At 59.2% G+C, this 230,686-nt stretch carries 195 protein-coding genes, 3 tRNA genes, 1 other RNA gene, 8 pseudogenes and 1 riboswitch (2 of these 208 cut by a window edge); of the genes and pseudogenes, 71 read left to right on the top strand and 136 right to left on the bottom strand.

The window, feature by feature from the left end:
* The 4 genes in view from H7R73_RS10660 to H7R73_RS10645 are tightly spaced (each overlapping or abutting the next) and all read right to left on the bottom strand, a layout consistent with a single transcriptional unit that may run on beyond the window.
* Positions 1–424: the 5' end (the start) of a hypothetical protein gene (locus tag H7R73_RS10660; protein WP_021140990.1), read on the bottom strand. Its footprint begins 449 nt before the window's first position; the window shows 424 of its 873 coding nt (coding positions 1–424); the start codon lies at positions 422–424; its stop codon lies off the left edge, out of view.
* Positions 421–3,183, bottom strand: coding sequence for a hypothetical protein (locus tag H7R73_RS10655; RefSeq protein WP_005330554.1), 2,763 nt, complete (start codon positions 3,181–3,183; stop codon positions 421–423). The genes H7R73_RS10660 and H7R73_RS10655 overlap by 4 nt, the downstream gene beginning before the upstream one ends.
* On the bottom strand, positions 3,180–3,788 hold the full coding sequence (locus H7R73_RS10650) for a condensin complex protein MksE (RefSeq protein WP_005330555.1): 609 nt from the start codon (positions 3,786–3,788) through the stop codon (positions 3,180–3,182). Before H7R73_RS10650 ends, H7R73_RS10655 begins: the two co-directional genes overlap by 4 nt.
* A complete protein-coding gene (locus H7R73_RS10645; protein ID WP_182951706.1) occupies positions 3,785–5,041 on the bottom strand; it encodes a hypothetical protein in 1,257 nt (418 codons plus the stop codon). The genes H7R73_RS10650 and H7R73_RS10645 overlap by 4 nt, the downstream gene beginning before the upstream one ends.
* Before the next feature lie 251 nt (positions 5,042–5,292).
* On the opposite strand from H7R73_RS10645, the pseudogene istB reads away from it, so the two are divergent.
* Positions 5,293–5,496: pseudogene (gene istB, locus H7R73_RS10640) on the top strand (IS21-like element ISAs29 family helper ATPase IstB); the annotation flags it as partial.
* Between the two features lie 101 nt (positions 5,497–5,597).
* Positions 5,598–5,822, top strand: a complete 225-nt coding sequence (locus tag H7R73_RS10635; RefSeq protein ID WP_021140986.1) for a hypothetical protein — start codon at positions 5,598–5,600, stop codon at positions 5,820–5,822.
* A gap of 306 nt (positions 5,823–6,128) precedes the next feature.
* On the opposite strand, the gene H7R73_RS10630 is transcribed toward H7R73_RS10635, so the two are convergent.
* From H7R73_RS10630 to H7R73_RS10610, 6 genes are all read right to left on the bottom strand, one after another.
* Positions 6,129–8,267 (bottom strand): UvrD-helicase domain-containing protein, encoded by a 2,139-nt coding sequence (locus H7R73_RS10630; protein WP_182951705.1) that lies wholly within the window; start codon positions 8,265–8,267, stop codon positions 6,129–6,131.
* On the bottom strand, positions 8,264–14,626 hold the full coding sequence (locus H7R73_RS10625; protein WP_161648234.1) for a DEAD/DEAH box helicase: 6,363 nt from the start codon (positions 14,624–14,626) through the stop codon (positions 8,264–8,266). Before H7R73_RS10625 ends, H7R73_RS10630 begins: the two co-directional genes overlap by 4 nt.
* A complete protein-coding gene (locus H7R73_RS10620; RefSeq protein WP_232092768.1) occupies positions 14,626–17,970 on the bottom strand; it encodes a hypothetical protein in 3,345 nt (1,114 codons plus the stop codon). Before H7R73_RS10620 ends, H7R73_RS10625 begins: the two co-directional genes overlap by 1 nt.
* The gene (locus H7R73_RS24180; protein ID WP_232092767.1) at positions 17,900–19,591 is read right to left on the bottom strand and encodes a hypothetical protein; all 1,692 of its coding nucleotides are present in this window, start codon (positions 19,589–19,591) and stop codon (positions 17,900–17,902) included. The genes H7R73_RS10620 and H7R73_RS24180 overlap by 71 nt, the downstream gene beginning before the upstream one ends.
* 3 nt (positions 19,592–19,594) lie before the next feature.
* A complete protein-coding gene (locus H7R73_RS10615; protein ID WP_161648232.1) occupies positions 19,595–22,468 on the bottom strand; it encodes a DEAD/DEAH box helicase in 2,874 nt (957 codons plus the stop codon).
* A gap of 225 nt (positions 22,469–22,693) precedes the next feature.
* A complete protein-coding gene (locus tag H7R73_RS10610; RefSeq protein ID WP_021140681.1) occupies positions 22,694–24,241 on the bottom strand; it encodes a DUF1998 domain-containing protein in 1,548 nt (515 codons plus the stop codon).
* 316 nt (positions 24,242–24,557) lie between these two features.
* Between H7R73_RS10610 and H7R73_RS10605 the strand changes: the two genes are divergently transcribed.
* Positions 24,558–25,979 (top strand): IS66-like element ISKpn15 family transposase, encoded by a 1,422-nt coding sequence (locus H7R73_RS10605; RefSeq protein WP_043155065.1) that lies wholly within the window; start codon positions 24,558–24,560, stop codon positions 25,977–25,979.
* Here the strand turns inward: H7R73_RS10605 and H7R73_RS10600 are convergent.
* From H7R73_RS10600 to H7R73_RS10545, 12 genes are all read right to left on the bottom strand, one after another.
* On the bottom strand, positions 25,909–28,935 hold the full coding sequence (locus H7R73_RS10600) for an STY4851/ECs_5259 family protein (RefSeq protein WP_182951703.1): 3,027 nt from the start codon (positions 28,933–28,935) through the stop codon (positions 25,909–25,911). The two genes, H7R73_RS10605 and H7R73_RS10600, sit on opposite strands and share 71 nt — an antisense overlap.
* 320 nt (positions 28,936–29,255) lie before the next feature.
* On the bottom strand, positions 29,256–30,236 hold the full coding sequence (locus tag H7R73_RS10595; protein WP_232092766.1) for an IS5-like element IS5 family transposase: 981 nt from the start codon (positions 30,234–30,236) through the stop codon (positions 29,256–29,258).
* A gap of 146 nt (positions 30,237–30,382) precedes the next feature.
* Positions 30,383–31,534, bottom strand: coding sequence for a S1C family serine protease (locus tag H7R73_RS10590; RefSeq protein ID WP_111896944.1), 1,152 nt, complete (start codon positions 31,532–31,534; stop codon positions 30,383–30,385).
* 24 nt (positions 31,535–31,558) lie between these two features.
* Positions 31,559–32,524 carry a zinc metalloprotease HtpX gene (locus H7R73_RS10585; RefSeq protein WP_031755014.1) on the bottom strand — a complete coding sequence of 322 codons (966 nt, stop codon included), beginning with the start codon at positions 32,522–32,524 and terminating at the stop codon, positions 31,559–31,561.
* A complete protein-coding gene (locus H7R73_RS10580) occupies positions 32,502–32,966 on the bottom strand; it encodes a phosphate-starvation-inducible PsiE family protein (RefSeq protein WP_425888261.1) in 465 nt (154 codons plus the stop codon). Before H7R73_RS10580 ends, H7R73_RS10585 begins: the two co-directional genes overlap by 23 nt.
* Positions 32,967–33,185: 219 nt before the next feature.
* On the bottom strand, positions 33,186–35,993 hold the full coding sequence (locus H7R73_RS10575; RefSeq protein ID WP_182951701.1) for a sensor domain-containing protein: 2,808 nt from the start codon (positions 35,991–35,993) through the stop codon (positions 33,186–33,188).
* 155 nt (positions 35,994–36,148) lie between these two features.
* Positions 36,149–36,589, bottom strand: a complete 441-nt coding sequence (trxC, locus tag H7R73_RS10570) for a thioredoxin TrxC (RefSeq protein ID WP_139700425.1) — start codon at positions 36,587–36,589, stop codon at positions 36,149–36,151.
* Positions 36,586–38,469, bottom strand: a complete 1,884-nt coding sequence (ftsH, locus tag H7R73_RS10565) for an ATP-dependent zinc metalloprotease FtsH (protein WP_139700435.1) — start codon at positions 38,467–38,469, stop codon at positions 36,586–36,588. Before ftsH ends, trxC begins: the two co-directional genes overlap by 4 nt.
* Positions 38,470–38,524: 55 nt before the next feature.
* Positions 38,525–38,698: a hypothetical protein gene (locus tag H7R73_RS10560; RefSeq protein ID WP_312553988.1), complete on the bottom strand. Its 174-nt coding sequence runs from the start codon at positions 38,696–38,698 to the stop codon at positions 38,525–38,527.
* A gap of 17 nt (positions 38,699–38,715) precedes the next feature.
* Complete coding sequence (gene clpK, locus H7R73_RS10555; protein ID WP_065086370.1) at positions 38,716–41,565, bottom strand: heat shock survival AAA family ATPase ClpK; 2,850 nt, start codon at positions 41,563–41,565, stop codon at positions 38,716–38,718.
* Between the two features lie 105 nt (positions 41,566–41,670).
* Complete coding sequence (gene hsp20 / locus H7R73_RS10550) at positions 41,671–42,240, bottom strand: small heat shock protein sHSP20 (RefSeq protein WP_034126243.1); 570 nt, start codon at positions 42,238–42,240, stop codon at positions 41,671–41,673.
* A gap of 34 nt (positions 42,241–42,274) precedes the next feature.
* A complete protein-coding gene (locus H7R73_RS10545; protein ID WP_139700477.1) occupies positions 42,275–42,556 on the bottom strand; it encodes a helix-turn-helix domain-containing protein in 282 nt (93 codons plus the stop codon).
* Positions 42,557–43,057: 501 nt separating this feature from the next.
* On the opposite strand from H7R73_RS10545, the gene H7R73_RS10535 reads away from it, so the two are divergent.
* Complete coding sequence (locus H7R73_RS10535; protein WP_001446199.1) at positions 43,058–43,321, top strand: transposase; 264 nt, start codon at positions 43,058–43,060, stop codon at positions 43,319–43,321.
* Positions 43,278–43,430: pseudogene (locus tag H7R73_RS10530) on the top strand (transposase domain-containing protein); the annotation flags it as partial. The gene H7R73_RS10535 and the pseudogene H7R73_RS10530, both read left to right, overlap by 44 nt.
* A 290-nt stretch (positions 43,431–43,720) precedes the next feature.
* On the opposite strand, the pseudogene H7R73_RS10525 reads toward H7R73_RS10530, so the two are convergent.
* The 12 genes and pseudogenes from H7R73_RS10525 to H7R73_RS10470 form a co-directional block, all read right to left on the bottom strand.
* Positions 43,721–43,835: pseudogene (locus tag H7R73_RS10525) on the bottom strand (ATP-binding protein); the annotation flags it as partial.
* A gap of 91 nt (positions 43,836–43,926) precedes the next feature.
* Entirely contained in the window at positions 43,927–44,175 is a 249-nt protein-coding gene (locus tag H7R73_RS24485; RefSeq protein WP_332107475.1) for a Tn7-like element transposition protein TnsE, read from the bottom strand.
* A gap of 151 nt (positions 44,176–44,326) precedes the next feature.
* Entirely contained in the window at positions 44,327–45,307 is a 981-nt protein-coding gene (locus H7R73_RS10515) for an IS5-like element IS5 family transposase (protein ID WP_000019402.1), read from the bottom strand.
* Between the two features lie 218 nt (positions 45,308–45,525).
* Positions 45,526–46,506, bottom strand: a complete 981-nt coding sequence (locus H7R73_RS10510; RefSeq protein WP_026141915.1) for an IS5-like element IS5 family transposase — start codon at positions 46,504–46,506, stop codon at positions 45,526–45,528.
* A gap of 113 nt (positions 46,507–46,619) precedes the next feature.
* Entirely contained in the window at positions 46,620–47,003 is a 384-nt protein-coding gene (locus H7R73_RS10505) for a DUF6985 domain-containing protein (RefSeq protein WP_182951700.1), read from the bottom strand.
* Positions 47,000–47,602, bottom strand: a complete 603-nt coding sequence (locus H7R73_RS10500; RefSeq protein WP_182951699.1) for an HNH endonuclease signature motif containing protein — start codon at positions 47,600–47,602, stop codon at positions 47,000–47,002. Before H7R73_RS10500 ends, H7R73_RS10505 begins: the two co-directional genes overlap by 4 nt.
* Entirely contained in the window at positions 47,599–50,907 is a 3,309-nt protein-coding gene (locus H7R73_RS10495; protein WP_182951698.1) for an ATP-binding protein, read from the bottom strand. The genes H7R73_RS10500 and H7R73_RS10495 overlap by 4 nt, the downstream gene beginning before the upstream one ends.
* 1 nt (position 50,908) lies before the next feature.
* The gene (locus tag H7R73_RS10490; protein WP_182951697.1) at positions 50,909–51,475 is read right to left on the bottom strand and encodes a hypothetical protein; all 567 of its coding nucleotides are present in this window, start codon (positions 51,473–51,475) and stop codon (positions 50,909–50,911) included.
* 15 nt (positions 51,476–51,490) lie between these two features.
* Entirely contained in the window at positions 51,491–53,794 is a 2,304-nt protein-coding gene (locus H7R73_RS10485; RefSeq protein ID WP_182951696.1) for a dynamin family protein, read from the bottom strand.
* Positions 53,791–55,113, bottom strand: coding sequence for a dynamin family protein (locus H7R73_RS10480; protein ID WP_182951695.1), 1,323 nt, complete (start codon positions 55,111–55,113; stop codon positions 53,791–53,793). Before H7R73_RS10480 ends, H7R73_RS10485 begins: the two co-directional genes overlap by 4 nt.
* Positions 55,114–55,380: 267 nt before the next feature.
* On the bottom strand, positions 55,381–56,361 hold the full coding sequence (locus H7R73_RS10475; RefSeq protein ID WP_026141915.1) for an IS5-like element IS5 family transposase: 981 nt from the start codon (positions 56,359–56,361) through the stop codon (positions 55,381–55,383).
* A gap of 68 nt (positions 56,362–56,429) precedes the next feature.
* Positions 56,430–56,840 (bottom strand): annotated as a pseudogene (locus tag H7R73_RS10470) (IS5 family transposase); the annotation flags it as partial.
* A gap of 269 nt (positions 56,841–57,109) precedes the next feature.
* Between H7R73_RS10470 and H7R73_RS10460 the strand changes: the two are divergent.
* Positions 57,110–58,027: a WYL domain-containing protein gene (locus H7R73_RS10460; RefSeq protein ID WP_182951694.1), complete on the top strand. Its 918-nt coding sequence runs from the start codon at positions 57,110–57,112 to the stop codon at positions 58,025–58,027.
* 336 nt (positions 58,028–58,363) lie between these two features.
* A pseudogene (gene ssb, locus H7R73_RS24550) lies at positions 58,364–58,733 on the top strand (single-stranded DNA-binding protein); the annotation flags it as partial.
* Between the two features lie 67 nt (positions 58,734–58,800).
* On the opposite strand, the gene H7R73_RS10450 reads toward ssb, so the two are convergent.
* Genes H7R73_RS10450 through H7R73_RS10440 form a run of 3 tightly spaced genes read right to left on the bottom strand, consistent with a single transcriptional unit; the run spans position 58,801 to position 61,134 of the window.
* Positions 58,801–59,691, bottom strand: a complete 891-nt coding sequence (locus H7R73_RS10450) for an HDOD domain-containing protein (protein WP_223920190.1) — start codon at positions 59,689–59,691, stop codon at positions 58,801–58,803.
* On the bottom strand, positions 59,675–60,913 hold the full coding sequence (locus tag H7R73_RS10445) for an Arm DNA-binding domain-containing protein (RefSeq protein ID WP_182951693.1): 1,239 nt from the start codon (positions 60,911–60,913) through the stop codon (positions 59,675–59,677). Before H7R73_RS10445 ends, H7R73_RS10450 begins: the two co-directional genes overlap by 17 nt.
* A gap of 11 nt (positions 60,914–60,924) precedes the next feature.
* Positions 60,925–61,134: a hypothetical protein gene (locus H7R73_RS10440; protein ID WP_042011229.1), complete on the bottom strand. Its 210-nt coding sequence runs from the start codon at positions 61,132–61,134 to the stop codon at positions 60,925–60,927.
* A 123-nt stretch (positions 61,135–61,257) separates the two neighbouring features.
* On the opposite strand from H7R73_RS10440, the gene H7R73_RS10435 reads away from it, so the two are divergent.
* Complete coding sequence (locus tag H7R73_RS10435; RefSeq protein WP_059169687.1) at positions 61,258–61,470, top strand: helix-turn-helix domain-containing protein; 213 nt, start codon at positions 61,258–61,260, stop codon at positions 61,468–61,470.
* A 116-nt stretch (positions 61,471–61,586) separates the two neighbouring features.
* On the opposite strand, the gene H7R73_RS24170 is transcribed toward H7R73_RS10435, so the two are convergent.
* Together H7R73_RS24170 and H7R73_RS10425 are read right to left on the bottom strand one after the other, a co-directional pair.
* A complete protein-coding gene (locus H7R73_RS24170) occupies positions 61,587–62,093 on the bottom strand; it encodes a hypothetical protein (protein ID WP_005327398.1) in 507 nt (168 codons plus the stop codon).
* 138 nt (positions 62,094–62,231) lie between these two features.
* Positions 62,232–62,522 (bottom strand): DUF4258 domain-containing protein, encoded by a 291-nt coding sequence (locus H7R73_RS10425; RefSeq protein WP_081100796.1) that lies wholly within the window; start codon positions 62,520–62,522, stop codon positions 62,232–62,234.
* A 100-nt stretch (positions 62,523–62,622) separates the two neighbouring features.
* Between H7R73_RS10425 and H7R73_RS10420 the strand changes: the two genes are divergently transcribed.
* Positions 62,623–63,546, top strand: a complete 924-nt coding sequence (locus H7R73_RS10420; protein WP_005327394.1) for a WYL domain-containing protein — start codon at positions 62,623–62,625, stop codon at positions 63,544–63,546.
* Positions 63,547–63,748: 202 nt separating this feature from the next.
* Here the strand turns inward: H7R73_RS10420 and H7R73_RS10415 are convergent, their stop codons facing one another.
* The 4 genes from H7R73_RS10415 to parS form a co-directional block, all read right to left on the bottom strand.
* Positions 63,749–67,057: a tyrosine-type recombinase/integrase gene (locus H7R73_RS10415; RefSeq protein ID WP_182951692.1), complete on the bottom strand. Its 3,309-nt coding sequence runs from the start codon at positions 67,055–67,057 to the stop codon at positions 63,749–63,751.
* Entirely contained in the window at positions 67,042–69,420 is a 2,379-nt protein-coding gene (locus tag H7R73_RS10410; RefSeq protein WP_010674973.1) for a site-specific integrase, read from the bottom strand. Before H7R73_RS10410 ends, H7R73_RS10415 begins: the two co-directional genes overlap by 16 nt.
* Complete coding sequence (locus tag H7R73_RS10405; protein ID WP_024941319.1) at positions 69,413–69,991, bottom strand: hypothetical protein; 579 nt, start codon at positions 69,989–69,991, stop codon at positions 69,413–69,415. Before H7R73_RS10405 ends, H7R73_RS10410 begins: the two co-directional genes overlap by 8 nt.
* Positions 69,992–70,322: 331 nt before the next feature.
* Positions 70,323–70,775, bottom strand: coding sequence for a type II RES/Xre toxin-antitoxin system antitoxin (gene parS, locus H7R73_RS10400; protein ID WP_021140686.1), 453 nt, complete (start codon positions 70,773–70,775; stop codon positions 70,323–70,325).
* A 254-nt stretch (positions 70,776–71,029) separates the two neighbouring features.
* On the opposite strand from parS, the gene H7R73_RS10395 reads away from it, so the two are divergent.
* The gene (locus H7R73_RS10395; RefSeq protein WP_021140687.1) at positions 71,030–72,337 is read left to right on the top strand and encodes a Fic family protein; all 1,308 of its coding nucleotides are present in this window, start codon (positions 71,030–71,032) and stop codon (positions 72,335–72,337) included.
* 78 nt (positions 72,338–72,415) lie between these two features.
* On the top strand, positions 72,416–72,667 hold the full coding sequence (locus H7R73_RS10390; protein WP_010674977.1) for a type II toxin-antitoxin system Phd/YefM family antitoxin: 252 nt from the start codon (positions 72,416–72,418) through the stop codon (positions 72,665–72,667).
* Between the two features lie 420 nt (positions 72,668–73,087).
* Here the strand turns inward: H7R73_RS10390 and H7R73_RS10385 are convergent, their stop codons facing one another.
* Entirely contained in the window at positions 73,088–73,336 is a 249-nt protein-coding gene (locus tag H7R73_RS10385) for a hypothetical protein (RefSeq protein WP_010674978.1), read from the bottom strand.
* 202 nt (positions 73,337–73,538) lie between these two features.
* Here H7R73_RS10385 and H7R73_RS10380 point away from each other — a divergent pair, with 202 nt between their 5' ends.
* From H7R73_RS10380 to katG, 5 genes are all read left to right on the top strand, one after another.
* Positions 73,539–74,813 (top strand): IS4-like element ISApu2 family transposase, encoded by a 1,275-nt coding sequence (locus H7R73_RS10380; RefSeq protein ID WP_011191341.1) that lies wholly within the window; start codon positions 73,539–73,541, stop codon positions 74,811–74,813.
* Between the two features lie 423 nt (positions 74,814–75,236).
* Entirely contained in the window at positions 75,237–75,491 is a 255-nt protein-coding gene (locus H7R73_RS10375; RefSeq protein ID WP_005329233.1) for a helix-turn-helix domain-containing protein, read from the top strand.
* Positions 75,491–76,801 (top strand): type II toxin-antitoxin system HipA family toxin, encoded by a 1,311-nt coding sequence (locus H7R73_RS10370; protein WP_005329232.1) that lies wholly within the window; start codon positions 75,491–75,493, stop codon positions 76,799–76,801. Before H7R73_RS10375 ends, H7R73_RS10370 begins: the two co-directional genes overlap by 1 nt.
* Positions 76,802–77,161: 360 nt before the next feature.
* Positions 77,162–77,237, top strand: a tRNA-His gene (locus H7R73_RS10365).
* A gap of 521 nt (positions 77,238–77,758) precedes the next feature.
* Positions 77,759–79,933: a catalase/peroxidase HPI gene (katG, locus tag H7R73_RS10360; RefSeq protein ID WP_103260263.1), complete on the top strand. Its 2,175-nt coding sequence runs from the start codon at positions 77,759–77,761 to the stop codon at positions 79,931–79,933.
* An 86-nt stretch (positions 79,934–80,019) separates the two neighbouring features.
* On the opposite strand, the gene H7R73_RS24095 is transcribed toward katG, so the two are convergent.
* On the bottom strand, positions 80,020–81,237 hold the full coding sequence (locus H7R73_RS24095; protein WP_269475238.1) for an HAD hydrolase family protein: 1,218 nt from the start codon (positions 81,235–81,237) through the stop codon (positions 80,020–80,022).
* Positions 81,238–81,497: 260 nt separating this feature from the next.
* Between H7R73_RS24095 and H7R73_RS10345 the strand changes: the two genes are divergently transcribed.
* Positions 81,498–81,824 carry a hypothetical protein gene (locus H7R73_RS10345; RefSeq protein WP_103260264.1) on the top strand — a complete coding sequence of 109 codons (327 nt, stop codon included), beginning with the start codon at positions 81,498–81,500 and terminating at the stop codon, positions 81,822–81,824.
* Complete coding sequence (locus H7R73_RS10340; protein WP_103260265.1) at positions 81,821–82,336, top strand: phosphoribosyltransferase; 516 nt, start codon at positions 81,821–81,823, stop codon at positions 82,334–82,336. The genes H7R73_RS10345 and H7R73_RS10340 overlap by 4 nt, the downstream gene beginning before the upstream one ends.
* Positions 82,337–82,553: 217 nt before the next feature.
* Here H7R73_RS10340 and H7R73_RS10335 read toward each other — a convergent pair.
* Together H7R73_RS10335 and H7R73_RS10330 are read right to left on the bottom strand one after the other, a co-directional pair.
* Positions 82,554–82,641, bottom strand: a tRNA-Ser gene (locus H7R73_RS10335).
* Between the two features lie 248 nt (positions 82,642–82,889).
* Positions 82,890–83,345, bottom strand: coding sequence for a YbjN domain-containing protein (locus H7R73_RS10330; protein WP_160839247.1), 456 nt, complete (start codon positions 83,343–83,345; stop codon positions 82,890–82,892).
* Positions 83,346–83,500: 155 nt separating this feature from the next.
* Between H7R73_RS10330 and H7R73_RS10325 the strand changes: the two genes are divergently transcribed.
* Complete coding sequence (locus H7R73_RS10325) at positions 83,501–84,838, top strand: flavohemoglobin expression-modulating QEGLA motif protein (RefSeq protein WP_103260266.1); 1,338 nt, start codon at positions 83,501–83,503, stop codon at positions 84,836–84,838.
* 71 nt (positions 84,839–84,909) lie between these two features.
* On the opposite strand, the gene H7R73_RS10320 is transcribed toward H7R73_RS10325, so the two are convergent.
* Entirely contained in the window at positions 84,910–85,491 is a 582-nt protein-coding gene (locus H7R73_RS10320; RefSeq protein ID WP_045524473.1) for a thymidine kinase, read from the bottom strand.
* Positions 85,492–85,576: 85 nt separating this feature from the next.
* Positions 85,577–87,157 (bottom strand): Na+/H+ antiporter NhaC family protein, encoded by a 1,581-nt coding sequence (locus H7R73_RS10315; RefSeq protein WP_042016617.1) that lies wholly within the window; start codon positions 87,155–87,157, stop codon positions 85,577–85,579.
* Positions 87,158–87,244: 87 nt separating this feature from the next.
* A riboswitch (Lysine riboswitch) is annotated at positions 87,245–87,416 on the bottom strand.
* A gap of 317 nt (positions 87,417–87,733) precedes the next feature.
* On the opposite strand from H7R73_RS10315, the gene H7R73_RS10310 reads away from it, so the two are divergent.
* Positions 87,734–88,132 carry an H-NS family histone-like protein gene (locus H7R73_RS10310; RefSeq protein WP_041215041.1) on the top strand — a complete coding sequence of 133 codons (399 nt, stop codon included), beginning with the start codon at positions 87,734–87,736 and terminating at the stop codon, positions 88,130–88,132.
* Between the two features lie 79 nt (positions 88,133–88,211).
* Here H7R73_RS10310 and H7R73_RS10305 read toward each other — a convergent pair whose 3' ends face one another.
* The 5 genes from H7R73_RS10305 to H7R73_RS10285 all read right to left on the bottom strand — a co-directional run bounded on the left by H7R73_RS10305 (position 88,212) and on the right by H7R73_RS10285 (position 91,120).
* The gene (locus tag H7R73_RS10305) at positions 88,212–88,775 is read right to left on the bottom strand and encodes a cob(I)yrinic acid a,c-diamide adenosyltransferase (RefSeq protein ID WP_010674992.1); all 564 of its coding nucleotides are present in this window, start codon (positions 88,773–88,775) and stop codon (positions 88,212–88,214) included.
* Positions 88,772–89,002, bottom strand: a complete 231-nt coding sequence (locus H7R73_RS10300) for a DUF3820 family protein (RefSeq protein WP_039038687.1) — start codon at positions 89,000–89,002, stop codon at positions 88,772–88,774. The genes H7R73_RS10305 and H7R73_RS10300 overlap by 4 nt, the downstream gene beginning before the upstream one ends.
* 1 nt (position 89,003) lies before the next feature.
* A complete protein-coding gene (gene queE, locus H7R73_RS10295) occupies positions 89,004–89,675 on the bottom strand; it encodes a 7-carboxy-7-deazaguanine synthase QueE (protein WP_010674994.1) in 672 nt (223 codons plus the stop codon).
* Positions 89,676–89,736: 61 nt separating this feature from the next.
* A complete protein-coding gene (gene queC, locus H7R73_RS10290; protein ID WP_010674995.1) occupies positions 89,737–90,444 on the bottom strand; it encodes a 7-cyano-7-deazaguanine synthase QueC in 708 nt (235 codons plus the stop codon).
* A 22-nt stretch (positions 90,445–90,466) separates the two neighbouring features.
* Positions 90,467–91,120 (bottom strand): tRNA-uridine aminocarboxypropyltransferase, encoded by a 654-nt coding sequence (locus tag H7R73_RS10285; RefSeq protein WP_182951691.1) that lies wholly within the window; start codon positions 91,118–91,120, stop codon positions 90,467–90,469.
* Between H7R73_RS10285 and rrtA the strand changes: the two genes are divergently transcribed.
* A complete protein-coding gene (rrtA, locus tag H7R73_RS10280; RefSeq protein WP_232092765.1) occupies positions 91,086–91,664 on the top strand; it encodes a rhombosortase in 579 nt (192 codons plus the stop codon). The genes H7R73_RS10285 and rrtA overlap by 35 nt on opposite strands.
* 86 nt (positions 91,665–91,750) lie before the next feature.
* On the opposite strand, the gene pyrF is transcribed toward rrtA, so the two are convergent.
* From pyrF to cmk, 6 genes are all read right to left on the bottom strand, one after another.
* Positions 91,751–92,449, bottom strand: a complete 699-nt coding sequence (gene pyrF, locus H7R73_RS10275) for an orotidine-5'-phosphate decarboxylase (RefSeq protein WP_052816464.1) — start codon at positions 92,447–92,449, stop codon at positions 91,751–91,753.
* A gap of 121 nt (positions 92,450–92,570) precedes the next feature.
* The gene (gene lapB, locus H7R73_RS10270) at positions 92,571–93,737 is read right to left on the bottom strand and encodes a lipopolysaccharide assembly protein LapB (protein WP_103260269.1); all 1,167 of its coding nucleotides are present in this window, start codon (positions 93,735–93,737) and stop codon (positions 92,571–92,573) included.
* 9 nt (positions 93,738–93,746) lie between these two features.
* A complete protein-coding gene (locus tag H7R73_RS10265) occupies positions 93,747–94,031 on the bottom strand; it encodes a LapA family protein (RefSeq protein ID WP_010675000.1) in 285 nt (94 codons plus the stop codon).
* A gap of 156 nt (positions 94,032–94,187) precedes the next feature.
* Complete coding sequence (ihfB, locus tag H7R73_RS10260) at positions 94,188–94,472, bottom strand: integration host factor subunit beta (RefSeq protein ID WP_005299934.1); 285 nt, start codon at positions 94,470–94,472, stop codon at positions 94,188–94,190.
* Between the two features lie 92 nt (positions 94,473–94,564).
* Entirely contained in the window at positions 94,565–96,235 is a 1,671-nt protein-coding gene (gene rpsA / locus H7R73_RS10255) for a 30S ribosomal protein S1 (RefSeq protein ID WP_010675001.1), read from the bottom strand.
* A gap of 93 nt (positions 96,236–96,328) precedes the next feature.
* The gene (gene cmk, locus H7R73_RS10250; RefSeq protein WP_042016625.1) at positions 96,329–97,021 is read right to left on the bottom strand and encodes a (d)CMP kinase; all 693 of its coding nucleotides are present in this window, start codon (positions 97,019–97,021) and stop codon (positions 96,329–96,331) included.
* A 263-nt stretch (positions 97,022–97,284) separates the two neighbouring features.
* On the opposite strand from cmk, the gene ribA reads away from it, so the two are divergent.
* Positions 97,285–97,878, top strand: coding sequence for a GTP cyclohydrolase II (gene ribA / locus H7R73_RS10245; protein ID WP_010675003.1), 594 nt, complete (start codon positions 97,285–97,287; stop codon positions 97,876–97,878).
* A 66-nt stretch (positions 97,879–97,944) separates the two neighbouring features.
* Here ribA and H7R73_RS10240 read toward each other — a convergent pair whose 3' ends face one another.
* Complete coding sequence (locus tag H7R73_RS10240; RefSeq protein WP_103260270.1) at positions 97,945–98,847, bottom strand: LysR family transcriptional regulator; 903 nt, start codon at positions 98,845–98,847, stop codon at positions 97,945–97,947.
* Between the two features lie 93 nt (positions 98,848–98,940).
* Here H7R73_RS10240 and H7R73_RS10235 point away from each other — a divergent pair, with 93 nt between their 5' ends.
* The gene (locus H7R73_RS10235; protein WP_182951690.1) at positions 98,941–100,194 is read left to right on the top strand and encodes an MFS transporter; all 1,254 of its coding nucleotides are present in this window, start codon (positions 98,941–98,943) and stop codon (positions 100,192–100,194) included.
* Here the strand turns inward: H7R73_RS10235 and H7R73_RS10230 are convergent.
* From H7R73_RS10230 to H7R73_RS10200, 7 genes and pseudogenes are all read right to left on the bottom strand, one after another.
* On the bottom strand, positions 100,179–100,733 hold the full coding sequence (locus H7R73_RS10230; protein ID WP_182951689.1) for a VOC family protein: 555 nt from the start codon (positions 100,731–100,733) through the stop codon (positions 100,179–100,181). The two genes, H7R73_RS10235 and H7R73_RS10230, sit on opposite strands and share 16 nt — an antisense overlap.
* Positions 100,727–101,068 (bottom strand): annotated as a pseudogene (locus tag H7R73_RS10225) (DNA repair protein); the annotation flags it as partial. The gene H7R73_RS10230 and the pseudogene H7R73_RS10225, both read right to left, overlap by 7 nt.
* Before the next feature lie 9 nt (positions 101,069–101,077).
* On the bottom strand, positions 101,078–102,352 hold the full coding sequence (locus H7R73_RS10220; protein ID WP_011191341.1) for an IS4-like element ISApu2 family transposase: 1,275 nt from the start codon (positions 102,350–102,352) through the stop codon (positions 101,078–101,080).
* A 100-nt stretch (positions 102,353–102,452) separates the two neighbouring features.
* Positions 102,453–102,890, bottom strand: a pseudogene (locus H7R73_RS10215) (DNA repair protein); the annotation flags it as partial.
* Between the two features lie 153 nt (positions 102,891–103,043).
* Entirely contained in the window at positions 103,044–103,769 is a 726-nt protein-coding gene (nfsA, locus tag H7R73_RS10210; protein ID WP_052816461.1) for an oxygen-insensitive NADPH nitroreductase, read from the bottom strand.
* 67 nt (positions 103,770–103,836) lie between these two features.
* Entirely contained in the window at positions 103,837–105,399 is a 1,563-nt protein-coding gene (locus H7R73_RS10205) for an AbgT family transporter (protein WP_042016631.1), read from the bottom strand.
* 154 nt (positions 105,400–105,553) lie between these two features.
* Positions 105,554–107,494: a putative bifunctional diguanylate cyclase/phosphodiesterase gene (locus tag H7R73_RS10200; RefSeq protein ID WP_039038812.1), complete on the bottom strand. Its 1,941-nt coding sequence runs from the start codon at positions 107,492–107,494 to the stop codon at positions 105,554–105,556.
* A 148-nt stretch (positions 107,495–107,642) separates the two neighbouring features.
* Between H7R73_RS10200 and H7R73_RS10195 the strand changes: the two genes are divergently transcribed.
* The 4 genes from H7R73_RS10195 (at position 107,643) to H7R73_RS10180 (ending at position 110,924) form a co-directional block, all read left to right on the top strand.
* A complete protein-coding gene (locus tag H7R73_RS10195) occupies positions 107,643–108,365 on the top strand; it encodes a DUF2982 domain-containing protein (RefSeq protein WP_332107472.1) in 723 nt (240 codons plus the stop codon).
* An 82-nt stretch (positions 108,366–108,447) separates the two neighbouring features.
* Positions 108,448–109,392 (top strand): LysR family transcriptional regulator, encoded by a 945-nt coding sequence (locus H7R73_RS10190; RefSeq protein ID WP_039038698.1) that lies wholly within the window; start codon positions 108,448–108,450, stop codon positions 109,390–109,392.
* Positions 109,393–109,438: 46 nt separating this feature from the next.
* Positions 109,439–110,461: a response regulator gene (locus tag H7R73_RS10185; RefSeq protein ID WP_041211557.1), complete on the top strand. Its 1,023-nt coding sequence runs from the start codon at positions 109,439–109,441 to the stop codon at positions 110,459–110,461.
* 31 nt (positions 110,462–110,492) lie between these two features.
* Positions 110,493–110,924 (top strand): PAS domain-containing protein, encoded by a 432-nt coding sequence (locus H7R73_RS10180; protein ID WP_039038700.1) that lies wholly within the window; start codon positions 110,493–110,495, stop codon positions 110,922–110,924.
* Between the two features lie 63 nt (positions 110,925–110,987).
* Here the strand turns inward: H7R73_RS10180 and ltaE are convergent, their stop codons facing one another.
* From ltaE to H7R73_RS10165, 3 genes are all read right to left on the bottom strand, one after another.
* Positions 110,988–112,004 (bottom strand): low-specificity L-threonine aldolase, encoded by a 1,017-nt coding sequence (gene ltaE / locus H7R73_RS10175; protein ID WP_048207852.1) that lies wholly within the window; start codon positions 112,002–112,004, stop codon positions 110,988–110,990.
* Between the two features lie 86 nt (positions 112,005–112,090).
* On the bottom strand, positions 112,091–112,798 hold the full coding sequence (locus H7R73_RS10170; RefSeq protein ID WP_103260271.1) for a short-chain dehydrogenase: 708 nt from the start codon (positions 112,796–112,798) through the stop codon (positions 112,091–112,093).
* 75 nt (positions 112,799–112,873) lie between these two features.
* Positions 112,874–113,281 carry a transcriptional regulator gene (locus tag H7R73_RS10165; protein WP_039038703.1) on the bottom strand — a complete coding sequence of 136 codons (408 nt, stop codon included), beginning with the start codon at positions 113,279–113,281 and terminating at the stop codon, positions 112,874–112,876.
* Positions 113,282–113,447: 166 nt separating this feature from the next.
* Between H7R73_RS10165 and H7R73_RS10160 the strand changes: the two genes are divergently transcribed.
* On the top strand, positions 113,448–114,347 hold the full coding sequence (locus tag H7R73_RS10160; RefSeq protein ID WP_041211559.1) for an aldo/keto reductase: 900 nt from the start codon (positions 113,448–113,450) through the stop codon (positions 114,345–114,347).
* 69 nt (positions 114,348–114,416) lie between these two features.
* Here H7R73_RS10160 and H7R73_RS10155 read toward each other — a convergent pair whose 3' ends face one another.
* Complete coding sequence (locus H7R73_RS10155; RefSeq protein WP_029314670.1) at positions 114,417–114,695, bottom strand: RNA recognition motif domain-containing protein; 279 nt, start codon at positions 114,693–114,695, stop codon at positions 114,417–114,419.
* Positions 114,696–114,907: 212 nt separating this feature from the next.
* The gene (locus H7R73_RS10150) at positions 114,908–115,450 is read right to left on the bottom strand and encodes a hypothetical protein (RefSeq protein WP_010675020.1); all 543 of its coding nucleotides are present in this window, start codon (positions 115,448–115,450) and stop codon (positions 114,908–114,910) included.
* Between the two features lie 202 nt (positions 115,451–115,652).
* Between H7R73_RS10150 and mepA the strand changes: the two genes are divergently transcribed.
* The 20 genes from mepA to nuoN all read left to right on the top strand — a co-directional run bounded on the left by mepA (position 115,653) and on the right by nuoN (position 136,304).
* On the top strand, positions 115,653–116,396 hold the full coding sequence (gene mepA / locus H7R73_RS10145; RefSeq protein ID WP_039038706.1) for a penicillin-insensitive murein endopeptidase: 744 nt from the start codon (positions 115,653–115,655) through the stop codon (positions 116,394–116,396).
* A gap of 42 nt (positions 116,397–116,438) precedes the next feature.
* Entirely contained in the window at positions 116,439–117,044 is a 606-nt protein-coding gene (locus H7R73_RS10140) for a LemA family protein (protein WP_010675022.1), read from the top strand.
* Complete coding sequence (locus tag H7R73_RS10135) at positions 117,041–117,772, top strand: TPM domain-containing protein (protein ID WP_103260272.1); 732 nt, start codon at positions 117,041–117,043, stop codon at positions 117,770–117,772. Before H7R73_RS10140 ends, H7R73_RS10135 begins: the two co-directional genes overlap by 4 nt.
* Positions 117,773–117,794: 22 nt before the next feature.
* Positions 117,795–118,412 carry a TPM domain-containing protein gene (locus H7R73_RS10130; protein ID WP_010675024.1) on the top strand — a complete coding sequence of 206 codons (618 nt, stop codon included), beginning with the start codon at positions 117,795–117,797 and terminating at the stop codon, positions 118,410–118,412.
* Between the two features lie 266 nt (positions 118,413–118,678).
* Positions 118,679–118,766: transfer RNA gene (locus tag H7R73_RS10125), tRNA-Ser, on the top strand.
* Between the two features lie 502 nt (positions 118,767–119,268).
* Positions 119,269–120,027 carry a flagellar motor protein gene (locus tag H7R73_RS10120; RefSeq protein ID WP_039038709.1) on the top strand — a complete coding sequence of 253 codons (759 nt, stop codon included), beginning with the start codon at positions 119,269–119,271 and terminating at the stop codon, positions 120,025–120,027.
* Positions 120,005–120,880: a flagellar motor protein MotB gene (locus H7R73_RS10115; protein ID WP_010675026.1), complete on the top strand. Its 876-nt coding sequence runs from the start codon at positions 120,005–120,007 to the stop codon at positions 120,878–120,880. Before H7R73_RS10120 ends, H7R73_RS10115 begins: the two co-directional genes overlap by 23 nt.
* A 256-nt stretch (positions 120,881–121,136) precedes the next feature.
* Positions 121,137–121,541, top strand: a complete 405-nt coding sequence (locus H7R73_RS10110) for an NADH-quinone oxidoreductase subunit A (RefSeq protein WP_039038710.1) — start codon at positions 121,137–121,139, stop codon at positions 121,539–121,541.
* Between the two features lie 29 nt (positions 121,542–121,570).
* The gene (locus tag H7R73_RS10105) at positions 121,571–122,245 is read left to right on the top strand and encodes a NuoB/complex I 20 kDa subunit family protein (protein WP_010675028.1); all 675 of its coding nucleotides are present in this window, start codon (positions 121,571–121,573) and stop codon (positions 122,243–122,245) included.
* Between the two features lie 2 nt (positions 122,246–122,247).
* Positions 122,248–124,053: an NADH-quinone oxidoreductase subunit C/D gene (nuoC, locus tag H7R73_RS10100; protein WP_182951687.1), complete on the top strand. Its 1,806-nt coding sequence runs from the start codon at positions 122,248–122,250 to the stop codon at positions 124,051–124,053.
* A 72-nt stretch (positions 124,054–124,125) separates the two neighbouring features.
* Entirely contained in the window at positions 124,126–124,665 is a 540-nt protein-coding gene (gene nuoE, locus H7R73_RS10095; RefSeq protein ID WP_010675030.1) for an NADH-quinone oxidoreductase subunit NuoE, read from the top strand.
* Positions 124,662–126,047, top strand: a complete 1,386-nt coding sequence (nuoF, locus tag H7R73_RS10090) for an NADH-quinone oxidoreductase subunit NuoF (RefSeq protein WP_103260273.1) — start codon at positions 124,662–124,664, stop codon at positions 126,045–126,047. The genes nuoE and nuoF overlap by 4 nt, the downstream gene beginning before the upstream one ends.
* 57 nt (positions 126,048–126,104) lie before the next feature.
* Positions 126,105–128,834 (top strand): NADH-quinone oxidoreductase subunit NuoG, encoded by a 2,730-nt coding sequence (gene nuoG / locus H7R73_RS10085; RefSeq protein ID WP_103260274.1) that lies wholly within the window; start codon positions 126,105–126,107, stop codon positions 128,832–128,834.
* A complete protein-coding gene (nuoH, locus tag H7R73_RS10080; RefSeq protein WP_010675033.1) occupies positions 128,831–129,796 on the top strand; it encodes an NADH-quinone oxidoreductase subunit NuoH in 966 nt (321 codons plus the stop codon). The genes nuoG and nuoH overlap by 4 nt, the downstream gene beginning before the upstream one ends.
* Before the next feature lie 90 nt (positions 129,797–129,886).
* The gene (gene nuoI, locus H7R73_RS10075) at positions 129,887–130,429 is read left to right on the top strand and encodes an NADH-quinone oxidoreductase subunit NuoI (protein ID WP_010675034.1); all 543 of its coding nucleotides are present in this window, start codon (positions 129,887–129,889) and stop codon (positions 130,427–130,429) included.
* A gap of 9 nt (positions 130,430–130,438) precedes the next feature.
* Positions 130,439–130,978 (top strand): NADH-quinone oxidoreductase subunit J, encoded by a 540-nt coding sequence (gene nuoJ, locus H7R73_RS10070; RefSeq protein ID WP_069651388.1) that lies wholly within the window; start codon positions 130,439–130,441, stop codon positions 130,976–130,978.
* Between the two features lie 79 nt (positions 130,979–131,057).
* Complete coding sequence (gene nuoK, locus H7R73_RS10065; protein WP_010675036.1) at positions 131,058–131,366, top strand: NADH-quinone oxidoreductase subunit NuoK; 309 nt, start codon at positions 131,058–131,060, stop codon at positions 131,364–131,366.
* Positions 131,363–133,210, top strand: a complete 1,848-nt coding sequence (nuoL, locus tag H7R73_RS10060; protein ID WP_103260275.1) for an NADH-quinone oxidoreductase subunit L — start codon at positions 131,363–131,365, stop codon at positions 133,208–133,210. Before nuoK ends, nuoL begins: the two co-directional genes overlap by 4 nt.
* 69 nt (positions 133,211–133,279) lie before the next feature.
* The gene (gene nuoM, locus H7R73_RS10055; protein WP_182951735.1) at positions 133,280–134,797 is read left to right on the top strand and encodes an NADH-quinone oxidoreductase subunit M; all 1,518 of its coding nucleotides are present in this window, start codon (positions 133,280–133,282) and stop codon (positions 134,795–134,797) included.
* A gap of 43 nt (positions 134,798–134,840) precedes the next feature.
* Entirely contained in the window at positions 134,841–136,304 is a 1,464-nt protein-coding gene (gene nuoN / locus H7R73_RS10050; RefSeq protein ID WP_103260276.1) for an NADH-quinone oxidoreductase subunit NuoN, read from the top strand.
* 269 nt (positions 136,305–136,573) lie between these two features.
* On the opposite strand, the gene purL is transcribed toward nuoN, so the two are convergent.
* Positions 136,574–140,467, bottom strand: a complete 3,894-nt coding sequence (gene purL, locus H7R73_RS10045) for a phosphoribosylformylglycinamidine synthase (protein ID WP_103260277.1) — start codon at positions 140,465–140,467, stop codon at positions 136,574–136,576.
* 149 nt (positions 140,468–140,616) lie between these two features.
* Between purL and mltF the strand changes: the two genes are divergently transcribed.
* Positions 140,617–142,110, top strand: coding sequence for a membrane-bound lytic murein transglycosylase MltF (gene mltF / locus H7R73_RS10040; RefSeq protein ID WP_029314683.1), 1,494 nt, complete (start codon positions 140,617–140,619; stop codon positions 142,108–142,110).
* A gap of 175 nt (positions 142,111–142,285) precedes the next feature.
* Positions 142,286–142,411 carry a hypothetical protein gene (locus tag H7R73_RS24390; protein ID WP_267893442.1) on the top strand — a complete coding sequence of 42 codons (126 nt, stop codon included), beginning with the start codon at positions 142,286–142,288 and terminating at the stop codon, positions 142,409–142,411.
* Between the two features lie 22 nt (positions 142,412–142,433).
* Here the strand turns inward: H7R73_RS24390 and H7R73_RS10035 are convergent, their stop codons facing one another.
* The 21 genes from H7R73_RS10035 to ubiT form a co-directional block, all read right to left on the bottom strand.
* On the bottom strand, positions 142,434–142,664 hold the full coding sequence (locus tag H7R73_RS10035; protein WP_042016649.1) for a zinc ribbon domain-containing protein: 231 nt from the start codon (positions 142,662–142,664) through the stop codon (positions 142,434–142,436).
* A gap of 123 nt (positions 142,665–142,787) precedes the next feature.
* The gene (der, locus tag H7R73_RS10030) at positions 142,788–144,284 is read right to left on the bottom strand and encodes a ribosome biogenesis GTPase Der (protein WP_010675045.1); all 1,497 of its coding nucleotides are present in this window, start codon (positions 144,282–144,284) and stop codon (positions 142,788–142,790) included.
* A 74-nt stretch (positions 144,285–144,358) separates the two neighbouring features.
* Positions 144,359–145,543 (bottom strand): outer membrane protein assembly factor BamB, encoded by a 1,185-nt coding sequence (bamB, locus tag H7R73_RS10025; protein ID WP_039038719.1) that lies wholly within the window; start codon positions 145,541–145,543, stop codon positions 144,359–144,361.
* Positions 145,536–146,186 carry a YfgM family protein gene (locus H7R73_RS10020; protein WP_103260278.1) on the bottom strand — a complete coding sequence of 217 codons (651 nt, stop codon included), beginning with the start codon at positions 146,184–146,186 and terminating at the stop codon, positions 145,536–145,538. Before H7R73_RS10020 ends, bamB begins: the two co-directional genes overlap by 8 nt.
* A 3-nt stretch (positions 146,187–146,189) precedes the next feature.
* Positions 146,190–147,467, bottom strand: coding sequence for a histidine--tRNA ligase (hisS, locus tag H7R73_RS10015; RefSeq protein ID WP_103260279.1), 1,278 nt, complete (start codon positions 147,465–147,467; stop codon positions 146,190–146,192).
* A gap of 138 nt (positions 147,468–147,605) precedes the next feature.
* Entirely contained in the window at positions 147,606–148,736 is a 1,131-nt protein-coding gene (gene ispG / locus H7R73_RS10010; RefSeq protein ID WP_103260280.1) for a flavodoxin-dependent (E)-4-hydroxy-3-methylbut-2-enyl-diphosphate synthase, read from the bottom strand.
* A gap of 10 nt (positions 148,737–148,746) precedes the next feature.
* Positions 148,747–149,667 carry a RodZ domain-containing protein gene (locus H7R73_RS10005; protein WP_103260281.1) on the bottom strand — a complete coding sequence of 307 codons (921 nt, stop codon included), beginning with the start codon at positions 149,665–149,667 and terminating at the stop codon, positions 148,747–148,749.
* Positions 149,657–150,448, bottom strand: coding sequence for a PilW family type IVa pilus biogenesis/stability lipoprotein TapF (gene tapF / locus H7R73_RS10000; protein WP_080768047.1), 792 nt, complete (start codon positions 150,446–150,448; stop codon positions 149,657–149,659). The genes H7R73_RS10005 and tapF overlap by 11 nt, the downstream gene beginning before the upstream one ends.
* 11 nt (positions 150,449–150,459) lie before the next feature.
* A complete protein-coding gene (locus H7R73_RS09995) occupies positions 150,460–151,563 on the bottom strand; it encodes a bifunctional tRNA (adenosine(37)-C2)-methyltransferase TrmG/ribosomal RNA large subunit methyltransferase RlmN (RefSeq protein WP_041213014.1) in 1,104 nt (367 codons plus the stop codon).
* A gap of 167 nt (positions 151,564–151,730) precedes the next feature.
* Positions 151,731–152,159, bottom strand: coding sequence for a nucleoside-diphosphate kinase (ndk, locus tag H7R73_RS09990; RefSeq protein WP_010675053.1), 429 nt, complete (start codon positions 152,157–152,159; stop codon positions 151,731–151,733).
* A gap of 277 nt (positions 152,160–152,436) precedes the next feature.
* Positions 152,437–153,720 carry an aminopeptidase PepB gene (gene pepB, locus H7R73_RS09985; RefSeq protein WP_041213015.1) on the bottom strand — a complete coding sequence of 428 codons (1,284 nt, stop codon included), beginning with the start codon at positions 153,718–153,720 and terminating at the stop codon, positions 152,437–152,439.
* Positions 153,717–155,018 (bottom strand): aminopeptidase PepB, encoded by a 1,302-nt coding sequence (gene pepB, locus H7R73_RS09980; protein WP_103260282.1) that lies wholly within the window; start codon positions 155,016–155,018, stop codon positions 153,717–153,719. The genes pepB (H7R73_RS09985) and pepB (H7R73_RS09980) overlap by 4 nt, the downstream gene beginning before the upstream one ends.
* Positions 155,019–155,175: 157 nt before the next feature.
* Entirely contained in the window at positions 155,176–155,514 is a 339-nt protein-coding gene (gene fdx / locus H7R73_RS09975) for an ISC system 2Fe-2S type ferredoxin (RefSeq protein ID WP_005299781.1), read from the bottom strand.
* A gap of 1 nt (position 155,515) precedes the next feature.
* On the bottom strand, positions 155,516–157,363 hold the full coding sequence (hscA, locus tag H7R73_RS09970) for a Fe-S protein assembly chaperone HscA (protein WP_069785159.1): 1,848 nt from the start codon (positions 157,361–157,363) through the stop codon (positions 155,516–155,518).
* Positions 157,364–157,391: 28 nt separating this feature from the next.
* Positions 157,392–157,910, bottom strand: a complete 519-nt coding sequence (gene hscB / locus H7R73_RS09965; RefSeq protein WP_010675057.1) for a co-chaperone HscB — start codon at positions 157,908–157,910, stop codon at positions 157,392–157,394.
* A gap of 190 nt (positions 157,911–158,100) precedes the next feature.
* On the bottom strand, positions 158,101–158,424 hold the full coding sequence (gene iscA / locus H7R73_RS09960) for an iron-sulfur cluster assembly protein IscA (RefSeq protein ID WP_010675058.1): 324 nt from the start codon (positions 158,422–158,424) through the stop codon (positions 158,101–158,103).
* Positions 158,425–158,439: 15 nt separating this feature from the next.
* Positions 158,440–158,823 (bottom strand): Fe-S cluster assembly scaffold IscU, encoded by a 384-nt coding sequence (gene iscU / locus H7R73_RS09955; protein WP_010675059.1) that lies wholly within the window; start codon positions 158,821–158,823, stop codon positions 158,440–158,442.
* A gap of 54 nt (positions 158,824–158,877) precedes the next feature.
* Positions 158,878–160,092 carry an IscS subfamily cysteine desulfurase gene (locus H7R73_RS09950; protein ID WP_010675060.1) on the bottom strand — a complete coding sequence of 405 codons (1,215 nt, stop codon included), beginning with the start codon at positions 160,090–160,092 and terminating at the stop codon, positions 158,878–158,880.
* 52 nt (positions 160,093–160,144) lie between these two features.
* Positions 160,145–160,648, bottom strand: coding sequence for a Fe-S cluster assembly transcriptional regulator IscR (iscR, locus tag H7R73_RS09945; protein ID WP_025327241.1), 504 nt, complete (start codon positions 160,646–160,648; stop codon positions 160,145–160,147).
* 94 nt (positions 160,649–160,742) lie between these two features.
* Positions 160,743–161,468 carry a tRNA (cytosine(32)/uridine(32)-2'-O)-methyltransferase TrmJ gene (gene trmJ / locus H7R73_RS09940; protein WP_042880722.1) on the bottom strand — a complete coding sequence of 242 codons (726 nt, stop codon included), beginning with the start codon at positions 161,466–161,468 and terminating at the stop codon, positions 160,743–160,745.
* Positions 161,469–161,646: 178 nt separating this feature from the next.
* Positions 161,647–162,159, bottom strand: coding sequence for a ubiquinone anaerobic biosynthesis accessory factor UbiT (gene ubiT / locus H7R73_RS09935; RefSeq protein ID WP_042016672.1), 513 nt, complete (start codon positions 162,157–162,159; stop codon positions 161,647–161,649).
* A 189-nt stretch (positions 162,160–162,348) separates the two neighbouring features.
* On the opposite strand from ubiT, the gene ubiU reads away from it, so the two are divergent.
* Together ubiU and H7R73_RS09925 are read left to right on the top strand one after the other, a co-directional pair.
* On the top strand, positions 162,349–163,344 hold the full coding sequence (gene ubiU, locus H7R73_RS09930; protein ID WP_010675064.1) for a ubiquinone anaerobic biosynthesis protein UbiU: 996 nt from the start codon (positions 162,349–162,351) through the stop codon (positions 163,342–163,344).
* Between the two features lie 12 nt (positions 163,345–163,356).
* Positions 163,357–164,229 carry a U32 family peptidase gene (locus H7R73_RS09925; protein WP_103260283.1) on the top strand — a complete coding sequence of 291 codons (873 nt, stop codon included), beginning with the start codon at positions 163,357–163,359 and terminating at the stop codon, positions 164,227–164,229.
* A gap of 75 nt (positions 164,230–164,304) precedes the next feature.
* Here the strand turns inward: H7R73_RS09925 and nlpI are convergent, their stop codons facing one another.
* The 7 genes from nlpI to queA all read right to left on the bottom strand — a co-directional run bounded on the left by nlpI (position 164,305) and on the right by queA (position 171,334).
* The gene (nlpI, locus tag H7R73_RS09920; RefSeq protein WP_280520777.1) at positions 164,305–165,237 is read right to left on the bottom strand and encodes a lipoprotein NlpI; all 933 of its coding nucleotides are present in this window, start codon (positions 165,235–165,237) and stop codon (positions 164,305–164,307) included.
* A 90-nt stretch (positions 165,238–165,327) separates the two neighbouring features.
* Complete coding sequence (locus H7R73_RS09915; RefSeq protein WP_039038735.1) at positions 165,328–165,696, bottom strand: rhodanese-like domain-containing protein; 369 nt, start codon at positions 165,694–165,696, stop codon at positions 165,328–165,330.
* A gap of 100 nt (positions 165,697–165,796) precedes the next feature.
* Complete coding sequence (secF, locus tag H7R73_RS09910) at positions 165,797–166,744, bottom strand: protein translocase subunit SecF (RefSeq protein ID WP_039038736.1); 948 nt, start codon at positions 166,742–166,744, stop codon at positions 165,797–165,799.
* A gap of 9 nt (positions 166,745–166,753) precedes the next feature.
* On the bottom strand, positions 166,754–168,607 hold the full coding sequence (gene secD, locus H7R73_RS09905) for a protein translocase subunit SecD (RefSeq protein ID WP_103260284.1): 1,854 nt from the start codon (positions 168,605–168,607) through the stop codon (positions 166,754–166,756).
* 18 nt (positions 168,608–168,625) lie between these two features.
* Positions 168,626–168,961, bottom strand: coding sequence for a preprotein translocase subunit YajC (gene yajC / locus H7R73_RS09900; protein ID WP_010675070.1), 336 nt, complete (start codon positions 168,959–168,961; stop codon positions 168,626–168,628).
* Between the two features lie 50 nt (positions 168,962–169,011).
* Complete coding sequence (gene tgt / locus H7R73_RS09895; RefSeq protein WP_103260285.1) at positions 169,012–170,148, bottom strand: tRNA guanosine(34) transglycosylase Tgt; 1,137 nt, start codon at positions 170,146–170,148, stop codon at positions 169,012–169,014.
* A 118-nt stretch (positions 170,149–170,266) separates the two neighbouring features.
* Entirely contained in the window at positions 170,267–171,334 is a 1,068-nt protein-coding gene (gene queA / locus H7R73_RS09890; RefSeq protein ID WP_103260286.1) for a tRNA preQ1(34) S-adenosylmethionine ribosyltransferase-isomerase QueA, read from the bottom strand.
* Positions 171,335–171,545: 211 nt separating this feature from the next.
* Between queA and H7R73_RS09885 the strand changes: the two genes are divergently transcribed.
* From H7R73_RS09885 to ahpF, 3 genes are all read left to right on the top strand, one after another.
* Positions 171,546–171,992, top strand: a complete 447-nt coding sequence (locus tag H7R73_RS09885; protein WP_010675073.1) for a CBS domain-containing protein — start codon at positions 171,546–171,548, stop codon at positions 171,990–171,992.
* Positions 171,993–172,621: 629 nt separating this feature from the next.
* Entirely contained in the window at positions 172,622–173,188 is a 567-nt protein-coding gene (gene ahpC / locus H7R73_RS09880; RefSeq protein WP_103260287.1) for an alkyl hydroperoxide reductase subunit C, read from the top strand.
* Between the two features lie 142 nt (positions 173,189–173,330).
* A complete protein-coding gene (ahpF, locus tag H7R73_RS09875) occupies positions 173,331–174,917 on the top strand; it encodes an alkyl hydroperoxide reductase subunit F (protein WP_103260288.1) in 1,587 nt (528 codons plus the stop codon).
* Positions 174,918–174,988: 71 nt separating this feature from the next.
* Here ahpF and H7R73_RS09870 read toward each other — a convergent pair whose 3' ends face one another.
* Positions 174,989–176,308, bottom strand: a complete 1,320-nt coding sequence (locus H7R73_RS09870) for an MFS transporter (protein ID WP_103260289.1) — start codon at positions 176,306–176,308, stop codon at positions 174,989–174,991.
* Positions 176,309–176,423: 115 nt separating this feature from the next.
* Here H7R73_RS09870 and H7R73_RS09865 point away from each other — a divergent pair, with 115 nt between their 5' ends.
* The gene (locus tag H7R73_RS09865) at positions 176,424–176,669 is read left to right on the top strand and encodes a hypothetical protein (RefSeq protein ID WP_041215012.1); all 246 of its coding nucleotides are present in this window, start codon (positions 176,424–176,426) and stop codon (positions 176,667–176,669) included.
* Positions 176,670–176,793: 124 nt separating this feature from the next.
* On the opposite strand, the pseudogene H7R73_RS09860 reads toward H7R73_RS09865, so the two are convergent.
* Positions 176,794–177,544: pseudogene (locus H7R73_RS09860) on the bottom strand (class I SAM-dependent methyltransferase).
* A gap of 228 nt (positions 177,545–177,772) precedes the next feature.
* On the opposite strand from H7R73_RS09860, the gene H7R73_RS09855 reads away from it, so the two are divergent.
* Positions 177,773–178,258, top strand: coding sequence for a VOC family protein (locus H7R73_RS09855; protein ID WP_103260290.1), 486 nt, complete (start codon positions 177,773–177,775; stop codon positions 178,256–178,258).
* A 117-nt stretch (positions 178,259–178,375) separates the two neighbouring features.
* Here H7R73_RS09855 and H7R73_RS09850 read toward each other — a convergent pair whose 3' ends face one another.
* From H7R73_RS09850 to H7R73_RS09820, 7 genes are all read right to left on the bottom strand, one after another.
* A complete protein-coding gene (locus H7R73_RS09850; RefSeq protein ID WP_045524404.1) occupies positions 178,376–178,774 on the bottom strand; it encodes a glyoxalase/bleomycin resistance/dioxygenase family protein in 399 nt (132 codons plus the stop codon).
* Between the two features lie 117 nt (positions 178,775–178,891).
* Positions 178,892–181,771, bottom strand: coding sequence for an aminomethyl-transferring glycine dehydrogenase (gene gcvP / locus H7R73_RS09845; protein WP_103260291.1), 2,880 nt, complete (start codon positions 181,769–181,771; stop codon positions 178,892–178,894).
* A 232-nt stretch (positions 181,772–182,003) separates the two neighbouring features.
* Entirely contained in the window at positions 182,004–182,393 is a 390-nt protein-coding gene (gene gcvH, locus H7R73_RS09840) for a glycine cleavage system protein GcvH (protein ID WP_010675081.1), read from the bottom strand.
* Between the two features lie 76 nt (positions 182,394–182,469).
* Positions 182,470–183,567 (bottom strand): glycine cleavage system aminomethyltransferase GcvT, encoded by a 1,098-nt coding sequence (gene gcvT, locus H7R73_RS09835; protein WP_042017028.1) that lies wholly within the window; start codon positions 183,565–183,567, stop codon positions 182,470–182,472.
* 381 nt (positions 183,568–183,948) lie between these two features.
* Positions 183,949–185,169 (bottom strand): FAD-dependent 2-octaprenylphenol hydroxylase, encoded by a 1,221-nt coding sequence (locus H7R73_RS09830; RefSeq protein WP_182951686.1) that lies wholly within the window; start codon positions 185,167–185,169, stop codon positions 183,949–183,951.
* 100 nt (positions 185,170–185,269) lie between these two features.
* Positions 185,270–186,493, bottom strand: coding sequence for a 2-octaprenyl-6-methoxyphenyl hydroxylase (gene ubiH, locus H7R73_RS09825; protein WP_103260292.1), 1,224 nt, complete (start codon positions 186,491–186,493; stop codon positions 185,270–185,272).
* A gap of 188 nt (positions 186,494–186,681) precedes the next feature.
* Complete coding sequence (locus H7R73_RS09820; protein WP_103260293.1) at positions 186,682–187,251, bottom strand: UPF0149 family protein; 570 nt, start codon at positions 187,249–187,251, stop codon at positions 186,682–186,684.
* A gap of 173 nt (positions 187,252–187,424) precedes the next feature.
* Here H7R73_RS09820 and zapA point away from each other — a divergent pair, with 173 nt between their 5' ends.
* The gene (gene zapA, locus H7R73_RS09815) at positions 187,425–187,757 is read left to right on the top strand and encodes a cell division protein ZapA (RefSeq protein WP_010675086.1); all 333 of its coding nucleotides are present in this window, start codon (positions 187,425–187,427) and stop codon (positions 187,755–187,757) included.
* Between the two features lie 16 nt (positions 187,758–187,773).
* A non-coding RNA gene (gene ssrS / locus H7R73_RS09810) (6S RNA) lies at positions 187,774–187,956 on the top strand.
* 134 nt (positions 187,957–188,090) lie between these two features.
* Here ssrS and emrD read toward each other — a convergent pair.
* The 8 genes from emrD to H7R73_RS09770 all read right to left on the bottom strand — a co-directional run bounded on the left by emrD (position 188,091) and on the right by H7R73_RS09770 (position 196,356).
* Positions 188,091–189,290: a multidrug efflux MFS transporter EmrD gene (emrD, locus tag H7R73_RS09805; RefSeq protein ID WP_039038746.1), complete on the bottom strand. Its 1,200-nt coding sequence runs from the start codon at positions 189,288–189,290 to the stop codon at positions 188,091–188,093.
* A gap of 270 nt (positions 189,291–189,560) precedes the next feature.
* Positions 189,561–190,991 (bottom strand): ABC transporter ATP-binding protein, encoded by a 1,431-nt coding sequence (locus tag H7R73_RS09800; protein WP_103260294.1) that lies wholly within the window; start codon positions 190,989–190,991, stop codon positions 189,561–189,563.
* Positions 190,988–191,794 (bottom strand): ABC transporter permease, encoded by an 807-nt coding sequence (locus H7R73_RS09795; protein ID WP_010675089.1) that lies wholly within the window; start codon positions 191,792–191,794, stop codon positions 190,988–190,990. The genes H7R73_RS09800 and H7R73_RS09795 overlap by 4 nt, the downstream gene beginning before the upstream one ends.
* Before the next feature lie 2 nt (positions 191,795–191,796).
* Positions 191,797–192,759: an ABC transporter permease gene (locus tag H7R73_RS09790; protein WP_103260295.1), complete on the bottom strand. Its 963-nt coding sequence runs from the start codon at positions 192,757–192,759 to the stop codon at positions 191,797–191,799.
* The gene (locus H7R73_RS09785; RefSeq protein WP_103260296.1) at positions 192,756–194,282 is read right to left on the bottom strand and encodes an ABC transporter substrate-binding protein; all 1,527 of its coding nucleotides are present in this window, start codon (positions 194,280–194,282) and stop codon (positions 192,756–192,758) included. Before H7R73_RS09785 ends, H7R73_RS09790 begins: the two co-directional genes overlap by 4 nt.
* A gap of 195 nt (positions 194,283–194,477) precedes the next feature.
* On the bottom strand, positions 194,478–195,140 hold the full coding sequence (locus tag H7R73_RS09780; protein ID WP_041215003.1) for a glutathione S-transferase family protein: 663 nt from the start codon (positions 195,138–195,140) through the stop codon (positions 194,478–194,480).
* Positions 195,141–195,171: 31 nt separating this feature from the next.
* Positions 195,172–195,780 carry a glutathione S-transferase family protein gene (locus tag H7R73_RS09775; RefSeq protein ID WP_039038752.1) on the bottom strand — a complete coding sequence of 203 codons (609 nt, stop codon included), beginning with the start codon at positions 195,778–195,780 and terminating at the stop codon, positions 195,172–195,174.
* 120 nt (positions 195,781–195,900) lie between these two features.
* Entirely contained in the window at positions 195,901–196,356 is a 456-nt protein-coding gene (locus H7R73_RS09770; RefSeq protein ID WP_042882948.1) for a hypothetical protein, read from the bottom strand.
* A 200-nt stretch (positions 196,357–196,556) separates the two neighbouring features.
* Here H7R73_RS09770 and suhB point away from each other — a divergent pair, with 200 nt between their 5' ends.
* Positions 196,557–197,360, top strand: coding sequence for an inositol-1-monophosphatase (gene suhB / locus H7R73_RS09765; protein WP_103260297.1), 804 nt, complete (start codon positions 196,557–196,559; stop codon positions 197,358–197,360).
* A 100-nt stretch (positions 197,361–197,460) separates the two neighbouring features.
* Here the strand turns inward: suhB and H7R73_RS09760 are convergent, their stop codons facing one another.
* Both H7R73_RS09760 and H7R73_RS09755 read right to left on the bottom strand, forming a co-directional pair.
* Positions 197,461–198,336 carry a flagellar protein MotY gene (locus H7R73_RS09760; RefSeq protein WP_182951685.1) on the bottom strand — a complete coding sequence of 292 codons (876 nt, stop codon included), beginning with the start codon at positions 198,334–198,336 and terminating at the stop codon, positions 197,461–197,463.
* A 68-nt stretch (positions 198,337–198,404) separates the two neighbouring features.
* Entirely contained in the window at positions 198,405–200,378 is a 1,974-nt protein-coding gene (locus H7R73_RS09755) for a methyl-accepting chemotaxis protein (protein WP_182951684.1), read from the bottom strand.
* Positions 200,379–200,523: 145 nt separating this feature from the next.
* Between H7R73_RS09755 and rnt the strand changes: the two genes are divergently transcribed.
* Together rnt and H7R73_RS09745 are read left to right on the top strand one after the other, a co-directional pair.
* Complete coding sequence (gene rnt / locus H7R73_RS09750; RefSeq protein ID WP_010675098.1) at positions 200,524–201,186, top strand: ribonuclease T; 663 nt, start codon at positions 200,524–200,526, stop codon at positions 201,184–201,186.
* Positions 201,187–201,412: 226 nt separating this feature from the next.
* On the top strand, positions 201,413–202,735 hold the full coding sequence (locus H7R73_RS09745; RefSeq protein WP_182951683.1) for a Na+/H+ antiporter family protein: 1,323 nt from the start codon (positions 201,413–201,415) through the stop codon (positions 202,733–202,735).
* Between the two features lie 63 nt (positions 202,736–202,798).
* Here the strand turns inward: H7R73_RS09745 and H7R73_RS09740 are convergent, their stop codons facing one another.
* From H7R73_RS09740 to ydiJ, 8 genes are all read right to left on the bottom strand, one after another.
* Positions 202,799–203,992 carry an MFS transporter gene (locus H7R73_RS09740; protein ID WP_103260298.1) on the bottom strand — a complete coding sequence of 398 codons (1,194 nt, stop codon included), beginning with the start codon at positions 203,990–203,992 and terminating at the stop codon, positions 202,799–202,801.
* Between the two features lie 104 nt (positions 203,993–204,096).
* On the bottom strand, positions 204,097–205,002 hold the full coding sequence (locus H7R73_RS09735) for a LysR family transcriptional regulator (protein ID WP_103260299.1): 906 nt from the start codon (positions 205,000–205,002) through the stop codon (positions 204,097–204,099).
* A gap of 208 nt (positions 205,003–205,210) precedes the next feature.
* Positions 205,211–207,127, bottom strand: a complete 1,917-nt coding sequence (locus H7R73_RS09730) for a putative bifunctional diguanylate cyclase/phosphodiesterase (RefSeq protein ID WP_103260300.1) — start codon at positions 207,125–207,127, stop codon at positions 205,211–205,213.
* A 1-nt stretch (position 207,128) separates the two neighbouring features.
* Positions 207,129–207,611, bottom strand: coding sequence for a molybdopterin-binding oxidoreductase (locus H7R73_RS09725; RefSeq protein WP_103260301.1), 483 nt, complete (start codon positions 207,609–207,611; stop codon positions 207,129–207,131).
* A gap of 331 nt (positions 207,612–207,942) precedes the next feature.
* Positions 207,943–209,841: a DEAD/DEAH box helicase gene (locus tag H7R73_RS09720; protein ID WP_029314717.1), complete on the bottom strand. Its 1,899-nt coding sequence runs from the start codon at positions 209,839–209,841 to the stop codon at positions 207,943–207,945.
* A 180-nt stretch (positions 209,842–210,021) separates the two neighbouring features.
* Positions 210,022–210,483, bottom strand: a complete 462-nt coding sequence (locus tag H7R73_RS09715; RefSeq protein WP_039038762.1) for a hotdog fold thioesterase — start codon at positions 210,481–210,483, stop codon at positions 210,022–210,024.
* Between the two features lie 126 nt (positions 210,484–210,609).
* Positions 210,610–211,098, bottom strand: a complete 489-nt coding sequence (locus H7R73_RS09710; RefSeq protein ID WP_103260302.1) for a hypothetical protein — start codon at positions 211,096–211,098, stop codon at positions 210,610–210,612.
* Positions 211,098–214,154, bottom strand: a complete 3,057-nt coding sequence (ydiJ, locus tag H7R73_RS09705) for a D-2-hydroxyglutarate dehydrogenase YdiJ (protein WP_182951682.1) — start codon at positions 214,152–214,154, stop codon at positions 211,098–211,100. The genes H7R73_RS09710 and ydiJ overlap by 1 nt, the downstream gene beginning before the upstream one ends.
* Before the next feature lie 169 nt (positions 214,155–214,323).
* On the opposite strand from ydiJ, the gene H7R73_RS09700 reads away from it, so the two are divergent.
* From H7R73_RS09700 to H7R73_RS09685, 4 genes are all read left to right on the top strand, one after another.
* Positions 214,324–215,250, top strand: a complete 927-nt coding sequence (locus H7R73_RS09700; protein WP_041214996.1) for a cation diffusion facilitator family transporter — start codon at positions 214,324–214,326, stop codon at positions 215,248–215,250.
* Positions 215,251–215,553: 303 nt separating this feature from the next.
* Entirely contained in the window at positions 215,554–217,095 is a 1,542-nt protein-coding gene (locus tag H7R73_RS09695; protein WP_103260304.1) for a TerC family protein, read from the top strand.
* Positions 217,096–217,270: 175 nt separating this feature from the next.
* A complete protein-coding gene (locus tag H7R73_RS09690; RefSeq protein ID WP_103260305.1) occupies positions 217,271–218,380 on the top strand; it encodes an alkene reductase in 1,110 nt (369 codons plus the stop codon).
* Positions 218,381–218,524: 144 nt separating this feature from the next.
* Entirely contained in the window at positions 218,525–219,511 is a 987-nt protein-coding gene (locus H7R73_RS09685) for a zinc-binding dehydrogenase (RefSeq protein ID WP_103260306.1), read from the top strand.
* 74 nt (positions 219,512–219,585) lie between these two features.
* Here the strand turns inward: H7R73_RS09685 and H7R73_RS09680 are convergent, their stop codons facing one another.
* Entirely contained in the window at positions 219,586–220,605 is a 1,020-nt protein-coding gene (locus H7R73_RS09680; protein ID WP_103260307.1) for an adenosine deaminase, read from the bottom strand.
* A 201-nt stretch (positions 220,606–220,806) separates the two neighbouring features.
* Here H7R73_RS09680 and H7R73_RS09675 point away from each other — a divergent pair, with 201 nt between their 5' ends.
* The 5 genes from H7R73_RS09675 to H7R73_RS09655 all read left to right on the top strand — a co-directional run bounded on the left by H7R73_RS09675 (position 220,807) and on the right by H7R73_RS09655 (position 225,356).
* Positions 220,807–221,556, top strand: a complete 750-nt coding sequence (locus H7R73_RS09675) for an HAD-IIA family hydrolase (protein ID WP_010675115.1) — start codon at positions 220,807–220,809, stop codon at positions 221,554–221,556.
* 141 nt (positions 221,557–221,697) lie between these two features.
* Positions 221,698–222,066 carry a cupin domain-containing protein gene (locus H7R73_RS09670; protein ID WP_041213049.1) on the top strand — a complete coding sequence of 123 codons (369 nt, stop codon included), beginning with the start codon at positions 221,698–221,700 and terminating at the stop codon, positions 222,064–222,066.
* 206 nt (positions 222,067–222,272) lie between these two features.
* Positions 222,273–223,937 (top strand): asparagine synthase B, encoded by a 1,665-nt coding sequence (gene asnB / locus H7R73_RS09665; protein WP_042016980.1) that lies wholly within the window; start codon positions 222,273–222,275, stop codon positions 223,935–223,937.
* A 167-nt stretch (positions 223,938–224,104) separates the two neighbouring features.
* Positions 224,105–224,605: a thioredoxin family protein gene (locus H7R73_RS09660; protein WP_103260308.1), complete on the top strand. Its 501-nt coding sequence runs from the start codon at positions 224,105–224,107 to the stop codon at positions 224,603–224,605.
* 127 nt (positions 224,606–224,732) lie between these two features.
* A complete protein-coding gene (locus H7R73_RS09655) occupies positions 224,733–225,356 on the top strand; it encodes a glutathione S-transferase family protein (RefSeq protein WP_048208735.1) in 624 nt (207 codons plus the stop codon).
* A gap of 72 nt (positions 225,357–225,428) precedes the next feature.
* Here the strand turns inward: H7R73_RS09655 and maiA are convergent, their stop codons facing one another.
* The 6 genes from maiA to H7R73_RS09625 all read right to left on the bottom strand — a co-directional run.
* Entirely contained in the window at positions 225,429–226,067 is a 639-nt protein-coding gene (maiA, locus tag H7R73_RS09650) for a maleylacetoacetate isomerase (protein ID WP_010675120.1), read from the bottom strand.
* A gap of 69 nt (positions 226,068–226,136) precedes the next feature.
* On the bottom strand, positions 226,137–227,135 hold the full coding sequence (locus H7R73_RS09645) for a fumarylacetoacetate hydrolase family protein (RefSeq protein ID WP_041214991.1): 999 nt from the start codon (positions 227,133–227,135) through the stop codon (positions 226,137–226,139).
* 10 nt (positions 227,136–227,145) lie between these two features.
* Positions 227,146–228,294 (bottom strand): homogentisate 1,2-dioxygenase, encoded by a 1,149-nt coding sequence (locus tag H7R73_RS09640; protein ID WP_103260309.1) that lies wholly within the window; start codon positions 228,292–228,294, stop codon positions 227,146–227,148.
* Complete coding sequence (hppD, locus tag H7R73_RS09635) at positions 228,287–229,441, bottom strand: 4-hydroxyphenylpyruvate dioxygenase (protein WP_103260310.1); 1,155 nt, start codon at positions 229,439–229,441, stop codon at positions 228,287–228,289. The genes H7R73_RS09640 and hppD overlap by 8 nt, the downstream gene beginning before the upstream one ends.
* Before the next feature lie 239 nt (positions 229,442–229,680).
* Positions 229,681–230,334 carry an HAD family hydrolase gene (locus tag H7R73_RS09630; RefSeq protein WP_103260311.1) on the bottom strand — a complete coding sequence of 218 codons (654 nt, stop codon included), beginning with the start codon at positions 230,332–230,334 and terminating at the stop codon, positions 229,681–229,683.
* Positions 230,331–230,686: the 3' portion of a TIGR01621 family pseudouridine synthase gene (locus H7R73_RS09625; RefSeq protein WP_042016970.1), read on the bottom strand. 289 nt of this gene lie beyond the right edge of the window; 356 of the gene's 645 nt are visible here — the last part of the coding sequence; the start codon falls outside the window, past its right edge; the stop codon is at positions 230,331–230,333. Before H7R73_RS09625 ends, H7R73_RS09630 begins: the two co-directional genes overlap by 4 nt.

Below are 230,686 nucleotides of genomic sequence, written 5' to 3'. Positions count from 1 at the left end.
GCACAGTCAGAGCGGCGACGCCCAGTTGATCGGTGCTCAGTCGCAAGTCCAGCCGGTTGTCTTTATCATCTCGCCACGCCACCTGACCGGGACCGGCCTTTAACAGCAGATAGCTGAACTCATGCCCATGATCTGCCCCCTTGCTACGGCGAGTTGCGGCGATGTTACGCGCTCGGCGTGGCAGACCATCGACCAATTCGGCTTGCTCTATCGGCACCAGTTGTCGCCACTGGTGTTCCACCACGGCGGGCAGCCTTATCTCAAATACGACTCCCCTGCCCTCGGGCCGCATCTGTATGCTGCCGGTAGCGCGGGCAAAGCTGCTCAGCTCACGTCGCTGCCCCTCGCTCAATTGAGAGCTGGCAAGCCCTCCTCCAGGGGCTTGGCGCAATTTGCGCAAGGCGGCGATCAAACTACGGCTCATGGTCGCTCCTTGGGAGCAAGCACCAGCCAGCTCTGCCGATTGATATGGTTCTTGCCGGCATGGTGATGGATAGGTACGCAATAGCGTGCCGTGGTCAACGGAGCTGGCGAGGCGCAGATCAGGGCAAAACCGAATTCTGCCGCCACATCGATCAGATTTTTCTGGTTGCGGGTATCCAGCGCCAGCGCCTCATCCAGATAACAGATGGTGCGGATGCGCTTGTTCTTGTGATGCATCAGGTGGAGCATGGCCAGCCCGGTCACCAGCTTGGCCATCAATACGGTGCCGTTGGAGGCCGCACTGTCTATCTCGGTGAAGGACTCCTCCTGCTGATCCTGCTTACCTATCACAAACTCCAGGCGAAACAGATCGGCGACACGGAGCCCTTGCCGGGCATTGCCCTCATCAAACAAGGTCTGTTTGGCGCGATCCAATCGCACATCATCCAGCACGCTTTGCTGATTAAACAGATCGAAGCTCTCCCCCGTCTCCACCTGAGCGGACTTATCGAGCAGAATTTCGATGGCTTCCACCAGGTGTGCTTCATCCCTGGGCTCGATTTTGAAAACCCTGAGGTCGGACAGTTGACGCTGACTCACCAGCCGGTTAAAGCCCCGCATCTGCGCCTTAAAAGCATTCAGCCCCTGTCTGAGCTGTTTCAGGCTGGCGGTGACATTGATCACGGCACTGCGCGCCTTCTTCTCCAATGCCTCGGCTTCTTTTGGCAACATCTGATGGAAATCGAGGATCCGACTCCACTCCTCGTCCTGAGTCGGGCAGTGTTCATACTTGGTGAGTCCGCCAGCGTGCAAATCCTGCAAACCGCGCTGCAACGCGCTGTTCAACGCCAACAATTGACGACTATCGGTCTGGAATTCTTGCAAACGGGTATATAGGGTATCCAGCGTTCTGGTGGCTCCCCCGAGCCAGGGATGGTAGGAAAGAGATTCCAGATAACCGAATTCTGGCCCCTGATCCTCGCGCTGGTTACGCATGGTGACGATGCCGTTATGCTCATCATCCAGTCGCATCTGCGCTTGTCGCAAAGCATTGAGTTGATCAACCAAGCTCAATTGCTGCTGGTTAATCGCTGCCAGCTCGGCCTGTAGCCTATCCAGCTCTTGTTCATGGGCTATCAATTGCTCTGCTCGCTGGTCACTCTGGGCCAATAGATGCTGCCAGGTGTCGAAGTCGGCCAGCTCCTGCCGCAGTTGTTGCTGCTCCTGCTCTAATCGTTGCTTGTGTGCCTCGGCCTGGTGGCGCTGCTCGGCTGTTTGCTGCTGCACCTCCAAACTGGCGATATGCCTGTCGGTATCCCTGATCTGCTCCTTCAGCTCGGCTTCACTGAGTTGCTGAAACTGGGGATGCAACCGATGAAGGTTGATGCGCAGGCCAGCCAGCATCAGCGTCTCGCCCGGCGTCTGTGACAACTGTTGTTTCAACCGGGGCATATCCAGTTCGAAATCTGCCGGTCCTAGCTGCATCACTCCGGCCTGGAGCACCCGGTTTAGTCGCAGTAACTCCTCTTCACTCAGATGATCAGCCATGTGTCGATAGAGATTGTCGGTCAAGGTCTCCTGCTGCCGATGCAGGCTCATCGACAACTGCTGTTGCCGACGTAAATCTCGCCTTATGTCCTCTACGCTGCGGCTCTTGACCTGCCCCAGCAGGGTGATCTGAGCCTCCAAATTCTCCTTGACCGCCGCCAGCTGTGTTTCAAGTTGCTCACGTCCCGAAAGCAGGGTAAACCGACGCTCCAGCTCCGCTTGCTGCTGATTGAGCGCCAGCAGCTGAGTATGGGACTGCTGTTTTACGAGCCGTTCGACACTCAGCTCCTGAATACGGCTCCCCGATTGCTTTTGTGCCGTCTCGCATTGCAACACCTTGGCTGCCAATTCCTCTGCTGTGGACTCATAGTAGGAGTGCCACTGCTTGAGGTCTTCTTCTATCTGTGGGCACCAGACGATGAGCTTGCCTCTGAGCGTCAAACGCTCTTGCACTTGTTTGGCCAAGCTCAGGATCCGTGCAGACTGATTGACCGCCGCCTGATACTGAGCCCGTTCACTATTGACCTCGCTAAATGCCTTTTCCCACTCTTGCCGAAAGTCGATGGCCGCATCCGACAAGTCCCGTTTGAAGATTTCCAACAGATAATTTTTGACATCGGCCGAGGTGAGCCTATCCAGCCGTAAGGTACGAGTGAGGACCTGTCGATAGGCAGCAGCATCCGATTGATGCTCCAGATGAAAGAGGGTGAAATCGGGCTCGCTGGCGGCCCGCTTGCGACGACCACCATACAGGGCATCGCGAAAATCATTGGGACTCTTGTAGACAAACACCAGCCGCTGGCGCGTGGCCAGGTGGTTTACCAGTTGGGGCTCCGCCACCAGAGCGCCGCCGTCCAACCGATAATCATCCAGATCCAACGCTCCCTTGTAGGCAAAGTACTGATAGTCATGGCTAACCCCCTTGCCGACACATCCCAGCACCACGGTCCCCGTTTCTGGCAGACAGGCTTCCAGCAGTATGTAGGCGCTGTTGTTGGGGAAGTAGAATCGTTTGGACTTCTCCAGATCGTGGGCGCCAAAGTCCATGCGTCGCTGGTCGATGATCAATAAAAACTGCAGCGCGTTGATGAGGCTGGTTTTACCTGTGTTATTGGGGGCGATGAGTGAGACGGCAGCATCCAGCGGCAACTCGGCTCTCTGATACCCGGCACTGCCCAACAATACCAGACGCTCAAACCCGTACTGGATCATGCTTCCTCCTCCTCATCCAAACCCACCTCTGCCGATTCATCTTCCTCGCCACCCTGCGGCTCATCGAATGAATCGTCTTGGCCAGATGCGCTCAACGATTCGAAGTGTTCCAGATAGCGATAGACCGCCGGCAATAACTGCCAATAACCGTTAAGTGACAACGCAAATCCGAGCTTGACCGCGCTGTCCAGCAACGCGATGAAGCCATCCAGCTCCAACCCCTCGGCCTCAAGGATCTCCTGATGATGCTCGTGAGCCTTGGCCAGCAAGGCCTTGTCTACCCGCCACTCCGTAAAGCGGGACAAGGGTCTGCCCTCATCAGCCTGGGTATCAAACAAGCACATCCATAACAACGCCAGGCGCTTGCTAGTCTTGCTGGCTTGGCTGCCGGACTCCTCGATATGAAACCAGGCATAGCCACGTGGCTCGACTTTAAGCTCAAACCCCAGGGCGGCAAAAATAGCCTGATAGCTTTCCTGACACCGCTCCAGCTCGGCCCACAGGGCAGGCTCCGCCACCCGGTTGAGGTGCTTGCCGCTGTTGAACAGGCGAAACAGCTCACTCAGGGCACCGAGCGACTCCAGATGCGAAATAGAGGTAATCATGATCTCTGGATCCTGTAGGGGTGATAACTGACCAGCACCTCTTGCAAATCCGTTGTGGTGCTATCTGGGTGAAGGCTCGCCAGCCAAAGAGGCTCACGCACCAGTTCGTGGTAGAGTCGCAACAAGGTGGCATCCGGCTGCTCGCCATAATGCTGTAGCAACCAGAGCATCAGGTTCTCCACTGGCAGGCTCTCTTGCAGGTGTTGTTTGAGGGTCTCGTCATCAATGGGCTCTACCAGTGAGGCGTCGAAGGGGACCTCCGTCGGGAAACGGATGAGTTCCGGTATGTACGCCAGGGCGCTGGCCATAAAATCCTTGACCTCGAAGCCTACACTAACGCGTCGCGGTCGCTCCTGCCGCCAGACAGGCAAGGCCCCCTTCGTATTGCGCAACGGCAGAGCTCGCGTGAGGCCACGTTTGCGCACACGCCCCAACAACTGGCTGATGGCGGCAGACAGGCCATTATGCTCGCGCAGCTCTTCACGCAGCGGCAGCAAGGTGGCGGCACATTGCTGGGCTACCAATCTTCCCAACCGCTGCAACTCCTTGGCTTGATAAGAAACCTGACGCAACTGTAACTGGTGGGTATAAAGCCCACCTTGTATGGTGATGGCCTCTACAGCCCGATCCAGAGCCCTCTCCGCCTGCTCCAGAAAGGGATAGAAGTTGCCCGCAAGCCCGGAGTCCATCATCTCGTTCATGGGCTCCACATACTGGTCATAGGCTTCAAGCACTGAGCGATAACGTTGCGCTATTGGCATGGCTGCATCCGCGGATTTAGCCTGTTCGGCCAGCTCCAATATGGCATGGCGATCCTGATCCAATTGCAAACTGATCTGCCGCAACAGGTCTGACATCTTGGCTAAGCCCTGACGCAAATAATCGGGATTGAGTGGTTCAGAACCTTCCAGTATTTGTGCTGTCGCTTGTTTGATGGCCTCGATACGCGCCTTGAGCACGGCAGAAAGCCCTAACTCATGCTCACGTAACAGCCCCCGCGCAAACTCTTGCACCAAGGGGTTGACCTGCAGGGTATCGGTTCGCTCAAGCCACTGCAGGACATCGCTGCTACATAGGCTGCGCAAGATTTCTCCACACTCAGGCTCGCTGTCACTGCCCCGGCTGGACTTGCCAATTAGCCTCAGCACCATCGCCTCATCGAAAGCAGGCCATTCCCGCGAAGCCCGAACCAATGCTTCGATGACGTCCCAATGTTTATGCAGTTGGAATATCAGACTTTTGGGATTTGCCATTCGGTATCCTTGTTCGCTCCCTTGGCCCCAGTCCAAAGAATCATACGATGGACGGCTGGCGTCATTTGACCACAAGAGCATAGAAAGCAACCCAGCTGGCAACAATACTGGATACTTCTACATGTCGTTTTTTCAAGCAGATATCTGACGACTCCGGTCTCCCTTACCGCCATTGCTGCAAATGCTCAAACGCTGAGTGTGGGCCGGACTACCGCCAGGATGTTGGCTTGGATCACGCCTCCAGCAGGCAGATCATGGATGATCGGTATGGAAAATACTCGACGGTAGTGGTCAGTCAACTACCAACGGAAGAGTGGTACGCGAGCTTGGGGGACAACACCCTGGCAGATGCGATCCTGGACCGGCTGATGCACAACGCTCACCGGCTGTCACTGAAGGGAGAATCGATGAGAAAGAGGAGAAGTGAGTTGACCCAATCTGAACAGTCGAGTTAGAAACGAGATGACATGAGCGCGTTAAGGATCTGGGTGTTCACGTTGGCCGGAATCACTGTTCAACTTCACCGGAATACGCATACGGCGGGCAAGACGGGCTAATGGGCGCGGTGCTGCACAAATTCAAGCAATCATCCAAGAAAAAGACCGAGCAGGCCTTTGCCGAACATCGGGACTATTTGCTGCGTGATATCGACCACCTGACTGCCCAGCTGGCCGAGATCACCACCCTGCAGACCCTCAAACCCTATCTGGCGGCCCGCTGGGATCAGAAGCAAATGAGGTGGGATGAGGAAGAGGACGATATGGAATGGCTGTTTAGGTAACGGCCAGCGGTGACCGACCATCTCATCAAACAATCAAGGCGCCACTGGCGCCTTGATTGTTTTCACACTGCTGGTTTTTACACTGATCGTGCTATCGGATAGCCAGCCTTAAATCAGGGTCACCTGACGCGCTTTGCCATCAGGCACCAGCGCCTGTTCCTCATCGTGGATAGTTGTGAAGGGCTCAGGGGAAATGGCGGCTGCCGATGCGATTTTGCGCTGCTCAGCAATACCGATAACCTTCCCGCTAAGTTTTCTCTAAAATAATGGCCAGTAACTCTGCTTAGTTACTGGCCATCGTCTAAATTAAGCGTTCACATCTGGCAACAACGAACTCGGCTTGCCGTTTGAACTAACAAACAACCCCTTTATTGCCCGAGTCGCAGCAACGTGGAGCAAAGCGCGTTCATTAAACAAGGCATCCCGTTGTTCAACAGGATCATCCGATGCAATCGCTTTGGGTTCTGGAACGACGCCATCATTGATGCCGGCGAGGAATACATATTGGAACTCAAGCCCTTTGATTCGGTGCATGGTTGCAATACGGACCCCTTCTTGCTGATCGTTATCCGAACTGTCCTGCCCTAAAACAAAGGTTGGAATTCCTTCGCTGTTCAATGCCGTTGCGTAACGCTCATAGGCATGTCTGGTACGCGCCGTGAGACAAATATCCTGAGAGCGAACCCCATCGGCTAGCAAGGCTTTGGCCTGTTTAACAATCGTATCCGCTTCCGCTTTGAAGTCTGCAGAATGGGTGATTATCGGCTTTTCACCGTGCAGTAAGGATAAGTAGTCATTGCTGGCATCCTGCTCACCATCCAGGTTATCCACATTGACTCCAGTCAAGAGCGCAACTGCAAACTGCCGAGTCTCCTCGGTGGTTCGATAGTTTATTTTCAGCTTCTTACTACGGCGACCGCGCACGTTAATACCGCACAGCCCAAGAACCACCTTGTTACGATAAATACGTTGATGACCATCCCCGACGATAAACAGATCATTGGCTGAATCAGGTACCAAGCTACGGATCAGGGTAAATGCTGGGGAGCCAATATCTTGGGCCTCATCCACCACAATGTTGCTATAAGGCAATTGGAGCTGCTTTTCCTTGAACAGCACAATGGCCTCGTGCATGGCATCGCCCATTTCTCGCAACTTCGCACGATCCATCTGGGAGCGAAACTCTTCGAACACTGGCCATATCTTGGCTCGCTGAATACGGGACAGAGCCGTCCCTCGACCTAAGCGACTGACCTTTAGATACTCATCCCGGGTGTAGACTGCATTAGGTTGAACCACTCGCTGCCATTCTTCGGCGTAAAAGCCATCCGGCAAGCCTAACTCTGATGGCGCCAGTTGCAGGGCATATTTCCAGCAGCGGCGACGCCCCTCATCACTGTCGTAAACGACTTTAAAGTCGTAACCATGGCGTTTGAGTTGCTCTGTCATCCAGGCATCAATATTGACCACCTCAATGCGGGCCATCTCCTCACGACTGCAAAGACGCTGCAGGTTGGCACGAATATCCGCGGCCAGATTTCGGGTAAAGGTGGTAAAGAGTACCTTCTTGCCCGGCTGATCCGTCAGTCGTTGCGCTAACCAGCGAGCTCGATGCATAGCCACCACCGTCTTACCCGTCCCTGCCCCACCAAGCACTCGTACCGGCCCTGTCGCCGGAGACTCCACCAATTTGCGTTGACTGGGGTGTAAGAAGACGCGCCATTTCTCCAATGGCGCATTGAGCATCTGAATTAGCTCCTGCTCATTTTCCACGACATGGAAGCGGCGTTTGCTGCGAGCGATGGCCTCAGCAAAGTCATTGGTATCAACGGGCTCTTCAGGGTGGTCATTAAACTCCGCCAGCACCTCGGGATAGTCAATGCCTTCGGTCAACCAGTGCAACGGCTCCCACGCCTCTGCTGGCATCACTTTCTGTAGCTGGTTAAAGTCGGCTATATCGGTGAGTTCCATCACCTGGGCAATAAAGACCGGAGGAACCCCCAGCACCAATATCTGCTCAGAGGTATAAGCGGAAAATAGCTTTGGTTTTCTAATTTCAGTCGGTGAGACAGGTGCGATTTCAGGTACGGCTCGGATATAGCTGGTATCAACAACCTGAATGGCCCCTGTCAACGGGTGAATGGCGCAATCATGCCGACGAGCCCAGTCATAGGCCTCATCATGTTTGTCGACCCACATCAGCATATAAACTGAACCCTGCTCAGGCTTGAGCACAATCCCACGATAGGTCTGGTCAATACGCACCGAATGCACATTCGGGCTTCGAGCATCATGGATCTTTTCGTAGTTCAGGCCATTACTGGTAGGGTCCTGTCGAAATTTAGAAATGAACTCCTGCACCTTTTTTTGTTGTGCCTTGGGGATCCGAGCAAATGCACCCAAAAAACCATCAGAAAGTGCCACTTTAGGCGACTGGACCGTCATTCCTTACCTCCAGACAAAGACTGTAGTGTTTCCTGGCTGATCGGGCCCACGACGACCGTCCAACCACAGTTAGTAAATGGTGCAGCAGAAGCCTCATCTTCAAAGATGAGCGCACGTTTTTGTTCAGGCCATGCGAGATCTGCTTCGGCAACAATTTCGCCAAACTCGTTTTGCAACGGATAACCCAGGACCGGAACCGGCCAGGCTAATGTTTGCAGCAGGCTGATCTCCTGAGCCGTTAGCAAACTTAACTCGATGATTTCATTCCAATCACCATTATCTGAAATCTCTGGGGCGGGTTCTGTCGGTTCAACCACTATTTGAACTTGCGGATTGTGCACAGCCTTACGGCTGCTGAATGACATATCCGGCAAGAACTGCAGCAAATTCACCAGTCGCCAGAAACCATTGAGTCCGCGCTCATACCCCTCATCCTCGGTATAGCGATCATCAAAGCTCACATGCAGTCGCAATGCGGCACGCATCTGGTCAGCGGTGGTAGCTGGCTTGATATAACGCTGCGGCAACACCGAAGCCAGCTCAATAAACTGTTGGGATGAGCCACAGCTATCCAGCAGACCGCCAAAGACAAATGGCTCATCCGGCAGCAATTGCGCCTGTCGATAACCAGGTGCATTTTCATGCATTTCATAGGCAAACTTGTGCCTTATGCCGGCATCTTGGGATTTTTTCACATCGAGCCATACCCAGGCATGGGCTGCCGCCAGCTTTTGCCAGAGCAGATCTTTCATCGCCGGCTCTGCAATATAGTCGAGCAACAGATCAAAACTGTTGCGTTCACGAACTGCCCCTTCCAGGGTGGCAAATGTCATGTCATGGAAAGGGGAATAGAATTGGGGCTGTTTCATATCCGGGTTGTGACGTAATCCCAGTACATCCTGAATATGCTTGCAGCCAGTTTCATTCAGATCGCGCCAGGTAATAGTCCAAAGCCGATAATTGCCACTCTCTTTGATGGCTTGACGCTTTTGTACATCATCTTCGACGGTCTTCTTATGGAAGACAAAGCCATCGAGGAAAATGGCCACCGGCTTAACCGCCGCTGGTTGCGATACCGGATAAAGAACAAAATCAGGGCGGCATGGAATACCGACACCCTCTTTACTCCCCAGATCGACTTGCGCTTTGAGATGCCAGCTCGTGGAGGGTTCAGCACGAGTATTGATCATCCAGCCAGCCCCAGGATGGGCATAGCTGCGCGTCACTGCGAGCGCCTTGTTCTCCTGCAAGCAGCTGATGAAGCGTTTTTCCAACTCAGAGCCCATCATCACATCCAGCGGGATGGTATTGATGGTTTTCACCGAATGAAGTTTGTCGCTCGCCTCGATGATTTTTGCCAGCAGCTGACGCGCCTGATTGCGTGAAACATACTTCATCCGCCCCCGGTCACGGTAGGCATAGACGCAGCGATAGCAGCCATCCTTGGTGACATCATGGTTACAGCTGCACTCCACCAACGCCTGGTAAGCCAGTTGTAAGAGTTTCAACAGATTGTCAGGCGTACGCATCAGCTCCTTGAGAGAGCCAGTTCCGCCGGGTACTGAGTCATAGATCACCAGATACTGCCGCCAGGACTCCCCTTCGTTTTCCGGCTCGCGATAAACCACGCCCTTGAGGTGATCCACGTTGCCCTTGAAGTAATGTTTCAGCCCGAGCTGAATAGCTGCCCCCAGCGACGCCTCCACGATGCGATCCGCGCTGTAACTAGAGACCGGCAACAGGATGCGCAGCGCCTCGGACTCCAACTGCCGGTAGAGATAGAGATAATCCTCGAACTTCGCGCTTTCCGGCTCAGCCCGATGCTTACAACTCAGATCATGGCGCGCCTCGTGATCCCGAGGGCGTTGCACCATGCCGCAGCCCAGACAGACCCGAAAGCCGGTGCGCCGCTTCTTATCACCGGCGATAGTCAACTCGGCCGCATCGTCCATCTGCTTGCCGAAGTTAATATCCCGAAGGGTGACTTTGCTCAAAAACTCGAAACCAAACGGCACTTCCCCTTCGTCAATGGCATAGGCGGCCGCAACGTCGTCTGGTTCGTAGCTCACCAACAGCTGACGCTGGAAAAAAGTCAGTTCGCGGCTATCGCTCTCATCGCCAATCAGACTGTCCCGGGTATTGGCCCGTGCATACACCTGACGCAGTTTCAGCAGTGTCGTCTTCTGGCCCGCATCCGCCCAGCCGGGCGAGCCGCACTTAGGGCAATACTTATGCGGATCGCCGGATTGATCAATGTTCTCGCTGTAATTGCAATGACAACAGATACGCCAGTTTTCCGGCTCGGAGAGCTTCAGATCGATCTGTTCAATCTCGACTTTATGCCCACCGGCATAGAAATTGTTGAGCGGAGCCAGCTCCGCCAAGGCGGTAGAGGCTGGACGCTCATATTCGTAGGTGGTGTTCTGGTACTCCTTGACCTCACTCCCCTCGTTATCCTTCCGCCGCCAGAGCACGGAGCGCAGCGTGATCCCGGCTTCCGGGAAGGCATAGTTGGGCAATAGCCCCTCATCGGTGAAAAAGTTTAGCGTCTGCTTGTTGTTGATTTGATTGACCAACGCCATCAGCGCGTGCCGCTCGGAGACCAGGTCGCCCATGTCTTTTTCAAAATTCTGATCATGGGGTGAGCTCTCGAGCTTCTCGATGCTGCGTTTTAGCTTGTCGATACGGGCTCGCAGCGACTTGCGATCCTCAAGCAGCAAGGCCAAAGCCGTATCTACACGCTGAACCAAAGAGCGGGTGCCAGACTCCCCGATCAGGTATTGCTGCAAGTGCAGAAGGGTGTCCAGAGCTAAATCAGGGAAGATCGAGGCAAAACGATTGTGCAGCTCAACCCGATGATCCTCCACGAACCGCAGGAAGTTATAGGGGAACCCGGTTTTTCGTTCAGACTCCACCTCATCGAGCATCTGTTTGACGTTCTTACTAATAGCCGACGCTGGCACACCGGTTTTTACCCAGTTATCCATACAAAAAGCCGCCAACTGACGCTCAAGGATCGCCACGGCATTCAAAAATACCCCTGGAGCCTGCACCTGGCCTTGCATCATCTCCAACGGCTCTTGGAAGAAGAATTGATCGTGCGGGTTACCCTCGGCAACCGTGATATTCAGGGCGTTGCCATCCTTACGACCTGCCCGACCTATGCGCTGCAGGTAGTTGGCCTGAGCAGGCGGCACCGAACAGAGCAAGACCGTGGACAAGTCGCCCACATCAATCCCCATCTCCAGGGTTGGTGTGGCCGAGAGCAGATTGATATGCCAAGGCTGATGGCCTTTGTAGAACGACTGCTCGGTGGCCTCGCGCACCTCTCGCGTTAACAGGCCGGTATGCTCGGCCCCGACAACGCGCGCCACATCCAGATGATCCCACTGCCAGCTGACCTGATTAGCCACCGGCTGATAGTGGCCTTCACAACGCAGCGACATGCAAGGTGCACCTTGCCATTGCCAAGCCTGATCGGCGGGAGCATGGATCACTTCCCGACAGCATGAGCAATGGAGGCGAGCCACATCACGACTCACGAGCAGAGCCGAGGGCACCAGCCCCCAGGCCTCACGTCCCGAGGTCTCAAAGCTAGCCATGATACCGGCACGCTGCAGCCCCTTGAGCAGTGAGCGCAACAGGTTCTCATGAACACTGCTGATGAAGACGTTGTTGCCGTTATCCAGGGTACGATTGAGCCAATGCTGGTACCAGCTAGGGTTGGATTTGGCGCCGATCAGTCGCTGAAAACCATTGATCTTCTCAAAGCTGACATACGCAGGTTTGCGAGTTTTCGGCCCGATAGAGGGCATATAACGCGAAGTGCGTTCCTTCTGCGTCATCATGAAGGTCTTGCCATCACGGCGATAGCTCTCGAACGCAGGGTGCATCACGGCACCGGCTTGACGCATACGCCACAGCACACCGAGCGCCAGATGGGCGACTTTCTCGGCAGAGACTCCGCTCATCAGATCGCCAAACTCCTCGCCCAGTTGCTGATGCAAGGCGGCGATAGCCGGGTTGAAGCGCTGCATATCGATACCGGCACTGGCAAAACCGGTCACCTCCAGGGTGCGACCAATGCCAGCCCGCAAGGTAAACTCGCTATACACCTCCCAATCCAGCCGCAAGCTTACCAGCTCCGGCAGATCCGTTTTTTCTGGTAACTGGCCTTGCTGCTTGAGCTCTTGATAGTCATGGAGCCACAGCATATTGGGCGCAATAAAATTGGCCGCAAAGTGGGCATCATCCATGGAGCGAGCCCGGGCCTGCTCACATACCCGCTTGGCAAAGGCGTCCAGCGGCATGGCCTCATCCGTTGGCAGCAAACCGCCAATCTGACCGCGCACCATCAACGGCCAGGTGCGGGCGGTGAAGAAACTGGCGCGGTGTGCGGCATCCTGCACCGAGTCCGAGAAGGTAATGAGTTTCTTATGTTCGTTGAATCGGCTGCCATAGAGCTGATGGATCATCACCGCTGACAGGCTAGCGGCGCGAGACCCGAGGATCGAGATGCCCTGCTTGCTGTGGCAGAAAGGACACTCGTTGGCAAATTCCAGCTCATCCTTGCGCTCCTTGAGCATATCCGGGATCAGCACGGGCAACAGCCCATCATGGCCACAGTGACTGCACTGCGCGTTGCTCTGCTTGTTCAAGGAGAGACAAACCGGGCAGAGCTGCTGATGCTGACCACTGGCAGGCTTGTCGCTGCGATCGGGAAACACCAGCACCACAGAGCGGCCATGATCGAAGAACTGGCGATAGATCTCGTCCAGCTCGGTTTCCAGCTTGGCACTCTGACCATGGCGCATGCTGGCCCAACCGGTAGCATGGCAATCCCGGCAATGCACTACCGGCAGATAGTGGGTCCGATCCTCAATGCCGAGATCATTAGCAAAATGCAGTGTCGGGCTCTTTGCCACACTGGCAACCAGACGGGTCAACTCCCGCAACCAAAGCTGGGAACGCAACTGCACAAAGGGCCGCACCGGTCGAGGCTTACCCTCGGCCAGCCGTTTTTGTTGATCGGCTGGTGCTTCGAGAACGTCAAGGCGAGCCTGAGCTAGCAGCGCGACAAAGCTTTGCAACACCAGCGTTGCATGCTCAGGGCTGGAAGCCAGCATCACTTGCAAACTGTCGCAGCACTGCTGCTCGGAGAGAATGCCCTGTTGCTGCAGATCCTGTAGCAGGACATGCAGCATGCTGTGGCCACGCAACAGCTCACCGAGCGCGATGCGCAAACGTCGTCCGTCATCACTTTCCAGATCCGCCGGCAACACCAGATCACGTTCCGGGAACCAGAGCGGGATCTGGGCGTTCAGATACGCCACAGGGTTGGCATAATGTTGGGGCGATAGAAGTGCCATCTCATCGGCTTGAGGAAAGCGCGTATGGCGTAGCTCAAACCCCTGCAGAAACTCAGCGCTGCTGTAGCGATCCTCCCGGATCACCGAGCTGTCATCGAAGGGCTGATCAAAGATGGAGGTGGCATACTCCAGCAGTTGTCCCAGCTCGTCACCTACGGTCGCCGAGGTGCCGACACAGGCAAAGCGGCTGCTATCCACGCTGATATGATGTTTCAAGCGCCGCACCAGACAGGCCAGATCCGACCCCTGAGCCCCATCAAAGGTATGCAGCTCATCCACCACCAGATAACGCAGGGTGCCGGGCTGATTGTAACGCCACAACGGCTGATCAATCGGCCGCATCAGCAGATAATCCAGCATCTTGTAGTTAGTCAGCAGGATATCGGGGGGGCTCTCCCTGAGCGTGTGCTTACAGGTGATGACCGAGTCTGCCCCCATCCGCTTGCTGGGGAACTCCTCGCTATCACCAACGAACAAGCCGACGGTCACCTTGCCATGCAGTTGAGGATCGCTGGCAATCGACTTGGCAAAACGGCTGGCCTGATCGGTGGCCAACGCATTCATCGGATAGATAACAATGGCCTTGACCCCGGCCCCTGGCGTGCCTGCGCAGTAGTTGAGCAAGGGGTACATAAAACACTCGGTTTTCCCCGAGCCGGTGCCGGTGGCCACCAGCGTCGGCTTTGGCTCGGCTGCCCCTAATCGTTCGAAGGCCCTCGCCTGATGCGCATGGGGAGGAAACGGCAAGCTCAGATGGGCAAAGAAGTCCAGCGCCAGCGTACTCTGCCGAAACGGCAACTGCGCCGAGAGATAGGGCCCTTTGAGCAGCGCCTCCGGATCGGCCAGAAACTTTTCCAGCATCTGATGCCCTTCCGGATTGAGTTCACTGCCCGCCTGTTCGCTAAACAGCGGGCTGTTCATCGGAAACGCCGCGCGTAAAAACGCGGCAACACTGTCGGCCACCTGCCGACTGACAACGGAAGGTAGCATCAATCACACTCCTGCTGATCGGCAAAAAACGCCCAGGCGACGCGGTAGTCATCTTCGCGGTCGGGTTTGATAAAGGGGGCCTGCCAGGTGATGGTGCGGCGCTGCACGCCACCCGGGCGGGTGTCGTCGTCGAAGGTGACGCTGACGGTGCCAGTGGTCAGGTGCTTGATATCGTCCCAGCCGATGGCCAAATCAGGCCCGCTGCCGCCGGTCCACTGCGGGCTATCCACCGCATAGACGATGCCGGCCTTGAGATCGGCTTTGCGCGCGGTGCGTGGCAGGCCGACGCCGACCAGCCCCTTGCTCGGGGTAAAGACGATGCGGCCGACTTGGTCATACCAGGTATCCGCTTCGTACTGGCGCATCACCGGGAACTGCACCCGATAGATAGTCAGCAGCTCATCGAGCGTCAGCCCCAGCGCCTGAGCCACCAGCACATCGATTTCGACCAGTGCCTGACGGCGGCTATAGTCGGTGCGCAGCGCACAATCGCGCTGCCAGTGAGGCGTCAGGTTGGCGAAGAAGCGCTGCGGCAATTGTGGCAGAGCGCGACTCCAACGTTGCTGGTTAAACTCTGGCTGATAACAAGATTGCCAAAGGTCATCGTAATTTTTAGTCAAACAATTAAGCATCAAAGTTCGCAGGTTTGCAGAAGATAATTCTACGTAAGGGAACCCACGAAGTGTTGACTCATAAACATCTGCCCTACCTGTTGTTTTAAGAAAGAAATCTGCAACCAATGACTGAGAGAAAGATGCAAAACTAACTAAGGTGGTCGCTTCTTTAAATGTTGTGGACAGAACCGGATGGATATGGCCAACCATTTTGGGGGCGATTGATGAAATCAATGAACGTTCTGAGGAAGCACCAAACATTCTTCGATTAACAAACCGATAATACTCCGTAACCTTCTTAGGCCCATCTTCGCCTGGTTCGGTCCAGCTCACCCGCGGGGTGCGGCGGGCATACTCTTCGGCATCACAGGCCGGAATATAGTTGGTGCGCGGCAGGTAGTCGTCCGGCAGGGTGAGCAGATCGAGGTTATCGTAGGCCTTGTTAGTATCACAAACCGCCTTTGGGGTGTTGTAGAAAGGATTACCAACAAAGAAGTGAGGGCCGGAAAGAATCCACTGCGAGGCATTCTCAGGAAACTGCGTCTGTCGCTTTGTTGTGCCATCTTTTTGCGCATTGGTTTCATCGAACATGACTGTCGAAAAATATTCACCCTGCAGATCCCCCAATCGCTGGGGCTGATCAGCAAATTTTTCCAATACCACAACCAACTGCTCGGCATGCAAAGCGGGTAAGCGAGCCTGGAGAGCAGGGGTTCCCTCGACATCATACAAACGGGCGAACAATTCCAACTGCTCAGTTTCAACGCTAACTATCCGATTGCTATGACCCTGATAGTTCCATTTAACCTTAACTTTGCCATCAACTTCGGTTTCTTCCTTGATACCGGGAACATCCCCCTGTCCATTGTGCTGGTAACAAGCATCAATAGTCTGTGGGATGAACAAGTTGGATATATGGGAAAAATAAGGCTCGACAGAGAATGGGCCATAGACGTTTATACTAAACAATGTTTGATTGTGGACTTCCGAAAACAGTTTGGTTTCATTAATAAACTGAAAATGCGCCCGCAAGCGAGGATAAACTGCAGCCCGCAATAACCCGCCCTTGGGGTCATCGTAGATCCCTTCGGGATGCAGGAAACCGGAGACCCCTCGCTCGGAGCCCAAGCGCCAGGCCTGCGGTAGGAAACATTTATAGAGGTTGGTCTGAGTACCCTTAAGCACCGGATAGTTCTGCAGGGCCTTGAGGAAATTTTGCGTCCCTTCACAGCCCTCATATTCGCTGCGCCAAGCGGCTTCCAGTGCCGGGATTTGATTGAATGTCTGCTCGCGTAGTGTAGCCAACCGGGCAGCAGCCAGGTTGCGCAGCACAAATTCCGGCTCAAAATCCCCCAGGACGCCGGCCTCCTGCCACTCCACCTTGAGCCAGGGCGGGTTCCCCAGCATCAGATCGAATCCTCCGCGCTCGGCAAACAGATCGCAAAACTCCAGATCCCAGTGGAAGAAGCGTTGGGCGCGGGTGATTTCATCTACCAGCTGCAGGCGGGGCAATGCGGCAAAGAGTTTATTGCGTTGCAGCACACCGCTGCCGCTAAACAGCGACATCTGCTCACCGGCAGCCGGATCGAGACCCAGATCCAGCTGGCCGCTGGCCGCCGGTTCGGATTGGGCTTCGGCGCTGGTCTGCACCACGCCATCGAGCAGGGTCTCGATTTCAAACAGCCAGTCGGCGCGATCGGGCAGCTCAGCGGCCTGGTCGATAGGCCAGAACCAGAGGGCACACCAGTAGTCCATCACCCAGCGCAGTTTCTGGTAGGCACTGCTCTCCTGCTGACGGCCGCTGAGGGTGGCATCCTTGCTGCTGAGGCTGGCATGCACCTGTGCCGTGCTAGGGTTCGGCCACACCGGATAGCTGTCGGCGGTCTGATGGCGTTCGGCGTTGAGCTGCTGACGATACGCCTGCCACAGCGCCTCGACCTTGGCGCTGATGCGCTGCAGATCGGTGATCTCGCTCGGGCTCAAGCTGGCGGTAAACGCCTTGCGCCAGGTATCCAGCGCCTTGAACGCCGCGGGATAGCGCGCCTTGACGGTCTTGTCGCTGTAGCTGGCCATACCGGCATCCGGCAGCAGGAAATGGAACACCTGTTTGTCGGCCCGGGGGGTTTTCATCGCCAGCGGGTGCGGCTCGCTGTTAAGCCAGCTCGGGTCTTTGGCCTTCTTGTAACTGAGCTCACTGACGTTAAACAGCTGGCGGCGAGCGCCAATCAGCGAGTTACCGCAATGCAACTGATAACCGAACCAGGGCACAAAGGCATCGCCACTGATGGCGTTGAGCCAGAGCGAGACTTCGGCCAGCTCGACCGCTACCGGGTTCAAGTCGACGCCGAACACGTTGTTATCGGCGATATACATCTTCACCCGTTGCAGCTCGCGGGTGTAGCTATCTTGCGGAATGCGCTTGCCCTCGGCTTGCTGCTTATGCTGCAGATAGGCTTCGGCCAGTTGGTTGATGGCTTCGTTCAAGAAGGCCGCACTGCCCATCGCCGGCTCGCAGACGGTCAGATGCAAGATGGCATCGGCCCGGGCATGAAGGTCATCAATCGGCTCGATCTGCTCCTTGAACAGCTCTTTTAACGCATATTTGACCAGGGAGCGGGTCAGCACTTCCGGCGTGTAGTAGGAGGCGGATTTTTCGCGGTCACGCCCGGCCATGCGGTAGATAAAGCTGCCCCTTGCGATGGATGCGAAGTGTTCCTTTCCGCTTACCAAGGCTGTCTTCTGTCTCAAATACCTTTTCATCATCGTGATATTTGCCAATCTCGGCGGCGGTGACGAAGTAGCCGGTATCCAGCTCGTTGAACTCGCTGTCGGCCTTTTTCACCTCGTACAGATCTTCACTGGCAAAGAAGCCTCGGTAAGAGAGCAGCGCCTCGTACACGGCACCCAACTGGTTGATGCCCAGCTGGCGGTAGGAGATGCGACCACGACGACTGAAGCGCCCCTTGCCTGGACGGCTGAGGGACATGGCGTGGATGACCTGTTGCAGGGTTTCGTTACGAAACACCACGCGGTTGAGATGGCGGGTTTTATCGCTGGCGAACAGGTGGCTTTCCAGTTGCGGAATGAAGAACTGATGATCGTTGATGCTGAGGTGCGCTTCATGCTCCTCGCCGGCCGCGATACCCAAATCGCCCTGAGCCTGGATGCCACCGCCATAGCCTTCACGCACCAGCTTGAACAACATCTCCAGGCTGTCGTGCAGGTAGTGACCATTGCGATCCTCTTCGGTGGTCAAGGGGATCATCTCCAGATCGCGCAGCGTCTCCAGGCTGTAGCCCTGCAGATAGGTCTTGGCGGTCATGGGGGCATAACCCAGCTCCGGGCGCGCCTCGATATAGAAGAGGAACAGCAGACGGTACATGTAGCGCAGGCACTCACGGCTCAGGTCATCTGGACTGACGGCCTTCTGCCCTGTGTAGGTGGCCAGCCCGCGCTCGATGAGGTAGCTCATCGCCTCGTTGCCCAGCAGCTCTATGCTCTCGCGCAGGGCGTATTTGAGATCTTCGGAGACGCCAAAGGCATGCTTATGGGAGTTGTCATCCAGCGAGTCGAGATAAGGCGCACCGCTGCCGGGCAGCAGCGAATCCTTATGCAGCAACGCCGCGACGGCCTTGAGAGTATCGCCCTCGCGACGGCTCAATATCTCTTCAAAATCAAAACGCAACAGGCGGTTCTGCGCCCACTTGGTTCGGTCGAGCAGCAGCAGTTGGCGGTTGCCCAGCAGCAGCACAAAGCGGGGCGGCTCGGCCTGAGTAAAGACGCTGGAGGAAAGCAGATCCTGCCAGCTACGCGGCTCCCCGCGGCTGTTCTTGCACAGATTGTCACGCAGTTTTGGGTCAACATCGGCCGGGAATTGTGCCTTGAGCAGTGGCAGCGAGAGCGGATCGCTACTGCCCTCCTCTGCATCGTGGGCTTCGGCAATCCACAGCCAAGGGCTGCCATCGGCACTGTTGTAACGGGCCACCAGCGGCAGCGGCGCGTTGTCATCCAGCGTCTGGAGCTGTGGAGTCAGCTCATAACCGAGTGCCTGCAACAGCGGCTGCCAGCGGCTGCGCTGATCAGCTAGACGTTGCGCGACCTGGCGCTGCTTTTCATGCTCGGCCAACTGACGGAAAAACACAGTAGCCAGGGTGCTGAGTTGATTCCACGGGGCGCGATACCCGGCGGCAACCTCTTTGCCCTGCTCGCGGGCAGCCCGTTCGATCTCCCGGGCCGCGTTTTCCTGTTCCGTCCAGGGCTCCAGTACATCGCGAATGTCGTTGCTGAAGACCTCGCCCAGGTAGTGGTTGGAGTAGAATTCGTTTTCGTTGTTGATGCCGACTAGTGCCATAAATTAACCCTCCGCCCCGGTAATGACTGCAATGAGCTGGATATACGGCTCTTTTTCTGTGGTCATGGTGTCCTGGATCCACTCCAGATAGCTTTCGAAGTTGTGCTCTATCTCGCGCTGGCGCTGCTCTTTGCGGTTTTGTTTGACCGACTCGAGCTGCTTGTTATCGGCAAAGTCCAGATCCAGCTGCTTGAGCTGACGCCCCTTGAGCACATCGAGCTTCTCCAACTGTTCGGTCAGCCGCTGGTTGATCTGCTCCTCAAAGGCATTGCGCTCATGCACAAAAACCTCTTTGGCGTGGTTGATGGCCGCTTCAAGTAACTGCTGTTGACGCTCATGGTTACGCTGCAGGCCACCGGCATTGGAGAGCTTGCCTGCCAGTTGCGGATGGTCGGCCACAAATTGCGCGAACGGTACACTGCCGGTGAAAGCCTCGCGGTTGAAGCTGACCACCAGCCAGGGGTTGACCATGGGGTGCGATTTGCGGTTCGGGAACAGACCGGAGAGGATGAAGTGATCTTCGTCCGGCGACAGGGTATGCGACAGGCGTATCACCGGCGCCTGATGGCGACCAAACGCAGCCTGCATCTTGTCATCCAGCCACTGCACCACCGGGTTGATCTGCCACAGGTAGTGCACCGATGGCCAGGCATGCTGCTCACCACGTGAACGGGTAATGGCCTCGGTAATAACCTGTTTGTCCTGACTGAGGTAGAGCTCCCAATTCTCCGGGGTGATTTCCGGCGGCAGTTGCGCAAAACGACGGCGCAGCTCCTCTGGTGCCACCAGTGAGAGCGTGCCATCCGGCAAGGTATCGTACTGGATGGTCTGGCCGCTGGTTTTCCCAATGGTCTTGAGAAAGCCCAGCGCCTTCTCGCAGTAGGCCTGCTCGCTGGCAAACAGCGAGGTGTCGCTGGCCGTTGCCGTTGTGCTATCGCTACTCACACCACTTGCCAGAGCCCCAAGTAGATCATGCTCAGGGCTCTGAGTCACATTGCTGTTGAGCAAGGCTTCGAACAGGCTGGCGCCATCATCATCCCGCATCATAAAGTCGGTGACTTGCTGCTCTTCCTCTTCCTGGGTGTATTTGCCGGTGAACTCCGAGCTGTCACCGATGTTTATCTGCGCCTGCTCATCCTTGTTGATCAACACCTCGAGTACGCGCATATCGCCGTTGATCTGCGCCTCGGTCGCTTCGGTCAACAGATAACGGATCTGCGGTACCTGTTTCTGACCGTAACGATCGATACGACCGTTGCGCTGCTGGAAGACCATCAGCGACCAGGGAATATCAAAGTGGATCATCTTGTGGCTGAGGTGGTGCAGGTTGATACCTTCGGAGGCGACATCCGAGCAGATCAGCAAGCGCAGTGGGGACTGCTCTTTACCAAAGGCCTCGACGGTTTCCATCAGCACAGTGTCACCCTGATCACCGCGCAGCGTAGCCAGTTGCTCGCCCTTGAGTTTCAGGTCGGCTTGCAACTGATTGGCAAGAAACTCCAGGGTCTTGATGCTTTCGGTGAAGATCACCAGACGGTCATCGCTCTTATTGGCCTTCCACTGCAAATCGGCGCGGATCGTCTCCAGTAGCAACTGGTACTTGCTGAACTGGCTGGCATCGACGTTATTGAGCGCGGCAAGCAGCGACTGCAGTTCGTTGATCTGGCTTTGGCTGTTGATCTCCTTGCGGCTTTCCAACCGTTTAAGACGATTGGCCACCACGCTGGCACATGCCATCGGGCTGGAGAACAGAGCCTTTTCCAGGGTGACCTTGAACAGCCGCCCCTTGGTCGCGGGAGTATCGTCGTCATCATCATCGCGTAGCTTGCTCTCTACCAGTCGCCGATAAACCTCCTCCTCGGCCGCACTGGCTTTACGCTTGAGGGCACTGATCTGGCGCTCCGGGAACTCACCGACCATCTGATCCTTGACGTCTTTCTTGAAGCGCCGCACCACCAGGTTCTTATCCGCAAAATCGCTGTACTCATACTCTTGCGGGTTGGCGATGGCAGTTGGATCCAGCATGTTCATCAGGCTGGCAAAGCTCTCCGGCTTGCCGTCATGGGGCGTGGCCGAGAGCATGATCAGGGTATCGCTGCGCCCTGCCAGCAGCTTGGCCAGTTTGCTGCGCAACGAGCTGGTGCCGCGCTCGGCGACGTTGTGTGCCTCGTCGATGACGATGATGTCCCACCAGGCATTTTCCAGATGATGGCGGTACTCGATGTCCTGCTTGAGGGTATCAATCGAGATGATGGTCTTGTCGAAATAGTGGAACGGGTTGTGATTGGTTGGGATACGATTGCGCACCCGTTGCAGTCCGGCAGAGTCCAGACGGGTCAGCGGGATGGCAAAACGACTCCAGAACTCTTTTTGGAACTGGGTCAGCATCGACTTGACCGCCAGTACCAAGATTCGTTTGCCGCGACCACGCCGGATCAACTCCGACACCAATATGCCTGCTTCGAGTGTCTTTCCCAGGCCCACCGCATCGGCAATCAAGATCCGCTGCCGGGGTTGCGCCAGCGCCATGCTGGTCGGGTCAAGCTGGAACGGCATGGAGTCCATCGCCGCCCGGTGGCCGAAGTGCACCAGATTATCGGTCGGTACGCGCTGACGCAGTTGGCTCTCGATATAGAGCTGCGCAGCCTGGTAGTTCGCCGAGTCGTCCTCCACCAGTTTGGTTTTGGCCGGATCGAGGATCTCAATTTTCTGCTCCAGTTTGGTCAGGAACAGCCCTTCTTTACCGCGTACCAGCTCGGAGATGCCATCACAGGTCAGCAGGTGGCCACCATCACCACTGTTGTCCGCACGGCGAATACGCCACTCCGCATCCCGAATCACCACCCGCATACCGGGTGCAAAATTGTGCTCGTTCATTTGTCTTATCTTTCTGTCTGAGCAGTGTGACCAAACGTTTGCCCATCCAATACCGATGGGCGCTAACCACTGGGCACTGCGATAAAAAGGGAACAAAAGAGTACCATGAGGTCAAGCCTGTTGTAATGACAAAGGCCATGATTCATAAGATATTCTTTCGTTTTTCAGCTAGATAAAAAACTCATCGTGAAACAATGAAAGCCTCGTAGACACGAGGCCTTCTTCTCAGCCAGCGATGATGTAACTCTCGAGCCCACTCTCGGGAGAAACCAGCTTCGCAGTATGGGCAGCAATAAGCTCTACCTGACGCGCAACAGGCTGGTCAAAGTCGAAATAGCTCGCCCCCTGACAACGCCAGTAGCCCAATCCCATATCCAACAGCAGATAAGCTTCCGAGCCGTCCTCGAAGGTCACCACCAGTTCCCGACCGTGGCCGGTCGCCGACTTGTCGCCAGAGTTCAGATCTATGCTTCCCTGCCAAGAGGGGCCAACATAGCCCTCCTCAAGCAACATGGTAATAGCCGCCTGGCGATCCGCCTCACTCTGCCAACTGTTGTAAAGGGCATCATGTTGAGGGGTATTGAAATCAAGCTTCTTCACGTTGATCTGTAATGCCGCCTGATCGGCTATGCCCTGTTCCACCAGCTCCGTTAATAGCTCTCCAAGCAATCGCGCTGTAAATGGGCTGTGTAGATAGCGATCACTGTACTGAACACGCACGATCTGCCTCTTTTTGGTAAACGCCTTTTTCCACACCGAGCTATGCCGGGTAATTAAGGTCCAGAAGCGGCTACCGAATCCAGCCAGAGGGCCATCCAACTGATCCGCCAGATTGATGCGCACCGCTCCAGCCGGTATGGCCGGTAACAGTTCATCAGCAGTCATCCGAGTACCTTCATGTCCTGCAGGAATACTCTTGCTTGTTGTCACCACTGGCGTCAGAGCACTGAAGCCCCACTGCTTACCCGGTTCACACACCACATCCTTGCTGGCAGCCCACTGCATGGTTTGCTCACCCACCAGTTGGGCGAGCCAGTAGCCTTGCTGCGATGTGCGCGGCGCTGCCGACAGAGATTGAATAACAATCCGCGCACCCGGCATCGCGGCCAATGCGGCCAGCTGATGCCGAATTCGATCGGGTAATTTACTGCTTGGCACGGTCAGCATGATTTCGACCATTCCACCGACCGAGACAAAGTGCATCAGGTCATTTAGCAACGGCCAACTAGCGAAATCCCAGACTTCAGGATCGCCACCCAATACCAGAGAACAGGAATGGAACACCCCAGATGAGAGACGCTGAGACAGACGCGACATCAGCGGAAAGGTCTCAACACGGCTCTGCGGCCCAAAATGATGGAATTCCGGAGCCAATTTCAGGCGCTGAATACGACCTGGCGTCATTAATGGCAGAGCACTCAATCTATCAAGCTTGCTGACATAGTGCTGGCTGTCATACCCCAGTAAGCAGTGGTGGCAGCACTTGTCGCACTCGCAGTCGAGCAACTTGGCGGCATAATCAAAGACATCCCCCCAGAGGTCAATCAGCTGGACGGCATAGCCTGCACCACCCGCGTTGTTGTCATAAATAAAGATCGAGTAGCCAGTAGCATTATTTGCATCCGTTGTCTGCTGAGTGGTCACACCAAGCTCAGTGTTCTCGATCCCCAGAACATGGGCCAAGCCTTCGCGCAGCGCAACAGCCAGCGAGCGGGCTGCGACCTCGCTGCGGATGAGTAGGCCGTTCTCATCATTCAGTTGCAGCTCGACCATATCGGTACGATTGCTATAACCAAGCCACAGGTCTTTATGAACATGTCCATAACAGAGCTTGTTGGTGTGATTGTTACTGCCACCTCGCAACAATAGATGGGTATTCTCTAGCGCCGGATTGCTAAGACTCTCTGGTGTACGCCCAGCTTCAGTCTGAGAGTCAGTGCGGCCACAAGAGAGACAAATGGCATATCCAGCACCATGCTCTCCATGTAAGTATTCACCGGAACAGTATTGACACAGGAAAAATGAGACGATCGTCTCTTGATCCCACTTTCCTGCTTGCTTGATCCTGCTCCTTAGATACGCTCCCCCCATGAGCAAAAACACCATGCATTCCGCGGGAATGCCCACCACTCTGGAGCAGGCCAACGAGCTGATTTATAAGCTCCTCGACCGCATCGCCGAGCTGGAGGACCGCCTCAATCAGCACAGCGGCAACTCCTCCAAGCCGCCTTCCAGCGACGGCCCCGGTGCACCGCCGCCGGCCCGCAAGCGTCCGGCGTCCGGCAAGCAACGGGGGGCGCAGCCCGGTCACAAGGGACATCGCCGCGAGCGGCATCCGCTTGATGCCCGCCTGACCCTGGTCCCGCATTACCCTGCCGCCGATTGCGCTTGCTGTGGCGGGGACATGGTGGCCCATGCCAAACCCTATCAGGTTCATCAGGTGTTCGAGCTGCCCGAGGTGAGCTATCTCGTCACCGAACACCAACTGTATCGTGCGACCTGCTCACGGTGTATCGGCACGACCCAGGCCGCACTGCCAGACAACGTCAGCAGCAGCCAGATGGGGGCCAATCTGCTCAGCTACATCGCGCTGCAAAGCGGCCAGTTTCACCAGAGCGTCAGCCAGATACAGCAGCAGCTCAAACAGCATTTCGGCCTGAGTTTTAGCCGGGGCGCCATCAGTGAGGCGCAGGGGCGGGTGAGTGCCATGCTCACCCCGACCTACCAGGCCATCAAGCAGCAGGTGCAGACGGCCACCCACGTTCATGCCGATGAGACCCGGCATCAGCGGGGTGGAGAGCGCCGCTGGATGTGGCTGGCGCTGAGCAAGATAGCCGTCTGCTTCATGACGGCCTATGGCCGTGGTCAGGAGGCGGCCAAGCGGCTGCTGGGCGCCGAGTTTGACGGGGTGCTGGTGACCGACCAGTACGCCGGCTACCGGTTTATCGACGCCGACCAGCGGCAACTGTGCTGGGCCCACGTGGCCCGCAATCTCGCGGCCATCGCCGAGAGTAGCGAGCAGTGCAACCAGCCCATCGGTGCCCGGTTGGTCTTGCTGGCGGATGCGGTGTTTCGTACCCGGCACCGTTGGGAAAGCGGTGCGTTGAGCAAGCAGAAATACCTGCGCAGGCTCGCGCGTTACCGGCAAAGCTGGCGAAGCCAGTTGGAGCGCGGCGCCCTGTTGTGCAGCAAACGCTACCGTGGACGATGCCAGTTGCTGCTGCGGGATGACGAGATGCTGTGGCGGTTTATGACTGACGACGAAATAGCGCTGACCAACAACGAGGCGGAGCGGGCGCTGCGTGGCTATGTGCTCTGGCGCAAGGGTAGCTACGGCGTGTGGTCTCACCGGGGCGAGCTGTTTCGCCAGCGCATCCTGTCGTTGGTGGAGACCGGCAAGCGATTGGGCCGCTGCCCACAGGAGTGGTTGAGGGCCGTGGTCAGGGCGTGCATCGAGAAGACAGATTATCCCATCCCGGCAGAACTGATGCCGTCAACCCCGTCCTGGTGAATAGATACCGTCTATCTATCATGGACGTCTTAATCAGTTGGTTCAAAAATGGCAGCATGACCTGTTGTGCCAGCATTGGGTTGCCCATTTTCTCGGCCAATGCGTCCATCGCCTGGTCAAAGGCAGTACACCAAACTGGCTCGGGGATCCAGCCCCATGAGAATGGCAACTCATCCTGATAGGTGTAGACAGATTCAAAGTCACTTGCAAAGGATGCAGCGATCAGCAACTGTACCAACACGACCGGGTAATTACGCAGCTCACGGAATAAACCTATTAGCAAAAGTGGCAAATCATGATTGGCTTTATATGCTTTCATCAGTTGAGCTAACTCATAAAAATCAGCGTGGAACGGGTTAGACTCGATACTAGATAACACGCCATGGATTACACGGTGATACTCTTTTGTCCCCATAGAACATAATGCGTTCAACAATGGGCTTGCCTCTTCATATTGTATAGAAGAACCGAGCAGTATGGGCTGAATACGAATAGCATCATCCAAGATACCAAATACCAACCACGGTGCATCGGAATCATGCAAAGAGTCAAGATTATATCCCAATACATCTTGACTCAATGAAATTGGGACGTTGCTTATGTTTTTAAGTGAAACTGCTTTAACGATCACCTCATTGCGACGCGTTAATGGGAATGTAATAGCACCCTCGAGATCAATTTGAAGATGATCATTTTTATTGATAAAACAGCCATCATAGCGTTGAATTTTTATTGTCGATGGATCACGACCATGATTATCAGAGTACATCTCAACTTGAATATAATCGTCGATAGAACAAGAACTGGCTAGAATAGATCTCAGCAAGCCCATACGTTCATACAGAGAAAGCTGTTTGTGCGATGAAACACTTCCACCTACCAGTGGAACATCAACGTATAGCATTTGATGTTTAGTAGATAGAGGACTAGAAGATCTTAACACCAGATTAATAAATGCGTTTCCATTACTATCAATTGCCGACTGATCGGCCACAACACCATGCATTGCATTGACAGATGCCAATCCTTGAAAATAAACATCACCAGTGGCATTAACAAACCGCCCTCCAGCTACTGGCAATGGCAACAACAATTTCAAGTAGCAACCATCAGTCCAATGAACTCTAAGGTCAACATTGCCGTTATTTGATAAATTGGTGTCGCATTGCACTTCAATAGAATTTAACAACAAATCTGACTTTACAGTTTCATTTGAGTTATTCTGATAACGTTCAACTTTAGCTTGTTGAACACCAGTCAGAATAATACTGCCTTGCTGAGCGTTTAGAGGAACAAATTGAATATCAAAATCCGCAGGCAAAATGACCACTCGCCCACTAAAACACACCTGTTCTCCCACAACATGCCGAACCTCTACTTGTCCCTTGGGCATAGCATTTTTCATGCTATTCCAAGAGGTGCTACCTAACTTAATTGGACGCCAAATAATTTCCTGCTCAGGAACCAGACCGATGCCTAACTCATTCTTCCATGCAATTTTAGGATAAGAACGATGGATAGGATAATTTGATTTAATATTAAGAACTTCCGTAGGCTTAATATAATATTCGGTAACTGCATCAACTTCCTGTCCCGAGCTAATATTACATACAGCACCATCCTGCAGTACAATGTTAAATGAGCCTCTTATTTTTGTCAGGTATCGGCCGCTATTATTTATCTGTTGTGGCACGTCAAAATCACCATCACCAGAAAGGTCAAGATGGCTATTTTCTGGCAATGAAACAAACAAAGTACTTTTGGTAGAGTTGACAGACCCACACCCAATCAAGCGCAGTGAAGTATTACTATCATTGATTGACTCAAATACCCATGGCATATCTTCGTTCAAGGCCACACCACCTTTCGGTGTACCCTGCCCTAACAAACACGGCCCCTCATGAAGGGTCACTATGATGTTTTGTAGTGCTGCTGAACCGGTTAATGGTTTTCCCGCTGCTGGCAATGTCTCAACTCGCCAGAGTTGATCTTCTGTTTTTGTTAGCAGTGCTAAACGTGCACATCCACTCTGCCACTGTGCAGATAGTATTAATCGTGATTGATTGGAATTTATTTTACACTCAAACAGATCAGTAATCTGCTCTGTACGTAACGTTCTAGGAATGCGAAATTTTGCATCACAATACCAGCTGCCGTCACTTGCTACCCAATGACGTTCCACTCTAAACAACTGGGTGCCCGCGACACCACTTTCATCGACAGATAGAATTTTCTTGACAATATCTAAGGCACTTTCTTCTGGTAGAACCAATGGTAGCTTTTTATACCATTCAGGAATATTTTTACGTAGTAAATTCAATGATGTCATACCAGATCCGCCTTGCTGACTTAACAAGGTGTGTAAGGTATGACAAAACTCTCCAGCCACTTCATATACTAGATCATTCTGCATGGTTGCAGGAATGTTACAACCTAGAACCTTGGCAATATCAAGTGCTGGCCGATTACCATGCTGACCTTTTATTTCAGAATATATACCGCGGAAGTAGTTTATTAAATATCCACTTTCGTTCTCAATCATTCTTATCGGCAAACCACCTTCGCATGCAAGTGTATGTAAGTAACCTAAAGCGTGCCCAATACTTCTAATATCTCGCTTCCAGAATCGGATACCATCAGTGGTCTTTTTGTACAAAAGTGGTGTGGGTACCTGCCCCCAACTGATTGAATCAACGATCCCATCCCATTTAGGATGGCCTTCAACATGATTACGGCGGATGTACTCTGATGCATAAAGAACGAACAAAACATCAGTGTAATTCATGAATATGAATTTTGTTGTTTTCCTCGGCGCATGTGTACGCAAAAGAATACCAAGTTGAGAAAATTCAGTATCACTACACCGATATGCATAGATGGCTCGCCCATCAGGTGCTGATAAACCCCGTTCAGAAATAAAATCATTCAAAAAACTAAACAATGGATTTATCAACATTCACACACCCCAAGAACATAAAATTAACATAAACCAGCCCCAGAGTGACTTACTTCACATTGAGATAGCAATGTCACTTCAAATCGGCGTTGTTGATCAATTCATCCACCAAGCAGCAGTTCCCCAGCGGCTTTTCCTGGATTAGTTCAGTGCCTGTCGAACAGGCATTCCTAGGGAAGGTGCGAATAAGCGGGGAAATTCTTCTCGGCTGACTCAGTCATTTCATTTCTTCATGTTTGAGCCGATTTTTTCTCCCGTAAATGCCTTGAATCAGCCTATTTAGACCGTTTCTTCGCCATTTAAGGCGTTATCCCCAGTTTTTAGTGAGATCTCTCCCACTGACGTATCATTTGGTCCGCCCGAAACAGGTTGGCCAGCGTGAATAACATCGCCAGTTGGTTATCGTTTTTCAGCAACCCCTTGTATCTGGCTTTCACGAAGCCGAACTGTCGCTTGATGATGCGAAATGGGTGCTCCACCTTGGCCCGGATGCTGGCTTTCATGTATTCGATGTTGATGGCCGTTTTGTTCTTGCGTGGATGCTGTTTCAAGGTTCTTACCTTGCCGGGGCGCTCGGCGATCAGCCAGTCCACATCCACCTCGGCCAGCTCCTCGCGCTGTGGCGCCCCTTGGTAGCCGGCATCGGCTGAGACAAATTGCTCCTCTCCATGCAGCAGATTACCCAGCTGATTGAGGTCATGCTCGTTGGCCGCGGTGGTGACTAGGCTGTGGGTCAGGCCACTCTTGGCATCGACACCAATGTGGGCCTTCATGCCAAAGTGCCACTGATTGCCTTTCTTGGTCTGATGCATCTGCGGATCGCGTTGCTGCTCTTTGTTCTTGGTCGAGCTGGGTGCCTCAATGATGGTGGCATCGACCAAGGTGCCTTGAGTCATCATGACGCCTGCTTCGGCCAGCCAGCGATTGATGGTCTTGAACAATTGGCGGGCCAGTTGATGCTGCTCCAGCAGGTGGCGGAAATTCATGATGGTGGTGCGGTCCGGCAAGGCGCTATCCAGGGATAACCGGGCAAACAGACGCATGGAGGCGATTTCGTACAGAGTATCTTCCATCGCGCCATCGCTCAGGTTGTACCAATGCTGCATGCAGTGAATGCGTAGCATGGTTTCCAGCGGATAAGGTCGCCGGCCACTACCAGCCTTGGGGTAAAACGGCTCGATGACTTCCACCATGTTTTGCCATGGCAGAATCTGCTCCATGCGGGACAAGAAAATCTCTTTTCTGGTCTGACGGCGCTTACTGCTGAATTCACTGTCGGCGAAGGTAAGTTGATGACTCATGATGAACCCTGTTCCATGGCTCCAGATGACAAACATGATCTCATATCAGGGACTTGTTCGCACCTTCCCTAGCTAGGGCTCGTAGTTCGGCGCAAGGCTGAAGTCGCTTGGCTGCTTCGCTGTGCAGATCCATGACCCACTTTCCATCAAACTCCCGGTTGTAGTTCCACAAGCATCTCGCGAGTCTTGCCGGCCCGCTCCACTAACAAGACCACAACATCTCCAACGTTCTTGTCGTCTAGCCGGGCCTGTAATGTAGTGACGTCGTCGACGGCGATACCGTCGATGCTGATAACGCGATCGCCGGGCACGATGCCGCCTGCGGTGACCTCGACGCCGACGAGCCCGGCCCTGTGCGCCGCCGAGCCCGGCGTCACGCGCAATACGAATACGCCCTTACTGCCGGTCAGCGCCTGCAGACGCGCGTTGAGCTGCTCATCCACCTCGATGCCCAGCGCCGGACGGATGTACTTGCCGGTCTTTATGAGTTGCGGCACCACGCGCATGACGGTATCGACCGGCACCGCAAAGCCGATGCCGGCCGAGGCGCCAGACGGACTGTAGATGGCGGTATTGATGCCGATCAGCCGCCCAGCCGAATCGAGCAGCGGGCCACCGGAATTGCCGGGGTTGATAGCGGCGTCGGTCTGGATCAGGTGGTCAATGGCCGGGCCACTGGCGTCGCCGGAAAGGGTGCGGTCAAGCGCCGAGACGATGCCGGTGGTGAGTGTCCAATCCAGGCCGAAGGGGTTGCCGATGGCGAACACCTTTTGTCCCACCTTGAGGTCTGCGCTGGTGCCGACCGGAACGGCGGGCGGGCGCTGGAAACCGACGCCGATCTTGAGCACGGCGATGTCGTGCGCTGGGCTCGCCCCCACCAGCGCGGCCTGGTAGTCGCGGCCATCGGCGAGTTTGACCGTGGCTTCGGACGCGCCCTGGATAACGTGGAAGTTGGTGACGACGTGGCCGGCGTCGTCCCAGATGAAGCCCGAGCCGGTGCCACGCGGCACGGAGAAGACATTGCGCGTCCAGACGTCGCGCACCAGCTGCGCGGTGGTGATGTAGACCACCGAGGCGCGTGATTTTTCGAACAGTTCGATGGTGGCCTGTTCGTCAGCGGCCAGATCGCCACGCGGCGTGACGGTGCGCTCAGCGGCTTGGCGCGGGCTGAACCAGGCTTCGATGGCGGGCAGGAACTGCCAGAACAGCATGAGTGCTGCAACGCACGCAGTGATGACGAGCCAGCGCCGGATGAAGGGATCCGGTGCGGGGCGTGGGTACGGGTCAGGGTAGGCCATGAGAAGTCTCCTGTTGATAGGCAATCAGCGCCATAGCCCGCTCGGGCGCCAGCGCGGCGGGCGCGGCGTCACAGCGGATTCCGGCAAGAAATGGGGCGCGTGAAACGGCAAGGCTGTTACGGGTCCAGGCGCCAACGTCAGCAGGCGTGAGATACGATCTTGCGTTGCCGGATGGGTGCGCAACCAGGAAGGCTCGGGATTGCCCCATCCCGGCCGCAGCCAGGCACGCCAGGAGCGGCTGACCCGCTCGATTTTCGCCAGCGCGGACGCCAGCCCGTGCGGGTCGCCCGTCAGTTCCGCCGCGAGGCGGTCAGCATCGAACTCACGCACGCGAGACAGGCCGAGCTGTGCGAGTAGGGCCAGCTGGGGCGAGGCGATCAGCAGAAGCAGTCCAGGCCAATTGACCGCCACCGCGCCGGCCAGCAGTGCGGGCAAGCTGAACACAATAGCGATCTGTCCGACCATCGCTAGCAGGCTCGTGAGGCGACTGACGGAATCCGCCAGCCCCATGACACGCAGATCCTCATTAGCGATGTGCGCGACCTCGTGCGCGAGCACACCCGCCAGTTCGCGCGAACTCAGGTTGCGCAGCAGGCCATCGGTGAGGGCGATCGATGCATGCTGCTTGGAGCCGGTGGCGAAGGCGTTGACGACGGCACTGGGCACGTAGTGCGGCACCGGCGTGGCGGGCAAACCGGCACGGGCGGACAGCTCGCGCAACAGAGCCCAAATTTCCGGGGCTTCGTGCGGGTGCAGTGCCCGCGCGCGATACAGGCGCAGGGTCAGCGCCGACGCGGCTGCCGGCTCCAGCAGCAGCGTGCCTGCAACGGCAAACAGCGCGAGCCACAGGCCGCTTTCCCCGAACAGCAGGCTTCCTGCGGCGGCTGCGATCCCGACCAGGGCCAGGACCAACAGCCCGGTCTGCAGGCGGTTGAGCCAGCGGTGTTGCAACAACGCCGCGCGCGGGTCACTGGGATGATGACGGGTCATGCTCAGATGTCTCGGCGGCGCGGTCGTCGCGATCGCGCAGCAGCCAGTAAGTGGTACCAAGCGCCAGTGTGGCGCCTGCCAGCGCGGCGATTTTGGCGGGACTCGTGTCGGGGTCGAGGACCACGAACTTGCGTGCCAGCGCGATCAGGCCGATGAGGATCACGGTCTTGACCTGGATGATGCTGTCCCGACGCAGCGCCACGCGCACGATGGAATGCTTGAACTCCATCGCGATCAAGAGCGTCATGATCATGCCGAACACACTCTGGAATACCTTGTGATCCAGGGGATTGAAGGCATCGAGGACCAGCAGCGTGAAGACGATGGCGATGAGCTGGAACAGCGACACCACGATGATGACGGCAATTATCGCCGACAGAACGAGGGCGACGACCTGCTCGAAGCGCTCGTAAACCGTCATCAACCGCCACTGGGAGCGCATCTCGTCAAGGGTCGTGTGGCCAGATTCTTTATGCATAAGCGTTGCTCTCTCTTTCAATGAAACGTTAATGGAACGGGGAGTCCGAGAAGACGACTCGATTACACCTGGATTGCCGGGGCAATTGCGAAGCCACCCAGCGCATAACGTCCTGCACGTCCGTGGCGCCGCCGATGGGTGGATCAGCCTCTTGCACGTCAAACCTTTGTTCCATGCATGGCATCAATTCGGCTTCTGGTCTGGCGGCAGCAATCCCAGCAGATCCGCCTGCAAACGTTGCAACTTGTCGATGCCAGCCCTCAATGCCTCGACACGGTCGGCATTTTTCATTTCACTCAGGGTGTGCGCTAACTGCTGGATGCTCTGATGCAGGACATCGACCTGATCATCAGGATCCTTGCCGAAGAACGTAGGGCGGCCACTTTGATCCCGCCAGTATTGGAGTGTTTCGGATTGAGGGGGCACTTGGGCCTTGCCTGACAGATAGTCGATCATCTGGGAAATCCAGACCCGGTGGTCGGCGTATGTGAACGGCACGGGCAGCGCGGAGCGACTGTCAGGTTTGAATCCCTTCCAGGATAAGGGTACCTGCCAGGTGTGTAGCCATTGCTCGAATTCATGCGCTGGCATCGGATGCCCGATGGCATAGCCCTGACCCCACTCGCATCCCATACGCAGCAGCATTTCACCATGCTGAATGGATTCGACTCCCTCCGCGATGCAGTTCCTGCCAAACGAGCTTGCCAGTGCCAGTAGCGCATCGAGGATGGCGATATCGTCCGGATCCTCGAGCATGCCGCGTATAAAACCTTGGTCGATCTTGAGCAGGTGCGCGGGCAGGCGCTTCAGATAGGTCAGCGATGAATAGCCGCTGCCGAAATCGTCGAGGGCAAAACGCAATCCCATCCTCTCGCACAGCGCCATCAACTGAGACACTTGAACGAAGTCCTCCACGGCGCGGGTTTCGAGGATTTCCAGTTCAAGGTCTTGCGGCTGGGCGCCGGGATGTCGTGACAACATACCCCGTAGATGCATGATGAAGTCCGGTTGCAGCAAGTGCCGCGCACCGATATTCACGCTGATCGGGACATGAAGGCCGGCCTTGCGCCAAACTTCGATCTGGGTCAGCGCAGCCTCGATGGTCCATTCCCCCACGTCAATCCCGAGCGGATGGTTCTCAATGATGGGTATGAAGGAGGCAGGAGATAACAAGCCACGCGTCGGATGTTGCCAGCGGATCAAGGCTTCGGCGCCCAGCACCTCACCGGTGCGCATGTTGACCTTAGGTTGGAAATAAAGCAGAAACTGCCCATTGGCAAGTGCATTCTTTATGCTGTCAAATCCTTCGTGACGGGTGCACAGAGTACAATCCTTCTCCGTATCGAAAACGTGATATCGATTCTTGCCGGCTTGCTTGGCACGATACATAGCCTGATCTGCCTGCCGCAGCAGTTGGTCGGCGTCGATATCTTCGCCTTGCGGGTAGTAGCTCACACCGATACTCGCGCTCACCTCGCACAGTGCGTCACCAATCGGTACGGGCTGTACAGCCACCTCGATCAGGCGATCGAGAATCGGTACGCTGACGGAAATATCCGGCAGGTCGACCAGAATAGCGACAAACTCATCACCACCAAGACGGGCCAAGGTATCGTCTTCGCGCAACACCTGCGCCATACGCCTGGACAGGACGGAAAGCAATTTGTCGCCGACTCCGTGGCCGTGCTGGTCGTTGACCTTCTTGAATTCATCCAGATCGATGAAGACAACCGCCAGGTGCATGCCACGCCGACGTGTCTGACGAATGGCCTGCTTAAGGCGGTCTCCAAGCAATAGTCGATTGGGCAAGCCGGTGAGCAGGTCGTAATGAGCAACGCGTTCAAGCTGTTGCTGGTTCTCCTTCAGCCCTGTGATGTCGGAAAACATGGCTGCGTAATGCTCGATATTGCCCCGCGTATCCGGGACTGCACTGATCGTCAGCAGCGCGGCAAACTGACTGCCGTTCTTGCGTCGGCACCAGAGCTCTCCGTGCCAATAGTCGTGCTCACGCAGAGCCTGCCAAACGGTCTGATAGAACTCATCGTCATAGCGATCGGACTCGAGCAGACGAGGTGTCTGACCCATTACTTCCTCCCGCGCATAACCAGTGATCACGGAAAACGCCCAATTGACGTTGACTATGTGGCCTTGAGCGTCGGTAACGAGGATGCCCTCTCCTGCGTGCTCAAAAACTTTAGCCGCAAGGCGAAGCTCTTCCGCGGATATTCTGCGTGAGGTGACATCATGGATATAGCCGTGCCAGAGGATGCTCCCATCAGGCATGGCTTCAGGCGACGCCTCGCCTTCGACCCAGATCACCCGACCGTCTGGAAACTGCACTCGGTACTCGTCATGCCAAAGCGCGAGTGACTGCCCCGACGCCCGTATGGTTTCATGCACACGGTCGCGGTCTTCAGGATGGAGCGCAGCGAACGCAGGCGTGGCATCTTCAACAACATCCTCCGGTGCAACCCCGTATATTTCCTGTATCCTCGCGCTGGCATAAGGGAAGTGCGAGCTGCCGTCCGGACGAAGACGGTATTGGTAAAGCATACCGGGAACGTGGCTGGCCAACTCTTCTCGCTGTCGGCGCATAGCGTTCAGCGCCTGCTCGACCCTCTTGAGATCGGTGATGTCCTCTACCGTCCCGTCTGCCGCTCTGGGTCGACCAGAGGCGTCGCCCTTGAATGTTGCCCGCAGGTGTATCCAGCGAACCTGCCCTCCGCTGACGATGCGACACCGCAGATCAAGGGACTTTCCGCACATGGCAGCATCCCATGCCCTATCGAAGAGGGGGCGGTCTTCAGGGTGAATGCACTGCAGGAATCGCTCGAAGGCTATTGGCGCACCAACATCCAGGCCGAGCACGCGGCAGGCTTCATCGGAGCAAGTGAGGAGTTGCGAGCCAAGATCGAGATGCCAACTGCCAGAATGGGCATTCTGGTTAATCTGGTCACAGTGTCGGGCTGAGGTTTGAGGCGTCTCGTTCAAAGGTGACGCTCCTTATGGGTGAAACAGAGGTTCCAAAGTTTCTGCAACTCGGAGCGCATTTCGTCAAAGATTGTGTGGTTAGGGTCTCTATGCATCGCGGCTACGCACTCTCTTCAAGGATCGAACAACTGATAAGCAGGGTGGTTCGCGCCGGGTCATTGCGGCAAGCGGGATGTCACCCAGCGCATAATGTCCTGCGCGCCCATGGCGCCCGCCTGACGTGCAACCTCATGTCCCCCTCGGAACAAAATCAGGGTTGGAATGCTGCGAATACCGAACTGGGCGGCCAGGTGAGGCTCGGCCTCGGTATTTACCTTGGCCAACCTCACCTTGGGTTCAAGCAGGGAGGCTGCCTGCTCGAACTGCGGCGCCATCATCTTGCACGGTCCGCACCACGGCGCCCAAAAGTCAACCAGCAGCGGCAGGTTACTGCGCTCCAGATGACGGGCGAAGGTCGCTGTGGTCAGATCAATGGGCTCTCCGGTGAACAGCGGGTGCTGGCACCGCCCGCAATTGGGCTTCTCTGCCAACTTGTTGGCTGGCACGCGATTGATGGATTGGCAGTGTGGGCAGACGATATGAATGCTGTCACTCATGAGGTGGCTCCTTGGGACACAGAGGAAGTAATGGCTCCGGCAGTTGGGCCGCTGTGACATGGGGATTCGAGCTGTAGCCCTTGCGTCAGTTGCCGGATGCTGTATTCATCCAGCGTTTCCCGTGCGAGCAGTTCGCGCGCGCACCGCTCCAGCACTTCTCGGTTAATTTCGAGAATTCGGTATGCACGATCAAACACACCCATCACGATGTCACGGATGGCTTGGTCGATGCGTGTCTGAGTCGATTCGGCTACCCGGCAGCCACCCTGTACCAGTTCAGGCGCATCAAGAAAACGCGGCCTCTGTGCCTCAAAAGCAACGTACCCCAAGCCCTCATCCATGCCGAAGCGCGTAATCATGTCGCGGGCGATGTCGGTGGCCCGCGCGAGATCGTCTGAAGCCCCTGTGGACAGCTCGCCAAACACGAGCTTCTCAGCCGCGCGCCCTCCCAGGAGCACGGCGATTTTGTGCTCCAGGTCGGCACGTGTCATCAGAAATCGGTCTTCGATGGGCCGCTGCAGGGTGTAGCCGAGTGCACCGATGCCACGCGGAACGATTGAAATCTTGTGTACCGGATCGGTGCCGGGCAGCGCCATCGCCACCAGCGCATGCCCCATCTCGTGATAGGCCACGGTTTCCCGCTCCTTCGGATTGAGCACACGGTTCTTCCTTTCCAGGCCGGCCACGATGCGCTCGATGGCGGCGGTGAAGTCTTGCAGTTCCACAGCCTGCGCCTTGCGCCGCGTCGCGTTCAGCGCTGCTTCGTTCACGAGATTGGCCAGATCAGCGCCGGAAAAGCCGGTGGTCAGCGCCGCCACCTGTTCCAGATCTACACCGTGGGCCAGGGTGATCTTCTTGACATGGACCTTCAGGATATCCAGGCGACCTTTCTTGTCGGGACGGTCCACCAGCACCTGACGGTCGAAGCGACCGGCGCGCAGCAGCGCCTGGTCGAGAATTTCGGGGCGGTTGGTGGCGGCGAGGATGATCAGCCCGACCGAGCTGTCGAAGCCGTCCATCTCCGTGAGCAGCTGGTTGAGGGTCTGCTCGCGCTCGTCGTGGCCGCCGATGGGGCCGCCGACGCCGCGCGCGCGGCCCAGCGCATCGAGCTCGTCGATGAAGATGATGGCCGGCGCCTGCCCGCGGGCCTGCTCGAACAGGTCGCGCACACGGGCCGCACCCACGCCGACGAACATCTCGACAAACTCTGATCCGGAGATGGAGAAGAAGGGCACCGCCGCCTCGCCGGCAACAGCCTTGGCCAGCAATGTCTTGCCGGTGCCCGGTGGGCCGACCAGCAACACGCCCTTGGGAATGCGCGCCCCGAGCCGTCCATACTCCTGCGGATTCTTGAGGAAATCGACGATCTCAACCAACTCCGCCTTGGCTTCATCGACGCCAGCGACATCGGCAAAGGTCACGCCAGTGTTCTTCTCCATGAATACCTTGGCACGGCTCTTGCCGATGCTCAGGAAGCCACCCATGCCCTGCTTCTCGGCGAAGCGGCGGAACAGGAAGAACCAGACGCCGAAGAAGGCCACCGCCGGCAGAATCCAGGACAGCACATCACGCAGCCAAGTGCTTTCCACCACCCGCGCATAGGGCACGTCGTACTTGGACAGCCGCTCGGCCAGGTCGGGTTCGACACGGGTGGCCACGATAGTGGTCTTGCCCCGGCTGTCCGGCGATTTCAGGCGCCCGGTGACCGTGCGGTCCGACACCAGCACTTCGGCGACGCGACCCTCGGCCAGCGCCTTCTCGAACTCGCTGTAGGGCACCGGCTCGACGGTTTTCGCCGTCTGCCAGTAGCTCTGCAAACTCAACAACAGCAGGAGGGCAACGATCCAGTAGCCGGTATTCCATTGATTCTTTTTTTCCATGGGCCGTGTTCCTCGAAAGTCGAGTCGCCATCAGGTGAACAGACGGGCTGCGCCGTCACGCAAACGGATGGCCAGCGAGCGGGAGGGCAGTGCCGCCGCTGATGAGCAGCCCCCACGGCGTGGCCGACCGCGGATCACGCTTGTAGACGACCGCGTGACCCGCGGCCACGACCGCCACCGCGATCGAGGCCAGGGAGGCTGCCCATGCCAGGCCGATGGGATCGGACACGGCAGCCTCTCCCAACATTAAGACGCGTCGCTCGCCGACTTCTTCTTGCGAGAGCCCTTACCCGCGTCGCCATGCGGCGCCTCGGCCGCCTTCGCGGCATCCGGCTGCTCTGGCTCGGCCGGAGTCTGCGGTGACTCATGGCGTTCGAACACCACCCGTTCGGCCTTGTCGTCCCAGCGGGCGCTGGCGTGATCGCCCTTGCCGATACCGCCACCCAGCATCTCGCGCGCTAGTGCCGTCTCCAGCTCGCTGCGGATCAACCGCTTGAGCTCACGCGCGCCGAACTCGGGCTTGTAGCCTTCCTCCGCGAAGTGGTCGATCAAGGTCTGATCGAAGGTCAGCGTCACGCCCTGGCTGGCGGCGTTGCGGGCCACACGATCGAGCTGCAGGCCGACGATATGGCGGATCTCCTCCTTGCCCAGCGCATGGAAGACGATGATCTCGTCGATGCGGTTGATGAACTCGGGGCGGAAGTGTCCGCGCAGCACGTCCATCACCTCGGACTTGGTCTTCTCGTATTCCTCGCCGGCGGCGCTACGGGCCTTCAGCCGACGCTGGATGATGTCCGAGCCCAAGTTCGAGGTGGCGATGATGATGGTATTGGTGAAATCCACCACCCGGCCCTTGCCGTCGGTGAGCCGCCCGTCGTCGAACACCTGCAGCAGGATGTTGTAGACGTCGGGGTGAGCCTTCTCGATCTCGTCCAGCAGCAACACGCTGTAGGGCTTGCGACGCACCTTCTCGGTGAGCTGGCCGCCCTCGTCATAGCCCACATAACCCGGAGGCGCGCCCACCAGGCGTGCCACGGTATGGCGTTCCCCGTACTCGGACATGTCGATGCGCAGCAGCGCACCTTCATCGCCATAGATGGACTCGGCCAGCGCCTTGGCGAGCTCGGTCTTGCCCACGCCGGTCGGCCCGAGGAACAGAAAAGTCGCCACCGGCTTGCCGCCTTCGCGCAGCCCCGCGCGCGACAACCGCACGGCATCGGCCACCGCGCGCACCGCTTCGTCCTGGCCCACCAGGCGCTCGTGCAGCCGCTGTTCCAGATGCAACAGCTTCTCGCGTTCTTCCACCGTCAGCTCGTTGACCGGAATGCCGGTCAGGCGCGAGACGATCTGCGCGACATGCTCGGCCTTGACTTCGGCGCTGCCCGAGGCGCGCTCGCGCTCCCAATCTTCGATGAGCTTCTTGAGTTCGGCCTCTTTTGCCTCGATGCGCTTGCCCAGCTCGGCGGCCTTGTCGTACTGCTTGCGCGAGGCCATGTAGTCCTGCTCACGCCGCAACTGGTGCAGTTCGGACTCCAGCTCTTGTACGGCCACTGGGCGAGCCGTGGCCGACAGCTTCACGCGTGCGGCCGCCTGGTCAAGCAGGTCGATGGCCTTGTCAGGCAAAAAGCGCGCGGTGATGTAGCGGTCCGACAACTCGGCGGCGGCGATGATCGCATCCTCGGTGATGCTGACCTTGTGGTGCGCCTCGAAGGTGTCGCGCAGGCCGCGCAGGATCATCATGGTCTGCGCTACCGTCGGCTCGGGCACCATCACCGGCTGGAAACGACGCTCCAGCGCGGCGTCCTTCTCGATGTACTTCTGATACTCGTTGAGCGTGGTGGCGCCGATCAGGTTCAGCTCGCCGCGCGCCATCATCGGCTTGAACACGTTGGCCACGTCCAGCCCGCCTTCGCCACCACCCTGGCCGGCACCGACGATGGTGTGCACTTCATCGATGAAGAGAATCATCTCGCCCTGGTGCTCGGTCACTTCCTTGAGCACCTTCTGCACGCGCTCCTCGAACTCGCCGCGATACTTGGCGCCGGCCACCATGGCGTTGATGTTGAGTTCCACCAGACGCTTGTCGCGCAGCGTCTCGGGCACTTCGCCGGCGACCATCCGCTGCGCCAGTCCTTCGACAATGGCGGTCTTGCCGACGCCGGGCTCACCGATCAACACCGGGTTGTTTTTCTTGCGCCGGGCCAGCACCTCGATGGTGGTCTCGATCTCCTGCGCACGGCCGATGACCGGATCGAGCTTGCCCTCGCGCGCCATCTTGGTGAGGTCGCGCGAATACTTGTCGAGTTCTGGCGTGTTGGTCGGCGTCTCGGCGCGGCCATCCTCGGCGCCTTTGCCGACCACCTTGCTGACCTGTTGGCGCAGCGCCTGCGGCGTCAGGCCGTAGCGGCGTAGCAGGTTGGCGGCCAGCCCTTCGCCTTCCTCGGTCAGACCGATCAGGAAATGCTCCGGACCGACATAGGAATGGCCGAGTTCATTGGAGGCCACGAAGGCGCGGCTGAGCGCATCCTTCACGCGCGGCGACACGCCGATCTCGCCCTCGAACGGCTTGTCCCCGCGCTTGGCCTCGGACTCGATCTGCCGCTTGAGGTCATCGACCTTGATTTTGAACTGACCCAGGATGGTCTTGACCACGTCGCTGTCGGCCAGCGCCAGCAGCAGATGTTCGGTATCCACCTCGGAGCGGCCAAATTCGGCAGCGTGTTTGGCGGCCTCTTGCAGCAGGGCTTCCGACTGTTCGCTGATGCGGCTGGCCAGCCCACTGCCGCGCCGGCGCGGTGCACCCGAACCTGCGGCGGCGGGTTCGCCAAACACGGCATCGACCACGTCATCGGTATCGGCGGCAAAGGGCGTCGCGTCGTCGCCGATGCGGAAGAAGTCACTGCCGAGGAAGTCCTCGAACAGGCCGCTGCGCGAGCCGAACAAGGCTTCCAGCGGCGAGACGGTGCGCTTTTGCTGGCGCACCAGTTGGCGGTAATGGTCGTCGCACAACAGCATGGTGCTGTGACGCCCGTTGAGATTGGCTTCCACCCGCACGGTGGCGGGTTGGCCGCAGACCTGGCATTGTTTTCTGGCCATGCTGATGCTCCTGAGAAGGTTGACAAGGTTGAGGCGACGAGGCATCGCGAGCCGCGACACCTCGTCTCGTACCGGGTTTTTCTTGTGACGAACGAGCCGGCGACGTCAGCTGTTGATCGGGATCGAACGTCCCTGCTTCGGCGCGCTGACCTCGCGCTTGTCGATCGTGACCGTGAGCACCCCGTTCTTGAACGATGCCTTGATCGAATCCTGATTGGCGTCGTCAGGCAGGTTCAAGGCGCGGTGAAAGCTGCCGTAGGTGCGCTCCACACGGTGGAAGCCACCTTCCTTCTTCTCCTGTTCCTGGCGCTTCTCGCCACGCACCACCAGCACGTCGTTGTCGAGGGTGATCTGGATGTCCTTTTCCTCGACACCGGGCACTTCCAGGGCAATCTTGTACTGCTTGTCGGTTTCCTGGATGTCCAGGGCCGGCTTCAGCATGCCCGACCAATCGGATGGCAGCCGCGGCATGGCCAGCGCCGGAAAACCGAAGCCCCGGAACGCGTCATCGAACAGCCGGTCGATCTCGCGATGCAGTTGCAGGATCGGGCTGACTGGCCCGCTCGCCGCTGGCAGGTCATTGCGCTGCACCGGCAGGGAAGAGGCGGTCTGCTGCTCTTGCTGCTCGTTCTTGAACCAGTTCCAGGGAGCCAACTTCTTGAAATCGATGTCCATGTCATACCTCCAGAAAAATTGAAAAACGAGTTACTCAAGCCCTTTGCCTGCTGCGACGGGCAGTGCGCCCAGGCGACACGGGCTGCTCGGATGACTTCTGCTGTTCACGCTTGCGCATCACCTCCTTCTTTGCTCCGGCTCGGGTCTGATCATTGATCCACTGATCGATTTCACTTTGACGAAACCGCCACGTCCCGCCCACCTTGAAAGCCGGAATTTCCCCGGGCGCGGCGAGCCGATAAAGCGTCAGCTTGCCGACTTTCAAGTACGCAGCCAATTCATCGAGCGTGAAAATCACCTGTAGGTGCGCTTTCATCTCACCCTCTCCAATCGCGTCGCTTTGCGGTTCCGGCCAAGGAAATCCTTGCAAGACTTTGCAAGATATTGCGCTTACCAGGACAAATTTCAAGAGTCAATGTACAGCGATCTCCCGCCCCATTGATGCAGGTCAACTGCTCAGGCAAGGCGCAGCGGGGCGGCCTGATCAGGCCATGGACAGCGCCTGGCTCGTCAGCCTGCGTGTGCCACAGGCGCCTCGATCAAACACCGATCCTCACGTTGTAGCCGAGTGCCCGCAGCCCCTTGCTCGTCTGCATGTTCCTTGGCGGAAACTCGTCTGGGCGCGCCCAGCCGACGCTTTCCCCGAGGCTGCTCAGGCCAACGTGCGGAATTGCCCAGTCGTCGCTGCGGATCGCGTTCCAGAGTCGGGCCGAAACACTTCCGTTGCCCCAGACAGCGTAGTTCAACAGTATCCGTCCGGCCAACACACCTTCCCGACACCGCCGCCGAAGGCCATGGCCCATCAAGCGGATTTTCCATGCCCCCTCAGCGCCGTACCTACAGCAAATCTTTCAAGGCCCAGGTCATTCAGGAGTGTTCTGAACCCGGTGCCTCCATCGCAAACATCGCCTTGGGCTACAGCCTCAATGCCAACCTCGTCCACAAATGGATTCGGCTGCATACCCAGAAAACCACGGCTATCCAGCCAGCGTTCATCCCGTTGCCTTCTCAAATGCTCGGCGCGGGATCGCATGCTCAAGTGCGCTGCTGCGATCATGAGTTTGATCCAGTCGGCCCGTAATAATGGGCACGATCCGTATGCCTATCTCAAGGATGTGCTGACACGGTTGCCGACGCAGCGGGCGAGTGAGATTGCAGAGCTGCTGCCGCATAGGTGGCATCCGGCATAGTCGCGCAAGACGGTTTGCCCGCACGCTTACGTTCAACAGCTCAAGCACCGTCCGCCCTTAGCGGGATCGTTGCCGCCAGAGCCACACGCCGAACTTTTCCACCTTGTCGTCGCCGGCCTGCGGTCAGTCAGGCAAGCCCAGGTGCTCGTTTTCCTGCTTGATCGCGTGGTCTCGGATCGCGTGCACCCGGGAAACGGCATCCACGAACTGCCACCATCTCTTAGCTTGGCGGGGTCAAGCCAGCCGGGATGCCCGGACGGTTACGCTGGTCCGCGCCCAGTTGCAGCACCAAGGTCGGCCGCAGTGATGAAGCGGGTCTTGATGCCGCACTGCGCCGCCCGATAGCGCAGTGCGATAGCGCAGTGCGATGGCCAGATGCGTCTTGCCGACTCCCAAGGGGCCTATATCGCCTTGGCACGGCTCCGGGCAGTTTCGGGGAGGCTGCACGCAGTGCGCGACAAGATGTATCGCAGCCGAACTGCGGTGTATTCTGCAATCAGCCTAGGGCCGCGCGTATCCGCTGCTTCCAGTCGAACACCCGGGCATGGTTGGCCCCAGGTGAGCTTTCTTTCGGGTGATGCACAGAGTGCAAAGGCTCACAGTACTTCGCCATGGTGCCTGGCCAACGCAACGAGCCTTTCACTGTCTCCCTCAAGATCCTGTCTATGCATTTTCCTGCCTCAACACCTGCTTTGAAGCCCATGATCCGCGTTGACATGGTCTTCCGGTTGTCTGAGGTATCTATTTCTAGGGAAGGTGCGAATAAGCGGGGAAATTCTTCTCGGCTGACTCAGTCATTTCACTTCTTCATGTTTGAGCCGTTTTTTCTCCCGTAAATGCCTTGAATCAGCCTATTTAGACCGTTTCTTCGCCATTTAAGGCGTTATTCCCAGTTTTTAGTGAGATCTCTCCCACTGACGTATCATTTGGTCCGCCCGAAACAGGTTGGCCAGCGTGAATAACATCGCCAGTTGGTTATCGTTTTTCAGCAACCCCTTGTATCTGGCTTTCACGAAGCCGAACTGTCGCTTGATGATGCGAAATGGGTGCTCCACCTTGGCCCGGATGCTGGCTTTCATGTATTCGATGTTGATGGCCGTTTTGTTCTTGCGTGGATGCTGTTTCAAGGTTCTTACCTTGCCGGGGCGCTCGGCGATCAGCCAGTCCACATCCACCTCGGCCAGCTCCTCACGCTGTGGCGCCCCTTGGTAGCCGGCATCGGCTGAGACAAATTGCTCCTCTCCATGCAGCAGATTACCCAGCTGATTGAGGTCATGCTCGTTGGCCGCGGTGGTGACTAGGCTGTGGGTCAGGCCACTCTTGGCATCGACACCAATGTGGGCCTTCATGCCAAAGTGCCACTGATTGCCTTTCTTGGTCTGATGCATCTCCGGATCGCGTTGCTGCTCTTTGTTCTTGGTCGAGCTGGGAGCCTCAATGATGGTGGCATCGACCAAGGTGCCTTGAGTCATCATGACGCCTGCTTCGGCCAGCCAGCGATTGATGGTCTTGAACAATTGGCGGGCCAGTTGATGCTGCTCCAGCAGGTGGCGGAAATTCATGATGGTGGTGCGGTCCGGCAAGGCGCTATCCAGGGATAATCGGGCAAACAGACGCATGGAGGCGATTTCGTACAGAGCATCTTCCATCGCGCCATCGCTCAGGTTGTACCAATGCTGCATGCAGTGAATGCGTAGCATGGTTTCCAGCGGATAAGGTCGCCGGCCATTACCAGCCTTGGGGTAAAACGGCTCGATGACTTCCACCATGTTTTGCCATGGCAGAATCTGCTCCATGCGGGACAAGAAAATCTCTTTTCTGGTCTGACGGCGCTTACTGCTGAATTCACTGTCGGCGAAGGTAAGTTGATGACTCATGATGAACCCTGTTCCATGGCTCCAGATGACAAACATGATCTCATATCAGGGACTTGTTCGCACCTTCCCTAGGGAAGGTGCGAATAAGCGGGGAAATTCTTCTCGGCTGACTCAGTCATTTCATTTCTTCATGTTTGAGCCGATTTTTTCTCCCGTAAATGCCTTGAATCAGCCTATTTAGACCGTTTCTTCGCCATTTAAGGCGCTATTCCCAGTTTTTAGTGAGATCTCTCCCACTGACGTATCATTTGGTCCGCCCGAAACAGGTTGGCCAGCGTGAATAACATCGCCAGTTGGTTATCGTTTTTCAGCAACCCCTTGTATCTGGCTTTCACGAAGCCGAACTGTCGCTTGATGATGCGAAATGGGTGCTCCACCTTGGCCCGGATGCTGGCTTTCATGTATTCGATGTTGATGGCCGTTTTGTTCTTTCGTGGATGCTGTTTCAAGGTTCTTACCTTGCCGGGGCGCTCGGCGATCAGCCAGTCCACATCCACCTCAGCCAGCTCCTCGCGCTGTGGCGCCCCTTGGTAGCCGGCATCGGCTGAGACAAATTGCTCCTCTCCATGCAGCAGATTACCCAGCTGATTGAGGTCATGCTCGTTGGCCGCGGTGGTGACTAGGCTGTGGGTCAGGCCACTCTTGGCATCGACACCAATGTGGGCCTTCATGCCAAAGTGCCACTGATTGCCTTTCTTGGTCTGATGCATCTGCGGATCGCGTTGCTGCTCTTTGTTCTTGGTCGAGCTGGGTGCCTCAATGATGGTGGCATCGACCAAGGTGCCTTGAGTCATCATGACGCCTGCTTCGGCCAGCCAGCGATTGATGGTCTTGAACAATTGGCGGGCCAGTTGATGCTGCTCCAGCAGGTGGCGGAAATTCATGATGGTGGTGCGGTCCGGCAAGGCGCTATCCAGGGATAACCGGGCAAACAGACGCATGGAGGCGATTTCGTACAGAGCATCTTCCATCGCGCCATCGCTCAGGTTGTACCAATGCTGCATGCAGTGAATGCGTAGCATGGTTTCCAGCGGATAAGGTCGCCGGCCATTACCAGCCTTGGGGTAAAACGGCTCGATGACTTCCACCATGTTTTGCCATGGCAGAATCTGCTCCATGCGGGACAAGAAAATCTCTTTTCTGGTCTGACGGCGCTTACTGCTGAATTCACTGTCGGCGAAGGTAAGTTGATGACTCATGATGAACCCTGTTCCATGGCTCCAGATGACAAACATGATCTCATATCAGGGACTTGTTCGCACCTTCCCTAGATCTGTACAAACTGCACAAATGAACCAATAAATTAAACTTTTTATAGATATTCGTTCTGTGAAACAACAGATATATTAGGTGCGATCGTCACAGCGATTCCATCTTCCACATCACGACTATCGTCAAGAAGTAAAGCATAACTGCCATCTCGGTTAAACAATAACACCCGAGGAACGAACAAATTCAAAGAATCGCCATTAGCATAATCATTAAGCGCTTGCTCAATGGCATCCAGTTGCACTAATTTATTTTTAGCAAAACCAGCGATAGCAATTTCTTGCTCTGTTGTAATGCCATCTGCTTCAAAATATGCCTTTATTTTAACGACAACATCATAATCGACACCAAACAAGCTAATGACCGTTTTACTCTTCCAGCCAGTATTAAATGTTAACTCTCCAAAAATAGCGTTATTGATTATCATACACCTGTTCCTTTCTTGGCCTCTGATATTCCGCCACTGTGCGGGATATTGTTATGAACTTCACTTGGAACTTTCTGCATTGTTTTCATATCTTTACACTCATGCCAAGTATATCCATTCTCCTTCCTCCATTTTGCAACATCTTCTGGAGAACAGCCTTTTTGCTTTGCTAACTCAATGTCAGCCTTATCAAAATTATCTGAACGGCTGTCGGAAAATGGTTCTATTTCAACATCACCCTTACTTATTTCGCTGAAATCTGGTTCACCATCTTTGAATCGAATTCCATCGATATCATATTTTTCAAGTATTTCACCCCAGGTTTTTTCAGCGGCATTTGCTTTTTGTGGTATGTAGTCAGGATTTGGAATCCATTTTGAATCTCCCCGTTCCCCATCCCATCGCCCATTGTTTTCTTTGCCATCTGATTTATTATCGACAGGGCAATGCTTGACGTTATCACAGGCTGCGCCTAATGGTTTATCATAGTCACTTAACGGTTTATAAAAAATCTTTCCATCACTGAGCTTACCAAGATTACACTCTGAAAATCGAGTAACCCTAATATCCGCAACGTCTTTTAATACAGTTGGACTCATATCTTGACACTCCTATCCATGACATCATCGATCCACTGTTTATATATTTTTTCACGCATTTCAGTCTCAACCTCCCCAAGACTGAAATCCTTCATAAAACATTGAGCCAATGTGAACATAAGTTGCTCTGACGCTATAGGAATGAAAGATTTCACCACACTAGATAGCTTTTCAGTTAACTCATAATTACTCGTGGCGGTAATGACAGCTTTTTCGACACGACTACGAACGCCTAGCAAGGCTGATAATCTTCGAGCAAGTTTTTTGAAGTTTTCTTCGCTCCATAATGACAATTTTCCGTCTGTTCTGTATTCAGCGATTTGCTCTTCAATAAAATCACGATGATTAGATGTGATCTGTAACGATTCCAAACTACGCTCGATTTCAGTCACATCAAACTCTAATCGTTCCCGAATCCGCCCTTGTATCAAGAAGTAAACCAATTGCTGCCAGACCTTTTTCACATCAATCAATGTCAGATCTGATACACAGTTGTAATGTTTGGCATCAATTTCACATTTGCTTACTTTCACCAAAACTGGTTCAACCCAGTCGTTTTGATAAATTGCTGCAACACCCCGTTCAAGCCTTGAAAGTTCCTTTATTTGTTCATCATTAAGGCTTGCTGCTAAACCAACCAGTTCTCTGTCACTTTGTTCTGGTAAACGGAAAATAATTTTTGTATTGGTATTGCGAATAACTGACAAATCCAATAGTCCAGGTGACTGATCGGCTATGATAAATCCTTCGCCATACGTACGCATTTCAGCAATAGAATTTGCAATTAATTCTACTGACTTACCAAGCAAGTTAGAGCCTTCAGAAGATTGTTCTGTCGATGTTCGCTTGAGTAGGTTATGAGCCTCCTCTAGTACAGTAACATGCGAAAGTGGACTATTTATCTTGCCCGAGGTCATCCGATATTCATTCAGCTTTATGACGAGCATACCCATGATAAGAGACTTAGTTTCAGTTGACCCCACTCTACTTAAGTCAACGATTACATTTTTGTCGAACAGATCTCTATCACTCAAATCATCGCTACAGAAAATAAGTCCATTCAATCCATTCGTGAGCGAACGAACTCGAGTACAAAGCGCACCAGAATAATCACCTTTGCTATCAGAAGAGTATTTTGACTCGTCCAGAACATTTTCTATTTGCTCTAATAAATCTGAAAAGTTAGGGAAAAGAGCCCCCCTGGAATTTTCGGAAGCGATGATATTCCAACCAGTGGCGATATAAGCCCTTTCCATTGCCTCTTTCAAAATGGCAGGCATAGCCGCATACATTGGCCAACAAACGTTAAACAGTTCAACAAGTCTATCCAAGTGCTCAAGCACATGGATATCTGCAGGAAAGCGAAATGGGTTTATTCTTAGCATGCTATTTTTTTTGGGGTTAGTTCCATATACGTGCACATCAGAAAACTGCCCAAATATATTTTTATACTCACCTTTTGCAGGTTCAACAACCAAAAATTTAGTTCCGTATACGTTTCTCAACTGATTGAGAATTTCATATATCGCATTGCTCTTTCCTGCGCCAGTCGAACCGGAGATGAATGTATGCATGGTCAATGAATCACGATCAAGCCGCACCTCGGTATCACTTTCTCGCCCCATGCTAAACACTTTACCAACAATGAAGCTGCTTGAGCTGTCTTGTTGATTGTACTTGATCACCTCTTTACCAAAATCAGCGTGTTCAATTACAGGAAAACCACATACTGATTTTCTTGGCAAACCCATTTGTATCGCCAATTCATTTCCACTAACCAGCGATGATGCCATGATTGGTACAAGAGTAGATGCTGATCGATACTCGAAAACAGGGTGTATGAAATTAGTGATATACGCATGAAGTAACGGTCGTTGTTTGATGTTATCTCGCCCCCAAAAGTTAACTGCTGATGTTTCGACACCAGACTTTTCACCTTTCATCAGAGCTTTATACGTACCGGCGGCCATTTCAACGGTTTCTTGACTATCTGATAAAAAATAGGCTGCACACTCCCACATACCGAGGCTTTCGCATTCGTCCATACGCTTCAACTGCAAATCAATACGCTCAAGTGTATTAATAAGCGATTTATTTTGCATAGTAAGCTGAATATTATCGGAAGAGCCTAAAGTTACACCTTTGGTATGAGTCTGGTTTTCACTCTTACTTTCACTGATGGAATCTGACTCACTCGTTGTTTCGGAAGTGCTTTTGGTATAGTTTTCGTTTGTTCCTGTACCCCTAGTTACAGATTTTGGGTTTATAGCACTTAATCCAATTTGACCAGCCATTATCCCACCAGCTGCAACAAGGCTAGCCCCGCCAGTCAATGGGGCCGTCACAATACTGGCAACACCCAGCAAAGCTGAGCCAATGCCCTTAGCAAGCATTTCTTTCGTATCTGTCTTTGTTTCTGACTCGTTTGTAGTTGAACCTTTCGAGTAACTTGATCCGGTCTGAGTAGACTGACTAAACGAATGTGATGTGCCTGTCGTTATTCCGCTCGAAAACGCATCAGAAATATTTAACGCGGTATTAGTACCATAGCTTAACTGGATATTAGTAAATGGAGAAAGCTGTGTGTAGATGGATTCGTAAGCTCGGCGTGTTTCAGTCAATTGTTCTGCAGGCGTACTTTTTGCCAAAACTATGACGGTGTAACGCTGCCCTTGCATCGAAATCGCCAGTTTCTCAAGACCTTGAATAAACTTTTGGTTATCATTGAACTCATCATCTTTATTTTTGGCAACACAAGAAACCGTTGCAATATTTTTCGAAGGAATATTTAAGAGAAAATCTTCAGCTTCAGGGTCGAGCAAATCTTTCGTTTTTACACCGGGAAACTGTCCGACCAAAGCGTTTCTTAATGTATCTTTAAGTGATTTAGTCGTACGTTTATTATCGAGCGTTCGGACCCCCATATAAAAATCAGTTTTCTTTCCATCGCTATCAGCGATAATAAACACACCACAATTCAGATTCTGTACTGAATTGAATACAGAGGCAAACTTATACGTAGAATATTCGTCATTTTGGTAAACTATTTCGTTTATCTTGAATAAACGTATGTCACTTATTTTTTTCAAGCTATCATCAAGAGGAATAACATTAAACTCTGACAATCGCAAAAGATAATTTTTTAAAACAATATCACCTACAAGTAAACTTGCTTCAGCGAGTTGTCTCCGAAGCAAATCAAAACCTGGCACATTACTTTCCGGTATGGCCGCAGGTATATTTTCGTTATAGTCAGTTAACTCTTTTTTTAAAGAATTTTCAGACAGATTTGTATAATCACTCATCTTAATGAGCCCCTTTCGTTGCTGCAGCGACAATTACCCCACCCACCACTGCACCTACCGCTGCACCTATCACTGGCGTTGCAACTACACTCCCGACAACTGCACCAATGACTGCCCCACCCGCTATTTTGGCTTCACGATATAAACCACTCCGTTGATCGCAAGCTTTCTGCTCTTGATAACTACGATATCGAGAGCCGTGATATTTCGGTTGTGAATTTTCTCTATGTTGTTGTACTGAAGAGATAGTTGATGGCGTTGTCGCAGGAACTGGTCGCAATTTACGAACTACTTTTTTGAGATGCGCAACCCGTTCTCGAGAGAAATTATCGACAACATCTACCATCAACCCGTTCATATAGTTGTCATCCCACATAGTCTCGTTAAGGAGTAACTCACAACCATCATGCTTGTCGTAAAGATTGCAAACATCTGATAATGCTATGCGTTCCATTTCCTCGAACTCATTGAATGAAAGATCAACAAGTAAACTATCCTTAAGCATAATACGGATACCAATGACATTACCGTTTTCAACCGCGTCTCTGAATGCATTTGTTATAGTCACAAGTGTTTCCTCTTATTAGATTTCGAGAATTGATTCAACTTTCACATTAATTTGCTTAAGCCATGCAAGTTTAAGCTCAGATTCCTTAACGCGATCTTCCGCTAATTTTTTATCTGTAGCGTAGTTTTCTAGCTCTGCAAGTTTATTTTTTAACACAACATCTAGACGTTTAAATTCAGCCTTAAACTGTTCCGCAATTTTTATCGATTGTAATTTGGCATGTTTACAAGCATTTTTGCCATTTTCTCGCATAGCCTGTTCTATTTGTGAAAAAAACTCTTGCGCTAATGCACCACCATTCACAAAGCTAACAGTTTTGTATTTAGTCCGATAGTAGCCACTCTCTTGAAGCCAAGTCCAAGGTTTATACCATGCTTTATCATTATTTTTGATGAATTCATCACCATCCTCAATTTCTTTTTTCTCGATATATTTATTTATCTCTGGATCTATGCTGCCACCCATCAATTTCAGAGGATCTATCGATATTCCGCCAATATCATCAATATCAATTTCCTCTGTCAATGAAATCAGTTTCTGTTTATATTCAGAAAGAAGGGAATTGCTTGTATTTAAAATGCTTTCTCGAATAAGTTCATTTAACTCCACCTCAAAATCAGGCTCTAACGCTTTGACAAATTTCTTCAGTTGCCCAACAACGTCATCAGCATCCTCTATAGATATTTCCTTACCTCTCAGGCAATCATGCTGCTCCGTGATGCGATTCTGATATTTTCTGGTTATTTCTTTTACTACTTTATTTGAATCTTCTTCAACCTGTAGTAATGCATCCCCAACCTTATTCTCAAACTTTATTGCGGCCTTAGCATCATCAACTTTTCTTTTTATTGACTCGATCTGTCTTACAATACGTTCGCTTTCTTCTTGGTTTTTCGCCAGTTCACGCTTGGTTTTTTCAAAGCAACCCACCTCATCAAGTTTATGCGCAAAAGTATCAACAATATTTTTGATTTTTGCTGTCTTTGCGTATTTCTGCACATACTGACGAATGGCGGCCTCAATAGAAGTTATCCCGGTATGAATCAATGCCTCATTAGGATTGTCGAGAGGATCTTCTTTCCAATTGCTTCTGACACCTTTAAGTATTTCATTAATTTCATTACGGATACTTATTGGTAAAGATGCATATTTTTCCAAGTGCAGGTTTTCATTTCTGTTCAGCTTTCTAACCTTGACTCTTGTATCATCACATGTATCTTCGTCCACTTCTGGTGCTTCATTTTCAACTAGCCGAATATTTAACGCAGGCAGAGCAGAAGCTGGAAACAAATTGGGATTATCTATTCCATGGGTTCTTAAATATGAACGGATTCGATCTAGTGTCTTACTTGTATCACCATCCTCTTTCTTACGATCATCGAATTTATTAACTACAAAAATAAACCGGTCTTTGGATTGTTTGCCGCCAACAGTCATACTTTCAGCAACACGTTTCAGCAAAGCATTATCATCGTCAGTGCCAAACTCACCGGTCATGATATAAAGGACAAGTGCTTTTGATGACTTACCAAGTAATTCGCTTTGTACTTTTTCATGCCGACGGTCTCGAGAATTATTCGGCCCGGGAGTGTCAATAATAACAAGAGAAACATCATCTGACGAAACGAATGGAATATTACCATAGGCATTGATAACTGAAACAGTTTGATCTGCATTCAATCGTTCCATAACTGGATAGCTCAGTTCTTCAATCGTTTCTAATAGCCTATTTTCTTTGCCATAAACTTCAGCTCTAAATGGCAAGCCATCTCGCATTGCGTCTTTAATGCGCGTGATTATTGCTGTGCATGCTTCCTGCTTTGATGGCATGAGTTTTGAACCTAACATAGCGTTAACTAGTGTAGATTTCCCAGCACTCATAGTAGCAACAACACAAAGTTCAAAATCACTACTCTTGGCATGATTAAACGCGCTGAGAATATCTTCGCTTCTTAACTCATCATATGGGCCTTTTTTAATTTCATCAAAGACCTCATTAATCAAAGCTTCTTTATCTGAAGTTTCTTTTGCTGGTATATGACTAATATTATTACTCTTGATTAAACCCTTATTTAGGTCCCCTGAGAAAACTGCTGTTAAATCATCGCAGTCAAGTTGTGTACCATGAAACTCTATTGCAAACTCAGTGTCATTATATTCATCAATTAACATTTGTGGCAATTCTTCGATCCACTCTTGCAGGCGCGTTCCGGCACAGACCCGCTCTCCGATTTTACTGTTCTGTGCTAATTTATTCCCATCAATATTAACTTCAGTTTCAAGTTTGTATGGATTATATTTTATGAACACTTTTTTCATAATTTTACTACTGCTCCATAAAGAGTATTTTCAAACCCGTAAAGTCCACATTTACAAGCCAATATAGTTAATTCATCATCTTTATCAGCTTTACCATTGAGACCATAATACCATGACAAATCAAATTCTGGTTTTAAGAATTTTTTCTTGTAATATTCAAAATCATCAATTTCATCATTGGTTAACTCATCGCCGTTTTGTTTCATCTTAATTAGTAGGGAAAAATATGCTGATATTGGACAAACAATCGGATTATCTAATCCTACTTCAAGAAGATCTTTTCGCACACCATCAATGCTATCTTCTATTGAGTCAACATTTTTATTATATGAATCAAGCTTATTTAACACGAAAATAATCTTATCTTTAGGAACATTATCTGTCACAAATTTCAGATATCGTATTTCTTCATCGGTACCTAATCGATTGGCATTGAACACATAGATCAACTTATCGTATCTTTCATCTTGAAGAGCTCTTTTTGTCAATTTTCCGTGTTCTAGGTTGATTGATGAGTTAATGCCAGGAGTATCGATTAAGCACACACGCCCATGTTCATGGTCCAATGCCCTGAAAAATGAAGCTATATGACTAATGTCTGTCTTTGTCATTAGTTCATCATAACTTGCACCAAGTTTAAGTGATGAATGAAGCACATTTATAGAACCATCCTCAAATGGTTTATTGAAAAGGTAAGTTAGGTTTGCTGTACATGCCTCCTGCGATGTTTTAGTTAATGGCTTTCCAATAAGTGCATTGATCAGAGTTGACTTGCCGGCACTCATATTCGCCGTAACCATAAAACACATCGCTGGTTGCGAGATAAACTTTCGGTTGACCCGAAACTGTCTTATTAAATCTTCGGCAACCGAATAAGCATGCGGGACAGGCTCATCGGAGTGAAGAACAGCGATCAATCCTTCCAGTAAATGAGCCTTCTTATGACTTAAGTAATTAGCTATTTGCTTTTGTGCATTGCATATGTCCGAGTAATCAATAAGGATTAACGCAATATCACAGAGAAGCCAGTATCGATATTTTCGCCGCCAAGGCATTAATGGAGTATTAACAATGCTTCGTATGAGTTGACTGCAATTACTTTCATTCAGTATAAGAGTTGATTCGCCACCCACAAGCAAATTTAAATATTGTACAAGTCTTGCATCAGCATAATCCTTCCTCGAGCTAAATTTTTTTACAAAATACTCAAGTACTGCATAATATTTAGACTGAAAATTTTGACTCGAATTTATCAAAGGATGTCTTTCTAAAATTCTTGACGAAACAAACCCACTACTATCTATATCATTTGTAAGCATAAACATTTCCACTAATTAATATTTTATAAAAAATTAGATCCTCGACGCACTACATCCCAATGCATAGGTATAAACATAAATCCATCACATTCAGTTCCCGTATCACAACGTAGTCACTTAGGGAAGGTGCGAATAAGCGGGGAAATTCTTCTCGGCTGACTCAGTCATTTCATTTCTTCATGTTTGAGCCGATCTTTTCTCCCGTAAATGCCTTGAATCAGCCTATTTAGACCGTTTCTTCGCCATTTAAGGCGTTATTCCCAGTTTTTAGTGAGATCTCTCCCACTGACGTATCATTTGGTCCGCCCGAAACAGGTTGGCCAGCGTGAATAACATCGCCAGTTGGTTATCGTTTTTCAGCAACCCCTTGTATCTGGCTTTCACGAAGCCGAACTGTCGCTTGATGATGCGAAACGGGTGCTCCACCTTGGCCCGGATGCTGGCTTTCATGTATTCGATGTTGATGGCCGTTTTGTTCTTGCGTGGATGCTGTTTCAAGGTTCTTACCTTGCCGGGGCGCTCGGCGATCAGCCAGTCCACATCCACCTCGGCCAGCTCCTCACGCTGTGGCGCCCCTTGGTAGCCGGCATCGGCTGAGACAAATTGCTCCTCTCCATGCAGCAGATTACCCAGCTGATTGAGGTCATGCTCGTTGGCCGCGGTGGTGACTAGGCTGTGGGTCAGGCCACTCTTGGCATCGACACCAATGTGGGCCTTCATGCCAAAGTGCCACTGATTGCCTTTCTTGGTCTGATGCATCTGCGGATCGCGTTGTTGCTCTTTGTTCTTGGTCGAGCTGGGTGCCTCAATGATGGTGGCATCGACCAAGGTGCCTTGAGTCATCATGACGCCTGCTTCGGCCAGCCAGCGATTGATGGTCTTGAACAATTGGCGGGCCAGTTGATGCTGCTCCAGCAGGTGGCGGAAATTCATGATGGTGGTGCGGTCCGGCAAGGCGCTATCCAGGGATAAACGGGCAAACAGACGCATGGAGGCGATTTCGTACAGAGCATCTTCCATCGCACCATCGCTCAGGTTGTACCAATGCTGCATGCAGTGAATGCGTAGCATGGTTTCCAGCGGATAAGGTCGCCGGCCATTACCAGCCTTGGGGTAAAACGGCTCGATGACTTCCACCATGTTTTGCCATGGCAGAATCTGCTCCATGCGGGACAAGAAAATCTCTTTTCTGGTCTGACGGCGCTTACTGCTGAATTCACTGTCGGCGAAGGTGAGCTGATGACTCATGATGAACCCTGTTCCATGGCTCCAGATGACAAACATGATCTCATATCAGGGACTTGTTCGCACCTTCCCTTACGCATTTTCCACTCACCTTCGCCGTAAACCTTGAGCTCGGTGGAGTCGATGACCAGGTGTGTCACTGTCCCCTTGCTCGGTGCCCGGTAGTTGATTTCCACCGTCTTGGCCCGCTTGCTGATGCAGCTGTAATCGGGTGATTTCAGTGGCACAGCCATCAGTTTGAACAGCGAGTTAATGAAACCTTCAAGTGCGCGGAGGGGTAGATTAAAGAGCCCCTTGAGCATTAAAGCCGTTTCGATGGCTGTGTCGCTGTAGTGAAACCCTCTACCTCTGCGCCCATGGTGGATATGGCAATGCCATCGCCGGATAGCTGACGCATCCATCCAGATAGTCAGAGAACCACGTTGTACCAAAGCCTGATTGTACTGTTTCCAGTTGCTGATCTTGTGTTTTGGCTTGCCCATCTGACGCTCCTGGGGGTGAACCTAAGAGATCAGATCACTGAACTGCCGAATAGTTCCCTGATTTGAGCAACAACGCCAGTGAGAGCTGCCAAAGCTCAGCAGCACGTCGACCACTTGTTTGCTGATCCCACGTTGCTGCATACGCTGCAGTGCATGCTGGCTGTACATTGCGCTCTCCTTTGCTCTACACAATTGGTGCTGCCAGTATATGTCGCCTGTATACTCATGCCGATACTGGTTACATTCACATGTCGCATTTTGGAGCACATATGACCGCTGGGGCGCTCACCTGGGATCAGACTTTGCGTTTTCGACTGCTGGAGATCGTGTTGATGTGGGAAGGCCGCCTAACCACCAACCACCTCTGCACTGCCTTCAACATTGGCCGCCAGCAGGCGTCGAGGGATATCAACCGCTATATCCAGGAGGTCTCGCCACAAGGGCTGGAGTACGACCGCAATCTCAAGGGCTACAAACCTACCGCCCAGTTCAGCCCTCGCTTTAGCGAAGGCAAGGTGGATGAGTATCTGTTGCTGCTGCACCGAGAGAAGCAGCATCAGCGCCAGCATGAGGCAGGTGTCTTGGCGCTGCCACTGATGGACCTGCGTTACGGCCATATCGAGATCCTGGATGTGCCTAACCGCCATATCGACCCCGTCATCGTACGCGGTCTGGTGCAGGCGGCCCGCAGCCAGTTACGGGTGGATGTGGATTATGTGTCGCTCAGTTCGGCCGAGCGTAGCGGGCGCAATATAGTTCCCCATACCTTGGTCTATGACGGCATTCGCTGGCATGTGCGGGCGTATTGCGAGAAGAAGAGGGATTATCTGGACTTTGTGATGAGCCGCTTTCGGGGCAAGCCGGAGCTACTCGACGCTTCGGCCCACGGTCGAGATCAGGATCTGGAGTGGAACAATCGGGTGGTCGCTGTGGTGACCCCCAATCCCTGTCTGGGTGATGAACAGCAGGCCATTATCGCCAGCGACTATGCGATGACCGACGGCAAGTTGCTGATAGAACAGCGCGTCCCCTTGATGCATTACGCCCTGGAGCGGATGCAGGTGAGCTACAACGGGGAACATGCTAATAATCCCCTGCTCTACCCACTGGTGCTCGCCAACCGGGAGGAGCTGATCCGGCAAGGCTGTGTCTTTAAGCTCAAGAGTGCAGATTTGCAAATTTCATAGCGGGCTGGTGCTTTGTAGTGGCCCAGCTCACGACGCCACTACGAGCACCTGACTGTTTATCCGTCATTCCACCCGACCAAAACGATCAGGGTCGGCTGGCACATAATCGTCCTCAAACATATTCTGCGAGCGATGGCTTTGACGCAAAGACGCGAGCGTCTCAAAGAAACAATCTTCACAGAGATGCACTTCGTATCTCTCGCCATCGTGCCGTACCGAGCCATACCCCCAGTGGGCTGACAATGTGCCGTATTCCTGTGCCATTGTCTTTGTCGTGCTGTCACCACACACATCACAGTGAGGTGTCCTGACAAGATCGGACAGTCCCGGATCAGGGGGGCGGTGACCACCATCAGTCTGGCGACCTCCGAGAGTTGGCGTGATCGGCAAACCGGCCAACAGCAAGAGCGGACCGAATGGCACCGGGTGGTGTTTAAAGGGCTCACAGGTCTATGTGGAAGGCAAGCTGCAGACCCGCAAGTGGCAAGATCAGAATGGCCAGGACCGTTACACCACCGAAGTGCTGGTCGACAGCTTTAACGGGGTCATGCAAATGCTGGGGGGGCGCAATCATCAGGATGGCCATCCTGTGTCCGCCACAGAGCACTCGCGCATAACTGTGCCAGTCGACCGTAAAACACCAGCGCCGGTCACCCCACCACCGCCTATCACCGATTGGGACATGAACATGGATGACCCGTTCTAGCCCCTCAACCACACAGGGCCGCACATTGCGGCCCTGCTTCTTTACGGCCTCGCCCAACAGGCCTCGCTCATCCCAGCCGTTTGTAGATCCGGGCATCCTCGTCGGATTTATGAAACCAATAAAAGTCGGGTAAGCCAACAAATACCCGCCGCCAGTGATACACCTCGGCTGACAGGCGATCGGCCATCTTCACGATGGTTTCAGGCATGTACTGGATTTGCTGCTTGCCCACCGAGGCCGACAGGCAGGCGGTCAGCGCTTCAAACACCCGCGGCTCTCGCGCCATCAATGGCTCGAGGTAAGGCTCCAGCTTCATAAAGTTCAGCGCCTCATGGGAGGAGCAGATCCCCTCTCCGCTGCTGTTGTTGTAGTAAAGGTAGAGCTTGCCGACATCGTGCAACAGCCCGCCCAAAAAGGCCACGTCGGCGGTGCGGCTGTCGAGCTGGTATTGCTGGCAGAGCATCCTGGCCGTCAGCGCCACTTCAACACTGTGTTCCAGCAAGCCGCCCTCGTAGTCATGGTGGTGGTGATGACTCGCTTTGCCGCGATAGAAGGCGGCAATAAAGGGTTTATCAAACAGCAGCCCCTGGACAAATTGACGAACCCCGCCACTGGGCAGGCCAGCATAAAATTGCCACAGCTGCTCTATCATCTGGCCATGAGCGGCTGACCGTGCCTGCTCGAGGTGAAACAGCCACAGCTGGCGGGCAGCCTCGCCAGCCATCCCCGCAATCCCCTGCGTAGGCAGGCCGACCGGAGCAGACGGCTGGGCGGCAAGCCGCCAGCGCACCAGCTGGCCACTGGGCTCGATGTGGGCCATCTCACTGTGCGACACCACCACCAACTGGGTGTCACCGGGCGTCCACAGTTGCCACTGCTCCAACTGCCCCTCAAGGCAATGCAAGCGCGTTGCCCACCGCAAGGGACCAGGGTCCTGCCGATTAATGACGTGGGCCATGGGGGATCTCCTCGTTGAGGATAGGGGCGATCTCATCGCGCTGACCCGATGCGGTCGGCTCATAGCGACTGAGCATCTGCTCAAAGGCATGCCCATCGCGCCCCGACAGATCCGGCACATAGCGGGAATAGACCCGAAACAGCATTTGCGTGCTGTTGTGGCCCAACTGCCGGGCAATCCACTCCGGGCTCTCCCCGGATGCCAGCCAGAGGGTCGCGGCCGTGTGCCGAGTCTGATAAGGCTTGCGCTTCTCCAGATCGAGCAAAGCTAATAACGGATACCAGATCCGGTTCGCCACATTGCGATCCTCCAGCGGACGGCCATTGCGGTTACAAAACACAAAGTGATCCGGAGTGACATCAATCCCTTGCCGGCTGCGCTGAAGCAGCAGTGCCTCATACACCCGCTCGCTCATTTGCACCGTCCGGTAGGAGCCATCGGTCTTGGTCGGGATCAATTCATCGCGCACCCAGGCTTGATAAATCTGCAACTGCCGGCGCTCAAAATCGACATGGCGCCAGGTCAACCCGTGGATCTCGCTAGAACGCAAGCCGGTGAAAAAACGGGTGATGTAGTAAGGGCGATAATCCGCCCGCACCGTGGCCACGATGTCACCTATCTCGTCGAGACTGAACGGCATGATGGTAGTACGGTGGATTTTGAGCGCCCGAATATTGCGCCAAGGAGAGATAAAGCCGTAGCGGTCGGCCGCATCAGTCAGCATCATCCGCAGCGGCGTCATGATGTGATTCACCCGCGAGGCGGAGATCGGCTTGCCACTGCGCCCGGGCAACTGGGTCACCTGCGCCCGGAATGCCAAAATAGCGCCCTTGTCGATCAGGCTCAGCGGCTGGTTGCCAAACTGCGGCAACAGGTGACCATCGAGAATGTCGCGTACCGTCTCCCGCTGGGAGGTGCGCCATTCTGCCGCCTTTTCGGCATACCACTGCTCGGCGAAATCGCGCAGCAAGGGGCACCCCGCCAACAATACCGCTTCCCGCTTGGCCTGGTTGGCGAAATAGTCAAAGCGAGGGCTATTGGGAAACGCCTTGCAGAAATCAAACTGCCCCAGCGTGATCTGAGCCTCCATCCGCTCACAATACTGCTTGAGCTTGCGACGATTTTGCTCACTATCCGGCAGGCCGGTCCGTTCCCGACAACGTTTGCCCTTGAAGGTAAAATCGAGATACAGCCGTTGGTTGAGACTGAAAATAGACGCCATCTTGCCACCCCCTAGCCTTGGAAAGATTCGAACGTGGCGCTGTGCTTGAGCATCTCCTCTTCGATCGGCTCCCAAAGGAACAACAGCTTGCGTCCCCCAAACGGGCGAATGTAATGCAGCCCTTCGAGCAGCACGGAATCCTTGAGCTGGTTGCGGATGGTACGCGGATCAAACTTGATCCGTGCAGAGAGCTCTTCTGTTGTCAGATAGGTGTATGCCATAATCATATCCTCGCTTTATTCTCTTCAAAGACACCATATGCACTACAGGAGAGACTTTAGCACCTTTAAACACCCTTGCAAGACATTTTGCTACGCTGTGGGTATTTTTTTTATGGAGGAGTAATGATTAAGTGCCACTTGTCGAGAATTTTAGGTGAGCGAAAGTTGAAAGTTGCTGAAGTAGCTAGAGAAACAGGTATAAACCGGAACACCATTCACCGTCTCTACAATGAAACTGCGACACGGATAGAACTGGATGTGATAGAACAGTTATGTCGCCACTTAGATATCAATGTTGGGGATTTGTTCGAGATTCAAGGATCTACCAGTCAGTGAAGGCTGTTATTGCTATCAATTCATACTGGCCGATGTAAACCAGCCCATTGCTGAGTAGTTGCTGCATTTCACACAAAATCAGCGGAACTGAGAGTCTTGGGCTTTGGGCTCCCTCTTCAATCCGTCCGATCTGACAGATAGAAAGCACCGGCCAGCAGACCATAGACCAACCGTACGCGCTCATCCCGGCCCAGCAATACCCCGAGCAATACTTCGCCACTGGCCAGGTCATCCCCATGCCAGAAGCACCAAAGTGCAGCCTCTACCACATCCAGCCAGCTGGCGTGGCCCAGCTGGTTGCGTGATTTGCGCCGCCAGCTGCCACGCACCACGGCATCACTATTCGGGGATCTGACCGCCAGCGCCCGCAACTCCATCACACTTACCGTGAGTCCATCCTGCTTGGCCGGACGGCTGCCACGCCCTCCCCGCAGCAATTTGTCGAGCAGTAGCGCCAACAGGCGAAACGCATCCTGATCTTCAAAGCGGGCGTCCCTCCCCAGCAAGTCGGCAGCACCGGCCATCAGTTGCTCACGCCCCTGGTCGATGGGCAGTAACGTGCGATCCAACCGGTGTTGCTCGATATGGATGGCCAATGCCGCCATCATCGCCAGCGGTGACATCTTACCCTGTTGGTGACATGCGCCGTTGGCTAGTAAAGCGGTCAGCGTCGTCACTCGCTCGGCTGACAACAAGCAACATATCCCCCTGATCAGGGGCATGCTTGCCTGATCTGATAACCGCGTTGGGTTCATGGTGCCTCAGTGCCGATCGCGTTTGAAGTGAGCGGTTTTATGCCCGACGGTGACAATCTCGCCGCCTTGTAGGACCAGATAGTGACGACGTAGTCGCTGACAGCATTGTGCGGGCAATCCGCACTCGGCTTGCAGCATAGCCACGCCTTTGCGATCGAGATAAACCACTTCGCGGCCCTGGTGATACGCAGAGCGCCCGCTGCTCAGCAGCAGCTCCACCCACTCGGGATCAATACCACGCTGCTGCATCCGGCACGCGGCGTGATGGCTGTATGCACTGTCCAGCTTTCCGTTCATGACATACTCCTGTAACGTTCATCTCGATGGATTGATTATATGTAGCCTGTATACTCATGCCGATACTGGTTACATACACATGTCGCATTTTGGAACAGATATGGCACCCAAAGAGCTCACCTGGGATCAAACCCTGCGTTTTCGTCTGCTGGAAATCGTATTGCAATGGGAAGGACGGCTGACCACCAATCATTTGATGACCGCCTTCAATATCGGTCGCCAGCAAGCGTCACGGGATATCAATCACTACCTGACTCACTATGCACCGGACGGGCTGGTCTATGACAAAAGTCTGAAGGGATACAAACCCACCGACCACTTTGTGCCGCGCTTTAGTGAAGGCAACGTCGATGAGTACCTGATGCTGTTGCACCGTGAGAAGCAGCACCAGCGCCAACATGAAGCGGGCCTGTTAACCCTGCCGCTGATGGACCTGCGCTACGGCCATATCGAGATCCTGGATGTGCCCAACCGCCATATCGACCCGAAAATCGTGCGTGGTCTGGTGCAGGCGGCGCGCGGCCAACTGCGGGTCGATGTCGATTACGTGTCGCTCAGCTCAGAGGCGCAGAGCGGCCGCAATATCGTGCCCCATACCCTGGTCTATGACGGGATCCGCTGGCACGTGCGCGCCTACTGCGAGAAGAAAGGGGAATATCTGGACTTCGTGATGAGTCGTTTTCGCGGCGAACCAGATCTGCTGGATGCCTCCCCCCACGGCCGGGATCAGGATCGGGAGTGGAACACCCGGGTCACCGCCATCGTTATCCCCAATCCAGCCCTCAGCGAAGGACAGCAAGCCATCATTGCCAGCGACTACGCCATGGCAGATGGCAAGCTGTTGATCAGCCAGCGCATCCCTTTGATGCACTATGCACTGGAACGGATGCAGGTGAGCTATAACGGCGAACACCAACAACATCCTCTGCTCTACCCGCTGGTGCTGGCAAATCGAGAGGAGCTGATCGAGCAAGGCTGTACCTTCAAGCTCAAGAGTGCAGATTTGCTTGTGCTGCCACGTTAATACACTCCCCACCCTAACGGACGGGGATCCCTACTGCCAGACAGTTATGCCCCGCCGTGAGAATGAGCGTCGACGATGATCAGGCGTCCAAGAATCCGTGATGAGGGCGTTTCAGGTCGTCAGATGCGCAGCGCGCAGTGGTCAGGCAGCTGGCAAAATGGCGAAGCAAATAGATTTTATTCTATTTCAGCATGTTGCACGTTCAATCTGTAAGCTCACGCGCGGTTTGACGTGCAAAGTCGGCTTTCTTCTTGTTACCTAGCGATACCAGCTCTTGGATGCTCATTACTTTCAGCGCCACGACATAGGCGACTGTCCGTAGCAATGGAGTGCTGTAGCGCGCCATTGGTTTTACCGTGTCAGCATTTTGCTGCCGCTCAGTAGAACGCTGACAGATACCCGCCTCGTCAGGATGAATTATTCGCAGTAGTGCCCGGTTAGCCCCACTTTTTTCAATGAATTCACTCTTCACTCGATAGCGTGAGATGACCTCCCGCCATGGGGCTTTTTCACTCCGTTTGGCGCCACATCGTACCTCGATCGCAATCCGTGTCGCTGGCAGCAGTAATACCGTCACACTCAGGAAGGCTTGCAACATCTGTGGATCCGTGAAGGGGATCCCAGTGTTGCGAGTATTGCTTCGGACTAGCAGATAGCCAATCCATTCGATGAAAGCCGCTCGTTGCTCGCGATAGACCTGGCGAGCCAGTTTAACCACTTTACGGAGTTCGATTTGCTCTTTATGACTGCGCAAGGCTCCAGGAAGCAAATTCAGATGATGTGACGTTGAGTAGAGCAATCGCTGTGCTCCCCGCTGAGTCTTAAATGCTTTAAGTAAATGAATTTTTTCAACTAACTCATCGACCATAGCGGGTGTGAGTTGATAACGATTGAGTTGATCGGTGATATCTTCATGTCGTGCGAACCGTGCGATCAGCTCCAGAGCGGCATCAAAATCCAGCTTGTGTTTAACCAAGGGAGGGTAAGGTGCACACTCCATCAGGACCCAGGAGACCTGTTGAAGATAAGGCGAAAGCGACTGGAGCAGGGCCTCCCGGCAGCGCTGCCATGTCAAGGGCCCCTCCAACCAGTCGTTCTGTGTGAGCTTTGCACGAGACAGCCCGGTGAAGTGGTGTCGCAGTGACAAAGACCAGTCGTACTTGGCCTGCAACAGACACGCTGCATTGACCCAGTGGGTAAAATGCAAATATGAGTGCAACGTCGTCTCCGGGCTCTGATGGCCAGCAAACTGGGCCAGCGCCCAATAATCCCCCTGAGTGGATGAGTGTGTGATGGTCTGGTAGATAGAGGTACACTGTGCGGCCGACCAAGGCAGGAAATGTGCCCACCCTGGCAAACTGTGCAGTGCCAGAGCTTCGTGATGTAGCAGCAGTTGCAGGCGGCTCAATGCCGTATGCCGCAGATGATGGAATGTATAGTATTTCCCACCAACCTGCCGAAGGATACTGGTTAACGGCCCCCTGATCTCTTCATCCGACATCGGTATCAACCAACCGCTCTGTGAGGGAAACGCCAGCGCGTTCGCGTTTTTCGCCTTTCGCGGCCATAACCCAGACAAGTACGCATCCAATCGAGTACGCTCTTCCGGGGTCAGCAAGACCCCCAGGGGGATCTTGCGGGTGGCACTGTCACTCTTGCCATCATCAAGCCGGGTATCGCGAATATATAGCCAGCACTCTGGACTGCGTTCGATATCTTTCAACCTGAGCTTTTGGATCTCGCTCAAGCGCAGTCCAGCACGATAAGCCACGATGTATAACGCGCTCAGACACTCTCGGTAACTCGATGAGGTGTGCGTCATCCGCTCCATTCCACGCAGCAACTGTCGAAAGAGAGGTTCACTGAGATAGGTGGCACGCACATGGGGCCGCTGGCGCTCGCGCGGGACCAGCTCCTCCGGCAATGGGGCCAAGTGGTAACTCGCCACCGCATAGCTGTGCAGGCTGGTCAAGCGTGCAGCCATGTAGCTGACAGCATTCTTTTGGCTAACGGGCGCCTCGGAAGAGGAACTTTCCGGCTCTGCGGTGGAGGATCTTTCCAGGTCCGTCCGTTCAACCGCACCAGAGAGCGCCGGGTCGACGACCAGATTTGAAGTCCCCCCATACTCTTCCAGCAATGCTCGATAACAGCTCAGAAAACGATCGCCATCCCATAAGCCGAGATCATGATCAAAGCACCGAACAAGCCATTGCTGACCACCGCGACTAAGGTAACTGCGCAGCGTCGAAGGCTTGTTTTTGTTCTTTGCGATGCATTGATGTAGCCACCCGACCAGGATCTGCTCTGACTTGCTGAGGGTCTGCTCATTGCGCAACCGATTCAGTCCTGCGAGGCAGCTTGCCTTCGTCTGCTTGCGAGTCGCGCTCTCCTTTTCCGCCAACACCGTTCGCAACCGAGCCAGTAAGGATGAATAAGGGTGGTCTTCGCCATGGTAGCGCCGACGCTTGGAACTGCCTGCCGTCAGGTTATCGACTAATCCGGTACTCGCCTCCTGCGCCAAACACACCACTTGGTGACCATCCGCAACCGTCGGATGATGCAGTGAAAGCCAGTGTTCATGAGGCAGCGGTACACTGTGTAACGCCCCAGATGCCACATGAGTCAGGATCTGTGGCCAGCGGACCCCGGCTTGCCCACCGGTTACCAGACTCGCCCCTTGGCAAAACTCTTTGATCCCGCGCAGGGGTGCAGTCAGATGTCTCTGGGCCCATAAGCTGAATGTGTCGAGCTCAACGGCAAGCTCAAACGTTTTGCCGCGCCGACGATACCAGCGCTGTACCAACCCCAGAGTCGGCAGGCTTAGGAAAATCTGGAGCTCGGTAACCCCCTTCCCTGCTCTATCGTGCGCATTGGTGGCCAACGCCTTGCTCTCTAACGTCAAAGGCAACCAAACAACTGAGCCATTCGTGCATAATCTTCGCCGCTCAGCGATGGCCAGCATCAGTGCGTGCAAAATCGCCGTCTGGTGTACACCGCAGTAAAACACCGCGCTATGAAGAATGTCGGCCAGTAAATCTTCAGCTTCGATCAGGCTAGTGTCGCGGGCCTCGATCTGTCTATGCCAGTTCAGCAGCGCTTGACTACAGCGCTGCGCTTTGTCAAACCACTTTTCAGTGTAAGGTAGCGGGCGCCGAAGCACCGTCAGGGGGATTGTCGGCAACGGCAACTGCCAATACCCGCTGGTATTGCCCTGCTGCAGGCAAAGCAGGATGGCTCGCAGCCCAGCCTTGAATTCAGACTGTCGCCTATACTTGCCCGTCAACGTGCTCATCGCCAATGGCCACAGATACTCAAACCCTCGGACATCGGCTGGCTCCTTGAATAGGCCGGGCAAATGTTGCAACAGCGCATCCAGTGCTCGACGCTCTATTTGCACCTGAGCACGTTTGAGACGATCCCGACGCATAGCCCGACCAGACCGAAGAACGTTCGCTGCACGCTCATCTTCCTTTCGAAGCTGTTCACGCCAATCGATCAGTGGATTGTCCATTCGCCCATCACCTTCAACCCGAGGGTTTGATGCCATTTGTCCAGCACGTCCGTCAGGGTAAATAGATCGCTCAACGCCGCACTACTGTACTGGTTTGTGAACTCTGTCCCCATCTCCTCATGACCAAGCAGCGCATCGATAAACTCGGTGGCCACGCCTTGCTCCAGCAGGTGGCTGCGCACCGAATGGCGATGCCAGTTTGGCGCCAGGGGCAACAGATTTTCGAACTGCCTCATCATCGAATTTGGGGTGACGATTTCTGTGCCTTCCAGGCTGCCATCTTTGGCCTCGACCGCCCAGAACAGGAGCGCTCCAGCTCCACTCAATGCTTGCTCCGCCGCCGACACTAACGGCGCCAGCAGCGGCTCACGCTGACATGCCAAATATGTCAAATAGCGCTCCCAGGCTTGCAGTTGCTGCACTGCCAACGCTGACAATGGCACCAACCTGGCCGAGCTCACAGATCGTCCCTCTTTGTCTGTCAGCCGGATAAAGCGACTGATGAGGCAGTAATCGCCACGCCTGCCGTACATCTCCGTCACGGGCCTGGCGGCAGTAGAAAGATGGAGGATCAACAAACTGTGGCGCACGAGGAGGTTATGATATTGCGTCAGCGTTGGACGCTGCTGCCGTGACCCACTGAGTCGTGCACAGAGGTACTGCTGATAATTTCCTAGGAGTCGAGCAAGCTCGCCAACGCTAGGATAGAGGCGTGATCCGACAGCTCCTTGTTCTAATTCCGGTGCCAGCACCACCGCGGTCATCCCCATGGAGGCCAAATAACGGCGCCAGATCTGCAACACGTCTTTACGTGGCACATGACTGTAGGCCATAGGGGAACATTGCTGAGCCGCCTTGCCACGCAGGATACCGGCAATGGCGCTATCAATCCCCTCTCTTTGCAACCAAGCACGCTGGTAGTTTTGCAGCTGTCGCATGGTCAAGGCCGTGCCAGCTCGCTCATTTGCTCGCGCTAAACAATCCACCTGCGCGCTACTACTCAATGTCCTCCAACCGTGTCCAACCAATAAATGAGTGGCCCATTTTGGCAAAGGTAGCTGCAAGAATAAGTCACTCTTTGGCAAAAAAGAGTGCAATTTCCTATGCACTCGGCTGTGGGCAACCTCTACATAGCGTTGTAGATACGCCCCATGAGGAAGCCGCCAAATACCACTGGCATTCTTTGAGGGTCCGTCGTCATCGGCAAATCGAGAGCCAGGAGCAGGCAATTTAATCTCAGTACTCGGCCAGACCGGCAGCTTGTGCAAGTCCTCGCTACTCGTGCCCATCACCAGTTGCAGCAGGATCGACAGCGCCGGCAACGCCGTTTCATCGACCGCCTGAGGCATCAAGGCATCGACGAGGCGTGTGATCTGTGACGCTGTGGCAATCCAAAGGTTGGCCGGCAACTGCAGATGACGCATCGACATGGAGAGCGCTACCGAGGCGCTTTGCAAAACCCTCGCCTGAATATCCATCAACCCCTGTGGCTGAGAGGACACCAGCAGCGTCTGCTGCTCAGGGAGGGTTCCTCGCTCCTCTTCACCCTCCCACTCGGTCAGTTTGACTTTGCCGCGCTGCAGCAGAACCTCCCGTAGCAACAGGATTTGGGTCTGCTCGTCGAGCTGCTCTTGATAACGCGCCTCCAGTTGGAACCGCTGGCGTTCGCCGGTTGACCGGGTACCCGTTTTGATCTCTTTGGCTCGCGCCTTATAGAGTCGGCTCAGTAGGGCCTCCAAGGCCCCTGTATTGACGCTCACCTGCTTGTTATTGGCATATTGCTCTCTCTGGATCTTGATGGCTTGCAATAGCGTCAGTATCGGCTGCGTAAAATCGACCTCAGACAGGGCCTTAATCATCACCTCACGTTGATTGTTCGCCATCAGCCTGACGTTGCGCAGCGCCTCTTCGACCGTTTGGTCCCGCTCGGCAATACCCTGAGAAAAATTGATATGTGATAACGCCAAGACGGCCAGGATCGTCACGGACTTGAGCTGAGCAAATAGCTCACCGTTGAGGCTATGGCCACTACGCAATTCCGCCAAGATGGCGTCAACGAGATAGAATTGGCTGAGTCTCCGATCTTTACTCAACCGCTCACGCATTTGCATGGCAGAGAGTGGCGATGGGGGCAGCATCTCTTTGGATGAGACAGAATCGATCCACTGCAGCTCGGCGGCCAACAACGCGGTCAGTGTTGGATCCAATCCCAGGATCCCCTGACAGCAGGCTTGCAACGATTCAAGGATTTGCCGGTGCCACTCGGCCAACGCCTCCGGAAACACCAGCTGTCGGGTAAGGGAACGGGCGGGTTCAGCGTCAAGACCCTCCACTGCCTGCTCCTGCGAAAGGTCATCACTCATCGGCTAACCTCTGCAAGAAGAAGTTAGGTTCGGGCACCGATACCATCCCGTTCTTTTTGTCTTTTTGCCGGGACTTGCTCAGCGCCTCCTGAGCATGCGCCAGCTGTTCCCGGGACAACCCGCACACCTTGGCCCAATAGTCTTGAGACAACCGCTTCTTCTGAAACCAGTTAAGACGCTGCTCGTCTGTCAGAACGCGATTGAAAATTCGTCGGCTGCATTCGATGAGACGGGGCTCCCCTAACAGCGTCATCAACCTCAGCCACTCCCCGGCCAGATGCTGCTCGACCTCACCCTCATTCAGCCCGCAGGGGATCAATCGTTGCCCAGGCGGCGGTTTGATTGGCGACGGCCAAGACAATACTGGCAACAATGGCCCTACGATCATAAGCGCACTGCCCACATCATCGCCTGACGACAAGGGACGATAGAGAATAATGGCTGACTCCCAGAGCGTATGGAATTGATCGGCAATCGGCAGCCCAGTCTTGAAGCCCAACTCCAACCACGCCTCACGAAACGCGACTAACGCCGGATGGATCTGATAGTTCCCTGACTCCTTCGTCCTCATGTAAACCCCGTGTATCACCCGTTACTAACACATTACATAAAAATGTATTTTGTTTTCAAACAGTTCCTTAGCGATAAACCGATTCAGCCACACACCGAACCTCTGAACCTGCGCATGGCAGGCCTACCGCAGGCAGGTACTGTGAATGAAGTCAGGAATGGAGATGCAATTCACCAAGTGGGTAATCGTCGAGGGAGCGGAATCATTTAGCCGATATGCAAGGGGGAATGTGACTGACTCGGGTGACGTCAATTGAACAATACTTGGCTTTCTCCTGCACATGCTGGACACCGCTGTCGAGCGGTAACGCCTTCAGCGAGATAGGTCGCCATCAAACGACGACGCCATGCTCAATCTGACCGATGAGATCGATAACTGCCTGAGCTCCGACAGCGGTCGTCAGGAAAGTAGCAGGAGGGTTTCCTCCCAGCGCCCGGGCAGGTTTGTTCAACCACTCAAGCGCCTTCCCCCTGTCCCCCTCGAACAGCGACTCCGCAGCCTCCATCACACTAACGAATGAATAGATACGGGCACTCTGAGCGCGGGACAGCAGGGCCGCAGCAGTGCGCTTGCGTGTCACCGTCGAGCGGTCAATGCCAACCAGCTGACAGACTATCTTGACGTCGCAGCCCAGCAACGCAGCCAGTTCATTGACGATGGAGGGAGCCATTCCAGCCACAATGAGATGATGCGCCCCCACAAGCTCCTGGGGCAAGGCCAGCGAGGCCATCAGCCCCTTCGGTTGGCGGATCTGGCGAACAGAACGATAAGCAGCGTAGGACATGGCGAGGCGGCTCCCTGTATCATTGCGCCTTTAAACTAGCCCATCTAAACCATACCATCAACGATGCAGGACTCTTTCAAACCCCAAACGTTAACCTATGAAGCCACCGCAAAACTGCGCCAAACTTGCCACTAAAACTGGCGCAGTTTAGTTAACTGCGCCAAAATGGCGCCATATATATGAAAAACGCGCCAACAAACACGATGTCAGCGACCACAGACCTACTAGAGACTATCAGGGGATCCGAAAGCGGATTGACGCTGGCTGAACTGCTGGGCCGCCACCCGAGCATTGCCAGACGCACCGCACAGCGCCTGATAGCCAAGCTGATTGAAAGCGGCCACATCACAGCCCAAGGCGAAGGACGGGCTCGCCGCTATCATGCTGACTCCGAGAGCCATACCGAGCCCCGGATAGCCAAGGTGGACAGTTTCCCCGCGTTCATCCCACTCTCTGCCGACAGCCTGGATATCCTTGCCTATATCGACCAGCCCCTCCCAGCCCGCAAGCCCGTGGGCTATCAGCATGATTTCTTGCAGGCATATCATCCCAACGAAACCTGTTACCTGTCCGAATCACTGCGCCGTCAGTTGCACAACATGGGCAAGACCACAGACATCGATGAGCCTGCCGGCACATACAGTCGAGCGATCCTGAACCGTTTGTTGATCGACTTATCATGGGCATCGAGCCACCTGGAAGGTAATACCTATAGCAGGCTAGACACCCGTGAACTTATCGAGCACGGCAAGGCCGCGCGGGGTAAGGGAGCCATCGAAACGCAGATGATCCTGAACCATAAAACCGCGATCGAGTTACTGGTCGAAAACATCGACAGTGCCGAATTTAACCGCTACACCCTGATGAACTTGCACAGCGCCCTGGCGGAAAACTTGCTACCCAACCCTGCCGATGAGGGGCGCATTCGCCAACATGCTGTCGACATCAGTAAAAGTATCTATCGCCCGTTATCCACGGCACAACAAATCGAAGAGGTGCTGGACGAGGTGCTGAGCAAAGCCAATCAGATCCACGATCCGTTTGAACAATCGTTTTTCATGATGGTGCACTTGCCCTACCTACAACCTTTTGCCGACATCAATAAACGCACTTCCCGCCTGGCCGCGAATCTCCCCCTGTTTCGTGGCAACCTCTGCCCGCTCACCTTCCTCGATGTACCAGAACAGGCCTACAGCCGCGCCACCCTCGGTGTGTACGAAATGGCCCGCATCGAACTGCTACGCGACCTGTACGTGTGGGCTTATGAACGTTCAACCCAAGAATATCTTGCCATCAAGCGGGATCTCGCCGAACCTGACCCACTTCGCCTAGCATGGCGGGATCTTATCAAACAGACTGTCCGTGGGGTCGTCACGTCGATCCAACTTGATCCACTCAGCACCATTGAACAAGCGGTGTCAGAGAACGTCCCGCAGCAAGAGCGATCGGCCGTACAGGCACTGATTGTTGAAGAGTTGCGAAGGCTGCATGAAGGTGTTCTGGCACGCTATGGTTTACGGCCCTCGGAGTTTATCGCGTGGAAAGCGCAACATGGGCGCTGATTGATACTGTGACAATCGTCGAGTTGAGTATCTATTAAGGTATTCCATAGTGCGGTGCTCTATGCCGAGGACATCATCATGAGTTACCAAAGCCTGGCAGCCACCACTGCCAATATCACAGAGCTCAGACGCAATCCAATGGGGACCATCAAAGAGGGAAAAGGCGATGCCGTCGCCATCCTCTATCGTAACGAGCCAGCATTCTATTGTGTGCCGCCTGAGCTCTACGCCTACTATCTGGAACTGGCCGAAGATGCCGAGCTGAACCGTATTGTCGATGAGCGAGTCAAACGGTCGGAGTTCGTCAGCGTCAACCTGGAGGACCTATGATTTAGAATCCCATCCTTGACATCACTACCCTCAGCTCTTGCAAGTCAACGTTGATCAAGCGCGGGCTGGAGATCAACGCTACGATGCCCCTTATTGTCATCGCAGCATTAGTCGCGTCATGGCCCTCCTCCCCTCATTGTGTGAGCGAACTGGCAGCGCCTGCTGATCTGGGCCCCGGTGTAGTAATAAAGGGGAATTCACTTGGGCGCTTCCGATGGAGACGAACCACTGAAAAGCAAAGGCCGTCAGGCGGCATTCCTGTCTGACTCATCCATCCGGGGTTTTCAGCGTCCAATTTTGACCACCCTGGAGTGTGTGCAACCATCCGATTTTTGGATCGAAGATCCATCAGCAGCTTGTTGTCGTGCTCGGACTTCATGCGGTAGGCTGCGCCCGGCGGCAAGACGTTAGCCTAGTGGTTCATGTCGATGATGACGCAGGGATGGCCGCCACCCGCCGGTTAAACTCGGCAAACTCTTCAGCATTATCTTCCCAACGCTCAATGCTGGCCGCCAGCAGGTCTAACAGCTGGACGTTGTTATCGTAGTCATCCACCAGCTCATCTATCAGTGCCAGCGCACTTTCGTAGTCATGCTGGTTGTCGATATGGGTGAAGTAGGGCAGCTCGGCCAAGGCCTCTCGGAGCTGTACCAGAATGGGTTTCAACATGTCAGAGTTACCTTGTTGGTTGCGCCCCCCCGTTTTCGATAACACTGGGGACCTGTCCAGTTTAGATCTTCAATGGAGGTGGCTGCTTGGTATGACACCATCATGTACAGGATCTTTAGCTACAACCAATTGAAATAGATAGAAAAAAGGCTTCGTTTGTGATCTGATTTAATCGCAAAAAAAAACCGACACGCCCGAAGCCATGACTATTATCAATGCAACCCAGTACCTCAAGCAACTTCTTAGCTCTTCTGAACTCAACCGGATCGGTAAATTTACCGGTTTTTGTCAGCGACTCCGGGATATCCAGCCTGCGAGACTACTCCCGGCTCTGCTCTCAGGGCTTGGTTGCGACAAGGTGGATGGTATTGCTGGTTTGCATCGCCATTTCAATGCGTTGCAGCTCCATGATACTGACCAAATAGCGTATAAACCCTTTCACAACCAGTTACGCAAGCAGGGTTTTCCCTTGTTCATGCGCGCACTGGTTGAACGAGCCATCGCCTTACGCCTCAAGGAGTGTCTACCGGACGCCCACGGACTGGCAGGCTTTGAGCAGGTACTGCTGCAGGACGGGTCGTCATTCGCGTTACATCCGCAATTGGCAGAACATTTCCCGGGCCGATTCAATAAGCACAGCCCCGCTGCGGTAGAGTGTCATATGACCATGTCCTTGCTGGACCAGTCGCCGATATCGATGAGTATCACGGCGGATACCGAATCGGAGCGCAAGCATCTTCCGGCCGCAAATTCGTTAAATAACAAACTGTTATTGGCGGATGCCGGTTACATCAGCCGCGAGTACTTTGCTGATGTGACCAAAGCCAAAGGAAGCTATCTGGTCAGAGGGAGTCAAAATCTCAATCCCAAAGTACAGGCAGCTTACCGACAGGACGGCAGGGAAATGCCCAAGTTACTCGGAAAAAAGCTCAAGGATATCGATCGGAGAAGCTGCAGAGCCGAGGTTCTGGATCTGGATGTGAGTTCGGGAAAGTATAAATATCGACTCATAAGACGTTGGTTTGCAGAGGAAAAACGGTTCTGTATATGGATGACCAATCTTCCGCGTGAGCGATGGCCAGCCGAGAAGGTGATGGCATTGTATCGTTGCCGTTGGCAGATCGAACTGTTGTTCAAAGAGCTGAAATCACATAACCGGTTGAAGGCGTTCGCGACACGACAAAAAGCGATAGCGGAAGGCTTGATCTGGGCTAGTTTGCTGGCCTTGCTGGTCAAACGTCGGCTGGCGCTGACGCTGATTGGCAGCGCGGAGTTATCGATGCTGAAGATTGCCAAAAACAGCGCGCTTTGGTTAATGCCGATATTGGCGAGCATCATCCATGGTGCGTGGCAGGAAATAACAGAGAAGTTGGAGTGGGCAATGGTGTATTTATCCAAAAACGGCAAAAAGAGTAGGCAGAGAAAATCCAAGCAAAACAACACGTTAGACGGTATTATTAATTCGCTTGCCGCTTAAGGTTCTGTACATGATGACACCATCACTGCATTTGCAAATTTTCCCGAGAAACCTCGGCTAGATTGGCAAAATTTCGTGCTCATCAATTCAAGAAGGTATTTAAAGAAGCGAACGCGGGTGCGAACTTGTGAGCTCCCGTGAAGCGATCGCAACAATCATGGACTCACTGACAGAGACGATCAACCGACGCACCATCGCTGCCTTGGCTTTTGTTGCGCCAACCCCAGTGCACTCCTGCTGAAACTCGTTACACCTTGTTTTAATGGCCCCTTGAATCGAAAGTGCGACACCCATACCTGAGGATCAAGGTTAAATACCGCCTTTAGCGTGTGAAAAACATTTACCGCCTAAAGCAGGTAAATATTGATATACCTGCCACAGCGTGTAAATTAAAAGAAATTACGCTACCAGGTAAGTCAAATCATGAAAGTAACCAGCGCCAAGCAACTTAGTGCCTGTCTCAAGGATGCCAGGCTTTCGCAAAAGCTCTCCCAAGGTAAAGTGGCCGGCAAGGTGGGGATCAGGCAGGACACGGTGTCCAGCTTCGAGCTCAATCCCGAGTCAACCAAGCTGGAGACCTTGTTCAAGATCCTCGCCGCACTGGAACTCTCCCTCGATATCAGGCCCCGCACCGATCCTGCGGAAAACGCAACGCCTGGCTGGAAGGAGGAGTGGTAATGGCCAGCCTGACGGTCTACATGAACGGATACCGGGTAGGTACCTTTACCAAGGCGACCAATGGTGCTCACCAATTTCAGTACGATGAATCGTGGGTGAAGTTGCCAGGCAGCCGCCCCATCTCGCTCTCCATGCCATTACGCCAGCAGCGCTACCAGGGCGATGAGGCCTATAACTTCTTCGATAATCTGCTGCCAGATAACCCGGAAGTAAGAAACCGGGTGGTGGCGCGCTATCAAGCCGATTCCACCCAACCCTTTGATCTGCTCAGTTGCATTGGCCAGGACAGCGTGGGGGCATTGCAACTGGTGGCTCAGGGCAGACCTGTGCCAGACGTTAAGCGCATTGAGTGCAAGCCGCTCTCTGACGCCGAACTGGAGCAGATCATGACCAGCTACCAGCAAGGGATCCCGCTTGGTATGGTGAGGGAAGAGGACGATTTTCGGATATCCATCGCCGGGGCTCAGGAAAAGACCGCGTTACTCTACCTCGACAACCGTTGGTGCTTACCGCATGCAGCGACCCCAACCACCCACATTATCAAGCTGCCCATTGGCAAGATCGAAAGCCACTCCTACTCGATAGACCTCTCCCAGAGCGTAGAAAACGAATATCTCTGCACCCTGATCGCCAAAGCATTGGGTCTTCCGGTTCCCCATTGCTTCATCATGCAGGTCGGCAAGGTCAAGGCTCTGGCGGTGGAACGCTTCGATCGGCGCTACGCCACGGATCGCAGTTGGATCATGCGCCTGCCCCAAGAGGACTTCTGCCAGGTGTTGAATGTACCGTCAGCACGCAAGTACGAGAGCCATGGTGGACCGGGCATTGCTGACATCATGACGACCCTGCTGGGATCGGCCACGCCGGAGCAGGATCGGTACCTGTTTATGAAGTCTCAGGTGTTGTTCTGGCTGCTGGCTGCCACTGATGGCCATGCCAAGAATTTCTCGGTGTTTATCGAACCTGAAGGGCGTTTCCGGCTTACACCGTTTTACGACATCCTTTCCATGTATCCTGCATTTGGTGGTAAAGGATTACATCCCCGTGATGCCAAGTTGGCCATGGGGCTTACTGCAACCAAGGGCAAAAAATACGCGATAGAGCAGATATTTCCTCGCCATTTTTATCAAACGGCCAAGGCGATTGGTTTTGAACAAGTGCAGATGGAAAAAATCATCAGCGAACTGACGGATAATCTGGATGAGGTAATATCAATCGTTCGTCAGCAATTGCCTGATACATTTCCCACTGAGATTGCAGATTCAATTTTGGGTGGACTCAGTTCGAAAGCGCAACGCTTAAAACGATAATTGACCAATGTGACAAATGCCTCTTGCATCGCCCCAAATGAGCCTCTATCGAGGCTCATTTTTTTTGCGTACGAGCGAGTGAATGATCCATTTTAGATCAAAAAAACAACTAAAAATGCAGAAGCCTGAAGTGCTAATTTTGGCAACATAAAATTTCCTCAGCTAACCTAGACAGACTTAACGGCAATAAGACATTGATTTTAAAGTATTATATTTATTTGATGTTTGACGTATTCTGATGACATTTTAACTCTATTAACAGGTACGGCCTTCTAAGCCGTGGGTCGCAGGTTCGAATCCTGCAGGGCGCGCCATCGATACAGATGAGTTTGATAGCTGTATCGAAGGCAGATTTCAGTGGTGGCTGTAGCTCAGTTGGTAGAGTCCCGGATTGTGATTCCGGTTGTCGTGGGTTCGAGCCCCATCAGCCACCCCATTATTCCCCTCCAGGCTGGGATCAGCCTGATGAGACAGCAGCACGCTGTCTGTTTGGACCGGCCACTGGCCGGTCTTTTTGTTTCTGCGCCGCCCGCTTTTTGGCGCAACGCCCCCACCCCATCCTCTGGCGCTCGGTGCCCTGCTCAGGACGCAGTCCGGACCGCCGTCACAAAAATGGGGTTTTCTGCCCCGCTCAAGACAAGCCCTCCTCATGCCATGACCCAGCGCAAGTCCAGGTCTGCTCCCTCGTGTTATGGATAAAAAGATTGATAACACGGCTGCCAGGGCGCTCCTTCCATCTCTTATCCCTTGTACAGGAGCAGCCAAATTCGATGGCACCGATTCATCTTTTCGTAATACGGTCATCCCATCCTTAATCAATTAGCTGAAATATAAGGAGTTATTGATATCCCCCCGATGCCGGTCCAAGGCCCAGCCTGTCAGATGCCCCGCCGGTTGCAGGAAAAGTTCCCATACTGAGTTGTCTGCATTGCACATGACTGCCAAGGAGAGACAGAGATGAGTGAAGAAAGCAAATGCCCCTTCAACCACACCGCCGGCGTCGGCAGAACCAATCGAGATTGGTGGCCGAACCAGTTGCGGCTGGATCTGCTGCATCAGCATTCCCCCGGCGCCGATCCCATGGACAAGGACTTTGACTACGCCAAGGCCTTCGCGAGCCTGGATTACAAGGCACTCAAGAAAGATCTGGTCAAGCTGATGACGGATTCCCAGGAGTGGTGGCCGGCGGACTTCGGTCACTACGGCCCCCAGTTCATCCGCATGACCTGGCATGCTGCGGGCACCTATCGCACCACCGACGGTCGCGGTGGCGGCGGCCGTGGCCAACAGCGCTTCGCCCCCCTCAACAGCTGGCCTGACAACGTCAACATCGACAAGTCCCGCCGCCTGCTCTGGCCCATCAAGCAGAAATACGGCAACAAGATCTCCTGGGCCGATCTGCTGATCCTCGCCGGCAACGTCGCCCTGGAGACCATGGGTTTTCGCACCTTCGGCTTTGGCGGTGGGCGGCCCGACGTGTGGGAGCCGGATCAGGACGTCAACTGGGGGGATGAAATTGCCTGGCTCGGGGTCGATCCCGATCGGGTCAAGGGCGATCGCGAGCTCACGGCCCCCTTCGGCGCCACCCACATGGGCCTCATCTACGTCAACCCGGAAGGGCCCAACGCCAGCGGCGATTACATGGAGGCAGCCAAGGACATCCGCTCCACCTTCGGTCGCATGGCCATGAACGATGAAGAGACGGTGGCCCTTATCGCGGGCGGCCACACCTTCGGCAAGGCCCACGGCGCCGCGCCCGAATCCCACAAGGGGCCAGAGCCGGAAGCCGCGCCTCTGGAGGCCCAGGGCCTCGGCTGGATGAGCGACTTCGGCAGCGGCCATGGCAAGGATACCGTCTCGAGCGGGCTCGAAGTAACCTGGACCAAGACACCGGCCCTGTGGAGCAACAACTTCTTTGAAAACCTGTTCAACTACGAGTGGGAGCTGACCAAGTCGCCAGCCGGCGCCAAGCAGTGGGTGGCCAAGGATGCGCCCGAGATCATTCCCGATGCGCACATCCCGGGCAAGTTCCACAAGCCGACCATGCTCACTACCGACCTGACCCTGCGCTTTGACCCCGAGTTTGGCAAGATCTCCCGCCACTTCTACGAGGATCCGCAGGCCTTCGCCGATGCCTTCGCCCGCGCCTGGTTCAAGCTGACCCACCGCGACATGGGTCCCATTGCCCGCTACCTGGGGCCGGAAGTACCCAAAGAGGAGCTGATCTGGCAAGACCCCATCCCCGCCGTCAATCATCCCCTGATCGATGACAAGGACGTGGCCCTGCTCAAGGAGCAGATCCTGGCGACCTCCCTGTCCGTGGCCGAGCTGGTGTCGACCGCCTGGGCTTCCGCGTCCACCTTCCGTGGCTCTGACAAACGCGGTGGCGCCAACGGTGCCCGCATCCGGCTCGCCCCGCAAAAGGATTGGGCCGTGAACCAGCCTGCCCAGCTTGCGAAAGTGCTTCAGGCCCTCGACGGGATACAGCAGACCTTCAACGCTTCCGCCACCGGCGGCAAGCGGGTCTCCCTCGCCGATCTCATCGTGCTGGCGGGCGGCGTGGGGGTCGAGCAGGCCGCGAAGAGAGTCGGTGTCGCCGTGACCGTGCCCTTCACTCCGGGCCGGATGGATGCCTCCCAGGCCCAGACAGATGTGGACTCCTTCGCGGTGCTCGAGCCCCTCGCAGATGGATTTCGCAACTACGCGGGCGAGTGCGCGGGCTTCGCGGAGACCATGCTGATCGACAAGGCGCAGCTACTCACCCTAAGTGCCCCCGAGATGACGGTACTGGTGGGCGGTATGCGGGTGCTCGGCACCAACGCGGGCAACTGCCACGGGGTCTTTACCGCCGCCCCGGGTACCCTCTCCAACGACTTCTTCGTCAACCTGCTCGATATGGGCACGGAGTGGAAGCCGGCGGCTGGCAGCCAGGGAGTCTATGAAGGCCGTGATCGCCAGAGCGGCAAGATGAAGTGGACCGGAACCCGGGTCGATCTGGTGTTCGGTTCCAACTCCCAGCTGCGCGCCCTGGCAGAGGTCTACGCCAGTGCGGATGCCAAGGAGAAGTTCGTGAAGGACTTCGTGGCGGCCTGGACCAAGGTGATGAACCTGGATCGCTTCGATCTCGCCTGATGACGCTGGCAGGTGCCCCGTTCCCGACGCCCCGGGAACGGGGCGTTTTTTATCCCCGGCCTCTCCCCACTCTTCTCGCGGCGGCATCAGCCGGCGGTGATGACGGTGCAGCCCTCCCCTTCGAACGTCTTGACCAGGACCGGATCCTGCCGGGTGCAGATCAGGTAGTCGAGATCCGCAGCGTGCAGGAAGGGGTAGGAGGCCAGGGACTCCAGCTTGTCGTCATTGCACAGCACCGCCAGCGAGCCGCAACGCTCCGCGACCCGGCGTTTGAACTCGCTGTCCTGGTAATGCACGGCGCTGAAGCCGAGATCCGAGGACCAGGCACAGACCCCCAGGAAACCGAGGTCGAAGCGGAACTTTTTGATGCCCTCGGCCGCCGCGATATCAACGGCCCCGCCGACCAGCGGATCCTGCTCGCCACCGATGAGGATGGTCCTGATGCCGGGTCTCTCCAGCAGCCGGCAGGCGATGGCCGGGCTGTTGGTCACCACCGTCAGACCCTGGTGTTCCGGCATGAGGGATGCCAGTAGCAGGTGGGTGCTGCTGGCATCCAGGAAGATCAGCTGGTTCGGTTTGACCAGGCTCAGGGCGGCCACGGCCAGGGCCTGCTTCTGCGCCACATGCTGGGTACTGCGTTCGGTCAGGGTCCCCGTCTGGGGCGACAGGGAGATGGCGCCACCGTGAATGCGCTTGCAGCGCCCCTCATCGGCCAGATAGCGCAGATCCCGCCTGATGGTCGCCTCCGTGGTGCCCAGCGGCTCCGCCAGCTCCGCCGCCATCACTTTGTGGTGCGCGGCCAGCAGATCCAGAATGAGGAGCCGTCGCTCCTCCGGTGAATACTTGTCCATGGTGTTCCCTTGTAATGGCCGGGCGATCATCGCCCGGCCCGCCTCACGCCCCCTGCCTCTGCCTCTGCAGTGCGAGCAGTTGCAAGATGGTATGCATGACGGCGTCTTCATCGTTCGAGCGGGTGATGAAATGGGCGGCATCCTTGGTCCGTCGTGGCCATTGCGCATGGCGAAACTGAAGTCGGCGCACGCCATCAGCTCGATGTCATTGAGCCCGTCGCCAAAGACCAGGGTCTCATGACGACCAGCGCCGACCAGCTGCTGCAACCTGGCCACCGTTGTCCCCTTGTGCACGCCGGCATTGGCGATGACGATATGCTCGCCCGGCAGACGCTCCAACCGACGGATGATGGCCAGGCCCAGGGCGTTGTCCAGCAGCGCCTCGACCCGTTCGACCTGTTTTCCCGTGCAGGGCGCGAAATGTATCCCCTGCTGCGCCATGGCAGCAACCACCTCGGCGAACAGGGCTCGGTTGTTATCCCCCCTGCTATATGAGGAAGGTGCCGTCCATGTCCGTGATGATGAGTTTGATCATGCTGTTACCTCGGATGTATGCATTCTGATCGCGGTCATCATATCGCCACAATGAACACACACAAACAAATACAAGATCATTTTTGTTCATATGAGATCGAAATGATCATAGCATGACCTCCTCGCTCGGAGGATCCCAGGCACAGCCCCCTCCTTCGACTGTCATCCAAGGAGACCCCATGTTGTCCACACTCTCCAGCCGGCGGCCCCGGGGTGAGCGGCTCGCCACCCGAGCCACCTTCTTCTGCTCGGGCTTTGCCACGGCGGCCTGGGCCTCCATCATCCCCTTAGCCAAACTGAACGCCCAGATAAGCGACGCCACCCTGGGCTATGTCGGGGTGCTCTCCAGCCCCTCCCTGGTCGGCTTTGTCGCCGACGCCTTCGGTCTGCCGGCTGCCCTCCACGGCGTCGTTTTGCTGATGGTGCTGGCCCTGCTCCTCAGCAGAGGCGTGGGGCTGGCACCCCGGGCCACCCCTCTTTCTACAACCTGTCAGGAACTGACATGAGAAACCCTGTTTTCGGCGACGTGGTATTAAATACCGAGGACATTGCGCTCGGCGTCGAGGTTATCGCCAAACGGCTCAACGAGCGATTCACGGAGGCGGTGGTGATCACCGTGGTGCCGGGCGGCATGCTGTTTACCGCCGATGTCGTCAGGGCGCTGCGCTTTGATGTCGCCATGGACTACATCTCCTGCCCCCACACTCCGGGGGAGCGCCACAACGCCTCTCCCATCGTCTTTCACGACAATGTCGGCATCCGGGGCAGAGACGTCATCCTGATGGACGACGCCATCGAATCGGGGGGTACCATGAGGCGGCTGGTCGCGCACCTGCAGGCGTTCGCGCCACGTTCCCTGTCCATCGCGACCCTGTTTGTCAAACCAGGGCGCGTGGCTATCCCCGCCGAGCAGTTTTATGCCTATGAAATGACGAACGATGATCTGCTGGTGGGCTACGGCCTGCCCTGGGAGCACAAGTACCGGAATATCCCCTATGTCTCCAGGTTGAAGAGATAACGGGACGGGACAAGGTTAGGGAACGATAAACCGATCAGGATAAAACCTGACAGCAAGAGAAGAATTGACCAGACCACGTCCCGGTGTCGCCCGGTGTACGGCCTATGCCACTCCAGCAGGGCTAGTCCACCCGCCTGTCGATACCGGGTAGAGACCAGATTGCCGGTTACCGGAAAAACAAAAGGCCCCGTCTTGCGACGGGGCCTTTTGTTTTATTTGGCGGTGAGGGAGGGATTCGAACCCTCGATACGTTGCCGTATACACACTTTCCAGGCGTGCTCCTTCAGCCACTCGGACACCTCACCAAATTTTTACTGCTTGAAGTGGCTTTCGGAGCGCGCTGTGCGTGCATCTTGCCGACTTCGTCGGTGGGCAGCCTCTCGGATACCGCACCAAATTTTTGTCTGTGGTTTAACGTGTTCAGCCAACACGGTGTCCGCTGCGCCGTTGCGCTGGAACGGGGCGTAATTTAGGGGAAAGCCCCGCCGCCGTCAACGGCTTTTTAGCCGCAGCGAACCGTTCGCACATTAAACGCACAGTTCAGGTGCTGAGGTCAGTGAACGGATTCCGGTGCGACCTGGATTTCCGGCAGATTGAGGAAGCCAAGGCGTTCACATTCGGAAACCACTTCATGGGTGGCTGCCGTGGTGCTTTCAACGAACAGCAGGAACTGCTCGACGGTGAGCCCCGCCTTGGTAAAGACGGTGTGACCCACAACGAGCCGTGGCAGGTTGTCATCGATGATGTCGAGGAACACCTTGAGGGACGGATATTGCATGTTGAGACGACCCAGTTCGGCCACCAGGGGCAGCAGCGATGAGGGGCGCACCTCCAGCTCGGATGAGAACAGCAGCCCTTCCTCTTCCACGAAGATCCGGCTCTCCTGGATGCCCTCAACGGACTGCAGGGAGACCATGTGGATGCCATGACACTGATCGCACACATAGTGCTCGATCCGGGCCTGTTGCAACCAACGCATTATCATTTCAGAGCTGGGGATATTCATCATTTTCACGACACGGTAGAGATCAAGGGGCGCAGTCTAAACCAATTTTCAGACAACCAAAAGCACACAGGCCGGATCCCCGTCGTCTCGCTTCTTTTTGACAGGCCCTGTGCCTATACTCAGCCATTCTCGTAGCGCACTCGCCTCCAAAGAGCCCGATGACCATCCAAGAAAAGTATCGCCTGCACCTCAAATCCCTTTCGGATGAACTGCTCGCCCTGCAAAAACCCATCCGCATCCTGGATGCCATCAAATGGCCCCGTCACCTGCAAAGCGACTTTCTGGCAAGTGGCGGCAAGGCACTGCCCGCCATCGACAGGCACTTCTATGAATCCCTCCCCCTGGGGTTCGATCCCCGCAACAAGTACCTTGAGCTCAAGGAGCTGAGGGACAGGATCCGCAGGCGCCTCGGCCCCCAGGACGATCTCGGCCGGATCCTGCAAGAGACGGTGGATCAGTACATGGTGGTCATCGAGATGCTGCGCCAACGCGGCCAACCGGACTTCCTGCGCTACAGCCAGCTGCTGTACGGTTCGGCCGGCGATCACCTGCGCGGTGATCGCAAGACCCTCAAGGAGCTGGGCGCGAGGCTGTGCGACATCTTCTCCCTGCCCGGCGCCCGCCACCTGGTCCGCCCCTACCCCAAAGAGTTCGAGGGGGAAGCGGCGGTGGCCAAATTGCAGGGCAAGCTGTCGAACTATTTCAGTGACGGCACCGTGCAGGTCAAGCTGAGCGATGGCATCGTCTCGGACGCGGCGGCCGGCGGCGATTACATCAAGCTCAACTCCCACGCCCGCTTCTCCGAGCTGGATCTGCAGGTGCTGGAGGTCCACGAGGGCTGGGTACACGTGGGCACCACCCTCAACGGCCGCCAGCAACCCTATGCCACCTGGCTCAGTGCGGGCTCGCCGCGCATTACCGCCTGTCAGGAGGGGTTGGCGGTGCTGATAGAAACCCTCACCTTCAGCTCCTTCCCGGACCGGGCCAAGCGCATCTCGGATCGGGTGATGGCCATCGACATGGCGGAGCGCGGCGCCGACTTCATCGAGGTGTTCCAGCACTTCGTCGGCCAGGGCACCAGCGAACACGACGCCTACAAGATCACCCAGCGGGTGTTTCGCGGCGGCATGGTCGAGGGGGGAGCCTGCTTCACCAAGGATCTCTCCTATGTGAAGGGCTATGTGGAGACGGTCAACTTCATCCGCAGCGCCGTGCTGGAGGGGGTGCCCGAGATCCTGCCCATGCTGTTTGTCGGCAAGGTGACCCTGGACGACATCCCGGTGCTCTATCAGCACTATCTGGAGGGGCTCATCAGTGCGCCCCGTTATCTGCCCCCCATGTTTCGCGATCTCACCGGTCTCTATGTCTGGTTTGGCTTCGCCTCTGGCATGTCGCTGGTGGATATCGGCCGGGTGCAGCAGCACTTTCGCCAGCTGTTCCACCGCCTGCCGGTGGCCGATCCCATCATAGCCCCCATCGACATCGAGATTGACTGAACCGCCAGCAACAAAAAAGGCGCCAGATTGGCGCCCTCTTTGGTGTCCAGGCTGCACGAGCCAGCCACGGGTTACTTGAAGGCCCGTCCTTCCAGATAGTGCTTGCGGCAGAGCGACACATAGCGATCGTTGCCGCCGATCTCCACCTGCTCACCGTCGCGCATCACCTGCCCCGCCTCGTTGACCCGTGAGTTCATGTGGGCCTTGTTGCCGCACCAGCAGATGCTTTTTAGCTCCTCGAACTTGTCCGCCAGACAGAGCAGGTGGTAGGAGCCGGGGAACAGTTCGCCGCGAAAATCGGTCTTGAGACCATAGGCAATCACCGGAATGTCCTGCTCGTCGACGATGCGGGCGAGCTGGTAGACCTGCTCACGGGTCAGGAACTGCGCCTCGTCAACGATGAAGACATCGATGTGCCGCTCGGCGTGGCGCGCCTTGACCATCTCGAAGAGATCGCAGCTGTCGCTGAACACCTCCACTTTCAGCTCAAGACCGACCCTGGCACTGATGACGCCGGCACCGAAGCGATCGTCGATGGCGGGCGTCATGGCCAGCGGATACATGCCACGCTCCAGATAGTTGAAGTGGGCCTGGATGAGCTGGGTCGATTTGCCTGAGTTCATGGTGGCAAATTTGTAGTGCAGTGAAGCCATGATGGGGTTCCGAAACGGGAGTGATGGGGCGCATGCTAACCAAAGCCCCTGCCAAAACCAAGGGGCCCGCAGGCCCCTTGTTCTCTTATGCGACTGCCACGGCGCTATACGCCCGGGCTTTGCGCAAATGGTAACCGGAGAAGATCAGGAACCAGAGCCCGCTCACGGTGAAACCGGCCAGCGCGGAGTGCATCAGCCCCATCACCAGGTAGCCGAGCGCAGCGCCAAAGGCGATGGCCAGAGCATAGGGCAGTTGGGTCATCACGTGATCGATGTGATGGCAACCGGCCCCGGTGGCAGACAGGATGCTGGTGCTGGAGATGGGGGAGCTGTGATCCCCGAACACGGACCCTGCCAGTACGGCGGCCAACATGGGCAGCATCAGACTGATGTCGCTGGCGGCCGCCATGTCGCCGGCCAGCGGCAGCATGATGCCGAAGGTGCCCCAGCTGGTGCCGGTGGCAAACGCCATGGCGCAGGAAAGCACGAAGACCACGGCGGGCAGCACTTCCACCGGCAGATTGCCATTGGCCAGGGAGGCCAGGTATTTGCCGGTCTCCACATCGCGCACCACGGCGCCGATGGTCCAGGCGAACAGCAGGATGTTGATGGCGGGCAGCATGGCCATGATCCCCTGCGGAGCCGCCTTCATCCAGTTGCTTGCCCCGAGCTTGAGGCGCATGGCCAGACCGATGGAGACCACCAGGCTGCACAGGGCACCATAGACCAGGGAGGAGCCGACGTTGGTGTTCTCGAAGGAGCCGAGCACGCTGAACGGCAGCCCCTTGTCGGCCAGCACCGCAGCCCCGGAGTCAATCATGAAATAGACGGTGGTCAGGGTGAGGGTCAGGATGGGCAGCACCATGTCAATCATGCCGCCATTGCTCTCCTCCGGGCTCTCCATGTCTAGCCCGATGGGGCGCCCCTTGGACTCGTCCCACAGCTTGCCCTCCAGTGCCCACTGCTCATGCTGGCGCATGGGGCCGATGTCGAGCTGGAAGGCGATCACCACCAGCACCATGATCAGGGTGAACACCGCATAGAGGTTCATGGGGATCATTTCGACGAAGGCGGAGATGGGGCTCTGGTCGGTCAGACCATGAGCCGCCATGATGCCGCCGACGAGGGCGATGATGTAGGCCCCCCAGGAGGAGATCGGCATCAGCACGCAGACCGGCGCGGCGGTGGAGTCCAGCAGATAGGCCAGCTTGGCGCGGGAGATCTGGAAGCGATCGGTCACCGGACGGCAGATGGCCCCCACCGACAGGCTGTGGAAGAAGTCGTCGATGAAGAAGGCGAACACCATCAGACCGGTCAGGGACTTGGCACCCTTGCGGGTCTTGGCGCGGCGCTCCGCCCACTCGGCAAACGCCCGGGTCGCACCGGAGACGCTCATCAGGCTGATGAGGCCGCCCAGCAGCAACATGAAGAGGATCATGTTGACGTTGTCACGATTGAGCGCACCGTCGACCCAGAAGATCCTGAGCACGGTATCGAGCATGTAATGCAGGGACGCAAGGGGAGAAAACTGGTTGAGCAGCAGGCTGCCTGCGACTATGCCCACCCCCAGCGACACCAGGACGCGGCGGGTGATGATCGCCAGCGCAACGGCCAGCAGGGGGGGAACGACGGACCAACCGGAGTCGGCGTAATGAACGATGTCCATGATCTCTTTGCACCTAAAGACAACAGGTGGAGATCTACCGAGAGGATCAAAGAAACAAAACCCATGGGGAGGGTATACTCCTCAGCCCCTTCAGGTAGCGCTCCATAGTGGATGACTATGGCAGTCCTGCACCTATTAGATGCAGAACCAGCAACCCGGTATGATGGCCTGGTCACTTCGGCGCCGACTCCTTTCATCGAGCATCGCAGGCATCACCCTCCGCTCGGTTACTCATAGGCAGCGCGCCTCTACTTAAAGGTATTCGCGGCACATTTTATCGAGCCGCCGGGTGATAGCAAGTTTTTTGATTAAATTTCAAGGTTTCTGTGGCCCCCATATCTGTAAAGGTAGTCAAATGGTTCATCAAAAACTCTGCTGGCGATATTTTCATCTGACATGAACCCATTCGAAGATGTTGGCCCGTCAAACGGATAAAAATATCCTTCATACCTATTTCAAGACTTAATTTATCAGCCTAATTAATTATTTTGGCAGGCTTGACTTGGTGCCAAATACCCCTATAAATTATCGAAAAACCAGTTCTTCCCTTAATATTTTGCTCGCGTGGTAGCCAATATGAACGAGTTTCTGAAAGTGCTGTTGAATATCCGTAGCCTGCGTGCAGCTTGCCGCGATTTGACGCTGGAACAACTGGAAGAAGGCTTGGAAAAGCTCTCCGCCATCGTCGATGAACGTCGGCAAGATGAATCCGCCGAACGCCAGGCCCGTGAAGAGCATCAAAAGAAAATTGCCGAATATGCCGAAATGCTGAAGGCCGCTGGGATCGATCCTGCCGAATTGGTCAACACCGTGGTGCCCGAGAATACCAAGGTCAGCAAACGTGCGCCCCGCCCCGCCAAATATCGTTATCTGGACAATGGCGTGGAAAAAACCTGGACCGGTCAGGGCCGCATGCCCTCGGTCATTGCCAAGGCCGTTGCTGAAGGCAAATCCGTGGAAGCCTTTGCTATCTGAGAGCAATATCAGGCCCCTTTCCACAGCAATAAAAAAACCTCGCAAGGCGAGGTTTTTTTATTGCCGCTTCGAGCGGTTGTCAGCCTCTGTCAGCCGCCTTGACCCAGAGGATCTCCGGGGTACCCGACGATACCAGCAGGTATCGGGCGATGGTGAAAAACCAGTCGCTCAGCCGGTTGAGGTAGGGCAAAACGGCCGGATTCACCCGCTCTACGCGGCTCAACCCAAGCAGCAGGCGCTCGCAGCGACGGGTCAGGGTACGCACCACATGTGCCTGGGCCGCCGCCCGCGAACCGCTCGGCAAAATAAAATTGCGCAGCACCGGCAACCCGGCACTGTAGGCATCGATCTGTTGCTCGAGCCTGTTCGTCCAAGCCTCGTTCACCTGCCACAGCGCATCCGTTTGCGATTCACTGGAAAATGCCAGCTCCCCGCCCAGATCAAACAGCTCCTGCTGCAACAATATGAGATCGGCCAGGAGTGTACTCTCCCCGACGGGTATTTCAGCCATCAACAAGCCTATTTGGGAATTCAGCTCGTCGATGGCGCCATAGGTCTCGACACGTTTATCGTCTTTGGCCAGGGAAGTCCCATCGGCAAGTCGCGTGAGCCCCTTGTCCCCTTGCCTTGTATATATTCTCATTCTGACATCCTGTTAATAATGGGAATAATCATGGACTCGAGTCCATTGAGCTTTATCTCGTAGGCCAGTGCCAGAGACTGGCCCAGGGTACCGGCCGGAAAACCGCTTCGCGCCATCCATACCAGATAGGGCTCGGGAATATCGATGATGCGCCGCCCCTTGTATTTCCCGTAAGGCATCTTGCTGGCCAGCGTCAGCAAGATGCGCTCATCGCTGAGTCCATCCATATCAATCGATATTCAGGTATTTATGGGTCTGGATGGAGAGTCGCCAGTTACGGGCGATGCAGGTCGCCATGGCCAGCTCCGTGGCCCTGGCTTTCTGGCTGATGGGTTGCAGCGCAATCATCACATCGGGGCGCAGCCGGGCGGTGGCCAGCAGGGCATCCAGCTCCTCGATATGGTGCTCGGTGGCCACCGGGTGCTTGATCTCGTTGGCCCGCTCGAGGGCAGAGACCAGCACCGGCAACCCACCCTTCATGCCGATCTTGGGGGAAACAGTCACCCAGGTCTGCTCATGGGTCAGCACCTCGCTGGTCCCGCTGGTTTCGATCTGCACCTGATAACCCGATGCCACCAGGGCCGAAGAGAGCTCGCGCAAGTCGTAGAGGCAGGGCTCACCACCGGTCAACACCACGTGACGGGCCCGGTAACCGAGCCGGGTAAAGCTGGCCAGGATATCTTCCGTGCTCATCTTGCTCCAGCCGTCGGACTCATTGGAACGATCGAGCACCTCGCCAGGGGCCACCTCACGCTCGGGGTCCACCACCCAGGTGTGGCGGGTATCGCACCAGGGGCAGCCCACCGGGCAGCCCTGAAGGCGAACGAAGATGGCGGGCAGGCCGGTAAATACCCCCTCCCCCTGGATGGTCTGGAAGATCTCGTTGATTGGGTAGTGCATCTTGGTCACGACTTGCTGCAAAAGGGGCGGATTATACCCCAAACCCGGGCTAGGCACAGGCTCAGGATCCGCTTTTCTCGCCCAGTCCGCTCTTCTCGTAAAGTCTGGCACGGATGCCGGTCTTGTCAGCCAGATAGTGATCCAGGCCACGGCGACGCAGCTCGCAGGCCGGACAGGCTCCGCAACCATCTCCCTGGATTCCGTTGTAGCAAGTGAGCGTCTGGTGACGCACGGTATCGAGGTGACCGTAATGATCCGCCAGCGCCCAGGTTTCGGCCTTGTCGAGCCACATCAGGGGGGTTTCGAAGCGGATGGGGCGATCCAGCCCCAGGGAGACCGCCTGATTGAGCGCCTTGACGAAGTCGTCGCGGCAATCGGGATAGCCGGAAAAGTCGGTCTCGCACACCCCGGTGATCACCGCTTCGGCGCCCACCTGATAGGCATAGATGGCCGCAAGGGTCAGGAACAGGATGTTGCGTCCAGGTACGAAGGTGTTGGGCAGGCCGTTCTCCTGAAGCTCGAAGCTCACCGGTATGTCGTCCCGGGTCAGCGCAGAGATGGCCAGCTCCCCGAGCATGGTCACATCCATTACCTTGTGGGCGGCGATCCCGAGCGCCGTCGCCAGATGGCGGGCGGTGTCAATCTCCGCCCGGTGGCGCTGGCCGTAATCGAAGGTGATGGCATGCACTTCGTCATAACGGGCCTGCGCCTGCACCAGACAGGTGGTGCTGTCCTGCCCGCCACTGAAGACCACGACGGCTTTTTTCATGTTTTTCACTCCTCTGGGCAACTCAACGGCGGCGGCCTTGTGCAAAGTCATGCCACTGCCGGTTCAAATGGGTAAACAGGGTCATCAGCGGGGCGAAGCGCTCAGGCTCTCCTTCCCACCGGGACAACAGATGGTAGCCCGCCTCCAGGGTGGACAGTGCCTCCTCAAAGGGCTTCTTGCGAATGGAATATTGCCCGGCAATGGCGCCGAGGGTGATCCGCGGCAACCCGAGCAGTGCAGGCGAGCTGTGCAACATGCGATAGGCTTTGCGCCAGGTGCCATCGAGGAGGATGAAGTGGGCTCGCACGGTGCGCCCACTTCTCAGGAGATGCTCCCTTGCCTGTATCAGGGTCAGGGCCTCCTCATCGGGCCACAGCACGTAGCACTGGACAGCGGGGTCAGCAAGCAGGGCATTGAGCCCTTCATCGTCGGAAAAGTCCTCCCCCACATGGATGCGCACATCGGTCAGAGACGCCGCCAGCAGCGCCGCCGTCCCCTTGGGGTGACCTACTTCGGCAGGGTGTTGCAGGATATGGAGCGCAGCCAGGTTCGGTACCCGCTGAATATAATCGCACAGGCACGCTTTGAGGGCCCGGGTACAACGTGTACAGTATCGGCTCTCTTTGTCGTTGGGCTGCTTCATGTTGTCAGGAAAATCGGGTCTGCTCTGGGTCATCGCGCTTTCGCTCGTCACTGCCTTGCTCTTTTTCACCGTGCCAAATCATCAGCTCGCCTTCGATCGCGACCTGATCGCCCAGGGCGAAGAGTGGCGCATCATAACAGGCAATCTGGCACACACCAATGGATGGCACCTGCTGCTCAACCTGAGCGGTCTGGCCGTGCTCTACAGCCTGTTTCAGGAGTACCTGACGGGATGGCGCCTGCCCGTGCTGTTGCTGCTGCTGGGAACGGCGGTCGGACTCGGCATCTGGTGGGGCTGCCCGCAAACCCAGTGGTACATGGGACTCTCCGGCCTGCTGCACGGCTTGTTCTTATGGGGTGCCATGCAGGACATCCGCTTTCGCCGTCACTCCGGCTGGCTGATGCTGGCGGGCGTCGCCATCAAGCTCGGTGTGGACTTTTACAGTGCCGGCGAGAGCCCTGTCTCCGCCTTGATCGGTGCCAGGGTACACATCGAGTCACACTTCATCGGTGCACTCGCCGGCCTGCTGCTCGGCCTCTTCCCCATTCGTCTGGACGCCCAGGCAGTCCACTCCTGAGCTCCCCATAGGCAAGGCCAGCCCACGGCCAAAATGCAGCAGGCCGGATCTGGGATCCGGCCTGCGCTCATTCGCCCATGATGCCGTTACCGGCAAAGCTCGGCATTGATCGCCCCAAGCACGGCGGCGGGATCCGAGGACTGGGTGATGGGACGACCGATCACCAGATAATCCGCACCCGCCTCCACCGCTGCCAGCGGCGTCATGACGCGGCGCTGATCACCGGCAGCCGATCCGCTCGGACGAATGCCCGGCGTCACCAGCTTGAATTCGGCTCCCAGCAGCTCCTTCAGCACACTCGCCTCTTCCGCGGAGCAGACCACACCATCCAGCCCGGCCGTCTTGGCAAGGGTGGCCAGGCGGATCACCTGTTCTGCCGGCGTCACATCCAGACCCAGGGGCACCATGTCGGACTGCTCCATGCTGGTCAGCACGGTTACCCCGATGAGCAGGGGCGCCTTGTCGCCGTATGGCAGCAACGCCTCTCTGGCGGCACGCATCATGCGTTCGCCACCACTGGCATGGACATTCACCATCCAGACGCCCAGCTCCGCACTGGCCGCCACCGCCTTGGCGACGGTGTTGGGAATGTCGTGAAATTTCAGATCCAGGAAGACGTCGAACCCCTTGGCCACCAGTTGACGAACGAACTGGGGACCAAACAGGGTAAACATCTCCTTGCCTACTTTGAGGCGGCACTGGGCCGGTGAGATCTGCTCAATGAAGGCAAAGGCGTCGGCTTCGTGCTGATAATCCAGCGCGACCAGTACTTTGGGGTCTTGCATGTCACTTCCTATGGATTGTTATGCCACAGCCAGGCACAGCAGAGCCGGGGCCCGGTTGCACGCTGGCATCTGAAATTCTTGGGTATCCGTGCTCGCCCGGGCGTGCTGGCCTCGCTGGCGTTTACTCCCCATCCAGCCCTCGGATCGGCTTGATGGTGCCCCACTGCCTGCAGGAAGGGCATTGCCAGAACAGCGAATGGGTGGCAAAGCCGCACTGACGGCACTTGTGGGTCGACTTGATCTTGATCTGCTCGCCGACCAGCTGTTGCAGCAGCTCCAGGCTCTCCTTGGCAGGCCCCTCCTCGGCACTGGCCAACTGGAAACCGACCAGCTGATAAAAGCCCTTCATGGAGGGGTGGCGACGCAGTTGGCGCAGCACCAGGGCACGGGCCTGACTCAACCCATCGCGGGCCTCCACCAGATTGGCCAGCGCCAGGGTCACGCTGACCCCCGCATGATCCTCTACCGCTTTTTCAAGCAGCGGGATCAGCTCCTGGCTGCGACCAAGCTGGCGATAGCAATCAAGCAATTTCGGCATGGCCTCGGAGGCAAAGTCGATGTCCTGCTCGAACACCCGCAGGAGCTCCTTGGCCGCATCCTCGAACCTGCCCTCCTCCATCGCCAGATCAGCCAGCCGTAAGCTGGCGCGGGCACAGGCCGGGTGCGCACCGAGCGCACGCTTGAGCTTGGCGATGCCCGCAGGCTTGTCGCCATCGCGCAAGGCACTCTCCGCCTGTTCGCAATAGAAGTGGGAAATGGGCTCGGCCAGCTTCTTGCCCTGGAATTTCTGCAGACGCACCGCCACGGCGATGGCATTGTCCCAGTCACGCAACTGCTGATGAATGATCAGGAGCTGTGCCAGAGCCGTCTCTTCGAAATCGCTGTCATCACACAGCTCTTTCCAGAGTGCTTCGGCCCGATCGAGCAAGCCGGCAGCCAGAAAGTCACGGGCCAGCTCCTGCAAGGCAAGCTGACGCTGCTCACGGGTCAGCTGACGGGCGACCAGGTTCTGGTGGATCTTGATGGCGCGATCGACTTCGCCCCGTTGACGGAACAGGTTGCCGAGGGAGAGGTGGGTTTCGATGGTTTCGCTGTCGACTTCCAGCAGCTGGATAAAGAGATCCACCGCCTTGTCCGACTCGTCAGAGAGCAAATAGTTGAGGCCCGCCACGTACTGGCGGGAAAACTGGTTACTCTGTTGCTGGGTGTCCTGGCGAACACTCCTGCGGCCCATGTACCAGCCATAACCGGCGGCGATGGGCAACAGCAGGAAAAGCAGTTCAAGCATCGAGGGACATTATTCCTTGGTTGTCGACCGGGCAAGCTCCAACTCGCGAGATTGACGACGCATGGTTCGGTTCAGGGTGCGATTTTGCAGTTTGAGACGCAGGAACAGCAGACCAAATACCAGCCAGCCCAGCAGAAAACCGCCGGCGAAGAAGAACCCCAGCAACATGGAGAGCGAGAACTCCCCCTGGGCAATCAGGTAGTTGAACTGCACGAGCTGACCATTTTGAGAACCGATGGCAAGGGTCAGGACAAACACCAGCACCAGTGGAATGAGGGCCAAGATACGCTTCATGGGAGCTCCCTGTCTGTAGCGAATGAGTGACTGATTATCCTTAAAATCACAGGCAGACTCTAGCGCGAATGGGAAAAGAGTGTGAGAAACCCGACAACGGGCAGACTCCAGGCCATAAAAATGAAAAAGGCATACTCAGGTATGCCGTTTTCTGCATTATTCGATGATGTTGACGCGTTCGCGCAACTCTTTGCCAGGTTTGAAGTGCGGGACATATTTCCCGGTCAGTTCAACCTTGTCCCCGGTCTTGGGGTTGCGACCCACGCGAGGCGCACGATAGTGCAGCGAGAAACTGCCAAATCCTCGGATTTCAATCCGGTCGCCGTTTTGCAAGGTCGATGCCATCTGCTCAAGGATCTCCTTGATAGCGGCTTCGACATCCTTGGCCGGCATATGCATGCGGCTGGCTGCCAGTTGTTCGATGAGATCTGATTTGGTCATAAGGTTAAATCTCCTTCCCCGATCACATGCAATAATCATTTTGCCAAGATAAAAAAGGGCGGCGCAATGCCGCCCTTTTCTTGCATCAAGGATTACTCACCCTTGGCGGCTTTGAACGCTTCCATCATGGCATTGCTGAACACAACTTCTTCTTGTTGGTTCAGGCTGTCGATGGCAACACGCTCATCAGCCTCGTCCTTGGCACGGACAGACAGGCTCACGGTGCGGTTCTTGCGATCAACGCCCATGAATTTGGCTTCAACTTCGTCACCAACAGACAGCACCAGAGTGGCGTCTTCTACGCGGTCACGAGCAGCGTCGGAGGCACGCAGGTAGCCTTCTACGCCGTCAGCCAGTTCGATCACGGCACCCTTGGCATCAACCTCGGTAACCTTGCCCTTCACAATAGCACCTTTCTTGTTGTCAGACAGGTACTTATTGAACGGGTCTTCTTCGATCTGCTTGACGCCCAGGGAGATGCGCTCACGCTCCGGGTCCACTTGCAGAACAACGGCTTCGATTTCGTCGCCCTTCTTGAATTCACGCACGGCTTCTTCGCCCTGGTTGTTCCAGGAGATGTCAGACAGGTGAACCAGGCCGTCGATGCCGCCATCCAGACCGATGAAGATACCGAAGTCAGTGATGGACTTGATCTTGCCGGAAACACGGTCGCCCTTGGCGTGAGTTTCGGCAAACAGCTGCCACGGGTTGGATTTGCACTGCTTCAGACCCAGGGAGATACGACGACGCTCTTCGTCGATGTCCAGAACCATCACGTCAACCACGTCGCCAACGTTGACAACCTTGGACGGGTGGATGTTCTTGTTGGTCCAATCCATCTCGGATACGTGTACCAGGCCTTCCACGCCTTCTTCGATTTCAACGAAGCAGCCGTAGTCGGTCAGGTTGGTCACGCGGCCAGACAGACGGGTGGTCTCCGGGTAACGCTTGGCGATAGCAACCCAGGGATCTTCGCCCAGCTGCTTCAGGCCCAGGGATACACGGGTACGCTCGCGGTCGAACTTCAGAACCTTGACAGCGATCTCGTCGCCAACGTTGACGATTTCGGAAGGATGCTTAACGCGCTTCCACGCCATGTCGGTGATGTGCAGCAGGCCGTCAACACCGCCCAGATCTACGAATGCACCGTAGTCGGTCAGGTTCTTGACGATACCCTTAACTTCTTGACCTTCTTGCAGGTTGGCCAGCAGGCTTTCACGCTCGGAGGTGTTCTCGGTCTCGATCACGGCACGACGGGAAACAACAACGTTGTTGCGCTTCTGGTCCAGCTTGATGACTTTGAACTCGAGTTCTTTGTTTTCCAGGTGAGCGGTGTCACGGATCGGACGCACGTCAACCAGAGAACCCGGCAGGAAGGCACGGATGCCGTTCAGCTCAACGGTGAAACCACCCTTGACCTTGCCGTTGATGATACCGATAACGGTAGCTTGCTCTTCGTAAGCTTTTTCAAGCTGCAGCCAGGCTTCGTGGCGCTTGGCTTTTTCGCGGGACAGCTTGGTTTCGCCGAAACCATCTTCGATAGAGTCCAGAGCCACGTCAACGGAGTCACCTACGTTGATTTCCAGCTCGCCCATGGCGTTCTTGAATTCTTCAGCCGGGATAGCAGACTCGGATTTCAGACCGGCATCAACCAGTACGAAACCGTTCTCGATAGCAACGACAGTGCCCTTGACGATGGAACCTTGACGGGTTTCAACGGCGTTCAGGGACTCTTCAAAGAGTTGAGCAAAAGATTCGATCATTGTTTATGTCACAAATGAAACATCCACTTGCAATCCGGCACAAGCGGGGTTGTTTTAAATTATCTGCGCCATCCTTGGTGCAGACGACTGACATCAGTTTGCGCTGACATCACCAAGTTGTTGCTCTGCATAGGCAAGCACCGTTGCCAGCACTTCATCTATGGTCATGGACGTTGAGTCTACAACAAGAGCATCTTCCGCGGGTTTCAGAGGAGCGACGGCGCGATTTCTGTCGCGATCGTCACGTTCCCGAATCTCGGTTAAAAGACGCTCAAAGTTAACATCAAAGCCCTTATCTTGCAACTGCTTATAGCGGCGCTGGGCCCGCTCCTCGGCGCTGGCGTCGAGGAAAATCTTCACATTCGCCTCGGGGAAAACCACTGTACCCATGTCGCGACCGTCGGCGATGAGACCGGGGGCTTGGCGAAATGCTCTCTGACGGCGCAGCAGGGCTTCACGTACCCGGGGAAACGCCGCGATTTTGCTGGCTGCGTTGCCCACTTCTTCAGTACGAATGGTGCGGGAAACATCCTCCCCTTCGAGGATCACCTTGACCAGCTCCCCTTCTACCTGGAATTGCACATCCAGATTGGCGGCCAGGGGAACCAATGCGGCTTCGGAATCGAGCTCCACATCGTGATGCAGGGCTGCCAGGGAGAGCACCCGGTAGATGGCACCGGAATCGAGCAGGTGCCAGCCCAGTTTTTCAGCCAGCAGCTGGCACAAGGTGCCTTTTCCTGCTCCACTTGGGCCATCAATAGTCATCACGGGGGCCATCTGAGCCATAACGTTTCTCCTGCGCACTCGGCATCTTGACTGGTTGCACACATCCCTGTCGGGATGGGTTAATGGGCGCCGATTATACCCGAATGCGCCGTCGCTGGCAGTTGTCAGGGCACACAATTGCGCAAAAGTCGTCGTGATTGCACCTATTCTGACCAATCGGGTTAACCCACTTCTCACGCAAGGTTTTGTTCTTATGGTTGTTCCGGACAATGCGCGCTAAACTGGCCGCCCTTTTTTAAGCAGCTGTAGTCAGGAGCAACCATATGAGCAGCGTTACCCTCGTGGCCAAATCCAAGTTGCCGACCCCCTGGGGCACTTTCACGCTGGTTGGTTTTCAGGAAACCGGCACGGGCAAGGATCATGCCGCGCTGGTGATGGGCGATATCGCAGACGGCGAACCCGTGCTGGGACGCATTCATTCCGAGTGTCTGACCGGGGATGCCCTGTTCAGTCTGCGTTGTGACTGCGGCTTCCAATTGCAGGCCGCGCTGGAAAACATCGCCAAGGCGGGTCGCGGCGTCCTGCTGTATGTCCGTCAAGAAGGGCGAGGCATCGGCTTGCTCAACAAGATCCGGGCCTATCATCTGCAGGATCAGGGGGCCGATACCGTGGAGGCCAACGTGGCGCTTGGCTTTGCCGCCGACATGCGCGACTACACCATCTGCGCCGACATGCTCAAGGCGCTCGAGGTCAAGTCCCTGCGCCTGATGACCAACAACCCGCGCAAGTTGAAGGCGATGGAATCCTTTGGCATCCCGGTGGCGGAGCGCGTGCCCCTTCAGGAAGGTCGCAATCCCCACAACGAGTTTTATCTCTCCACCAAGGCAAACAAGCTGGATCACCTGTTCAAGAAATAAGGTTGCATCCACCTTGTCAGCATACGCCTCCAGATTGGAGGCGTTTTTATTGGTGATACCACTGAATCATTCAGTATCTGTAGCGTAATGATGAGACACATCCCCTTGCGCCAGCAAAAAATCCCGCAACGCTCGGTTCGCCATGGAGAGCGGATCCCCCCGTCGCCAGGCTACGCAGAGATCCAGGAAGATGGGGGGTGAAAAAGGGATGCCGGTGAGGGCTGGCTCCTCTTCCAGCGCCATGCGCAGGAAGGTGGTCACGGCGAATCCCTGACGCACCACAGCCTTGAGCAGCGGGATGAGATTGCTTTCGAACGCGATGTCAGGCTCTACCCCCAGCCCCTGCGCCAACACCTCCATGTGTTCCCTGTGGTAGAAGCCTCGTCGGAACATGGCGAGCTCCTGGCTGAAGAACTGTGGCAGCGAGACCGCCTCAGCGCCGCGCAGGGGGTGCTCCTCCCCCACCACCATCAGCATCTCTTCCCGCAGCAGTTGCGCCCCCTCGAGGGCCGGTGGCAGATCGCTGGTGATGAGGATGGCGAGATCCAGACTGCCATCCACCATGCGGCTGAGCAGCTCCCGGGTGCCCGCCTCCTCCACCCGGATCTTCAAGCCGGGATAGCGATGCTTGAACGCCATCAGGATTGGCGGGAAGTAATAGGATCCCATCATGTAGGGGATACCGATGCGCACCTCCCCCCGCTCCAGCCCCTTGAGCTCGGCCATCTCGGCCTCGGCCTGGTGCATCTGGCGCAGCAGCCGTTCGGCGTGGCGACAGAGGACCTCTCCCTCCGGGGTGAGGCGCACGCTGCGGTCCTGCCGGTCAAACAGCCGCAGATCGAGCTGCTGCTCCAGCTTGGCGATGGCCATGCTGACGGCAGGCTGGGCCACGTTCAGCCCCTGGGCCGCCCTAGTGAAGGAGCCGGCATCGCGCACCGCCAGCAGGTATCCGAGCTGTTTCAGATCCATATCAATTTCATTTATCAGGGTAATAACTTAAATATATTATATTTATACGTCTCGTCGCACTACCCTGCACAAAAGTCGTCGGGACAACTCCATATGATCGAAGTAGGCAGTCGCGAATGGATACGCGCCACCCTGGCTCTCAGCCTGGGCTCCTTCCTGGTATTCCTCAATCTCTACCAGACCCATCCCCTGCTGCCGCTCCTGGCAGAGGTCTTCTCCGTCAGCGCCCTGTCCGCCAGCTGGACGCTGGCAGGCTGCACCGCAGGGCTTGCAGGCTCCCTGCTCGTCTGTGCCCGTCTGGCTGATCGGTTCGGACGGCGGCGGATCATGCTGTGGACCCTGGCGGCCGCCATCCTGCTCTCCCTGTGCATCCCCTGGGTCACCCACTTTGATGTGCTGGTGAGCCTGCGCATCCTGCAAGGCGTCCTGCTGGCAGGTCTCCCCGCCACCGCCATTGCCTACATGGGGGAAGAGTTCAACAAACGTGCCCTGATCGTAGCCGTCGGCGTCTATATCGCGGCCAACTCCCTGGGGGGCATCGCGGGCCGGGTGGTCGGCGGTCTGCTGGCTGGCTGGTTTGGTGACTGGCAGCACACCTTCCTCGGTATCGGGATCATCAGCCTCGCCCTGCTGCCACTGGTTATCTGGTTGCTGCCCGCCCAGCGCTGCTTCGTGGCCGTGGAGGCAGCGCCTGGGCAACTGCGCCGCGCCATCCAGAGCCACCTTGGCAACCCCTTGCTGGTGGGGGCCTATCTCATCGGCGGCCTCAACTTCATGGTCTTCCTGAACCAGTACAGCTATCTCACCTTCCTGCTGGCCAAGGCCCCCTTCTCCCTACCAACCCAGTGGCTCGGCATGCTGTTTCTGACCTACCTCACCGGCACCGTCGCCTCTTCACTGAGCGGCCGCGGGGCCCATCGCTGGGGAGCACAACGTCTGCTGCTGGCGGGAATAACCTTGATGGCACTCGGCAGCCTGGCCCTGTTGCAGGGGAGCCTTGTCGCCATCATCGGGGGATTGCTTGTCTCGAGCTTCGGCTTCTTCCTGGCCCACGCCTGTGCCAGCGCCTGGGTCGGCCAGCACGTGGAGCACAACCGGGCGCTCGCCTCGTCGCTCTATCTGGTGGGGTATTACCTGGGGGCCAGTCTGGGCGGGCTTTATCTGCATCCCTTCTGGGAGCAAGGGGGGCTATGGGGTCTGGTGCTCGGCATCGAGCTGGTGTTGATCATCACCGCCGGGTTGAGCCTCTGGCTCGGTCACTTGAAAGGACGTGTGGCGCCCGCTTGTGCGTTGACGCCACAGGATCAGGCTCCCGTCAACGGGCCCTTCCCTCACAGACCGTCATAATAGTCCGCCGGTACCGGCACCACGGCGCCGGTGCAGAGCTCTTCGTCGATCACCTCCTCAAGCGGGCGCAGATGAAACTTGATCTGCCCAGAGGGCAGCATCAATCCTATATCCGGATTGCGTCCGTCATCGATGTTGCCGGTCTTGAAGGGGACATCCGGATGCCTCGTCACCAAGGCCGTGAGCGAGGGCACCACCAGCTCGATATGTTCGAGCCCGGCCTGATGGCTTCGACCCGCCTTGGGGGCGGCCAGTTCGATGCAGGGGACGGTCACCTGCTCCCAGCAGACAGGCTGGTGCAAGCGATAGGTGGCGATGGGACGACCGCCTATCATTCCCTCCACCAGCAAGACTCCGTGGGCGGCCAGCACCGCTTTCAACTCCAGATATTCCGGCAGGGTGGCGGCGCGGTAGCAGAGGTGATCCACCACGGGGGAGTCCTTGACTCCCATGACGGCATGCATTTCCGTGAGCAGTTGGCAAACAAATGGGGCCATGGGCCCCAGTGTGGAATCCAGTGGATGTGACATGATCACCATTTCTTCTTGGGTTGGAACAGGACGTCCAGTTCGTCCGTCTCTTTGTCCTTGATGTTTTGCAGCTCCTTCTCGCTGTGCTGCTGCAGGTGTTCTTCCAGCTGGCGCATCCCCTGACGCATGTCCTCTTCCCGCGCCAGCAGGTAGGGATCCTTGTCGGTGACATTGGCCAGCGCTCCCAGTCCCTTGGTGTAGAGCTGGCGGCAGGTGCCGTACTGCCCCTGGATCTGGGCATCCATGGCCCGCTTGAGCAGGTTGGCGATGTTGATCTTGAGCTGCATCAGCTCGAGGCGGCGATCCTCCTGGGCAAAGCCCTGGGGATCTATCTTGCCCTCATGTACAGAACCTTAAGCGGCAAGCGAATTAATAATACCGTCTAACGTGTTGTTTTGCTTGGATTTTCTCTGCCTACTCTTTTTGCCGTTTTTGGATAAATACACCATTGCCCACTCCAACTTCTCTGTTATTTCCTGCCACGCACCATGGATGATGCTCGCCAATATCGGCATTAACCAAAGCGCGCTGTTTTTGGCAATCTTCAGCATCGATAACTCCGCGCTGCCAATCAGCGTCAGCGCCAGCCGACGTTTGACCAGCAAGGCCAGCAAACTAGCCCAGATCAAGCCTTCCGCTATCGCTTTTTGTCGTGTCGCGAACGCCTTCAACCGGTTATGTGATTTCAGCTCTTTGAACAACAGTTCGATCTGCCAACGGCAACGATACAATGCCATCACCTTCTCGGCTGGCCATCGCTCACGCGGAAGATTGGTCATCCATATACAGAACCGTTTTTCCTCTGCAAACCAACGTCTTATGAGTCGATATTTATACTTTCCCGAACTCACATCCAGATCCAGAACCTCGGCTCTGCAGCTTCTCCGATCGATATCCTTGAGCTTTTTTCCGAGTAACTTGGGCATTTCCCTGCCGTCCTGTCGGTAAGCTGCCTGTACTTTGGGATTGAGATTTTGACTCCCTCTGACCAGATAGCTTCCTTTGGCTTTGGTCACATCAGCAAAGTACTCGCGGCTGATGTAACCGGCATCCGCCAATAACAGTTTGTTATTTAACGAATTTGCGGCCGGAAGATGCTTGCGCTCCGATTCGGTATCCGCCGTGATACTCATCGATATCGGCGACTGGTCCAGCAAGGACATGGTCATATGACACTCTACCGCAGCGGGGCTGTGCTTATTGAATCGGCCCGGGAAATGTTCTGCCAATTGCGGATGTAACGCGAATGACGACCCGTCCTGCAGCAGTACCTGCTCAAAGCCTGCCAGTCCGTGGGCGTCCGGTAGACACTCCTTGAGGCGTAAGGCGATGGCTCGTTCAACCAGTGCGCGCATGAACAAGGGAAAACCCTGCTTGCGTAACTGGTTGTGAAAGGGTTTATACGCTATTTGGTCAGTATCATGGAGCTGCAACGCATTGAAATGGCGATGCAAACCAGCAATACCATCCACCTTGTCGCAACCAAGCCCTGAGAGCAGAGCCGGGAGTAGTCTCGCAGGCTGGATATCCCGGAGTCGCTGACAAAAACCGGTAAATTTACCGATCCGGTTGAGTTCAGAAGAGCTAAGAAGTTGCTTGAGGTACTGGGTTGCATTGATAATAGTCATGGCTTCGGGCGTGTCGGTTTTTTTTTGCGATTAAATCAGATCACAAACGAAGCCTTTTTTCTATCTATTTCAATTGGTTGTAGCTAAAGATCCTGTACATGATCTTGCCCTTGTTGTGCTCGACCCGCAGCACGGCCCGCATCTTCTTGGCCAGTTGCAGCATCTGGATGGCCTGGCGGTCGGACTCCGGCGTCTTGAAATGCCCCTCGTCCTGGCTGCTGTAGTTCTCCTGCACGTTCTTGATCTGGAGCTGGACATCGGCGATGCGCTGCTTGACCTGCGCATTGGGCATCACCAGCGCGATGGCGCGGTAGGCATCCAGGATCCGGTGTTGCAACAGCAGCACCATGTTTATGGAAAAGGGCACCAGATTGACGTTCAGCAACACCTCTTCGGTCTCGTCTGCCACCGCCTTGTGACGGGCAATGGCCTGGCGCTTGTCCGATTCGGCCTTCTGCTTGTATTGCTGCACCACGTTATAGGCGATGACCAGAAACAGGAGTGCGCCGATTGACAGCAATATCAGGGTTAAAATCATAGGGTGTTCACACTCCAGTCCCAATCCAATTGCGAGATCCTACAACAGCTTAGCCTCATAGGGTAGCGCCCAGATCCCGTATTGCCTCACAAGAACGCTCGCAGGCGGTGACCGCATCCGGTGCGTCTTGCTCCATATCGCCCGCCGCCCCCATTACTTGAGGCAAAAACCCTTCGACTGCAGGAATCCCAGCATGAAGGGCCTCGCCTCCTTGCCCAGGATCCCCCTGATCTGCCCGCTCCAGGTCTGATCCTTGTTGTTGCTGCTGCGGGCCTGGTAGTAGTCGTGGATCTGCCCGTCGTACCTGGCAAGCAGGGCGCGGTCCAGGGTGGCAGGATAGCGGTTCTCGTGCACCACCAGCGCCCGGGGCAGCCGCGGTTTTTGCTCCGGCCGCTGGGCGGGATGACCCAGGCAAAGGCCAAACAGCGGGATCACCTGATGGGGCAGACCCAGCACCTCGCTCACCTTGGCCGGGTTGTTGCGAATGCCGCCGATATAGACCCCGCCCAGCCCAAGTGACTGGGCCGCCAGCAAGGCATTTTGCGCCATCAGGGCACCGTCGATGGCCCCGATCATGAGCTGCTCCACAAAGCCGGTGCGGGCCTCCGGCACTATCTGGCTGTGACGATGGTAGTCGGCGCAAAACACCAGAAACTCCGCCGCCTCGACCACATAGGCCTGATGACCGGCCAGCTCCGCCAGGGTGGCCCGCAGCCCCTTGTCAGTGACCCGGATGATGCTGTTGGCCTGGAGGAAGCTGGAGCTCGCGGCGCTCTGGGCGGCGCTCAGGATCTGATCCAGCTGCTCTGCGCTGACGGGCTCTGGGGTGAACTGGCGAATGGAGCGATGGGAAAGAATGAGATCGATGGTCGGGTTCATGGTACCTCCGGGATGAAGGTCACACTCTACCCAAAAAAAGCGGGGGGCCCAAGGCCCCCCGTCACCCTCAAGGGGCAGGATAGACATAGGGGGCCTGCAACCCAAGCGGGAACCCCAGCGCCCAGTAGAGCAGCAGGAAGCCCGTCCAGCTCACCAGGAAGGCCAGGGAGTAAGGCAGCATCATGGAGACCAGGGTGCCGATGCCTGTGCTCTTCACATACTGCTGGCAATAGACCACCACCAGGGGGAAGAAGACCATCAGCGGGGTGATGATGTTGGAGGCGGAATCCCCCACCCGATACGCGGCCTGAGTCAGCTCGGGCGAAATCCCCACCGCCATCAGCATGGGCACCAGAATGGGGCTGATGAGGGCCCACTTGGCGGAGGCCGAGCCCACCACCAGGTTGACGGTGGCCGTCAGCAGTATGATGCCGACGATGGTCACCTCTCCCGGCAGCGCCAGGGCGTGAAGCACCTCGGCACCGGAGAGCGCCAGCAGGGTACCGAGGTTGGAATCCCCGAACGCCTTGATGAAGAGGGCGCAGAAGAAGGCCATCACCATGTAGGAGCCCATCTTGTTCATGGTGGCCGACATGGCGTCGATCACATCCTTGCCGCTCTTGAAACTGCCAGCGACAAAGCCATAGACGATCCCGGGCAGGATGAAGAGCAGGAAAATGAGGGGCACGATGGACTTCATCACCGGTGCGGCGAAAGTGGTGAGGGAACCGTCCGGTGCCCGCATCGGCGAGTCGCCGGGGGCCAGCGCCAGCCCCAGCAGCACCACGGCCGCCAGCATGGCGAACCCGGCCCAGTTGAAGGCCCGGCTTTCCTGGGCGCTGTAACGGCCCATCTCGTCGGCGCTCTCCAGATCCTCGTTGAGAGGCACCAGCTTGAGGCGCGGCTCGACAATCTTCTCGGTGACAAACCAGCCCACGCAGATGATCAGCAAGGAAGAAGCGCCGGTGAAGATGATATTGCACAGGGTGTTGACCATGTAGTCAGGGTCGAACAACTGGGCTGCAGACTGGGTGAAACCCTGAAGCAGCGCATCGCCGCCGGAGGGCAGGAAGTTGGCGGCAAACCCGCCGGAAACCCCGGCAAAGGCTGCGGCAATCCCCGCCAGCGGGTGGCGACCCGCTGCATGGAAGATGATGCCGCCAATGGGGATCACCAGCACATAGCCCGCATCGGCGGCGGTATGGCTGACGATGGCCACCAGGATCAGCATGGGGGTCAGAAAGCGCGCCGGCGTCACCTTGAGCAGCTTCTTGAGCCCGGTGTTGATGAAACCGGACTGTTCAGCCACCCCGACCCCCAGCATGGCCACCAGCACGATGCCAAGGGGAGCAAACCCGGTGAACGTGGTGACCATGCTGGCGAGAAAGTCCGCCAGCCCTGCCCCGGTCAACAGGTTGTTGATGACCACGGCCTCTCCGGTGCGGGGATTGACCAGATCGAAGGAGAACTGGGAGCCTATCCAAGAGCCGACCCAGACGATCAGCAAGGCATAGAGGAAGAGCATGGCGGGATCCGGCAGCTTGTTGCCCGCCTTCTCCACCCCGTTCAGAAAGCGGTTCAACCAGCCGTTGGGAGGGGCCGGACGCTCGTTCACTGCAGCTTGACTCATTATGGTGATACTCCATTACCAAGGAATGAGCGCGCATACTAGCGATAACGTCTAATGGATCCCATGATATGAGACAAAAATTCGATTAATTATGTTTAATTTGGCATCTCGCACTTCATAAATGGGAGATGCCGCACATTTATCGACAACTTGCTCAATGGTTTGCGAGGGGGTAGCGACCCAGCCGGCACTGTACAGCGAACCCCGCCGCCGCCACCTCTTCCGGGGTCATGGGACGGCTGAACAGGAACCCCTGGAAGACATGGCAACCCTGGGTCTGCAGGGCCGCGAGCTCGTGCTCCTCCTCCACCCCTTCCGCCAAGATCCCAAGCCCCAGACTGGTGGCCATGGCCACCGTCGCCCGGATCACCGGCAGGTTGAGTCCCACCACGAAGGAGCGGTCCAGCTTGATGGTGTCGATGGGCAACCGGTTGAGGTAGGCCAGGGAGGAGTAGCCCGTCCCGAAGTCGTCGATGGCGATCTTGATCCCCTGCTCGCTCAGGGCGTCGAGGATCTCGATGCACCCCTTCATGTCGAGCATCAGCACCGTCTCGGTCAGCTCCAGGGTCAGCAGTGCCGCCTCCACCGAGAATGCCTCGAGCAGTTGGGCCACCAGCTCCGGCAAACTGGCAGAGAGCTGGAAGCCCGAGAGATTGACCGACACCGGCACCCTCACCCCGTCCTGTCGCTGCCACTCCCCCATCTGGGCCAATGCGGTGGAAAGCACCCAGCTTCCAATTTCCCGGATGAGCCCCATCTCTTCGGCCAGCGGAATGAACTCCGCCGGCGACACATGGCCGAGCACGGGATTGTACCAGCGTACCAGGGCCTCGAAACCGATGACCCGACCTTGCGCCACATCCACCTGGGGCTGATAGCGCAGGCTGAGCTCTCCCCGACCGACGGCCTTGGCCAGGAACTGCTTGAGGGTCAGCTTGCGATGCAGGCTCTGCTGCATGCTGGGGGTGAAGCGCTGCCAGCGAAGCCGCCCCATCTGCTTGGCCTGGTACATGGCCATGTCGGCACGGGTGATGAGGTTGTCGCCGTCATCCGCGTCGTCCGGGTAGATGGCGATGCCGATGCTGCCGCCGATGGTGACCTCGGGGACACCGCTCAGCTGCAGTGGCTTGCTCATCTGGGAGAGCATGAGGTCCGCCACCTCCTGGGCCCGATCGCTCGCCTGGTTGAGGGGCACCAGGGCGGTGAACTCGTCCCCGCCAAGGCGCGCCAGCTCCACGTCCCGCGGGCAGATCTGCTTGAGCCGTCCGGCGACCCGCTCCAGCAGGCGATCCCCTGCCTTGTGGCCGTAGTTGTCATTGACCAGCTTGAAGTTGTCCAGATCCATGAACACCAGGGCAAAGCGCCCCCCGAGGCCGCAATAGGCTTCCAGGGATTTCATCAGGCCGTAGCGATTGAGCAACCCGGTGAGGGAGTCGTGCCAGGCCAGGTGGCGATGCTCCAGCTCTTCGAGCTTGCGATCCGTGATGTCCCGCATGGTCAGCAGGATCCGTGCCCCCTGCTGGATATGGCGAAACTGGTACTGGAACCAGCGCATCCCCTTCTGGGTGCGGCACTCCCCTTCGGCCACCACTTCGTCCAGACGGGAGAGGCGACGATAGAAGGCCTCGTCCGCACCGGAGAAGATCTGGGGCAGCGTCAGAATGCCGGTGCCAAAGCACATGTCGAAGTGATGGTTGCCGCTCTCGAGGCGCCCCTCGTTGTCAAAGAGACAGGCCAGGGTGTCGCCGGTGGCGAGGGAGGACTCCTGATAGAGGGTGTCGGCATCGATGACCGCTTCCGCCATCATCATCTGCCGTCCGGCAAGCTGGATCCCGGAAAGACGCAGATAGACCTGCTTCTTGACCCCCTTGGGCGAGAGGGTCCACCACTCGTTGTAACTGCGCTCCTGCTGGAAATCGCCGAGATAGCGCTGCAGCAGCAGATCGATGGCGGCGGCCATGTCGGCGGAGAAATCCCGGGACTTCAGCTCGGCCAGGGAGCTAGCCTCCCAGAGCCCGAGGGCAGCATCGTTGGCCCAGTAAATATGATGACGCTGGATGTCATAGACCCAGACCGGCGTGTGGAGGACATCCATCACGGTGAGCAGGCGTTCGTCTAGCGTATTCATGTTGAGTGATGATTCATGCTGAAAGCTCATGGTCGAACCAGTCGCTTGCGCCCCCTGACAGGAGTATTCACGCTGGTACAAAATCCGTTCCGGCCCATAATCGGATAACAAACGGATGAAAAAAGGCCGAAATCATATGAAAACGCTACATGTGATCCCCATGGTACGAAGAAATGGACTCACACTGGTATTGTTGGGCATGGTGATAACCATTGCTATGATTTTTATACTTTTTTTTCTTCGTGAACAACTACTAATCCCCGCCATTTCCCTCCTCCTGGCGGGCCTGATGACAATTCTTGTCGGGGTTTGGAAACTGGGTGAGCCTCATTTTAGTCTCTCTTTGTGTCAGGACTGCCTGCAATACCATCACAAGTACGGCGGCTGGATCCTGAAATGGAGAAATATTCAGCGAATTGACCAACCACGTATCCATTTGGGGTGGGATCTGGTGGAGCTGCCCTACATCGGTTTGAAAATAAAGGATTACGACGCTTTTTTGACGCTGATCACACCCCGGCTCGCCGTCCGTCTGCTGACCGAGCAGCGCGCCGTGCTGATGCAGGCCATGCGAAGCGAGCGCCCCGACTGCCCGACCGGAGGGTGCGGCAGTGGGCTCCTGGGAGAGGGACTGCTGGAGGAGAGCCGCTTCTGCTCACCCGCCGGCCAGCGCTATGAGGGGGTGATCGCCATGCTCGGCAACCGCATGGCACGGCTGCGAGATCTGCTGGGGTACGATCTGCTGGTGCCCGACAACAGCCTGGACAGATCCCCGGAAGATTTCGTCCATCTGCTCCAGCAATACCAGCGCAAGTCGAATCTAATCCAGATCAATTAAACGCCGGATTGCGCTTGCCAAGCCCGGTGACTCTTCATAAGGTCACTGGCTTGTTACAGTCAGAACACCCCCTAAAACCGCTATGAAGTACATCGAAGAGTTCTATCTGTTCGTCAAGGTGGTGCAAGAGGGCGGTTTCTCCCACGCCGCCGCTGCGCTGGGCATGCCGACCGGCACCATCAGTCGACGTATCTCCCAACTGGAAGAGCAGCTCGGATGCAGCCTGCTGCACAGATCCACCCGCAAGCTGCGTCTCACCGACGAAGGGTTGCGCTATTACGAGCGCCTCTGTACCCCCCTGGCGGAAATAGAGCAGGCCACCGGCGAAATCCGGGGTGAGGAGACGGACATCAGCGGCCTCATCCGCCTCGCGGCCCCCATCGCCCTGTCCAACACCATCCTGGTCGACATGCTGGCGGACTTCGGCCTGCGCTATCCCGGGGTACAGTTCGACATCCGCCAGTCCAACGATCATGCCCTCCAGGCGGATCAGGACAGGGACCTGGTCTTTTTCAACGGCGAGCTTCCCCAGACCCTGCCCAACGCCCTCTGTCTGGGTCACATCCAGTACGGTCTGTTCGCCTCCCCCCTCTATCTGGAGAAGATGGGTGTGCCCTCCCACCCGACCCAGCTGGAAGAGCACGATCTCATCTACTGCTGGCCCCACCAGCACTGGCAACTGAGCGGGCGGGACGAACAGACGGTCTGCATCAAGCGCACACCCCGCCTTTGCATCGACCAGACCCAGGCCGCCGTGCGGGCAGCCCAACGCCACCTCGGCATCGTCAACGCCCCGCAGCACTATGTGCACCCCTTCCTGCAAGATGGTCAGCTCGTCCCCGTCCTGCCTGACTGGCAGTCGGGAAAACGTCCCTTCTACATGCTCCATTGCCAGCCCCGGTTCACCCCGTTGCGTGTTAAGATGTTCGCCGATTTCGTCGAGAAGCACTCCGAGCGCTATCGTACCCGCCAGCAGAACGATCAATTTTCACCGGCGCAGCCGCTGCCCGTTGCATCTGACGGCTGATGACCCACACTTAGCGCAATCCTCGTTGCACAGGTCGGCTAACACTATGAATGTATTGATATGTGATGACTCCGGGTTCGCGCGCAAACAGCTGGTGCGCGCCCTGCCCGCCGATTGGGGTGTCACCTTGCACCAAGCCGCGGACGGACTGGAAGGGGTCGAGCAGATCCTGATGGGGCACGGGGACCTGATCTTTCTCGATCTCACCATGCCGGAGATGGACGGATATGGGGTTCTCGAGACCCTCAAGCGAGAGGGGGTGCGCAGCAAGGTGATCGTGGTCTCCGGCGACATCCAGCCGGAAGCCCATGAGCGTGTCATGGCTCTTGGCGCCCTCGATTTCATCAAGAAGCCGGCCTCCCCGGACACCCTCCTTGCCCTGCTCAAGCGCCACGGTCTGTGGCAATCAGCCACCCAGGTGACGGCCATCCAGCCCCAGCCCGTCGCCAGCCACCAGGCTGCCCAGAGCAGCATCCAGTTCACCCCCGAACTGCGGGATGTCTATCAGGAACTGGCCAACGTCGCCATGGGCCAGGGGGCGGATCTGCTGGCCCGCCTGCTCGGCGCCTTCGTGCTGCTCCCCATCCCCAACGTCAACGTGCTGGAGGTCTCCGAGCTGCACATGGCGCTCTCGGCCGCCGCCGAGTCGGAGACGCTCTCCGCGGTCTGCCAGGGCTTCATCGGGGCCGGGATCGCCGGGGAGGCCCTGCTGCTGTTCCACGATGCCAGCTTCCAGGACCTGGCCCGCCTGATGAACCATCAGGGGGAGCTGGATCACGGCGCCGAGCTGGAACTGCTGATGGACACCGCCAACGTGCTGATCGGTGCCTTCCTGCGCGGCTACGCCAACCAGCTCGACACCCCTTTTAGCCAGGGTCACCCCGTGGTGCTGGGCCAGCACAGGCCCATTCAGGATCTCATTCGGACCAACCAGAGCCGCTGGCGCCGCACTCTGGCCATCGAGATCAACTATCGGGTGCAGGGCTATGCGGTGCAGTGCGATCTCTTGCTGCTGTTTACCGAAGATTCCATCGCCACCATGAACAACAAGATCATGCACATGCTCTGACCGCCCGCGGCAGCAACCACCAGGAGTGACCATGGACATTCGGGAATTTCATTGGCTGATGAACATCGTCCAGAATCTGGACGTGGGGCTGGTCGTGCTCGACAGGGAGTACCGGATCCAGGTGTGGAACGGCTTCATGGAGAGTCACAGCGGCCGGCTGGCAGGCGAAGTGCGCGATCAAGGGCTGTTCTCGCTCTTCCCCGATGTGGACAAGGCCTGGTTCGAGCGCAAGGCCAACATGGTGTTCAAGCTCAACAACCGTGCCTTCAGCACCTGGGAGCAGCGCCCCTACCTGTTGCGCTTCTCCAACTACCGCCCCATCACGGGATCAGCCCCCTACATGTACCAGAACCTGACCCTGGTGCCGCTGGCCGACTTCGCCGGAGAGGTCACCCACCTGGCCATCATGATCTATGACGCCACCGACGAGGCCATGCTGATCACCGGCCAGCGCCAGGGATGACCGACCCTGCCATGACAACAAGGGCGCCCGATGGCGCCCTTGTTGTTGCGATGGGGAATGGCGTCAGCCACTCAGATACTCGGTGAAGGCGTCGATCACCTCGTCGATGTCATCGTCGGTGATCTGCAGGTGGGTCACCAGCCTGAGTTCCCCGTAGCCGGAGAAGAGAATACCGCGCTCCTTCATGAAACCCAGCAAGGTGACGGGATCTCCCTGGGTCAGGCGCAGGAATACCATGTTGGTCTGCACCTCCCCCAAGTTGAGTACGATGCCTGGCAACGCGGCCAGCCCCTCTGCCAGACGCCTGGCGCGGCGATGATCATCCGCCAGCCGGGCAACGTGCTGATCCAGCGCGAACAGGGCGGCCTGGGCCAGGATCCCTCCCTGGCGCATGCCGCCCCCCAGCATCTTGCGCAGCCGTCTGGCGCGGGCGATGAACGCAGCCGATCCCACCAGCAGGGAACCCACCGGTGCCCCCAGTCCCTTGGAGAGGCAGACAGAGATGCTGTCAAAAGGCGCCGCGATGGCGGCTACCGGCTCCCCGCTCGCCACCACCGCATTGAAGAGGCGAGCCCCGTCCAGGTGCAGCTTCAGTCCCTTCTCGTCGACGAATTCGCGCATGGCGCGCAGGTAGGTCAATGGCAGCACCTTGCCGTTATGGGTATTTTCCAGGCAGATGAGGCGCGTCTGGACGAAATGGGGATCATCGGGAGCGATGGCCCCCCGCACATCCTCGATGGCCAGAGTGCCGTCCGCCTGCATGGGGACCGATTGCAGGGCCACCGAGCCCAGCACGGCAGAGCCCTGGGCCTCGTAGCGATAAATGTGGGAGGCCGCCCCCAGCACGGCCCCTTCCCCACGCTGGCAGTGACTCATCATGGCCAGCAGGTTGGACATGGTGCCGGAGGGCACGAACAGGGCCGCCTCCTTGCCAAGCAGTTCGGCGCCGCGGCGCTCCAGCGCATTGATGCTGGGATCTTCCCCATAGACATCGTCTCCCACCTCGGCATGCAGCATGCTCTGGCGCATGGCTTCCGTGGGTTGGGTCACGGTATCACTTCGTAAATCGATATAGCGCATGTCATCCTCCTGATGCAGGACGATGACATTAACCAGCCGACACCCGGCTGGCAAGAAACGGCAAGCGGGAATGTGAGCCCGGCGGCTCACCAGGGCAGCGACTGACCCTGCAGATCCACGAAACGGCCCGAGTGCGCGGGCGTCAGTGTGGCCATCAGATCCAGCAGGCGGACGGCGACCTCGGCGGGATCCTGCAGCAGGGCGGGATCCATCTCCTGAAGAAAAGGTTGCTGCATGGAGGTATTCATGAGGCCGGGATGCACGGTGATGACACCGGCGCCGGGAAAACGTCCGGCCCACTCACCCGCCAGGATCCGGGATCCCATGTTGAGGGCGGCCTTGCTCATGCGGTAGCTGTAGTGGCACATGGCCTCCTGGCCCCCCTCCTCCAGGCTTCCCGCCCGATCCGAAAGAGTGCAGAGCCAGAGCGTGCTCTGAGGCATCATGCGCCGGCTCAGATTGGCACCAAGGGCCAGGTGGGGCCAGGCATTGGCCAGCAGACTCTCTTCGAGCCATTGGGGGGTCACCTCCTCCACCCGCCGCTCCGGCATGTGGGCAAGATCATGGAGCAGGCCTATGGTGTTGATCACCACCGTCGGCAGGGTGGTGCTGTCATAGAGGGTGAAGAGGGCCTCAAAAGAGAGCGAGTCCACCTCCTGCAGCGGAAAGTAGCAGGCGGGATCCAGCCCCCTGGGCAGTTGCCTGCCCGCCAGCAACCACTCTTCGCCCCGTCTGGCCAGCTCCCGTGCCAGCGCACTGCCCAACCCGCCACTGCCCAGGATCAGATAGCTCATCTGCGTGTCCTTGGATTTGATCACTGCTTAGAGGGTATCAGAAGAATGGCGGACTGCCGGGAGCCCCCGTCAGGCTCAGGCCTCGGCCAGATGGCGCCCAAACTCCCGCGCCCGGGCCAGGTCCAGAAAACCGTCCGCCTGCTTGTGGCTGCGCAGGAACTGGTAATAGGCGAGCAGGGTCACCAGTTGCTCCTCGTCCGGCATGGGCTTTCCCGGACGGGTCTCCTGCACCAGCGCCCCCGCCGCCGCCAGCGCGTCCCTGTCCACCACCTCGGCCTGACGATAGAGATACCCGCAACCGGTGGCGAGCCACTCCAGCGAGCAGTTGGCCCCCATGGCAATCTGGTTCGCCTTGCCAAGGCCGGGCTCGGCCCCTTTCAGATACTTGCGGATCAGGGCTTCACTCAACCCCACCTTGCGGGCAAAGGCGCTCACACTCCCCTCCCCGATCAGGCTTTGCAGCCTGGCGGCAAATCCTTCCATCACCCCTTCTCCTCTCACTGACACCGGGATCTTGACCCGTCGGAGTCAGAACCATAGTTCGAATTCGCGAAGGGGGCATTATTGCCTTGTCCGCCGGAAGAGACCAAGATGCTGGCACATGATTTTGCCCCTTTCTTTTCGCATTTTTATCTCCAGAGGAGTCACCATGTCCGTATCCCGTCTGGCCCTGCACGAGCAAGGCCCCACCTTTTCCCGCCTCATCATGGGCTACTGGCGCCTGATGGAGTGGCAGCTCTCCCCCGCCGCCCTGCTGGACCTGATGAAATATCACCTTGATCTCGGGGTCACCACCATCGATCACGCCGACATCTACGGTGGCTACCAGTGCGAGGAGGCCTTCGGCCATGCCCTGCGCCTGGAGCCCTCCCTGCGCGATCGCATGGAGATCGTCAGCAAGTGCGGCATCGCCCTCACCGCCAATCCGGCCCACGCCCTGAATCACTACAACACCGGCAAGGGACACATCGTCGCCAGTGCCGAAGCCTCCTTGCAAAAGCTCGGCACCGATCATCTGGATCTGTTGCTGATCCATCGCCCCGACCCCTTGATGAACGCCGACGAGGTGGCCGACGCCTTCATCACCCTCAAGCAGGCAGGCAAGATCAAGCACGCCGGGGTCTCCAACTTCACGCCCCACCAGTTCGCCCTGCTACAATCCCGCCTGCCCTTCCCCCTGGTCACCAACCAGCTGGAGATCTCCCCGCTCCATCAGGAGGGGACGCTGGATGGTGCCCTGGATCAATGCCAGCAACTGCGCATCAAGCCCATGGCCTGGTCCTGCCTTGGCGGCGGGCGGCTGTTCCATGCCCCCGAATATGCCCCGCTGCGGACGGAACTCGAGCAGATCCGCCAGGAGGTGGGCGCCGACTGTCTGGAGCAGGTGGTCTACGCCTGGGTGATGATGCTGCCGAGTCAGCCGCTGCCCCTCATCGGCTCCGGCAAACGGGAGCGGATCGCCGCCGCCGTGGCAGCCGAGTCCATTGAGCTCACTCGCCAGCAGTGGTTCCGCATCCGCAAGGCCGCTCTGGGTTATGACGTTCCCTGAGTCTGCACCAGACCCTGAAAACAAAAACGGCATGGAGGATTCCATGCCGTTTTCCGTTATCGAGACGATTCAACGATGGCGCTGGGGGCGACCACGGGGTGCATCCGTCTTCGGTTTGGCCTGATTGACCGTGATGGTGCGGCCGCCGACCTCGGTGCCGTGCAACTCGGCGATGGCCTTCTCGGCCTCACCATTGACCGGCATTTCAATGAAACCAAACCCCTTGGACTGACCGGTATCGCGGTCGATGATGATATCGACCTTGTCTACCTGCCCAAATTGGCTGAACACGGTTGTCAGTTCGTCGGCCGTCATCCGGTACGACAGATTACCTACGTAAATCTTCATGCCATCCACTCTCGATTCAAGGTGCCTTATCTATGCATCCACCGACCTGGGAGTAAGGGCACAACCCCCCTGCCGGACCAGCCACGGCATCATGCCATGGCACTTCCAGCTTCGTATCCCAAGTCCTTGATCTCTTGGGCTATCGGAGCAGGAAAGATCAAATCGAATCAGAGGCAGTATCTGAGCATTGGGATGAATTGTCGAGAAAATAGTCAGATCGGGTGCAGCTCGGCCAGCAATGTGCCGAGGGCACGACGCCCATGCCAGGCACGTTTGAACCCGAATCGATAGACCCCGGGAGCCACTTCGTGAGTCCCTTCCCGGGACAACCCGAGCAGACTGGTGGCCGTCGCCAGGGTCACCTCATCCAGCCCGAGATCCAGGCTGAAATCGAGCCACTGACCATCGTGTCCCACCTTGCGATCCCGCTCCATGCCCACCAGCACGGCTCTGGGCAGGGCCAACGCCCGGTCTTCGCCGCCATTGAGCAGATAGAGATGGCGTTCATCCCAGGCAAGCTCCGCCAGACGCCAGCGCTGCCAGTTGCGCGGCAACACCATCATCACCAGCACGATGCCGCCAAAGACCACCCCGACCCAGGGCAGCAGGCCCATGTCGGGATATCCCAGCCAGAGGGCGGCCACCACAGTGGCGAGACTCGCCAGCAACAGGCAGATCATGACCCCGTAAAACCGCCGGGCCGGGGGCATCAGCCAGCTCACGTTCTCTTGCGCTGCCAGCTCACTGACTCTCATCTTCTCTTCTCCTTCTGTGATGCGAACGGCCTTGCCGTCGCTGCGTTGCCGTCGCTGCGTTGCCGTCGCTGCGTTGCCGCGCATTGTGCGCGAGCGACGCGCCGCGATGCAACCGCCACCGCGACACGGATGACGGCCAGCCGCCACTCTTGGTATGCTTGGGGCTGTCTGAGCCCGCACTGGGCGCCATCCCGGGAGTCCCATGTTCGCCACCGCCCTGCTCTTGTCCGCGAGCACACTCTATGCCGAGGCCATCGGCGGCTACTCCGCCGGCTGCCTGAAAAATGCCGTGGCCCTGCCCCTCGAAGGTCCTGGTTATCAGGTGATCCGCACCAAACGGCTGCGCTATTACGGTCACCCCGACCTCATCCATTACCTACAGCATCTGGCCAACCAGACCAGACTGGCCGGCATGCCGGATCTCTATATCGCCGACCTCGCCATGATGCACGGGGGGCCTTTTACCTCAGGTCATCGCAGCCACCAGACCGGCCTGGATGCCGACATCTGGTTCAGGATGGCTGACAGACCCATCAGCCGCTGGGAGCAGGATGCCCCCAGGGAGTGGGCGCTGATCGACGAACCCAGCTACCGGATGCTGCCCGGCCGATTCGGCCCAAGGCAGCTCAATCTGCTGCGCCTTGCGGCTGATCGCCCCGAGGTGGCGCGTATCTTCGTCAACCCCGTCATCAAGGCCGAGGTGTGCAAACAGGCACCCGGTGAAGCCTGGGTCGGCAAGCTGCGCCCCTGGGTCGGCCACTTCAGCCACTTTCACGTGCGCCTGCGCTGCCCGGCAAACAGTCCGGACTGCCAGCCCCAGGCTCCCATTCCCCCCGGCAATGGCTGTGGGGAGGAGCTGACCTCCTGGCTCAAGGACAAACCCCAGCTGCCCAAGGTGTCGATGAGCTACCGCGCCCCCCTCTTACCCAGGCGTTGTGAGGGCTGACCACAAGCTGTTATGGTGAACCTATTTCCGAGAGAAATATCAATGGAGAACAACAAGATGGCCACTTCACTCTGGCAGCGTGGTACCCGTGCCCTGCTGACCCTGACCCTGCTGCTGGGTTTGACCGGCTGCGGCATGAACACCATTCCGACCCTGGATGAGCAGGTCAAGGCGAGCTGGGGACAGGTCGAGAACCAGTACCAGCGCAGGGCCGATCTCATTCCCAACCTGGTGGCCACCGTCAAGGGGTACGCCAGCCACGAGCAGGAGACCCTCAAGGCTGTCACCGATGCCCGTGCCCGAGTCGGCAGCGTGCAGGTGAGTGACCCCTCCCAGCTCAAGGCGTTCGAGGCGGCGCAGGAGCAGCTCTCCAGCGCCCTCTCCCGGCTGATGGTAGTGGTCGAGCGCTACCCGGATCTGAAGGCCGATCAGCAGTTCCTGACCCTGCAGGCCCAGCTGGAAGGCACCGAGAATCGCATCGCGGTGGCCAGACGGGATTACATCGAGGCAGTACGCCAGTTCAATACCGAGATCCGTACCTTCCCCGGGGTCATCTGGTCCAAGCTGCTTTACTCCGATCTGGAAGCCAAACCCACCTTCAGCGCCAAACCCGGTGCCGATGAGGCGCCCAAGGTCAGCTTCCAATGAACGTGATGAGACGCTGGCTGGCGCTCTGTCTGCTGCTCTGTGCCACGGCGCTGCATGCCGCCCCCGATTTCCCGGCCCTGACCGGGCGGGTGGTGGACGAGGCCAATCTGATGTCCCGCAAGCAGGCCCACCAACTCGCACAGCAACTGGCCGTCTTCGAGAAGCGCAGCGGCGTCCAGCTGGTGGTGGTCTCCATCGACACGCTGGCGGGGGATACCATCGAAGAGTACGGCTACCAGCTCGGTCGCCACTGGGGCATCGGCCAAAAAGGCAAGAACAACGGCGTTCTGCTGATCATCGCCCAGGACGAGCGCAAGGTGCGCATCGAGGTGGGTTATGGCCTGGAAGGTGCCCTGCCCGACGCCATCGCCGCCAATATCATCCAGACCCGGATCCTGCCCGCCTTCAAGCGCGGTGACATGGTGGCCGGCATCCTCGCCGGCAGCCAGGGCATCATGCAGGCCCTGGCCGGGGAGTATCAGCCCGTGGACCACGCCAGCAAGGCCGACAAGCAGGGAGGTCCCTGGCTCTTCATCCTGGTGGTGATTGCGATGATCGTGCTGCACAACCTGCGCGGCGGCGGTGGGCCGGGAGGACGTCGCCGGGCCGCCTACATGGCCGGTGGATTCGGTGCCGGCTCCTTTGGCGGCCGCACTGGCGGTGGTGGTGGCGGTTTCAGTGGTGGCGGCGGCAGCTTTGGCGGCGGCGGTGCATCTGGCGGTTGGTAATCAGGGAAAAAGAGACAACAAGATGATTTCGAAACAGTTTTTCCACACCTTGCAGGCCAGGGTTCGACAGGCCGAGCAGGCCACGGATGCCGAACTGGTCACCGTGCTGGCCCCGGCCAGCGATGGCTATCGCTATATTCCGACCCTGTGGGCCGCCCTGCTCGCCATGCTCACCCCCCTGCTGGTCTTCCAGCTCGGCTTCTGGCTTGGCTGGTACGAGATCCTGCTGGTGCAGTGGTCGGTCTGGTTGCTGCTGAGCCTGCTGTTCCACTGGACACCCATCAAGATGCGGCTCATTCCCAACAAGGTACGCCGTCACCGGGCCGCCCTGATGGCCCGCCTGCAGTTTGTCGAGCAGGGACTTCACCGCACCCGGGACCGGCTCGGGGTGCTCATCTTCGTCTCGGTGGCGGAGCACTATGTGGAAATCCTGGTAGACGACGGGATCGCCCAGCACATCGACAACACCCAGTGGCAGCAGATCATCGACGACTTCGTGGTTCGGGTACGCAACAAGGAGGTCGAGCAGGGGTTCCTGGAGTGCGTGGAGCGCACCAGCGCCATTCTGACCGACGCCTTCCCCGCCACCCGGGATCAGAACGAGCTGCCTGACAGCCTGATCATTCTCGACAAGCCTTGAACGGGATTAAAAAACCGTCATTCTGTTCAAGGGATAGGCACTCGATAAAGATTATGAAAAATAAGGGGAAAAGTGGTTGACCCAGGCAGCCCTTTCCCCTAAATTACGCCCCGTTCCAGCGCAACGGCGCAGCGAACACCGTGTTGGCTGAACACGTTAAATCACAGACCAGAATTTGGTGAGGTATCCGAGAGGCTGCCCACCGACGAAGTCGGCAAGATGCACGCGCAGCGTGCTCCGAAAGCCACTTCAAGCAGTAAAAATTTGGTGAGGTGTCCGAGTGGCTGAAGGAGCACGCCTGGAAAGTGTGTATACGGCAACGTATCGAGGGTTCGAATCCCTCCCTCACCGCCAAATTGTAAAAACCGACCTCAGGGTCGGTTTTTTGCTTCAAGGCGTCTGCCAACCCCCTGGCAGGAGAAACCCGTCATCGGCGGGGGCCAGAAAAAACGGTTTGCCGCGATACCTGGCCGAGTGCCGCCCAGCCAATCCCATCCCTTCCGCCTCGCTGCTCTCTACTCTCTGCTCTCTGTCGACAGGGGATATACCCCGAGGGCAGCCAGCCCTTTCTCGTTGACAGCGCATTACTCCAAGCAAAGAGAAAGTGGCGATATAAATAACCAATATTCTCTCACAAATGGCGCAGTATATTGTGATATCACTTGGATAACCGCCTCGTCCTGCCATGCCGGCACCGTCAACCTGCTCTACAGATCAAGCGGCACAGGCCGATGCCACCGGACACTACCGGGTCTGCGCAACCTCTCGGATATTGCTCACCGATTGGATATCGTTTTGAAAAACTGATAGTTAAATGGCTACACTAGCCTCACACATCGCATAGGGATATGGACAAATGAGTCTTATTGGCTTGCTGCTGGCCCTGGCAGCCATTCTGGGTGGCAACATGATAGAAGGGGGGCACCCCAGCGCCCTGCTCGATCTGCCCGCCTTTCTCATCGTGATCGGCGGTACCGTCGGTGCCGCACTGACCCAGTTTCCTTTCTCCGTGGTTGGTAAAACCCTCAAGCGCTTCAAGTGGCTCATCACTCCCCTGCGCCTCGACATGCTGGAGCAGGCCCAACTGCTTGAAACCCTGGCGGGCAATGCACGGCGCAGTGGCATGCTGGCACTGGAGGGCATGATCGACGACATCAAGGATCCCTTCCTGCAAAAAGGGGTACAGATGATGGTCGATGGCTACGAGAAGACCAAAATCCACGAGGTACTGGAAAACGAGATCGAGTTCGAGCAGGAAGATATCGAACAGACCGTCAAATTCTACGAGGCCATGGGGGGCTACTGCCCGACCATGGGGATCGTCGGGGCCGTATTTGGCCTCATTCACGCCATGGGCCTGCTGGATGCCCCCGACAAGCTGGGGGGCGCCATCGCGGTGGCCTTTATCGCCACCATCTACGGGGTGTCGGCCGCCAACCTCATCTTCCTGCCCTTCGGCAACCGCTACAAGTCGTTTGCCCATCAGATCCGCCACTACAAGGAGATGACCCTCACCGGCATCCTCTGCATCGTGGACGGCGAGTCACAGCAACGGCTGCAAGTGACCCTTGAGCCTTACCTCGGAGGCCACAGTGGCGAAAAAGAAAAAGGCTGAGGCGCCGGAGAACCACGAACGCTGGCTGGTCTCCTACGCCGACTTCATGACACTGCTGTTCGCCCTGTTCGTGGTGCTCTACTCCTTCGCCATGGCCAAGCAGTCGGAGACTCGCGTGCTCATTCAGGGCTTTATCGAATCTCTTGGCAAGATAGGGCTGGTTTCCCTTCCCGCCGGCTCCCCCGTGATGCAGGGGGGCACTGGCATACTGGAACCCGAGTCCAAGACCACCCCCAATACCTCCCAGAAAGAGCAGGTGCTGGATACCCAGACGCCCGCAGCGGCGGCCGACCCTTTCAACGAGACCATCGGCTCCTCGGAGAAACCTACGGCCACGGAGTCCTGGCCCCACAAGACCAAGGAGCAGGATTGGGTCACGGTCACCAAGCAGAAGCTGGATCAGCAGCTCAAGAGCCAAATCGAGTCCAAGGAGATCGAGGTGGAGCAGCTTGGCAGCCAGTTGGTCATCCGCATCGGCGAAAAGACCTTGTTCCCCGCCGACTCCGCCTTCTTGCAGCCCCAGTTCATTCCCCTGGTCAACAAGGTCTCGGACGTGCTGGCGGACATCCCCGGCATGGTGGTGGTCACCGGTCACACCGACAACTCCCAGGCGCCGGTGGAGCTCTATCGCAACAACTGGGAGCTGTCGGTGCTGCGGGCGGCCACCATCACCCACACCCTGCTGACCAACCCCAAGCTGGATTCACGACGGCTGATCGCCCAGGGGGTGGCGGATACCCAACCCCGTTATCCAAACGATACCCCGGCTCACCGCCAGGCCAACCGCCGGGTGGAGATCGTGCTCTCCCAGGGCAAGGCGGCAGAGCAGAGCCTCCCCGTTCTCCAACCCTGAAACAGACCCCGCCATGCGGGGTCTTTTGTTTCCTGCCATCCACCGGATTTTCAAACTATCCGGTTTTTTTCTGCTACATAAAAACGATTGAAAACAATTCTCAAACGAGAAAGTTGACCCCGCTAGCAAAACACAATTTTCATCCCGTTGATTAATAATTAATCCTTTGAAATGACATGTAAATCAGTACGAAAGTGGCATACTACGTAACGTCATTGTTAAGTCACATGATTAATTTGGTTAGGGAAAAACCTATATGTTTGCTGATATTGCCGTCCAGCACTGGGCTTTTGCTGTCTATGTCATTGGCGCCATCTGTATCTGCTTGACCATGATAGGCCTGGCGGCCTTGCTGGGGGGACGCGCCTATGGCCGTGCCAAGAACAAACCCTTCGAATCCGGGGTGGATTCCGTCGGCAACGCCCGCCTGCGCTTCTCCGCCAAGTTCTACCTGGTCGCCATGTTCTTCGTCATCTTCGATGTCGAAGCCCTCTATCTCTTTGCCTGGTCCGTCTCCGTTCGGGAGAGCGGCTGGGTCGGCTTCATCGAAGCCACCATCTTCATCACCCTGCTGCTGGTAGGCCTCCTCTACCTGTGGCGCATTGGTGCCCTCGACTGGGCCCCGAAAAAGCGTGTCCTGACTGACAAGAAACCAGACTGAACTACCGATTATCTCTTTGAGGTTGCACCATGAAGTACACCCTGACCCGGATTGACCCGGATGCGCCCGTTGAGCGCTACCCCCAGGAACAGCGCCAGACCGTCGATGATCCACTGGCGCAGCAAGCGACCCGCGGCATCATGATCGGGCGCCTCGAAGAGGTGCTGCAAGACACCGTCAACTGGGGCCGCAAGAACTCCCTCTGGCCCTACAACTTCGGCATTTCCTGCTGCTACGTGGAGATGTGTACCGCCTTCACCTCTCCCCACGACGTGGCTCGCTTCGGCGCTGAGGTCATACGAGCCTCCCCCCGTCAGGCCGACTTCATGGTGATTGCCGGCACCCCCTTCATCAAGATGGCCCCTGTCATCCAGCGGCTCTATGAGCAGTTGCTCGAGCCCAAGTGGGTCATCTCCATGGGGGCCTGCGCCAACTCCGGCGGCATGTATGACATCTACTCCGTGGTACAGGGGGTGGACAAGTTCCTGCCGGTCGATGTCTACATTCCGGGCTGCCCGCCCCGCCCCGAGGCCTTCCTGCAAGCCCTGATGCTGCTGCAGGAGTCCATCGGCAAGGAACGCCGCCCCCTCTCCTGGGTGGTGGGGGATCAGGGGATCTACCGTCCCCAGATGCAATCCGAGAAGGAACGCAAGCGCGGCGAGCGGATCAACGTGACCAACCTGCGCACGCCGGATGAGATCTGATCATGAAACTGACTCGAGAATTCCCAAGCAATTACACCATGGCCCAGTGGCAAACCGCCGATCACGCCGATGCCCAGGTGGTCGGCGAGCTGTTCGCCCACTTCGGTGCCGAGCGCTTCACCGTGCAGAGCACCCGTACCGGCGTGCCGGTCATCTGGCTCTCCCGGGATCTGCTGCTGGACGTGATGAGCTTCTTGCAAAAGCTGCCCTCCCCCTTCGTGATGCTGTTCGATCTCAGCGCCACCGACGAACGGATGCGCAGCCATCGCCACGGCCTGCCAGAGAGCGACTTTACCGTCTTCTATCACCTCATCTCCATCGACCGTAACGCCGACGTGATGCTGAAGGTGGCGCTCAAGGAGAGTGATCTCCATCTGCCCACCGTCAGCCGCCACTTCCCCAACGCCAACTGGTACGAGCGGGAAGTGTGGGATCTGATGGGGATCACCTTCGATGGCCACCCCCATCTGACCCGCATCATGATGCCCAAGAGCTGGCAAGGGCACCCCCTGCGCAAGGACTACCCGGCGCGCGCCACCGAGTTTGATCCCTTCATGCTCGATGCGGTCAAGCAAGATCAGGAGCAGGACAACCTGCTGTTCAAGCCGGAAGAGTGGGGCATGGCCCGCGGCAACGAGAACGAGGACTACATGTTCCTGAACCTCGGGCCGAACCACCCCTCCGCCCACGGCGCCTTCCGCCTGGTGCTGCAACTCGACGGGGAAGAGATCCGAGACTGCGTGCCCGACATCGGCTATCACCACCGCGGCGCCGAGAAGATGGGCGAGCGCCAGTCCTGGCACAGCTACATCCCCTACACCGACCGGGTCGAATACCTGGGCGGCGTGATGAACAACCTGCCCTATGTGCTGGCGGTCGAGAAGCTGGCCGGCATCAAGGTGCCGGCGCGGGTCGACATGATCCGGGTGATGATGGCGGAGCTGTTCCGCATCCAGAGCCATCTGCTGTTCCTTGGCACCTACATTCAGGACGTGGGGGCCATGACCCCGGTCTTCTTCACCTTCACGGACCGCCAGAAGATCTACACCATCATCGAGGCCATCACCGGAGCCCGCATGCACCCGGCCTGGTTCCGCATCGGCGGCGTGGCCCACGATCTGCCTGCCGGCTGGACCCGCCTCATCCAGGACAACCTGTTGAGCTGGCTGCCCAAGCGGTTGATGGAGTATGAAAAGGCGGCCATGCGCAACAGCATACTGCGGGGCCGCACCATCGGCGTCGCCGCCTACAACACGGCCCAGGCCCTGGCCTGGGGCACCACGGGGGGTGGTCTGCGGGCCACGGGGCTCAACTTTGACGTGCGCAAATGGCGCCCCTATTCCGGTTACGATCAGTTCGAGTTCGAGGTGCCGGTGGGCAGCAACGGGGACGCCTACGACCGCGCCACCGTACGCATCGAGGAGATCCGCCAGAGCCTGTCCATTATCGAGCAGTGCATGAAAAACATGCCTGAGGGCCCCTTCAAGGCGGATCACCCGCTCACCACGCCACCGCCCAAAGAGCGCACCCTGCAGGACATCGAAACCCTGATCACCCACTTCCTGCAAGTCTCCTGGGGGCCTGTCATGCCGGCCGCCGAGTCCTTCCAGATGATAGAGGCGACCAAGGGGGTCAACAGCTATTACCTGACCAGCGACGGATCCACCATGAGCTACCGGACCCGGATCCGCACCCCGAGCTTTGCCCACCTGCAGCAGATCCCCTCGGTGATCCGCGGCCAGATGGTGTCGGATCTTATCGTCTACCTGGGCAGTATCGATTTCGTTATGTCAGATGTGGATCGTTGAGTCCTCTCGCTCCGGCAGCCGGGGCGAAGGGCAAGACGCGCAGTAAAGGGACAAGCCACAAAAGGTCAAGTCATGAGCCAATGTCAGTGTCACAATAACCAGACCCCACAAGGGCAAGGGGCATGCAGCAGCCAGCAGGGAGATTTCGTCCTGAGCCAGGCTGAGCGCGATGCCATCGAACACGAGAAACACCACTACGAAGATCCCCGTGCAGCCAGCATCGAAGCGCTCAAGATAGTGCAACAGGCCCGTGGCTGGGTGCCTGACGGCGCCATTCACGCCATCGGCGCCGAGCTCGGCATCCCCGCCAGCGACGTGGAAGGGGTCGCCACCTTCTACAGCCAGATCTTCCGCCAGCCGGTGGGTCGTCACATCATCCGCGTCTGCGACAGCATGGTCTGCTACATCAACGGCCACGAGCAGTTGCTTGCCGGTCTGAAAGAGGTCGTCAATCTGGCCCCCGGTCAGACCTCCCCGGATGGCCGCTTCACCCTGTTGCCCGTCTGTTGCCTCGGCAACTGCGACAAGGGGCCGGCCATCATGATCGATGACGATACCTATGGCGGACTCGATGCCGTCAGCCTGCTGAAAACCCTGGAGGCTTACCCATGAGCATTCAGCCAGGCAAGACGCTTGCCTCCCTCGGCACCGCCAATCGCATCCCCCGCACCGCCGAGACTCACCCTCTCACCTGGCGCCTGCGGGACGATGGCCAGCCGGTGTGGCTCGAAGAGTATCAGGCAAAACAGGGCTATGAGGCCGCCCGCAAGGCCCTTGGCCAGATGAGCCCGGATGACATCGTCAGCACCGTCAAGGATGCCGGCCTCAAGGGACGCGGTGGCGCCGGTTTCTCCACCGGCGTGAAGTGGGGACTGATGCCCAAAGACGAGAGCATGAACATCCGTTACTTGCTCTGCAACGCCGACGAGATGGAGCCCAATACCTACAAAGACCGCATGCTGATGGAGCAGCTGCCCCACCTGCTGATCGAGGGGATGATCATCAGTGCACGTGCTCTCAAGGCCTATCGCGGCTACATCTTCCTGCGCGGCGAGTACGTGGATGCCGCCATACACCTGCGCCGCGCCGTGGAAGAGGCCAAGGCCGCGGGGTTCCTTGGCAAGAACATCCTGGGCTCGGGCTTTGACTTCGAGCTGTTCGTCCACACCGGCGCAGGTCGCTACATCTGCGGCGAAGAGACGGCCCTCATCAACTCCCTGGAAGGACGGCGCGCCAACCCGCGGGCCAAACCCCCCTTCCCCGCCGTCTCCGGCGTCTGGGGCAAGCCCACCTGCGTCAACAACGTCGAAACCCTGTGCAACGTCCCCGCCATCATCGGCAACGGTGTGGCCTGGTATCAGGGGCTGGCACTGCCGGGTTCGGAAGATCACGGCACCAAGCTGATGGGCTTTTCCGGCAAGGTCAACAATCCCGGCCTGTGGGAGCTGCCCTTTGGCATCACCGCCCGCGAGCTGTTCGAAAACTACGCCGGTGGCATGAAGCCCGGCTATCGCCTGAAAACCTGGCAACCGGGCGGCGCCGGCACCGGCTTCCTGCTGCCCGAGCACCTGGATGCCCAGATGTACGCTGGCGGCATCGGCAAGGTGGGCACCCGCATGGGTACGGGCCTTGCCATGGCGGTGGATGACAGCATCAACATGGTCTCCCTGCTGCGCAACATGGAGGAGTTCTTTGCCCGCGAATCCTGCGGCTGGTGCACCCCCTGCCGCGACGGCCTGCCCTGGAGCGTCAAGATCCTGCGGGCGCTGGAGCGGGGCGAGGGCCAACCCGAGGATCTCGCGACCCTGGAACAGCTGGTCAGTTTCCTGGGCCCGGGCAAGACCTTCTGTGCCCATGCCCCCGGCGCCGTCGAGCCCCTTGGCAGTGCGATGAAGTATTTCCGGTCCGAGTTCGAGGCCGGGGTCAAGGCCCCCCATGACAATCACAAGCTGTTCAAGGGTATCCAGCCCAACCTGCTGGGCGAGCGCTGGTAAGCGCCAGGACGCATCGGGCAATAGCCGATTTCATAAAACAGGTTTCAGGGAAGTTGTATGGCAACCATTCATGTAGACGGTAAAGAGTACGAGGTAGACGGGGCAGACAACCTGCTGCAAGCCTGTCTGTCGCTGGGTCTGGACGTCCCCTATTTTTGCTGGCACCCGGCGCTCGGTAGCGTCGGCGCCTGCCGCCAGTGCGCGGTCAAACAGTATCAGAATGCCGACGACAAGCGCGGCCGCCTGGTCATGTCCTGCATGACCCCCTCCACCGATGGCACCTATATCTCCATCGAGGATGAAGAGGCGAAGGAGTTTCGCAAGACGGTGGTGGAGTGGCAGATGACCAACCACCCCCACGACTGCCCGGTGTGCGAAGAGGGTGGTGCCTGCCACCTGCAGGACATGACGGTGATGACGGGCCACAACAGCCGCCGCTACCGTTTCACCAAGCGCACCCACCAGAATCAGGATCTGGGCCCCTTCATCAACCACGAGATGAACCGCTGCATCGCCTGCTACCGCTGCGTGCGCTATTACAAGGATTACGCCGGTGGCGAGGATCTCGGGGTCTATGGCGCCCATGACAACGTCTACTTCGGCCGGGTCGAGGATGGCACCCTGGAGAGCGAATTCTCCGGCAACCTGGTGGAGGTCTGTCCCACCGGCGTCTTCACCGACAAGACCCACTCCGAGCGTTACAACCGCAAGTGGGACATGCAGTTCGCCCCCAGCATCTGCCAGGGGTGCTCGGTCGGCTGCAACATCAGCCCGGGTGAGCGCTACGGCGAGCTGCGCCGCATCGAGAACCGTTTCCACGGCGCCCTGAACCACTATTTCCTCTGCGATCGCGGCCGCTTCGGCTACGGTCACGTCAATCTGACCGACCGCCCGCGCCAGCCCCTGCTGCAGGATGGCAGTGACAAGCTGGCCATCACGGTGGATGGTGCCCTGAACCGGGCGGCGGATGCGCTGCGCACCGCCAGCGGCGTCATCGGCATCGGCTCACCCCGCGCCTCCTTGGAGAGCAACTTCGCCCTGCGCGAACTGGTGGGGGCCGCCAACTTCTACTCCGGGGTCGAGCAGAGCGAATGGGAATGCCTGCAGAAGATGCTGGACATTCTGGAGCACGGCGGCGTGCGCACTCCCAGCCTGCGCGACATGGAAGAAGCCGACGCCGTGCTGGTGCTCGGGGAAGATGTCACCCAGACCGCCGCCCGCATCGCCCTGGCCCTGCGCCAGGCGGTGAAAGGCAAGGGGCGCGAAATTGCCCGCAAGCTGAAGGTGGATCTCTGGCAGGTCGCCGCCGTGCAGACCCTGGCCCAGAACGAACGCTACCCGCTGCTGATCACCAGCCTAGACAGCACTCGACTGGATGACGTGGCGAGCAGCACCCTGCACGCCCCCCACGCGGATCAGGCGCGCCTCGGGTTTGCCATCGCCCACCTGCTGGATGCCAGTGCACCGGCACCAACGGATCTCTCCCCCGAACAGCAGGCCCTCGCCGCCCAATGGGCCGACCTGCTTGGCAACGCCAAAAAGCCCCTCATCATCGCAGGCAATGGTGCCCGCAGCCAGGCGCTGATCGAAGCGGCCAGCAACATCGCCCGCGCCCTCAAGGGCCGTGGCCAGGCCGCGGAGCTTGCCCTGGTGGCTCAGGAAGCCAACAGCCTGGGACTGGCCATGCTGGCCCGGCATGCCGCCCCGCTGGAGGCAGCCCTCGAGCGCATGGAAGGGGAAGAGAGGCTTGCCCTGGTCGTTCTTGAGAACGACCTCTACCGCCGAGCCCCCCGCAGCCGGGTGGACGCCGCCCTGGATCGCCTGCAACACCTGCTGGTCATCGACCATCAGGAGACGGCCACCGCGAAGAAGGCGGATCTGGTGCTGCCTGCCGCCAGTTTTGCCGAAGGCGATGGCACCCTGGTCAACATGGAAGGCCGCGCCCAGCGCTTCTTCCAGGTCTATGCTCCCGCCTTCTACAACGCCGATATCCAGGTGCGCGAGGGCTGGCGCTGGCTGGATGCCCTGCAAGGGAGCCAGCAACCGCGTTCGGTTCGCTGGAACACCTTCGACGATGTGAGTCGCGATTGCGCCGCCAGCGCCCCGCTGCTCACCACCATGGGTGAAGCTGCACCCAACGCCGGCCTGCGCATTCGCGGCATGAAGCTCGCCCGGGAGCCGCACCGCTACAGTGGTCGCACCTCCATGCTGGCGAACCAGAACGTGAGCGAGCCCAGAGTCGCCCAGGATCCCGATTCGCCGTTCGCCTTCTCCATGGAAGGCTACGCCGGTGCCCGCCAGCCCCTCTCCCAGGTACCGTTTGCCTGGGCGCCGGGCTGGAACTCCCCCTCCGCCTGGAACAAGTTCCAGGACGAGGTGGGTGGCAACCTGCGTGCCGGGGATCCCGGTCGCCGCCTGCTGGAGCCGGGCGAAGGCAACCTGGGCTGGTTTGGTGCCATCCCGGCTCCCTTCCAGCCCGCCGCATCCCTGCAGGTGGTGAGCTATGACCAGCTGTTCGGTGGCGAGGAGCTCTCCGCCAGAAGCCCGGTCATCCAGGCTCGCATGGGGGAACCCACCCTGGTACTGAACCCGGCGGATGCCGCGCGCCTGGCACTGTCCCCTGACGCGCTGGTGGCCGTCTCCTGGGGTGGCAACCACTGGCGCCTGCGTCTGCGCCTGAGCGATGCGCTGGCTCCGGGCCTGGCAGGGTTGCCACTCGGGGTGAACGGCCTGCCGACCGCCCTGCACCACGCCCTGATCGATAACCTGCAGGAGGTCATCGCATGAGCGACTCTCTGATGGATCTGCTGATCGAGGTCGGCAAGGCCCTGGTCGTGCTCGTGGGGATCGTGGGGGCTGGCGCCTTCATGAGCTTCATCGAGCGCCGCCTGCTGGCACTGTGGCAGGACCGTTACGGCCCCAACCGGGTTGGCCCCTTCGGCCTGCTGCAACTGGCGGCTGACATGGTCAAGATGTTCTTCAAGGAGGACTGGATCCCGCCCTTTGCGGATCGCCGGATCTTCGTGCTGGCCCCCATCATCGCCTTTACCGCCTTCATCCTGGCGTTTGCGGTGGTGCCCATCACCCCCACCTGGGGCGTGGCGGATCTCAACGTGGGGCTGCTCTATATCCTGGCGATCGCCGGGCTGGCGGTCTATGCCGTGCTGTTCGCCGGCTGGTCGAGCAACAACAAGTACTCCCTGCTCGGCAGCCTGCGCGCCTCGGCCCAGACCCTCTCCTACGAGGTGTTCCTTGGCCTCTCGCTCATGGGCATCGTCATCCAGACTGGCAGCTTCAACCTGCGTGACATCGTCGAGGCCCAGGCCGGCATGTGGAACGTGATCCCCCAGATCCTGGGCTTCGTCACCTTCCTGTTTGCCGGGGTCGCCGTCACCCACCGCCACCCGTTTGACCAGCCGGAGGCCGAGCAGGAGCTCGCCGACGGCTATCACATCGAGTACGCGGGTATGAAGTGGGGTCTCTTCTTCGTGGGGGAGTACATCGGCATCGTGCTGATCTCTTCCCTCATCGTGACCCTCTTCTTCGGTGGCTGGCACGGCCCCTGGCTGCCGCCCTTCATCTGGTTCGCCCTGAAGACCGCCTGTTTCATGGTGTTCTTCATCCTGCTGCGGGCCTCCCTGCCCCGCCCGCGCTTCGACCAGGTGATGTCCTTTGGCTGGAAAGTGTGCCTGCCCCTGACCCTGCTCAACATGCTGGTCACCGCTGCCGTGGTGCTGATGAATGCGTGAGCAAAACGAGATGGACATGACGATGATTCGGCCGTCTGCGGCAAGGAAACGCCCAGACGCCAGTGCTGATAAATGTGCAGTGAGGCACCTATGAAAATTACGAGCATTATCAAGGGTGTTGGCACCCAGTTGCGCAGTCTTGGGATGGTCTTCTCCCATGCCTGGCGCCCCCGTGAAACCCTGAGCTACCCGGAGCAGCCGGTCTACGCCGCCCCCCGTTTTCGCGGTCGCATCGTACTGACCCGGGATCCCGATGGCGACGAACGCTGCGTGGCGTGCAACCTGTGTGCTGTTGCCTGCCCGGTCGGTTGCATCTCCTTGCAGAAGTCGGAGCGGGAAGATGGCCGCTGGTACCCGGAGTTCTTTCGCATCAACTTCTCCCGTTGCATCTTCTGCGGCCTGTGCGAGGAGGCCTGCCCCACCACCGCCATCCAGCTGACGCCGGATTTCGAGATGGGGGAGTATCGTCGCCAGGATCTGGTGTACGAGAAGGAAGATCTGCTGATAAGCGGCCCCGGCAAATACCCGGACTACAACTTCTACCGCATGAGCGGGATGGCCATCGACGGCAAACCCAAAGGGGATGCCGAGAACGAAGCCAAGCCCATCGATGTCAAGAGCCTGCTGCCCTAGGAGTCAATCATGGAACTGGCATTCTATGTCGCGGCCCTGGTCGCCGTTTACAGCACGCTGCGGGTGATCAGCACCAGCAACCCCATGCATGCGCTGCTCAATCTCATCATCTCCCTCATCGCCGTGGCCATGATCTTCTTCTGCCTGGGCGCCGCCTTTGCGGGGGCCCTGCAGGTGATCGTCTACGCCGGCGCCATCATGGTGCTGTTCGTGTTCGTGGTGATGATGCTGAACCTGGGGAGCGCCCAGGATCAGGAGAAGAAGTGGCTCACCCCCATGACCTGGGGTGGCCCGGCCCTGCTCTCCCTCATTTTGCTGGGCTTTCTGGCCCACGGCATTCTCGGCGTGACCGGCGGTGAACTGGGTCTGACCGAGGTCAGCGCCAAGGAAGTCGGTATCGCCCTGTTCGGCCCCTATGTGCTGGCGGTGGAGCTCGCCTCCATCCTGCTGCTGGCGGGTCTGGTCACCGCCTATCACCTGGGCCGCGAGGACAAGAGCGGGGAAGTGCTCTCCGTGCCTCGCACCACACAGGAAGGAGGTCAGCAATGAGCGACATCCCCGTGGTGAGGCATGGCTCGCTGCCGGCAGCCTGCCCCCTTTCCATCCAGCAAGCACAAGGAGCATGGCGATGAGTGGAATTCCCATGGAGCACGGCCTCCTGCTGGCGGCCATTTTGTTTGCCATCGGCCTGTGCGGCCTGCTGATACGCCGCAACCTGTTGTTTATCCTCATGAGTATCGAAATCATGATGAACGCGTCCGCCCTGGCATTCGTGGTGGCGGGTAGCCGCTGGGCCCAGGCTGACGGCCAGATCATGTACATACTGGTGATTTCTCTGGCGGCAGCGGAGGCCAGTATCGGCCTCGCCCTGTTACTGCTGCTCTATCGTCGTTACCACACCCTGAACGTGGACACTGTGAGCGAGATGCGCGGATGAGCCTCCTATATCTGACTTTCCTGTTCCCGCTGCTGGGATGGCTGCTGCTGGCCTTCTCCCTCGGCCGTCTCGGCGAGCGCACCTCGGCGCTCATCGGTGTCGGCAGCATCGGTCTCTCGGCCCTCACTACCCTGTGGGTCGGCATCGATTTTCTCAATACCATGCCGGAAGGCGGCGTCTATACCCAGACCCTGTGGCAGTGGATGACGGTGGGCGAGTTCCAGCCCGCCTTCCGTCTCTCCCTGGACGGGCTGTCGCTGACCATGCTGGGGGTCGTGACCGGGGTGGGCTTCTTCATCCACCTGTTCGCCTCCTGGTACATGCGCGGGGAAGAGGGGTATTCACGCTTCTTCACCTACACCAACCTCTTCATCGCCAGCATGCTGTTCCTGGTGCTGGCCGATGACCTGTTGTTCGTCTATCTGGGCTGGGAAGGAGTGGGGCTGTGCAGCTACCTGCTGATCGGCTTCTACTACAAGGATCGCAACAACGGCGCCGCCGCCCTCAAGGCGTTCGTGGTGACCCGGGTCGGCGACGTCTTCCTCGCCATCGGGCTCTTCGTGCTCTATCGCGAGCTCGGCACCCTCAACATTCACGAGCTGCTGGTGCGAGCCCCTGCGATGTTTGCCGACGGCTCCCCTGCCCTGTCGTTCGCCTGCCTCATGCTGCTCGGCGGCGCGGTCGGCAAATCCGCCCAGCTGCCGCTGCAGACCTGGCTGGCGGACGCCATGGCGGGCCCGACCCCGGTCTCGGCGCTGATCCACGCGGCCACCATGGTGACCGCCGGTGTCTACCTCATCGCCCGCACCCACGGCCTCTTCCTGCTGGCTCCCGAGATCCTCCATCTGGTGGCGCTGGTCGGTGCCATCACCCTGGTGCTGGCCGGTTTTGCCGCCCTGGTGCAGACCGACATCAAGCGGATCCTGGCTTACTCCACCATGAGCCAGATAGGCTACATGTTCCTGGCCCTGGGGGTCGGTGCCTGGGAAGGGGCCATCTTCCACCTGATGACCCACGCCTTCTTCAAGGCGCTCTTGTTCCTCTCCGCCGGGGCCGTCATCGTTGCGACCCACCACGAGCAGAACATCTTCAAGATGGGAGGCCTGCGCAAATCGCTGCCGCTGGTCTACGCCTGCTTCCTGGTGGGGGGCTCGGCCCTGGCCGCGCTGCCACTGGTGACCGCCGGTTTCTACAGTAAAGACGCCATCCTCTGGCAGGTGCAGGCCAGTGGCCAGAGCGCCCTGCTGTGGGCCGGTCTGGGTGGTGCCTTCCTCACCTCCCTCTACACCTTCCGCCTCATCTTCATCGCCTTCCACGGCAAGGAGCAGACCCAGGCTCACGCCGGACAGGGCCTTGCCCACCATTTGCCACTGCTGGTGCTGCTGGTGCTCTCCACCGGAGTCGGCGCCCTCATCGTGCCACCGCTGGCAGGAGTGCTGCCGGCCGGCCCGGGAGATCACATCGAAGAGGGACGCCATGGCCTCGAGATCCTCTCCGGCGTCATCGCCGTGGCAGGCATTGCGCTGGCCGCCTTCCTCTTCCTCGGCGAACGTCGCCTGGCGAAGGGGATCGCCGAGAGTGCACCGGGGCGGGCTCTGTCCACCCTCTGGTTCAATGCCTGGGGCTTTGACTGGCTTTATGACCTGATTTGGGTCAAGCCCTACCTGCTGGCGACTCGCCTGCTCGGCAAGGATCCGCTGGACAGGATGATGAACCTGCCCGCCGTGCTGGCCCAGGGCGGGCATCAGCTGCTGGCCTGGACCGTCTCCGGCAAGTTGCGCTGGTACGCAGCCTCCATGGGGATGGGCGCCGCCCTGATCCTGGCCCTGCTGCTGCTCGGCTGATCCATGAGCCCAATATTGTGTGGCAGGCTCAGCGCCTGCCCGACTAGAACCTAGATGAGAGCTGATATCGTGACCTTACTCTGGATCTTGCTAATTCCCTTCATCGGCGGCTTGCTCTGCTGGCAGATGGAGCGGCTCGGCGGACAGTTTGTCCGCTGGGTGGCCCTCGCCTCCATGAGCGCCTGTCTGGTGCTCTCCAGCGCCATCTGGCTCGGTGGTGACTTCACCCTCGCCAACCCCGGCCTCCCCGTCTGGGCAGCCGAGTGGCAACAACCCTGGATCCCCCGCTTCGGCATCTCCCTGCACCTCGCCGTGGACGGGCTGTCGCTCCTGATGGTGATCCTCACCAGCTTCATCGGCGTGCTGGCCATCCTCTGTTCCTGGAAGGAGATCGTCCAGCGCATCGGCTTCTTCCACCTCAACCTGCTGTTGATCCTGGGGGGCGTGCTCGGCGTCTTCATGGCGGTGGATCTGTTCCTCTTCTTCTTCTTCTGGGAGATGATGCTGGTGCCGATGTACTTCCTGATCGCGCTCTGGGGCCACTCGGTCACCGATGGCAAGTCGCGCATCAACGCCGCCACCAAGTTCTTCATCTACACCCAGGCGAGTGGCCTCATCATGCTGGTGGCCATCCTGGGCCTGGTACTGACCCACCACGCCGCCACCGGTGTCTTCACCTTCAACTATCAGGAACTGCTCAACACCCCCATGAGCAGCACGGTACAGTGGCTGCTCATGCTGGGCTTCTTCATCGCCTTCGCGGTCAAGATGCCCCTGGTGCCGCTCCATGGCTGGCTCCCTGATGCCCACAGCCAGGCGCCCACCGCAGGCTCCGTGGACTTGGCGGGCATCTTGCTGAAAACCGCGGCCTACGGCCTGCTGCGCTTCACTCTGCCGCTTTTCCCCGAGGCGTCCGCCGAGTTTGCCCCCTACGCCATGGTGCTCGGCCTCATCGGCATCGTCTATGGCGCCCTGCTGGCCTTTGCCCAGACCGATATCAAGCGGCTGGTTGCCTACACCAGCATCTCCCACATGGGCTTCGTGATGATCGCCATTTACTCCGGCAGCGAGCTCGCCCTGCAAGGGGCAGTGGTACAGATGATTGCCCACGGGCTCTCGGCCGCCGGCCTCTTCATCCTGTGCGGCCAGCTCTACGAGCGCCTGCACACCCGGGATCTGCGCCAGATGGGCGGTCTCTGGGGACGGCTGCGCTACCTGCCCGGCGTGATGCTGTTCTTCTCCGTCGCATCCCTCGGGATGCCGGGGACCGGCAACTTCGTCGGCGAGTTCCTGATCCTCATCGGCAGCTTCCAGGTGGCCCCCGTCATCACCGTCATCGCCACCTTCGGGCTGGTGCTGGCCTCGGTCTACTCCCTCATCATGCTGCAACGGGCCTGCTTCGGGACGCCCCGGGAGGAGAGCATGCTCAAGGGGCTGGATACCCGGGAACTGACCATGATGCTGACCATCGCCGGCCTCTTGGTGCTGCTCGGTCTCTATCCCCAGCCGGTGCTCGACACCGCCAGCAGCAGCCTCCTGAGCGTGCTGCACTGGTACGCGCTGCCGGGCACGGGGGCGCTGCAATGATGCTTTCTCTTTCGCCTTCCTTGTCCATGTCGGGAGCACTGTCATGACGTTTACTGTTTCTCAACTGCTGGCCCTGCTGCCCCTGTTGCTGACCACGGGGGCCATGGTGGCCCTGATGCTGGCCATCGCCTGGAAGCGCTGTGACGACACCGCCTTCGTGGTCACCATCATCGGCCTCAACCTCGCGCTCTTCTCCCTGCCCATCGTGATGGCCCAGGGGGATCAGGGGGTCACTCCCCTGCTGCAAGTAGACGCTTACGCGGTCTTCTACATGGGGCTGGTGCTCATCGGGGCCCTGGCCACCTGTACCTTCGGTCGCACCTGGCTCAAGGGCTATCCGGACAACCGGGAAGAGTTCTACCTGCTGCTGCTCATCGCCACCGCAGGTGGTCTGGTACTGGCGGCCTCCCGTCACCTCGCCTCGCTCTTCATCGGGATCGAGATGCTGACCCTGCCCATGTTCGGTCTGGTGGGGTATGCCTATCGCGAGCGGCACTCGCTGGAAGCCAGCATCAAGTACATGGTGCTCTCCGCCAGTGCCACCGCCTTCCTGCTGTTCGGCATGGCACTGCTCTACGCCCAGGCCGGAAGCCTGAGCTTCAGCGATCTCGGTGTGACCCTGGCCCAGAGCCCGGCTCACCATCCGCTGCTGATGGGGGGCTTTGGCCTGATGCTGGTCGGCTTTGCGTTCAAGCTGTCCCTCGCCCCCTTCCACCTCTGGACCCCGGACGTCTATGAAGGGGCGCCGGCACCGGTGGCCACCTTCCTCGCCACCGTGAGCAAGATAGCCGTGTTCTGCGTGCTGCTGCGCTTCTACCTGGCGGTACCCGCCACCTCGGATCCCATGATCCACTGGCTGCTGGCGGCCATGGCAGTCATCTCCATCGTGGTCGGCAACCTCCTGGCGCTGATCCAGACCAACATCAAGCGGATGATGGGTTACTCCTCCATCTCTCACTTCGGCTATCTGCTGGCAGTGATTGTGGCAAGCCGCCTCGGCGAGATGCCGGTGGAAGCGGCGGGTGTCTACCTGCTGATGTACCTGTTCACCAGCCTGGGGGCCTTCGGCGTCATCAGCATGATGTCCAGCCCCTATCGCGGCAAGGATGCGGACTCCCTGCACAGTTATCGCGGTCTGTTCTGGAAGCGCCCCTATCTGACGGCGGTGATGACGGTGATGATGCTCTCCCTCGCGGGTATCCCCATGACGCTGGGGTTTATCGGCAAGTTCTACCTCATCGGCGTCACCGTCGATGCCAAGCTGTGGTGGCTCAGTGGCGCCATCGTGCTCGGCAGTGCCCTGGGGCTCTACTACTACCTGCGGGTCATGGTCACCCTCTACCTGCGTGAACCCGGCATGCAACTGCGCGATGCCAGGGCCGACTGGGCCTTCTCCTCCGGGGGCCTGGTGGTGCTGCTCTCCGCCATTCTGGTGGTATTGCTCGGCATCTACCCCCAGCCCGTCATCAGCCTGGTGCAGGGCTTCCAGCACGTGGTGCTGCGCTAGCCTCAGGTTCAGCTCACACAGCAAAACCGGCCTCCATGGCCGGTTTTTTTTATGTCCGCCAAGGCCCGGTCCGGCTTGCCTATCTGGCAGGCGATACCAGATCCCTCCCCTCAATCCATCCCATATCCTCCAGCAAGCAGCTGGCGGAGCAGCGAGCTGAAGATGGCCTCGCCCCCATCGTGCTCGTCTCCTCCTGCCCTCCCTATTCTCAGATCCACGCCCATAAAAAAACCGGCCACAAGGGCCGGTTTTTGGTTTCTTGCTGACTCTTAGCCCAGACGGACTCTCGCGTTTCTGAACATGCGCATCCAGGCGCCATCCTCACCCCAGTTGTCCGGGTGCCAGGAGTTGGCCACGGTGCGGAACACCCGCTCCGGGTGCGGCATCATGATGGTGGCGCGGCCGTCCGCACTGGTCACCGCGGTGATACCGTCAGGGGAGCCGTTGGGGTTGGCCGGGTATTGCACGGTGACGTTGCCGCGGTTGTCCACGAAACGCAGCCCCACCAGACCGCTCTGTTGCAGCGCAGCCAGGTGAGCGGCATCGCGCACTTCCACACGCCCTTCCCCGTGGGAGACGGCAATCGGCATCACGGAGCCCGCCATCCCGGCGAAGAAGGCGGACGGGGAGTCCTGCACTTCCACCAGGCTGAAGCGCGCCTCGAAACGCTCGGAGCGGTTGCGCACGAAGCGCGGCCAGAGATCCGCCCCCGGGATGAGGTCGCGCAGGTTGGACATCATCTGGCAACCGTTGCACACCCCCAGGGAGAGGGTATCGCCGCGCTCGAAGAAGCGCTGGAACTGCTCACGGGCGTTGTCGTTGAACAGGATGGACTTGGCCCAGCCTTCGCCCGCCCCCAGCACGTCGCCGTAGGAGAAGCCGCCACAGGCCACCAGGGTCTGGAAATCTTCCAGCTTGATGCGCCCCTCGAGGATGTCGCTCATATGCACGTCCACCGCAGTAAAACCGGCGCGGTCAAAGGCGGCCGCCATCTCCACGTGGGAGTTGACCCCCTGCTCGCGCAGCACCGCCAGACGGGGAGAAACCCCGCGAGCGATATAGGGCGCGGCCACGTCGTCGGACGGGTTGTAGGTGAGCCTGGCCTGCAGACCCGGATCGGTGGCGTCCTGGCGGGTGGCATGCTCCTGATCGGCGCACTCCGGGTTGTCCCGCAGGCGCTGCATCTGCCAGCTGGTCTCGCCCCAGAGGGTGCGAAGGGCGGTGCGGCTGGCGCGATAAACCTCGCTGCCGGCACGCTGGAACAGGATGAGGTCGTCTTCGCGCACCGTGCCCAGCACGTGGGAGCAGGCTGCCAGACCGTGACCGGCCAGCAGGGTCAGCACCGCTTCCTTGTCTTCGCGACGAACCTGGATGACGGCCCCCAGCTCCTCGTTGAACAGGGCCGGCAGCAGGTTGCCACCCACGCGATCGAGCTGGATGTCGAGGCCGCAGTGACCGGCAAACGCCATCTCGGTCAGGGTGACGAAGAGGCCGCCGTCGGAGCGGTCGTGGTAGGCAATCAGCTTGCGATCCGCCACCAGCGCCTGGATGGCGTTGAAGAAGCCCTTGAGCTGGACGGGGTTGTCCAGATCCGGGGCGCTTTGCCCAAGCTGGCGATAGACCTGGGCCAGGGCGGAGGCGCCGAGGCGCTGCTTGCCGTTGCCAAGGTCGATGAGGATAAGGTCGGTCTCACCGAGATCGGTACGCAGTTGCGGCGTCACGGTATTGCGCACGTCCTCGACCCGGGCAAACGCCGAGATGAGCAGGGAGAGCGGCGAGGTGACGCTGCGCTCCTCCCCGTCCTGCTGCCAGCGGGTCTTCATGGACATGGAGTCCTTGCCCACCGGGATGGTGATGCCAAGGGCCGGGCAGAGCTCTTCGCCCACCGCTTTCACGGCTTCGTAGAGACCCGCATCTTCCCCCGGGTGGCCGGCGGCAGACATCCAGTTGGCGGAGAGCTTGACCCGCTTGAGGGAGCCGATATTGGCCGGTGCCAGGTTGGTCAAGGCCTCGGCCACCGCCATGCGGGCGGAGGCGGCATGAGAGAGCAGCGCCACCGGGGTGCGCTCGCCCATGGACATGGCTTCACCGTGGTAGCTGTCGTAGGTCGCGGCGGTGACGGCGCAGTCAGCCACCGGGATCTGCCAGGGGCCGACCATCTGGTCGCGGTTGACGAGGCCCGTTACGGTGCGATCGCCGATGGTGATGAGGAAGGACTTCTCCGCCACGGTCGGCAGGCGCAGCACGCGCTCTGCGGCGTCGCTGAGGGTGATGCCGTCCAGTTGCAGCGCCTTGCCCTGGGCGGGCAGGCTCTGCACGTCACGGTGCATCTTGGGCGCCTTGCCAAGCAGCACGTCCAGCGGCAGATCGATGGGCTGGTTGTCAAAGTGATCATCAGAGAGAGTGAGATGCTTCTCTTCGGTGGCGGTGCCGATGACGGCATAGGGGGCGCGTTCGCGCTCGCACAGGGCCTTGAACAGAGGCAGCTTGTCCTGGGCCACGGCCAGCACATAGCGCTCCTGGGATTCGTTGCACCAGACTTCCAGCGGGCTCATGCCCGGCTCGTCGTTCGGGATGGCACGCAGGTCGAAGCGACCACCGCGATCCCCGTCACTCACCAGCTCCGGCATGGCGTTGGAGAGACCACCGGCGCCCACGTCGTGGATGAAGACGATGGGGTTGTCGTCCCCCAGTTGCCAGCAGCGGTCGATCACTTCCTGGCAGCGACGCTCCATCTCGGGGTTGTCACGCTGCACGGAGGCGAAGTCGAGATCTTCGGCAGACTGACCGGACGCCATGGAGGAGGCTGCGCCGCCACCCAGGCCGATGTTCATGGCCGGACCACCCAGCACGATGAGGGCCGCCCCCACCGGGATCTCCCCTTTCTGGACGTGCTCGCTGCGGATGTTGCCGATGCCGCCCGCCAGCATGATGGGCTTGTGGTAGCCGCGCACCTCGACGCCGTTGTGGCTCGGCACCTGCTCTTCGAAGGTACGGAAGTAACCCAGGATGGCAGGGCGACCAAATTCGTTGTTGAAGGCGGCGCCGCCAAGGGGCCCTTCCTGCATGATGTCAAAGGCGCTGACGATGCGGCTCGGCTTGCCGAAGTCCTGCTCCCAGGGCTGCTCGAAACCGGGGATGCGCAGGTTGGAGACGGAGAAGCCCACCAGGCCCGCCTTGGGTTTGGCGCCACGGCCTGTCGCACCCTCATCGCGGATTTCGCCGCCGGAGCCGGTGGCGGCACCCGGGAAGGGAGAGATGGCGGTCGGGTGGTTGTGGGTCTCCACCTTCATCAGGATGTCGACGCGCTCCTGGTGATACTGGTACTCACCGTTGGCGGGGCTCGGGAAGAAGCGGCCACCCTGGCTGCCTTCCATCACCGCGGCGTTGTCTTTGTAGGCAGACAGGACATGATCCGGCGTCTGCTCGAAGGTGTTCTTGATCATCTTGAACAGCGACTTGGGCTGCTGCTCGCCGTCTATGGTCCAGTCGGCGTTGAAGATCTTGTGGCGGCAGTGCTCGGAGTTCGCCTGGGCAAACATGTAGAGCTCGATGTCGTTGGGATTGCGACCCAGCCGGGTGAAGTTGGTCACCAGGTAATCTATTTCGTCATCGGCCAGGGCCAGACCCAGGGTCACGTTGGCCTCTTCCAGGGCGGCGCGACCACCACCCAGCACATCTACCTGGGTAAAGGGGCGCGGCTCGTGGTGAGCAAACAGGGCGGCGGCCTCGTTCATCTCGGCAAAGACCACTTCCATCATGCGATCGTGCAGCAGGGCCGCGATCTCGCTGCGCTGGGCCACGCTCAGCTCACCCTTGGCCTGCACGTAATAGGCAATGCCGCGCTCCAGCCGCTTGACCTGTTTCAGGCCGCAGTTGTGGGCGATGTCGGTTGCTTTGGAAGACCAGGGGGAGATAGTGCCGGGGCGGGGGGTAACGAGGAACAGCTGACCGCTGGGGGTGTGTTCCGGGATGGTCGGGCCGTAGCGCAGAAGCTGGCCCAAGGTCGCTCGCTCGGGGGGCGACAGCGGGCTCGTCAGCTCGGCAAAATGCACGTATTCCGCATAGACGCTTGCTATCTCTACTCCTCTCTGTGCGCAGCTCTGCAGCAGCTTGTGGACACGAAACTCAGACAGTGCTGGGGCACCACGCAAGATTTCCATATACCTTTCTCACCAAGTTTTAGAGTGTGGGGGGATTTGAGACGCGCGTATTATAGGGATCAGGCCCATCCTGAACAAACGTTTTTCTCATCTCGCGCGGTGTGACTCCCTTCATACTCTCTGGTATAAAGGTGCCTCTTTTTTGACAAATGCCGATTTTTTCAACAAGGGTACTCACCTACTTGCGCTGCATTTTTCGACTGTTCATCGGGATGATGTTGACGCTGGCCCTGGCCGGTTGCGACTTCTACCACCCCTCCAGCCAACTGGAGCAGATCCGCCAGCGAGGCGAGATCCGGGTTGGCACCCTCTACGGCCCCACTTCTTATTACCAGCGTGACGACACCGCACTGGGGTTCGACTACGAGCTGGCGCAGCTTTACGCCGACTGGCTGGGGGTCAAGCTGACCATAGTACCGGCCTACAGCACCGCCGAGCTGGTCGAGCAACTGCAAAAGGGCAAGCTGGATCTCGCCGCCGCCGCCATCGTCGTGACCCCGGAGCGGCGCAAGCTGTTCCGCTTCGGCCCAGGCTTCTACCAGGTCTCCCCCAAGCTGGTCTATCGCAACGGCTCCCCCAGGCCCAAGAACCTCGGTGACATCAAGGGCAGCATAGTGGTGCCGGCGGGCTCCACCGGCGAGGACCTGATGAAGGAGCTGGCCAAGCAGTACCCCAACCTGAAGTGGAGCACCAATCGGGATGCGGACGTGGAGGAGCTGCTCAAGCAGGTGGCCGACGGCAAGGTGGACTACACGGTGGTGCAGGACACCATACTGGCCCGTACCCAGCGCTACTACCCCGAACTCACCGAAGGCTTGACCCTCGCCAGCAAGCAGACCGTGGCCTGGGCCATGACCAAGCTGCCCGACGACAGCCTCTACGCCAGCATCATCGACTTCTTCGGTCAGCGCTTCATGGATGGCGCCATCGCCAAGCTCGACGAGAAGTACTTCGGCCACGTGCAGAACTTCGACTTCGTCGACACCCGTACCTTCCTGCAACGGGCCAAGAGCCTGCTGCCCAAGTACCAGGCGCTGTTCCAGACCCACGCCAAGGATATCGACTGGCGGCTGCTGGCCGCCATCAGCTATCAGGAATCCCACTGGGATCCCCAGGCACGCTCCTACACCGGGGTGCGCGGCATGATGATGCTCACCGGTCCGACCGCCAAGGCGATGGGGGTAAACGATCGCACCCACCCGGAAGAGAGCATCAAGGGGGGCGCCCGCTACCTGCAGGAGATGATGGCGAAGGTGCCCGACTCGGTCCCGGCGGACGAGAAAGTGTGGTTTGCCCTCACCGCCTACAACATCGGCTACGGCCACATGATGGATGCCCGCCGCCTGACCAAGGAGCTGGGCAAGAACCCGGACGCCTGGAGCGACGTGAAAGAGGTGCTGCCCCTGTTGCAGCAGTCACGCTGGCATCGCAAGGTACGCTATGGCTATGCCCGTGGCGGCGAGGCGCGCAACTATGTCAACAACGTGCGCCAGTACTACCAGAGCCTGCTCTGGCTCGACAACGAACAGCAGAAGGCCCATCGTCGGGAGGAGCTGGACGAGGACGACAGCAGCGAGCCGGACGTGCCGGCGCAGCGTCCGGCCATCATCGCCGAAGTGGTCAAACAGATCATCACCCCCTAGCCTCGCCGGGGGGTGTGTTTTCCTGCCCTGTTCTCTGTTACCATCCTTGGGTATACGAAGGGCGCTGGAGCGAACTTATTGCAATGTATTCATTGCGTTGCAGTTCCTGCCAAGGGCCCTTTCGGCCCCACGCAAGACCAGGGAGGAGAACAGGATGCGAGCACGCAGAAGAGCCATGTTGGCCCGAAAAACCAAATGTGCCTGGAGCCCGAGACGCAAGCTCAAGCTGGCCGACATGAAACGCAAGATCTGGCACAGAAACCGCTCCTTCACGCTGCTGATAGCGGAGCACACAGTATAAACCCGGCATCAGCCGGGTTTTTTTATGCCTGGTCAGGCTGCGCTTCAAACAGAACGGTGCGCTTGGAGACCAGGGTGTTGCAGTGGTTGCAAAAATAATCCACCGCGCCGCAAGCCCGAAGCCGTTCCAGCTCCTGCCCGCAGGCAGGACACAGGGCCCGGATGCGATAACGGGCCTGACACTGGCCACACGTCGTCTCGCGGCTGCGGCTGTCCAGTTCGCCCTGACAGGCAGGGCAGGTCAGCGTGTTCATTCTCTTCTCGACTCCTCTTTACGTCACTGTACACCGGCGTCACTTGCAGCCCCTCCCCCGGTTTGTCTGCCCTGAAGAGGGCCACCAAGAAAAACGGCTGCCGGTAAGGGCAGCCGCAGGGCTTTATTTCTTCGCTTTGGCCTTGAGCAGGCGCTTGCGCTGGCGCTCCTGGCTCAGGGTCAGGGTGTTCTTCTTGCCCTCGAACGGGTTGACCGACTCCTGGAACTCCACCCGGATCGGGGTCCCCATGATCTTCAACGACTTGCGGAAGTAGTTGATGAGGTAGCGCTTGTAGGAGTCCGGCAGGTCGTTCAACTGGTTGCCGTGGATCACGATGCGCGGCGGGTTGTAGCCACCGGCGTGGGCATACTTCAGCTTGACCCGGCGACCATTCACCATGGGCGGCTGGTGATCTTCCTGGGCCATTTGCATGATGCGGGTCAGCATGGCGGTGCTGGTACGGCGAGTCGCGGACTCGTAAGCCTCGTTGATGGATTCGAACAGGTGACCGACGCCGCTGCCGTGCAGGGCGGAGATGAAGTGCACCCGGGCGAAGTCGATGAAGCCCAGACGTCTGTCCAGCTCGTTCTTGACGTCCTCTTTCACCTTCTGATCCAGGCCGTCCCACTTGTTGACCACCAGTACCACGGAGCGGCCGCTGTTGAGCACGAAGCCGAGGATGCTCAAGTCCTGATCGGTGATGGTCTCCCGGGCGTCAATGACCAGCAGGCAGACGTTGGCATCTTCAATCGCCTTGAGCGTCTTGATGACGGAGAACTTCTCCACCGTCTCGTGCACCTTGCCACGGCGACGCACGCCGGCGGTGTCGATGACCACGTATTTCTGATCGTCGCGCTCCATGGGGATGTAGACGGAGTCGCGGGTGGTACCCGGCATGTCGTAGACGATGACCCGATCTTCACCCAGCATGCGGTTGGTCAGGGTCGACTTGCCGACGTTGGGACGACCGACGATGGCGAACTTGATGGGCAGGTCGGCGAACGGCGTCTCCTTGGTGTCTTCCCGGGTGTCGAGCTCACCGGCAGCCACCATGCGCAGCAGGGCCTCTTCGTCGAACTCCTCCAGCTCTTCTTCCTCTTGTGCCTCGGTGGCAGAGCCGACCAGGGTCTCGAGGTGAGGGGCCAGGGCCAGCTCCAGCAGGCTCAGTACGCCACGGCCGTGGGCGGCCGCCATCTGGTAGACCTCGCCCAGGGCCAGACCGTAGAACTCGGACACCGCGGAATCGCCGTCGATGCCGTCGGTCTTGTTGGCCACCAGAAACACCTTCTTGTGGGTCTTGCGCAGGTGCTCGGCGATGGCCTGATCCGCCGCAGTCAGACCGGCGCGCGCATCCACCATGAAGAGCACCACATCGGCCTCTTCGATGGCCAGCAGGGACTGCTCGGCCATCTTCAGCTCGATCCCCTCCTCGGTGCCATCGATACCGCCGGTATCGACCACGATAAATTCCAGCTCGCCCAGCTTCGCCTGGCCATATTTGCGGTCCCGGGTCAGGCCGGGGAAGTCGGCAACCAGGGCATCCCGGGTACGGGTCAGGCGGTTAAACAGGGTGGATTTCCCCACGTTGGGGCGGCCCACCAGGGCAACTACAGGAGTCATAAAAGCCTCATTCTCAAGACGACAAAGGCTCCGGGTCCGAAGACCAGGAGCCGGATATTCACATTATCGGACGATCAAGGACGCTTGAGGGCGTACAACTTGCCGTCACGGCTCTGCACATACAGGGTGTCACCCTCCACCAGCGGAGCGGCATAGAGACCACTGCTGTCGAGCTGCTGCATGGCCTTGATGGTCCCGTCGGTACGGTCCAGCCAATACAGGTAACCTTCCACATCGCCGACCACCACATAGTCACCCAGGATGACGGGGGCGGTCACGGTGCGGTTTTCCAGCTGGGTGTTGGACCACAGCTCGAGACCGTTGCGACGATCGACCGCAAACAGATGGCTGCGGCTGTCGGTCAGCACGATGGCATTGCCGGTCACCGCCATGTCGCGATAACCGGAATACTTGCGTTTCCACACTTCGTCGCCGCTCATCAGCTTGCGCGCCATCAACTGGCCGTTGTAGGCGATGGCGTAGAGCTCATCACCGGCAATCAGCGGGCTGGCATCGACGTCCACCATCCGATCCAGTTCGGTGGCGCCGCGCGGGTCAGCCACCTTGGATTGACGCACAGGCTGGCCGTTGCTCAGCAGGGCGATGCCCACCTTGCCATCGGCGCGGCCATAGATGACGGCACCGTTGGTGATGATGGGGGCGCCGGCACTGCGCAGGGTCAGGGGCGGCTGCTCTTCGGACAGGGTCCACTGCAGTTTGCCCTCGTCGGTATCGAGCGCCACCAGGCGACCGGAGGTGGTCAGCACCACCACGCGGCCATCCTCAACGGCGGGGCTCGCCACCACTTCACCCGGCACCGTGGTCTGCCACAGCACTTCACCGTTGGCCTCGTTCAGGGCGTAGACCACCCCGTTTTCGGACCCGAGGAACAGCTTGCCGTAGCGGGAGACCAGGCCACCGGAGAGACGGGCACTGCGCTTGTCGGCGTTGATGGGCAGATCTGCCAGATCCACGCTCCACAGCTCCTTGCCGCTCTCGCGCTCGAAGGCGGTCACATCGCCATCGCGGGCCGCTGCATAGATACGGTCCTCTTCCACCACCGGCTTGAGCTGGGAGTAGAAGTTGCCGATGCCATCCCCAACCGAGGAGGACCATGCAGTATCGGCAGTGAACGCGGACTCGACCTTGGGCAGGGGTGCCATGGGGTTGAGATCTTCTTCCGAACTGAACAGGGAGCAGCCCTGCAAGGCGAAGGAGACAGCCACCCCCAGCGCCATTCGCTTGTACAGATTACGCATCCGGAGCCTCGCCCGCAGTGACGGCTGGCAGCGCCAGATCATCCATTTTCAGCTTGAGTTCGGCGCTGCTCTGCAGGCCGCCGGCATCCGCCGCCGCTTGATAGGCATCGCGCGCTTCTTCAGCCTTGCCCTGCTTTTGCAGGATATCGCCGCGCACTTCCGCCACCTGGGCCTTGAAGGCGTCGTTGTTGATCTTGCCAAGCTGGGCCAGGGCCTCGTCTGCCTTGCCCTGATCGCTCAGGACCCGGGCCAGACGCAGGGCGGCGATGGGCTTGATGCTGTCGTCGCCACTGGCGGCCACCTGGGTCAGCTGCTCGGCAGCCAAATCCAGCTTGCCCACCTTGACGGCGGCCGCGGCCAGTTGCAAGGCGGCCAGCTCGGCATAGGCGTCACCCTTGTGAGCGGTAATGAAGCTCTTTGCCTGCTCCAGGGCGGCGTCATCCCCCTTGGCGAGCTGGGCGGTCATCTCGTTGTAAGCCTGGGAGGCGGCTTCCTGGTTGTTCTGCTGCATCTCGTTGTAGTAGCGCCAGCCAAAGAGGCCGACCAGACCGATCACGGTCCCGGCGATCACCGAGGTGCCGTTCTCTTTCCACCAGTTCTTGATGACCTCAACCTGTTGTTCTTCAGTGGTATACACTTCCACAGCTTACTCTCCTTTCGCTGCCAGCAGGGCGATGGCGGCATCGACCGAGACGGTCTGTTGCTCGGCCTGGCCACGCAGATATTTGATGGTGATCTCCCCGCTTTGCACCTCGGTCTCCCCAAGGATCAGGGCAATGGCCGCGCCGCTCTTGTCGGCACGCTTGAGTTGTTTCTTGAAGTTGCCGCCGCCGCAGTGGCTCATGAGGCGCAAGTCCGGCAGGGCATCGCGCAGGCGCTCGGCCAGGGCAAAGCCAGCCTGCTCGGTCCCCTCACCCACCATGCAGAGATAGACATCCACCGCCGGGCGGATGTCAGCATTGAGCTCGAGGGTTTCAAGCATCAGCACCAGACGCTCCATGCCCATGGCGAAACCCACCGCCGGGGTCGGCTGGCCACCGAGCTGCTCCACCAGTCCGTCGTAGCGACCACCGGCACAGACGGTGCCCTGGGCCCCCAGGCTGTTGGTCACCCACTCGAACACGGTGAGGTTGTAGTAGTCGAGGCCGCGCACCAGACGCTCGTTCACCTCGAACTGGATGCCGGCCGCCGTGAGCAGGCGCTTGAGCCCTTCAAAGTGAGCCAGGCTCTCTTCGCCCAGGTGGTCGAACAGACGGGGGGCACCCGACAGGATGGCCTGCACTTTTTCGTCTTTGGAGTCGAGCACCCGCAGGGGGTTGCTGTACATGCGGCGCTGGCTCTCTTCGTCCAGCTGCTCCTTGTACTGCTCCAGATAGGCCACCAGCGCATCGCGATAGGCGGCACGTTCGCTGCTCTGACCAAGGGTGTTGAGCTGCAGGGTCACGTGATCGCTGATGCCGAACAGACGCCACAGGCGGTGGGTCAACATGATGAGCTCGGCATCGATGTCCGGCCCGTTGATGCCGAACAGCTCGACCCCGAACTGGTGGAACTGGCGATAGCGACCTTTCTGGGGACGCTCGTGACGGAACATGGGGCCCATGTACCACATCCGGCGTTCCTGGTTGTAAAGCAGACCGTGCTCGATGCCGGCACGCACGCAACTGGCGGTCCCTTCCGGACGCAGGCTCAGGCTGTCGCCGTTGCGGTCTTCAAAGGTGTACATCTCTTTTTCGACCACGTCGGTCACTTCACCGATGGCACGCTTGAACAGATGGGTCTGCTCGACGATGGGCATGCGCACTTCGCTGTAGCCATAGCTGGCCACGACCTGGCGCAGGATCTGTTCTACTTTCTGCCATACCGGGCTCTGCTCCGGCAGGCAATCATTCATACCGCGAATAGCTTGGATCTGTTTTGCCACGTTGATACTCGAGAAAAAGAGGTAAAATTTGGCCGCATTATAGGGATTTTCGACCCCGAGGTAAAATCGGGTGCCCGGATGCGGGATGTAAAATCAACAACCTAAAGCCGGGGCCACCCCAGGTGGCCCCGTCATGGTTCAACCTTTGTCCACCTGGATCTGGTTGGCCGGATCCAGCATGGCGGCCCGGGCACGGATGCGACGCTCCAGAGTCGGGATCAAATCCTTGTTGTCGAGCCGGTCGACCCGCTGGCCCCCCTCGTAGAAGGCACTCTTGTTGGCGGCGCCCGCAAGGCCGAGATCGGAAACCAGCGCCTCCCCCGGACCGTTCACCACACAGCCGATGATGGAGACATCCATCGGGGTGATGATGTCTTCGAGCCGCTCTTCCAGGGCATTGACCGTGCCGATGACGTCGAACTCCTGACGGGAGCAGGAGGGACAGGCGATGAAGTTGATGCCGCGGGAACGGATGCGCAGGGATTTGAGGATGTCGAAGCCCACCTTCATCTCTTCCACCGGATCGGCGGCCAGGGAGATGCGCAGGGTGTCGCCAATCCCTTCGCTCAGCAACATGCCAAGGCCGATGGCGGACTTGACCGCGCCGGCGCGAAAACCGCCCGCTTCCGTGATGCCCAGATGCAGGGGTTGATCGATCTGCTTGGCCAGCAGGCGATAGGCACCGACCGCCAGGAAGACATCGGACGCCTTGACGCTCACCTTGAAGTTCTGGAAGTCGAGGCGATCCAGGTAATCCACGTGGCGCATGGCGGACTCCAGCAGCGCCTCCGGGGTCGGCTCGCCGTATTTCTCCTGGAGATCACGCTCAAGGGAACCGCCGTTGACGCCGATCCGGATGGGGATGTTGTAGTGACGGGCGCAATCCACCACTGCACGCACCCGCTCTTCGTTGCCGATGTTGCCCGGGTTGATGCGCAGGCAGTCGGCCCCGTACTCGGCCACTTTGAGGGCGATGCGGTAGTCGAAGTGGATGTCGGCCACGATGGGGATGCGGGTCTGCTGCTTGATGAGCTTGAACGCTTCCGCCGCCTCCATGGTGGGGACGGAGACCCGGACGATGTCGGCGCCGACCCGCTCGATCCGCTGGATCTGCTCGACGGTAGCGGCCACGTCCGTGGTCTTGGTGTTGGTCATGGTCTGTACCGTGATGGGGGCATCGCCCCCAACCGGCACGTTGCCGACCATGATCTGTCTGGATTTGCGACGAACGATGGGTGATTCGTGTGCGGGCTTTTCGTGAACAGACATGGCGGACTGATTACTCCTGCGGCAGTGAGAAGCGGGCAGTCCGGCCGTTGTTGTAACGGCTCATGTCGAAGGACTTGCCCTGATATTCGAGATTGACCGCCATGGGCGCGCCAATGATGAATCTGAGTGGCTCGGGTCCTTCCAGTACCAGTTCGTCGTTCGCCTTCTTCAGACCGCTGAACAGGGTCTTGCCGTTGGCATCCTTGACGTCCAGCCAGCAATCGGCGGTGAAGCTCATCTTGAGCTGGGGCGCCTTGGCGGGCTCGGTGGCCGTGCTCTCGGCAGTCGAGACCGCACCGGAAACGTCCGTCGGGACGGCTGCGCTGGCATCCGTAGCGACCACAGGCAGGGTCGCGGTGGCACCGCTCACCACAACCTGAGTGGACACGGCATCGGACGCTGCGGGCAGCACGGGCTCGGCGACCTCCACGGCGGGGGCAACATTCGATTCCGGTGTATTGACGGTCGCGCTCATCTCGGTCGCCGCCAGGGCGTCGTCACCGGCGGAGCGGCGCGCCGTGCTCTGCCACCACCAGGCGACGGAGAGCCCGATCAGCACCAGGATCACAAGCCAGGTCACCACCTTGAGCCGGCTGTCATTGGCCTGCTGGCGGGAGCGACGGGAGAAGCTCTGCATGTCGATGTTGTCTGGGGGGGTCAGTCCCAGCTTCTCGTAGGCGGCGAGGATGGTCTCCTCGGGGATGCCCACGAGCTTGGCATAGGCCCGCAGATAGCCACGAATGAAGGTATGGGACGTGTGCTTGTCATAGGTATCCGCTTCGATGGCGGCGATCAGGGTCAGACGAAGGTGAATGCGGGACGCAACCTGTTCCCGGGTCCAGCCGAGCTGTTCACGGGCGTTGCGCAGCAGCTGGCCTGGGCCCGCTGCCTGGGAGTCGTCTTGGAAATCGTGTGGCTGTTCAGTAGTCATTGGCTAAGTAACGCTTGGCTTGTTGCGAAGTGGGATATTGCCTTACCAGCTCAGTCCCGAATTGGTGAAGTAATGCCGGTTTGTCCATGGCCTGGGCCAGCCGCAGCCGGAGCCAGAGGCTCTCCTCGTTCTCCTCTGCCACATCGGCAAAGCGCGCGAGGTAAGACTGGACATCAGGAAGCTTGCCATCTTTCATGGAAAGCTCGGCCATGTCCAGCAATAACCTAGGATTGCGGGGATTATACCCCAAGGCCAGACGATAATACTCGCCAGCCTTGTCATTTCTGTGATTTTGCATCGAGCAGAGCGCCGCATTCTCGTAGGTATCGGCGATCTTCACGTAATCGGGCTGACTGACGGCCTGCAAGAACGCCTTTTCCGCTTCGTCGAAGCGGCCACGGTTGCAGAGGAAGGCGCCATAGTTGTTCATCGCGTCAGCATTGGACGGATCCATGGCCAGCGCTTTCTTGTAGCTCGCCTCGGCGGCCTTGAAATCCGACACCTGCTGGTAGAAATAGGCAAAACCGATGTAGACCTGAGGATTATTGGGATCGTACTGAAGGGCGCGGTCGAGGTTGAATTTGGCCTGCTCGGCATTGCCCTGGCGCAGATACTGGATACCCAGATCGAGACGAGTCTGGGCGGCAGCCTTGAGGTCGGGACCCACTTCACGCTGGGTCGAATTCTGGCCAGCGTAAGTGGTCTCTGTGACACAGCCTGGCAGCGCACAGAGCGCTGCCACTACGATCAATGTACGGATATCCATTTCCTGTCTATACAATGGCTTAGGAGTTAAACCATTTTGACGGAAATCCCATCCTGTTGCATCCGATTTTTCATGGTGCGCTTGGTGCGGTCGATCACCTCCCCCACCAGCTGCCCACAGGCGGCGTCGATGTCGTCACCACGGGTCTTGCGCACGATGACGGTCAGGCCGTATTCCATCAGCACCTTGGAGAAACGGTCGATACGGCTGTTGCTCGGCTTGCCAAACGGGTTGCCCGGGAAGGGGTTGAACGGGATCAGGTTGATCTTGCAAGGGGTTTCCTTGAGGACCTTGGCCAGCTCATGGGCATGCTGCATGTCGTCGTTGATGTGGTCGAGCAACACATACTCCACGGTCACCCGGCCGCCGTTGGCGTTGGACTTGGCCAGATAGCGGCGTACACCGGCAAGGAAGGACTCGATGTTGTACTTGTCGTTGATCGGCATGATCTCGGAACGCAACTGGTCGTTCGGCGCATGCAGAGAGATGGCCAGGGCAACGTCGATCTGGTCCCCCAGCATATCCAGCGCCGGCACCACACCGGAGGTGGAGAGAGTGACGCGGCGCTTGGAGATGCTGAAGCCGAAGTCATCCATCATCAGCTTCATGGCCGGTACCACGTTGGCGAGGTTGAGCAGCGGCTCACCCATGCCCATCATCACCACGTTGGTGATGGGGCGCTTGCCGCCCACCACTTTGGCGGCACGCCACACCTGGCCGATGATCTCGGAGACTTTCAGGTTGCGGTTGAACCCTTGCTGGGCGGTGGAGCAGAAGGTACAGGCCAGGGCGCAGCCCACCTGGGAGGAGACGCACAGGGTCGCGCGGTCCGCTTCCGGAATGTAGACGGTCTCCACCTCCTGATCGCCCACCTGCAGCGCCCATTTGATGGTGCCATCGGCGGAGCGCTGTTCACGGCTGATCTCGGGGGCACGGATCTCGGCAATGGCCTTGAGCCGCTCGCGCAGCGCCTTGTTGACGTTGCTCATCTGATCGAAATCATCACAACCGAAGTGATAGATCCACTTCATTATCTGGTCTGCCCGGAACGGCTTCTCGCCCAACTCGACGAAGAAGGCACGCATGGCATCCCGGTCGAGATCCAGCAGGTTGGTTTTTGTTTCGCTCATCAGGGGCCTCAGCTCACACACTTCATAAATTATCGGCTGACCTACGTCAGGGGGCGGCATTGTACAAATAATGGGTCTGGCTTTCCACCTGGAGAATAAGTGGATATTGGCTGGATGACCAAAAAACAAAAGGGAGCCGAAGCTCCCTTGGTCACCAGCAGACAACATCAGCCGCGCGGGCAGATCTCGTCGTCGGAGAAGAAGTAGGCGATTTCACGGGCGGCAGAGGCCGGGGCATCGGAGCCGTGGACGGCGTTGCGATCGATGCTCTCGGCGTAGCAGGCGCGCAGGGTGCCGGCCAGGGCCTCTTTCGGGTTAGTGGCGCCCATGATTTCACGGTGACGGCGGATGGCGTCTTCACCTTCCAGCACCTGTACCATGACGGGGCCAGAGGTCATGAAGCCGACCAGACCATCATAAAACGGCTTGCCCTGGTGCTCGGCGTAGAAACCGGCGGCCTGTTCGCTGGTCAGGTGCAGCATCTTGGCGGCAACCACTTTCAGGCCGGCGCTTTCGAAGCGGCTGTAAATGGCACCAATCAGGTTCTTGCTGACCGCATCCGGCTTGACGATGGAGAAGGTACGTTCGATAGCCATTGAGTTCTTTCCTTAACTACAGAGTTTTATTGTAGGAATCCATGTTCGGCGGCGATTATACGTAAACAAAAAACGAAATAACACACAAAAAATCAACTTTTTGTTAAACAAAAGAATCCTTGAAACAACATGGTGACTCATCTTGTGCCAGGGCAGAGAGAAAAAATGTGCGCTTGCGCACGATCGGCATGCTAATGCCTCAAAACCGTATTAATTGCTCAGCAAAGCAGCACTGGAAAGGGCACCCTGAGGTGCCCTTGTGATGCCGCTCACTGACTCAGCGCGTCTCCGCCAGCAGGGTATGGGCGATGGTGCGCATCCCCAGGGTATTGGCCCCGGGCGCCCACAGACTGTCGCCGTTTTCGCTGAAGCAGGCGGCGAGATCGACATGCAGCCAGCCTCTTCCCTCATCAGGGACAAAGCGGGAGAGGAAGCCTGCCGCATTGGAGGCCCCCCCCGGTCCGCCGCCCGGCACGGGGCGGCTGTTGGCGGTGTCGGCATAGTGGGACGGGCACTGCTGGCGATGCCAGGGCTCCAGCGGCAGCGGCCATGCTGGCTCCTGCTCCGCATCCGAATAGGCCATGGCGCGGCTCACCAGCCCCTTGTCCAGACCAAACAGGGCGTTGTAACGCCCCCCCAGCGCCATCACGGCCGCCCCGGTGAGGGTGGCAGCGTCGATGATGAGCGGCGCACCAGACTCGCCGGCCAGTTGCAAGCCGTCGGCCAGGATCAGACGCCCTTCGGCGTCGGTATTGACCACCTCCACCGTGGTGCCGTTCTTGTAGGTGAGGATGTCACCCAGCTTGTAGGCATGGCCGGATACCAGGTTCTCGGCGCAGCAGAGGATGAGCTTCACCCGCTTGTCGAGGCCACGCAGAATGGCCAGCGCCAGCGCGCCGGTGACGATGGCTGCGCCGCCCATGTCGTGTTTCATGGTCAGCATGCCCTGGGAGGTCTTCATGGAGTAGCCGCCGGAATCGAAGGTGATCCCCTTGCCCACCAGGGCGGCCGCTACCGGCGCCTTGGGATCCTTGCCCGGATTGAAATCCAGCTCCAGCATCACGGGCTCGCGGTCACTGCCACGCCCCACTTGATAGAGACCGACCCAGCCCGCCTGTTGCAGCGCCTCTCCCTTGAGGATGCGATGGCTGATCCGGTCCGGTGCCAGCTCGGTGAGGAAGGCAGCGGCTTCGACCGCCAACTCCAGCGGCCCCAGCTGCTCCGGGGTGGCGTTGGTCATCTCCCGCACCCAACGCCCGCACAGCCAGCGCGCCTCCAGTTCCTCCCTGTCCTCCTCGGACGAAGTGGCCCACTGCAACCCCACTTCCGCCTTGGGCGTCTGCAGCCCCTGGGCAAAGGCCCACTGCTGCTCCCGCTCCCAGTGGCCAGCCAGGACCACCTGCTGGATCCCCTGGCTGCACAGGCGCCGCGCCGCCTGCTGGATATCCAGCAAGGGAGTGGCGCTCACCAGATGGATCACCATGCCGTCGGCACGGTGGGAGAGCAGTGCCCCCTCCCCCCACTCGGCCGGTGCAAACTCTCGGCTCAACCAGACGTTCATGCGCACACCTCCTGCAACCAGCGGGCAATCGTGCGAAGACCATGGCCCTTGGCACCGGTCGCCCAGAGATCATTGCCCGACTTCTGATAGGAAGCGGCCAGATCCAGGTGCACCCAGCCCTTGCCTTCGTCACGGACAAAGCGCGACAGGAACGCCGCTGCGGTGGTGGCACCGGCAGTGCCTTCGGCGGACGCCACGTTGCCCAGCTCGGCAAAGGCCGAGGTGAGCTGGCCTGCGTGCCAGGGTTCGAGCGGCAGCGGCCAGGCCTTCTCGTTTTCGGCGTTGGCGGCAGCCAGCGCGCGCACCTGCTCCGCCTCATCGAGGGCAAACACGGCATTGTAGTCGCGGCCCAGCGCTGTCTTGGCGGCGCCGGTCAGGGTGGCAGCGTCGAGGATGTAGGCAGCCCCGCTTTCGCTGGCGGCCAGCAGGCCGTCTGCCAGCACCAGGCGACCTTCCGCGTCGGTATTCTGGATCTCGACCGAGATGCCGTTGCGATAGGTGAGGATGTCGCCGAGCTTGAAGGCGTGGCCGGAGACCAGGTTCTCGGCGCAGCAGAGGATGAGCTTGACCCGCTTGTTCAGGCCACGGCTGATGGCCAGCGCCAGGGCGCCGGTCACCATGGCGGCGCCGCCCATGTCGGACTTCATCGGCAGCATGTTGTCGGAGGACTTCATGGAGTAGCCGCCGGAATCGAAGGTGATCCCCTTGCCCACCAGCGCCGCGACCACGGGGGCGTTGGCATCCCCGGTCGGGTTGTAGTCGAGCTCCAGCAGCACCGGCTCGCGCTCGCTGCCACGGCCCACCGACCAGATCCCGATATGACCCGATTCACGCAAGGCTTCGCCAGCGGTGATGCGGGCGGTCACCTTGTCACCGCCGAGGCTGCGAATGAGCAGCAGAGCGGACTCCGCCAGGCTCATGGGGTAGATGGCTTCCGGGCAGCCGTTGGTCACCTCGCGCACCCAGTGGGTCGCTTTGAGCAAGGCGGCGAGTTCGGCCGCTTCCTGCTCGCTCTGTTCACCAAGATCGAGCTCGCGAACCCCCTTGGCGGCATAGAAGCCCTGGGCAAAGGCGTAACGACGCTCCCCATTCCACCCCTCGCCCACCAGCTTGATGCGCTTGATGCCGCTCGACTCGAGGCGTCTGGCCCCGCGCTGGATGGCGCGCAGCGCCTCCTTCTCCTGGCCAGCGGCCAGATGGAGATGGGCCTCGTCCCCGTTGAAACTGAGCAGGGCACCCTCACCCCACTGGGCGGCGGCAGCCTGGGACGACAACCTTACGTTCATCATGTCAGCCATGTTCTCTTGCTTCCTTTTTATTGGCACTTTCATCAACGAATAGGGAAATCACGGGCACAAAAAAGGCCGCTCCCTCAAGGGTCACGGCCTTCACCATATCATTACTGCACCATGAGATGCTGCACGCGCAATTCACTCATGTGTAATTAAGGGGTCATCAGTGGCGCTCGGACGCCAGATTCAGGGTGTACTTGGGCAGTTCCACCACCAGATCCTCGTCCGCCAGTCTGGCCTGGCAGCTGAGACGGGATTCCGGCTCCAGCCCCCACGCCTTGTCCAGCATGTCGTCTTCCAGCTCGTCGCTCGGCTCGAGGGAGTCGAACCCTTCCCGCACCACGCAGTGGCAGGTAGTACAAGCACAGGACTTCTCGCAGGCGTGCTCGATCTCGATGCCGTTGCGCAGCGCGATGTCCAGAATGGTTTCACCGGTCGCACCTTCGAGGGCCGCGCCGTCCGGACAGAGCTCGGGATGGGGCAGAATAATCAGTTTTGGCATATCACACCTTGTTGACGTTTTGTCCGGTCAGCACCTTGCGGATGGAGGCATCCATCCGGCGGGCTGCAAATTCGCCACTGGCAGCGTCCGCTGCCTCGATGGCCTCTTTGATCTGGTTGGTGGTGCCCGTGCTGCGCATGGTCAGCAGATGGGCGATGGCGGCATCCAGCTCGGCCCGCTCGGCGGGGCTCAATAAGGCCTCGCCATCGGCGGCCAGGGCGGCGTTGAGACTCTCGACCACCCGGTCGGCCTCGACCTGTTGCTCCGCCAACATGCGGGCGTCCATGTCCTGCTGGGCATTGGCGATGGAGGCGCTCAGCATGTTGAGGATGTCATCTTCCCCCAGCCCGTAGGAGGGCTTGACCTGGATCTCGGCCTGCACGCCGGAGGATTTCTCCATGGCGCTGACCGACAGCAGACCGTCCGCATCCACCTGGAAGGTGACGCGAATGTGGGCGGCGCCGGCCGCCATGGGCGGAATGCCGGTCAGGGTGAAGCGGGCCAGGGAGCGGCAATCCGCCACCAGCTCGCGCTCCCCCTGCACCACGTGGATGGCCATCGCGGTCTGGCCATCCTTGAAGGTGGTGAACTCCTGGGCGCGGGCCACCGGAATGGTGGTATTGCGCGGGATCACCTTCTCGGCGAGGCCGCCCATGGTCTCAAGACCGAGGGAAAGCGGGATGACGTCCAGCAGCAGCATCTCGGCGTCGGGCTTGTTGCCCACCAGGATGTCGGCCTGGATGGCGGCACCGATGGCCACCACCTTGTCAGGGTCAATGCTGGTCAAGGGGGTGCGGCCGAAGAACTCGCCCACCCGCTCGCGCACCAGCGGCACCCGGGTCGAGCCACCGACCATCACCACTTCCAGTACCTCTTCCTGCTCGAGACCCGCATCGCGCAGGGCGCGCCGACAGGCCTGCAGGGTGCGCTTGACCAGGGGCTGGATCAGCTCGTCAAACTGGCTGCGGGTGACGGTACCCTGCCAGCCGGCAAAGGTGCAGGCAACGGCATCGGCATCGGTGAGGCCGTGCTTGATGCTGGCCGCCGCATCCAGCAACTCGCGCTGGGTACGGGCATCGAGCTGACCGGACAACCCGGCTTGCTCTTTGAGCCAGTCCGCCAGCAGATGGTCGAAATCGTCACCACCGAGTGCCGAGTCGCCGCCGGTGGCCATCACCTCAAACACCCCGCGATGCAGGCGCAGGATGGAGATATCGAAGGTTCCGCCACCCAGGTCATAGACGGCGATCACCCCTTCCTGACCGGAGTCGAGGCCATAGGCGATCGCGGCCGCCGTGGGTTCGTTGAGCAACCGCAGCACATGCAGACCGGCCAGTCTGGCCGCGTCCTTGGTGCCCTGACGCTGGGCATCGTCAAAATAGGCGGGCACCGTGATGACCACGCCGTCGAGGTCTCCCCCGAGGGACGCGGCACCGCGCTCGGCCAGTTTTTTCAGGATCTCGGCCGAGACCTGCACCGGATTGACCAGCCCCTGGCGGGTCCGCAACTGAGGCATACCCGTCTCGGTAGCTACGAACTCGTAAGGCTGCTGGCGGGTATCGATGTCGGCCAGCGCCTTGCCCATCATCCGCTTGACCGAGACGATGGTGTTGTGGGGATCGAGGGCCGCCTCACGCTTGGCATCGAAGCCAACCCGGATGGTATCGGCCTGGTAATGGACCACGGAAGGCAGCAGATCACGCCCCTGCTCGTCACAGAGGGTGTCGGCCTGGCCGCTGCGCACGGCGGCGACCAGGGAGTTGGTGGTGCCAAGATCGATGCCGACGGCACGTTTATGCTGGTGAGGCGCGGCGCTCTGGCCTGGCTCGGCAATTTGCAGTAATGCCATGGGTAATCACAATTCCTGCGTTAGAGGGTCAAGACTCGAACAGCGAGTCTTCGAATCGTTCCAGCTCCTCGAGGAGCTTGTCGACAAATTTGAGCTTGCGAACGCAATCCGCCGCCTGCAGATCCTCACCCCTGGTGAGAGAGTCGGTCAGCCGTTGCATCAACGCCTGGTGATCATGCCTGATCTCCTGGCGAAAATCCTTGATGGCCCCCTCAGGGTCGGCGTCGCCCTTGAGATCAGCCAGCCGCTCTCGCCACTCCAGCTGTTGCATCAGAAAGGCAGGATCTTGCAGTGTCTGCTGCTCGCCGCGAATATCGGTGCCCCGCAAGGAGAGCAGATACTCGGCTCGGCGCAAGGGGGCCTTGAGGGTGGTAAACGCATCGTTGATCTGGGCAGCACGCTGCACGGCAGCAAGCTGCTCCCGCTCGGGGGCTGTCGCAAAACGATCGGGATGGAACTGGGTCTGCAGCTGACGATAGGTGTCAGCCAGTTGGCGAGTATCGAGCTCGAAGCCCTCAGCCAGCCCGAACAGCTCGAAATGATTCATCCTTCGTCCTCAGACAATAGCGCTGGGAGTGCAACCACACTCGTCTTGAACTTGAAAGCAGTGGCATGGACTGGCGTCCACACCACTGTGTTGATGAGCAAGGTGTTGATCACAAGAGACTCGCCGCAACAGGGCTCACCCTTGGGGCTGCGAGGCGTTGCAAACATGGGCGATCAGTCAATCGAACCACTTACACGCTGAAGCTTTCGCCACAACCACATTCGCCCTTGGCATTCGGGTTGTTGAACTGGAAGCCCTCGTTGAGGCCTTCCTTCACGAAGTCCAGCTCGGTGCCATCCAGGTGGATCAGGCTCTTGGCATCCACGATGATCTTGACGCCTTTCTGCTCGAACACCTGATCCTCGGCAGCCAGCTCATCCACGAACTCGAGCACATAGGCAAGGCCAGAACAGCCGGTCGTCTTGACGCCGAGGCGCAGGCCGATGCCCTTGCCCCGGTTGATCATGAAGGAGGAAACCCGCGCCGCTGCGGCATCTGTCATGGTTATGGCCATACTGCTCTCCGGACCTTAAAGACCTTTCTTCTGCTTGTAATCGGCGATGGCGGCCTTGATGGCATCCTCCGCCAGAATGGAGCAGTGGATCTTCACCGGCGGCAGCGCCAGCTCTTCGGCGATGTCGGTGTTCTTGATACCGGCCGCTTCGTCCAGGGTCTTGCCCTTGACCCACTCGGTCACCAGGGAGCTGGAGGCGATGGCGGAACCACAGCCGTAGGTCTTGAACTTGGCATCTTCGATGATGCCATCGTCGCTGATCTTCAGTTGCAGCTTCATGACGTCACCACAGGCCGGTGCACCGACCATGCCGGTGGCGACGCTGGGATCGTTCTTGTCAAAACCACCGACGTTGCGGGGATTCTCGTAGTGGTCGATTACTTTTTCACTGTAAGCCATATCTAACTCCTGCTAATTCCGTTGTTCACCAGACCCTTGCCATGCTGGCAAGGATCAGTGATGTGCCCATTCGACCGTGTTCAGATCGACGCCATCCTTGAACATCTCCCACAGGGGGGACATCTCGCGCAGACGACCGATGGAGTCGCAGATGAGCTTGATTGCGTAGTCGATCTCTTCTTCGGTGGTGAAGCGACCGATGCTGAAACGGATGGAGCTGTGTGCCAGCTCGTCGTTCAGACCCAGGGCGCGCAGCACGTAGGAAGGTTCCAGGCTGGCCGAGGTACAGGCAGAACCGGAAGAGACCGCCAGATCCTTCAGTGCCATGATGAGGGATTCCCCTTCCACATAGGCGAAGCTGACGTTCAGGTTACCCGGTACACGCTGGTCCAGATCCCCGTTGATATAGACTTCTTCGATGTTCTTGATGCCATCCCACAGACGCTGGCGCAGGGCCATGATGTGCTGGCTCTCGCTCGCCATCTCTTCCTTGGCGATGCGGAAGGCTTCCCCCATGCCGACGATCTGGTGGGTTGCCAGGGTACCGGAGCGCATGCCGCGCTCGTGGCCACCGCCGTGCATCTGGGCTTCCAGACGAACACGGGGCTTGCGGCGCACATACAGGGCGCCAATGCCTTTCGGGCCGTATACCTTGTGGGCGGACATGGAGAGCAGATCAACCTTGAGTGCTTCCACGTCGACCGGGATCTTGCCCACGCTCTGGACGGCGTCCACGTGCAGCAGGATCTTGCGGGAACGGCACAGCTCGCCGATGGCAGCGATGTCTTGCACCACCCCGATCTCGTTATTGGCGTGCATGATGCTGACCAGGATGGTGTCATCACGCAGGGCGCCTTCGATCTGCTCAAGAGTGAACAGGCCGTTGGGCATGGGCTCGAGGTAGGTCACCTCATAGCCTTCACGCTCCAGTTGGCGGCAGGTATCCAGCACAGCTTTGTGCTCGGTCTTGGAGGTGACGATGTGCTTGCCCTTGCCGGCGTAGAAATGGGCAATGCCCTTGATGGCCAGGTTGTTGGACTCGGTCGCACCGGAGGTAAAGACGATCTCGCGCGGATCCGCGCCGATCAACTCTGCCACTTGATTACGGGCCAGATCCACCGCCTCTTCGGCCTGCCAGCCGAAACGGTGGGAACGGGAGGCTGGGTTGCCGAACAGGCCGTCCATGGTGAGGCACTGCATCATTTTTTCTGCGACACGCGGGTCCACCGGACAGGTTGCCGAATAATCAAGGTAAATAGGCAGTTTCATCTTTTTCTCCGTTACGACGGGGTCACACAGCGACTCGTCGTGGAAAGCACGTTTATAGTTGGACTTTCAAGCTCACATCACCGCGTTCGGCCCGATCAACCAGGGACAACACGGTCTTCATTTGTTCATCTTGCTTGCCGGCGATACGGCGCACATCGGCCTGACCAACCAGCTCGGCCAGGGTGATATCCCCCAGGAAACTGGAGATGCGTTCGCTCAGATCCCGCCACAAGGAGTGGGTCAGGCACTGGGTACCACCGTGGCAGCCCCCTTTGCCGAGGCACTTGGTCGCATCGACCGATTCATCGACCGCGGTGATCACCTGACCGACCGAAATCTCGCCAGGGGCCAGACCGAGGCGATAGCCGCCACCGGGGCCACGTACGCTGCTCACCAGACCATGTTTGCGCAGACGAGCAAACAGTTGTTCCAGATAGGACAAGGAGATGCCCTGGCGCTCTGAAATATCAGCCAGGGGCACGGGCCCCTGCTCTGCATGCAACGCCACGTCGAGCATGGCTGTCACCGCGTAACGTCCTTTTGAGGTCAGTCTCATATGCCTTACCGTCTTGCGAACCAATCAATATGTGGCATATGGTCACATACCCGACTAAATCAGTCAAGTATATGCTTGAGTAAATCAGTCGGGATTAATCCTGTGCCCTGGACTTCTGGACAGAGGTGAGAATGCCCCGCAGGATGTTCAACTCCACCGCTTCGGGTCTGGCCCGATTGAACAGACGACGCAGTTTGCTCATCACATGGCCTGGGTGGTCATCGGCAATGAATCCCGTCTTTTGCAACGTCTGCTCCAGATGCTGATAAAACCCTTCCAGTTGCTGGGCGCTGGGGTACTCGACCCGCTCATCCTCCGGCTCCTGGTTCTGTACTTCCAGCCAGCGCATCCGCACCTCGTAACAAAGGGTCTGCACTGCCATGGCCAGATTGAGGGAGCTGTATTCTGGATTGGCGGGAATGGCCACATGGAAGTGGCATTTTTGCAGTTCGTCATTGGTGAGGCCGGTGCGTTCACGGCCAAACACCAGCGCGACCGGGTGCTCCATGCCCTCGGCAACCAGCTTCTCGCCCGCTTCACGGGGATCCAGCATGGGCCAGCTCAAGGTGCGGGAACGGGCACTGGTGCCGATGACCAGACCACAGTCGGCAATGGCCTCGTCCAGGGTCGGCACGATTCGGGCGCGAGCCAGGATATCGCTGGCCCCCGCCGCCAGGGCGACGGCCTCCTCATCCGGCTGGGCCTGGGGATCGACCAGCACCAGTTGAGTCAGTCCCATGGTCTTCATGGCCCGCGCCGCGGATCCCATGTTGCCGGTGTGAGAGGTGTTTACCAACACGATACGAATCTGATCCAACATGCCCAGTCAATCTTCAGTCAAAAATGGCGCGCAATTGTAACATAACCAATCGCTATTTTGGCACCGCTTCCAACCAGGCATTTCTGCACAAACAGGCAGATGACGCCTCCCCACCCTGCGTGGTCACGCTGACAGTGGGGTAGTGCGGCTAAAGTTCGCCTGTTCGCAGCACTCGGGCTCAGCTCATTGTCGCGGCAGTGGGCACGTGCGTCTCGCGGGCACGCTCGATAAAGGTCGCCAGATCCATCAGGGGGTATTTCATCAATCCCAGCCCGTCCAGATCCAGGCTGTCCATCAGATTTTTCACCTCCAGGCCCAACTCTGTATCCCCCTCTATCTTCAGCCGGCGCTGGAAGAAGAGGGAATCCGGGTCTTCACGGCGCCCGGCGATCAGAACAAGATCCTGGCTATTGCCGCTGAAACAGACATCGGCGTGCTCACACTTCCTCGCCACTACCAATTTGCCCTCCTGCTCGCTGATAAACCAGCATAGCCCCAGATCGCTGACTTCCACTTTCAGCCACTTGCCCGCAAGAAACGCAAATTCCCCCTCTTCGATGGCCTCCCGGAATACCCTGCCCAGCAGGGCCTCCATCAGGTTTTGTTGCAGCGGGAAGGGCACCAGCTTGAGGGGGTGGCGCAAGAGACGGGGTGCCTGTTCGACCAGGCGACGTTGCAGATGTTGAAACACGATAAACTCCCAGTTTTTTGCGCATTCAAGCACAGCCCCTTCGGCAAGATCCTGTTGAAAATCAAACTTGTGCCCACTTACCTCAAGAAGGGTAAAGCCACCTAAAGCTGCCTCAGGTCAAAAAGCGGGAGGGCAAGCATGAATACAATCGGGCCACTTTTGCATTTTTGCCCTCTCGGAGCGTACCCGATGGAATTACTCTGCCCGGCAGGCAGCCTGCCGGCACTGAAGACAGCCGTGGATAACGGGGCCGATGCGGTCTACATCGGCTTCAAGGATGACACCAATGCCCGCCACTTCGCCGGGCTCAACTTCACCGACAGCAAGCTGGAAAGAGCGGTTGACTATGTCCACCAGCATGGCCGCAAGCTGCACATCGCCATCAATACCTTTGCCCACCCGGGCTCCGATGCCCGTTGGAAGCAGGCCGTGGACAAAGGGGTGGCGCTCGGTGCCGATGCCCTGATCATCGCCGATCTCGCCGTGCTCGATTATGCCAGCCGCCGCCATCCCGACATGGAGCTGCATGTCTCGGTCCAGGCCAGCGCCACCAACGCCGCTGCCATCCGCTTCTACCAGCAGCACTTCAACGTCGGCCGGGTGGTGCTGCCGAGGGTGCTCTCCATGCATCAGGTCAGGCAGCTGGCCCGCGAGACCGACGTCGGCCTCGAGGTGTTCGCCTTCGGCAGCCTCTGCATCATGGCGGAGGGGCGCTGCTACCTCTCCTCCTACATGACCGGCGAGAGCCCCAACACCGTCGGTGCCTGTTCACCGGCCAAGTTCGTGCGCTGGGAAGAGACCCCGAGCGGCCTCGAATCCCGCCTCAACGAGGTGCTGATCGATCGTTACGGCCCGGGGGAAAACGCCGGCTACCCGACCCTGTGCAAGGGGCGCTTCGAGGTGGATGGCCAGACCTATCACGCGCTGGAGGAGCCCACCAGCCTCAACACCCTCGGCCTCCTGCCCGAGCTGTTCCAGACCGGCATCCAGTCGGTCAAGATCGAGGGGCGCCAGCGCAGCCCCGCCTATGTGGAGCAGGTGACCCGGGTCTGGCGCGCCGCCATCGACGCCTATCAGGCCAACCCCGAGGCCTATCAAGTCAAGGCTGAGTGGGATGCCCAGCTCGCCCGCGTCTCCGAGGGGAGCCAGACCACCCTCGGTGCCTATCATCGCCAGTGGCAATAAGGAGCCCTGTTCATGAAATTCTCTCTCGGCCCCCTGCTCTTCTACTGGCCCAAGGCCGACACCCAGGCCTTCTATCAGGCGGCCGCCGCCAGCCAGGCCGACATCATCTATCTGGGGGAAACCGTCTGCAGCAAGCGGCGCGAACTGAAAGTAGATGACTGGATTGCCCTCGCCCGTCAGGTGGCGGGCTCCGGCAGGCAGGCGGTGCTCTCCACGCTGGCGCTGATCTCAGCCCCCTCCGAGCTCAAGGAGGTCAAGCGGCTGGTCGACAACGGCGAGCTGATGATCGAGGCCAACGATCTGGGGGCCGTCCAGCTCGCCAGTGAAGCCGGGCTGCCGTTCGTCTGCGGCCCCGCCATCAACGCCTACAACGCCGACGTGCTGCGCATACTGCTTAAACAGGGGATGCAGCGCTGGGTGATGCCGGTGGAGCTCTCCCGCGACTGGCTGATGCAGCTCAATCAGGATCTGGGCAGGGAGCGCCAGCAGTTCGAGGTGGAGGTGTTCGCCTATGGTCATCTGCCGCTCGCCTACTCGGCACGCTGCTTCACCGCCCGCTCCCTCGACCGGCCCAAGGACAACTGCGAACTGGCCTGCATCGACTACCCCACCGGGCGACTTGCCAGCAGTCGTGAGGGGCAGAAGGTGTTCAACCTCAACGGCATCCAGACCCAGTCCGGTTACTGCTACAACCTGGGTAACGAGCTCAAGGGGATGGAGGGCCTGGTGGATGTAGTGCGCCTCTCGCCCGAAGGCATGGAGACCCTGACGATGCTGGAGCGCTTCAAGGCCAACGAACAGGGGATGGCCCCCCTGCCCCTGCAGCAGGAGCGGGACTGCAACGGTTACTGGCGCCAGATCCCCGGCATGAGCCTGGTGGAGTAGCGGCACACCCCGTGTCACCAGACAGCAAAAAGGCCTCGTCAAGAGGCCTTTTTCATGGGGTTCAAACCCGTTTAGTCACGCTTTGCCGCTCTTGCCCTGGGCTCCGGGTGGCTGGGGCTTGCGCGCCATCAGTTCCAGCTCCAGCAAGGCATAGCGATGCTCGATGAAGTCATAGACGTTGTTGGCCAGCGCCAGCTTGAAGTAGCTGATGGCTTCCTTGCGGTTACCCTTGGCCAGCTCGAACTTGCCGAGGTAGAAGTAGGTCTCGCACAGGCGCTCGGCGAGCTCCCTGTTGTCCTTGACCCCTTTCACCACGTTGCTCATCAACTGGGTGGCATTGATGTCGCCCGTATAGAGGCGCACCAGATCCCAGTTCCAGGCGTCGTCGTCATACTTGTTGAGCCGCTCGCGCATCCGGCTCATGGCCGCCGGTCCGTTGAGCTTCTGCTCGGCCAGATAGAGCCAGATCACCCGATAAGGGTCTTCTGGTTGCGCCTCGTAGAAGCGCTTCATATCCGCCGCGGCAAGCTCGGGGCGATTGCCGTAATAGAGCGCGATTCCCCGGTTGAGATAGGCGTAGTCGTAATCCGGGGCGAGCTCCAGGGCGGAGTCGAACGCCTCATAGGCCTCGTCGTAGTTCTGCTGTTGAACCAGATAGACACCGATGAAGTTGTAGGCCTCGGCAAAATCCGGCTTCTCCCGCAGGGCGCGGTTGAAGTCGAGTCGCGCCAGGGAACGCAAGCCCACCCGGTCAAACACCACGGCACGCTCATAGAAGAGTTCTGCCCGCTGTTCGGTCGTCAATTCCATTTCACTGAGCATCTGCCCGAGTCGCGCCAACGCCAACTCGCTCTGGTAGGAGACCTGCAAGGGGGTCGCCAATACCAGTGAAGCGGGTTGCGGCTTGGGAACTTGAGGCGCTTTTACCTGACTGCTACTGCTGCAACCCCACAAGGGGAGCAACAACAGGATACCCGTGAGGTATCCAATCCCTATCCTGACGTTCAATGAACACTCCGACGCTTACGCTTGACCCCGCATATGGTAAAGATCACGGGGCCGTTTGTCATGTGGCGCAGCCCCTCTCCCTCAAATAAATCAGGATTCGACAGGGTATCCGGCATCGCTCCAGCCGCGAAAGCCTCCATCGACGCTGACGACCCGGGAATAACCCATCTTCTGCAGGTTATCCGCCACCAGGATGGAGCGAAATCCCCCACCACAATAGAGGTAGAGTTCGGTGTCGGGATCCGGATACCGGGTCTCGATGTCACGCTCTATCACCCCGCGCCCGAGATAGGTGGCCCCCGGCAGATGGCCCCTGGCCCACTCGCTCTCTTCGCGCACGTCGATCAGATGAAATGCTCGGCCCTCATCCTGCCAGCGCTTGATCTGATGCACATCGGTTTCCTGCACCTGCGGGCGGATGGCCTCTACCAGGGCCAGAAAACGGGGATTGTGTTGCATGGGCTTGCTCCTTGCTTTGGGTCATGGATGCTAGGTTGTGGGGAGCATCATGACTCACCCCGGCCACAAGAGAAAGGGCGCCTTGCGGCGCCCTTGTCTGTTACGGCAGGATCTCTTGCTGATCCGCGCCCTCTTTTTCCACCTGGGTCGGCAGCATGTGCTCCCGCTTGATCCCGAGGAACATGGCTGAGGCGCTCGCCACATAGATGGAGGAGTAGGTCCCGAAAGCCACCCCGATCACCATGGCGATGGAGAAACCGTGGATCAGAGGCCCGCCTTTGAGCAGCAGCGCCACCACCACCACGAAGGTCAACCCCGAGGTGATGATGGTCCGGCTCAGGGTCTCGGTCATGGAGAGATCCATGATCTCCGCGGTGTCCCCACGGCGTACCTTGCGGAAATTCTCCCGCACCCGGTCGAACACAACGATGGTGTCGTTCAGGGAGTACCCCACCAGCGTCATCAGCGCCGCCAGCACGGTCAGGTCGAACTCGTACTGGAAGTAGGCGAAGATGCCGAGGGTGATGATCACGTCGTGAGCCAGGGAGAGGATGCCCCCCGTGGCCAGACGCCACTCGAAGCGCACCGCCACGTAGATCAGGATACAGAGGATGGAGGCCAGCATGGCCAGGGCACCGTCGGTGGCCAGCTCGTCACCCACGGAGGGACCGACGAACTCGACACGCTTGAGCACGGCGCTCTCGTCGACCAGCTTGGCGGCCGCCAGGACCTCGTTGCCCTGCTGCTCGACCTTGACGCCCTCTTGCGGGGCCATGCGCACCAGCACATCACGGCTGGAGCCGAAGAACTGCAGGGTCGCCCCGTCAATCTTCTGCTGATCCAGCGCCTCGTGCATCTTGTCCAGGCTCACCGACTGCTGGAACCCCACCTCGATGGTGGTACCGCCGGTGAAGTCCAGCCCCCAGTTCAGGCCACGATCGTACAGAACGTAGAGGGCGAGCACCGTTACCAGAGCAGAGAGGACCATACCCAGCTTGGCGAAACGCATGAAGGGGATGGGCTTTTCAAAATGTAGAATTTGAAACATGTCTCTTCCTTAGATCGGCAGCTTGTCGATGCGCCGTCCACCCCAGGCCAGGTTGATGATGGCGCGGGATACCGTGATGGCAGTGAACATGGACGCCGTCAGGCCGATCCCGAGGGTCAGGGCGAAGCCCTTGATGGCACCGGTACCGATACCGAACAGGATCACGCAGGTGATGAGCGAGGTGACGTTGGAGTCGGCGATGGTGGAGAAGGCGCGGTCAAAGCCCAGGTGAATGGCTTGCTGCACCCCGCGACCATTGCGGATCTCTTCACGAATACGCTCGTAGATCAGTACGTTCGCATCCACCGCCATCCCCAGCGTCAACACGATACCGGCGATGCCCGGCAGGGTCATGGTGGCCCCCGGGATCATCGACATGATACCGACGATGAGCACCAGGTTCATGGTCAGCGCCAGATTGGCCACCCAGCCGAAGGCACGGTAGTAGATCCCCATGAAGAGCACGATCACCAGCATGGCCCAGCCGATGGCTTCCATCCCGCTGTCGATATTCTGCTGACCCAGGCTCGGGCCTATGGTGCGCTCTTCGACGATCTGGATGGGGGCAATCAGGGCACCGGCACGCAGCAGCAGCGCCAGGTTGTGGGCTTCGTTGGCGTTGTCGATCCCGGTTATGCGGAACTGGCTACCCAGGCGAGACTGGATGGTGGCGACGTTGATCACCTCCTCCTGCTTGCGGAACTTGCGCTTGCCGTCCGGACCAGGCTGACCCACCGGCTTGTACTCGATGAAGACGGTCGCCATCCCCTTGCCAACGTTGTCCTTGGTAAAGTTGGCCATCTTGTTGCCACCCTGACCATCGAGCTTGATGTTGACCTGGGGACGGCTGTATTCATCGAAACCGGACTGGGCACCCACGATGTGGTCACCGGTCAGGATCACGCGCTTTTGCAGTACCACGGGACGACCGTTGCGATCGTTGTAGACCTTGGAGCTCGGCGGCACGCGGCCTGCGGCAGCGGCCTGGATATCGGCAGCCTCATCGACCATGTGGAACTCCAGGGTCGCGGTGGCACCCAGGATCTCCTTGGCACGGGCGGTGTCCTGGATCCCCGGCAGCTCGACGATGATACGCTCACCGCCCTGCTGCTGGACCAGCGGCTCGGCCACACCCAGTTCGTTCACCCGGTTGCGGATGATGGTGATGTTCTGCTCGAGGGCATACTTCTTCACCTCTTTGATCTTGGCTTCGCTCAGAGTGGCCAGCAGGATGAAGTCATCCCCTTTCTGGTCTGTGGTGAAGACAAGATCCGCATTCTGGCGACGCAGGAAGGAGAGTGCCTTGGCCTGATCGGCCTCGTCACGGAAGACCACCTGCACCTGATCCCCGACCCGGCGTACACCGGAGTAGCGGATCTTCTGGGTACGCAGCTCGGCGCGGAAATCCTGCACCATCTGTTCCTGCTGCTTGGCCAGCGCTTCGGCCATGTCCACTTCCATCAGGAAGTGCACACCGCCCCGCAGGTCAAGACCGAGCTTCAGGGGCGCCGCGCCGATGGCCTCAAGCCAGGCGGGGGTCGACGGTGCCAGGTTGAGGGCGGTGATGAAATTGTCGCCCAGCTTGTTGGCCACGATGTCGCGCGCCTTGAGCTGGTCTTCGGTGTTGTTGAAACGGATCAGGATGAAGCCGTGCTCGAACGCCGCATGCTTGACCGGGATCTTCGCCTCGTCGAGGGTTTCCTTCACCTGGTCGAGGGTTTCTAGTTTGACTTCGGCACCACGGCTGGCAGAGACCTGCAAGGCCGGGTCTTCGCCGTAAAGATTGGGGGCTGCATATAGAAAACCGATGGCGATCACGACGATCACCATCAGGTATTTCCACAGCGGATAGCGATTTAACACGCTGTGCTCCTCGGGAGATTAGAGGGACTGGATAGAACCCTTGGGCAGAACGGCAGAGACGAAGTCACGCTTGATGGTGACCTGGGTCTGATCGTTCAGGGCCAGCACAATGTAGTCGCTGTCGGCGGAAACCTTGGCGATCTTGCCGACCAGGCCACCGGAAGTGAGCACTTCGTCGCCCTTGGAGAGGGAGCTCATCAGATTGCGATGCTCCTTGGCACGCTTGGCCTGGGGACGGTAGATCATGAAGTAGAAGATGAGACCGAACACGGCCAGCATGATGATCATTTCCATGCCACCACCCTGTGCTGCCGGAGCCGCGCCTTCTGCATACGCCTTGGAGATAATGCTCATTTAACAACCTCTTATTGATGTAGATTTGAATACTAACTTATATGTCGTTGTTATTTCACGCCATTTTCAGCCAGTGGAGGCACAGGCTTCCCTTGCCGACGGTAAAACTCAGTTACAAAGTCGTCTAATTTACCCTGCTCGATCGCGTCCCGCAAACCCTGCATCACGCGCTGGTAATAACGCAGGTTGTGGATGGTATTCAGACGGGCACCGAGGATCTCGTTGCACTTGTCCAGATGGTACAGATAGCTGCGGGTGTAGTTCTTGCAGGTGTAGCAATCGCAGTCCGCATCCAGGGTGCTGGTGTCTTCCCGGTACTTGGCGTTGCGGATCTTGACCACCCCATCGGTGGTAAAGAGATGACCGTTGCGGGCGTTGCGGGTCGGCATCACGCAGTCGAACATGTCGATACCGCGGCGCACCCCTTCCACCAGATCCTCCGGCTTGCCCACCCCCATCAGGTAGCGCGGCTTGTCGGCCGGAATTTTCGGGCAGACATGGTCAAGGATGCGATGCATGTCCTCTTTGGGCTCACCCACGGCGAGACCGCCGACCGCGTAACCGTCGAAGCCGATCTCAAGGAGACCGTCCAGCGACACATCCCGCAGCGGTTCGTAGACAGAACCCTGGATGATGCCGAACAGGGCGTTCTTGTTGCCGAGCGCATCGAACTTGTCACGGGAGCGCTTGGCCCAGCGCAGGGACATCTCCATGGACTTGCGCGCTTCCTCGTAAGTGGCCGGGTACGGGGTGCACTCGTCGAAGATCATCACGATGTCGGAACCCAGATCGTACTGGATCTCCATGGACTTCTCGGGGTCGAGGAAGATCTTCTCGCCGTTGATGGGATGACGGAAGTGCACCCCCTCCTCGGTGATCTTGCGGATGTGCCCCAGACTGAACACCTGGAAACCACCGGAGTCGGTCAGGATCGGCCCCTGCCAGTTCATGAAGTCGTGCAGATCGCCGTGGGCGCGCATCACTTCCTGACCCGGGCGCAGCCAGAGGTGGAAGGTGTTGCCAAGCAGGATCTGGGCACCGGTCTCACGTACCTCTTCCGGTGTCATCCCCTTGACGGTGCCGTAAGTGCCGACCGGCATGAAGGCCGGGGTCTGGACCACGCCACGCTCGAACACCAGTTGACCGCGACGGGCACGCCCATCGGTGGTTTTCAATTCAAATTTCATTGCTACCTCTATTCAGTCAGAGAAACAGTCTGACAACAAAGGGCCCGAGGGGCCCGGTAATATGAAGCCGGCCGGCATACTGACAAGCAGAGCCTGAACGACTTCTGAAGGGCAAGGCTTAACCCTGCACCCGGCGACGGGTGACGAACATGGCGTCCCCGTAGCTGAAGAAACGGTACTGTCCCACCACGGCGGCCTGATAGGCGGCCATCACGTTGTCATAGCCGGCAAAGGCGCTGACCAGCATGATCAGGGTGGATTCGGGCAGGTGGAAGTTGGTGATCATGGCATCGACCACCTGGAACTCGTAACCGGGGAAGATGAAGATGTCGGTGTCACTGAAGAAGGGCGCCAGCGGCATGCCCTGGGCCAGGGTCGCCTTGGCCGCGCTCTCAAGGGATCGCACCGACGTGGTCCCCACCGCAACCACACGACCGCCGCGGGCGCGGGTCGCCGCGATGGCATCCACCACCTCTTGGGGCACTTCGGCGTATTCCGAGTGCATGTGGTGATCTTCAATCTTGTCGACGCGCACCGGCTGGAAGGTGCCCGCCCCCACGTGTAGGGTCACGAAGGCCATCTCCACGCCCTTGGCACGGATCTGCTCGAGCAGCGGCTCGTCGAAGTGCAGACCGGCGGTCGGCGCCGCCACGGCACCCGGCTTCTGGTTGTAGACGGTCTGGTAGCGCTCCTTGTCGGCATCCTCGTCGGGACGGTCGATGTAAGGGGGCAGCGGCATATGGCCGATGGCATCCAGAATGGTCAGTACAGGGCGCGGGTCCAGGAAGTGGATCTCGAACAGAGCGTCGTGGCGGGCACGCATCTCGGCCTCGACGGGCACGCCGTCGGCACCGCCATCCAGAAGGAGGCGGGTACCTGGCTTGGGGGACTTGGACGAGCGGACGTGCGCCAGCACGCTGTGCTCGTCCAGAATGCGCTCCACCAGCACCTCCAGCTTGCCGCCGCTGGCCTTCTGGCCAAACATGCGGGCCGGAATGACCCGGGTATTGTTGAACACCAGCAGATCGCCGGGGTTGAGCTGGTCAAGCACATCGACAAAATGACCGTGGCGCAGGGCGCCGGTTTGACCATCGAGCTGCAGCAGGCGGCTGGCGGTACGCTCCGCCATGGGGTAGCGGGCAATCAGCTCGTCTGGCAGATCAAAATGAAAATCGGATACTTGCATCTTTCACCTCGGGGGAATCGGCGGCTAGTCTAGTTATCCCCCTCTTCCAAGGCAACCCAAAAGACTAAAAACCCAAGGAAGACAAGGGATAGCGGGCCATTTTGTGAGGCTGGGCCCGTTAAAAAACCTTTAAGGTTTTGTATTGACCCCGATCATGTTCTGGCGACGGGAGCTGGGCTAGGGTGGAAGCAGACACACAAGGAGGCCCACCATGATGACCCTCTCCGAGATCATGACTGAACACCCCTTTACCCTGGGTCCGGAAAACAGCGTCAAGCAGGCGATGGAGCTGATGCAGCAGGAGCGGATCCGTCACGTTCCCATCGTCGATGAACACCAGCATCTGCTCGGTCTGGTCACCCTCTCGGACATCCTGGCCACCCGTGAATCCAAGCTGCTGCTGATCAACCCCGAGCGGGAGGCAGAGTTCACCGACAGCGTCCAGCTCGACGAGATCATGACTCGTCAGGTGGCGAGCGTGGATCCCCACGCCGGCATCAAGGAGGCGGCCCTGTATCTGCAGCGCCACAAATATGGCTGTCTGCCGGTACTCAAGGGGCGCAAGCTGGTTGGCATCGTCACCGAGTCGGACTTCATCGCCGTGGCCATCAATCTGCTGGAGCTGATGGAGGAGCAGGAGCCCCCAACCGACTTTTGATCTTAAAATTCTGTAATTAAATTACAATAAAAGCGTTTTAAGCCTAATTTAACGGCTATTCTAGTGAAACACTTTCAATTTGACTGTAAAATTACACCACAAAACTTGCGTTGTGACATTCATCACACTATGATGCCGACCATGCAATGGTTGCCGAAGAGGAGATGAGGATTGTGCACCCGCCATCTTCTCTTCATATGTCTGCAAGTTTGCACACCCCGTAGTTAGTCTTTGCTGTAAAGCATATTTATCGCCATTCCTTGTTTGATGACCCGGCCCTGTCTGTGCGACGGCGCCGGGATTTTTTTATCCCTCTTTTTTCTACTGCGCCGCCTCGTCTGCCCCCTTCTCTGCTCACGCAATGAAAACAAATCCGGCCCAGCCCTTGAAAATGTGACATGCAGGACAGAAATTGAACTTCGACAATGAGTTATCTCCGAAGGCCTGAGATATTCATGTTAGGTACAGTTGTGATGGTCTATCTAATAAATAGATTTATGTGATTCAAAATTGTGGCTTTGACCGATTAGAAAAAGTCACTATGATGACTCCATCGAAAGTTAAGCGCCTCGTCTGGCACGACTCTTCAACACCAGACAGGCATATGTACATCACCAAGGAGCAAATACATGTCTACCTACATCAACACTGAAATCAAGCCGTTCAACGCCACCGCCTACCACAATGGCAAATTCGTTCAGGTGTCTGACGCTGACCTGAAAGGCAAGTGGTCCGTGGTGTTCTTCTACCCGGCTGATTTCACCTTCGTCTGCCCGACCGAGCTGGGCGACCTGGCCGACAACTACGCCGAATTCCAGAAGCTGGGCGTCGAGATCTACGCCGTCTCCACCGACACCCACTTCACCCACAAGGCCTGGCACGACACTTCTGACACCATCCAGAAGATCCAGTACCCGATGATCGGCGACCCCACCGGCACCATCACCCGCAACTTCGGCGTGATGATCGAAGAAGCTGGCCTGGCTGACCGTGGTACCTTCGTCATCGACCCGCAAGGCTTCATCCAGATCGTTGAAATCAACGCTGGCGGCATCGGCCGTGACGCACTGGAACTGCTGCGCAAGGTCAAGGCTGCCCAGTACGTTGCTTCCCACCCGGGTGAAGTGTGCCCGGCCAAGTGGAAAGAAGGCGACGCCACCCTGGCCCCGTCCCTGGATCTGGTAGGCAAAATCTAAGCCTCCCCGCTCTGAAGACCGGCCCGTTCAAGGGCCGGTCTTGTTTACGGCCCTCAGAAAATGCGCCGGTCTGCTGTGTGGACCTCTGTTTTCTGTATCCGGTCATCGTGCCGACCCGCATTCAGCAAGAAGGAATTCGACCATGTTAGATACCAACCTCAAACAACAACTCAACGGTTACTTGCAGTACATCGTCAATCCCATCGAGATCAGCGTGTCCGGCAATGACAGCGGCAAATCCGCCGAACTCCTGGCATTGGCCAGCGAGATCGCCGAGATGTCCCCCAAAATTTCCCTGACCGATGGCACCAATGCCCGCAAGCCTTCCATGAGCATCGCGCCCCAGGGCCAGGCCCCGCGCGTGCACTTTGCCGGCATTCCCATGGGTCATGAATTCACCTCCCTGGTGCTCGCCCTGCTGCAAAGCGGCGGTCACCCCTCCAAGGCCGATCCGGCCGTGCTGGAGCAGGTGAAGAACCTCAAGGGCGAGTTCCACTTCGAGACCTATATTTCCCTCTCCTGCCACAACTGTCCGGACGTGGTACAGGCCCTGAACCTGATGTCCACCCTGAACCCCGGCATCACCCACACCATGATCGACGGTGCCCTGTTCCAGGATGAGGTGAACGAGCGTCAAATCATGGCGGTCCCGAACGTCTACCTGAACGGTCAGCCGTTCAGCCAGGGCCGCATCTCGCTGGAAGAGATCGTTGCCAAACTCGACACCGGCGCTGCCGAGCGCAAGGCGCAAGAGCTGAGCGAAAAAGCGCCTTATGACGTGCTGGTGGTGGGCGGTGGCCCGGCCGGTGCCGCCGCGGCCATCTATGCCGCCCGCAAAGGCATTCGCACCGCCATTGTCGCTGAACGTTTCGGTGGCCAGGTGATGGACACCGTCGGCATCGAGAACTTTATCTCCGTGCCCTACACCGAGGGCCCCAAGCTGGCCGCCAGCCTGGAGCAGCACGTCAAGCAGTACGGCGTGGAAGTGATCACCGAGCAGCGCGCCGCCGCCATCAGCAAGGATGGTTACGTCAACGTGGATCTCGCCTCTGGCGCCACCTTGAAGAGCCGCGCCGTGATCCTGGCGACCGGTGCCCGCTGGCGCGACCTGAACGTGCCGGGTGAACTCGAGTACCGTACCAAGGGTGTGGCCTACTGCCCGCACTGTGATGGCCCCTTCTTCAAGGGCAAGCGCGTGGCGGTGATCGGTGGCGGCAACTCCGGCATCGAGGCGGCCATCGATCTGGCCGGTATCGTCGAGCACGTCACCGTGGTGGAGTTCGCCGATACCCTGCGTGCCGACGACGTGCTGCAGAAGAAGGCCCGCTCCATGGGCAACATTGACATCATCATGAGCGCCCGCACCACCGAAGTGATCGGCGATGGCAGCAAGGTGGTGGGCATGGATTACGAAGATCGCACTACCGGTGAGATCAAGCATCTGGCAGTGGCCGGCATCTTCGTCCAGATAGGCCTGGTGCCGAACACCGAGTTCCTCAAAGGAAGCGAGATTGCCCTGACCCGCTTTGGCGAAATCGAGATCGACACCAAGGGTGCCACCTCCCTGCCCGGCGTCTATGCTGCAGGGGATGCCACCACGGTACCGTTCAAGCAGATCATCATCTCCATGGGGGCAGGTGCCACCGCCGCCCTGGGTGCGTTTGATTACCTCATTCGCAACCCGGCGCCGGAAGCACAAGCTACCCAGGCCGATGCCGTGACCGCCTGATAGCCGCCGCCCAACAGAAAACCGACTCCCTGGAGTCGGTTTTTTTATCCCTGTCGTTGGGTCGCCAGCCTTCAGCGCCCTTGCGGCGCGTCCCTCTCCTGCCCCTCTTCACTCACCGCTCTCTCTTCTGCGTCAGGCGCGGCATAGCTCGCCGGCACTGTCTCCCCTTCCAGATCCGTTCTTGGCTCCAGCTCCGCCGTCATGGGGGTGTTGGGGGGCACCGGCATGAAGACCTGGTGCTCCGTCAGCGGAATGGGGGCTCGCTTACGCCTGCGCCAGCCGAGATAGGCCGACAGCAGCAGACCGCACAGGGCAAAGTAGACGAACAAGCCTTCTGGCCCAACTTGCACCATGACGAAGGGGGCCAGCAGGGGCCCTATCATGGCCCCCAGGCTGTAGGCAAGCAGCAGCCCCTGGTTTGCCCCCAGCACCTGATCCGGGCGCAGTTCATCGCAGGCATGGCTGAGGCTCAAGGGATAGATGGAGAACGCCATGCCCCCCAGCAGGAAGACAAGAGTCCCCTCGACTGGCTCGCGCCAGGGCCCCGGCAGCAGCACCATCAGCAACGCGATCAGGGTCAGCAGGGTGCAGAGCAGCAGGATCACCAACCGTCTGTCGTAGCGATCAGATGCACGCCCGATGGGATACTGCAGACACATCCCCCCCAGGATCACCAGCGCCATCATGTCCGCCACCTGGGAGAGGGAGGCGCCGCTGTCGGTGAAATAGAGAGGCAACAGCCCATAGATGGCCCCGAGGATGAGGCCCGAGGTAAAGCTGCTACCCATTCCCGCCGGAGTGAGGCGCACCAGCTCCACCACTCCCACCGGCTGGGGTGCCACCATGGCCGGCGTCGCCACCCGGGAGAGAGCCAGAGGCACCACGGAGAGGGTCGCCGCCATGGCGCACAGGGCGAACGGCGTCAGCACCATGGGGTCCACCTGCTTGAGCAGCAGCTGGCCCAGGGCGAGTGAGCCGTACAGCAGGATCATGTAGAGGGACATCAACCGCCCCCGGTTCGCAGGGGTGCTTGAGACCAGCATCCAAGACTCCAGCACCACGAACAGGCCGCCGGTGGCAAACCCCCCGATCAGCCGCAGCGCCGCCCAGGTGACAGGCTCCACCACCATGCCGTGCAGCAGAAACAGAAAACAGAGCAGGGAGGCGTAAGCCGCATAGGCCCGGATATGACCCACCCGGATGATGAGGCGGGCATTGATGAAGGTCCCCAGCACCAGGCCGCCGAAATAGGCAGCCGACACCAGACCGATGGCCTGGGCGGACACCTGCTCGGCGGAGAGACGCACCGTCAGCAGGGTATTGAACAGACCGTGACCCAGAATGAAGATCACCAGACTGGTCAGGGGGGACAGCAACCTTGTCAGTGCCATGGAGCCTCCTCGCAACAAAAGGGTCATGGTAGCCCCTGCCTCCCGCCCCCTTCAACCCGAATGCCCTCCCCCTGCGGGCTATGCTTGACGGGAACCCCACATGGAGATCCGAAAGATGAGACTCATGCTGTTGTTGGCCGCCCTGCTCTTTTGCGGCAGCGCCCTCGCCTTCCACTGCCCCATGGACATGAAGAAGATAGACGACGCCCTGGCCGCAGGCCCCGCCCTCAGTGCCGAGCAACTGGCCGAGGTGAAGCAGTTGAGGGCGGACGGAGAGACCCTGCACAACGCGGGCAAGCATCAGGAATCGGTCGATACCCTGGCCAAGGCCATGGCCATTCTCGGCATCGATCAGGGCTGATACCGCCCCTTCGCCGCGCGACGGTCTCTTTCGCATCGCCCGGATACAGACCGCCAAAATGAAACAAGGCCCTCGCCATCACTGGCGGGGGCCTTTTCACTGCGGATGTCAGCGCTGAACGGGGCTACACCCGGCCACTGTAGACCAGGGTGCAATAGTTGAAGGCTATCTTGCCGTCAACGGCATGGCGAGCAAACTCGCGGCGAACGAGCGCCGTCATCTGATCGTGGGCCGGCGTGCCCGCCACAGGCGCATAGGAGGAGGAGTTGAGCCGTCCAAGCACCCCGTCAAGATCGAACAGCTGGCTGTTCTCGAAGCGATCGAGCCGGTACTCCCCGGTGAAGAAGGCGCGAAAATCCGCCTCGCCGAGGTTGCGATGATTGACCTCCTCGTAATCCCCCGAGTAGGCGTGCAACCCCTCTTCATAGGCCTTGAGAAACGGGGTATTCGTCAGCCTGTCATTCCAGATGAGGGCGACCCGGCCACCGGGCTTGAGCAGCCGCTGGCACTCCTGCCGAAAAGCCGCGCGATCGAACCAGTGAAACGCCTGGGCGACCGTCACCAGATCCATCGCCCCCGTGGGCAGGCCCGTGGCTTCCGCACTGCCGTGCAGCCAGCCGATGTTTCCCACCTGGGCGAGCAGCCGTTTGGCGGCAGCCCGCATATCGTCATTGGGCTCCACCGCCCAGACCCGCGCGACCCGGGGGGCCAGCAGGGCTGGTCAGGATGCCGGTGCCCGCGCCGATGTCCGCCACCTGGGCCTCTGGCCCCATGGCCAGCTCCCTTGCCAGAAAATCCAGCATGGCGGCGGGATAACCGGGCCGATATTTCACATAGGCCTCGACCCGGGTCGAGAATCGCTGGGTACTGTCCATGGCAGACTCCTCTCTTGCTGCGGCCTTCATGCCGGCTCCCGGCCTGGTGACCAGGATCCCCATGCCACTATACTTGACCCCATCATGCAAGCCCCAAGCGGGTGGCAAACGGCGTACAGGCTGGCTTGCCACCCAGCAAAACAGCAGGTGCTGCGGGTTGCAGGATACCCATCGGGGCGCCCGCTCACGGGCGTCGAAGGACAATCACCAGGATGGAGCTGCGACACAATGAGACCAGTCAAGAACAGGATTTGCCTCTGGTATGACGGGGATGCCGAGGAGGCGGCACGATTTTACGCCAGCCTCTTCCCCGACTCCGCCGTCGGTGCCGTACACCGGGCCCCGGCCGACTATCCCGCCGGCAAGGAAGGGGATGTGCTGACGGTCGAGTTCAGGGTGATGGGGATCCCCTGCCTCGGCCTCAACGGCGGGCCCGGGGTCCGCCACAACTGGGCCTTCTCGTTTCAGGTGGCTACCCAGGACCAGGCCGAGACGGATCGCTACTGGCACGCCATCATCGACCATGGCGGTCAGGCGAGCGAGTGCGGCTGGTGTCAGGACAAGTGGGGCATCTCCTGGCAGATCACCCCCCTCGCCCTCACCGAGGCGATCACCGATCCCGACCCCGAGGCTGCCAAACGCGCCTTCGAGGCCATGATGCAGATGGGCAAGATTGATATTGCCACCATCGAGGCGGCGCGCCGGAGCGAGTAGCCCGTTCGCACGGGCGCCACACACAACAAGGCCACCCCTGGGGGTGGCCTTGTGCGTATTGGCTGTCAGTGTAGTTGTCCACTAAATCCGGACTCTTGATTAGGCGGTCATTGAGTACTAGACATCTGATCCACATAACTGACGGACAAAGCCAACCTCATCCCGGATGCCTACCCTGTTACCATCCGGATCATGAATATTGATGGTCACTCCCCAATCGTTCTCAATAATCTCAGCTGTTAGACCGAACTCACGTACCCGCAAAAGTGCAGCCGCCATATCCGGCACATTGAATCTGATCTTCGTTGGGCAAACCAAAATTGATTTACCTTCATCTATTGCCGTTCCACCGGTTTCAATCATCAGGTAACTGCTACCTAGCGCCAAACAGCTCAGCCTAAACTCTCCCTCGTTCCTGCTAAACATTAACGGTAAGTCAAACAGATCGCGGTAGAAGGCGACACACTCCTCATAACGCTCGACATTCAGGATGATGCCATTCCGTGATATTTCCATCTCTGTTCCTTATAAGTACGAAGGCTAAAAAGAGGTTATCCCCTGTCATATCCACCCGATAAAAAAATGGACCTGGTATGAACCAAGTCCATTTCGGTTAATTACACTGCCCGCACATCACTCCCCGACGTAATCCTCGGTGGGCACGCAGGAGCAGAACAGGTTGCGATCGCCATAGACGTCGTCGATGCGGTTGACCGACGGCCACAGCTTGCTGGCGCGCACGGCGTCGGACGGGAAGACCGCCTCGGCGCGGCTGTAGCCACGGTTCCACTCTGCATCCATCACGTCGTCCTGGGTGTGCGGCGCATGGACCAGGGGGTTGTCGGCGAGGCTCCAGTGACCGTCCTGCACCCGGGCAATCTCGGCGCGGATGGCGGTCATGGCTTCCACGAAGCGATCCAGCTCGCGCTTGGATTCGGATTCGGTCGGCTCGACCATCAGGGTACCCGCTACCGGAAAGCTCATGGTCGGCGCGTGGAAGCCGTAGTCCATCAGGCGCTTGGCCACGTCCATCTCGCTGATGCCACTGGCTTCTTTGAGCGGGCGGATGTCCAGGATGCACTCGTGGGCCACCCGACCGTTGCGACCTGTATAGAGCACGGGGAAGGACTCGCCGAGCTTCTTGGCCAGGTAGTTGGCGTTGAGGATGGCGACCTGGGTGGATTTCTTGAGCCCCTCGTCACCCAGCATGGCGATGTACATCCAGCTGATGGGCAGGATGCTGGCCGAGCCGAACGGGGCGGCAGACACGGCGCCGTTGTCACGGCTCTCCTTGTCGGTCTTGACCACGGCGTGACCGGCCACAAACGGTGCCAGGTGTTTCTTCACGCCGATGGGGCCCATGCCCGGACCACCACCGCCATGAGGAATGGCGAAGGTCTTGTGCAGGTTGAGGTGAGAGACGTCCGCGCCGATAAAGCCTGGCGCCGTCAGCCCGACCTGCGCGTTCATGTTGGCGCCGTCGAGGTACACCTGACCACCATACTGGTGAACGATGTCGCACACCTCCTTGATGGTCTCCTCGTACACCCCGTGGGTGGAGGGGTAGGTCACCATCAGGCAGGAGAGCTGGTCTCCGACCTCGGCGGCCTTGGCGCGCAGGTCGTCCAGATCCACGTTGCCTGCCTTGTCACAGGCGGTGACGATGACCTTGAGGCCCGCCATCTGGGCGGAAGCCGGGTTGGTGCCGTGGGCAGAGGCCGGGATGAGGCAGACATCGCGATGCCCCTCGCCGCGAGACTCGTGGTACTTCTTGATGGCCAAGAGGCCCGCGTATTCGCCCTGAGCGCCGGAGTTGGGCTGCATGCAAACCGCATCGTAGCCGGTCACCTTCACCAGCCAGTCTTCCAGATCTGCCAGCAGCAGCTGGTAACCCTGGGTCTGCTTGAGCGGCGCGAAGGGGTGCAGCTTGCCGAATTCAGGCCAGGTCACCGGGATCATCTCGGCGGTGGCGTTGAGCTTCATGGTGCAGGAGCCCAAGGAGATCATGGCGTAGTTCAGGGCCAGATCTTTCGCTTCGAGACGGTGGATGTAGCGCAGCATCTCGGTCTCGGAGTGGTACTTGTTGAATACCTCGTGGGTCAGCACGGCGTCGGTGCGCAGCAGGTCTTGCGGAATGGCGTGATGAGTCTGGGCGGCCTGGTCGAGGGCCTCCACATCGAGGCCGTGACCCGCCCCAAGGAACAAGTCGAACAGCTCGGCCACATCGCCTCGGGTGGTGGTTTCAGAGAGGGACACACCGACCGCACCGTCCAGATCCGCACGCAGGTTGATACCGAGCCCTTCGGCCCTGGCAATGAGTGCAGCCTTGTCCGACGTCAGGACTGTGAGGGTATCGAACCAGCTTCCGTGCTTGAGGGCCACGCCCTTGGCGGTGAGGCCGAGCGCCAGGATGGTGGTCAGACGGTGCACGCGGGAGGCGATGGTCTTGAGCCCCACCGGGCCGTGGTAGACGGCGTAGAAGCTCGCCATGTTGGCCAGCAGCACCTGGGCGGTACAGATGTTGGAGTTGGCCTTCTCGCGGCGGATGTGCTGCTCGCGGGTCTGCATGGCCATGCGCAGGGCGCTCTTGCCACGGGCATCCTTGGAGACGCCGATGATGCGACCCGGCATGGAGCGCTTGTAGGCGTCGCGGGTGGCGAAGAAGGCGGCGTGGGGGCCACCGTAACCCATGGGCACACCGAAGCGCTGGGCACTGCCGAACACCACGTCGGCACCCAGTTCACCCGGGGATTTGAGCAGCAGCAGGGAGAGCATGTCGGTCCCGACGCAGGCCAGCCCCTTCTGGGCCTGGACGGCGGCAATGAGGGAACGCAGATCGGTCACATTGCCGGTGGTGCCCGGGTACTGGAACATGGCACCGAATACCTCTTCGCTCACGGCCTCGCCCGCAGGGCCGACCACCACATCGAAACCGAAGTGGACCGCGCGCTCCTTGACCACGTCGATCACCTGGGGGTGAACGTCGTCGGCCACGAAGAAGAGGTTGGATTTGGATTTGGCCATGCGCTTGGCCAGCGCCATGGCTTCGGCGGCGGCGGTGGCTTCATCGAGCAGGGAGGCGCTCGCCAGATCCATGCCGGTGAGATCCAGGGTGAGCTGCTGGAAGTTGAGCAGGGCTTCGAGACGGCCCTGGGCCAGCTCGGGCTGATAGGGGGTGTAGGCGGTGTACCAGCCCGGGTTTTCCAGCACGTTGCGCAGGATGACGTGGGGCACGTGGGTGTCATGGTAGCCCATGCCGATGTAGCTCTTGGCGATCTGGTTCTTGGCCGCATAGCCCTTGAGCTTGGCCAGGGCCTCCACTTCGGTCATGGGGGCGCCGATACCAAGCGGCCCCGGACGACGGATGGCGGCGGGGACCGTCTGCTCAATCAGATCGTCCAGGCTCTCGGCCCCCACGGTGGCGAGCAGGGCCCGCAGTTCTTCCTCACCCGGGCCGATATGACGGCGGATGAAATCGGTTTTTTGCTCGAGTTCAAACAGTGACTGGGTCATTTCCCTATTTCCTGGTAATAGGTCCTGGCATGACATCCTGATAACCAAGACCTGATGTTCCTGTAGCCGGTCGATACCGGCTCCACTCATGTTCTGTGTCCGCCGCGGGCAGACGGGGAATGCGGCAAGGGCATCCCGAAGGCGCAATGGCTGCGCCCTTCCTGCAACCGCCATGGCCGCAGGATGGCAGTCATACAAGAGGGCCCTGCTGTGTTGGCAGGGCCCGGGGGCATTACTCTTCGTCCACCACGTTCTGGTAGCCTTCGGCATCCAGCAGGTTGGCGAGCTCGCCCGCGTCGTCCAGCTTGATGCGGAACAGCCAGCCGGCGCCGTAGGGGTCGGAGTTGACCAGCTCGGGGCTGCCTTCCAGCTCTTCGTTGACGGCCAGGATCTCGCCGCTCACCGGGCTGTAGATGTCGGAGGCGGCCTTGACGGACTCCGCCACGGCGCAATCTTCACCGGCGCTCACCTGCTTGCCCACTTCCGGCAGATCGACGAACACCATGTCCCCCAGCAGATCCTGGGCGTGCTCGGTGATGCCGACCACGGCTTCGCCGTTGGCTTCAACACGGACCCACTCGTGGGAGGTGGCATATTTCAGTTCGCTCGGGATATGGCTCATTTGTGCTTCCTTTATGCTCTTGGATCGCTTCAACAAAAATGGGGCGGCGAAGGTCAACCCTCGCCGCCATCAATGATTACACCAACGGCTGGCCGTTGCGCACGAAGGCCGGCTTGGTGACTTTCACGGTGACCTGCTTCTTGCGGATCTCCACCTGGGCCTGTTCGCCGATATCACGGGGCACCCGCGCCAGGGCGATGCTGTAACCCAGGGTGGGCGAGAAGGAGCCGGAGGTGATCACCCCTTCCCGTGTCTCGCCGCTCTCGCTGGTGAAGGTGACCGGCATGCCGGCACGCAGCACGCCCTTTTCTTCCATCACCAGACCCACCAGCTTGGGCTGGTTGCCGGCGGCCTTCTGGGCTTCCAGGGCGGCGCGGCCGATGAATTGGCGGGAGGCAGGCTCCCAGGCCAGGGTCCAGGCCATGTTGGCGGCGAGCGGAGAGATTGTCTCGTCCATGTCCTGACCGTAGAGGTTCATGCCCGCTTCCAGGCGCAGGGTATCACGGGCTCCCAGGCCACAAGGGGCCACGCCGTTGTCCAGCAGGGCCTGCCACAGATCGCACGCCTTCTCTTGGGGGACCACGATCTCGTAGCCATCTTCGCCGGTGTAGCCGGTGGTGGCGATGAAGAGATCCCCGGCCTGCACACCGAAGAAGGGCTTCATGCCTTCGACCGCCCCATTCTGCTCGGGGGTGAACACCTTGGCCGCCTTGGCCTTGGCGTGGGGGCCCTGCACCGCGATCATGGCAAGCTCGGGGCGCTCGGTCACGCTCACGGCAAAGTCGATGGCGTGATGGCGGATCCAGGCCAGATCCTTCTCGCGGGTGGCGGAGTTCACCACCAGGCGGTAGAAGGTATCGGTCAGGAAATAGGTGATGAGGTCATCGATGACGCCGCCTTCCGGATTGAGCATGCCACTGTAGAGGGCCTTGCCGGGGACGGTAAGTTTGGCCACGTCGTTGGCCAGCAGGTGTTGCAGGAAGGCTTTGACCCGCTCGCCGGTCAAATCGACGATGGTCATGTGGGAGACATCGAACATGCCTGCATCGGTGCGCACCACATGGTGCTCTTCCAACTGGGAACCGTAGTTGATGGGCATCTCCCAACCGTGGAAGTCCACCATCTTGGCACCCGCTTCCAGGTGTTTCGGATGCAATACAGTAGTCTGGATCATCGCTGTGTTTCCTTAAGCGTTCGCGACAACACTCGCAATCCGCCCCGGCTCGTCGGGAACTACGGACCACAAGCTCTGTGCTCGTTCCCGCCCGGGCGGGCAGGAGTGATTCCTTGAACGGAGCGGATTATATGACAAGCGTGCCGGGGCACCGCTCAAAAAAAACTAATCCTCACCCGACTCACTGACACCAGACACTAAGGCAAAAACAGTGATAAAAACAGCCAAAACCGCGCCATTGCGGGATTTAATATTGATTTTTACCGTCCTGTCACAATTTACAGAAAAACGTTTCGCTTCTCGCCAACATTAAAGGCTGACACCCCGAAGGGGCATCTCGCCCTGTCAGATTAGTTTTTTTGTTAAAACCCCGGGGTAAGATTAGATTTTTTCACCTTTGGCCAGGGTGGGCAGCTCCCCATCCAGCCCCATGGCGGCCCGGATCATGCCCTGCTTGAGGGGAGCAAGACCGTCGACGGCGCGAAGCCCCACCCCGCGCACCAGCTTCTTGAGGGGGTTGCTGCCCGCAAACAGTCGCTTGAGCCCCTCCATGGCCGCCAGCATGCGCGCCGCCTCGCTCTTGCGCCAGCGCTCATAGCCCCGCAGGTTGGCGAGCAGGCCGATGTCCGCGCCCTTGCCGTGATGAATGAGGATCTGCTCCGCCAGGGCGGCGTCATCCAGCAAGCCCAGGTTCACCCCCTGCCCCGCCAGCGGGTGGATGGTGTGGGCCGCATCCCCCACCAGCACCAGGCGCTCGCGGGCAAAGTCGCGGGCGTAGCGGGCGGTGAGCGGAATGGCGCTGCGAGCCCCCTCCACCTTGCACAGCCCGAGGCGCCCATCAAAGGCGGCGGTGAGCTGGCGGTTGAAGCCGTCGTCATCCAGGGCGCAGAGCGCCTCGGCGCGGGCCGCGGGCACAGACCACACGATGGAGCAGAGGTCGGGCTGCCACAGGGGCAGGAAGGCGAGCGGCCCCTGGGGGGTGAAGATCTGGCGCGCCACCGCCTCATGGGGTTCGGCACAACGCACCGTCGCCACCAGGGCGTGATGACCGTAATCCCAGCTGGTGAGGGGAATGTCTGCCTGACGGCGCACCCAGGAGTGGGCGCCGTCGGCGGCCACCACCAGCTTGGCCGAGAGGGCCCGGCCATCTTCCAGCAGCAGCAGGGCGCCCGCTGGCCCGCACTGCAGGCTGGTGGCCCGGGCCGGGGTCAGCATCTGGATATTGCTGGCCCCCGCGATGGCGTCCAGCAGCGCAAGCTGGATCACCCGGTTCTCGACGATGTGGCCAAGGGACCCCTGACGCAGGCTGGCGGCATCGAAATCGATGTGGCCGAAACTGTCCTGCTCCCACACCTGCATCTTCTCGTAGGGCTGCAGGCGGCGCGCCACTATGCCGTCCCAGGCGCCGACCCCTTGCAGGATGTGCTGACTCGCGAGGCTCAGGGCACTGACCCTGTTGTCCGGCGTCTCACCGAGCGTTCCATCGGGCAGCCGGCCTTCCACGATGGCCACCTTGATCGCCCGGTTCTTGAGGGCGGCAGCGAGCCCCAGGCCCACCATGCCGCCCCCCACGATCACCACATCCACATCTTGCATCTGCATTCTCTTGTGTCCTTTCCGGGCGGGTCGCCAGGATCTGCGAGGCGACGCCCACAGGCGTGCCTCTTGCTCGAAATCGTCTTTGCCGCCGGGGCGACAGCGCTTATTGGCCGCACACCTCGCCCACGAATCCCAGGGTGCGGGAGGCGAGCGGTGCCTTGAGCCAGGGCACTCTGCCCATCAGGGAGAGCGCCAGATTGCGGCCCACCACCAGGGGAGCGTGATGGTTTGAGAAGAGCTGGGCCAGGGAGGATGTGAGCCAGACGGTCTGGGCCTGATCGTCCCGCCGCTGCTGCCAGTAGCCGCTTAGCACCTCAAAACCGCCGATGTCTTCCCCCGCCTCGAGCGCACGGGCCAGGGTCCGGGTCAGCACATCCAGATCCCGCATGCCGAGGTTGAACCCCTGACCGGCGATGGGATGCAGCAGGTGAGCGGCGTTGCCCACCAGCACGGTACGCTGGGCCAGGGGATAGTCGGCCACCGTCAGCACCAGGGGGTAGAGGTTGCGCGCCCCTGTGCGCACGAAGCGCCCGAGGCGCCAGCCAAAAGCCTGCTGCAGACGGGCGAGAAAGGCGGCGTCATCCAGTGCAAGCAGCCCCTGTGCCTCGTCCCGCGGCACGCTCCACACCAGGGAGGAGAGGCCGTCCTGCATGGGCAGCAGGGCCAGCGGCCCTCCGTCGGTAAAGCGCTCGAAGGCCCGTCCGGCGGGATCCTCGGCGGTCTTGACGGTGGCGATGATGGCGCTCTGACCATAATCGTGGCGACTGACCGGCATCTTGAAATGCTGGCGCACGAAGGAGTGGCCCCCGTCGGCCGCCACCAGCAGCCGGGTGCGGTAGCGCGCGCCCCCCTCCAGGGCGAGCGTCACTCCCCCCTCGTCGGGGTCGATGGCCTCAAGCCTGGCCGGGCACAACATACGGATCTGCGGGCTGGCGGCGATCGCCTCTTGCAGCACGATGCCCGCCGCCGACAGCTCGATCACCTGACCGAGGGCGGGCAGGCCATACTCCGCCGCCGACAGCCGGGTCTGGCCGCAGTGGCCCCGATCCGACACATGGATATGGGTGATGGGGGAGCAGTGGGGCACCAGGTGCGGCCAGAGGCCGTGACGGGCCAGCGCCTCGCAGGTACCGGCGGAAAGCGCGATGGCACGGGCATCGAAACCAGGATGAGCATTGAGCTCGGGCGCACTCGCCTCCAGCAGCAGGATCTGCAGGGGGGCGCCATCCTGTCCTTTCAGGGCGGCAAGGGAGAGGGCCAGCACGGCACCGCTCATACCACCGCCGACGATAGCCACGTCGACGTGAACCAGATCAGATTGAGACATGAGAAGAGGGCATAGGCGAAAAAACGTGGGCCAATCCTACCACAAAGGTGGCGGACGGGATGCGAAGCCACGGGCAAAAAACCGCTTTGGCACCATGGGTTAGCAGGGTACCTCCCCTGCTCTCGCCCCCTTGTAAAACAGAAAGAGCGCCGTGATGCGCTCTTTCATTGACCCGCGGGGCGGGCAGATCAGTGCAGGGTCGGCGGCGTGCTCGGCGCGGCCGGGCGCTTGCCAAACTCCTCGAACGCCATCATGACCCCGAGGCGCACGTGTTCGTAGAGCACCAGGAAAGAGGCTTCGTTCTCTTCATCTTCCTGATCGAATTCGGCAGAGACCTGGGTGATGCTGGCGATGTCCTGAATCATCTCCTGCAGCTCTTCGGATGCCTTGGAGAGCTCCTGTTGCACCACGCCAAAGCCGGCCAGGAAGGCCTGGGACCAGTCCACCAGCGAGTCGATGCGCTCATCGAGCGGCGCCTCGTCGCTTGGCAGCAGCAGCTCGACGCCCTTTTGTGCCATCAGACTCTCGATCACCTCGTGATAGAGGTCGGTCATCACCTGGCGCACCGGTGCCGGCAGACCGAAACCGTCGTTGATCAGATCATTGAAATGGGGATGCCAGCTTTTGTCGTCCAGGGCCACGCCACCGCACACCAGGCCGCAGATCACGCCATGGGCCTCGACGGCCGTCGCCATGAGGTCGTGCTGTGCCATCAGGTCCGCCACGGCGGCGTATTTCAGGGGGTTTGTTTTGCTCATCTAGGATCCGCTCAAAGTTCAGGCAAATATGCAGAATTTATGGCCGAGATCCTAGCATTCTCCCCCTGCCAGAGCCAGCAAGGCCTTGAAACTTCTGCATCTGCGCTATATAGTCCCGCCCAGTTGTCCACGTGGATAAAGGCGGAAATCAGCCCCGCCGTATTGAGGAAGGCATGAGCATAGAGGCCGTAGAAATCGTCATTCTGGGACGTCCCTACAAGGTGTCCTGTCCCCTAGGACAACAAGATGCCCTGCGCCAGGCCGCCGACCAGCTGACCGACAAGCTCATCGAGCTTCGTCAACGTTCCAAGGTCTCCAGCAACGAACAGCTGGCCGTCATGGCAGCGCTCAATTTCTGTCATGAGCTCTGCCTTGAAAAAGAGAAAAACCACCAATACTCTGAGACCATGGACAAGCGGATCAAGATGCTGCAACGCACCATCGAAGCCGCCTTGATCGAGCACGGACAATACGGTGAATCCAGCGAAGAGGCGCAACAGCCCTAATCGCACCGAGTTTTGAAATTCCCTGGAGTGTTTGTCAGCCGGTTCAAGTCCCCGAGCCGATATTCATACCAAACAGGGGGTCTGCCTTCTGGCTATTGAGCATGCTCGGCCCGACCGAGAAGCCTGCGGCCAGATTAGATCTCCGCCTTGAACCGACGGTTCAAGGGCCCAAACCGGCAACGGCATCTCCGGGGTACCTACCCAAAAAAGCCCGTCATCACGACGGGCTTTTTCTTTGCCTGCGCGGCAACCCCCCTTCCACTCGCCTGCGGCATCTCGCCACCCGGCAGGAGGCAGTAAAAAGCCCGCCAACGGGGCGGGCTCTTGGCCGTGTCAGACGGCCATCTGCTCGTGGGGCGCGCCGTGGTGGCGCAGCCACACAAAGCTCAAGGCCACGATCAGCACCATCACCGTCATGATGGCCCCCAGGGTCACCTGCCCCGTCATCGGGAAGCTGGCGGCCAGCAGGGTTACCACGCCAGCCCCCAGATTCTGCATGCCCCCGAGCACGGCTCCCGCGGTGCCAGCCTGGCCCGGGAAGGGCTCGATGGCACAGGAGGTGGCGGTCGGATAGAGGATGCCGCTGCCAATGAAGTAGACCGCAGCCCCGCCCACCAGGGAGGCAGCGCTCACCATGCCGAGCAGCCCGGGTACCAGGATGATGAGCGACCCCAGGGCCAGAAAGGCGATGCCAAGGCGCATCAGCTTGCCCTGGCTCAGGCGAAAACTCAGTCTGGCGGAGAGCCAGGCGCCGAACAGATAACCGGGCAGCGGCAGCACGAACAGCACGCTGACGGTGCGGGCACTCAGCTTGAGCACGTCCCCCAGCAACACCCCGGCCGCCGCCTCGAATACCGCGAGGCCGGCAAAGGTGGCCATCAGACAGAGCAGGTTGCCCTGAAAGCGCGGGTTGCCGAGCACATGACGATAGGCGGCGCCCACCCGCAGCGAATGCTGGCGGGCGGATGCTGGCAGCGTCTCCCCAAACCAGGCCAGCAGCGCAAGGGTGGTCAGGGCACCAAAACCGAACAGGAACCAGTAGCCGGCACGCCAGTTGAACAGCTCGGTGAGCCAGCCGCCCAGCACAGGTGCCAGCAGAGGGGAGAAGATGACCCCCATGCTCACCAGGCTGTTGGCACGGTTGAGCTCGGCGCCACTGTAACGATCGCGCATCACGGTCCGGCTCATGGCGCCCCCAGCCCCGGTGCCCAGCCCCTGGATCAGGCTGCCCGCCAGCAGGGCGGTGAAGCTCGGGATCAGCTGGATGGTGAGGGTGCCGACCAGGAAGATCATCATGCCGATGATGAGCACAGGGCGACGACCGATGCGATCCGACAAGGGGCCATAAACGAACTGGGAGAGGCCGTAGGGAATGAGGTAGCAGGCCATCACCGCCTGCAGCTGGCCGGAGGCCACATGGAAGTCCCCCGCCATCATGGGAATGGAGGGCACATAGAGGGTCTGGGTCATCTGACCCACGGCGACCATCAGAATGGTCAGGAAAAACAGGGGATAGAAGCTGTGCCGATACATATCTCGTCCGAAAAAGATCAAAAAGCCGCCACCCTCCGGGCAGAGATCTGCAGGAGGTGTCTGACAAAGGTCGTTGAAGAGGAACAAGGCGGAGGACCCGCACCCGCCAGCAGCAGGACGCTCTCTGGCTTACGACAATCTTAGTGATTCATATCACAAAAAACGAACGAAACTTTATAATCTGCTTACCCAAGTTTTTCTAATGCGACGGGGCCCAAGGCCCCGTCACTGTCATCTCATCATGGGGGAAGGATTCATCCTGTCCCCTCTTTACCCCACTCTTCTCACCTCGGCCGACGCGCCTTCGAACATGGGGGTACCCGCCTCCCCCAGTCTCAGACAACGAGGAGCAACCTTGCCGGCCAGCCCCTCGTCATGGGTCACCAGCAGCAGGGCGCAGCCTATCTCTCCCAGTTCCTCCAGCAGACAGGCGATGGTCTGTTGCTGGCTCAGGGGATCGAGCCGGGACGTGGGCTCATCGGCGAACAGCAGCACGGGGCGCAGCAACAGGGCCCGGATAAGCGACAGCCGCTGCAGCTCCCCTCCCGAGACCTGGTTTGGCAGGCGCGTCAGCAGCCGTTCATCCAGCCCCAACCGGGCCAGATAGTCGACAAGCCGATGGCGAGGCAGCCTGTGCAGACGCAGCACATCATCGAACTGGGTGGCGAGGCGCACTCGGCTGGCAAAGGCCTGCACCGGATCCTGATAGAGCTTCTGCCAGCGGCAGGGGGCTATCCCTTCCCGGCGCAGCACCTCCCCTTGCAGGGGGCGTTGCAGACCCAGCAGCACGTTGCCGAGGGTGCTCTTGCCCGCGCCGCTCGGCGCCATGATGGCCATTCGCTCCCCTTGCGCCAGGGCAAGGTCCAGCTCCGTGAACAGGGGTTGATCCCCATATCCCATGGCAAGCCCCTTCCCGCGGATGAGCCAGTCACCGGTGGGAGGGACGACCGCCTCGGGCCAGGCGGAGGGCTCCGCCGCCAGCAGAGCCCGGGTATAGGCATGGGATGGCGTGTGCAGCACACGCTCGGCGGGCCCCTGCTCCACGATCTCTCCTCCCTTGACCACCAGCACCCAACCCCCCAATGCGCGAGCCAGGGAGAGATCATGGGTGATGGTCAGCAGATGGCGTCCACGGGCCAGGTAGCCCAGCAACAAGGCACCCAGCCTGGCTGCGGCCCGGCTGTCGAGCCCCTTGGTGGGCTCGTCGGCCACCAGCAGACGGGCCTCCCCCAGGGTGGCGGCGGCAAAGGCCGCACGCTGGGCCATGCCTCCCGAGAGCTGGTGTACAAAGGCGCCCTCCCGCCCGGCCAGTCCAAGCCGCTCGAGGGCGGCGCGGGCCCGCGATCGGGCCTCCTTGCCCCCTGGCAGCCACCCCTCCTCCACCTGGGCAAGCAACCCCATGGTGGGATCCAGCGCCAGCACCGGCTCCTGAGGTAGCATCGCCAGCTCCCGCCCCCAGAGAGTGCGCAGGCGAGGCGTGTCGGCCAGGTTGTGATGGCGGCCACCCGACACCATCTCACCCCGGCCTGTCAGGGGGGCTGGCAAGGTCCCCATCAGGGCATGAGCCAACAGGGATTTGCCCGAACCGCTCTCCCCGATCAGGGTCAGGGCGGTGCCGGGATGAATGGTGAAATCCAGCGCCTGCAACAGGGTTTTCTGGCCATCATCGACCTGCAACCCCTTGATATGAATGGCCGTCATGAGGTGGCTCCTTGTGAAGATGGCATGTCAAGGCCGCGCGTCTGATGAAGCAGCACCAGGGCCAGCAACATCAGCCCCATGACAAGAATGGGGGCCAGTAACAGACGGGGAGCCTCCTGATAGTGGGGCAGCGCCTCCGTCATCATCAGCCCCAGCTCGGGCGTTGGCGGCTGAATGCCCACTCCGACAAAGCCCAGGGTAGAGAGGGTTAGAATGGCACCCGCTAGGCCGAAGGCCATCATGGTGAGCAACTGGGGGGCGAGCTCGGGCCAGAGATGGCGCCGCACCACATGGGCATGGCCGAATCCCAGCAGACGGGACGCCTCCACCTGGGGCGAGGCGAGCAGCCCCCGGCTGCGGGCACGCACCACCCGGTAATACTCCACCCACTGGGCCATGGCCAACCCGAGATAGAGGATGGCAAAGCCACCCTGGGCCATGGCGGAGAAGAGCAGCACCAGCAACAGGCCTGGCAGGGCCAGCACGCCGTCGGCCAGGCTGCGCAGCAGACCGTCGACCCAGCCGCCGCGCCAGGCCGAGAGCCAGCCCAGCAATGACCCCAACAGCGCCGCCGTGATGACGCACAGCAGTCCCAGCAGCAGGGAGAGCCGGGTCGCCGCCGCGAGGCGCGCCATCAGGCTGCGCCCCATCTGATCCCGCCCGAGGGGCTCCTGCCAGGAGGGATCAGCCAGAAACTGTGCCAGATCCTGAGCCGCCGGATCGGGCCAGAGCACGGGGCCCAGCAGGGCAAACAGCACCACCAGCAGGAGCAGGCCCAGCCCCGTTTTGACAGACAACGACATGATCAGGACTCCTTGGGACCACGGGGGTCAATGGCAAGACAAAGCAGATCGGTGAGGGTATTGAGCAGCACGAAGAGCACCGCCAGCACCAGCACTGTCCCCTGAACCATGGGGATGTCGCGCCAGAAGATGGCGTGCACCAGCGCATGGCCGATCCCGGGCCAGGCAAACAGGCTCTCGACCACCACGACCCCCTCGATGAGCAGCACCAGCTGCACGCTGGTGTAGGCGATGATGCTGACCCCGGTGTTGCGCAGACCGTGGCGCCAGAAAACCCGGGCCGGCGAAAGCCCCTTGGTGAGGGCAAATCGGTAATAACCGGACTGCACCACGGTGAGCACGCTTTCACGCACCACCCGGGAGAGCACGCCGGAGAGCCCCAATCCCAGGGTCAGGGCGGGCAGCAGCAGGTTGCTCCCCTCCCCGCGCCCTGCCGCACTGACCCAGCCCAGCTCCACCGAGAGCATCACCATGAGCACCAGGCCGAGCAAGAAGGGGGGCAACGCACGCATCAGCACGCTCCAGCCCAGGGTCAGGCGATCACACCATCCCCCCGGGCGCAGCGCACTCAGGCTGCCAAGCGGCAGCGCCACCACCAGCGCCAGCACCACGGAGGCGCTCGCGAGCGTCAGGGTGGCGCCCAGGTGATGACCCACGTCGGTGGCGACCGGTGCGCCCGTCACCAGGGAGCTGCCGAGATCCCCTTGCAGCAAGGCCCACAGCCAGTCGCCAAAACGGGCAAGGGCCGAGCCGGCCAGCCCCAGCTCGCTGCGCACCGCGTTGGCCGCCTCGACGGTGACATAGTCATAGCCATAACGACCCGCCGCGATGCGAAAGGCGATGTCTCCGGGCAGGGACTGCACCATCAGAAAACAGAGTCCGGCCACCAGCAGGGCAACCACCAGCGCCTGCACCAGACGCTGACCCAGTATCCCCATGACGCGAGACAAGGGTGTCGCTGTCATCGTGCGCTCCATGTCAACCTGTCCAGGCCATAGCTGCGCTCCTGGGGATCGAGTTCAAACCCCTCCAGCCCCCGACTGACCGCCGCGCTCTGGCGGTACCAGGCGATGGGCAGGAGCGGCAACTCCTGTTGCAGTGTCGTGGCTATCTCCCGGCGAGCCGCAGCGGCGTCTGTGGGCGACAAGGCTTGCGTGGCAAGGCGGGTCAGCGTTTGCGTCATGGCCGGGGAGTGCCAGTTCATCACCCCCCAGTCCGCACCGGCAGGGGCCAAATCCCCCAGCAAAGTGACCAAGGGATCCGGTACCAGGGCATAATTGCGGGCGTAGAGACCAAGCTGGAGCGAGCCGTCCTGATGGCCCGCCGGGATCTCGCTCGAGTTGCCCACCGCCACCTTGAGATCCACCCCCACCGCCTTCCACTGCGCCTGCAGTGCCGTGGCGAGGAGCGGCAGCTCCGGACGGTCAGGGAAGGTACGCAGGGTCAGGGCGAAGCGCTCTTCCCCCTTGCGCAGCACACCGTCCTCCCCCGGCTGCCAGCCTGCCGCCGCGAAGGCAGCCCGGGCCGCCTTGACGTCATAGGCAAGCGGCGTCAACCCGAGCTGGTGCCACTCCCCCAGAGTGGGAGGAAAGAGCTGGGTTGCCGCCATCTCTGGATCCCGCAGCAGGGCGGCTGCCATACCACGACGATCGATGGCGAGACTCATGGCATGGCGCACCACCGGATCGCTCAGACGGGGATCGGCGCCATTGAGCTTGAGCTGGATGGTCCGTGGCAGGGTAACCGAGGCGATGGAGACCCGTGACGCCTGCTGCAAGCGGCGGATGCTGACCGGATCCAGCCCCCAGGCGATGTCGGCCTGACCGCTCTCGGCCATCAGGGTGCGGCTCTCTGCACGCCCCACCGTCAGGTAGCTGACCTCCTCGATTGCGGGCCTGGCCCCCTGCCAGCCGTCGAAACGCACAGTCTCTATCCGCTGGGGTTGTTGCAGGCGGGTGATGCGGTAGGGGCCAGAGCCTATCACCCGGGTTACCTCGCCCTTGGCATCGTAGGCGGCCTTCGCCAGGATCTGGGTGCTGGGGTGGGCCAGCACGGCAGGCAGGGAGGCGAAGGGTTCGCTCAGGGTTACCTTCAAGACGCCATCTCCAGATCCGATGGACGCAATGGGAGCGCTGGTCATCACGCCGGGCTTGCGCCAGGCCTGTTGCAGGGCAAAAGCGGCCTGCTCGGCGCTCACCTCGCTGCCATCGTGAAAACGGGCCCCGGGACGCAACGTAAATCGCCACTGCAGACCGTCATCGCTACGCGACCACTCACTGGCAAGCCCGGGTTGCAGATTGCCTTTCCCATCGACATCCACCAGGGTCTCCGCCACCTGCATGCGAGTAAAGAAGACCCCGTTGCTGGCGGGGTCGACACTGTGGATCTCCCAAGGCCCCACCATGGCAAGCGGTTTGCCGTCGGCTGCAGTCGTTCCTGCCATCAGAGCCAGGGCGAACCACCCGGCTGCGGTGCATTTTTTTGTCATCCTTTCCATCCAAGCTTCATGTTCATCAACCAAAGAAATGGCGTTATAACATAACAATTAATCAGGAAAAATGACTTTTGATTTTTGATAAATGGCTTATTTGAAAGACAAAAAGCGACTGCGATGCAGATCGTCAAACAACGGGGAGTCAAAGGGGAATAAAAAAGATGGCCCGTCAGGGCCATCATGATGGTGTCAACGAGTCACCATCTGCTGTGCCCGCTTGACCTGATCCTCGGGGCTCTCATTGCGCGGTGGAATGGTGATGCCCTTCTGGCAGGCGGGCCTGGCTTCCATGCGTGCCATCCAGGCCTGCAAATGCACCAACCCCTCGATGGAGATACCACTCCAGTCGTGGATGCGCACCCAGGGCCAGGTAGCGATGTCGGCGATGCTGTACTCGTCCGCCAGATACTCATGGTGTGCCAGATGACCGTCGAGCACCTCGAACAGGCGTCGCCCCTCCTTCTGGTAACGCTCGATGGCGGCCGGGATCTTCTCGGGGAAATAGCGATAGAAGACGTTGGCCTGCCCCATCATGGGACCGACGCCCCCCATCTGGAACATCAGCCACTGGATGGCCTGGGAGCGGCGCTTGGGATCCTGTGGCAGCAACTTGCCGGTTTTTTCCGCCAGATAGAGAAGGATGGCGCCGGACTCGAACACTGCGAAGTCACCATTGTCCCGATCGACGATGGCCGGGATGCGGCCATTGGGGTTGATGGCCAGGAACTCGGGCTTCTTCTGCTCCATGGTCGCGAAATCAAGGGGAATGACCTTGTAGGGCAGCCCCAGCTCTTCGAGGGCAATCGACACCTTGAACCCGTTGGGCGTGGCGGCTGTGTACAACTCTATCATCTTGGACTCCTTGAACGTTCAGGGGAAAGGATCAGGCCTGGGCGCTGGACCGGGCACTCACCCGGTCATGCCAGTCCTGCAAATGGGGCTGTTCGGGGGTGATGCGCAGGCCGACCACCTTGCCAAAATCAATGGTACAGAGGGCAAGAATGTCGGCGATGGTGAAGCGTTCCCCCGCAATATAGGGCACCTCGGCAAGACGGGCATCGAGCTTGTCAAACCAGATCTGAGCCTGTTGCTTGCACTCCTCCCCCCATTCGGGGAAGACCCGCTCCCGGTCTTTGTAAAAACCGGTGATATGACGAAACGCCATACCGGTCGGCAACCAGAGGTTGAACTCGATGAAGCGACTCCACATCTCTATGGTGGCGCGCTCCAGCGCGGTGCTGCCAAACAGGTTCGGCTCGGGGTGGAGCTCTTCAAAATAGCGGCAGATGGCCAGGGTTTCACTCAGACAGGTTCCGTCATCGAGTTCCAGCACAGGAATGCGCCCGGCCGGGTTCTTGGTCAAAAAGGCGGGCGCCAGGTTTTCCCCCGCCCCCAGATCGACCTGCTGATATTCCATCTCGATCCCCTTCTCCGCCAGAAACATTCTGACCCGACGGGCATTGGGGGCTCGTCTCAGCTCATAAACCTTCATGTCACCTCCGTCGACGAACACACAGTGAGCCGCTGCGCAGGCCATAGCAAAGCGGCACAATGTCGGTCAGTTATGACAAATATTGTGCCCCTTGAACAGCCCGCATCGAGGGGGAGATGATTAGCTGCTCAGTACCCCTGGTTGGCGCTGGCGCAGCAAGATAAGACGGGAAAGCAGCGGGAAATAGGATTCAAACTTGCTTTGCAGCACCAGGCTGCAGGCAGGATCCGCCAGTTCGGCCTCATCCAGCAGAATACCGTTGGAGACGAAATAAAAATGCGGATCCCGGACATCCGGCCCCTGTGGAGTATGTTCATACTGTCGATGCACCAACAGGGGAAGCACCGGCAATCCCAGTGCACTGCCTCCTGCTGGCCAGAGCGGAGCAGGCCAGGCAGCCCCCTCTTCTTCCAGCAGCAGGATCGCCGCTTCGTCCTTCGACGGTTGCCACTGCTGGGGCTGTGCCACCCGGACCTCGGTGACATAATCGCTCTCTTCGCTGGCGGCACGCAGTGCGGCCAACACACCCAGAGTCGTCGGCGACGACGGTTTCTGACTGATTAATGACAGATTCATGGCTCATATCCCTATGCTCACCACAGCCTGTTATCCGGCTGTCGCGATAAGACTAGTTGATTACAGGTCTTTATTGGAGCCGTCAGATCTGTCAGTCCCTCCCCTGACCGAATGAGGGCATAGCAGTTGCTATTCCCGAATATCTTGGTAAGATGTCGCGTCCTTTTATCCCCCGTTCTTTAACATCCAGTGGTGAACCTATGCATCCGATGCTGAATATCGCCGTGCGCGCTGCGCGCAACGCCGGTCAAGTAGTAGTAAAAGCCTTTTCTCAACCCGAGAACATCGAGGTTATCCAGAAAGGCAGCAATGACTTCGTGACCAACGTTGACCGTGACGCCGAAGCGGCCATCATTCACACCATCAAAAAATCTTACCCGGAACACAGCATCGTTGCTGAAGAGTCTGGCGAGATTGCCGGTACCAATCCGGACTACCAATGGATCATCGACCCACTGGATGGCACGACCAACCTGGTCAAAGGCATTCCGCACTTTGCCGTTTCCATCGCTCTGCGCGTCAAGGGCAAGACCGAACAAGCCGTTGTCTACGATCCCATCCGTGACGAGCTGTTCACTGCCACCCGCGGCAGCGGCGCCCAGCTGAACGGCTACCGCATCCGTGTCGGCAAGGCCAAAGACCTCTCCGGCACCATCCTGGCCACCGGGTTCCCGTTCAAGCAGAAGCACCACATCGAACCCTACCTGAAGATGTTCCAGAGCATGTTCATCGAGTGTGCAGACATCCGTCGTGCTGGCTCCGCCGCGCTGGATCTCGCCTATGTGGCCGCTGGCCGCGTCGACGGTTTCTGGGAAATCGGCCTCAAGCCCTGGGACACCGCCGCCGGTGAGCTGCTGGCCAAAGAAGCCGGCGCCATCGTCACCGACTTCGTCGGTGGTCACAACTACGAAAACTCCGGCAACATCGTGGTGGCCAACCCCCGCGTGCTGAAAGAGATGCTCGGCAAGATCCGCGAAAACCTGCCGGAATCCCTGGCCAAGTAATCCCGGATACCCGCGAAAAAAATGCCAGTCGGTTCGCCGACTGGCATTTTTTATTCCTGACTACAGCGAAAATCCCGCCCCTCTCGATGACTCAGCGGGATCAGATAGTGCCGTTGCGTCCCATGTTGATCACCACCCGGCGGTTCTTGGCTCGGCCAGCTTCCGTTTCGTTGGAGGCCACGTGCTGTTTCTCACCGTGCCCTTCCACCGAGATCTTGCCCTCCTCGATGCCGAGATCCACAAACACCTGCTTGATGGCATCCGCCCGCTTCTCGGAGAGCTTCTGGTTTGGCCAGCGGCCGCCATAGCTGTCGCTGTAGGCGTCGATCACCACCACATCGATGCTCTTGTCTGCCTTCACATAGTCACCGATCATCGCCAGCCGCCGCTTGGAGGCCGGTGACAACTGATCGCTGTTCTTGTCATAGGAGAGCACGCTGAAGGCGATGTCGTTGAAGCTGTAGGGCAGCAAGCCACTCAGGCAGTCCATGAACGCCTGGTACTTGACCCTGAAATTGACCGACGAGAGCGATACCCGCGCCGGCCTGTCCTGACGATACCAGTCGCGATACTGGAAAGTCGGCATACGCCCTCCTTCCAGCTCGTCCAGCATGGTCCAAGCGGTCTGCCCCGCCACCAGGCCGTCAAACTGCTGATAAAACTGCAACTGGCTGATCTGTCGCCCAGCCACCCCGGGGCGCCAGCTGGGGGGCATGATCCCGAGGCTCACTGTCTGGGTACGCGCCTGGGGTCGCTGCCCCTTGAGCTCGAAATCCAGATTGATCTTGCGCCCGGCCCGGCTGACAAAGGCCCCGGTTCCCCAGCGGGGAATAGGATGCTCCAGCCTGCACTCCACCTGGGTATCAGAGGTCAGGCGCCAGACGGATTGATCCAGACCGGCGCCAAATTCGGTCACGCCCGCCTGCAACTGCATACTCACTGATATGCTGATCAACCCCAACACCCAAGCATTCAACGGCTTGTCCTCCACACTATCTCGAATTATCTATCGGCAGCGGCAGGACAAGCTTTAGGTCAAAACGCTCAGTGGGGGGAAGAAGGGGCCATCAGCTTGAAGCTGGCGATGCGTCCCGCCAGATCCCGGGCCAGGGCATCCAGTTCGGCACTGTGTTGTTGCAGGGTATGGGAGTGCTGGCGATGGGCCTCATACACGTCACGGATGGTCATCACGTTTTGCTGGATGTCGTCGGTCACGTAACGCTGCTCCTCGGTGGCGGTGGCCACCTGGGCCGTCATGTCGCTCACCTTGCGCACCTCGTTGACGATGTCGGTCAGCTCGCTCCCCGCCCGTTTGGCCTCCGTCACGCTAAGACCCGCCTGTTCGGTGCCCGTGTGCATGGCAGCCACCGCCTCGTTGGCCCCCTGGCGCAAGCGGCCCAGCATCCGCTCTATGTCATCCGCCGCCTGCTGGGTACGGGAGGCAAGCGCTCTGACCTCATCGGCCACCACTGCAAAGCCGCGCCCGGATTCACCGGCACGGGCCGCCTCGATGGCGGCATTGAGGGCCAGCAGGTTGGTTCTGTCCGAGATCTGCTTGATGAGGCTCAAGGCCTCCCCCACCGACTCGGTATCCCGATGCAGGCTGTCCACCAGGTGCCGGGTATCCACCAGCGTGCCCGCCACCTGCTGGATGGTGTGGATGGTCTGATCCACCTCCTTGTCACCCTGCTTCGCCCGGCCGATGGCCTGCTGAGTCACCTGGGAGGTCTGGGTGGCGTTGCGGGCAATCTCCGCGACAGTCGATGCCATCTCGGTGGCGGCAGTCGCCACCAGATCCACCTGCCCGCATCCCCTGACTACGCCGGCATTCACCTCGGCAATGACCTCGGCCGAGCTGGCGGCGCTGCGTATCAGCACGTCACAGGAGTGGCGCACAGCCAGCAGCAAACTCTCCAGGTGCCCGAGGAAATGGTTCAGATCCCGCGCCAGGGCCCCCAGCTCATCCCCGGATCGCCAGTCGACCCGCACGGTCAGGTCGTTCTCCTGCACCAGGCGCTTGAAGGTCTGGTGCAGGGCCATGAAGCCCAGATGCAGATCCCGCACCACCCGCCAGCAGACGAAGGTGGTCAGGACGATGCACAGCAACACGCCAGCCGCCCCCCACCAGAAGTCACTGGCACTCCCGACCCGCATCTGTTCAACCCGCTCGAAGAGCTGCTGATAGAGGCTGTCTTCTATCTCCTTGAGCAGACCTATCTTGTCGGTACTCAAGGCAAACCAGGCCTCCGCATCGACACCAAAACCGCCGCTTGCCGCCTTGTCCAGGGCCAGTTTCTCCATGGCGGCCACCTTGGCCACCACGGGTGAGGCGAGGCTGTCGTTCAGCAACTGACGCTGGGCGGGACTCGCCACCGCCTGGAAACGTTCGAGATAGGTGTTCTGGGCCGCCAGCAGGGAGATGAACTGCTGCAACAGCGCAGGCGTGAAGCTGTCACGGCCAAAGACGTTGCTGAGCGTCGCCCGCTCCAGCCCCGCACGCTCCTTGCTCTGCAGGAAGGCGGCGTAGGCATTGGTCTGCAGGGCGATGGTGGCATCCATGCTGCCGACGCTTATCTTGTCCACCACCGCCAGCAAGGCGTTCACGAGGCGGGTATAGAAGCCGACCTGTTCCGCCACCTCGACCCCCAGGGCGCTGACCCGCTCACGCATGGCGGTGAGTCCGGCCACTCCCTGCTGCACCTCGGTCAGCGCCAGCAAGGCAGGATCCTGATGAAAACGCTGCAACAGGCTGTCCACCACCTTGCGCTGGGCAGGCAGCGCATCGCGAAACTTGTTGCCGCCAGAGCCGAGGAAACCGGCCGACATGCCGCGCTCCCGTTGCAGCTCATGGGCCAGCTGCGCCGCCTCCTTCACCACCGCCAGCGCGACCAGGGCGCCGCTCATCTCCTGTTCGACCCGATAACGTTCATAGACGTACCGGCCGGAGAAAAACAGCAGGGCCAACAGCGGCAGACAGACCACCAACATCATCTTGTGTGCCAATCCCAGCTTCTTCATCGTCCTCTCCCTCCATGGTTGACGTCGCCCATTATAAGCACAGGTGTTTCAAAATGGCCCTCTTGCCGTCCCATGGCGGCAGATAAGGGACAAGGGCACGCTTTTTTGCCATAATGCCGCCTCCTTTCACGCCGACCGAGATACCATGACCGACGCCGTTCACACCCTCAAGGGCCGTTTTCGCGGCTTTTACCCCGTCGTCATCGATGTTGAAACCGCCGGATTCAATGCCAAGACAGATGCCCTGCTGGAAATAGCCGCCCACACCCTCAAGATGGATGAGCAGGGCTGGCTCGTCCCTGACCAGATCTTCCATTTTCATGTCCAGCCCTTTGAGGGTGCCAATCTGGAGAAAGCGGCGCTGGAGTTCACCGGCATCGACCCCTTCAACCCGCTGCGGGGCGCGGTGGACGAGAAGGAAGCACTCACCGAGATCTTCAAGGGGGTGCGCAAGGGCATGAAGGAGCAGGATTGTGGTCGCGCCATCATAGTGGCCCACAACGCCACCTTCGACCACGGCTTCGTGATGGCCGCCGCCGAGCGGGCCGGCCTCAAGCGCAATCCGTTCCACCCCTTCGCCACCTTCGACACCGCCGCCCTCTCGGGTCTTGCCCTGGGGCAGACTGTGCTGGCCAAGGCCTGTCAGAGCGCCAATATCCCCTTTGACAACAAAGAGGCCCACTCGGCCCTCTACGACACCGAGCGCACCACAGAGCTCTTCTGCCACATCGTCAATCGCTGGAAGAGCCTGGGAGGCTGGCCTCTGGCCAACCCGGATGAAACGACGGACACCGAAGACGAGGGCTGAACACTCCCAGCCCCTGCCCAGACAGGCTGCCCATGGCAGCCTGTCTGCATGAGGGGACCTGTCTGGGCAACGAAGAAGGGCCATTTTCCCGGTTCCCGTTCACCTCCAGCAGAAGATGCGTCCCTTGGCCGGGATCTGCCGATTTTTTTCTCGACATTTAGCCTGTTTTTCGCAAACTAGCTGGCTTTCACACGACTGACAGCAACACAATCCATAAGGAAATCAAATGAATCCTGTTGTTATCGCGGTGGCGCTGATGCTGGTGCTCAGCCTGCTGCGGATCAATGTGGTGGTCTCCCTCGCCATCGGTGCCATCGTGGGTGGCCTGCTCGGCGGACTCTCCCTCGAGCAGACCCTCAGCACCTTCACCGGCGGCCTGGGCGGCGGTGCAGAAATCGCCCTCTCCTACGCCATGCTGGGGGCTTTCGCGGTAGCCATCTCCCGCTCCGGCATCACCGATCTGCTGGCCCGCAAGGCCATCAACCAGCTCGGCAAGGATGCCAGCAGCACCCGCATTCTCTGGGTCAAGAGCCTGCTGCTCACCTCGGTGCTCGCGGTCTCCATCTCCTCCCAGAACCTGATCCCGGTGCACATCGCCTTCATTCCCATCCTGATCCCGCCGCTGCTGCATGTCATGGCCCAGATGCAGATCGACCGCCGTCAGGTGGCCTGCGTCATCACCTTCGGCCTGACCGCTACCTACATGCTGCTGCCGGTGGGCTTTGGCGGCATTTTCCTGAACAACATCCTGGCCAAGAATCTCGTCGACAACGGCGTACCTGTGGAATTCAGCCAGTTGCCCCTGGCGATGGCCATCCCGGTATTCGGCATGTTCCTCGGCCTGCTCATCGCCGTCTTCTTCAGCTACCGCAAGCCGCGTCAGTATGATCTGGAGAAGATCCTGGCCGCCGAACCCGAGACGGTCGAGCTCAATCTCAACCACATCTGGGTCGCCCTGCTGGCCATCGCCGTGGCACTCGGTCTGCAACTGATGACCAACAGCATCGTGCTGGGGGCGCTCGCAGGCTTCATCATCTTCACCTGCGGCGGCGTCATCAAATTCCGCGAGAGCCAGGATGCCTTCACCCAGGGTGTGCGCATGATGTCCCTCATCGGCTTCATCATGATCTCGGCCGCAGGCTTCGCCGCCGTCATGAAGGAGACCCACGGGGTGGAGAGTCTGGTGCAGTCCGTCTCCAGCATGATGGCAGGTCACAAGGGACTGGCGGCCTTCCTGATGCTGCTGGTGGGCCTGCTCATCACCATGGGGATCGGCTCCTCCTTCTCCACCGTGCCCATCATCGCCACCATCTATGTGCCCCTGTGCATCCACCTCGGCTTCTCGCCCATGGCGACCATCGCCCTGGTGGGCACCGCGGGCGCGCTGGGGGACGCGGGTTCCCCCGCCTCCGACTCGACGCTCGGCCCCACATCGGGCCTCAATGCCGACGGTCAGCACGACCACATCTGGGACAGCGTGGTGCCAACCTTCATCCACTACAACATCCCCCTGGTGATCTTCGGCTGGATTGCCGCCATGGTGCTCTGAGTCCATCCCAAGCAGACAGACAAAAGGCGACCCCGGGGTCGCCTTTCTTGTCTTGCACATGCCTCAGATGACCGGTTGCAGCCCCCGCCTGCCGGCCAGGGCGCAGAGACAGGCAACCAGGGCCAACCCCATGCCGGCTGCTCCCACCCCGAGCCAGTGTCCCTGTTGCCAGACCAGCATCCCCAGGCTGGAGCCGAGGGTTCCCCCCAGGAACATGCCGGTCATGAAGAGGGTATTGATGCGCCCCCTGGCCTCAGGTCTCAGACCATAGATGCGCTGCTGATGGGCGATGAGTGCGCTCTGCACGCCGAGATCCAGCAAGATGACCCCGCACGCCAGCCCGGCCAGAGAGAGCAACAGCTCGAAGCAGATCCAGGCAAGCACCACCAGCACGGCACCGGCCAATACCACTGGTCTGGCCCCCAACCGATCCGCCATCCGGCCTGCCAGAGGAGCCGCCACCACCCCAGCCACCCCGATGACGCCGAACAGACCCGCCATGTCGGCCCCCAACCCATAGGCAGGTTCGGCCAGGTAGAACGCCAGCACGGTCCAGAAGGCGCTGAAGGAGGCAAACAGCAAGGCCTGGGTCAGGGTCGCGCGGCGCAAGGCGGGCTCCTCGCGCCACAGACCGACCAGAGAGTGAAGCAGACGGCCATAACCGAGGGGAGAGCGCGGCAATCCAGACGGTATCATCCTGGCCATCAGCAGGGCCCCCGACAGGGCAAGGGGAATGGCCAGCCAGAACATGGCGCGCCAACTGCCATAGGCGGTGACCAGGCCGGCGACGGTGCGGCTGAGCAGTATTCCGGCCAGCAGGCCGCTCATCACGCTGCCGACCACGGCACCACGGCGGGCGGGATCTGCCAGGGTCGCCGCCACCGGGACTATCTGCTGGGCCGCCGTGGCCCCGATGCCGAGCAGGACGGAGGCCAGCATCAAGGTGGTGGCACTCGTGGCCGTGGCCGCCAGCAGGGAAGCCAGCGCGATCAGTGCAAACTGCCCCGGAATAAGCCAGCGGCGCTCGACCACATCGCCAAGCGGCACCAGCAAAAGCAGACCCATGGCATAGCCGAGCTGGGTCAGCATGGCGATCAATGGCATGCCCGAGTGCCCGGGAAAGTCCTGCGTCATCACCGCCAGCATGGGCTGGTTGTAGTAGATGTTGGCAACTGCCAGGCCGCATGACAGGGCCATGGCGAAGAGCAGGGAGGGGCCGGGAGTTGCGGCCCCTCCGGCAGAAGGCGATGTACTCATTATCTTCTCCTCGTGGTAGAAGGGCTCCCGCCAGGATACGGGCCCCATGCGCACAGCCTACCCGGGGAGTGTCGCCACCAGTAGAGCGGTGGGGACCATAACAGTTATTCCGCTGGCGTATGCCCCACGCCGGGCAGGCCGGTCACGAATGCCAGAAAGGTGCTCGCCTTGGCACCAGGCTGGCGGCCTGCCGGGAGCAGGGTCCAGAGCTCCTGCATGGGCAGTTGCCACTCGGGCAGCACCGCCACCACCTCGCCGCGGGCAAGCTCGGGGGCAAACATCCACTCCGAGGCGATACCGAGCCCCAGTCCTGCCAGCACGGCGGCGCGCATGCCTTCGGCCGCCGAGACCGTCAGCCTGCCTTCTCCGGAAACCACCTTCTCTTCGACGCCACGGCGAAATCGCCACTGTTGCCCCATTCCAGGCCGTGGACTGTAAAGCACCAGATCATGCTGTTGCAGGGCCTGAGGGGTCTCAGGCTCTCCTTTGGCGGCCAGATAGGCCGGCGTCGCCAGCACCCGCATGTCGCTTCGGGCGAGGCAGCGGGCGACCAACGACGAGTCGGCCTGTTTGCCGATCCGCAGAGCCACCTCGATGCCCGCCGAAATGAGATCCACATTACCGTCATCCAGCAGGATCTCCAGATCCAGTCCCGGGTGAGCCGCCAGAAAACCGGCAAGATGGGGAATGATATGCAGGCGGGCGAAAGTGACGGGAGCACTCACCCGCAGGCGTCCGCTCAGGCCCGCCCGGCATTGCTGCACCATGGCATCGGCCTCGTTGACCTGGGCCAGGATCTCTCTCGCCCGCAGATAGTAGGCCTCTCCGGCCTCGGTAGGCGCCAGCCCCCGGGTCGAGCGCAGCAACAGGCGGCTACCAAGGTGCGCCTCAAGCTGGGCAATCAATCTGGAAACCGTGGGTTGCCCCATCCCCAGTCGGCGGGCCACCGCCGAAAACGAGCCGGTCTCCACCGCCAGCACGAACACCTCCATCACCCCCAAGCGATCCATTTATGGCTCCTCTGTCCTGTGGCACTGTTCGTGGCACAAGGTAGCACCGGGCCTGTCCTCTCGCACCCTCGTTCTGGCAGGAGGCACAATAAAGCCACGTCATGGGCGGTCCTGCCATGGGAGAAAGGTGTCGGGATGAAATATCAACCAGGAACAATCGAACAGAGGGACTCGAAGACAAGGCTACAGGAGCTCGATTGCCCCAAGGCTAGCCCAGTGCCACCTCCTGAATGGCGGCGCTGTGGGCGAAATAGCGGTGACAGAATTGCATGAACTCCGGCAGCGGCAAGGGACGCGAGTAGAAATAACCCTGGATCTCATCCACCCCTATGGTGAGCACCGCCTTGAGCTCATCGCTGTTTTCCACCCCTTCTGCCACGACGCGCACCCCCAACTGATGAGAGAGGGTGGTGATGGTTTCGACGAAGAGCGCCTGCCGGGTGTCACTGTCGATCGCGGTGATAAAAGATCTGTCGATCTTGAGCTTGTCGAAATAGAGTTCACGCAGGTAAGAGAACGAGGACCAGCCGGTTCCGAAGTCATCGAGGGCCACCCGTACCCCTATCTGGCGCAGGGAGTGAATGATCTGCTTGCTCAGGGCGATGTCATCGAGGGCGATGGTTTCGGTCAGCTCCACTATCAACTGGTGCAGCCCCAACGGTCCATCTTCCATCTTCTCTTCAATCTCCCTGGCCAACCCCATGTTGAACATGGAGTTGGAGAGGTTGATGGAGATCTCGAGCGGTGCTAGCACCTCCTTCGGGAAGCCGGACAGATCGAGCTGCATGCGCCGGATGATCCAGCCCCCGAGCGCCTCGCCCAACCCGTTCTCTTCTGCCAGCGAGATGATGTCGAGGGGGGCAATAAAGCCATATTCAGGATGATGCCAGCGGATCAGCGCCTCGGCCCCCAGCCTCACCACACTCTGACCGCGTACGATGGGCTGATAGTAAAGGGCCAGTTGCGGGCATTGCGGGCAGTGGATAAGCTCCCGCAGCTCGGTCGACAGCCGGCGTTTGCGCTGATAGTGCTGATACATGCTGCTGGAGAAGAGCACATTGCGATTCAGCCGCTTGCGCTTGGCGCTGTCGAGGGCGATATCGGCAAACAACAGCATCTCTTCCGGTGAATGATCCGGTTTCACGTACTGGCTGGTGCCCATGAAGACCCGGACCCGGTGCGCCGGATCGGCGGCAAACACCAGATCCGCCAGCTCGCTGCGCAGTTGCTCCAGAAACGGAAAGCGCAGATAGGTGGGCATGGTGCCGGTGATGATGAGGGTGAACTCGTCACTGCCGGTTCGGGCAACGAAGATCCCCTGGCCAGAGGCGGCCTTGATCCGCGCCGCAAGCCGTTTGAGCAAGGCGTCCCCCACTTCGTAACCCAGACTGTCATTGACCTCCCTGAAATGCCCCAGATCCATGAGACAGACGGTGATGCTGCTGCGCCGACCGGGATGGCTGGTCCACTGCTGGAGGTGCTTGATGAGCGCCGCCCGGTTGGGGAGACGGGTGAGAGGGTCGTTCCACGCCAGAAAATGCTGGCGACGCACTTCGCGAAACAGCACCATCAACATCACCATGGTCGCCAACATCAGAAATCCCAGGATGAAGAAGTTCTGGGTTTTCGACTCGTTGAGCAGCTCGCGCTGGGCGATGGCAGAAGGCCCGGTGAAGTTTTTCACCATCACGTCCCGCACCCCCCGCATCTCGTCATCGAGCGCGGCCGTGAACATCTTGAGTGCAGGGGAATTCGGCTCCCCTTGCACCACATCCTGCTCATAGCGTTCGAAGAGAGCGAGGATCTTGCCGACCGCCTTGTCCGCACCGAATCGGGCCCTGACCGACTTTGCCTCCTCCCCGTGCAGGAAGACATCGAGCCGGTTCCAGGCAATGTCAAAGCGCTTGTTCATCTCCTCCCGGCTGGCGGCACCGGCACGATAGAGCTGCAAGCCCTCCTCGAAGGCGTGGATCTCCAGCTCGAGCTGAGCCAGTGCCCAGGCGGAGAGCTGGGTGTAGCGCATCACCGCATTGAACGCGCGGTCATAGTTCCAGACCGACCAGAGGGTCACCCCCAAAAAGGTGGTCACCATCAGGATCAGGCTCAAGAACTTGCCGCGCAGCATCTTATTTGCTCTCCAGCGCCGTCAGCTGCCACACCATCCGGCTGTGATAGAGCTCCTTGTTGAGTTCGGGATGGTCGGTGAGGGGATAAATGACCCAGAGCGGCCCCTTGTTGCGCAGGGTCAGCGCCTTGCCATCCTGCTTCTCGGCCACCAGCACCGGGTACTTATCCCCGTCTTCCAGCGGCAGTGCGGCCCAGTATTCATTGACCGCGAGGGCCTTGACCTCCTGGCTCTTGAGACCGTAGATCCTGACCAGGTCCCGCAGCAACACCCCGCGATAGAGGTGCTCCCCCTCGGTCCAGGGCGTCCCCGTCTTAACCTCCGTCTGCGGCAAGGCCTCAAACTCGGCACGGGTCAGCACCACCTCCCCCTTGCCATTGCAGCACCCCGCCCCCGCAATTCTGAAGAAGGGCTCCTCCGCCAACACCATACCCGACACGAGCCATCCAGATATCAGCAACACCTTGCCAAACCACTTGCCCATCACGCACCTCCCTGTCATACGGTTTATTTATTCATCTCACTCTGCTGACTCATATGCAAACAACAGAAGGCACCTTCAGACCAAAGTCGCAGTCGTTTGCAACCAGCAACTATCTCTGCGCCTTCCAAAAGTACCCAATCGCTTCCCAAAGAATGACACCAGGCGCCACCCCCAGGCAAATGGATTACACCATTTTTCTTTTCACTGGCTCCTCATAAAACCGGGTGCCCGCCACGGCCGGAAAAAGGTGACAATCTTCGCTAGGCATCTGAAAAACAGACACAAAAAAGGCCGCTCCATGGAGCGGCCTTCTCATCAGTGCAGTCAGGGTTTAGCTGTCGCGGCGCTTGTTGCCACCGAATTTGCGACCCTTGTCGAAACCGCCTTCACGGCGATCCTTGTTGAAGGGACGGTCACCCTGGGGACGGCGATCCTTGTTGAAAGGACGGTCGCCACGGAACGGACGATCACCACGGGGCGGACGGGGAGCAGTGTTGCCACCGGCCGGCACTTCGGTGTAACGGGTGATCTGCAGCGGACGCTGGCAGACACGGGCCTTCTTGATCACTTCCAGCACCTCGGCGCTCATGCCCTTGGGCAGATCGACGGTGGAGAAGTCATCGGCGATGTCGATGTTGCCGATGAAGCGGCTCTCGATGTTCGCTTCGTTGGCGATGGCACCCACGATCTGGCCCGGCTTGACGCCGTGATGGGCGCCCACGTCGACGCGGTAGCGCTCCATCTCCACATCCGGGTTGTCTTTCAGCGGACGCGGCTCCAGGGACGGCATGCGACGGGCCGGACGATCGCCACGGTCACCGAAGTCACGACCGCCACGGTCGTTGAACTCACGACGCTCGAAGCCACCGCGATCGTTGCCGGCGTTGAACACCGGATCCGGGATGGAGTCATCCAGCAGCAGCGGTTGATCGCCCTGTACCAGCTTGGCCAGTGCGGCAGCCAGCTCCAGCGGATCGGCAGAATCTTCTTCGATCAGCTCGTTCACCAGGTTGTGGTAGATCTCGAGCTCTTCACCCATCATGGTTTCGCGGATGCGCTCCTTGAACTTGGCCAGACGGTGCTGGTTGATGTCCTCGGTGCTCGGCATCTTCATCGGCTCGATGGCTTGACGAGTGGCGTGCTCGATGGCACGCAGCATGCGGCGCTCGCGCGGCGCCACGAACAGGATGGCTTCACCCTTGCGACCGGCACGGCCGGTACGGCCGATACGGTGAACGTAGGATTCGGTGTCGTAGGGAATGTCGTAGTTCACTACGTGGGTGATGCGCTCAACGTCCAGACCGCGGGCGACCACGTCGGTGGCGATCAGGATGTCCAGCTGGCCCTGACGCAGCTTGTCAACGGTACGCTCACGCAGTTTCTGCGGGATGTCACCGTGCAGCGCTTCACAGGCGTGACCACGGGCAGCCAGCTTGCCTGCCAGCTCTTCGGCGGCGTTCTTGGTACGCACGAACACCAGCAGGGCTTCGTAGGATTCCACTTCCAGCAGACGGGTCATGGCGTCCAGCTTGTGCAGACCGGTCACCTGCCAGTAACGCTGGCGAATGGTGGTGGCGGTCGCGGTCTTGGAGGCGATCTTGATCTCTTTGGGCTGCTTCAGGTGCTTCTGGGCAACACGACGGATCTGCTCCGGCATGGTGGCAGAGAACAGGGCAACCTGACGACCGGCCGGGCACTGATCCATGATCCAGTCCACGTCGTCGATGAAGCCCATGCGCAGCATTTCGTCCGCTTCATCCAGCACCAGGGCTTTCAGACCGGAGAGGTCCAGGTTCTTGCGACGGATCAGGTCCATCACGCGGCCCGGGGTACCCACGACAACCTGGGCACCGCGACGCAGGGCGCGGGTCTGGGTTTCGTAGGAAGCGCCGCCGTAGATGGGCAGCACGTGGAAATCGGGCATGTGGTGGGCATAGCGTTGGCACGCCTCTGCCACCTGCAGGGCCAGCTCGCGGGTCGGGGCCAGCACCAGGATCTGGGTGTTGCGGTTACCAGCTTCCAGACGAGACAACAGAGGCAAGGCAAAAGCAGCGGTCTTCCCTGTACCGGTTTGTGCCTGCCCCAGCAGATCGTGTCCCGCCATCAGGTGGGGAATTGCTGCGGCCTGGATGGGAGACGGGCGCTCATAGCCCACGTCCTGCAGCGCTTTCAATACGGGCGCGGCCAGTCCAAGCTCACTAAAAAGGGGCAGTTGTTCGGTATCAGACATAGATTCTTCCAGATTAAGGCAGGCGGCTAACACCGCGGAATAGCAAAAAGGCGGCGATTATAGCGCCACTTTGTTCTGCTGTCTTGAAAAATGTGATAGGTGTCTCAAGACGTTGGCAATTATAGAGGGATCTCGCGACTATGGCTTGCTTATTTTTCACTCATGATGCGTTATTGCGGATCACGCTTCGCCAGAGTCCTTGTCCCGCTTGTGCTTGAGCACCGCCATGGTCAATCGGCTGGTGCACAATAAACGACCACGTTCATCGCGAATCTCGATCTGCCACACCTGAGTCGTCGCCCCCAGATGCAGCGGCGCGCAGCGCCCCGTCACCACCCCTTCCCGCTTGGCCCGTAGGTGATTGGCATTGACCTCCAGCCCCACGCAATAACTCTCCTCCCCCACCGCCATGTTGGCCGCAAGCGATCCCAGCGTTTCCGCCAGCACCACGGAGGCGCCGCCGTGCAGCATGCCGAGCGGCTGATGGGTGCGATGATCCACCGGCATGGTGGCCTCCAGCCAGTCGGGGCCAAAGGCGGTGTAGACGATGTCGAGGTGGGCCATCAGGGTGTTGCGGGAGCTGGCGTTGAGCCCCTCCAGGCTCATGGGTTTGCGCCAGATGGGGCTGCTTTCTTGACTCATGGTGAGCGGACTCCTTGCGTGATCAACGGGTTATCGCTGCGCTGTAGTGGCAAACCAGCAGTGTCGGCGAAAAAGGAGCAAAAAAAAAGATGCCCACGCCGGGGCATCTTGCATCGAGATTGACCCTCACCAGGGATAGGTCACCCCTGGCCACTCGGCCCAAGGGCCGTCCCGCCCCGGCAGACGCGGCTCGGACCAGCGCCATACCTTGCCGAGCCAGGCGCGCAGTTCGGCTTCGAGTTCGCTGTCCGTGAGCGGCACCTCGGCCACCTTCCAGAAGAAGAGCTCCACCTGCACCTCCGGCAGCACCGACGGATAGAGGTAAACCCCGCCCCAGAAGCGGGGCTCCCTGTCCGGGCTCCAGAGGCCATAGGCAAAGGAGCGCTTGGCCAGAAACTCGGAGTGCTGCCACTCCAAATCGGCCTCGTGCTGACTCAGGCTGAAATGGGCGGAGGGCCACACATCGTCCGGGCGAAACAGCTGATGGAGCTGCTCCCGCTCGCGCAGGATGGCGACAAACTCCACCACGGCCTGGGACGGCGTGGTGGGGAGCAATAGAAAATGCGGGTGCCGATAGGCCTTTGGCACCCGGAATCCCTTGGGAAAGTGGAGCATCAGAGCATTTCCAGCAGGGCCTGCAGCGGGTGCTTGAGCTTCTCCCCCTCCATCCGCTTGACCTGGCTGCGGCACGAATATCCGGTGGCCAGGCAGCGAGCCTTGGGCAGGCGTTCAAGAGGCTCGGCCCAGCTCAGACCGTAGATCCCCTTGGAGTTCTCCACCTGTCTGGCATCGTGACCATAGGTGCCCGCCATGCCGCAGCAACCCACCGACACCGGCTGCAAACGTGCACCGAAGCGACCAAACAGGGTGCTCCAGTCACCGTGGGTGGTGGGCTTGGCGGTCTTCTCGGTGCAGTGGGCAAACAGATACCAGGGGTCGGCGGCAGCCTCTTCCCGCAGCGGCAGCGCCTCGGCAGGCAGGGAGAGCAGCCACTCCTGGGGCAGCAGCACCTGGAAATCGCCGCGGGCGGGGCCGAGCGCCTTCACGTACTCGTCCCGGTAGCAGAGCACCAGAGAGGGGTCGACCCCCACCATGGGGATGCCGAGGGCCGCCACCTTGTTGAGGAACTGGGCGCTGCTGGCAGCAGTGCGGGCGAAGGCGCGCAGGAATCCCTTCACGTGCTGAGGCTTGCCGTTGGGTTTGAACGGCAGCAGGTAGGGCTGATAGCCCAGCTTGCTGGCCAGCTTCACCAGGTCACGCACCACGGGGGCGTCGTAATAGCTGGTAAAGGGATCCTGCACAATGAGCACCACTTTTTGGCGCTGCTCGGGGCTCATGGCCTCGAGGCCCGGCAGATCGAAATAGCGGGCGCGGTGATCCCGCAGCTCCTCGGCCAGGGTCGGCACGGAGAGCAGCGGCACATCCACCATGCCGATGCTCTTCTCGGTCGCCTTCTGGGCCCACTCTTTTTCGAGGAAGAAGTTGACCAGCTTGGGGGCCTTGGCCAACAGGGGCGCATAGCTTTCTACCGTGCCCACGAAATAATCCTTGGGGCCGCGCAGATATCGGCTGTGATAGAGCTGCATGAAGCGGGCGCGGAAGGTGGGCACATCCACCTTGATGGGGCACTGGCTGGTGCATGCCTTGCACGCAAGGCACCCCTCCATCGCCTCCATCACCTCGTGGGAGAAGTCATACTCGCCCCGGGCGCGGGCCACCGTATTGCGGAACTTGTCGACGATCTGCTTGAAGCGCAGACCGCCGCTTTGCAGCGCCACCTCTTCGGCAAGGGGATCGAAGCCCTGCTCCGACAACTGGCGCAGCCATTCACGCATCAGGCCAGCCCGCCCCTTGGGGGAGTGACGGCGGTCGCGGCTGATCTTGACCGAGGGGCACATGGGGGAGTCGGTCTCGAAGGTGAAGCAGAGGCCATTGCCGTTGCAATCGAGGGCCCGGGTATAGCTCTCGCGCACGGCAATCGGGATCTGGCGGTCGAATTTGCCGCGCTTGGGCCCGTCCACCGAGACAAGCGAAGCGCCGCTGCCATAAGGCATGCAGATCTTGCCCGGGTTGATGCGGTTGGCCGGGTCAAATGCCCCCTTGACCCGTTGCAGCTCTTCCCACAGCTCGCCGAAAAAGGCGGGGCTGTATTCGGAGCGAAAGCCCTTGCCGTGCTCCCCCCACATCAGGCCGCCATATTTGGCGGTCAGCGCCACCACCTGATCCGAGATGCGCCGCAGCAGCACCTCCTGCTCCGGATCGCACAAGTCCAGCGCCGGGCGCACATGCAGCACCCCGGCATCGACGTGGCCGAACATGCCGTAGTCAAGGCCATGGGCATCGAGCAGGGCACGAAACTCCATGATGAAGTCCGCCAGGGATTCCGGCGGCACGGCGGTGTCTTCGGTGAAGGCCACCGGCTTTTTGCGCCCTTCGGCGTTGCCGAGCAGCCCCACCGACTTCTTGCGCATGCCATAGATGGTCTCGATGCTCGGCAGGTGGTCGCACACCTGATAGCCAATGACCCCCGCTTCACCACGCGCCAGCAGGCCGTCGATGCGCCGGCACAGCTCGTCCACCTTGGCCTTGTGTTCGGCCTCGTCAGTATCCGCAAACTCGACGATGTTGAGCCCCTGCAGATCCTTGCCCGGCACATCCTGGATGAGATCCTTCACCGAGTGCCAGATGATGTCGGCGCGGGCCAGTCCCAGCACCCGGGAGTCCACCGTCTCCACCGACAGCGCCTCGGCCTCAACCATAAAGGGGGCATTGCGCAGAGCCGACGGGAAACTGTCGTACTTGACGTTGACCAAGGTGCGGTAGAGCGGGATAGGGGTGATGTTGAGCCTAGCTTCGGTGATAAAACCCAAGGAACCTTCCGAACCGCACAGCACCCGGCTGACGTCCAGGGTGTCGCTCTCGGGCTGATAGAGGTGCTTGAGATCGTAACCGGTCAGAAAGCGGTTGAGCTTGGGGAAGGTGGCTTCGATGTCGGCGCGCCGCTCGCGGCCGATGCGATAGAGGGTGCGATAGATCTCCCCTTCACGGGTCTCGAGGGCCAGCTTGTCCGCCAGACGCTGACCGGTCACCGGCTCGGTCGCCATGATATCACCGTTTTCCAGCACGGCCTTGAGGCCGAGCACATGATCCGAGGTCTTGCCGTACACCAAGGAGCCCTGCCCCGAGGCATCGGTGTTGACCATGCCCCCCAGGGTGGCCCGGTTGGAAGTGGAGAGATCCGGCGAGAAGAAGTAGCCGTGGGGCTTCAAAAAGGCGTTGAGCTGGTCTTTGACCACTCCTGCCTGGGCCCGCACCCAACCCTCTTCCAGATTAATTTCCATGATCTGGTTCATATGGCGCGAGAGATCGACGATAATGCCGCCGCCCAAGGATTGGCCATTGGTGCCGGTACCGCCGCCGCGAGGGAAGAAACTCAAGGTCGCGTACTCGGGCCCCTGGGCCAGCTTGAGCATCACCGCTATGTCATCCGCGCTGCGCGGATAGAGAACCGCCTGAGGTACGACCTGATAGACGCTGTTATCCGTCGCCATCGCCAACCGGCTTGCATAAGACTTTTCGATATCACCACGAAATGCTGATCGCGCCAGCAACTCAAGAAACTGCAGGGTTGTAGGTGACAAACTGTCCTGGTAATCGAGTCTCGGGATCATGAATCCTTGTTCCCATCCTTTGCTTGATGCCGGCATTCCGGCGACAACGACCGTTCGGACCTGCCTCTTTGCGGGTGTCCGAACCAGTCCGCTCACATGTGAGCGGGCAGTATATCAGCTAGAAAACCGCTTGCGCGCGCAATCTTCACCATTTGAAAGGAGGACTTTTATGGCTCACTACAGCCATGTTATCAGTACGCTTATTCGCACCGAAAAACAGGCGCTGACCCTGTCGCTGTTTGGTTGCATCACCTTTGCCATTTTCGGGATCGGCTATGGTCTGTTCGTCGGTTCCAACGCCATCATGCTGGACGGCATCTTCACCCTGTTCAGCATGGGCATGACGGGCCTTGGGCTCATCACCGCCTACCTGGTTACCCGCCCCTCCGACGCCCGTTTCCAATACGGCTACGCCCACTTCGAACCCATCGCCAACGTCATCAACGGCGCCATCATTCTGCTGCTCTGCCTCGGTGCCCTCTATGGCGGCATCACCTCCCTTCTGGCAGGAGGACGGGAGATCGATCTCGGCCACGCCCTCATCTATGCCGTCGTCTCCACCTTCTTCTGCGGCATCCTCTATCTCATCGAGGCCGACGTGGCCGAGCGGGTCAACTCCGAGCTGGTGCGGGTGGACTCCAAGGAGTGGCTGGTGGATACCCTGCTCAGCGCCACCCTGCTCATCGGCTTTCTGGTCGCCATCGGGCTCGATACCCTGGGTTACGGCCACTACAACCGCTACATAGACCCGGTGCTGGTCTCGCTGCTGGCCCTGTGTGCCACCCTCATCCCCATCAAGGTGCTCGGTCGCAACCTGCGGGAAGTGCTGAAGATTGCCCCCAAGGGGGATGTCTCCCGGCTGGTGGCAAGCGAAGTCGAGGCCCTGCGCCTGCGCCATGGGGTCGAGTGCTACAGCCACCTGGCAAAAAGCGGCCGCCGCTTCGATCTCGAGCTCAACATCCTGGTGGCCCCCGGCCAGGAGTGGCCCGTCGAACGCCAGGATGCCCTGCGCCAGGAGCTCTGGTCTCGCCTCGGCGACACCCTGGGAGACGCTTGGCTCTCGGTCTGCTTCACCCGGGAAAAACGCTGGTTGTAAGCCGCAAGGCGGGGCTTGCCTGGCAAGCTCCGCCCGCTCCTGTCGCCCCGCTGGGCGAGCGAACCTTCCCCCTGCGCTGCCCGCCCCCTCTTGCCAAATACGGGATTCCCGTTATCATCAGGGCTCACTTTTGACCCGAGGTTTTATTGCCCATCATGGACAATCCCCGAAGTAGCCCTTCGTCTTTTCCCATCAAAGCCTATCTGTACCTGCTCAACCAACGCCTCTGAAGCGATCGTCTCCGTCACCACGGCCACGCCGTGACCACGATTCACTGCATCTGTCTTCATTGAGGTCAATCACATGGAATTCTTGCTGGACCCGTCAATCTGGGTCGGTCTGCTTACCCTGATCATCCTGGAAATCGTTCTCGGGATAGACAACCTGGTCTTCATCGCCATCCTGGTGAAAAAACTGCCCCCCGCCCAGCGGGACAAGGCGCGCATCATCGGTCTCTCCCTGGCCCTGCTGATGCGCCTGGGACTGCTCACCATCATGTCATGGCTGGTCACCCTCACGGCTCCTCTGCTGCACATCTGGGATCACCCCTTCTCCGGTCGGGATCTCATCCTGATGGGAGGCGGCCTCTTCCTGCTGTTCAAGGCCACCTCCGAGCTGCATGAGCGACTCGAGGCCAAGCCCGAGGAGCAAGGCGGCACCGGCGTCTATGCCGGGTTCGGGGTGGTGATCGCCCAGATCCTGGTGCTGGATGCGGTCTTCTCCCTGGACTCCATCATCACCGCCGTCGGCATGGTGGATCACCTCGGCGTCATGATGGCGGCCGTGACCATCGCCATGGTAGTGATGGTGCTCGCCTCCAAGCCCCTGACCCGCTTCGTCAACGCCCATCCCACTGTGGTGGTGCTCTGCCTGAGCTTCCTCTTGATGATCGGCTTCAGCCTGGTGGCGGAGGGCTTCGGCTTCCACATTCCGAAGGGCTACCTCTACGCGGCCATCGGCTTCTCGGTGCTCATCGAGTTCTTCAACCAGCTCGCCCAGCGCAGTGCCCTGCGCCATGAGGCGCGCCAGCCCCTGCGCGAGCGCACCACCGCCGCCATCTTCAAGCTGATGGGGGGGAACAAGCGCTCAGCCCACCCGCAGGAGGACGAAGAAGAGGTGCAGGCTCAGCCCCTGCCCCCCGGTTTCGGTGAAGAGGAGCGTTACATGGTGAGCGGCGTGCTGTCGCTGGCCGAGCGTTCCATTCGCACCATCATGACCCCGCGCTCCGAGATGGAGTGGATCGACGTGAGCGACAGCGAGGACGAGATCCGCGCCCTGCTGCAACGGGCCCCCCACAGCCTGTTCCCGGTCTGTGACGGGGAGCTGGACGAGATCATCGGGGTGGTCAAGGCTCGGGATCTGCTGTTTGCCCTCAACGAGGGGCAATCCCTGGCAGCGCTTGCCAGACAGAACGAGCCCGTCATCGTGCCCCAGACCATCAACGTGATCCGGCTGCTGGCGGAGCTGCGCCAGGCCAGGGGCAGCCTCATTCTGGTGGCGGACGAGTTCGGCGTCATCCAGGGGCTGGTCACCAACCACGATCTGCTGGAGGCCATCGTCGGCGAGCTGCCGGACGAGGACGAGACCCCCGATGTGGTGCGCGAGGGCGAGCACTGGCTCATCCACGGCACCACCAACATCCATCAGGTGGAGCAGACACTGAACTGCGACGGGCTGGTGAGCGAGAGCGACGAGTACGTGACCCTGGCGGGCATGCTGCTCTCCCACTTCGGCAGCCTGCCCGACGTCGGTCAGCAGTTGCACCTCGGCCAGTTCTGCTTCGAGGTCATGGCCGTGAGCGAGCGGCGCATCGAGCGAGTACGGGTCACCCCACTCTCCCCCTGATCATCGGTGGCAATGCAGCAAAAGAGGGCCTTTGGCCCTCTTTTTTCTGGCGCGAGCCAGGCCCCTCCCGCGCCATTGCTGCGATAACGGCAATTCTCTTCTGCAATACCCCCTCTTTTTCACAATAAAAATCCCCTTTAGAGTCACCTCACTCCCAAAGATTGAGGAATCCATCATGCACCACGATCCCCTGTTCTGCCCCCTTCGCCTCGGCCAGCTGCACCTTGCCAACCGCATCGTCATGCCCCCCATGACCCGCTCCCGCGCCAGCCAGCCCGGGGACGTGGCCAACGCCATGATGGCGACCTACTACGCCCAGCGTGCCGGGGCCGGCCTCATCATCAGCGAAGGCACCCAGATAGATCCCCTGGGCAAGGGCTACGCCTGGACGCCGGGCATCCACAGCGCCGAGCAGGTGGCAGGCTGGAAGCAGGTAACCGATGCCGTCCACGCCGAGGGTGGCATCATGTTCGCCCAGCTCTGGCACGTGGGCCGGGTCACCCATCCTGACAACATCGGCGGCGCCCAGCCCCTCTCCTCCTCCGCCATCCAGGCCAAGGGAGTGAAGGTGTTCGTCGACAACGGCAGCGATGCCCCGGGGTTTGTGGAGACCGTCACCCCGCGCGCCATGACCCAGGCCGACATCGACGCCGTGGTGGGGCAGTTTCGCCGGGCCGCCCGCAACGCCATGGAAGCGGGCTTTGACGGCATCGAGTTGCACGCCGCCAACGGCTACCTCATCAACCAGTTCCTCGACTCCGAGTCCAATACCCGCACCGACAGCTATGGCGGTTCGCTCGAAAACCGGCTGCGTTTCCTCAAAGAGGTGACCGAGGCGGTCAGTGACGAGATCGGTCCCGACCGGGTCGGGGTACGCCTTGCGCCGCTCACCACCCTCAACGGCACCGTGGATGCCAATCCCCAGGAGACCTACCTGGCCGCCGCGCGCCTGCTGGGCCAGCTCGGCGTGGTCTATCTGCACGTCGCCGAAGCGGACTGGGACGACGCCCCCCTGATGGCGGAGAGCTTCAAGCAGGGGCTGCGCGATGCCTTCCCCAACACCCTCATCTACGCCGGCAAGTACGATGGGGAACGCGCCCGCGCCGCCATCGAGGCAGGCTGGGCCGACATGATTGGCTTCGGTCGCCCCTTCGTGGCCAACCCCGACTTGCCGAACCGCCTGCGCCACGGCCATCCGTTCGCCCCCCACGATCCCGCCACCCTGTTTGGCGGCGGCGAGAAAGGGCTGACCGATTACCCCGTCTATGGGGCAGAGCGGGCATAAGGCGGCTGGCGCCGAACGCCTTACCGGGCGGGCCCTCCAACAGGGGGCTCGCCTTGTTGTCTTGCCAGTGCAACAACAACCCAAGGCATTGTTACGCCATGTGATTCAATCAGGGCACCCACCCCTCTCATCCAAGGAGTCACCATGAACCATACCCAGGCCTGGTGCTGGCACGCCCCCGGCGAACCGGACCAGCTCACTCTCACCCGGCAAGCGCTCCCCACCCCCGGGCCCGACGAGGTCCTCGTCGCCAACCGGATCATCGCCTTCAATCCGGTGGACTGGAAACTCATCGAACAGGGTCATCCCCACTGGCAGCCAGGCCATGTGCCCGGCGTCGATGGCATGGGCACCCTGGTGGCGCTGGGGGCCAACGTCACCCACCTGCGCCCCGGCACCCGGGTCGCCTATCACACCGACCTGCGCCACGGCGGCAGCTTTGCCCGCCACACCCTGGTGCCGGCTCGCGCCCTGATGCCGGTGCCCGATGCCCTGAGCGACGAGGCGGCCGCCGCGCTCCCCTGCCCCGGCCTCACCGCCTGGCAGGCACTGGCCAAGCTGCCGCACCTGCACGGGGAGGCCCTGCTCATCACGGGGGCTGGCAGCAGTGTCGGCCGCTTCGCGGTGCAACTTGCCCTTAAGCAGGGGGCCCGCGTCTTTGCCAGCGCCAGCCCGCGCCACCACCAGTGGCTCAAACAGCTAGGCGTGCAGGGGGTGGCGGACTATCGGGATCCCGACTGGCTGGCCCAGTTGCAGGCCGCCAACGGCGGTGAACCCTTCGAGGGGATCATCGATCTGGTCTCCAGCCAGCAGGCAGAAGCCTTGCTGCCTGCCCTTGGCTATTACGGCCACATGGTGACGGTGCTCGGGCGCATCGCGCGCAACCCGCTGCCCGCCTTTAGCCATTGCCACTCATTGCACGAGATTGCCCTCGGCGCCCAGCACGCCTTTGGCTCGGACAAGCAGTGGAGCCGTCTGGTAGCGGCCGGTGTCGCCATGATGGCGCAGATGGCGAGCGGCGAGCTGACCCTGCCGCCGCTGGTGGTGGGCAACTTCGACGCCCTGCCCGCCCTGCTCACCCGCGTCAAGCAGGAGGGACAAGGGGAGAAGTATCTGGTGCGGGTGGGTTGATACCCGCCCAACGATGGCACAAAGAGGCCCGCCATGGCGGGCCTCCTCCATTCAAGGTGTGCAAGGCGGCCTGCTCAGTGCAGGCTCACCCCGTGCAGGGCGGCATGGAGGCGAATGTCCCGGGTCAGGCGCACCTTGTCCGCAAGGCTCAGCCAGCTCGCCTCCACGGCATTGAGACTGAGGCGGCACAGCTGCTCCTGGCTGGCGCCAAGCCCGTCGGCCAGGGCCTGGAAGTTGGCCCCCAGGTATCCCCCGAAATAGGCGGGATCGTCGGAGTTCACGGTGACGCAGAGCCCCTGCTCCAGCAGCCTCAGCACATTGTGGTGGGCCATCTGGTCAAACACCCTGAGGCGCACGTTGGAGAGCGGGCAGACGGTGAGGGGCAACCGGGTATCCGCCAGATAGCTCAGCAGCGCGGGATCCTCGACGCAGCGCACCCCGTGATCGATGCGTTGCACCCCGAGCTCCCGGATCGCCTGCCAGATGTAGTCCGCAGGTCCCTCCTCCCCCGCGTGGGCCACCACCGGCAGCCCCAGTTCCCTGGCCCGGGCAAAAACCCGTGCAAACTTGCTGGGCGGGTTGCCCTGCTCCCCCGAATCGAGGCCGACCCCGTGCAGGCGCGCCTGGTGCGGCGTGGCCTCTGCCAGGGTGGCGAATGCCGCCTCTTCACTCAGGTGGCGCAGGAAGCTCATGATAAGACGCCAGCTGATGCCAAAGGCTGCTTCGCCAGCCTGCAACGCCCGCTCGATGCCCCCCAGCACGGTGGCAAAAGGCACCCCGCGGGCGGTGTGGGTCTGGGGATCGAAAAAGATCTCCACGTGCACCACGTGATCGGCAACGCAGCGCTCGAGATAGGCCCAGGTGAGGTCGAAGAAGTCCTGTTCGTGGATGAGCACGCTGGCACCGAGGTAGTAGAGATCGAGGAAGGATTGCAGGCCGTCGAACTCATAGGCGGCGCGCAGGCTGTCGACATCGGGCCAGGGCAGCGCCACCCCGTTGCGCTGGCCGATGGCGAACATCAGCTCGGGTTCGAGGGTCCCCTCGATATGCAGGTGCAGTTCCAGCTTGGGCAAGTCGGCAATAAAGTGCTCCATGATGACGGCTCCATCGTCAGACTCCGTGCGGGCACCACCGGGGCGGCGCCCTCCCTTCGCCTTCATTGTGCACCCATCTGGCCCGCCGGAGGAGACTTGTCATCAAAGGGCCTTATAATGGCGGCACAAAAACCATAACCGATTGAAGAGACGAACAGAGGGATGCCCTGTCCCCGCTCTTGCGCCCTACAAGGAGAATTCATGAAGAAAAACGTCATCTGTGACATTGACGGCGTCATCCTGCACAACAACGATCTCATTCCCGGCGCCGACCGCTTCGTCCACCGCCTGCTGGAGCAGGGCAGCAAGCTCCTGTTCCTCACCAACTACCCGGCCCAGACCCAGAAAGATCTGCAAAACCGCTTCCGATCCGCCGGAATAGAGGTGCCCGAGGAGTGCTTCTACACCTCCGCCATGGGCACCGCCGACTTTCTCAAGCGCCAGGATGGCAAGAAGGCCTATGTGATTGGCGAAGGGGCCCTGACCCACGAGCTCTACAAGGCCGGCTTCACCATCACCGACATAGACCCCGACTTCGTGGTGGTGGGGGAGACCCGCAACTACAACTGGACCATGATGCAGCAGGGCGCCAAGTTCGTGGATCAGGGGGCCCGCTTCATCGCCACCAACCCCGATACCCACGGCCCCCTGATGTACCCGGCCTGCGGCGCCCTGTGTGCCCCCATCGAGCGGATGACCGGCAAGAAGCCCTTCTATGTCGGCAAGCCGAGCGCCTGGATCATTCGCGCGGCCCTCAACCGGATGGAGGCTCACTCCGACGACACCATCATCATCGGCGACAACCTGCGCACCGACATCCTGGCGGGCTTCCAGGCCGGTCTCGAGACGGTGCTGGTGCTCTCCGGGGTGAGCAAGGTGGCGGACATCGACCGCATGCCGTTTCGACCGAACCACATCTTCGACTCCGTGGTGGACATCGACATCGTCTGATCCCGGGTGCCGCCCTTCCGGTAGCCTTCAGCCTGCACGGGCCCCCTTGGCAAAGGGGGCCCGTTTCGTTTAACGTAAGCGCAACATCGTTAAACAAACTAAACGGGAGCAGGATGCTCCTTCGCCACTCAAGGACGCACCATGAAGAGCCTGAACGACTGGATCCTGCTGGACAAGCACACTGTCTCCCCCACCCCGCTGATGCCCGCCCCCGAGCGCATCAGGGCCGGAACGCCGAGCCAGACGGCATGGAACCACTACTCCGACCCGAGCCAGCAGTTTCACGTGGGCTTCTGGGCTTGCGAGCCGGGCTGCTGGGCCGTTCACTATACCGAACACGAATACTGCCAGATGCTGGAAGGGGAGGCGGTGATCCACGACGAGCAGGGCGGCCGGCTGCACCTCAAACCGGGGGATCAGTTCGTCATTCCCGCCGGGTTTGTCGGGCAGTGGGAGACCCTCACCCCTTGCCGCAAGCTCTATGTGATCTTCGAACCCGCCGCGACTTGACGCGCACGTCAACCCTGACCCTCTCTCTTCAGGCGGCCGAACGGCCGCCATTCCCTGGCGCAACTTGACGCTTACGGCATGATTTTCTGCGGTTTTCCCGCTTGCAAAAGGGTTTTCCGCTAGGCATTGTGATTGGCGAGGAATGTAAATGGAATTTCGAGCCCAAACGTGGGGGGCTCATATAAAAATCAAGAGGATTACCGCCAATGTGTTCTATTTTCGGCATTCTGGACATCAAGACCGACGCCACTGCCCTGCGCAAATCGGCCCTGGAGATGTCCAAGCGACTGCGTCACCGCGGGCCTGACTGGTCCGGCGTCTACAGCTCCGACAAGGCCATCCTGGTGCACGAGCGCCTGGCCATCGTCGATCCGGGCAACGGCGCACAGCCTCTCTACAACCCCGAGCGCACGCACGTATTGGCCGTCAACGGCGAGATCTACAACCACAAGGAGCTGGAGAAGAACCTCAAGGTCGACTTCCAGTTCCAGACCCACTCCGACTGTGAAGTGCTGCTGGCCCTCTACAAGGAGAAAGGCCCGGCGTTCCTGGACGAACTGAACGGCATCTTCGCCTTCATCCTCTATGACGCCGAGCAGGATGCCTACCTGATTGGTCGCGACCACATGGGGATCATCCCCCTCTATACCGGCCGCGACGAACACGGCAACTTCTACGTCGCCTCCGAGATGAAGGCGCTGGTGCCGGTCTGCAAGAGCGTCGAGACCTTCCCGCCGGGACACTACCTGTGGAGCAAGGATGGCGAGCTTAAAACTTGGTACAAACGGGACTGGATGGAATACGCGCCGGTCGAGCACAACGTCAGCGACAAGGCCGAGCTCAAAGCCGCCCTGGAAGCGGCGGTCAAGCGCCAGCTGATGTGCGACGTGCCCTATGGCGTGCTGCTCTCCGGTGGTCTGGATTCGTCCGTCATCTCCGCCATCACCAAGCTCTATGCCGCCCGCCGGGTGGAAGACGATGGCAAGAGCGAAGCCTGGTGGCCCCAGCTGCACTCCTTCGCCGTCGGCCTGGAAGGGTCGCCGGATCTCGCCGCCGCCCGCAAGGTGGCCGATCACCTGGGCACCATCCACCACCAGATCCACTTCACCGTGCAGGAAGGGCTGGATGCCCTGCGGGACGTCATCTATCACCTCGAGACCTATGACGTCACCACCATCCGCGCCTCCACGCCCATGTATCTGATGGCGCGCTACATCAAGGCGATGGGGATCAAGATGGTGCTCTCCGGCGAAGGCTCCGACGAGCTGTTCGGCGGCTACCTCTACTTCCACAAGGCCCCCAACGCCCGTGAGTTCCACGAGGAGAACGTGCGCAAGCTCGCCTCCCTGCACCTCTATGACTGCCTGCGGGCCAACAAGTCCATGGCCGCCTGGGGCGTGGAAGGCCGCGTGCCCTTCCTCGACAAGGAGTTCATGGACGTGGCGATGCGCCTCAATCCCGCCGACAAGATGTGCGGCAAGGGCAAGATCGAGAAGCACATCCTGCGGGAAGCCTTCGAGGATCTGCTCCCCCACGAAGTGGCGTGGCGTCAGAAGGAGCAGTTCTCCGACGGCGTGGGCTATTCGTGGATTGACAGCCTCAAAGCCATGGTCGAGGAAGAGGTGACGGATCAGATGTTCGAGGCCGCGGCGTTCCGCTTCCCCGTCAACACCCCGCTCACCAAGGAGGCGTACTACTACCGCGCCATCTTCGACGAGCACTTCCCGCTGGAGTCCGCCGCCCGCACCGTGCCCTACGGCAAGTCGGTCGCCTGCTCCACCCCGACCGCGCTCGAATGGGATGCCAAGTTCAAGGAGATGGCCGACCCCTCCGGTCGCGCCGTGATGGACGTCCACCAGCAGGGTTACTGATCGCCCCTGACCTGAATACAAAGCCCCTCTCGAGGGGCTTTGTTGTTTTCTGCCATTCCATTGCCGCTTTTTGCCTTCCCCTTCCCTGTTTGCGGCTTGGCGCAGGAAACGCCTCGTGTCACATTGTCTGCGCCTGGAAGCAAAGATAACGACACAAGGAAGAGACCATGAAACGACTGTTACTGCCCCTGATGCTGGGCACCCTCCTTTTCAATGGCGCCGCCTACGCGGGCGACCACCTCTGGAGTCAGAGCCTGCCCGATTACAGCCAGGGTTATGACGAGACGCGGGATCCGGCCCGCGATCTCGCCGCCGCTACCGCCAAGGCCAGTGCCGAGGGCAAGAAAGTCCTGCTGCTGGTGGGGGGCGAATGGTGCGGCTGGTGCCAGGAGATGAACCGCTTTCTGGACCGGGAACCCGATCTCGCCGGCCAGCTCAACCGCACCTTCGTGGTGGTCAAGGTGAACGTCAGCGAGCAGAACAAGAATGAATCCTTCCTGAAAGCCTACCCCGAGTATCTGGGGGTGCCCCACTTCTACGTGCTGGATGCCAAGGGCAGGCTGCTCGAGTCCTTCAACACCGGGCTGCTGGAGAAGGGGAAGAGTTACGACGGGGAGAAACTCGGCAAATTTATCGCCTATTTCCAGCCAAGGACCACCCACGGCTGACTCGCCAGTCAATAAAACAGGGCCCCGCACGGTCAGTGACAGTGCAGGGCCCTGATGGCTACGCAAACAGGGAGTGGCATGTCTGCGACAAACAGGCCATCCATCACCCCGGACAAGGACGAAAAAGATGTTGCGAATACTGGGCAAGGCGTCGTCAATCAATGTGCGCAAGGTACTGTGGACCTGCGCCGAGCTGACCCTCCCCTTCGAGCTGGAGGAGTGGGGATCCGGCTTCAGACCCACGGACACCCCGGCGTTTCTGGCGCTCAACCCCAATGCCATGGTGCCCGTCATTCAGGATGAGGATTTTACGCTGTGGGAGTCGAACACCATCATCCGCTACCTGGCGACGCGCCATGGTGCCAATGCACTCTATCCCGCCGAGGCGAGAGCCAGGGCTCGGGTCGATCAATGGATTGACTGGCAAGCATCGGACTTGAACACCGCCTGGCGCTACGCCTTCCTGTCGCTGGTGAGGCGCTCCCCCCAGCATCAAGACCATCAGGCCCTTCATGCAGCTTGCCTGCAGTGGTCTCACTGCATGGAGATCCTGGAGAGACAGCTTCAAACAACCGGAGGATATGTGGCCGGTCCGCACTTCTCGCTGGCAGACATTCCCATCGGGCTGTCAGTCAACCGCTGGCTGGAGACGCCCTATGATCGCCCGTCGCTACCCGCCGTGGACGACTACTACCAGCGACTGAAAGAGCGGCCGGGGTTTCGACGCTATGGGGCCAATGGCACGCCCTGAGGCGAGCAAGATAACCCGGGCAAGGAAAGAGACGGCAGACCGGGCCAACGCGCTGGCCCGGTCTGCACAGCTTCAGGGCTGGGCATCCGGCTGATTGGCGGGGGCAGCCTTGATAAAGGCCTGCAACTGCTCGCAGTTGGCGACGATGCGCGCAATGGTGGGGTAGTCATCCAGGGTCATGTCAAAGCGGCGGGCATTGTAGACCTGGGGCACCAGCATGCAGTCCGCCAGGGTGACCTCGTTGCCCACGCAATAGATGCCGGCGGTGGTCATGAGAAGCTGTTCCAGCGCGGTGAAGGTCTCGTCAATCCAGTGGCGATACCAGGCATCCCGCGCCATCTTGCTCTGCCCCAGCTCCTGCTCCAGGTAGTGCAGCACGCGCAGGTTGTTGAGGGGGTGGGTGTCACAGGCGATCATGTTGACGATCTGGCGCACCCGGGCACGTTCGATGGGGGCAGACGGCATCAGGGGGTAGGCGGGATAGGTCTCGTCGAGGTACTCCATGATGGCCACCGACTGACCCAGATGCACGTCATCGTCCACGAGAAACGGCACCAGCCCCTGGGGATTGACCCGGCGGTAGGCCTTCTCCTTCTGCTCACCCTGCCGCAAGTTGACCGGGTGCTGCTCATAATCGAGCCCCTTGAGTTGCAGTACCAAACGCACGCGAAAGCTGGCCGATGAGCGCCAATATCCAAACAACTGCAGCATAGTGTGTCCCTGTGGTGGCAGGTGTCTGCCACCTGCCGTGTCGCCCGCCCCTCCAGGTGTCGGGCTCTCCTAGCTCGCCCGCTCGGCCGTTGCTTGCGTGACCCGCTGCAAAATGGTGCCAAACAGACTCATCCCGTTGCGATCCTGCATCGCGATGGACACTGTATCACCAAAGCGCAGAAAGGGTGTAGTGGCTTGACCTGACTCGATAATTTCCAGCATCCGCCGCTCGGCAAGGCAGGAGGATCCCCGGCTTCTGTCGTAGTTGGATACGGTGCCCGAGCCGATGATGCAGCCCGCCCCGAGCGGCCTTGTCTTGGCGGCATGGGCAATCAGCTCATCAAAGTTGAAGGTCATGTCCACCCCGGCGTCGGGCTGCCCGAACAGGGCGCCGTTGAGGTGGGTCACCAGGGGCAGGTGGACCTTGCCATCGCGCCAGTCATCCCCCAGCTCGTCCGGGGTGATGGCCACCGGCGAGAAGCTGCTGGAGGGCTTGGACTGGAAGAAGCCGAAGCCCTTGGCAAGCTCCCCGGGGATGAGGTTGCGCAGGCTCACGTCGTTGACCAGCATCAAGAGCTTGATGTGGCTCGCCGCCCCCTGCGAACAGGTGCCCATGGGCACGTCGTCGGTGATGACGGCGACTTCCGACTCGAAGTCGATACCCCACTCCTCGGAGCCCATCACGATGGGGCCACGGGGCGGCAGGAAGCTGTCAGAGCCGCCCTGATACATCAGGGGATCGTGCCAGAAGCTTTCTGGCATGTCGGCGCCGCGCGCCTTGCGCACCAGCTCCACGTGATTGACGTAGGCACTGCCGTCAATCCACTGGTAGGCGCGAGGCAGCGGGGAGAGGCACGCCTCCTCATCGAAGGGGAAGGCGTCGGGGCAGGCGCCCTCGTTGAGTCGCTGATAAACCTTCGCCAATTGCGGCGCCACTTCGCCCCACTGGTCGAGGGCCGACTGCAGGGTCGGGGCAATGGTCGTCACGTGGACGGCGCGCGCCAGATCGCGGCTCACCACCACCAGGGCGCCGTCGCGCTTGCCATTGTTCAGGGTTGCCAATTTCATATCGAATTCCTTATTTGCCGAGCATCTCTGGACGCTGCCAGCTGGTAACATAACCGGGGTGTTCGACCCCTTCGCAGATCGGGCCGACGACCAGGGCATCACGGGTGTCGAGCATCACCGCCACCTCGTCGGTGAAGGTCTTGGCATGGGCCAGCCCCGCCGCAAAGGCCTTGGGATGGGGACCATGGGTGAAGCCGGCAGGGTGGAAGGTGACCATGCCCCGCTTGATGTTGTCCCGGCTGAAGAAGTCCCCGGCGTGGTAGAAGAGCACTTCGTCGAAGTCGTCATTGCTGTGGTAGAAAGGCACCCGCAGGGCACCTGGGTCGCTCTCGATGGGACGCGGCACGAAGGTGCAGATGACAAAACGGCTCGCCACGAAGGTGGAGTGGGCCGAGGGAGGCAGGTGGTAGCGGTGGCTCATCAGCGGGCGGATATCCCGCCAGTTGAGGCGCACCACGCACAAGTCCCCGTGCCACCCTTGTGCATCCAGCGGGTTGAACGGCCAGGTGACGACCGAGACCTGATCGTGGCGCTTGATCTGCAGCGACCAGGGGTTTTCATCCTGCTGGGCCAGGAAGCGCTCGTTGATGGCGGGCACGTCCAGGGCCGCCGGATCGAAGATGGCGTGATTGCCCACCAGTCCCTTGTCCGGCAGCTGATAACTGTCTTCCGTCGCCTCGATCATCAGGATGAAGAGGGGCGCGGTGGGCTCGATGCGCCACATGGTGCCACGGGGGATCACCACATAGTCGCCATCTCTCAAGATGAGGTGCCCGTAGTCGCAGTAGAACTCGCCGCTCCCCTCGTGAATGAACAGGAGCTCGTCGCCATCGGCGTTTCGCACCAGAAACGGCATGGGCTCATGCAGGCGCCAGATGCGGTAGCGGCAGTGGGGGTTGCTGAGGATATCCGGCATCACCCAGGGGGAGAGGGAGCTCACCTCCTCCTGCAGATCGTTCAGATCAAACGCCCGTGGCCGAAGCGGCCCTTCCCAGTTGACCCAGTCGGTTGGAGCATGCTTGTGGTGCATGTGGGTGGCCGGACCGAAGAAGCCCGAGCGCCCCAGTTCGCGCTCATAGATGGCCTGCTCCGGCAGATCGGCATGGGCCTGGCGGGAGTGGGTTCCCTCCCGATGGGGGAAGCTTATCCAGTTACGCATCGCTCGGTTCTCCGTTTTTCTGGCCCTGCGCGGCACTGTTCACCTCCCCTTGCGTGGATCCGTCCAGCACGCCACGGCGGATCTGATCCAGCTCGATGGATTCGAACAATGCCTGGAAGTTGCCCTCACCAAAGCCCTCGTTGCCCTTGCGCTGGATGATCTCGAAGAACACGGGACCGATGACGGTGTCGGTGAAGATCTGCAGCAGGATGCCGTCCTTCGTCGGCGAGCCGTCGATGAGGATGCGCAGCGTCTTCAGCGCGGCCAGATCCTCCTGATGACCCGCCACCCGGCTGTCCACCTTCTCGTAGTAGGTGTCCGGCGTCGGCATGAAGCCGGTTCCCCGCCCTCTGAGCGTGCGGATGGTGTGATAGATGTCGGCAGAGGCGAGCGCGATGTGCTGGATCCCCTCCCCCTTGTACTGGCGCAGGTACTCCTCTATCTGGGACTTGTCGTCCGCCGACTCGTTGATGGGAATGCGAATTTTGCCGCAAGGGGCCGTCATGGCGCGCGAGTGCAATCCGGTCAGCTTGCCCTCGATGTCGAAATAGCGGATTTCCCGGAAGTTGCCGATCCGCTCGTAGAAATTCGACCAGAGGTTCATGTTGCCGCGATGGACGTTGTGGGTCAGGTGGTCGATCTCATAGAGCCCCGCGTCCACCTCGGCCATGCGGGCCTGCCAGTCGGGGTAGAAGATAAAGTCCACGTCATAGATGGAGCCCCGATCGCCATAGCGATCGACAAAGGAGAGGGTGCTCTCGCCGATGCCGTAGATGGCGGGGATGTTGAGCTCCATGGGGCCGATTTTGCCCACAAACGGCTTGGCCCCCTGGCCGATGGCGTACTGCTGGGCACGGCCGGCATCGCTCACCCGAAACGCCATGCCGCACACGCTCGGACCATGGGCCCGGGCAAACTCCTCCGCCTGGGAGTGGGGCTCGGCATTGACCACGAAGTTGATGTCCCCCTGGCGATAGAGCCAGCACTGCTTGTGCCTGTGCTTGGCCACTTCGGCAAAGCCCAGTGAGACGAACAGCGCCTTGAGGGCCGCAATGCCCTTGAGATCCGGCGCCGTGTACTCGACGAACTCAAACCCGTCGGTGCCAAGGGGGTTGATGGTGTGAGTACGGGAAGAAGGGGTGGTCATGATGCGCTCCTTGCGATGAACTGATAACGAAACGGTTCACGCCGCAAGGGCTCGACAGGCAGCCCGCACGGCATTGTTAACAACTTGTTTCATTAGAGTGGCGAGCGCAGGGAATGAGAAGGGGCGGCGTTCAGATAGTTTGGCGGGGATCCGCGCCAAAAAATGTAAATGAAATGTGACATCCCAGCCTCAACCTTGCACTGCGCTCGTTAGCGTCCCGCAAGGCTGTCAGCTTTGCCTTACAGCGACCAATAACGGGGTTCGATATGGGGCAGCACCGCCCTCGCTTTTAGCAATCGAGTCCTTTGCGGGTTGATGAGCCAGGCCTGCTCCCCCAACTCCAGCAGGGGCAGATCGTGCAAGCTGTCACTCAGGGTGAGTGCGGCCTCCAGGGTCAGGAGCTCGGGCAGCAGCTTGTGCCTGCCATGGCAATAGAAGCGCGGCACCAGGCCGCCGAAACGGTAACCCATCCGCGAGCCGATGATGCGGTGAGGGGGCCTTGGCAGTTGACGATGGAGCTGGGCACGGACCAGGGCGCGGGGACTGGCGGAGATAACCCAGCAGCGGTGCCCCTCCCCCGTCAGGAGGGCTCGCGCCTCCCGATACAGGCCGGGCCGGGTCAGGCTGTACTGCCGTACCAGGGCGCGCCAGGCCAGGGGGGGTAGCCCGAGGGTGATGGCCCACCAGATGAGTGCAATGCCGCGACTGCGCTGGCCTGGCAGCAGATAGATCACGGCGCCGAGCGCCATCAGTGGCCACAGCAGCAGCGGCCAGATACGGCGGCGCAAGATGAAACGCAGCAACCCCGCATGGCTGTCATCCGGCGCCAGGGTGTCATCGAAGTCGGCCAGGATCCAACCGCGGGCTGGGACTCTCGCGGTTGCAGCGCTCATTCGGAGATCTCCGCGATGGCGGCATGCAACTCGGGCAGGAGGAACAGCGCCCCCTCATCGGGCGGACAGACGAGATCGAAGCTCTCACCTGCCAGGGTGAAGGCGAGGCGCCAGGCGTGCAGATAACCGCGATCCGCCGCCGTGCCGCCGTAACGCTCATCCCCGAGGATGGGGGCTCCCACGCTCTTCAAGGCCACCCGGATCTGGTGGGTCTTGCCGGTCCGGGGCTTGATGCGATAAAGACGCAGCCCCTCGCGCACCGAAACGGAGTCGAACCAGCTGATGGCCGGGTTATCCTGGGTGCGGCTCAGCATCCAGCTGCCGCCTCGCCCTTTCTCCATGTCCCCCTTCA

The organism is Aeromonas sp. WP2-W18-CRE-05 (genome assembly GCF_014168615.1).
Taxonomy (GTDB): Bacteria; Pseudomonadota; Gammaproteobacteria; order Enterobacterales; family Aeromonadaceae; genus Aeromonas; species Aeromonas caviae.
This window is presented reverse-complemented; position numbering and strand designations above follow the sequence as displayed.

What these genes read in the sequence shown, in the direction of transcription:
- H7R73_RS10315 (WP_042016617.1), bottom strand. Translation starts at nt 87,157, where the DNA reads ATGGACATCGTTCATTACGCCGACTCCGGTTGGTCCGTCGTTCCCCCC.
- nuoI (WP_010675034.1), top strand. Translation starts at nt 129,887, where the DNA reads ATGAAAATTACGAGCATTATCAAGGGTGTTGGCACCCAGTTGCGCAGT.
- H7R73_RS10195 (WP_332107472.1), top strand. Translation starts at nt 107,643, where the DNA reads ATGAAAAAAGGCCGAAATCATATGAAAACGCTACATGTGATCCCCATG.
- nuoL (WP_103260275.1), top strand. Translation starts at nt 131,363, where the DNA reads ATGAGCCTCCTATATCTGACTTTCCTGTTCCCGCTGCTGGGATGGCTG.
- nuoG (WP_103260274.1), top strand. Translation starts at nt 126,105, where the DNA reads ATGGCAACCATTCATGTAGACGGTAAAGAGTACGAGGTAGACGGGGCA.
- H7R73_RS09720 (WP_029314717.1), bottom strand. Translation starts at nt 209,841, where the DNA reads ATGTCTGATACCGAACAACTGCCCCTTTTTAGTGAGCTTGGACTGGCC.
- queC (WP_010674995.1), bottom strand. Translation starts at nt 90,444, where the DNA reads ATGAAAAAAGCCGTCGTGGTCTTCAGTGGCGGGCAGGACAGCACCACC.
- H7R73_RS10380 (WP_011191341.1), top strand. Translation starts at nt 73,539, where the DNA reads ATGACTATTATCAATGCAACCCAGTACCTCAAGCAACTTCTTAGCTCT.
- H7R73_RS09925 (WP_103260283.1), top strand. Translation starts at nt 163,357, where the DNA reads ATGAAATTCTCTCTCGGCCCCCTGCTCTTCTACTGGCCCAAGGCCGAC.
- H7R73_RS10330 (WP_160839247.1), bottom strand. Translation starts at nt 83,345, where the DNA reads ATGATGAATATCCCCAGCTCTGAAATGATAATGCGTTGGTTGCAACAG.
- H7R73_RS10495 (WP_182951698.1), bottom strand. Translation starts at nt 50,907, where the DNA reads ATGAGTGATTATACAAATCTGTCTGAAAATTCTTTAAAAAAAGAGTTA.
- H7R73_RS09780 (WP_041215003.1), bottom strand. Translation starts at nt 195,140, where the DNA reads ATGATAGAGTTGTACACAGCCGCCACGCCCAACGGGTTCAAGGTGTCG.
- H7R73_RS09785 (WP_103260296.1), bottom strand. Translation starts at nt 194,282, where the DNA reads ATGACAAAAAAATGCACCGCAGCCGGGTGGTTCGCCCTGGCTCTGATG.
- H7R73_RS10200 (WP_039038812.1), bottom strand. Translation starts at nt 107,494, where the DNA reads ATGGATGTCCTCCACACGCCGGTCTGGGTCTATGACATCCAGCGTCAT.
- H7R73_RS10340 (WP_103260265.1), top strand. Translation starts at nt 81,821, where the DNA reads ATGAGAAACCCTGTTTTCGGCGACGTGGTATTAAATACCGAGGACATT.
- H7R73_RS10440 (WP_042011229.1), bottom strand. Translation starts at nt 61,134, where the DNA reads ATGGCATACACCTATCTGACAACAGAAGAGCTCTCTGCACGGATCAAG.
- nuoK (WP_010675036.1), top strand. Translation starts at nt 131,058, where the DNA reads ATGAGTGGAATTCCCATGGAGCACGGCCTCCTGCTGGCGGCCATTTTG.
- asnB (WP_042016980.1), top strand. Translation starts at nt 222,273, where the DNA reads ATGTGTTCTATTTTCGGCATTCTGGACATCAAGACCGACGCCACTGCC.
- H7R73_RS10105 (WP_010675028.1), top strand. Translation starts at nt 121,571, where the DNA reads ATGAAGTACACCCTGACCCGGATTGACCCGGATGCGCCCGTTGAGCGC.
- nfsA (WP_052816461.1), bottom strand. Translation starts at nt 103,769, where the DNA reads ATGAACCCGACCATCGATCTCATTCTTTCCCATCGCTCCATTCGCCAG.
- H7R73_RS09870 (WP_103260289.1), bottom strand. Translation starts at nt 176,308, where the DNA reads ATGGCACTGACAAGGTTGCTGTCCCCCCTGACCAGTCTGGTGATCTTC.
- H7R73_RS10005 (WP_103260281.1), bottom strand. Translation starts at nt 149,667, where the DNA reads ATGACTACTGAACAGCCACACGATTTCCAAGACGACTCCCAGGCAGCG.
- parS (WP_021140686.1), bottom strand. Translation starts at nt 70,775, where the DNA reads ATGTCCTACGCTGCTTATCGTTCTGTTCGCCAGATCCGCCAACCGAAG.
- H7R73_RS09685 (WP_103260306.1), top strand. Translation starts at nt 218,525, where the DNA reads ATGAACCATACCCAGGCCTGGTGCTGGCACGCCCCCGGCGAACCGGAC.
- H7R73_RS10585 (WP_031755014.1), bottom strand. Translation starts at nt 32,524, where the DNA reads ATGACCCGTCATCATCCCAGTGACCCGCGCGCGGCGTTGTTGCAACAC.
- H7R73_RS10625 (WP_161648234.1), bottom strand. Translation starts at nt 14,626, where the DNA reads ATGCTACCTTCCGTTGTCAGTCGGCAGGTGGCCGACAGTGTTGCCGCG.
- pepB (WP_103260282.1), bottom strand. Translation starts at nt 155,018, where the DNA reads ATGGCTGACATGATGAACGTAAGGTTGTCGTCCCAGGCTGCCGCCGCC.
- H7R73_RS10415 (WP_182951692.1), bottom strand. Translation starts at nt 67,057, where the DNA reads ATGGACAATCCACTGATCGATTGGCGTGAACAGCTTCGAAAGGAAGAT.
- H7R73_RS09830 (WP_182951686.1), bottom strand. Translation starts at nt 185,169, where the DNA reads ATGCAGATGCAAGATGTGGATGTGGTGATCGTGGGGGGCGGCATGGTG.
- ydiJ (WP_182951682.1), bottom strand. Translation starts at nt 214,154, where the DNA reads ATGATCCCGAGACTCGATTACCAGGACAGTTTGTCACCTACAACCCTG.
- H7R73_RS10375 (WP_005329233.1), top strand. Translation starts at nt 75,237, where the DNA reads ATGAAAGTAACCAGCGCCAAGCAACTTAGTGCCTGTCTCAAGGATGCC.
- rpsA (WP_010675001.1), bottom strand. Translation starts at nt 96,235, where the DNA reads ATGATCGAATCTTTTGCTCAACTCTTTGAAGAGTCCCTGAACGCCGTT.
- H7R73_RS09770 (WP_042882948.1), bottom strand. Translation starts at nt 196,356, where the DNA reads ATGAATCTGTCATTAATCAGTCAGAAACCGTCGTCGCCGACGACTCTG.
- gcvH (WP_010675081.1), bottom strand. Translation starts at nt 182,393, where the DNA reads ATGAGCCATATCCCGAGCGAACTGAAATATGCCACCTCCCACGAGTGG.
- H7R73_RS09725 (WP_103260301.1), bottom strand. Translation starts at nt 207,611, where the DNA reads ATGGGCAAGTGGTTTGGCAAGGTGTTGCTGATATCTGGATGGCTCGTG.
- nuoN (WP_103260276.1), top strand. Translation starts at nt 134,841, where the DNA reads ATGACGTTTACTGTTTCTCAACTGCTGGCCCTGCTGCCCCTGTTGCTG.
- hscA (WP_069785159.1), bottom strand. Translation starts at nt 157,363, where the DNA reads ATGGCATTACTGCAAATTGCCGAGCCAGGCCAGAGCGCCGCGCCTCAC.
- H7R73_RS09645 (WP_041214991.1), bottom strand. Translation starts at nt 227,135, where the DNA reads ATGAAATTGGCAACCCTGAACAATGGCAAGCGCGACGGCGCCCTGGTG.
- H7R73_RS10450 (WP_223920190.1), bottom strand. Translation starts at nt 59,691, where the DNA reads ATGGCCCACGTCATTAATCGGCAGGACCCTGGTCCCTTGCGGTGGGCA.
- hscB (WP_010675057.1), bottom strand. Translation starts at nt 157,910, where the DNA reads ATGAATCATTTCGAGCTGTTCGGGCTGGCTGAGGGCTTCGAGCTCGAT.
- H7R73_RS10545 (WP_139700477.1), bottom strand. Translation starts at nt 42,556, where the DNA reads ATGAAAGCGCACCTACAGGTGATTTTCACGCTCGATGAATTGGCTGCG.
- H7R73_RS09790 (WP_103260295.1), bottom strand. Translation starts at nt 192,759, where the DNA reads ATGACAGCGACACCCTTGTCTCGCGTCATGGGGATACTGGGTCAGCGT.
- H7R73_RS10420 (WP_005327394.1), top strand. Translation starts at nt 62,623, where the DNA reads ATGGCACCCAAAGAGCTCACCTGGGATCAAACCCTGCGTTTTCGTCTG.
- H7R73_RS10615 (WP_161648232.1), bottom strand. Translation starts at nt 22,468, where the DNA reads ATGAACGAGCACAATTTTGCACCCGGTATGCGGGTGGTGATTCGGGAT.
- H7R73_RS10580 (WP_425888261.1), bottom strand. Translation starts at nt 32,966, where the DNA reads ATGCGCTCCCAGTGGCGGTTGATGACGGTTTACGAGCGCTTCGAGCAG.
- ribA (WP_010675003.1), top strand. Translation starts at nt 97,285, where the DNA reads ATGAGCAGCGTTACCCTCGTGGCCAAATCCAAGTTGCCGACCCCCTGG.
- nuoJ (WP_069651388.1), top strand. Translation starts at nt 130,439, where the DNA reads ATGGAACTGGCATTCTATGTCGCGGCCCTGGTCGCCGTTTACAGCACG.
- H7R73_RS10265 (WP_010675000.1), bottom strand. Translation starts at nt 94,031, where the DNA reads ATGAAGCGTATCTTGGCCCTCATTCCACTGGTGCTGGTGTTTGTCCTG.
- clpK (WP_065086370.1), bottom strand. Translation starts at nt 41,565, where the DNA reads ATGGCCAGAAAACAATGCCAGGTCTGCGGCCAACCCGCCACCGTGCGG.
- H7R73_RS10610 (WP_021140681.1), bottom strand. Translation starts at nt 24,241, where the DNA reads ATGGTCGAGCTGCAACTGAATGATGAGAACGGCCTACTCATCCGCAGC.
- H7R73_RS10150 (WP_010675020.1), bottom strand. Translation starts at nt 115,450, where the DNA reads ATGAGAGTCAGTGAGCTGGCAGCGCAAGAGAACGTGAGCTGGCTGATG.
- H7R73_RS09700 (WP_041214996.1), top strand. Translation starts at nt 214,324, where the DNA reads ATGGCTCACTACAGCCATGTTATCAGTACGCTTATTCGCACCGAAAAA.
- H7R73_RS24170 (WP_005327398.1), bottom strand. Translation starts at nt 62,093, where the DNA reads ATGTCACCGCTGGCGATGATGGCGGCATTGGCCATCCATATCGAGCAA.
- H7R73_RS10220 (WP_011191341.1), bottom strand. Translation starts at nt 102,352, where the DNA reads ATGACTATTATCAATGCAACCCAGTACCTCAAGCAACTTCTTAGCTCT.
- H7R73_RS10180 (WP_039038700.1), top strand. Translation starts at nt 110,493, where the DNA reads ATGGACATTCGGGAATTTCATTGGCTGATGAACATCGTCCAGAATCTG.
- H7R73_RS09675 (WP_010675115.1), top strand. Translation starts at nt 220,807, where the DNA reads ATGAAGAAAAACGTCATCTGTGACATTGACGGCGTCATCCTGCACAAC.
- H7R73_RS10480 (WP_182951695.1), bottom strand. Translation starts at nt 55,113, where the DNA reads ATGCTTACAAATGATATAGATAGTAGTGGGTTTGTTTCGTCAAGAATT.
- H7R73_RS09680 (WP_103260307.1), bottom strand. Translation starts at nt 220,605, where the DNA reads ATGGAGCACTTTATTGCCGACTTGCCCAAGCTGGAACTGCACCTGCAT.
- H7R73_RS10305 (WP_010674992.1), bottom strand. Translation starts at nt 88,775, where the DNA reads ATGAGAATATATACAAGGCAAGGGGACAAGGGGCTCACGCGACTTGCC.
- H7R73_RS10160 (WP_041211559.1), top strand. Translation starts at nt 113,448, where the DNA reads ATGTCCGTATCCCGTCTGGCCCTGCACGAGCAAGGCCCCACCTTTTCC.
- ubiH (WP_103260292.1), bottom strand. Translation starts at nt 186,493, where the DNA reads ATGTCTCAATCTGATCTGGTTCACGTCGACGTGGCTATCGTCGGCGGT.
- H7R73_RS10635 (WP_021140986.1), top strand. Translation starts at nt 5,598, where the DNA reads ATGGGCGCGGTGCTGCACAAATTCAAGCAATCATCCAAGAAAAAGACC.
- cmk (WP_042016625.1), bottom strand. Translation starts at nt 97,021, where the DNA reads ATGGCTCAGATGGCCCCCGTGATGACTATTGATGGCCCAAGTGGAGCA.
- ahpC (WP_103260287.1), top strand. Translation starts at nt 172,622, where the DNA reads ATGTCTACCTACATCAACACTGAAATCAAGCCGTTCAACGCCACCGCC.
- suhB (WP_103260297.1), top strand. Translation starts at nt 196,557, where the DNA reads ATGCATCCGATGCTGAATATCGCCGTGCGCGCTGCGCGCAACGCCGGT.
- H7R73_RS10165 (WP_039038703.1), bottom strand. Translation starts at nt 113,281, where the DNA reads ATGGAAGGATTTGCCGCCAGGCTGCAAAGCCTGATCGGGGAGGGGAGT.
- H7R73_RS09660 (WP_103260308.1), top strand. Translation starts at nt 224,105, where the DNA reads ATGAAACGACTGTTACTGCCCCTGATGCTGGGCACCCTCCTTTTCAAT.
- H7R73_RS09855 (WP_103260290.1), top strand. Translation starts at nt 177,773, where the DNA reads ATGAGACCAGTCAAGAACAGGATTTGCCTCTGGTATGACGGGGATGCC.
- H7R73_RS09655 (WP_048208735.1), top strand. Translation starts at nt 224,733, where the DNA reads ATGTTGCGAATACTGGGCAAGGCGTCGTCAATCAATGTGCGCAAGGTA.
- H7R73_RS10320 (WP_045524473.1), bottom strand. Translation starts at nt 85,491, where the DNA reads ATGGCTTCACTGCACTACAAATTTGCCACCATGAACTCAGGCAAATCG.
- H7R73_RS10405 (WP_024941319.1), bottom strand. Translation starts at nt 69,991, where the DNA reads ATGAGGACGAAGGAGTCAGGGAACTATCAGATCCATCCGGCGTTAGTC.
- H7R73_RS10135 (WP_103260272.1), top strand. Translation starts at nt 117,041, where the DNA reads ATGAACGTGATGAGACGCTGGCTGGCGCTCTGTCTGCTGCTCTGTGCC.
- H7R73_RS10345 (WP_103260264.1), top strand. Translation starts at nt 81,498, where the DNA reads ATGTTGTCCACACTCTCCAGCCGGCGGCCCCGGGGTGAGCGGCTCGCC.
- H7R73_RS24180 (WP_232092767.1), bottom strand. Translation starts at nt 19,591, where the DNA reads ATGGCACTAGTCGGCATCAACAACGAAAACGAATTCTACTCCAACCAC.
- maiA (WP_010675120.1), bottom strand. Translation starts at nt 226,067, where the DNA reads ATGCTGCAGTTGTTTGGATATTGGCGCTCATCGGCCAGCTTTCGCGTG.
- mltF (WP_029314683.1), top strand. Translation starts at nt 140,617, where the DNA reads ATGCCGATTTTTTCAACAAGGGTACTCACCTACTTGCGCTGCATTTTT.
- H7R73_RS10110 (WP_039038710.1), top strand. Translation starts at nt 121,137, where the DNA reads ATGTTTGCTGATATTGCCGTCCAGCACTGGGCTTTTGCTGTCTATGTC.
- H7R73_RS10650 (WP_005330555.1), bottom strand. Translation starts at nt 3,788, where the DNA reads ATGATTACCTCTATTTCGCATCTGGAGTCGCTCGGTGCCCTGAGTGAG.
- H7R73_RS10190 (WP_039038698.1), top strand. Translation starts at nt 108,448, where the DNA reads ATGAAGTACATCGAAGAGTTCTATCTGTTCGTCAAGGTGGTGCAAGAG.
- yajC (WP_010675070.1), bottom strand. Translation starts at nt 168,961, where the DNA reads ATGAGCATTATCTCCAAGGCGTATGCAGAAGGCGCGGCTCCGGCAGCA.
- ispG (WP_103260280.1), bottom strand. Translation starts at nt 148,736, where the DNA reads ATGTCTGTTCACGAAAAGCCCGCACACGAATCACCCATCGTTCGTCGC.
- nuoF (WP_103260273.1), top strand. Translation starts at nt 124,662, where the DNA reads ATGAGCATTCAGCCAGGCAAGACGCTTGCCTCCCTCGGCACCGCCAAT.
- H7R73_RS09690 (WP_103260305.1), top strand. Translation starts at nt 217,271, where the DNA reads ATGCACCACGATCCCCTGTTCTGCCCCCTTCGCCTCGGCCAGCTGCAC.
- H7R73_RS10390 (WP_010674977.1), top strand. Translation starts at nt 72,416, where the DNA reads ATGAGTTACCAAAGCCTGGCAGCCACCACTGCCAATATCACAGAGCTC.
- hppD (WP_103260310.1), bottom strand. Translation starts at nt 229,441, where the DNA reads ATGACCACCCCTTCTTCCCGTACTCACACCATCAACCCCCTTGGCACC.
- rrtA (WP_232092765.1), top strand. Translation starts at nt 91,086, where the DNA reads ATGTTGTCAGGAAAATCGGGTCTGCTCTGGGTCATCGCGCTTTCGCTC.
- H7R73_RS10595 (WP_232092766.1), bottom strand. Translation starts at nt 30,236, where the DNA reads ATGAGTCATCAACTTACCTTCGCCGACAGTGAATTCAGCAGTAAGCGC.
- mepA (WP_039038706.1), top strand. Translation starts at nt 115,653, where the DNA reads ATGTTCGCCACCGCCCTGCTCTTGTCCGCGAGCACACTCTATGCCGAG.
- H7R73_RS10605 (WP_043155065.1), top strand. Translation starts at nt 24,558, where the DNA reads ATGAGCAAAAACACCATGCATTCCGCGGGAATGCCCACCACTCTGGAG.
- H7R73_RS10590 (WP_111896944.1), bottom strand. Translation starts at nt 31,534, where the DNA reads ATGGCCTACCCTGACCCGTACCCACGCCCCGCACCGGATCCCTTCATC.
- H7R73_RS09630 (WP_103260311.1), bottom strand. Translation starts at nt 230,334, where the DNA reads ATGAGCGCTGCAACCGCGAGAGTCCCAGCCCGCGGTTGGATCCTGGCC.
- H7R73_RS10240 (WP_103260270.1), bottom strand. Translation starts at nt 98,847, where the DNA reads ATGGATCTGAAACAGCTCGGATACCTGCTGGCGGTGCGCGATGCCGGC.
- purL (WP_103260277.1), bottom strand. Translation starts at nt 140,467, where the DNA reads ATGGAAATCTTGCGTGGTGCCCCAGCACTGTCTGAGTTTCGTGTCCAC.
- H7R73_RS09795 (WP_010675089.1), bottom strand. Translation starts at nt 191,794, where the DNA reads ATGTCGTTGTCTGTCAAAACGGGGCTGGGCCTGCTCCTGCTGGTGGTG.
- iscR (WP_025327241.1), bottom strand. Translation starts at nt 160,648, where the DNA reads ATGAGACTGACCTCAAAAGGACGTTACGCGGTGACAGCCATGCTCGAC.
- H7R73_RS09865 (WP_041215012.1), top strand. Translation starts at nt 176,424, where the DNA reads ATGAGACTCATGCTGTTGTTGGCCGCCCTGCTCTTTTGCGGCAGCGCC.
- H7R73_RS10460 (WP_182951694.1), top strand. Translation starts at nt 57,110, where the DNA reads ATGACCGCTGGGGCGCTCACCTGGGATCAGACTTTGCGTTTTCGACTG.
- H7R73_RS10310 (WP_041215041.1), top strand. Translation starts at nt 87,734, where the DNA reads ATGAACGAGTTTCTGAAAGTGCTGTTGAATATCCGTAGCCTGCGTGCA.
- H7R73_RS10630 (WP_182951705.1), bottom strand. Translation starts at nt 8,267, where the DNA reads ATGACGGTCCAGTCGCCTAAAGTGGCACTTTCTGATGGTTTTTTGGGT.
- H7R73_RS10230 (WP_182951689.1), bottom strand. Translation starts at nt 100,733, where the DNA reads ATGGTGATCATGTCACATCCACTGGATTCCACACTGGGGCCCATGGCC.
- katG (WP_103260263.1), top strand. Translation starts at nt 77,759, where the DNA reads ATGAGTGAAGAAAGCAAATGCCCCTTCAACCACACCGCCGGCGTCGGC.
- H7R73_RS09800 (WP_103260294.1), bottom strand. Translation starts at nt 190,991, where the DNA reads ATGACGGCCATTCATATCAAGGGGTTGCAGGTCGATGATGGCCAGAAA.
- H7R73_RS09670 (WP_041213049.1), top strand. Translation starts at nt 221,698, where the DNA reads ATGAAGAGCCTGAACGACTGGATCCTGCTGGACAAGCACACTGTCTCC.
- H7R73_RS10235 (WP_182951690.1), top strand. Translation starts at nt 98,941, where the DNA reads ATGATCGAAGTAGGCAGTCGCGAATGGATACGCGCCACCCTGGCTCTC.
- H7R73_RS10385 (WP_010674978.1), bottom strand. Translation starts at nt 73,336, where the DNA reads ATGTTGAAACCCATTCTGGTACAGCTCCGAGAGGCCTTGGCCGAGCTG.
- nuoE (WP_010675030.1), top strand. Translation starts at nt 124,126, where the DNA reads ATGAGCCAATGTCAGTGTCACAATAACCAGACCCCACAAGGGCAAGGG.
- hsp20 (WP_034126243.1), bottom strand. Translation starts at nt 42,240, where the DNA reads ATGGACATCGATTTCAAGAAGTTGGCTCCCTGGAACTGGTTCAAGAAC.
- H7R73_RS10120 (WP_039038709.1), top strand. Translation starts at nt 119,269, where the DNA reads ATGAGTCTTATTGGCTTGCTGCTGGCCCTGGCAGCCATTCTGGGTGGC.
- H7R73_RS10510 (WP_026141915.1), bottom strand. Translation starts at nt 46,506, where the DNA reads ATGAGTCATCAACTTACCTTCGCCGACAGTGAATTCAGCAGTAAGCGC.
- H7R73_RS10130 (WP_010675024.1), top strand. Translation starts at nt 117,795, where the DNA reads ATGATTTCGAAACAGTTTTTCCACACCTTGCAGGCCAGGGTTCGACAG.
- H7R73_RS24390 (WP_267893442.1), top strand. Translation starts at nt 142,286, where the DNA reads ATGTTGGCCCGAAAAACCAAATGTGCCTGGAGCCCGAGACGCAAGCTC.
- bamB (WP_039038719.1), bottom strand. Translation starts at nt 145,543, where the DNA reads ATGCGTAATCTGTACAAGCGAATGGCGCTGGGGGTGGCTGTCTCCTTC.
- nuoH (WP_010675033.1), top strand. Translation starts at nt 128,831, where the DNA reads ATGAGCGACTCTCTGATGGATCTGCTGATCGAGGTCGGCAAGGCCCTG.
- H7R73_RS10445 (WP_182951693.1), bottom strand. Translation starts at nt 60,913, where the DNA reads ATGGCGTCTATTTTCAGTCTCAACCAACGGCTGTATCTCGATTTTACC.
- gcvP (WP_103260291.1), bottom strand. Translation starts at nt 181,771, where the DNA reads ATGACCCAGTCACTGTTTGAACTCGAGCAAAAAACCGATTTCATCCGC.
- H7R73_RS10655 (WP_005330554.1), bottom strand. Translation starts at nt 3,183, where the DNA reads ATGATCCAGTACGGGTTTGAGCGTCTGGTATTGTTGGGCAGTGCCGGG.
- H7R73_RS10475 (WP_026141915.1), bottom strand. Translation starts at nt 56,361, where the DNA reads ATGAGTCATCAGCTCACCTTCGCCGACAGTGAATTCAGCAGTAAGCGC.
- ltaE (WP_048207852.1), bottom strand. Translation starts at nt 112,004, where the DNA reads ATGCGCTATATCGATTTACGAAGTGATACCGTGACCCAACCCACGGAA.
- der (WP_010675045.1), bottom strand. Translation starts at nt 144,284, where the DNA reads ATGACTCCTGTAGTTGCCCTGGTGGGCCGCCCCAACGTGGGGAAATCC.
- H7R73_RS10035 (WP_042016649.1), bottom strand. Translation starts at nt 142,664, where the DNA reads ATGAACACGCTGACCTGCCCTGCCTGTCAGGGCGAACTGGACAGCCGC.
- H7R73_RS10485 (WP_182951696.1), bottom strand. Translation starts at nt 53,794, where the DNA reads ATGAAAAAAGTGTTCATAAAATATAATCCATACAAACTTGAAACTGAA.
- fdx (WP_005299781.1), bottom strand. Translation starts at nt 155,514, where the DNA reads ATGCCAAAACTGATTATTCTGCCCCATCCCGAGCTCTGTCCGGACGGC.
- H7R73_RS09755 (WP_182951684.1), bottom strand. Translation starts at nt 200,378, where the DNA reads ATGAAGAAGCTGGGATTGGCACACAAGATGATGTTGGTGGTCTGTCTG.
- H7R73_RS09995 (WP_041213014.1), bottom strand. Translation starts at nt 151,563, where the DNA reads ATGAGCGAAACAAAAACCAACCTGCTGGATCTCGACCGGGATGCCATG.
- H7R73_RS09885 (WP_010675073.1), top strand. Translation starts at nt 171,546, where the DNA reads ATGATGACCCTCTCCGAGATCATGACTGAACACCCCTTTACCCTGGGT.
- H7R73_RS10170 (WP_103260271.1), bottom strand. Translation starts at nt 112,798, where the DNA reads ATGAGCTATCTGATCCTGGGCAGTGGCGGGTTGGGCAGTGCGCTGGCA.
- iscA (WP_010675058.1), bottom strand. Translation starts at nt 158,424, where the DNA reads ATGGCCATAACCATGACAGATGCCGCAGCGGCGCGGGTTTCCTCCTTC.
- H7R73_RS10515 (WP_000019402.1), bottom strand. Translation starts at nt 45,307, where the DNA reads ATGAGTCATCAACTTACCTTCGCCGACAGTGAATTCAGCAGTAAGCGC.
- H7R73_RS10185 (WP_041211557.1), top strand. Translation starts at nt 109,439, where the DNA reads ATGAATGTATTGATATGTGATGACTCCGGGTTCGCGCGCAAACAGCTG.
- nuoC (WP_182951687.1), top strand. Translation starts at nt 122,248, where the DNA reads ATGAAACTGACTCGAGAATTCCCAAGCAATTACACCATGGCCCAGTGG.
- H7R73_RS10500 (WP_182951699.1), bottom strand. Translation starts at nt 47,602, where the DNA reads ATGAGTCCAACTGTATTAAAAGACGTTGCGGATATTAGGGTTACTCGA.
- H7R73_RS09715 (WP_039038762.1), bottom strand. Translation starts at nt 210,483, where the DNA reads ATGAGTCAAGAAAGCAGCCCCATCTGGCGCAAACCCATGAGCCTGGAG.
- trmJ (WP_042880722.1), bottom strand. Translation starts at nt 161,468, where the DNA reads ATGTTGGATCAGATTCGTATCGTGTTGGTAAACACCTCTCACACCGGC.
- H7R73_RS10155 (WP_029314670.1), bottom strand. Translation starts at nt 114,695, where the DNA reads ATGAAGATTTACGTAGGTAATCTGTCGTACCGGATGACGGCCGACGAA.
- ndk (WP_010675053.1), bottom strand. Translation starts at nt 152,159, where the DNA reads ATGGCTATCGAACGTACCTTCTCCATCGTCAAGCCGGATGCGGTCAGC.
- H7R73_RS09745 (WP_182951683.1), top strand. Translation starts at nt 201,413, where the DNA reads ATGAATCCTGTTGTTATCGCGGTGGCGCTGATGCTGGTGCTCAGCCTG.
- H7R73_RS10370 (WP_005329232.1), top strand. Translation starts at nt 75,491, where the DNA reads ATGGCCAGCCTGACGGTCTACATGAACGGATACCGGGTAGGTACCTTT.
- lapB (WP_103260269.1), bottom strand. Translation starts at nt 93,737, where the DNA reads ATGCTTGAACTGCTTTTCCTGCTGTTGCCCATCGCCGCCGGTTATGGC.
- tgt (WP_103260285.1), bottom strand. Translation starts at nt 170,148, where the DNA reads ATGAAATTTGAATTGAAAACCACCGATGGGCGTGCCCGTCGCGGTCAA.
- rnt (WP_010675098.1), top strand. Translation starts at nt 200,524, where the DNA reads ATGACCGACGCCGTTCACACCCTCAAGGGCCGTTTTCGCGGCTTTTAC.
- ahpF (WP_103260288.1), top strand. Translation starts at nt 173,331, where the DNA reads ATGTTAGATACCAACCTCAAACAACAACTCAACGGTTACTTGCAGTAC.
- pyrF (WP_052816464.1), bottom strand. Translation starts at nt 92,449, where the DNA reads ATGCAAGACCCCAAAGTACTGGTCGCGCTGGATTATCAGCACGAAGCC.
- H7R73_RS10410 (WP_010674973.1), bottom strand. Translation starts at nt 69,420, where the DNA reads ATGAGTGATGACCTTTCGCAGGAGCAGGCAGTGGAGGGTCTTGACGCT.
- H7R73_RS09950 (WP_010675060.1), bottom strand. Translation starts at nt 160,092, where the DNA reads ATGAAACTGCCTATTTACCTTGATTATTCGGCAACCTGTCCGGTGGAC.
- H7R73_RS09695 (WP_103260304.1), top strand. Translation starts at nt 215,554, where the DNA reads ATGGAATTCTTGCTGGACCCGTCAATCTGGGTCGGTCTGCTTACCCTG.
- emrD (WP_039038746.1), bottom strand. Translation starts at nt 189,290, where the DNA reads ATGTATCGGCACAGCTTCTATCCCCTGTTTTTCCTGACCATTCTGATG.
- H7R73_RS10505 (WP_182951700.1), bottom strand. Translation starts at nt 47,003, where the DNA reads ATGATAATCAATAACGCTATTTTTGGAGAGTTAACATTTAATACTGGC.
- H7R73_RS09710 (WP_103260302.1), bottom strand. Translation starts at nt 211,098, where the DNA reads ATGCTCCACTTTCCCAAGGGATTCCGGGTGCCAAAGGCCTATCGGCAC.
- gcvT (WP_042017028.1), bottom strand. Translation starts at nt 183,567, where the DNA reads ATGATCCAGACTACTGTATTGCATCCGAAACACCTGGAAGCGGGTGCC.
- H7R73_RS09640 (WP_103260309.1), bottom strand. Translation starts at nt 228,294, where the DNA reads ATGCGTAACTGGATAAGCTTCCCCCATCGGGAGGGAACCCACTCCCGC.
- ftsH (WP_139700435.1), bottom strand. Translation starts at nt 38,469, where the DNA reads ATGGAAAAAAAGAATCAATGGAATACCGGCTACTGGATCGTTGCCCTC.
- H7R73_RS10645 (WP_182951706.1), bottom strand. Translation starts at nt 5,041, where the DNA reads ATGGCAAATCCCAAAAGTCTGATATTCCAACTGCATAAACATTGGGAC.
- H7R73_RS09915 (WP_039038735.1), bottom strand. Translation starts at nt 165,696, where the DNA reads ATGCAACACAATCCCCGTTTTCTGGCCCTGGTAGAGGCCATCCGCCCG.
- secF (WP_039038736.1), bottom strand. Translation starts at nt 166,744, where the DNA reads ATGTTTCAAATTCTACATTTTGAAAAGCCCATCCCCTTCATGCGTTTC.
- H7R73_RS09730 (WP_103260300.1), bottom strand. Translation starts at nt 207,127, where the DNA reads ATGCTGCGCGGCAAGTTCTTGAGCCTGATCCTGATGGTGACCACCTTT.
- H7R73_RS10140 (WP_010675022.1), top strand. Translation starts at nt 116,439, where the DNA reads ATGGAGAACAACAAGATGGCCACTTCACTCTGGCAGCGTGGTACCCGT.
- H7R73_RS09850 (WP_045524404.1), bottom strand. Translation starts at nt 178,774, where the DNA reads ATGGAAATATCACGGAATGGCATCATCCTGAATGTCGAGCGTTATGAG.
- H7R73_RS10300 (WP_039038687.1), bottom strand. Translation starts at nt 89,002, where the DNA reads ATGGATGGACTCAGCGATGAGCGCATCTTGCTGACGCTGGCCAGCAAG.
- queE (WP_010674994.1), bottom strand. Translation starts at nt 89,675, where the DNA reads ATGCACTACCCAATCAACGAGATCTTCCAGACCATCCAGGGGGAGGGG.
- pepB (WP_041213015.1), bottom strand. Translation starts at nt 153,720, where the DNA reads ATGAACGTCTGGTTGAGCCGAGAGTTTGCACCGGCCGAGTGGGGGGAG.
- H7R73_RS09735 (WP_103260299.1), bottom strand. Translation starts at nt 205,002, where the DNA reads ATGGATCGCTTGGGGGTGATGGAGGTGTTCGTGCTGGCGGTGGAGACC.
- H7R73_RS10535 (WP_001446199.1), top strand. Translation starts at nt 43,058, where the DNA reads ATGCCCCCTCAGCGCCGTACCTACAGCAAATCTTTCAAGGCCCAGGTC.
- zapA (WP_010675086.1), top strand. Translation starts at nt 187,425, where the DNA reads ATGAGCATAGAGGCCGTAGAAATCGTCATTCTGGGACGTCCCTACAAG.
- ubiU (WP_010675064.1), top strand. Translation starts at nt 162,349, where the DNA reads ATGGAATTACTCTGCCCGGCAGGCAGCCTGCCGGCACTGAAGACAGCC.
- H7R73_RS10325 (WP_103260266.1), top strand. Translation starts at nt 83,501, where the DNA reads ATGACCATCCAAGAAAAGTATCGCCTGCACCTCAAATCCCTTTCGGAT.
- H7R73_RS09775 (WP_039038752.1), bottom strand. Translation starts at nt 195,780, where the DNA reads ATGAAGGTTTATGAGCTGAGACGAGCCCCCAATGCCCGTCGGGTCAGA.
- H7R73_RS10425 (WP_081100796.1), bottom strand. Translation starts at nt 62,522, where the DNA reads ATGAACGGAAAGCTGGACAGTGCATACAGCCATCACGCCGCGTGCCGG.
- H7R73_RS10205 (WP_042016631.1), bottom strand. Translation starts at nt 105,399, where the DNA reads ATGAGTCAAGCTGCAGTGAACGAGCGTCCGGCCCCTCCCAACGGCTGG.
- queA (WP_103260286.1), bottom strand. Translation starts at nt 171,334, where the DNA reads ATGCAAGTATCCGATTTTCATTTTGATCTGCCAGACGAGCTGATTGCC.
- H7R73_RS10435 (WP_059169687.1), top strand. Translation starts at nt 61,258, where the DNA reads ATGATTAAGTGCCACTTGTCGAGAATTTTAGGTGAGCGAAAGTTGAAA.
- H7R73_RS10600 (WP_182951703.1), bottom strand. Translation starts at nt 28,935, where the DNA reads ATGTTGATAAATCCATTGTTTAGTTTTTTGAATGATTTTATTTCTGAA.
- trxC (WP_139700425.1), bottom strand. Translation starts at nt 36,589, where the DNA reads ATGAGTGACAGCATTCATATCGTCTGCCCACACTGCCAATCCATCAAT.
- H7R73_RS09740 (WP_103260298.1), bottom strand. Translation starts at nt 203,992, where the DNA reads ATGAGTACATCGCCTTCTGCCGGAGGGGCCGCAACTCCCGGCCCCTCC.
- H7R73_RS09820 (WP_103260293.1), bottom strand. Translation starts at nt 187,251, where the DNA reads ATGAGCAAAACAAACCCCCTGAAATACGCCGCCGTGGCGGACCTGATG.
- ihfB (WP_005299934.1), bottom strand. Translation starts at nt 94,472, where the DNA reads ATGACCAAATCAGATCTCATCGAACAACTGGCAGCCAGCCGCATGCAT.
- iscU (WP_010675059.1), bottom strand. Translation starts at nt 158,823, where the DNA reads ATGGCTTACAGTGAAAAAGTAATCGACCACTACGAGAATCCCCGCAAC.
- H7R73_RS10285 (WP_182951691.1), bottom strand. Translation starts at nt 91,120, where the DNA reads ATGACCCAGAGCAGACCCGATTTTCCTGACAACATGAAGCAGCCCAAC.